We start from the raw sequence: 226,139 nt of genomic DNA, 5'->3' as shown, positions 1-226,139 counted from the left end.
CGATCACGGGGCCGACGTCGGTCGAGAGGCGGTCGGGATTGCCCACCGCGAGTTCCTTCATCGCGCCCGTGAGCATTTCGAGCGTGCGGTCGGCCACGTCGTCCTGCAGGCACAGCACGCGCAGCGCGGAACAACGCTGGCCGGCCGAGTCGAACGCGCTTTGCAGCACGTCGGCCACGACCTGCTCCGCGAGTGCCGACGAATCGACGATCATCGCGTTCTGGCCGCCGGTTTCGGCGATCAGCGGAATCGGGCGGCCTTCGGAATCGAGGCGCTCGGACAGCGTCTTGTTGATGAGGCGCGCGACTTCGGTCGAGCCCGTAAACATCACCGCGCGCGTGCGGTGATCGGCGACGAGCGCCGCGCCCACGGTTTCGCCGTTGCCCGGCAGCAGTTGCACCGCGCCCGCCGGCACGCCGGCTTCGCGCAGGATGCGCACCGCTTGCGCGGCGATCAGCGGCGTTTGTTCCGCGGGCTTCGCGAGCACCGTGTTGCCGGCTGCGAGCGCGGCGGCCACCTGGCCCATGAAGATCGCGAGCGGGAAGTTCCATGGGCTGATACACACCACCGGGCCGAGCGGGCGATGCGTGTCGTTCGAGAACTCTTCGCGGATCTGCGTGGAGTAGTAGCGCAGGAAGTCGATCGCTTCGCGGATTTCGGCCACGGCGTTCGGCAGCGACTTGCCCGCTTCACGCACGATCAGGCCCATCAGCGTATGCATTTGGGCTTCGAGCAGATCGGCGGCGCGTGCGAGGCAATCCGCGCGCGCTTCGACGGGCGTGGCCTGCCAGATCGGCGCGGCGGCCACGGCGTGCGAGAGCGCGGCGCTCACGTGCTCGCTCGTCGCTTCCGCTACGGTGCCGACGAGATCGCGATGATCGGCGGGATTGCGCACGTCGCGTGCGGCGCTGTCTGCGATCTCGCTGTCCGCGAGCATCGGCGCGGCGCGCCACGGATGATGCGCGCTCGCCAGCAGCGCCGACGAGAGCGACGCGAGACGATGCTCGTTCGACAGATCGAGGCCCATCGAATTGAAACGCTCGTTGCCATACAGCTCGCGCGGCAGCGGAATCTTCGCGTGCGGCGCGCCGAGCGGCACGACCTTGGCGGCGTCGTCGATGGGGTTCGTGACCAGTTCGGCGACCGGCACGGAGGCATCGGCGATGCGGTTCACGAACGACGTGTTCGCGCCGTTTTCGAGCAGACGCCGCACGAGATACGCGAGCAGCGTTTCATGCGTTCCGACCGGCGCGTAGACGCGGCACGGACGGTTGAGCTTGCCCTGCGAGAGCGGGCCCGTGACTTCTTCGTACAGCGGCTCGCCCATGCCGTGCAGGCACTGGAATTCGTACTGGCCGGGATAATAGTTCTGGCCCGCGAGGTGATAGATCGCCGAGAGCGTGTACGCGTTGTGCGTGGCGAACTGCGGATACACGGCATCCGGCGCGCCGAGCAGCTTCTTCGCGCAGGCGAGGTAGGAGACATCCGTGTAGATCTTGCGCGTGTACACGGGATAGCCTTCGAGGCCGTCCACCTGGGCGCGCTTGATTTCCGTATCCCAGTACGCGCCCTTCACGAGGCGCACCATGATGCGGTGACGGCTGCGCCGCGCGAGATCGACGATGTAGTCGATCACGAACGGGCAGCGCTTCTGGTAAGCCTGCACCACGAAGCCGATGCCGTTCCAGCCCGCGAGGTCCGGATCGAAGCACAGCGCTTCGAGCAGGTCGAGCGAGAGTTCGAGGCGGTCGGCTTCTTCGGCGTCGATATTGAGGCCGATGTCATAGCGGCGAGCGAGCACGGCGAGTGCGCGCACACGCGGCAGCAGCTCGCCCATCGTGCGTTCCTGCTGCGCGCGCGAGTAGCGCGGGTGCAGCGCGGAGAGCTTGATCGAGATGCCGGGGCCCTCGTAGATGCCGCGGCCGCCCGCGGCCTTGCCGATCGCGTGGATCGCCTGCTCGTACGATGCGTAGTAGCGCTGGGCATCGGCTTCCGTCGTCGCGGCTTCGCCGAGCATGTCGTACGAGTAGCGGAAACCGCGCGCTTCGAACTTGCGGCTGTTGGCCAGCGCCTCGGAGATGTTCTCGCCCGTGACGAACTGCTCGCCCATCAGGCGCATGGCCATATCCACGCCCTTGCGGATCAGCGGCTCGCCGCCCTTGCCGATCATGCGCGTGAGCGCCGACGACAGACCCGTCTCGCTGTTCGTCGTGACGAGCTTGCCGGTGATCATGAGGCCCCAGGTGGCGGCGTTCACGAACAGCGACGGCGCGTGGCCCACGTGCGATTTCCAGTCGCCCTTGCTGATCTTGTCGCGGATGAGCGCGTCGCGCGTCGCGCGATCGGGAATGCGCAGCAGCGCTTCGGCGAGGCACATCAGCGCCACGCCTTCCTGGCTCGACAGCGAAAACTCGTGGATCAGGCCTTCCACGCCGCCGCCGGTACCCTTCGCACGCAGCGTTTCGACGAGCTTCGTGGCGAGCTTCGTCACGTCGCCCGTGAGGTTGGCCGGCAGGCGCGCTTCACCGATCAGGAATGGCACGCACTCCGGCTCCGGACGGCGGTACGCCGCCGTGATGGCCGCGCGCAGCACCGACTGCGGTTGCACATTTTGCGCGAATTCGAGGAACGGGTGCGACGCCGCTTCGTCGTCGTCAGCGGTAGCACCTTCCGCGAGATCGGTCGCGCCGACATGACCATTGAGTTCGGGAGGCAGCTGGCCGTGCTCGATTTTCTCGAGGTAGGCAAAGATGGCTTGCTTGATGAGCCAGTGCGGCGTGCGCTCGAGCCGCGTGGCGGCGTCCTTGAGGCGCGAGCGGAGGAGATCGTCGACTTTGACGCCAAGTGTGGTGCTAGCCATGTTTCCTTCATATGCCGGCAGACCCGCACCGGCGGTGACCAAAAAGTTGGCGAATCGTAACCCTACCAATAAAAAGGTGCAACCACTCTCGCAAAATGGTTGCACCACTGTTGAGGCCTTGTGCAGCCTGGGTTTGCGGCCGATGACCGCCCACCGGGCCGCGCGGGTCGCGCTCGGTATTTTCCCTGGCCCAGCAACACGCTGGACAACCCTAATCGATTCCGCGGCCGTGCCGTTATACAAACAGAGCGGGGTTGTTGATCACAAGAAAATGCGTAGGGACCAAAAAATGGAAAAGCTGCTGGTAATTGCAGGGATCTGGACGTTGTGCGCCACGTGCGCCGTGCTGTTCATGCGCGGCGCGACGGCGCCGGATGAACGCCGCATGAGTTTGAAGCGCGCGGCGCGCACGGATGCGGCCGATACGGTCGGCCAGTAAGGAAGAAACGGGAAGTTGATACCGGGTGGCCCCGCTGTTGCGGCAACGGGGCCATGGCGGCGGCTGTCCGCGGCTAGATATCGAGCGGATCGACTTCGAGATTCCAGCGCAGCACGCCGCGCAACGCGCGCAGCGCGGGCTGCCATGCGCGCAGCGTTGCCTGCAGCGCGGCACGCGACTGGCTTTCCACGAGCAGTTGCGCGCGATGCACGTTCATCACCTTCACGATGGTGAGCGGCACCGCGTCGTAGGCCATGACACGCTCGGCGCCCGGAATCGCGGTGAGCGCCTCCGCGGCCTGGGCGAGAAACGCCAGCGCCGCTTCCAGCGTGCGCCCTTCGGCGCGCAATAACGCCTGATAGACGAACGGCGGCAGGTGCGCGTCGCGCCGCTCCGCGACCTGCGTATTCGCAAACCCCACGTAGTCCTGACGCGCCAGCGCGTGATAGAGCGCGTGGCGCGGATAGCGCGTCTGCACGAGCACCTCGCCAGCCAGGCCGGCGCGCCCCGCCCGTCCGCTCACCTGCATCAACTGCGCGAACAGGCGCTCGCTCGCCCGGAAATCGTGCGAAAAGAGCGCATTGTCGGCGTTCAGCACGCCGACGAGCGACACGCGCTGGAAGTCGTGCCCCTTCGCGATCATCTGCGTGCCCACCAGGATGTCGACCTCGCCCGCGTGCACGTCGGAAAAGAGCGCCTGCGCGCTGCCCTTGCGGCGCGTGCTGTCGGCGTCGATGCGCAGCACCCGCGCGCCCGGCACCGCGCTCGCGAGCGCCTCCTCGATGCGCTGTGTGCCGCGCCCCATCGGCGCGATGTCGACGTTGCCGCACTCCGGGCACGAATGCGGAATGCGCGATTCCCAGCCGCAGTGATGGCAGCGCAGCGCGCGCTCGGGCTTGTGCAGCACGACGTACGCGCTGCAGCGCGGGCAGCCCGCCACCCAGCCGCAGGCGTCGCAAGCGAGCGTAGGCGCATAACCGCGACGGTTCAGGAACACGAGGCTCTGCTCGCCGCGCTCGAGGCGCGCCTTCATCGCCGCGACCAGGGGCCCGGAGAGCCCTTCGAAGGAAGCGCGGCCCCGCCGGCGCTCCTCTTCGAGATCGATCAGCTTGACGGTGGGCAGCACCGCGTCGGCAATTGCGCGGCGCGAGAGCGTGAGGCGCGTGTAGCGGCCCTGCTCGGCCTGCCACCAGCTTTCGAGCGACGGCGTGGCCGAGCCGAGCACGACCGGCACGCCCAGCTGCTTCGCACGCCATACCGCGAGGTCGCGCGCCGAGTAGCGCAGCCCTTCCTGCTGCTTGTAGGCGGGGTCGTGCTCCTCGTCGATCACGAGCATCGAGAGACGCGGCAGCGAGGCCAGCACCGCGAGCCGCGTGCCGAGCACGATGCGCGCGCGGCCCGTGTGTGCCGCGAGCCAGTTGCGGGCGCGCTCGCCTTCCGCGAGGCCGCTGTGAAGCGTGACGATGGCCTCGTCGGCGAGCGTGGCCGCGAAGCGCGTGCGAAACGCCGCCTCGAACTGCGGCGTGAGATTGATTTCCGGGACCAGCACGAGCGCCTGCGCGCCCAGGTCGCGCTCGAGCAGCGCCGCGAGCGCGCGCAGATAGACCTCGGTCTTGCCACTGCCCGTCACGCCGTGCAACAGGAAGGGCGCGAAGCCGCTCGCCGCGCCGATGGCTTCCACGGCTTCGGCCTGTTCGTCGCTCAGGCGCGGGACGTCCACCATGGCCGCAGTCTGCGGTGCGCTGTGGGCTGCACTTGCGGCCGCGCCGACCGCAATGGACTCATGCTCGACCCAGCCCGCTTCGCACCACGCTTCGAGCGTCGCAATCGCCTTCGGATGCAGCGCGCGGGCCGCGGCGGCGTCGAGTTCGCCGGCATCAACGAGCGCCTGCGCGAGACGGCGCAGCGCCTGGGCGCGCGCCGGCAACGCGTCGGGCAACTCGGCGCGCCCTTGCGGCGACAGACGGTAGCGCTCTTCCGGGGCGAGCAGGCGCGCCCAGCGCGACGAATCGCGCAGCGCCTGTGGCAGCGCCGGCAACGCGACCTCGCCCAGGCCCCGCTGATAGTAGTCGGCGGCAAAGCCAGCCAGCGCGAGCCATTGCGCCGAAAGCGGCGGACAGGCGGCGCACACCGCGCTTACGTCGCGCAGTTTGTTCGCGGGCACGTCGCTGTGAGTGGTCACTTCGCAGATCAGGCCGACGACGTCGCGACGTCCGAACGGCACGCGCACGAGCATGCCGGGCTCCGGCGCGCTGTCGAGGCCATAGCGATAGTCGTAGAGCGCATCCAGTGGATGGTCCAGCGCCACGCGCACGTACTGCCCTGTCATGCCTCACTCCCAGGGAAGTTCCGTACGCCACCGCACAGACATGCAAACCTCAAGTAATACTTGAGATTTCGCGCTAAGTTTTGGATTCCGCAGAACAATCGCGCCCCCGAATCTGCGCCTGTGGATAACTTTGTTGAGAACTTCCCGGGCGCCGCCGCAGCGCGCCCGCGTGTCGTCGTTATGTGGGATACCGCACACAGCGCCGTGGAGCGCCGAAAGCCTTGTCTGTCAAGGGTCTGATTGATTCTGCGCAGACCTGAACGGGCGCCTGCGACAACCTTTCCCTCTTGCGCGCCGCAACGAGGCAAGTGTGTATAAGTCAAGTCTTGACAGGACCGCGATGGCGTCTGGATGGCCTCTTGAGCCCGGTCATACCCTGACGCCCGGAGCCCAGCTTGGTGCGGCGCATCAAAAACGTCACGCACCGGTCGCGCGGATCGCGCGGCTGTGGCGATGCACTTCGTCCACGAGTTCGGCCACGCTTTCGGGCGGCGTGAACTGCGAAATGCCGTGGCCGAGGTTGAACACGTGGCCCGGATGCGCGCCAAAGCTGTCCAGTACCGCACGCGCCTGCTCGCGAATCGCGGCCGGCGAAGCGAACAGCACCGTGGGGTCGAGGTTGCCCTGCAGCGCCACGCGCTCGCCCACGCGCTCGCGCGCGCGCCCGAGGTTGACGGTCCAGTCGAGGCCAACGGCGTCCACGCCCGTATTGGCGATTTCGTCGAGCCAGAGGCCGCCGCCCTTCGTGAAGGTGATCACGGGCACGCGCTCGCCGGCGTGCTCGCGCTTGAGCTGCGCCACGACCTGCGCGATGTACGCCAGCGAGAAGCGCTGGTACGCGCCGTCCGCGAGGGCGCCGCCCCAGGTGTCGAAGATCATCACGGCCTGCGCGCCGGCTTCGATCTGCGCGTTCAGATAGGCCGCCACCGCCTGCGCGTTCACTTCGAGAATGCGTTGCATGAGGTCGGGGCGCGCGTACAGCATCGACTTCACCGTGCGGAAGTCGTCCGAGCCGCCACCTTCGACCATGTAGCAGGCGAGCGTCCAAGGGCTGCCCGAGAAGCCGATCAGCGGCACACGCTGGTGCCCTTCTGCATTGGTGAGCGCGCGGCGAATTTCGCGTACGGCGTCGGTCACGTAGCCGAGCGTCGCGCCGATATCCGGCACGGCGAGCCGCGCCACGTCTTCTTCGGTACGCACGGGGTGCGCGAACTTCGGCCCTTCACCCGCCTGGAACGAGAGGCCAAGGCCCATCGCGTCCGGAATCGTGAGAATGTCGGAGAACAGGATCGCGGCGTCGAGCGGATAGCGCTCGAGCGGCTGGAGCGTGACCTCGGTCGCGTAATCGGGATTCTTCGCGAGGCCGAGGAAGCTGCCCGCGCGGCTGCGCGTGGCGTTGTACTCCGGCAGATAGCGGCCTGCCTGGCGCATCAGCCAGATCGGCGTGTACTCGGTCGGCTGGCGCAGCAGCGCGCGCAGGAAGGTGTCGTTCAGGAGAGTGTGGGCCACGTGCTGGATGCGCGAAGTCGCGCCAAGGTTCGGAAGCAAGCGGCCATTTTACCGGAGCGGCCGTCGCGTCATGCCCCTGATGGGCGGGATCAGAAAGCGCAATGCCACTGAAGTATAGGCCTGCCTACCCAGGTAAGTCCGCGCTTAACGGCCGCGTACGCGAGGACTATCATCAGACGGCTTTCCAAAACATTACATCAACCAAAACCAGATCTGGAGACACGATGAATAAAGCCGCCCTCGGCCTGACGATCGTTAGCGCCGCTTTGCTGAGCGCGTGCGCCACGAGCCAGTCCGCCGGTACCCCCGCCAACGGTGCGCAGAGCGCCACGGCCCCGTCGCGCCTCGACGAAATCATCGCGCGCGGCACGCTGCGCGCCTGCACGACCGGCGACTACAAGCCCTACTCGTTCTACAGGCAGGACGGCACGTTCGAAGGCATCGACATCGACATGACCCAGTCGCTTGCGAAGTCGCTGGGCGTGAAGGCCGAGTTCGTGAAGACGTCGTGGTCGAACCTCATGAACGACTTCCTCGCGAAGTGCGACGTTGCAGTGGGCGGCGTCTCCACGACGCTCGAGCGCCAGAAGCGCGCGTTCTTCACCGAGGCCTATCAGGTCGACGGCAAGACGCCGATCGTGCGATGCGCGGACGTCAAGAAGTATCAGACCGTTGAGCAGATCAACCAGCCTTCGGTGCGCGTGATCGTGAATCCGGGCGGCACGAACGAGCGCTTCGCGAAGCAGTTCCTGCCGAATGCGAATCTCGTCATGTACCCGGACAACGTGACGATCTTCAAACAGATTCTCGCGGGCAAGGCCGACGTAATGGTGACCGACGCCTCCGAGACCATGTTGCAGCAGAAGCTCAACCCGGGGCTGTGTTCGGTGCATCCCGACAAGCCGTTTCAGTACGGCGAAAAAGCGTGGATGGTGCCGCGCGGCGACGTGGTGTTCCAGCAGTATGTCGATCAGTGGCTGCACCTTGCGCGCGCGAGCGGCGAATATCAGGCAATCTCCGACAAGTGGCTGAAGTGAAGTGTTGAATCGCGCCGCATTGTTATGGCCCTTCGAATTGCTACGATGAGTTGCAGAACATGGGGTCACACGAGGCACGCAAAGTTTGCATTCCACGCGCGAGCGCAATGCCGACGCATTGCGCATGTGCGCACCCGGTAAATCTGTACCGTACGCGTCATGCGTAAAAAGGCCCATGCGGTGGGCCTTCCTTCATGCGATTCGAATCCTCGCGCGCGAGTTGCGATTAAGGCTGTCAGGCAGCCTCGAAAAATAGCGGTAAAAATGACTTCCGCGAAACGCTCAGGATGGCAAAAAGCGCCGCAGAGCCTTATCTGACGGGCGTTACAACCTGAAACACTTTGTTACCGCGAACCTATCTTAATTCGCCCACAATGCCTTCAACGGTTTCAACACGGATGTGGCGCGGTGCCAGTGTGAGCGGACACAAAACACCAGCCGGTCGGCCCTACGCCGAAGCCCTCTCGAGGGGCATCCTTGTTGGAGCCGTGACCGGCGTCGAAGACGTTTCATGACCCGGCTCCTCCTTTGGTCTCCTCGCGCTAACCCCGTAGCGTGTGGTTTTTAGCGGGCTCCAGGCCCGCTTTTTTTTCGCCTGTACGTTTCGTTATTCAACAGGCATCGCTCTGCCCCCACTCCCTCCAGCGTCAAATGATCGTTCGGTTTCCCGACTATTTTTGCGCGTTCTGCAATGCCGCAGCGACGCCTTGAATCGTCCGCCGCGGCATTGCATCGAACCTCGTATCAAGCCGTCTTCTGCTCGTTGATCTTGAGCTCGTCGATCATGCGCGCGCGCATCACGAACTTCTGCACCTTGCCTGTCACGGTCATCGGCAGTTCGTCGACGAAGCGGATGTACTTCGGGATCTTGTAGTGGGCAATCTGCCCCTGGCAGAACGCCTGAATCTCCTCGGCCGTTGCCGCTTCGCCCGGGCGGAGCACGATCCACGCGCACACTTCCTCGCCGTACTTCGCATCGGGCACGCCGAACACCTGCGCGGACTGCACCTTCGGGTGGCGGAACAGAAACTCTTCGATCTCTCGCGGATAGATGTTCTCGCCGCCGCGGATCAGCATGTCCTTGAGGCGACCGACGATGTTGCAGTAGCCTTCGGCATCGATCGTCGCGAGATCGCCCGTATGCATCCAGCCATCGACGATCGACTCGGCCGTCTTCTCCGCGTCGCCCCAGTAGCCCTGCATCACCGAATAGCCCTTCGTGCACAGCTCGCCCGTTTCGCCCACCGGCACGATATTGCCGAGCGCGTCGACGATCTTCACTTCGAGATGCGGCTGAATGCGGCCCACGGTGGTCGTGCGCTTGTCGAGCGGGTCGGTGGTCGAGCTCTGGAACGACACCGGGCTCGTTTCCGTCATGCCGTAGGCGATCGTGATTTCGGCGAGATGCATCCTGGAGACCACGCGCTTCATCGTCTCGATCGGGCACGGCGAGCCGGCCATGATGCCCGTGCGCAGCTTCGAAAGATCGAAGCGTGCGAACTCCGGATGATCGAGCTCCGCGATGAACATCGTGGGCACGCCGTGCAAGGCCGTGCAGCCCTCTTCCGAGACGGCTTCGAGCGTCGCGCGCGGATCGAACGCCTCGCCGGGGAACACCATGTTCGCGCCAACGGATACGCACGCGAGCACCGCGAGAACCATGCCAAAGCAGTGATAGAGCGGCACCGGAATGCAAAGCGAATCTTCTTCGGTGAGGCGCATCGCCTGGGCGATGAAACGTCCGTTGTTGAGCACGTTGCGGTGCGTGAGCGTCGCGCCCTTCGGATTACCGGTCGTGCCGCTCGTGAACTGGATGTTGATGGCCTCGTCGGGCGATAGCGTCGCGTTGATGGCGTCGAGCCACGCCGTGCCGTCGCGCGCGATGCGCTCGCGGCCCATCTCCACGAGTTCGCTGAAGCAGAGCATGCCGGGCGTGGCCGTGTCGCACATGCGCACGACCGCGCGCAGTTCGGGCAGGCGCGCGGCCTGCAGCTGGCCGGGCGTGGCGCTCGCAAGCTCGGGCGCGAGCGTCTGCAGCATTTCCAGATACTTCGAGGTCTTGAAGCTCTCCGCCGAGACGATCGCCTTGCAGCCGACCTTGTTCAGCGCGTATTCGAGTTCGGCAAGACGATAGGCGGGATTGATGTTGACGAGCACCGCACCGATGCGCGCGGTCGCAAACTGGGTGAGCAGCCATTCGACGCGATTGGGCGACCAGATGCCGACGCGGTCTCCCTTGACGATGCCTAGCTCGGCAAAACCGGCCGCGAGCACGTCCACTTCTGCGGCGAACTCGCGCCAGTTCCAGCGGATGCCCTGCTCGCGGAACACCACGGCAGGCCGCTCGGGGAAGCGGTTGGCGGTCTCCTGCAGGAACGTGCCGAGAGTCGCGTCGCTGAGCGGTACGTCGGACGTGCCTCGCACGTAGGAAAGCCCGTCTTTCGGCGCGATGAGCGGCTCATGTACACCGGGCGCGGCGCGCGCGCCTGCTGCGTCGATTGCCATGATGGCTGTCTCCTGGGGAGCGTTACTCCCGCGTTTGAAATGAATTTGAAAACCATTGTGCCACCGGCTTGACTGGGGGCGGCATCAAGTCTTACCCGCAGGGTCTGGGCCGGCTGCGAACGCATGATTTGGCATTACCTTTCCGTAAACGTCAAGTATGCCGGAGCGTTTTGGTCGACCTCCGTGGCTCACGGCATTTATGCCGCGTTTTTCATCGCGGTGCCATTGGGCCGTGCCCGCCCACCGGCGCGCACATGCAAAAAGGGCTCCCCAACCGGGGAGCCCTTTTTTGCTTCGAACGCGGCCCCACGAGGGGGCGCGTACGAGAACCCATTAGTGCTGGTTCATCTTGCGCAGGCGCTGGATCGCCGCGAGCTGCGCGACCGCGTAGGCCAGTTCGGCCTGGGCGGTGGCGTACTCGAGGTTCGAGCCGGCGTTCTGCAGCGTCTCTTCAGCGCGCTTGCGCGCTTCCGTAGCCTTCGCCTCGTCGAGATCCTTGCCGCGGATCGCGGTGTCGGCGAGCACCGTGACGGCGCCCGGCTGCACTTCGAGAATGCCGCCGGCGACGAACACGAACTCTTCACCGCCGTCTTCCGCCACGATGCGCACTGCGCCCGGACGAATACGCGTGATGAGCGGCGTGTGCCCCGGCAGAATGCCCAGCTCGCCCGCCTCGCCCGGAAGCGCGACGAACTTCGCCTGGCCGTCGAAGATGCTCTCTTCGGCGCTGACGACGTCTACCTTGATGGTTGCTGCCATATGTGTCGACTCCTTGGGGATTAATTGGCTGCTGTGGCGGATAAGTCGCGCGACTTATCCGCACTTCGGCAACTAACCCTTACTGGATCTTCTTGGCCTTTTCGAAGGCTTCGTCGATCGTGCCGACCATGTAGAACGCCTGCTCCGGCAGGTGATCGCATTCGCCGTCAACGATCATCTTGAAGCCGCGAATCGTTTCCTTCAGCGGCACGTACTTGCCCGGCGAGCCCGTGAAGACTTCCGCGACGTGGAACGGCTGCGACAGGAAACGCTGGATCTTGCGAGCGCGGGCGACGGTCAGCTTGTCTTCCGGCGACAGTTCGTCCATGCCCAGAATCGCGATGATGTCGCGCAGTTCCTTGTAGCGCTGCAGCGTTTGCTGCACGCCGCGCGTGATCGAGTAATGCTCTTCGCCGATCACGTTCGGGTCGATCTGGCGCGAGGTCGAGTCGAGCGGGTCGACTGCCGGGTAGATACCCAGCGAGGCGATGTCACGCGACAGCACGACGGTTGCGTCCAGGTGGCCGAAGGTCGTAGCCGGCGACGGGTCGGTCAAGTCGTCCGCAGGGACGTACACGGCCTGAACCGACGTAATCGAGCCCTTCTTGGTCGACGTGATGCGCTCTTGCAGCTTGCCCATTTCTTCAGCCAGCGTCGGCTGATAGCCCACTGCCGACGGCATACGGCCGAGCAGTGCCGATACTTCCGTGCCAGCCAGCGTGAAACGGTAGATGTTGTCGACGAAGAACAGCACGTCGAGGCCTTCGTCGCGGAAGTGCTCGGCCATCGTCAGACCGGTCAGCGCGACGCGCAGACGGTTGCCCGGCGGCTCGTTCATCTGGCCGTACACCAGCGCGACCTTGTCGAGAACGTTCGAGTCCTTCATTTCGTGGTAGAAGTCGTTGCCCTCACGGGTACGCTCGCCCACGCCCGCAAACACGGAGAAACCACCGTGTTCCTTGGCGATGTTGTTGATGAGCTCCATCATGTTGACGGTCTTGCCCACGCCAGCACCACCGAACAGACCGACCTTGCCGCCCTTTGCGAACGGGCAGATCAGGTCGATAACCTTGATGCCGGTTTCGAGCAGTTCCGCCGACGGCGACAGCTCGTCGAACGCCGGAGCCTTCTGGTGGATCGAGCGCGTCGTTTCGCTCACGATCGGGCCAGCTTCGTCGATCGGACGGCCGAGCACGTCCATGATGCGGCCGAGGGTCGGCTTGCCGACCGGCACGCGGATGGGGTTGCCCGTGTTCTTGACCACGGTGCCGCGGCGCAGGCCGTCAGCCGAACCCAGACAGATGGTGCGGACAACGCCGTCGCCCAGCTGCTGCTGCACTTCCAGGGTCAGTTCCGACCCTTCGAGAATCAGCGCGTCGTAGATCTTCGGCATGCTCTCGCGCGGGAATTCCACGTCGATCACCGCGCCGATGCACTGTACGATCTTGCCTTCTACCAAAGCAGTTGTACTCATCGATTTTCCTTTAGATACCTGAATTCTTCACTCGCTCACCGGCATACACCGGCGCGGTTTCGCAATCGGTTCGCGCTCGTCGCTTGATCAAACGGCTGCTGCGCCGCCGACGATTTCCGAAAGTTCCTTCGTAATCGCGGCCTGGCGGCTCTTGTTGTACGAGAGCTGCAGTTCGTTGATGACCGTCTTCGCGTTGTCCGACGCCGCCTTCATCGCCACCATACGGGCCGACTGCTCCGAAGCCATGTTTTCCGCCACGGCCTGATAGACCAAGGCCTCGACATAGCGCACCAGCAGTTCGTCCACGACGGTTTGCGCATCCGGCTCGTAGATGTAGTCCCACGCCGACTTCGGCGTCGTGCCGTCGTCATCCGCTTCCAGACGCTCGGCCGACAGCGGCAGCAGTTGCTCGATTACAGGCTCCTGCTTCATCGTGTTGACGAAGCGCGTGTACGCGAGGTACACGGCGGAAAGCTTGCCTTCCGAGTACTGGTCGAGCTGCACCTTGATCGCGCCGATCAGCTTTTCGAGGTGCGGCGTGTCGCCAAGTTGCACAACGTTCGAGACGACCTTCGCGCGCAGACGATTCAGGAAACCGAGGCCCTTGCTGCCGATCGCAGTTGCTTCGATCGTCGTGCCGGATGCTTCCAGCTCCTTGAACTTCTGCAGCGTCGCGCGCAGCACGTTGGTGTTCATCCCGCCGCACAGACCCTTGTCGGTCGTGACGAGAATCACGCCTGCGACCTTCGCACCGGTGTTTTCCACCATGAACGGGTGGCGGTACTCGGGGTTCGCACGGCTCATGTGCGCAGCGATGTCGCGGACCTTGTCGGCATACGGGCGGGCGGCGCGCATTCGCTCCTGGGCACGGCGCATTTTCGACGCCGCGACCATTTCCATCGCCTTGGTGATCTTGCGCGTGTTTTGCACGCTCTTGATCTTGCCGCGAATTTCCTTCATTCCAGCCATTGCTTTGCTCCTTTGTCGACCCGGGTCAGCGCTTCATTCAGCACTTACCCGGGTCCCAGTCCGTTTATCGTGTTTGATTCCCGGACGGATCAATATGCGCCGGACTTCTTGAAGTCCTTGAGAGCCGCGTGGAGCGCGTTCTCGTCGTCCTTCGACAGGTCCTTCTTGTCCTCGATGCGCGCGACGAGGTCAGCGTGCTTCGACTTCAGGTATTCGCGCAGGCCCTTTTCGAACGGCAGGACGTCCTTGACGTCGATGTCGTCGAGGTATCCGTTGTTTGCCGAGAACAGCGCAACAGCCAGTTCCCACACTTGCAGCGGCTGATACTGCGGCTGCTTGAGCAGTTCCGTCACGCGGCGGCCGCGCTCGAGCTGCTTGCGGGTCGCTTCGTCGAGGTCCGATGCGAACTGGGCGAATGCAGCCAGTTCACGGTACTGCGCGAGGTCGGTACGGATACCGCCCGACAGCTTCTTCACGACCTTCGTTTGAGCCGCACCACCCACACGCGACACCGACACGCCGGCGTTGATTGCCGGGCGGATGCCTGCGTTGAAGAGGTCGGTTTCCAGGAAGATCTGGCCGTCGGTAATCGAGATCACGTTCGTCGGAACGAATGCGGTCACGTCGCCCGCTTGCGTTTCGATGATCGGCAGTGCGGTGAGCGAACCCGTCTTGCCCTTCACTTCGCCGTTCGTGAACTTCTCGACGTAGTCGGCCGACACGCGCGCGGCGCGCTCGAGCAGACGCGAGTGGAGATAGAACACGTCGCCGGGGTAGGCTTCACGGCCCGGCGGGCGGCGCAGCAGCAGCGAGATCTGACGGTATGCCCAGGCTTGCTTGGTCAAGTCGTCATAGATGATCAGGGCGTCTTGACCGCGGTCGCGGAAGTATTCGCCCATCGTGCAGCCGGCATACGGTGCGAGGTACTGCAGCGCGGCCGATTCCGAAGCCGAAGCGGCAACGACGATCGTGTATTCGATCGCGCCCGTTTCTTCGAGCTTGCGCAGCACGTTCTGGATCGACGAAGCCTTCTGACCGATGGCGACGTAAATACAGATGAGGTCCTTGCCCTTCTGGTTGATGATCGTGTCGACGGCCACCGCGGTCTTGCCGCACTGACGGTCGCCGATGATCAGCTCACGCTGGCCACGGCCGATCGGCACCATCGAGTCGATCGACTTCAGACCCGTTTGCACCGGCTGCGACACGCCTTCACGCCAGATCACGCCCGGAGCGATCTTTTCGATCGCGTCGGTCATCTTGGCGTTGACCGGGCCCTTGCCGTCGATCGGGTTGCCGAGCGGGTCGACCACGCGGCCGATCAGTTCGGGGCCAACCGGCACTTCGAGAATGCGGCCCGTCGTCTTGACGATGTCGCCTTCCGAGATGTGCTCGTACTCACCCAGAATCACGGCGCCGACCGAGTCGCGCTCAAGGTTCAGCGCGAGGCCGAAGGTATTGCCCGGGAATTCGAGCATTTCGCCCTGCATCACGTCCGACAGGCCGTGGATACGCACGATACCGTCGGTCACGGAGATCACGGTGCCCTGATTGCGAACGTCTGCGCTCGCTTCAAGGCCCTGGATCCGGCTCTTGATCAGCTCGCTGATCTCAGAGGGATTGAGTTGCATTATTCGCTCCTGATGTTCAATTCTGTTGCGTGCCAGCCGCCGCGCCCGATTTCTGGAATCGAGGCGCTCAGGCGGTCAACGCCGCCTGCATGCTGGCGAGCCGCGCGCGGACCGAGGTATCGAGCACTTCGTCGCCGACCGTGACGCGCACGCCGCCGATGAGCGAGTTGTCGATCTCGACGGTCGGCTTCAGCTTGCATTTGAACTTGCGTTCGAGGCTGGCGACGAGGTCGTTCAACTGGGCGCCTTCGAGCGGGAACGCGCTGACGATCACTGCGTCAGCAGCACCTGCCTTGGCGTTCTTGAGCGCTTCGAACTGCGTCTGGATTTCCGGCAGCAGCGCCAGGCGATGATTCTCGATCAGCATCTGCACGAGGTTCTTCACCTCGGCCGATTCCTTGACCGGCGACTTCACCGCCGCGAGCAGCAGCTCGGCGACCTGGGCATGGCTCACCTTCGGGCTCGTCGCGACCGACTGCACCTCGGGCAAGGCCGCAACCTGTGCCAGCTCCGAAACGAGCGTGGACCAGGCGGCGGTGTCACCAGCTTCGGCCACGCCAAACAATGCTTCTGCGTACGGGCGGGCGATGGTTGCAAGTTCGGCCATGATCAGAGCTCGGCTTTCAGTTGATTCAGCAGTTCGGCGTGGGCCGACTGATCGACTTCGCGCTTCAGGATCTGCTCGGCGCCTTGCACGGCGAGGGCGGCGACTTCGGCGCGCAGGGCTTCGCGTGCCTTGACCACCTGCTGGTCGGCGTCGGCCTTCGCCTGAGCGATGATGCGTGCCGCTTCGGCGTGTGCCTGGGCCTTGATTTCTTCTGCGACCGCCAGTGCGCGCTTTTCAGCGTCGGCGATACGGCTTTGACCCTCGTTACGGGCCGTAGCGAGCTCTTCGCCGACGCGCTTGTGCGCCGCTTCGAGTTCCGCCTTGCCCTTTTCCGCAGCGGCGAGGCCGTCTGCGATCTTCTTCGAGCGCTCGTCGAGGGCGTTGATCAACGGCGGCCACACGAACTTCATCGTGAACCACGCGAGGATCAGGAACACGACCATTTGCGCAAACAGGGTTGCGTTGAGATTCACGGTGTTTCCTTAATCGTTGCTATTCCGGGGAATTGAAACGGCAAGGCGCTCATCGGTTGTGAAACTCGATCAGCGCCTCGTCTCCCGTTCCGCCATGCGCCCACTACCCGTTATAGGTCAGGCGCAACCTTCCAGGGAACTTAGCCCGCGAGCTTCGAGAGCAGCGGGTTAGCGAACGCGAACAGCATTGCAACACCAACGCCAATCAGGAACGCTGCATCGATCAGACCAGCCAGCAGGAACATCTTCGTCTGCAGCGGGTTCATCAGTTCAGGCTGACGTGCGCAGGCTTCGATGTACTTGCCGCCCATCAGGCCGATACCGATACAGGCGCCGATTGCACCCAGGCCGATGATGATGCCGATACCGATGGCCGTGAAACCCTGGATGTTGGCGATGAAAGCTTGCATGATCACTCCTTATTGAGATTTTCTGGAACTGGGGATTTAAAACTGCAAATCTGGTTTGACGAGCACTTAGTGCTTGTCGTGTGCCTGGCCGATGTACACCAGCGTCAGCATCATGAAAATGAACGCCTGCAGCAGAACGATCAGAATGTGGAAGATCGCCCAGACGCTGCCCGCAATCACGTGGCCGATGAAGCCAAGCACCGTCGTGTCCGCGCCGAAGCTCCACAGACCGCCCAGCAGCGCGATCAGCAGGAACAGCAGCTCGCCTGCATACATGTTGCCGAACAACCGCAGGGCGAGCGAAACCGTCTTGGCGACGAACTCGATGATGTTCAGTGCAAGGTTCGGGATCCACAGCAGCGGATGCGCGCCGAACGGGGCCGAGAGCAGCTCGTGTGCGAAGCCGCCAGGACCCTTGATCTTGAGGTTGTAGTAAATCATCAGCACGAACACGCCGAGCGCGATGCCGAACGTGCCGTTGAGGTCGGCAGTCGGGACGATGCGCTGGTGCGGCAGCGCTTCGGACAGGCCGAGCCAGCCGATCACGCGCGTGGGCAGGTCGACGGGAATGAAGTCGAGCGAGTTCATGAGCGCGACCCAGATGAACACGGTCAGCGCGAGCGGTGCGATGAATGCGCGGTTGCCATGGACGATGGACTTGGACTGGTCCTCGACCATCTCGACCAGCATTTCGATGGCGCACTGGAAGCGGCCCGGTACGCCCGGGGTCGCCTTGCGCGCAGCGAGGCGCAGGATGAGGATCGTCACGACGCCGCACAGAATCGACCAGAACAGCGTGTCGATGTTCCAGACGCTGAAGTCGACGATCGACGTCTGGTGCGAGGTCGCAAAGTTCTGCAAGTGGTGAGCAATGTACTCGGACGGACCCGGTCCGCTCGTTCCTTCGCTAGCTGCCATATCGTTAGAGCCACCCAAATTGTCGAAAATCGTTTTCGGCCGTTCCCGCCGCAATACTGTATTGCGGGAACACGCCGCCGTGGATCGTGTCTTATCTGCTTCGCATCGGCCAGCTAACTTCCACCGTCATCGCTTCGACGCCCTGACTTGAGGCGGCGCGATGTTGGCGGGTCAGCGCCACGCGAGCGCGATCCAGTATGTCTTTAGTGCGATCAGGTACGTGACGAGCAGCGGAATCCACAGCACGTCGTGATACCAGAACGCGATGGCGACGAACATCGCAATCGTCGCCCCCATCTTGAAGGCTTCACCGAGCATCCAGTTAAATACGGTGCCCGCCCTGCTCAACTGCTTCAGGCGCGCCGCGAACAGCGCACCGGGTAACCAGCAGATCGCTCCGCCCAGGAAGGCCGACAACGCAGCACTGCCCGGCGGCTTATAAAACAGCCACCACGCCAACGTTGCAACCAGGGACAAAACCACTTGCGCCGCGACGACACGAAACGGCGTGACGCGCGATGGGCGACTCACCTGTGCGCCGAAAATTTGCTCGGCTTCGGCCCGGGTGAGCGGAACGATGTCGTTGTTATCTTGCTGGCTGGCGTCCAGTTCATCCCAGCGCGCGTTGTGATCCGCTTTGGAAACAACGCGTCCGGAAGTTCTTGCCGCTGCATCCTGCCCCCGGCTGGATGCTCCGGCTGCGCCCGGCGGTACATCGGGCCCTTCATGCGCCTGCGGCGCTTCGTCTGGCCTCTGACCCACCATCGCTTTATTCCGGAAATTCGCCTTGCACGCGTTTTATTACAGCGTACTTACGGCATCGCCAACCAAATAAATCCGGGCGATTGTAAGCGATAGTTGCAGGCAATTCAAGACTTTAGGCCCTTCAATAACACCCGTGAAATGCGACTTCATGATGCGGAAAACTCCGCGCCGCGAGGGTGTGACCGGTAACTGTAAGGGATGCAGCAGGCAAAGCGCAATCATCAGGATGACCAGGTAATTTCGAGCCCATCTGGCGCGCAATCCGGGCTATGCGCCAGGATGTGGGACGGGGTGCCGTCAGAACAGATGCAGCAGCAGCGCGCCGCCCAAAAAGGCCGCGATCCAGAACGGCACAGCGACCAGGTGAAACAGCAACCACACGCCGCGCTGGCCGGACAGACGCACGGCGATGAGGTTCGCCAGCGAGCCGATGGCCACCCCGAAGCCCCCCACGCTCACGCCGAACGCGAGCGCGCGCCAGTCGTGCGTGAAACCCGCGAGCACAATGGCGGCCGGAACATTGCTAATCACTTGCGACAGCACCGCCCCTGCGGCAAAAGCGCGCATCGGCGTTTGCAGCGACAGTGACGTCAGCGCGTGATGGATGGCGGGCAGCGCGGCCACGCTGCGCAGGACGATGAACATCAGCACGAAGATCAGCAGCAGCAGCCAGTCGATCTTGAGCACGATGCGAATTCGCCAGATCACAAAGCCCGCGGCGACGGCGGCAAGTGCAACGCCTGCGTGGTGCGCATCGGCGAGCAGCACGAATGCGACGAAGAGCACAGCCGCCACGCTCGCAAGCGGCCGGTCGACGCGCTGCGGCGCGGCGTCTCTCGAGAGATCGAGCGGTATGGTCTTGAAAAGAAACGCTGTGAGCAGGATGAGCATCGCCATGAGCAACGCGCAAAGCGGTGCGAGCCCCACGACGAAGCGTCCGAACGATACCCCGCTCACCTGCCAGAGAAACAGGTTCTGCGGGTTGCCGAGCGGCGTGAGCACCGACCCCGCGTTCACGGCAAGCGCGATGACGATCACGAGGCGCTTGAGCGGCAGCGGCGTGAGCTTGTGCAGCGACAGCACGAGCGGCACCACGACGAAAAGCGCCACATCGTTGGTCACGATCATCGCCAGCACCGCGGCCAGCGCGACGAGCAGCAACGCGAGCCCGCGCTCCGAGTGAATGTAGTGGACGAGCTTGTGCGCGAGCCAGGTGAGCAGTCCTGAATATTCGATACCCTTCGTCAGAATGAGCAGACCCGCGAGGGTCATCACCGTTTGCCAGTCGACAAGTGCCGGCAGCGAGGCGATGGGACGAGGTGCGTAAATCTGCAACGCCACGAACGCCACGATGAGGATCGCGAGCACCGGCTCCGAAACGGCGAATGCGCCGATGCGGCGCAACAGGCTCAAGGGCTCACGCGCGCCCTGCTCCGATTCGCGCACCGGATTTATGCGCCGGCGCGCGCGTTTGCCGTGGCGACGTGCAACGCGCCCATTACGCGGCCGTCTCGCCGCGCAGGCGCAGCAGGATGCCGTCGAGCGCGTCGAGGTCGCCGAAGTCGACCGTGAGCTGCCCTCGTCCGCGTCGGCCGAGCTTGATCTTCACCGATGCGGCGAGCAGGTCCGACAATTCCTCTTCGAGGCGGCGCGTGTCGCGCCCGCCATCGTGCGCGGCCTTCGCCTTGACTGCCGGTGCGGCCTTCGTGGTGACCGAAACGAGCTTCTCCGTTTCACGCACCGACATCCGCTTGTTGACCACCTGGTTCGCCAGCGTGATCTGCGTGGCCGCGTCCACGGCGAGCAGCGCACGGGCGTGGCCCATGTCGAGGTCGCCGGCCAGCAGCATGGTCTGCACGGGCGCCGCGAGATTGAGCAAACGCAGCAGATTCGACACCGCGCTGCGCGAGCGTCCCACCGACTCGGCCGCCTGCTCGTGCGTGAAGCTGAACTCGTCGAGCAGGCGCTGGATGCCCTGCGCCTCTTCCAGCGGATTCAGGTCCTCGCGCTGGATGTTCTCGATCAGCGCCATCGCGGCGGCGGCCTGGTCGGGCACATCCTTCACGAGCACCGGCACTTCGGTGAGGCCAGCGATGTGCGCAGCACGGAAGCGTCGCTCGCCCGCGATGATTTCGTAGCGCCCCGTCGCAACCGGGCGCACGAGAATCGGCTGCATCAGACCCTGCGCGCGAATGCTCGCGGCCAGCTCCTGGAGCGCGCCCTCGTCCATGCGCGTGCGCGGCTGATACTTGCCGGCCTGCATCTGCGTGAGCGGCAGCGTGTTAGGCGCGCCGTCGATCTTCACCGCCTCGGTGATGTCCGCGCTGCCGCCGAGCAATGCTTCCAGCCCCCGGCCCAGCCCCTTCTTCCGTGCTACTGCATTCATCGTGCTTCCCCAGTCTCGTCAGAGTGCGCGCACGCGCTCGATCATTTCCGCGCCGAACTGCACATAGGCCTGTGCGCCGCGCGAGGCGCGATCGAACACCACGCCCGGCAAGCCGTAGCTCGGAGCTTCAGCGAGGCGGACGTTGCGCGGGATCACGGCGTCGAAGACCTTGTCGCCGAAGTGCTCTTTCAACTGCTCGGAAACCTGCTGCTGCAACGTAATGCGCGGATCGAACATCACGCGCAGAAGGCCGATCACCTTCAGGTCGCGATTCATGTTCGCATGGACCTGCTTGATCGTATTGATGAGATCCGAAAGACCTTCGAGCGCGAAGTATTCGCACTGCATCGGGATCACCACGCCATGGGCGGCGCACAGGCCGTTGAGCGTGAGCAGCGAAAGCGCCGGCGGGCAATCGATGAGGACGAAGTCGTAATCGGCGTCGACTTCGGCGAGCGCGGCCTTCAGGCGCCGCTCGCGCTGCTCGACCGTCACGAGTTCGACCTCGGCGCCGGCCAGCTCGCGGTTGGCCGGCAGGACGTCGTAGCCGACCTGTTCCGGTCGCGTGCGCGCGGCGTTCACCGTGACTCCGTCGACGAGCACCTCGTAGACCGTGTTCTCGCACGCGGCCTTGTCGATGCCGCTGCCCATCGTGGCGTTGCCCTGCGGGTCAAGGTCGATGAGAAGGACACGTTGTCCCTGCGATGCGAGGCTCGCGGCGAGATTGACCGTTGTCGTCGTCTTGCCGACGCCGCCCTTCTGGTTCGCAACGCAGAAGATTTTTGCCATCTTTTGTGTGTCCCTTTTACTGCCTTAAGTAGTTTGCTTACGTTATGACGCAACTGCTTCGCGCACCTTTCGGCCGATTGGCCATCGCCGGATCGGCTCAGGCCGCGGCGACCGACTCAACCGACACTTCGATCAAGTGGCGCTCCGCATCGAGCATCGGCACGCTCAGGCGGATCGTATTCAGCGCCCGGGTGCCGGCCGGCAGACGCTCGATCTCGTCTTCGGGGTGCACACCCTTCATGGCCCAGATCGCGCCACCCTCGGCAACGAGATGACGGGCCAGTGTAACGAAATCGGCGAGATCCGCGAATGCCCGAGACACGATCAAATCGAATTTTTTCGATACTTCGATGCCGGGACGCAGCGATTCGACCCGGCCGGTCACCACCGAGAGGTTCGCGAGTCCGAGTTCAGCCTTCGCCTGCGACTGGAACGCCGACTTCTTCTGCACGATATCGTTGAGCGTGACCTGGCAGTCCGGACGCACGATCGCGAGCACGATGCCGGGCAGTCCGCCGCCGGAGCCGACATCGAGCACCGTTGCGTCGGCGCGCGCCGGCAGGTGCGGCACGATCGAGAGCGAATCGAGAATGTGCTGGATCAGCATCTGGCGCGGATCGCGAATCGCCGTGAGGTTGTACACGGCGTTCCACTTGGCGAGCAGCGCAACGTAGTCGAGCAACTGCTCGTGCTGCCGCTCGGTGAGTTCGACGCCAAGCGCCTGAGCGCCCTCTTTCAGCAGACGAGCGAGCGCGTCGCGGTCCGCAATGCCGGGTTGCCTCGAGCGCCCCGTCATTGCGCCACCGGCGTCGAGTCGGGGCCGCTTTCGTCTGCAGCACCCGGATTCTGGCGACGGCGGCCAAGGCCACGCTTGAGGTGAACCATCAGCAACGAAATCGCGGCGGGCGTAATGCCCGAAATGCGCGACGCCTGGCCGATCGTTTCAGGGCGGAACTGGCTCAGCTTCTGGCGCGCCTCGAACGACAGGCCACGCACTTCCGCGTAATCGATGCCTTCAGGCAGACGGGTATTTTCCTGCGCGCCGTTGCGTTCGATCTCGTCGGCTTGACGATCGATATAGCCCTGATATTTGATGCCGATTTCGATCTGTTCCTTGATCTGGGCTAGCAAAACTTCATCCTCGGCGAGCGGGGTTTCCGGCGCACAAGCGCCTTCGCGCAGACCGCACACGCCGTCATAGGTCACGCCCGGGCGGCGCAGCAGGTCCGCGAGGTTGTATTCGCGGTCAATCGACTTGCCGAGCAATGCCGTTGCTTCTTCCGCCGAAAGCGTCTTGGGGTTCACCCACGTCGACTTCAGACGCTCTGTTTCACGTGAAACAGCATCGCGCTTACGGGAGAAGGCGTCCCAACGGACGTCGTCAATTACACCCAGTTCGCGGCCAATCTCCGTCAGGCGCATATCCGCATTGTCTTCACGTAGGCTCAAGCGGTATTCGGCTCGGCTCGTGAACATGCGATACGGCTCGGAAACGCCACGCGTCACCAGATCGTCGACCAGCACGCCAAGGTACGCCTGATCGCGGCGCGGGCACCATGCGTCCTTGCCCTGCACCTGGAGGCCTGCGTTCATGCCGGCGAGCAAGCCTTGTGCTGCCGCTTCTTCATAGCCCGTCGTGCCGTTGATCTGGCCCGCAAAAAACAGGCCGTTGATCACCTTGGTTTCGAGCGAAGCCTTGAGGCCGCGCGGGTCGAAATAGTCGTATTCGATCGCGTAGCCCGGACGCAGGATGTGCGCGTGCTCGAGGCCGCGCATCGAGTGCACGAGCTCGAGCTGCACATCGAACGGGAGGCTCGTGGAGATGCCGTTCGGGTAGAACTCGTTCGTCGTCAGGCCTTCCGGTTCGAGGAAGATCTGGTGCGATTCCTTGGACGCGAAGCGATGAATCTTGTCCTCGATGGACGGGCAATAGCGCGGCCCTACCCCTTCGATCACGCCCGTGTACATCGGCGAGCGGTCGAGACCGCCGCGAATGATGTCGTGGGTGCGCTCATTCGTATGCGTGACCCAGCACGGAATCTGGCGCGGATGCTGCTCCGCGCGGCCGAGAAACGAGAACACTGGCACCGGATCGAGGTCACCGGGCTGCTCTTCGAGCACCGAAAAGTCGATCGTGCGGCCGTCGATACGCGGCGGCGTGCCCGTCTTGAGACGGCCCTGCGGCAGCTTCAGCTCCTTCAGGCGCGACGAGAGCGTCACGGCAGCGGGATCGCCAGCGCGGCCGCCCGTGTAGTTGTTCAGGCCCACGTGGATCTTGCCGTCGAGAAAAGTCCCCGCCGTCAGCACGACTGCACGGCTGCGGAAGCGGATGCCCACCTGCGTGACGGCGCCTACGACGCGATCGCCTTCGACCATCAGGTCTTCCACGGCCTGCTGGAACAGCCACAGATTCGGCTGATTCTCGAGACGTCGCCGGATCGCCGCCTTATAAAGAATGCGGTCGGCCTGCGCGCGCGTCGCCCGAACCGCCGGGCCCTTGGACGAATTGAGAATGCGGAACTGGATCCCGCCCTCGTCCGTCGCAGCGGCCATGGCGCCGCCGAGTGCATCGACTTCCTTGACCAGATGGCCCTTGCCGATGCCGCCAATCGACGGATTGCAGCTCATCTGGCCAAGCGTTTCGATGTTGTGCGTGAGCAGGAGCGTCTTGACGCCCATGCGGGCGGCGGCAAGCGCAGCCTCGGTTCCGGCGTGACCGCCGCCGACGACGATTACGTCAAACTCTGTGGGATAAAGCATGGCGGGACCTCACGCAAGGACGAAACGACCGCGTGAGCCTTCTCGGAAAAAGTGGTATGCGCGAATTATAACGGTTTCGGGTTTTCGGCCGTTCACACCCGAATTTTGTTCCCCAGACGCGCCGGCGTTGAACAAAAAAAAGCGGCGTGTTTCACGTGAAACACGCCGCTCATTTCTACAGCGATAGACGAAGTCAGACCGGTTTCTTCGCCAACCCGAGATACGTTTCGATCACGCGCGGGTTCTGCGCCAACTCCCCCGCCGGTCCTTCTAGCGCCAGGTCGCCAGTTTCCAGCACGTAGCCGTAGTCGGAAATCTGCAGTGCAGCGCGCGCGTTCTGCTCGATGAGCAGCGTCGCGACGCCCGTTTGCCGCAGCGCGCTGATGATGTGGAAGATTTCCTTCACGATCAGCGGTGCGAGACCGAGGCTCGGCTCGTCGAGCATCAGCAGATCGGGCTTGCCCATCAATGCGCGGCCGACTGCGAGCATCTGGCGCTCGCCGCCCGAGAGCGTACCTGCCGCCTGTGCGCGGCGTTCTTTCAAGCGCGGAAACAGCGTGAAAACGGGTTCGAGCTGGTCGAGGAAATTACGCTCACCGGCGCGCTTGCGGCGATACGCGCCGAGCACGAGGTTGTCCTCCACCGTCATCGAGGCAAACAGTTCGCGCTTCTCCGGCACGAGACACATGCCACGCGCCACGCGCCGCTCGATCGGCAGCGCGCCGATCTCCTCGCCCATATAAGCTATGCGGCCGCTCGCATGTCCCGTCACGGGCAGCGCGCCCATGATGGCGTTGAGCAGCGTGGACTTGCCCGCGCCGTTGGGACCGATCACGGAGACGATCTGCCCCGCGCCCACCCTGATCGCCGCCTTGTGCAGCGCCTCGATCTTGCCGTAGCGAACGGCGAGTCCGGAAACTTCCAGTACGGGTGCCGTCATCATTCCACCCCGCCCAGATACGCTTCCAGAACGGCCGGATCCTTCTGCACCTCTTGCGGCAAACCTTCCGCGATACGCGTGCCGAACTCCATCACCACGAGGCGGTCGGTGAGATTCATCACGAAATCCATGTCGTGTTCGACCAGCAGCACGCTCATCCCCTCTTCTCTCAGCTTGCGCAGCAATGCCGCCAACTGTTGCTTTTCCTTGTAACGCAGGCCAGCCGCAGGCTCGTCGAGCAGCAGCAAGGTCGGATCGCAGCACAGCGCGCGGGCAATCTCGAGGATGCGCTGCTGACCGAGCGCGAGGCTGCCCGCTTCGTCATACATATGCTGTTCGAGGCCCACGCGACGGATCTGCTTTGCGGCCTCGCTCATGAGCCTCCCTTCTTCCGTGGCATTGAGCTTGGCCACACTGCGCAACACGCCCGCGCGACCACGCAGGTGCGCGCCGATGGCGACGTTCTCGAGCACCGTCATCGTCGGCAGCAGCTTGACGTGCTGGAACGTGCGGCCAATACCGCGCGCGACGATTTCACGTGAAGTGAGGCGGTCGATGCGCTCGCCGCGGAACGTGATCTCACCGCTGGTCGGCTGAAGCACGCCGGTCACGAGATTGAAGGTCGTCGACTTGCCCGCACCGTTGGGACCGATCAGGCCGATGATCTGCCCCGCCTTCACTTCGAAGCTCACGTCGTTCACCGCCACGAGACCGCCGAACTGCTTGCGCGCCTTGTTCACCGTCAGCAGCATTTCGCCGGTGGCCGGCTTGCTGCGCTGCGGCAAAGCCTCGGCATGCTCGGGCACATGTGCCTGGGGACCACGCGGGAAGAAGCGCGCCACGAACGGCCAGACGCCGCGCCGCGCGTATTGCAGCAGCAGCACCATCAGAATGCCGAACACGATGATCTCGAAGTTGCCGTTCTCGCCGAGCAGCTTCGGCAGCAGGGTTTGCAGCCAGTCCTGCAGCACGGTGAGAATCGCCGCGCCCAGCACTGCGCCCCAGACGTGCGCCACGCCGCCCACCACGGCCATGAAGAGATATTCGATGCCGTGATTCAGACCGAACGGCGTCGGGTTCACCGCGCGCTGCAAGTGCGCGTACAGGAAGCCCGAAACGGCTGCGAGCACGGCCGCATAGACGAAGATCACCACACGCATCCAGCCGGTGTTCACGCCCATGGCCTCGGCCATCATGCCGCCGCCGCGCAGCGCGCGAATCGCGCGCCCCATGCGGCTATTAAGCAGATTCTGAACGGACACCACGGACGCAAGCACCACGACCCAGATCAGGTAGTAGATATGACGGCCCGATTCGAGGTCGATGCCCAGCACGTTCAGCACGGGAATGCCGTTGATGCCGTCGTACTTGCCGAGCATGTCGAGGTTGCCGAACAGGAAGAACAGCGCGAGGCCCCAGGCGATCGTGCCGAGCGGCAGGAAGTGGCCCGACAGACGCATCGTGACGAGCCCCAGAACGAGCGCCACGAGCGCCGTGATCACCACGCCGACGATGAGTGCCAACCAGGGCGAAACGCCGTACTGCGTAGTCAGATAAGCAGTCGCGTAAGCCCCGAGCCCGACGAACGCCGCCTGCCCGAAGCTCGTCATCCCGCCGATGCCGGTGAGCAGCACGAGCCCGATCGCGACGATCGAATACAGGCCGATGTAGTTGAGCAGCGTGATCCAGTACTCGGGCACGTGCACCGGATGCGGCAGCACCGGCAACGCGAACATCACCACGAGGAACAGCCAGAAGAAGCGGTTGTGCATGACGAATCGTTTCATCGCGTCACTCCTCTTCCTCTTCGGCGTGCGGCGTCGAGAGCGAGCGCCACAGCAGCACCGGGATGATCAGCGTGAACACGATCACTTCCTTGTAAGAGCTCGCCCAGAACGACGAGTACGACTCCAGCAGGCCCACGAGCACGGACCCTGCCGCAGCCAGCGGATAGCTCACCAGGCCGCCGATAATGGCGCCGACGAAGCCCTTGAGGCCGATCAGAAAGCCCGAGTCGTAGTAGATGGTGGTGAGCGGCGAGACGAGAATGCCGCACAGCGCACCGAGGCCCGCGGCGAGCGTGAACGCGAGCCGCCCGGCCTGCGTGGTGCCGATGCCGACGAGCCGCGCGCCGAGCCGGTTCACCGAGGTCGCGCGCAGCGCCTTGCCCGAGATCGTGCGATCGAAATAGAGATACAGCGCGACGATCAACACGGCGGCCGTGCCGATCACCCAGAGGCTTTGGCCCGAGATCGACAGGCTGCCGATGTTGAACGTGGCGTCGGAGAACGCGTTCGTGCGCGAGCCTTCCGCGCCGAACATCACGAGCCCGAGGCCCACCATCGCGAAGTGCACGGCCACCGCTACGATCAGCAGCAGCAGCGTGGTCGCCTCGGCGATGGGCTCATAGGCGAGGCGATAGATGAACGGCCCCATCGGCACCACGATCGCAAGCGTGAGCGCGATCTGTACGAGCATCGGCAACTGCTGGCTCGCTACGCCGCGCGTGACCGCATAGAGCGCGATGGGAAAGAGCAGATACTTGCCGGCAAGCGTCACGAGCGTGCGCGCCGCGTGGCGCCGCCGTTCGGCGTGACGCACGAGCCCGGCGGTCTCGACCAGGAAGCACGCCGCACCGAGCGCGACGAGCAGCCAGCAGGTGGCCGGAAACTTCTGCGATTGCAGCGCGGCGAGCGTGAGCGCGCCATATGAAACGAATTCGCCCTGCGGAATGAAGATCACCCGCGTCACGGAAAACACCAGCACCAGGGCGAGCGCTAGCAGCGCATAGATCGCACCGGTGGTGATGCCATCCTGCGCGAGGATCGCGGCGATCGATAAATCCATACTCCCCTCTTCCTGAAACCTTCTGGAACCTGGAAAAACAGCGGCGTCGAAAAACGGCAATGCGGGAAAGAACCGCCGAAGGCGCGGTTCGGCCTTCGGCTGTGAAAAGCCGGTGCGCAGCAACGGAGCTGCGCACCGGTCATGCTCGTACGTGATTCTCAGTGGCCAGAATGACGCTGTAACGCGCGCGTGTTCCACGGGAAAACGCACTGCGCTTTCCCGTGCGCCGCACGTTATTCGCTCTGCAGCTTCCACTTGTTGTTGACGATCTCGACGATCACGCGTGCGCGCTGGTCGAGGCCCGCATGATCCGTCGAGCTCATGTTGAAGATGCCGTGCGCGCCCGCCGCGTCCTGCGAGTTTTCGAGCGCGGCGCGCAGCGCCACGCGGAACGCCTCGGTGCCCGGCTGGCCCGCCTTCAGCGCGACCGGAATCGCGCGCTGAAGCAACTGGCCGGCGTCCCATGCATGACCGCCGAAGGTCGCCACCGTGCCAACGCCATAGGCCTTCTCATAGGCCGTCTTGTAGGCCAGTGCCGACTTCTTCACGGGGTTCGAATCGGGCAACTGGTCGGCCACGAGAATCGGGCCGGCGGGCAGCAGCTCGCCTTCGCAATCCTTGCCGCAGACGCGCAGGAAGTCGTTATTCGCCACGCCGTGCGTCTGATAGATCTTGCCCTTGTAGCCGCGATCCTTGAGCGTGGTCGCGGGCAGCGCCGCGGGCGTGCCGGAACCGGCGATCAGGATCGCATCGGGGTTCGCCGACATCAGCTTGAGCGCCTGGCCCGTCACCGACGAGTCGGTGCGGTTATAGCGCTCGTTCGCCACGATCTTGAGGTTGTGCTTGCCGGCCGCGCTGGTGAACTCCTTGAGCCAGCTGTCGCCGTAGGCGTCGGTGAAGCCGATGAAACCCACCGTCTTTACGCCCTGCTTCTCCATGTAGCTCGCGAGCGCGTCGGCCATCAGGCTGTCGTTCTGCGGCGTCTTGAAGGCCCACTGACGCTTCGCGTCGATCGGCTCGACGATCGCGGCGGATGCGGCGAGCGAAATCATCGGCGTCTTGCCCTGCGCGACGACGTCGAGCATGGCGAGCGAGTTCGGCGTGACCGACGAGCCGATGATGGCGTCCACGTGGTCTTCGTCGATCAGCTTGTGCGTGTTCTGCACGGCCTTGCTCGTGTCCGAGGCGTCGTCGAGCACGATGTACTGCACGCTCTTGCCCGCGATCTCCTTGGGCAGCAACGCGATGGTGTTCTTCTCGGGAATGCCGAGCGACGCGGCCGGCCCCGTTGCCGAAAGCGTCACGCCAATCTTCACCTGCGCGGCGGCGATGCCCGCCGTGCCCATCAGCGCCGCTGCGAGTCCGGCACTAATCGAGCTCAATACCCACTTCTTCGTTTTCATTGCGCGTCTCCAAACGCTTGGTCTGCGTGTTGTCGATTGATCCTGCGCCGATTACTAGGATGTTCGTGAATCGGCGCCGGCCTTTGAGTGTAGTAATCGGGATCGCGCGTGTAATGCATGGTTTTCCCTGCCTGCGGCGCCGCACAAGCCGCCGCGCGCCAGGGTGCGCTCTCCGCTTTGTCGCCTGCTCCCCTACTGCTGCAAAGCCGTTGTCACGGGAACAAAAAAGGCACCTCGATCGAGCGTGCCTTTTTCGTGTTTCGTGCGTCATTCAACCGGCGCTCAATCGCCGGCGAGTTTCCACTTGCCGCCGACGATCTCCACCATCACGCGGGCACGCTGGTCGAGACCCGCGTGGTCCGTCGTGCTCATGGTGAAGATGCCGTGCGCGCCTGCCACGTCGTGCGAGTTTTCAAGCGCGGCGCGCAGCGCTTCGCGGAAGGCCTTCGAGCCCGGCTGACCCGCTTTCAGCGCGACCGGAATCGCGTGCTGGAGCAGGAGGCCCGCGTCCCACGCGTGACCGCCGAACGTCGAAATCGAGCCTGCGCCATAGGCCTTTTCATACGCGGCCTTGTACGCAAGCGCCGATTGCTTCACGGGATTCGAGTCAGGCAATTGATCGGCGACGAGCAGCGGCCCTGCCGGTAGGTATGTGCCGTCGCAGTCCTTGCCGCACACGCGCAGGAAGTCGTTGTTGGCCACGCCGTGGGTCTGGTAGTACTTGCCCGCGTAGCCGCGCTCCTTGAGCGTTTTCTGCGGCAGCGCGGCCGGCGTGCCCGCACCCGCGATGAGCACCGCGTCGGGGTGCTGCGAGATCATCTTGAGCACCTGGCCCGTGACCGAGGCATCGTTACGCGCGAAGCGTTCGCTCGCGACGACCTTGATGTTCTGTTTCGAAGCGGCCGCGCTGAATTCCTTGTACCAGCTCTCGCCATAGGCGTCTGCGAAGCCGATGAAGGCCACCGTCTTCACGCCGTGCGCGGCCATGTGCTGCGCGATGGCGCCGGCCATCAGCGCGTCGTTCTGCGGCGTCTTGAAGACCCACGAGCGCTTGGCCTCCATCGGTTCGACGATGGAGGCCGCTGCGGCCATCGAGATCATCGGCGTGGACGTTTCCGCGGCCACGTCGATCATGGCGAGCGAGTTCGGCACGACAGTCGAGCCGATCAAGGCGTCGACGCGATCTTCGCTCGTGAGCTTGCGAGCGTTCTTCACCGCCTGGGTGGAATCGGTGGCGTCGTCGAGCACGATGTAATCGACTTTCTGGCCCGCGATTTCCTTCGGCAGCAGCGCAACCGTGTTCTTTTCCGGAATCCCGAGCGAGGCAGCCGGCCCCGTCGCCGACAGCGTCACTCCGATCTTCACATCTGCATACGCCCCGCCGGCCGTCGCCGCGAGCACCCCGGTCGCGACGCAAGCCGCCCCCATCCAACGCAAAACCAACTGCATCTCCACTCCTTCTATATTCGTTTTCTTTATTGCTACGGATTTGTGGCGCACCGCGGCCGATCACCTCATAGTCCAACCGATAATCGTCTGCGGGAAATCAACGCAAAAATGCTGACCGCATGGTCGGTGATTGGCGAGTGTAGCGGTCTGCGTATTCGGATGGCAAGCGCTTTCCATCTGCTTACAGTGAGCAGGATTGCGCGCGCCTTTTGCGTAATGCGCAAACGCTTGTGCAGTGGGCAAAGTACTGCCGCGCGGCTGGTTTGCGTAATACGGGAAGGGATAATCGGTGCGTACGAAGATGCGTAAGTCGCATGCCTCGCAACGGAAAAAAGATAATCGGCTCGCCGTTGAAAACAGGCGTAGAAATATAAAAAGCGCTGTTGGACTCTCATCCAACAGCGCTTCCTTGTCCGGGCACTTGGTGCCTCAGTTGTCTCCTCGTTCTCCACCTGCAAATTCGGTGCATCAGAACTAAGCGCAACTTTAAACTTCACCCCCCGCTGCAGCAACTAGCATTTACCCTAGTGGTGCAGTGCGGCACCGAAATGGGGCGTGGCGCCACAGGTTTGTCGCACAACGGGGCGCTGCGGGATGCCGCAGCGCGACGTCCTTGCGCGGGCTATGCCAGCTCGCGCCGACCGGCGATCATTCTATCGCAGTGCAGAGCAGTCCTGGCACGCCAGTTCGTCAAGCGCGCAAGGGCCGCACGCGCGCCACGACCTCGCCGACTATGCCGCGCCGGAACGCCAGCACGCAGGCAATGAAGATGATGCCCGTGACGATCGTTGTGGACTCACCGAGTGAGCGGAACCACTCCACGCCCGTCCCTCTCGCGAGCGCCGTGCCGATGTCGCCCAGCCGGTCCTCCAGCGCGACGATCAGCGTCGCGCCGAGCAGCGGCCCGAACAGCGTGCCCATGCCGCCCACGAGCGTCATGAGGATCACGAGGCCGGACATGGTCCAGTACGCGTCGCCGAGCGTCTCGAAGCCGAGTACGAGCACCTTGAGCGCGCCGGCCAGACCCGCGAGCCCCGCCGACAACACGAACGCGAGCAGCTTGAAGCGGTCGGTGTCGTAGCCGAGCGAGACGGCGCGCGGCTCGTTCTCCTTGATCGCCACGAGTACCTGCCCGAACGGCGAATGCACGATGCGCACGATCAGACCGAACGCGAGCACCATCACGACGAGCACGACGTAGTAGAGCGAGAGATCGGAACCGAGCGAAAGCACGCCGAACAGCTTGCCGCGCGGCACGCCTTGCAGACCGTCTTCGCCGTGCGTGAACGGCGCCTGCAGGAACACGAAGTAGACCATTTGCGCGAGCGCGAGCGTGACCATGGAGAAGTAGATGCCCTGCCGGCGAATCGCGAAAATGCCTACCACGAGCCCGAGGACGGTGGCCACCGCCGTGCCCGCGAGCACGCCCACCTCGGGCGTGAAGTTGAGCGACTGGATCGCATAGCCTGCCGTGTAGCCCGCGCTCGCGAGAAACATCGCATGGCCGAACGAAAGCAGGCCCGTGTAGCCGATCAGCAGGTTGAACGCCGCGGCGAACAGGGCGAAGCAGAGCACCTTCATCACGAAGAGCGGATAGGCGCCGGCGAACGGCGCGACGATCAGCCCGATCAGCAACAAACCATAGAGCGCTTTTCTTTGCATCATCGTTCCTTGCCGAAGAGACCAGCGGGGCGAATCAGCAGCACGATCGCCATGATTACGAACACCACGGTCGCGGAGGCCTCGGGCCAGAAGACCCGTGTGAAGCCTTCGATCACGCCGAGCATGAGGCCGGTGAGGATCGAGCCCATGATCGAGCCCATGCCGCCGATCACGACTACTGCGAATACAGTGATGATCATCGGCTGGCCCATGAGCGGCGAGACCTGGATCACGGGCGCGGCGAGCACGCCCGCAAACGCCGCGAGTGCGACGCCGAAGCCGTAGGTGAGCGTGATCATGAGCGGCACGTTGATGCCGAACGCCTCGACGAGCTTGGGGTTCTCCGTGCCCGCGCGCAGATACGCGCCAAGGCGTGTTTTTTCGATCACGAACCAGGTCGCGAAACACACGGCAAGCGAAGCCACCACCACCCAGGCGCGGTAGTTGGGCAAATACATGAAGCCGAGATTGGTCGCGCCGGCGAGCAGGCCGGGCACATCATAGGGCTGCCCCGACGAGCCGTAGATCGAGCGGAACACGCCCTCCACCACGAGCGTGAGGCCGAAAGTGAGCAGGAGTCCGTACAGATGATCGAGCTTATAAAGCCAGCGCAGCATGGAGCGCTCGATCACGACGCCGAACAGGCCGACCACGAGTGGAGCGACGACGAGCATCGCCCAGTACGGCAGATCGAAGTACGCGAGCCCCATCCATGTGAGCATCGCGCCCAGCATGAACAACGCGCCGTGGGCGAAGTTGATCACGTTGAGCATGCCGAAGATCACCGCGAGACCGAGACTCAGGATCGCGTAGAACGAGCCGTTCACGAGCCCGAGCAGCAACTGGCTCAGCATTGCCGGAAGCGGAATGCCAAAAATCGTCATGAGAGCCGCCATGAATGCATTAACGGATTACGCAATCATGCCGCGCCCGGCGCACCCACCTCGGGGCGCCGGGCGCGGCATCCGACTGCAGCATTTACGCGCTCGCGCTTACTTCCACAGCGCGCACTTGCTCTCCTGCTTCGTCGTATAGGCCTGCTCGCCCGGGATCGTCTGCAGCACCTTGTAGTAGTCCCACGGCTTCTTCGACTCCGACGGCTTCTTCACCTCGACGAGATACATGTCGTGGATCAGCACGCCGTCCTGGCGAATGTAGCCGCCCTTGGTATAGAAGTCGTTGACCTTGGTCTTCTTGAGCTGCTCCATGACCTTGTCGGAGTCCGTCGTGCCGGCCGCCTGCACCGCCTTCAGATAGTTCGTCACCGCCGAATAGTCAGCCGCCTGCAGTTCGGACGGCATCTTCTTCGTCTGGTCGAAGTAGCGCTGCGCCCACTTGCGCGTGTCGTCGTTCTGGTCCCAGTACCAGCCGGTCGTCAGCACGAGGCCCTGTGTGGTGTCGAGCCCAAGGCTGTGCACGTCGGGCAGGAACATCAGTAGCGCCGCGGTCTTCATCGTCTTGTTGATGCCGAATTCCTTCGCGGCCTTGATCGCGTTGACCGTGTCGCCACCCGCGTTCGCGAGGCCGAGGATCTGCGCCTTCGAGGCTTGCGCCTGCAGCAGGAACGACGAGAAGTCCGACGCCGAGAGCGGATGGCGCACTTCGCCGAGCACCTGGCCGCCGTTCGCCTTCACGACGTCCGCGGTGTTCTTCTCGAGCGACTTGCCGAACGCGTAGTCTGCGGTCAGGAAGAACCAGCTCTTGCCGCCCTGCTTGAGCACCGCGAGGCCCGTGCCCTTCGCGAGCGCGACCGTGTCATAGCCGTAGTGGACCGTGTACGGCGTGCACTGCTCGTTCGTCAGGGCGTCCGTGCCCGCGCCCGTGTTGAAGTACACCTTCTTCTTCTCTTGCGCGACCTGGTTCATCGCCAGCGCCGTCGCCGAGTTCGTGCCGCCGAGCAGCATGGTGAGCCCGTCACGGTCGAACCATTCGCGCGCCTTCGAGGCGGCGATGTCGGCCTTGTTCTGGTGATCGGCGTACTCGATCTGGATCGGCTTGCCGAGCACCTTGCCGCCGAAGTCCGCGACCGCCATCTTGATCGCCGTGAGGCCGCCCTGGCCGTCGTCGTCGGCGTAAAGGCCGGACATGTCCGTGATGAAGCCGATCTTCACCGCGTCGTCGGCGGCCTGCGCGCTCCCCGCGCTGAACGCCATCGCAGCTGCCGAGGCGGCAAAAAGGCCCGCGAGCCGCGCGAACGTGGTTTTCTTCATTGCAGTCTCCTTCCTTGGTTGCGTAATTATCAGGAATACTCCATGAACATCGGAGGCAAAGCGATTCGCGCGGCGCTCATCTCACGCTCACGTCGCGCGCAAAACCAGATCAAAAAAATTAAACGCCCAGCAGGTCGTGCAGCACCGGCATCTTTCCCTCGAGTTCGGCAGTGCCGAAGTGCTCGACGATACGCCCGTGCTCCATCACGTAAAAGCGGTCCGCGAGCGGCGCCGCAAAGCGGAAGTTCTGCTCGACCATCACGATCGTGTAGCCGCGCGACTTCAGCGTGAGGATCATGCGCGCGAGCGTTTGAACGATCACCGGCGCCAGCCCTTCGGATATCTCGTCGAGCAGCAGCAGGTTCGCGCCCGTGCGCAGGATGCGCGCCACGGCGAGCATCTGCTGCTCGCCACCGGAAAGCCGTGTGCCCTGGCTGTTGCGCCGTTCGGCGAGATTGGGAAACATCGCGTAGATCTCGTCGAGCGACATGCCCTGCGCCAACTTCGCCCCTTTCGTGCCGATGTGCGGCGGCAGGAGCAGATTCTCTTCACACGAGAGGCTCGCGAAAATGCCGCGTTCCTCGGGGCAATACCCCACGCCGCAGTGCGCGATGCGATAGGTGGGCATCTGGATGGTCTCGCGCCCGCCAATCCGGATCGAGCCCGTGCGCCGGCCGGTGAGCCCCATGATGGCGCGCAGCGTCGTCGTGCGCCCCGCGCCGTTGCGCCCGAGCAGTGTCACGACCTCGCCGCGCCCGACGGACAGATCCACGCCGTGCAGGATGTGCGACTCGCCATACCACGCCTGCAGCCCCGCAATCTCCAGCGCCTTCGCGCTCTCGGTCGCGCCGGCGGCCGCAGTCGTCTCGCGTTCGGTGACCGTATTCATGCGTGCGCCCCCGTAAGGGCAGCGTCCGCACTGCCCATATAGGCCTCGGCGACGAGCGGGTTCTTCGAGACTTCGGCGTAGCTGCCTTCGGCGAGCACCTCGCCGCGCTGAAGCACCGTAATGGTGTCGGAGATGCCGGCAATCACGTTCATGTTGTGCTCGACCATGAGGATCGTGCGCCCGCTCGATACTTTCTTGATGAGCGCCGTCACGCGGTCCACGTCTTCGTGGCCCATGCCCTGGGTCGGTTCGTCGAGCAGCATCAGCTCGGGCTCCATCGCGAGCGTCGTGGCGATTTCCAGCGCGCGCTTGCGGCCATAGGCGAGCTCGACCGTGGGCACATCGGCGAAATCGGTGAGGCCCACCTGCGTGAGCAGATCCATCGCGCGATCGTTGAGCTCCGCGAGCGTGCGTTCGCTCTTCCAGAAGTGGTAGGCGGTGCCGAGCGAGCGCTGCAACCCCACGCGCACGTTCTGGAGCGCCGTGAGGTGCGGAAATACGGCCGAAATCTGGAACGAGCGGATGATGCCGCGCCGCGCGATCTGCGCGGGCCGCTCATGCGTAATGTCGATGCCGTTGAAAACGATGCGCCCCGCGCTGGGCACGAGGAATTTGGTGAGGAGATTGAAGCAGGTGGTCTTGCCTGCGCCGTTCGGTCCGATCAGTGCATGGATCGAGCCGCGGCACACGCGCAGGTTCACGCCGTTCACGGCCGTAAAGCCCTTGAACTGTTTCGTGAGGTCGCGCGTCTCCAGAATCGTGTCGCCGAGAATCATGTCCCCTTCCGAGCGTGGTAAGGCGTAACACTGCAGACCGTCCGTGACTCGTGGTGCACGGTGAGGTCCGGCGCGGACGTGGCGGCGCGCCTCCCGATGCGCGCAACGCGCGCCTGCCGACTTTCGCGTCATTGTCTCGCCAATGATGCAGCGCAATCATTGGGATTTGCACTTAAGGGAGCGCCACAAGGACAGCGAACATTACAACCGGAAGTTGACGACAGTACGAAGAAAGATGCCCACATGTTAGGCGCACGATCACCGCAAACCCGAAACTCACAGACGTACAAAAGCACGCGAGCGGAAGCGCTTGCGCTCGCGTCCCACATAGTCTTCGAATCGACGCTATCTTGCGCGTCGCTCCATGCCCTCAGGCGGTCGTCAGCGTGACACCGGCGGCGGCCTCCGTTTGCGCACGCGAAGCCTCGCGGCGGTCGGCGCGCAGCATCTCGGCGGCGCGCTCCGCGATCATCAGCGTCGGCGAATTCGTGTTTCCCGAGGTAATGGTCGGCATGACCGAGGCGTCCACCACGCGCAGGCCCTCCACGCCGCGCACACGCAGGCGCGCGTCGACCACGGCGTCGGGGTCGTCGGCGCGGCCCATGCGGCAGGTGCCGACGGGATGAAAAATCGTCGTGCCGACATTGCCCGCCGCCTCGCGCAGCTGCTCCTCAGTCTGGAACGCGAGCCCCGGCAGAATCTCATGCGGCTGGTAGCGCGCGAGCGCGCCCGAAGCCGCGATGCGCCGCGTGAGCCGTATCGCGTTGGCCGCCACGCGCAGGTCGCGATCGGTCGACAGATAATTGGGCGCGATCGCAGGCGGCTGCGACGGGTCCGCCGACACGGCGTGGATGCTGCCGCGCGACGTGGGCCGCAGGTTGCACACCGAGGCGGTGAACGCGTTGAAGCGATGCAGCGGCTCGCCGAAGCGGTCGAGCGAAAGCGGCTGCACGTGATACTGGAGGTCGGGCCGCGTGAGCGTGGGATCGCTCGGGTCCGATTTCGCGAATGCGCCGAGCTGCGAGGGCGCCATCGACATGGGCCCGCTCTGGAAGAACGCGTACTGCATGGCGATCATCAGCTTGCCCCACCAGTGCGCGGAGGCCGTGTTGAGCGTACGCACGCCGTTCACGCGAAACGCCATGCGCAATTGCAGATGGTCCTGAAGGTTCTCGCCCACACCGCGCAGATCCTGCACGACGCCAATGCCGAGCTGCGCGAGCCGGGCAGCGTCGCCGATGCCAGAAAGCTCGAGCAATTGCGGCGAATTCACGGCACCGGCGCTCAGGATCACTTCACAACGTGCCCGCGCGACGTAGTCGACGTCGCCGCGATACTCCACGCCCACGCAGCGCTTGCCTTCGAAGATCACCCGCTGCGTGAGCGCGCCGGTGACGACCGTGAGGTTGGGCCGCTTCATCGCCGCGCGCAAGAACGCCTTCGACGCATTCCAGCGCACGCCGCGCTTCTGGTTCACTTCGAAATAGCCCACGCCGCTGTTGTCGCCGCGATTGAAGTCGTCGGTGGCGGCAATGCCCTGCTCCTGCGCGGCGCGCGCGAACGATTCGAGAATCTGCCAGCGCAGGCGCTGCTTCTCCACGCGCCATTGGCCGCCCGCGCCGTGAAACTCACTCGCGCCGCCGTGATGGTCTTCGCTGCGACGGAACACGGGCAGCACGCTGTCCCACGACCAGCCGGAATCGCCGGTCTCGCGCGCCCAGTTGTCGTAGTCTTCGCGCTGGCCGCGCATGTAGATCATGCCGTTGATCGACGACGAACCGCCCAGCACGCGCCCGCGCGGGTACGAAAGCGAGCGGCCGTTGAGGCCTTTTTCGGCGGCGGTCTTGTAGAGCCAGTCCGTGCGCGGATTGCCGATGCAATACAGGTAGCCCACGGGAATGTGGATCCAGTGATAGTCGTCCGCGCCGCCCGCCTCGATGAGCAGCACGGAAACGTCCGCGTCCTCGGTCAGGCGATTGGCGAGCACGCAGCCCGCGGTGCCCGCGCCAACGATCACGTAGTCGAATTCGCCTTCGAGGCGGCGCGCGGCCTGAGCTTCGCTCGGTGCAGGCATGATGTGTCTCCAGCGATGACTGCTCTCTTTATGTTGTATTTTTGGACTGCGATTACTGCGCCGGACGGCATCGAACGCTTCGGATTCCTTTCGAACCGCCCGGCTCCCGGCCGCCTACTTCGCCACCGGCATGGTGAACTCCGCGCCCTTGGCGATGCTGTCGGGCCAGCGTTGCATGATGCTCTTGTAGCGTGTATAGAAGCGCACGCCTTCCTCGCCGTACGCATGGTGATCGCCGAACAGCGAGCGCTTCCAGCCGCCGAACGAGTGCCATGCCATCGGCACCGGAATCGGCACGTTGATGCCCACCATGCCCACCTTGATCTGGCGCGAGAAGGCGCGCGCAACGCCGCCGTCCGAGGTGTAGCACGACACGCCGTTGGCGAATTCGTGTGCGTTGATCAACTCGACGGCGCTCGCGAAATCGGGCACGCGCACGACCGACAGCACCGGACCGAAGATCTCTTCCTTGTAGATCGTCATGTCGGTCTTCACGTCGTCGAACAGCGTGCCGCCGAGGAAGAAGCCCTCCTCATGACCATCCACCTTGTGGCCGCGCCCGTCCACGACGAGCTTCGCGCCCGCCGCCACGCCGGCCTCGATATAGCCCTGCACTTTCGCGCGATGCACGCCCGTGACGAGCGGCCCCATTTCCGAGGCGCCGTCCATGCCGCTGCCGATCTGCAGCGCCTTCACGCGCGGCGAGAGCCGCTCGACGAGTTCGTCGGCGATATGGCCCACGGCCACCGCCACCGAAATCGCCATGCAGCGCTCGCCGGCCGAGCCATAGGCCGCACCGATCAGCGCGTCGACGGCCTGGTCGAGGTCCGCGTCGGGCATCACGACGAGGTGATTCTTCGCGCCGCCCAGCGCCTGCACACGCTTGCCGTGTCTCGTGCCTTCCGTGTAGATGTACTCCGCGATCGGCGTCGAGCCGACGAACGACAGCGCGGTGACGTCCGGATGCGCAAGCAGCGCGTCCACGGCCACCTTGTCGCCATGCACGACGTTGAACACGCCGTCGGGCAGCCCCGCTTCCTTGAGCAGTTCGGCAAGCCGCACCGAAGCGGAAGGATCGCGCTCCGAAGGCTTCAGCACGAACGTGTTGCCGCACGCGAGCGCGATCGGGAACATCCAGCACGGCACCATCATCGGGAAGTTGAACGGCGTGATGCCGGCGACGACGCCCAGCGGCTGGCGCAGATTCCAGTTGTCGATGCCCCCGCCGATCTGGTCGGTGAAATCGGTCTTCAGCAGATTGGGAATGCCGCACGCGAACTCGACCACCTCGATGCCGCGCATCACCTCGCCCTTGGCGTCGGAGAACACCTTGCCGTGTTCGCGCGTAATGAGTTCGGCGAGTTCGTCGTGATGCTGGTCGAGCAGATCCTTGAACTTGAAGAGAATGCGCGCGCGCTTGATGGGCGCCATTTCCGCCCACGCGGGAAAGGCTGCCTGCGCGGCGGCAACGGCGGCGTCGACCTCCGCCACGGTGGCGAGCGGCACGCGCGCGCTCACTTTGCCGAACGCCGGATTGAAAACGTCGCCATGACGCTCGCTCGTTCCAGCCAGCGGCTTGCCGTTGACGAAGTGGGTCAGCATGTGGACGCCGGCTTCGTTTCGATGTGTCTCGCCCATGGGTGTGCCTCTTTTGTCGTGAAGCCTCAATCCAGGTAGCGTAATCGCGAGGCTGGGGCGCGATCCAATGATTAATGCTCAACAGCGATATAAGGCGGTTTAATATCAGGATATGGACCTGACCTTGCTCCGAGCGTTTGTCACGGTCGCGCGCGAGGGCAACCTCACGCGCGCGGCCACCCATTTGCATCTCACGCAGCCGGCCGTGAGCCTGCAGATCAAGCATTTGCAGGAGGCGCTGGGCATCGCGCTCTTCACTCGCACCTCGCACGGGCTCGCGCTCACGCGCGACGGCCAGGCGCTGCTGCCGCACGCCGAACGCGCGCTCGCCGCCGCCGGCGACGTCCAGCGCGCCGCTGCTGCGCTGCGCCACGAAGTCCGCGGGCGCTTGCGCATCGGCACCATTCTCGATCCGGCGTTCCTGCGCCTCGGCGGCTTTCTGCGCCAGCTCGTCGAAACCTGGCCGCAGATCGAAACGGCGCTGCGCCACGGCATGTCGGGCTGGGTGCTCGACCAGGTGCGCTCGCGCGAACTCGACGTGGGCTACTACATCGGCCAGCCCGTGCCCGACCCCGACACCTTCCACGCCATCACGCTCACGCGCTTCCAGTACCGCGTGCTCGCGCCGGCAGGCTGGAAAGACCGCGTGAAGGATGCGCGCGACTGGCGCGCACTCGCCGCGCTGCCATGGATCTGGACTCCGCCCGCCTCCGCGCACAATCGCCTGCTCACCACGCTGTTCGAGGCCGCGCACGCCAAGCCGGTGAAGGTGGCGGAGGTGGACCAGGAGCCGTCGATGCTCGACCTCGTCAAGTCGGGCGTGGGCCTCACGCTCGCACGGGATTCCACGGCCCTCGCCGAAGCCCACGCGCACGGGCTCACCATCGTCGAAGGCGTGACGGTGCCCACGGAACTCACCTTCATCACGCTCGCCGCGCGGCGCGACGAGCCCACCATCGCGGCGGCACTGAAGTCGATCGAAACGCAGTGGGCGATATGAGCCGCGCTCATGAAGACGCGCGCGCCCCGTTCATGTCTGACGTAAGCGCAGGCCTGGTCGCGTAACAGCGCTGTCGCCCAAGTTTTGATAGATTGGGAATCCGCTCCGCGTTTTCGGCACGCCCACGGGTGTGTTCACCCTGCGCGGCGCGTTTCCCCGCTTCTCCCATCGTTCCCCTTGTTCTCTTCGTTCGACAGGAGCCTTGCATGGCCCGCAACATCGAAATCAAAGCCCGCGCTCGTCAATTCGACGCCTTGCGCGACCGCGCTTCCCAGCTCGCCACCGAAGCGCCGCTGATCTTTCGCCAGCAGGACTTCTTCTATGACGTACCGCGCGGCCGCCTGAAGCTGCGCCAGTTCGACGACGGCACGCCGCCCGAGTTGATCTTCTATCAGCGCGACGACCGCGACGGCCCGAAGGCCTCGTACTACACGCGCAGCCCCGTCACCAATGCCGAGGCCATGCACTCACTGCTCGCCACGGCGCTCACCACGCGCGGCATCGTCTCGAAGGAGCGCCACGTGTATCTGGCGGGCCGCACGCGCATCCATCTGGACCGCGTGGATGGTCTCGGCGACTTCGTCGAACTGGAAGTGGTGCTCGGCCCCGAGGACGACGAGCAAGGCGGCGAAGCCGAAGCGCACGCGGTGTTCGCGAAGCTCGGCGTGGACGAAAGCGATCTCGTCGCGGTGGCTTACGTGGATCTGCTCAATACGGCCAACGCGGCCTGACATCTGCAATTGGCATAGCGGGCCCTTGCGGCCCGCTACGCCTTCCCTCCCATGCCACTCACGCCGCCGGCGCGCCCGGCTCCAGATGCCCGAGCGGCAGCGGCCCGTTGCGCTTGAACGTGGTGAGCACGATGTTCGAGCGCACGCTGTCCACGCCGGGCACGCGCATGAGCTTCTTCATGACGAAGGTCGAGAGCGCGTTCAGATCGGGCGCGACGATGCGCAGCAAATAATCGGCGTCCCCCACCACGGCATGGCATTCGAGCACTTCGGGCAGCACGTCGATCTGCTGCTGGAACTGCTCGATGATCGAATCCCCATGATGCTTGAGCTTGAGGCTCGTGAACGCGGTCACGCCCAGCCCGAGCTTTTCGGGCCGCAGCACCACGCGATAGCCGTCGATCACCCCTGACGCCTCGAGGCGCTGCAGCCGCCTGCCGATCTGCGAGGGCGAGAGCGGCACCTGCTCGCCAAGCTGCTGATGGGTGGCGCGGCCAAAGCGCTGCAGCACGTCGAGCAGCGCCAGATCGAAATGGTCGAGTTCAAGCATGAATGGAGTCCGCATTAATTGACTGTATTGCGCTCGATTATTGCATACACCAGCCATAACCCATGGAGTACGCGCACATGCCGCGCGCCATCCGCTCTAGACTTGCATGACCGCAAGCCTTTTTAGTGGAGCGTTACGAACATGGTCGCCGCCACCGCGAAACTGCAGGAGCAGTTCGAAGCGGGTCTCACCACCCGTCCCGATTTCACGATCGACCAGCCGAGCGAGCGCTACGGCGCGGCCGATCACGCCGTCTGGGACCACCTCTACCGGCGCCAGCGCGCCCTGCTCGAAGGCCGCGCCTGCGACGCCTTCATGGAAGGCGCGTTGCGCATCGGCCTGAACGTTGCCCACGTTCCGTCCTTCGCGCAGGTGAGCGAGCGCCTGATGGCTGCAACCGGATGGCGCATCGTGGCCGTGCCGGGTCTCGTGCCCGAGCGCATCTTCTTCGAGCACCTGGCGAACCGGCGCTTTCCGGTCACCTGGTGGATGCGCCGTCCCGACCAGCTCGACTATCTGGACGAACCCGACTGTTTCCACGACCTGTTCGGCCATGTCCCTCTGCTCACCGACCCCACTTTCGCCGATGCGATTCACGTCTATGGCCGCGCTGCGCTCGGCGTCGAGGAGCGCGCGTTGCCGTTGCTCGCGCGGCTCTACTGGTACACGGTGGAGTTCGGCTTGATGCGCGACCCGAGTGCACCCTACGGCGTGAAGATCTACGGCGCCGGCATCGTCTCGAGCAAGGGCGAGACGCTATACAGCGTGGAGAGCGCGGCGCCCAACCGGCTCGCGTTCGACCTCGACCGCGTGCTGCGCACGCGCTATCGCATCGACACGTTCCAGAAGACCTACTTCGTAATCGACTCGTTCGCGCAGCTTTTCGACGCGCTGGGCGCGGGCATTGCTTCGCGTCTGGCTGATCCGGCGGCGCTCATCGCGGTGCAGCCGCACGCGGCCGGCGACGTGCTGCAAAGCGACACGATCATCACGCGCGGCACGCGCGAGGGCTGGCTCGACGACGGCGACGTCTGAACGACACGCGGGCTTTGCGCCGCAGCACGCGCGCGTTCCTTGATGCGAGCGCTCGCACGCGTGCCCCATACGTGAAAAAATGGCTGATCGGCTCACGGCGCACGCCGGGCCTCAAGCTCAATACAGGTGCAATGATGATCAACCGACTCACATCCGAAGAGCGCGCATCCGAACTCGCCGACCTGCGCGGCTGGCAGGCCGTCGCCGGCCGCGATGCGATCCAGCGCCATTTCCGCTTCGCCGACTTCAACGAAGCGTTCGGCTTCATGACGCGCGTCGCCATCAAGGCGCAGGAGATGAACCACCACCCCGAGTGGTTCAACGTCTACAACCGTGTGGAGATCACGCTTTCCACCCACGAAGCCGACGGCCTCACCTCGCGCGACATCGAACTCGCGCGCTTCATCGACTCGATCGCGCCGGGGCCGCTCAGCGCATAAGCAGCGGTACTAATCATGCGTACGCTGTGCGCACGGCGAGTGCACACAGCGAGCGCACAGCGCGCCGTGAAAGCATAATGCAGGGTGCGGGGCCTTCAAACCTTCAGCTTTGAAGGCTATTCTTGATGGATACGTAAGACTCCCAGGCAGCGCGGGCAATCGGGTCTAAACGTTCCGGTGATATCGTGTTCTGACGCTGTACAATCAGCAGCGCATAAGGCTTGGAGAGCGCACTTGCCTCCTGGCACAACGCGAGTTCATCGCCAATCGAAGGCGAGCGGTTGCGCCAGAAGTTGATCGCGGCTTCGAGTTCGGTGATTGAAATATCGGACATGTGGATCGTGATCGCGCAACCGTCGGGCTGTGCCTCGAGACCAGCAAGCGACGCTTCGCGAACTGCGTGCCTGAACGCTAAAACCCATTGTACTTGAGCGAATCCCATGCGACTCCTTCTGATCGAAGACGACCGCCCTATCGCACGCGGTATCCAGTCCAGCCTCGAACAAGCCGGCTTTACGGTCGACATGGTCCACGACGGCATCTTCGCCGAACAGGCCCTCACGCAAAATCGCCATGAGCTCGTGATCCTCGATCTGGGGCTGCCGGGCATCGACGGCATGACGCTGCTTTCGCGCTTTCGCCAGAGCAACCGGCATACGCCCGTGATCGTGCTCACCGCGCGCGACGAACTGAACGACCGCGTCCAGGGCCTGAATTCCGGCGCCGACGACTACATGCTCAAGCCGTTCGAACCGGCCGAGCTCGAAGCGCGCATTCGCGCCGTGATGCGCCGCAGCGGGCCGCACGGCGACGTGCCGCGCCCCGAAGTGTCGCTCGGCGGCGTGCGCCTGTCGGGCGTCGATCGCCGCATCTTCAACGACGACAAGCCGCTCGAACTCTCGCCGCGTGAGTTCGCGGTGCTCGAAATGCTGCTGCTGCGTCACGGCCGCGTGGTGAGCAAGGCGCAACTGCAGGACCACCTCACGCACTTCGGCGGCGACCTCGGCGACACCGCGATCGAAGTCTACGTGCACCGGGTGCGCAAGAAGCTGGAAAACTGCCGTGTCGAGATCGTCACGGTGCGCGGCTTCGGCTATCTGCTGCAGGAAATCCGCCAGGCGGCCTGATCCGCCTCGTTTTTCTGGGCAGCCAGCGGCGGCGGAGCAATCCGCCGCCGTTTGCGCTTGTAAGCGCCGGCTTCTGGCGTCTCACTGGCGCATCAGCCGCCACGCCCGCGGCCCGCGTACAATGGATCGGTCCCGTGCCGCGCACGCCGCCGCACCTACGATTCGTCATTCGCCCCGAAGCCATCATGCCCTCACCTGCCGCAACGAGCCTGCGGCGCACGCTGCTACGGCGCCTCGCCGCCCCGCTTTCGCTGCTCGCGCTGATGAGCGGCCTGATCGCCTATTGGCTCGCCTGGCAGTACACGCAGCACGTGGTCGACCGCTCACTCGCCGACCTCGCCACGGCCATCTCCCGGCAGATCCAGATCGCCGGCGACGATGCCGCCAATACCGTCCCGCCGCTCGCCCAGGCGATGTTTTCCGACCCCGTCGAGCACCTCGTCTATCGCATCAGCAACGGCGAAACGGAAATCGCGGGCGACCATGACCTGCCGCTGCAGGGCACCAACGTGCGCCGCATGCACTACGCGTACGTGTTCGAAACGATCTATCAGGGCGTAACCGTGCGTGTCGCCCAGGTGCGCGTGCCGCAGGCGCATGGCAACCCGATCGTCGTGGAAGTCGGTCAGCCGGTGCACCATCGCTTTCGCATCGCGGCCGAGTTTCTCGTCGCGATCATGATGCCGTTGCTGCTCCTGCTGCTCGCCGGCTGGGTCATCGTGTGGCGCGTGGTCAACCAGCAGCTCAACCCGCTCACCGCGCTCGCCGACTCGCTCAACCGCCAGACGCACACGTCCCTCGAACCGGTGGACGAGACCTACGTGCCCGTCGAGATCCGTCCGCTCACGGGCGCGCTGAACGCGCTGCTCGGCCGCCTGAAGACCGCGCTCGACGCGCAGCGCAAGTTCATCGCCGACGCCGCCCATCAGCTGCGTACGCCGCTCACGGCGGTGAAGCTGCACGCCGAGCAGGCCGTGAACGCGCGCGAGCCGCAGAAGGTCACCGACGCGGTGCGCGAGCTGCGTGCGGCCGCCGACCGCGCGGTGCGTCTGTCCAATCAACTGCTTTCGCTCGCGCGTGCGGAGCCGGGTGAACAGGCTGCGCGCTTCGTCGATATCGACATGGCCGCGCTCGCCTTCGAAACAGGCGCCGAGTGGGTGCCGCGGGCGCTGGCGAGCCACGTCGACCTCGGCTTCCAGCGCCTCGACGATCCCGAAAACGACACGCCGTTGATGGTGCGCGGCAACCCCGTGCTGCTGCACGAGGTCATCGCGAATCTGCTCGACAACGCGCTCAAGTATTTGCCGCCCGTGCGTCTCGAAGGCGCGCGCATCACCGTCACCGTTTCGCAGTCCTCCGCGGACGGCGTGCCGATGGCCGAGATCGTCGTGGAAGACAACGGCGGCGGCGTGCCCGCTTCGCAGCAGGCGGATCTCTTCAAGCGCTTCTTCCGCGGCGACGGTCAGAGCGAAAGCGGTGTCGATAGCGGCGCGGGCTTGGGCCTCGCGATCGTGCACGACATCATGACGCTGCACCGGGGAAGTGTGCATTACGAAGATGCCCCCGAAGGCGGCGCGCGTTTCATCGTGCGTGTGCCGCTCGCGCATCGCGGCATCCCTGGCGGCAAGGACGCCAACGACCGCAGTGACAGCAAGGAGGCCGCCGCCTTCGAGGCCGCCCACCTGCATACGGTCGAGGCCGGCGAGGCGCCGCGCGAGAAGAAACCGAGCCACCAGGCGAGCATCGATCTCTGACGCTGCAGGCGCCGGGAAAATGATAAGGGCCGCTCATGCGGCCCTTATGCTTGATACGGTGCGACGCGCGCTGCGCCGTTTACTTCTTCTTTTTGCTCTTGCCTTTCGACGCTTTCGCGCCCTTCCCGGACTTGTCGTCGTCGGGCGGCGCGAGCATCGTGCCGCGACACTTGCGGGCGCCGCATCGGCATTCGTATTCGCGTTTGAGCTTCTTCGTCTGCTTCGCGTCGATCACGAGGCCGTAGTCGTAGAAAAGCTCCTCGCCTTCAGCGATATCGCGCAGCGCGTGAATATAGACGTGTCCTTCGATTTCCTCGGCTTCGCAATTCGGCGCGCACGAATGATTGATCCAGCGCGCGCTGTTGCCCTTCACCTTGCCGTCGATCACGTCACCGTCGTCCAGCGCGAAATAGAACGTGTGATTCGGTTCGTCAGGATTATGCGGATGACGCCGCAGCGCTTCCTTCCAGGAGATGCGCTCGCCCTTGTATTCGATCAGTCGTTCGCCGGTCGCAATGGGGACCGCCGCAAACACGCCCTTGCCGTGCACGCCCGACTGGCGCACGACGATCCTGCGTTCACTCATTGAATGAATCCTTGTGAAGTACTGGGGGAGACTGTCCCGGTCATGACAGGCGGCGTGGAACCTGTCCCTCCGCGCGCCGCCCGCGGCTCTCTCATGAAGCCGTGCCTGGCGATCTGCCTGGCCTTGCATCGGCCCTTGCATCCCGGCTCGTCGCGCTCCGTACGCAAACGCGGCGCCGATTGGGCGCCGCGTTCATGCGACGCCCGGCGCGCCACAGACGGCATCGTACACGCTCGCGCCTCTTTCGTTCAACCCATATGCGCCGTGAGAAACCGCCACGCGCAGCGTGTCTCAGCGCTGGCCGAGCGTCGTCTCGCCGAACAGCTTCTTCAACTCGCGCGGTTGCGAGCGCCAGTATTGCGGCGGCGCGCTCACGCTCGCGCCGAGTTGCGCCGCGGCGTGCCATGGCCAGCGCGGATCGTAGAGCATCGCGCGCGCCATCGCGATCATGTCGGCTTCGCCGTCTTCGACGATCTGATTGGCCTGCAAGGCGTCGGTGATGAGGCCCACCGCAATCGTCGTCATGCCCGTTTCGGCCTTCACCTTGCGCGCGAACGGCACCTGATAGCCGGGCTCGAGCGGGATCTTCTGCAGCGGCGACACGCCGCCCGACGACACGTCGATCCAGTCCGCGCCGCGCGCCTTGAGCGCCTGCGCGAGGACGACGGTGTCCTCGGGAGTCCAGCCGCCATCGACCCAATCCGTTGCCGAAACGCGCACGCCGATCGGGCGATCGGCAGGAAATTCGGCGCGCACCGCGTCGAACACTTCGAGCGGAAAGCGCATGCGGTTTTCGCGCGAGCCGCCGTATTCGTCGCTGCGCTGGTTCGCGATCGGCGAGAGAAATTGGTGCAGCAAATAGCCGTGCGCCGCGTGGATTTCGAGGGCGTCGATGCCAAGACGCGCAGCGCGGCGCGCCGTGGCCACGAACGCATCGCGCACGCGATTCAGACCCGCGACGTCGAGTGCGAGCGGCGGCGCCTCGCCTTCCTTGTGCGCGAGCGCCGAAGGCGCGTGCGGCAGCCACCCGCCGTCGGCGACCGGAATCAGCTGGCCGCCCTCCCAGGGCACATGACTCGACGCCTTGCGACCCGCGTGCGAGATCTGCATGGCGATGCGGATCGGCGAGCGGCGGCGGATAGCGGCGATCACGGGCTCGAGTGCGGCTTCGGTCACGTCGTCCCACAGGCCGAGACAGCCCGGCGTGATGCGGCCGTCCGGTTCGACGGCCGTCGCTTCGATGCAGAGCATCGCGGCGCCCGAAAGCGCCAGGTGGCCGAGATGGATCATGTGCCAGTCGTTGGCTTCGCCGCGCTCGGCGGAGTACTGGCACATCGGCGAAACGACGATGCGATTGGGGAGCGTCACGCCACGCAGTTCGAGCGGACTGAAGAGCTTGCTCATGGGAGGTCCCCGGACGGTTGGCAGAAGCGTCCGAGAATAGCACGCGCTTTTTTCACGCGTTCGACAAGGCACACGACGCGTGCGCCGGCGCGAAGTGGATCAGGCTCGGTTCAGGCGCGCGTCAGGGTTGGCGCGCGGCCATCTGGGCGTCGACGGCATCGAGCCATTCGCCGAACATGCGGCTCGCCTGCGCTTCGAGGAGCGGCCCGTGGCGCGCCGTGTCGTCGCGCAGCGCGTTCACGTCCACGCCCGCGCCGGCGATTTCGGCGGCATGACCGATCAGCCAGGGCTCGAAGCGGTCGGCGCGCACTTCGGGGTGGCACTGCAGGCCGAGCACGTTATCGCTCCAGGCAAACGCCTGGTTCTCGCAGAGCGGCGTGGAAGCGAGCCGCGTGGCGCCCTGCGGCAGATCGAAGGTATCGCCATGCCAGTGCAGCATGGAGGTCGCCGCGCCGTCGAGGTGCTGCAGCGGCGAGGCGCGGCCGGCGTCGGTGAGCGTGAGCGGCGTCCAGCCGATCTCGGGCTGGGGTCCCGCATACACGCGCGCCCCGAGCACGCGCGCAATGAGCTGCGCGCCGAGGCAGATGCCGAGCGTAGGCAGACCCGCCGCGATGCGCTTTTCGATCATCGCGGCAAGGGGAACGAGGGTGGGATAGCGCGCGTCGTCGCACGCGTTGATCGGTCCACCGAGCACGACCATGAGCGACGCCGACAAGGGATTGAGCGCGCCGACGCGGGCGAAGCCGACATCGACGTAGCGCACGGGGCGGCCGCGGTCGCCGAGCACGCGCTCGAAGCTGCCGAGGTCCTCGAAATAGACATGGCGCACAGCCAATACTTCGCGATTCATCGGCACATTCCCGGGTCGGCTGTGGACGGCATGCACGTCACCGCTTTTTCACGGCGCCTGCGAACGTTTGCGCCAACGGTCGTGACAAATACTTGTGGCAAATACTTGTGGCAAATACTTGCGAGAACTACGCAAATTGCCATGCACGCGTTTGATGCACGCAAAGTCCGCACGCCAACGACCGCGCGATGCTTTGCATTACCGTGCATTACATGCGTTGCGCGCGCCGCCCGCATGGGGGCGGCGGCGCAGCTTCGGCCTTAAACCGCGAAGATCTTCCAGTTTTTCTTCTGGGTCGTCACGTCGGCCTGTTCGTAGACCGAGCAATCGAGACGCAGATCCGTGTCAGCCATGTCGATATTCAGGAGCTGGCAGTGATGCGGCGTCTTCTTCGGGTTCTTGCTCGGCTCGAAATGCGAGCAGGTCAGGCACATGCGGTGCTGCGGGCTGGTTTCCTGCGATTCGAGCAGATAAACCGTCTTGAGCAGCGAGCGATACAGCGTGGACTGCTCGTCCGCCTTCAGCGTGCCGACCGCCTTCGACAGGAAGTCGGGCCACTGCGAGGCCTTTTTCGCCGCCGTGCGGCCGCGCGAGGTGAGACGCACCGCGAGCGCGCGGCCGTCGTCGAGCGCACGGCGCTTTTCGACGAGCCCCTTGGTTTCGAGCGTGCTCACCGCATCGCTGGTGGTCGCGGCCGTGAGGGCCGTTTCACGCGCGATCTCGCCGAGGCGCATCGGCCCCTTACGCTGCATCAGCAGCACGAGAATTTCGCCCTGGGTAGGCGTGAGGCCTGCCCCTTCGGCCCAGTCCCACGCCTGGCTCCGCATTGCCGTGCTAAGTCGCAGCAGGCTATGGGTCACCCGCCCGGCTGCCTGCTCTCCGTATACGCCTTCGCTCATAGTCTTTCGCTGGTTATTGGCAGCTTGCGCTGCATCGTCAGCCGCCGCTTTGACCGACGGCCTGTGGGAACGCTGGCGCCCGGTTCCCCGAGCGCCGCACCATCTCAAAAAATCCTGCTTCGCATACGTCATCGTATGCGTTGCACTGTCATGTTTCTTGCCGCAGGCCCCGAAAACATCCTTCAAGTCCCGACGCCAGTGCAGCAAACCGACATTCTATGCGAGAGCGGCAAATCGCACAGCTAACTTATCCAACGTGAATTGTGGATAACCCGTTGATAAGCACGCTATTGCCTTGTGTACAGGTTCCTCGCTGCTCGCCGTCGTCGCCCCGCGACCCATGCAGGTTATCGCGGATTTCTGTCTCGAACGCAACTGGAATCTGCCCGATCGGGCCTAACCAATCATTACGTAGTCCATTGAGTTTGCAGGGAAAACGAAGGTTACCCACAAAGGCCTGGGCTATTTGACCTTGAATATGGACCATGTCGGGACCCAGGTCAAAAAAATAAGAACCCCCAGGTACCTCGAAGGCGGCAAAAAAATTTTCGTCCAGCTCGAAAAAATTGGCGTGCGGAACCAACGCAACCCTTTTTTGGCCCGCTTTTCACACCCTGCCTGCCGGTTTTCCGGTCCCCCAAAGCACGAAGGGCAGCCCGAAAGCTGCCCTTGCATCCTGTTTTGCCGGCGCGGGGCGTGCTTCCGACACCTCCTGCCCCCCGCAAAAATCGGTCAGTGGTCCTGTCTGTCCGCCGGCTCCCTCTTTTCGATTCCCATCAGGCGCGCCAGCGCAGGCACTGCTGGCGCACCGCTTCATGCAGCGATTTTTCCTCGGCCACCACGCTGCGCAGCCACGTGGCGTCGTTGTTCTGCGCACGGGCGATCGTGCCGATTTCGGTGAGCGCGCGCGTCGAGCCGAGCACTTCGCCGTGCGGGGCGATCCGGTCCAGCGTTTCGAGGATGTCTTCGGAAATCGTGCGGCGCTCGCCCGTTTGCGGATTCACGCAGGTGCCGGCGAGGCCGAAGCGGCACGCCTGGAATCGGTTGAACGTGTACACGAGGTAGTCGTCCTCGAGCGGCGCGATCGGTCGATCGGTGAGCAGATGGCGCGCGAGCGTCTGGATGTAGCAGGCGATCGCGGCGGCGCGCTCCACCGAAAGCGGCGTATCCATCACGCGCACCTCGATCGTACCGAAGCCGGGTTTCGGGCGGATGTCCCAGTAGAAGTCTTTCATGCTGTTGACAACACCCGTGTGCACCATCTTCGAGAAGTACTCCTTGAACTCCTCCCAGCTCAGCACGAACGGCGCGCGGCCCGACAGCGGAAACGCGAACACGGAATTCAGTCGTGCCGAATGAAATCCGGTGTCCACCCCCTGGACATAGGGCGACGACGCCGAGAGCGCGATGAAATGCGGGATGAAGCGCGAAAGCGAGTGCAGCAGGAAGAGCGCGCTGTCCGCATCCGGGCAGCCGATATGCACGTGCTGGCCGAACACCGTGAACTGCTTCGCCAGGTAGCCGTACAGTTCGGACAGATACTGAAAGCGCGGCGTATCGACGATGCGCCGGTCGCTCCATTGCTGGAACGCGTGGGTACCGCCGCCGCACAGGCCGACGTTGAGACGATCGGCCGCGGCGACTAGCGTGTCGCGAATCTTGCGCAGATCGGCCACAGCCTGCTCGTGATTCGTGCAGATGCCGGTGGAGAGTTCGATCATGCTTTCGGTGATTTCGGGCGTGATGTTGCCCGGAATCTCCTGATCTTTGACGAGGCGCATGAGGTCGCTCCCCGCCTTGGTCAGATCGTAGTCGTGCGTGTTGACGATCTGCATTTCGAGTTCGACGCCGAATGTAAACGGCTTCGAATCGACAAACGTTTCAAGTGACATGGCGTTTCCTGTCGGGGCGTCGCGCGCAAGCCGCCGGCCGCGCGCGCCGCGAGATTCATTTTTCGCCGCGTTCGCCGACGAGCGCGAGCGCGCGATAGACCACCCAGGGGCCGAAGAGCTGCAGCACGACGATCGAGCAAAGAATGATCGCGCGCAGGCGCGGATCGAACGTCGGATAGAGCTCGTAGGTGTCCTCGACGAGCAGCAGCGCGAGTGCCGACATCGGCGTCAAGGCAAGGCCGAGCGCCACACCCTGCTTCCAGTGCAGCCCGCTCGGCTTCGCGAACATCAGCACGCCGACGAGCTTGGCCGCGACACGGGCGACGATCAGCCCCGCCGCCGCCGCGCCGCCCACGAGAATGTCGTGCCACTCGAAGGCGGTGAGCGTGAGCACGAACAGAATCACCGTGAGCAGCCATCCGGCCGTGCCGAAATGCTGCGGCCACAGCTGCGGACGCGGCTCCAGATTCTTCACGATGATGCCCGCGGCAAGCAGGCTCAGGATCGTCGAGAGCTTGAGCAGGTGCGCAATGGCGATCGCCAGCAGCACGAGGCCGAAGAGCGCGACGAACGAGTGCTCGTCCTGCGGGCTCAGCCGGCGGTAAAACAGCGTGCAAGCACGGGCGAGCACGAACGCGAGAATCAGCGAGCCGATCAGCAGATAAAGCGGCTGCAGGATCGTCGCGAACACGTTGCCGTACATCTCCTGATGCAGCCAGGTCGAGGCGAGCTTTTCCACGATCACCGCATACATGCTGTTGAGCGCCGTGAGCGTGAGCAGGCGCTGCGTGACCTGGCCTTCTGCGCGCAGCTCAGTCTTGAGCTGGATCACCATGGCAGGCGACGTCGCCATGGCGATCGCCGACACGACGAGCGCGATCATCGTCGGCACGGAAAGGAACAGCAGCACCGCGAGCACGAGCACGAAGGTGAGCGAGGACTCGGCAAGGCTCGACAGGATGAGCCAGGGATTGCGGCGGATCCAGCGCAGGTCGAGACGGCTGCCCAGTTCGAACAGCAGCAGGCCGAGCGCGACGTCGAGCAGCGGCCGCGCGGCCGTGCCGACATCGGCGTCGATCACGCCGAACCCGGCCGATCCGGCAATGAGCCCGATCACCCCATAGCCCGAGATCCGCGGCAAGCGCCACGCCCGATAACAAAGCTCGCCGCACAAACCGGCGGCGAGCAGCGCGAGCCCGGCCCAGAAAATTCCGTCGAGCTGCAACGGCCAGGCGGGAAAAAACGAAAACGCCGACTTCATCGTGGTGGCTTCTCCTTGGCAACGACATCTTGCGTGGGATCGAATCCGGCTGTCCGACGTTGGATCGACATACGACCGGCTAACAGGCAAGCCGCGTGCCGCACGAGGCGAACGACACCTCTACTCCCCATCCGTTGTCTGCTTGCTCTGCGCCTGGCGCTGCGCCAATCGATGCAGCCGGCTGGCCCGACGATATGACAACTGGGCGAGCTGGCGAATACGCGCTTCCTGCGGCGAGTGCGGACGAACCGTGCGGCAAAACGCTGCGACAAAGCAGCCGGCACATGGCGGTGCGGCGAACAACCGGTACGGGCGCTTGCGTGCGGTGTGGCTGCGCCCGCGTTGGATGAACGAACGCTGCCGTCCACCCTGAGCACTCAGATTCAGGATGAGGGGCAACCGTTCCTTGGATGCGTCGACCGTCTGCTGCGGCATTTGACGCGGAAAGAACGGCGATTGTGCCATAGCTTTTTTGCAATTGCCCCACCGCGTCGAAAGCATCGACAAAGACGGTAATAGCGTCCTCATTGTGCACTTTTGGCGACGTATGCGGAAAAAATGACCGCATCGGGTGGGGCGGCTTTCGTCTGGTTTTTCAAGCCCGGCTGGATCGTCTTTGCCGACAGCGATGGCGCGAGCTTGGGGTTTACTGTTTACCGTATGTATACGTAGTAGAAGTTAACAAGGGCCTGGATTTCCTGTGGATAACCGGGGTTTACTGAAAGGAATCCGAGAGTTGGCGTTCGCACAACCGCGCGCAAAGCATGTGCGGTCCATGCGCACTTCGAAGAGTAACTTTTGGGCCTGGAACGGGGCGTGCTGAGTTACCCCGTTTACGTCCACACCGCTTCCACACTCGATTCGCTGGCAATTCGCGCGGTTATCCACAGATTGGCGTGGATAACCCGGGGCGGCGCTTGCCCGTGTGGGGCGATTAAAGACTGCGCTGGCGCAAGGCGCGCTGGAGGAAGCGCGCCGGATCCAGCTGGTCCGCAAGTTCCCGCTCCAGCGGCCACGGCTCGCCTTCCAGCTGGGACGCGATCAGCTCCGCCCCGAGCCCCGCCCACACGAGCCCGCGCGAGCCAAACGCATACGCGCCGTAGAGGCCGCTTGCGCGCGGCAGGTCGAGCGGCCATGCGCCGGCCAGACGCTGGGCGTCGCGGCGGGCGGCGTCTTCGTCGGCGAGCGGGCCGAGCATCGGCATGCGGTCGCTGGTGACGCAGCGGAACGCCACGCGGCCCGCGAAATCGCGCTCGCCCGCGCTTTGGGCCGCGGCAAGCTCGGGGAGCATGTGCGCGACACGTTCGATGTTCTCGGTATGGCCGGCGGCGCGCAGCGCGCCGTCGGCGTCGTCGACTTCGTAGGTGGCGCCCGCGAGCGTAACGCCGCCGTCTAGCGGCACCGCATAGCCCTCGCCGATCACGGGTACGCGCAGGTTCGCGAGCGAGCTGGGATCGACGAGCGTGAGCTGGCCGCGCACGATGCGGGTGGGCGCATGTGCGAGCGCGGCGGCGCGCGAGGCGTCCTGGGCGTTGGCGAAGATCACCGCGCCCGCGTGGGCGACGAGCCGTCCGGCGTCGTCGAACACCTGCCATTCGCCGGATTCCTGTTCGCCGGCGCGGGCAATGTGACCGATACGCACCCCGAAACGTGTCTCGACCTGCGCGCCGGGCAGCGCGGCGGCGAAGGCGCATTGGGCGCGGCAGAGCGTTGCCGGGTCGATCGCGCCGCCCTGCGGATAGAACCACCCGCCCTGATTGAGCGCGACGCCGGCGAGCGCCTGGGCTTGCTCGCGCGTGACGGCGCTTACGAATTCTTCGGGATAGCCGAACGATTCCAGCGCAGCGGCGACGGCGCGCGATTCGTCGTCAGTGGCGAGATGGAGCAAGCCGGCGTGCGAGCGCCTGGGCGCATGGCCGGCGGCTTCGAGCGCGGCCCAGCGTTGCAGCGCGTAGAGAAACCCCCCGCGCGTGATGCGCGACGCGCTGCTGTCGTCACGCGAAATCAGCGGATGAAACACGCCGGCCGGATTGCCCGATGCCTCGAGCGCGGGCGCGGCGTTGCGTTCGACGAGTGTCACACGCCAGCCGCGCACGGCCAGCCGCTCGACGAGCGCGCAGCCGGCGAGTCCCGCTCCCACGACGACGGCGTGCCGCTCGCGCAGCGCAAGCGGCAGGGGCGGCTCGTAGCGGCGCACTCGCCAGCGCGGCGCGAAGCGTCCGACCAGCATCGCCCACTTGCCGTTGAAGCCTTCCACCTTGCGGAATTCAAAGCCGTTTTGCTCCAGCGCGCGCTTGACGTCGCCCGAACTGCTCCAGGTCGCGAAGGTGGCGTCCTCGCCGGCGATGCGCGCGAGCGCCTTGAAAATGACCGGCGACCAGAGGTCGGGATTCTTCGCCGGAGCGAAGCCGTCGAGGTAGATCGCATCGGCGCGCATCCACATTTTGGGAAATACCTCGAGTGCATCGCCGAAAGCGAGCGTGAGCGTGACGCGTCCGCCCTCGAATTCGAGGCGATGGGTGCCCGGCACGAGCATCGGCCAGGCGTTCACGAGTTCGTGCGCGAGCGGCGCTTCGCGTGCGTGTGCAACGACTGCGTCGAGCGCACTTTTCAGGTCGTTGCGCGCGAACGGATGTTTTTCCACCGAAACGAAATGCAGGCGTTCGCAGCGCGCCGGATCGTCGCGCCATGCCGACCACGTGGCGAGAAAATTCACGCCCATGCCGAAGCCGGTTTCGACCACGGTGAAGATCCGCCTGTCTTGCCAGCGCTGCGGCAGCGCGTTGCCTCTCAGAAAGACGGCTTGAGCCTGTGCGAATGCGCCGGCAGTGCTGTGATAAACGTCGCCATAGATGGGCGAAAACGGCGTGCCGTCTTCCCGGAAGGCGAGCGTGGCGGGTGTCAGGGTGGCGGTCATGAGGAACGCGAAGCCAGAGGTGAGGAGAAAACGGACAAGCAGCGCGGCTGGAAAAAGCGTGTGACGAAGGCGGATCGCGTTGCCGCAAACGCTTGCCGGGCCGGCGTTTGCGCGCATGCTGCGTTGGCGCGGCGCAACGCGTGCGGCGGCAAAAACGTCGCAGGCGGGGGGATTTGCGGGGGTGGACACCCCAAAAAGGTCTACAAGCTCCAAAAAACCCGCATTTCCCGCGCGAAATCTTCGAAACCCTTGTCGTTATTGGGTTTGCGCTGCGCTATCATAGCAAGCGCCGCCCAGGGAAGCGGCAGCACGGACGTTGCGGCATCAGACACACGCTAGTCGCCGCAACGCGAAAATGCCGGGGTGCTCCGGGTCCGTCGCTGCTCGACGGCGCGGCACGCGTCCGTATAATCGGCGCGTTCGCGCTGTTCGTGTCAACCTAAACACAGAAAGGAACTTCTCAATGAATAAACAGGAACTGATCGACGCCGTCGCAGCACAGACGGGCGCTAGCAAGGCACAAACCGGCGAGACGCTGGACACGCTCCTCGAAGTGGTCAAGAAGGCTGTGTCGAAAGGTGATGCGGTTCAGCTGATCGGCTTCGGCAGCTTCGGTTCGGGCAAGCGCGCAGCCCGTACGGGCCGTAACCCGAAGACCGGCGAAACCATCAAGATTCCCGCTGCCAAGACCGTCAAGTTCACGGCTGGCAAGGCGTTCAAGGACGCCGTCAACAAGCGCTAAGGCATTGCCGCTTTAAGTTGACACCCGCCCCTGGCGGGTTTTTTTTCGCCTGCGAGGTGCATGCATCGCTGGCGAAAAAGCAAACGGCGCCGCATTTTTGCGGCGCCGTTGTTCGTTGAGCGCGTCGTTCCGGTCAGTCGGGACGGTGGACGATTTCGTCGTGATCGCCGTGATCATGATCGTGATCGTCGTCGTCGAGCTCCCACGACGGGAACGGGTCGGCGTAGCCCAGCCACGCTTGCGGGCCTGCCGCGTATTCCGCATCGTTGAGAAGGCATGCATCGAGCTTCGCGCGCCATGCGTCGCGCTCGAGATCCACGCCGATCATCACCAGCTCCTGACGGCGATCGCCGACGCTCGGGTCGTCGAGATCGCCTTGCCAGTCGGCGGCGATTTCCTTTTCGAGTTCGGCGTCCTGCGGCCATTCCTCGCGCGGCAGCGCCGCCCACCATGTGCCCGCGGGACCGTGACGACACACGCCGCCCGCCTGCGAGAGCGTGCCCGTCACGTCGTTGCGCGTGGCGAGCCAGAAGAAGCCCTTCGAGCGCAGCACGCCCTTCCATTCCTGGTTGAGCAGCGCCCAGAAGCGCTCGGGATGAAACGGGCGGCGTGCGCGATACACGAAGTTGCTGATGCCGTATTCATCGGCTTCGCTGCGCGGCGTATGCGTATGCGCCGGATCGTGGCAATGCGCCGGGTCATCGCAATGGTCATGGTCGTGCAGCGAGGCGAGCCAGCCCGGCGCGCTCGATGCCGCATCGAAATCGAAGCGGCCGGTGTTGATCACTTCCTCGAGCGGCACGTTGCCGAAGCGGCTCACCACCTGCACCGCGCGCGGATTGATGCGCGCGAGAATGTGCTGCAGGCGCGCGAGTTCGTCGTCGCTCACGAGGTCGGCCTTGTTGAGCACGAGCACGTCGCAGAACTCCACCTGATCGACGAGCAGTTCGACGATCGCGCGGTCGTCTTCCTCGCTCGCTGCCACGCCGCGCTGCGCAAGCTGGTCGGCGCTCGCGTAGTCGCGCAGGAAGTTGAATGCGTCGACGACGGTGACCATCGTGTCGAGACGCGCGTATTCGTCCAGCGCGATGCCGTCGTCTCCGGCGAACATGAAAGTTTCCGCGATCGGCATGGGCTCGGCCACGCCGGTCGATTCGATCACGATGGCGTCGAAGCGCTGGCCGGCGCGAGCCGGATCGGCGAGGCGCTGGATCTCGGTGAGCAGGTCGTCGCGCAGCGTGCAGCAAATGCAGCCGTTCGACATTTCGACCACGCGCTCTTCCACGCGCGAGAGCGCCGAGGCGTCACGCACGAGCGCGGCGTCGATGTTCACCGAGGCGAGGTCGTTGACGATCACCGCCACGCGCAGGCCTGCGCGGTTCGACAGGATATGGTTGAGCAGCGTGGTCTTGCCCGCGCCCAGAAAACCCGAGAGCACGGTGACGGGCAGTGGCGGCTGGTTCATCGCAGTTGTGGTGCAAAAAGTGAGTCGGGAGGCGCGCCGCGCGAAAGGATCGAAATCCTCGTCAGGGTGCGGCGTCAGGCAGCATTTTGCACCATGCGCGCGCGCCACGCAGGGCACGCATGCCGCCGCATTCAGGGCGCGAGCATGCTGTGAGCGCTCAGCACGCGCTCAAGCGCGCTATTGCATGAGATGCCACTTGCGCAGAATGTCGGCGATCTGCTGCGCGTAGAGGTCGCGCAGCGTCGGCGTTTCGGAATGGTAAGCACCGACGGCAGCCCACGTGTTGCCGTACTTGTTCATCTTCTGGCGCAGATGCCACGCGGCGATATAGACGTTCTTGCACGGCTCCATGAGCGTGCTTTGCGAAATGCCGTACTGGGAGAGTACGGGCAGATGCACCGAATTGATCTGCATGACGCCGTAGTCGATCGAACCGTTCGCATTCCTGTGTACTGCGTCGGGACGGTTGTGCGACTCCTGCCAGGCAATGGCGCGCAGGATCAGCGGATTGACCTTCTGGTAGCGCGCGGCCTCGTCGAAACAATCCGCGTGCGCGAGCGTGCTGACGCTCGCGGTGACGAGCACCACGGCGGCGGCAAGCGTAGCGGACCAGACGTTAGGCATGGCGACTCGCGCGGAAACTGACAAAAGGACAAGCAAAAGACAAGCAAAAGGACAAGCCCGGAGACGAACGGCACAGCCTGCAGAATGACGCAATCTCTCGCGAGCCGGTCTGATTTCTGGCGCGCAATGCGGGAATTCCCACATAAAGACAGGGGGGAAACGCGCGTTGGCCATCCTTCGGGCCGCTCGTATGATACCGGTCACTGATGACGCGTCAAGCTGGCTGCTCAGACGAGGCGAGGCGCTTCGAGCCAATTGAAGTCCACGCGCTCTCGCTCGCGAGGCATGCATGCTTACAAACAGCTTGGGATTACCGGCTGGCGCGGCTCGGCGATTAGAAGAATTCCCCGGAGAGCCATTTTTTGTGACAAATTCGACACGAAAAACTGCTACTGTTTCATCTTTTGTTGACTGACGGACGTCCGGGCCGAGGAGAGCCGGCGTCGGCACTAGTCAGGAAAGCACAGGCGAATCGGCCCCACAGCCGTACGTCGAGGACGAATAGCCGCGCGCGTCTGCCGCTGGCTTCGATAAGACACCCATGAGAAGAAATCGTATGGCTTTGCGTCGCGTCGCCACGGCGCTGCTCGTGAGCGGACTGATTACGGCACAGCTTGCCTATGCGCAGGTCACGCTCAATTTTGTCAACGCCGACATCGATCAGGTGGCGAAGGCAATTGGCGCCGCCACCGGCAAAACGATCATCGTCGATCCCCGCGTGAAGGGGCAGCTCAATCTTGTCTCCGAAAACCCCGTACCTGAAGACCAGGCGCTCAAGACCCTGCAGTCGGCGCTGCGCATGCAAGGCTTCGCGCTCGTGCAGGATCACGGCGTCCTGAAGGTCGTGCCGGAAGCCGACGCCAAGCTGCAGGGCGTGCCGACCTACGTGGGCAACGCGCCGACCGCGCGTGGCGACCAGGTGGTAACCCAGGTGTTCACGCTCAGGCACGAGTCGGCGAACAACCTGCTGCCGGTGCTGCGCCCGCTGATCTCGCCGAACAACACCATCGCCGCCTACCCGGCCAACAACACGCTCATCGTGACCGATTATGCGGACAACGTGCGCCGCATCGCCTCGATCATTGCGGGTGTGGACTCGGCCGCCGGCCAGCAGGTCCAGGTGGTACCGCTGCACAACGCCAATGCGCTCGACATCGCGCCGCAAATCGCGAAGATGCTCGACCCGGGCGCGATCGGCGCCTCGGACCCGTCGCTGAAGGTGTCGGTCATCGCCGACCCGCGCACCAATTCGCTGATGCTGCGCGCCTCGAACGCGCAACGCCTGGCCTCGGCGGTCCAGCTCTCGAAGCAGCTCGACGCGCCGACCAGCATGCCGGGCAACATTCACGTCGTGCCGCTGCGCAATGCCGACGCCACGCAGCTCGCCAAGACGCTGCGCGGCATGCTCGGCAAGGGCGGCAACGATACGTCGTCGTCCGGCAATGCGAACGGCTTCAACCAGGCAGGCAACAGCGGCGGCGGCGGCGGCATGTCGACCGGCACCTCCGGCACGCCGCCGCTGCCGTCGAGCTCGCTCAGCGGCGGTGCGTCGTCGGGCAGTTCGCTGGGCGGAGGCAGTTCGTATGGCAGCGGCGGTGGCGGCAGCAACGAAGCCCCGTTCCTCGGCGGCGACAAGGACAAGGGCGACGAGTACCAGCCGGGCGGCATGATCCAGGCCGACGCGGCGACCAACTCGCTGATCATCACGGCTCCGGACGCGGTGTACCGCAACCTGCGCGCCGTGATCAACCAGCTCGATGCGCGGCGCGCGCAGGTCTATATCGAGGCGCTGATCGTCGAACTGAACTCGACCACCAACGCCAACCTGGGCATTCAGTGGCAGGTGGCGAATGGCAATTTGTACGCCGGCACCAATCTTTCCACCGGCAGCGGCAACAGCATCATCAACCTGACGGCCGCTGCGGCCGCCGACGCCAGCACCGGCGGCCTTGCAAGCGCGCTCGGGGCTTCCGGCCTCCAGCAGGGCCTGAACGTGGGTTGGATCAAGAACATCTTCGGTGTGCGGGGTCTCGGTGCCTTGCTGCAGGCGCTCTCGCAAACCGCCGACGCCAACGTGCTGTCCACGCCTAACCTCATTACGCTCGACAACCAGGAAGCGAAGATCGTCGTCGGTACGAACGTGCCGATCCAGACGGGTTCGTATTCGAACCTCACGAGCGGCACGGCGAGCACGGCGTTCAACACCTACGATCGTGTGGACGTGGGCCTGACGCTGCACATCAAGCCGCAGATCACCGACGGCGGCATCCTGAAGCTGCAGCTGTACACGGAAGACTCGGCGATCGTGACGGGCACGACCAACGCGACGACCAATCCCGCCGGCCCCGAATTCACCAAGCGTTCGATCCAGTCGACGGTGCTGGCCGACAACGGCGAGATCATAGTGCTCGGCGGCCTGATGCAGGACAACTACCAGGTCGCCAACAGCAAGGTGCCGCTGCTCGGCGACATTCCGTGGATCGGCCAGCTGTTCCGCTCGGAAAACAAGACCCGCGAGAAGACCAACCTGATGGTGTTCCTGCGTCCGGTGATCATCAGCGACCGCGACACGGCGCAGGCGGTCACGTCGAATCGCTACGACTATATCCAGGGCGTGACGGGCGCATACAAGTCCGACAACAACCTGATCAAGGATCGCGACGACCCAGTCGTACCGCCGATGCCGGTCGGCCCGAGCCAGGGCGGCTCCGCGCTGAACCTGTTCGACCTCGACCAGATGCGGCGTCAACAGGCGCTGGGCGTGCAGCCCGCGGCGCCCGCGAATCCGGCAAGCCCCGTGCAAATGCAGCCCGCCGCACCCGTGCAAACGGCGCCGGTCGAAACCACGCCGGTGCAACAGGCGGCGCCTGCCACCACGCGGGTGCAGCCGTGAGCACGCCGCACGCGCCTGCGGCCAACGGCGGAGCGGACCGCGAGCCGCCCTCGCCGCTTGCCGCGCGCCTCGTGCCGTACGGCTTTGCGCGCAGCGGCCAGATTCTGGTCGCCCAGCAGCGCGCCGAAGGCCTCGAAGTGTGGATCAGCGAGCGAACCTCGCAGGCCGCCATCGCCGAGGTCGCGCGCAACTTCGGCGCGTTCGCGCTCGTGCGCGTACCGGCCGACGAACTCGCGCAGGCCATCAACCAGGCGTACGCGCGCCAGGACGGCAGCGCCGCGCAGGTGGTGGGCGAAGTGGAAGGCGAAGTCGATCTCTCGCGCCTCATGCAGGACATTCCCGAAGTGGAAGACCTGCTCGAGTCCGAAGACGACGCGCCGATCATCCGCATGATCAACGCGCTCCTCACGCAGGCCGCGCGCGAGCAGGCATCGGACATTCATATCGAGCCGTTCGAGAATGCATCGGTCGTGCGCTTTCGCGTGGACGGCACGCTGCGCGATGTCGTGCGCCCGAAGAAGGCGCTGCATGGCGCGCTGATCTCGCGTATCAAGATCATGGCGCAGCTCGACATCGCCGAGAAACGCCTGCCGCAGGACGGCCGCATCACGCTGCGCGTGGGCGGGCGTCCGGTGGACGTGCGCGTGTCCACGCTGCCCACGGGCCACGGCGAGCGCGCGGTGCTGCGTCTGCTGGAAAAAGACGCGCAGCGCCTGAACCTCGAAGCGCTCGGCATGGCCGGCGACACGCTCGGCAAGTTCGACCAGCTGATCGCGAAGCCGCACGGCATCGTGCTTGTGACCGGCCCGACGGGCTCGGGCAAGACGACCACGCTCTACGCGTCGATGTCGCGGCTCGAAACGGCTACGACCAACATCATGACCGTGGAAGACCCGATCGAGTACGACCTTTCGGGCATCGGGCAAACCCAGGTGAACGAGCGCATCGGCATGACGTTTGCGCGCGCGTTGCGCTCGATCCTGCGTCAGGACCCCGACATCATCATGATCGGTGAAATCCGCGACCTCGAAACCGCGCAGATCGCCGTGCAGGCGTCGCTCACGGGCCACCTCGTGCTCGCTACGCTCCATACCAACGACGCCGCCTCGGCGGTGACGCGACTGACCGACATGGGCGTCGAGCCGTATCTGCTCGCGTCGTCCCTGCTCGGCGTGCTCGCGCAGCGCCTCGTGCGCCAGCTCTGCCCCGTGTGCAAGGAAGAACGCGTGGAAGACGACGGCAGAAAGCGCTGGCATCCGGTGGGATGCGACCGCTGCGGCCATTCGGGCTACGCGGGTCGGCGCGGCGTGTACGAACTGCTGCTCATCGACGAGCCGATTCGCGCCCTCATCCACCGCAATGCCGCCGATGCGGAGATCTTCGCGGCCGGCCGCGCACAAGGCATGCGCACGCTGCGTGAAGACGGCGAGCGTTGGGTCGAAGCGGGCAGGACGTCGCTCGAGGAAGTGCTGCGCGTGACGGGCGGCGCGTAATGCGCCGCACGACGGGCCGCACGATGAACCACCAGATGGACGCTCAATAAAAGCGAGGGCGATCAGCAACATGCCGGCATTTCGCTTCGAAGCCATCGACGCCACGGGCAAAGCGCAAAAAGGCGTGCTCGACGCGGACAGCGCTCGCGGCGCGCGTGCGCTGCTGCGCGGCCAGGGCCTCACGCCGCTCGTGGTCGAACCCGCCGCGAGCCGCACGCGCGGCGCGCGCCAGCAACGGCTCGCGCTCGGGCGCAAGCTCTCGCAGCGCGAGCAGGCGATCCTCACGCGCCAGCTCGCGAGCCTGCTGGTGGCGGGCCTGCCGCTCGGCGAGGCGCTTGCGGTGCTCACCGAGCAGTCCGAGCGCGACTACATCCGCGAACTGATGGCGGCCATTCGCGCCGAGGTGCTCGGCGGCCATTCGCTCGCCAGTGCCCTCGAGCAGCACCCGCGCGACTTCCCGGATATCTACCGTGCGCTCGTGGCCGCGGGCGAGCATACCGGCAAGCTCGGCATCGTGCTGTCGCGCCTGGCCGACTACATCGAGCAGCGCAACGCGCTCAAGCAGAAGATCGTGCTCGCCTTCACGTACCCGACGATCGTCACGATCATCGCGTTCGGCATCGTCACGTTCCTGCTCAGCTACGTGGTGCCGCAGGTGGTGAACGTGTTTGCGAGCACGAAGCAGCAACTGCCCTTGCTCACCATCGTGATGATGGCGCTCTCGGGCTTCGTGCGGCAGTGGTGGTGGGCGGTGCTGATCGCCGTGGCCGTGGTCGCGTGGATCGTGCGCTCTACCTTGCGCCGGCCCGGCCCGCGTCTCGCATTCGACCGCTGGATGCTCACCGCGCCGCTCGCGGGCAAGCTCGTGCGCGGCTACAACACCGTGCGCTTTGCGAGCACGCTCGGCATTCTGAGCGCGGCGGGCGTGCCGATCCTGCGCGCGCTGCAGGCGGCCGGCGAAACGCTCTCGAACAAGGCGATGCGCACGAACATCGACGAAGCCATCGTGCGTGTGCGCGAAGGCACGTCGCTGTCTCGGGCGCTTGGCAACACGAAGACGTTTCCGCCCGTGCTCGTGCACCTGATCCGCTCGGGCGAGGCGACCGGCGATGTAACGACCATGCTCGACCGCGCGGCCGAAGGCGAGGCGCGCGAACTCGAGCGGCGCACGATGTTCCTCACGAGCCTGCTGGAGCCGCTCCTGATCCTCGCGATGGGGGGCGTGGTGCTCGTGATCGTGCTCGCGGTGATGCTGCCGATCATCGAGCTGAACAACCTCGTGCAGTAAGGCGTACGAACCGCACGAAGTCGCGGGAGGCCGGGCGCGCGGAACTCAGCGCACGTAGATGGTGGGACCGGCTGCGTTGGGCGGCAGGAAGATTTCGGAGTGCACGCCGTGGCGGTCGATGAGGATCGAGCGGGGGCGCACTTCGAAGAGTTTGGAGTTCTGGTCGATCGGGCCGCCGAGCGAAATGGCCCGCGGGGGTTCGCCGCCCACGCTGACGATGGCCGCTGCGCCCTGCGCGAGCGAGAGGATGCCGAACAGGTGAATGTCCTGCACCGGATTGCGCTCGAGCCTGCCGCCGAACAGCGTGCCGGCCTGATCGAGCGAAACCGGCACCCGGGCGGCGGCGGCCTGCACCGGCGCCGCGCGGTTCGTGGCGAGGGTGATCGTCCACCACGTGGCCGTGGCGCAGAACACCGCAAACGCGGCGAGGGAAAGAAGGCGGATTTGCAGTGGGCTCATGCGCTCATTGTACGAAGGTTTATGAAATTTTTGATGTACGCGTTTGCCATGCCCGCAAGGCGTCGGAAAGGCGTCATCGTGTGACATTACAATGACCCGTCATGCGTGCGAGGACACGGCCGATACAAGCGGCGGGTCCGATCGCAGGCGAGACGAAGCGCGGCGCACAGGCGTGCACCGCAACCATATCTAGCGAGGGAGGAAAGAACTCATGTCCATGTGGGCCAAACGCCGTGCCGAAATCGAAGTCACGCGCGCGCGCCGCCAACGCGGCTTCACGCTCATCGAAATCATGGTCGTGATCGCGATTCTCGGCATTCTGGCCGCGTTGATCGTGCCGAAGATCATGAGCCGTCCGGATGAAGCGCGCCGCGTCGCCGCGCGCCAGGACATCGGCACGATCATGCAGGCGATGAAGCTCTATCGCCTCGACAACGGCCGCTATCCGACCCAGGACCAGGGGCTGCAGGCGCTGGTGCAAAAGCCGACCACCGAGCCCGTGCCGAACAACTGGAAGGACGGCGGCTATCTGGAGCGTCTGCCCAACGACCCGTGGGGCAACGCGTACCAATACCTGAACCCGGGCGTGCACGGCGAGATCGACGTATTCAGCTACGGCGCCGATGGCAAACCCGGCGGCGAGGGCAACGACGCCGACGTCGGGTCCTGGCAGTAAGTCGTCCGCCACGCCGCATCCATGCAACCGAGCCGCCTCGTCCCTTGCCGGGACCGCCGATCGACACGCACCGCGCGCAATTCGCGCGCGGGCATGCGTTCGCGCGCGGCGGGCTTCACGCTGCTCGAAATGCTCGTGGTGCTGCTGATCGCGGGGATTCTCATCTCGCTCGCTTCGCTCACGCTCACGCGCAATCCGCGCACCGACCTGAACGAAGAAGCGCAGCGACTCGCGCTCCTGTTCGAATCGGCCGGCGACGAGGCACAGGTGCGTGCCCGGCCCATTGCATGGCAGCCGCTCGCGGGCGGGTTTCGCTTCGATGTCCATACCGAGGACGGCTGGCGTCCGCTGCGCGACGATCTGCTCGGCCCGCGCAACTGGGAAGGCGGCGTGACCGGCGTGGCGATCACCTACCCCGGCAGCGACGACACGCAGGCCAACCGGCTCATTTTCGGCACGGAAGCCGTGGACGTGCCGGTGCAGGTCACGCTCTTCTCGGCAGCCGGCCAGGCGACGATCGTCGGCACCGGCACTGGCCGCTTCGAGGTGCGCTGAGATGCGGCTCTCGATGCGTGGGGGAAAGCGCGGCCACGGTGCCCGCGTGAATCGTCCGGCTCGCCCGCTGCGCGAGCGCGGTTTCACGATGATCGAGGTATTGGTTGCGCTCGCAATCATCGCGATTGCGCTGGCCGCGTCGTTGCGCGCTGTCGGCAGTCTCGCCGCGAGCGAGGCTGATCTGCACGACCGCCTGCTCGCGGGCTGGAGTGCGGACAACACGCTTGCGCAGCTGCGTCTCGCGCACGCGTGGCCGGACCTTGGCGAGAGCAGCTTCGACTGCTCGCAGGGCAATCTGCGGCTGACCTGCACGCAGCAGGTCGCGACGACGCCCAACCCCATCTTCCGGCGCGTGGAGGTGTCGGTGACGACGCCCGGCCGTTCCGGCAATCTCGCGCAACTCGTCACGGTGCTCGCCAATGAGACGAACCGCTCGTTGTGACCGCGCGCGCGTCGCCGCGCCAGCGCGCGGCTTCACGCTTATCGAGCTGCTCGTGGCGATCGCCATCATGGCCGTGGTCGCGATCCTCTCGTGGCGCGGCCTCGACGAAATCGTGCGCGGGCGCGAAACCATCACGCGCTCGATGGCTGAGGAACGCGTGTTCGCGCAGATGTTCGACCAGATGCGCATCGACTTGCGCGCAGCGACCTCCGATGACGAAGCGGGCGGCGTCGCGATCTCGCTCGACGGCGGCGCGCTGCAGGTCGTGCGCGCGTTCGCGGTGCCGCCGGGCGCCGCGCCGCGAATGCAAGTGGTGCGTTACCGCGTGTCGGGCGGCCAGGTGGTGCGCTATGCGTCGCCCCCGCTTGCCAATCTCGGCGAGCTGCGGCGCGCGCTGCGCGGCGGCGAAGGCGACAACTGGGGCGCCTTGCCGATGATGAGCGGCGTGGACGTCATCAACGCGCGCCTGTACGTGCCGAAGACAGGCTGGACGGCGAACATGCAGGACGTGCGCTCGCAGGTGAGCGGCTACAACAACGATCTCAAGGTGCCGCAGCTCGGCAACGCCCCGTTGCCGCGCGCGGTGACGGGCGTGCAGGTGAGCGTGGGTTCGCATTCGCTCGAGCGGCCGGTGACCCGCGTATTCATGGTGGGGGAATGACGTTGCGTACACAACGAACCTCCACTCGGCGAACCGGACGATTCGGCCGCTCTACGCGCGCACGGCGCGGCGCGGCCATCATCAGCGCGCTGCTCGTCGTGGCGCTGTCGGCGATCCTCGTCGCGGGCATGTTGTGGCGCCAGCAGGTGCAATTGCGCCGCATCGAGAATCAGCGGCTGCTCGCGCAGGCGCAGTGGATCGCGCGCGCCTCGCTCGACTGGACGCGCCTCGTGCTGCGCTCCGAAGCGGATACGTCGGCGGGCATCACGTATCTCGGCGGCGCGTGGGGCGTGCCGCTCGCGAGGACGCGCTTGTCCGACTTTCTCGGCCAGATCGGCGAGGCGCGCGCGCAACAGGGCACGGACACCTGGCTCTCGGGCTCGATCGAAGACGCTCAGTCGCGCTTCAATCTGCGCGATCTCGTGGCGTCCAACGCGCCGGGCTCGCTGCAGCTGAACCTGACCGAAATCGAAGCGTTCGCGCGCCTGCTGCAGATTCTCGGCATCGACCAGCAACTCGCCAAGAACACCGCGGTGTACCTGCGCTCGGGCCTCTCCTACTCCGCAACGCGCTTCCAGACGCAAACCGCCACGACGAGCGGCACCTCGCAAACCGAGGTGCTCGCCGGCGGCGGCTCGACTGGCGGCGGCAACTACACCGACAACCCGGGCCTCTCTGACAGCGACAACAACAGCGGCGTCGCGCCGCTCCTGATGACGAGCGTCGATTCGCTGCTCGACGTGCCCGGCTTCACGCCCGACGCCGTTGCGCGGCTGCGCCCGTTCGTGACGATCCTGCCCACCGTGACGCCCGTGAACATGAACACGGCGAGCGCCGAGGTGATCGCCTCCGTCGTAACGGGCATGAGCCTGTCGAACGCGCAGGCCCTCGTCGCGCGTCGCCAGAGCGTGTTTTTCCGCAACGTGAGCGACGTGCAACTCGCGCTCGAAGGCGTAGGCGTGAAGCAGGCCTCGATCGACACGACGCAGATCGACGTCAACACGAGTTATTTTCTCGTCCATGGGCGCGTGCAGCACGAGCGCGCCGAGGTGGACCGCACGACGCTAGTCTGGCGCGACCCGCTCACTCATACGACGCGCATCGTGCGCGTTCGCGACGAACCATGAATCCGTCCCCGACCAACATCGAAAAGAGGTGCGTTTGAGCACGCTGATCGTCCTCATGCCGCCCCGCGACCCGGCGGTCCACTCGCAGGAATGGCAGCTGCCGGAACTGCCGTTCGTGCTGCTCGACAAGACGGGCAACACGCAACGCGCGGGCCGTTCGGCGCTCGGGCTGCTGCCGAAGGCCTCGGCCACCATCCTGATGATCGCCGCGCGCGACCTGCTCACGCTCGCCGCTACGGTGCCCCCGCTCAAGGGGCCGCGGCTGCGTCAGGCGCTGCCGAACGTGGTCGAGGATCATCTGATCCAGGATGCGCAGACCTGCCATCTGGCGCTCGATCCCAAGCGCCTGGCCGACGGCCGCCAGGTGGTGGCGGCCATCGATCGCGGCTGGTTCCGCTTTCTGCTGGAAGGCTTCACCGCTGCGGGGCACCGCAATCTGCGCGCCGTGCCGGTGGCGCGCTGCCTGCCAGCGGCGCAGGCAGTGGAAGCGGTTCAGGAGGTTCAGGTGACTGAGCCGGCCGAGCCCGTCGAGCCGGGGGCAGCGCCCGGCGCCGCGGCTCCCGGGACTCCCGCGCCTCCCGCGCCTCCCGCGCCCGAACCCGTGACCGCATGCGTGCTAGGCCATGTCGTCGCGACTGCGCCCATGCTGCTGCCCGGCGTCGCGCCCGAGCCCGCGGCAGCCACGGCGCAAGCGGCGCTCGAACTCGCGATCGTGCGCGGCGCGCTCGCCGAGGGCTTCGCGGTGCCTGCCGCGAGCGTGGCCGCTACCGTCACGGCGCTCGCCGGCGGCGCGCCGGTTTCGGGCTACGTCCTCACCAATTTGCCGGGCGAGCCCGTGAGCGCCGCCGCACGTGCGTCGCTGGCCGCCGCATTGCCGGGCGCGCAGCCGCTCACGTTCGAGGCGCTCGCGCGCCGCGCGCTCGCCTGCCGCTTCGACCTCTGCCAGTTCGAGTTCGCCTCGCAGCCGTGGCGGCTCGACCGCGCGACGCTGCGCCGTCTGCGCGTGCCGATCGTGCTCGTGGCGGCGTCGCTCGTCGTGGCGGTCGTCGGCGCGAATACCCAGTGGCTCATGATGGCGCGCCAGCGCGACGCGATCAGCGCGCAGATGACCGAGCTGCTCCTCAACGCGTTCCCGAAGACGACCGTCGTGCTCGATCCCGCCGGGCAGATGGCGCGCCAGTTGCAGCAGTTGCGCCTGGCCGCGGGCGAGCCCTCGCCCGACGACTTCCTCGCGCTCTCCGACGGGCTCGCGCGCTCGCTCGGTCCGGTGCCCGCGAACGGCATCGCGGCCATCGACTATCACGACCGGCGTCTGGACGTGACCTTCAAGCCAGGCGTCAACGTCGACGCCGATCTCGCGAAACGCCTCGCGGGCAACGGCCTGGCGGGCACGGTGGATGCCAGCACGGGCAAATGGACCATCAGGAGCGCATCGTGAAAACAACGGCTATGAGCGGCGCGTGGGCCGAGGCCTGGACGAACTTCTGGGAGGCGCGCTCGACGCGCGAAAAGACGCTGCTCACGTGGGGCGGCGCGGTGCTTGCGCTGGCGATCGGGTGGTCGGTGCTGTGGCAGCCCGCCGCCGACGGCCGCGCGCGCCTGCGTCAGAGCCTGCCCGGCATGCAGCGTGAACTCGCGCAGATGACGGCCGAGGCCGACGAGGCGCGCTCGCTGGCTGGCGCGGCGGCCAGCGTGGCGCCGGGCGGCCAGGCGCTCAAGGACGCAGTCACCGCCTCGCTCGCCGATCACTCGCTCACGGGCGCGCAGATTCAGCTGATCGGCACGACAGTGCAGGTGCAGATGAAGAACGCGTCGTTTCCGGCGTGGACCGCGTGGCTCGACGACGTGCGCAAGCAGTTCAAGGTGCAGGTGGTCGAGGCGCACATCACCGCGCTGAAGGCCGACGGCCAGGTCGACTTGACGGCCTCGCTGCAACCGGCGAATACGCACTAAGAAGAAAAAGCGCGCATCGAAAAGCGCGCAATGAGAATCGCCGGAGAAATGCGCAATGAGTTACTGGATGCGACGCCTGCGCGCCGCGTTGCCCTGGCTGATCGTGGGCCTGCTGTCGAGCGTTGTCGTGCTGCTCGCCCGCCTGCCCGCGGCCTGGATCGCGCCGCAGTTCGCGCGCGCGACCCAGGGGCACGTGAACCTGATCGACCCGGAAGGCTCGCTCTGGCACGGCTCCGCCACGCTGATGCTCGCTGCGGGCCAGGACGCACGCGGCGCAACGCTGCTGCCGGGGCGCATCGTCTGGCGTACGGCGTTCTGGCCGCTGTTCGTCGCGCGCGTACGCATGGACATGCTGCAGACCGAGGCGATGCCCGACCCGGTCACGGTGGATGCGTCGTTGCGCGGCGCGAACGTGAGCGCGGGCACGATCGCGGTGCCGGCGTCGCTGCTCGCGGGTCTCGGCGCGCCCTTCAACACGCTCGATCTGGACGGCAAGGTGCGGCTCGCGTGGAGCCCGTGGCGCGTGTTCGGCACGGATGCATTCGGACGACTGACCGTCTCGCTCGCCGACATGAGCTCGCGCGTTTCGCTCGTGAAGCCGCTCGGCACGTATCAGGTGGTGCTGCAGGCGCAAGGGGCGACGTCGACGCTCGAGCTCTCGACGCAAAAAGGACCGCTGATGCTCGAGGGGCGCGGCTCGTTCTCGCGGGCTTCGGCATCGTTTCAGGGCACCGCGAGCGCGGCGCCGGATCAGCGCGACAACCTGGCGGGCCTGCTGAATCTGCTGGGCCGGCCGGTCGGGCCGGGCACCGTCGCGCTGACGTTCATGCGCTGAGGTTCGTGGTCTGAGCGTGCGCCCGCCTGCAGGGCGCATACGCCTTACTGCGGCTGGGCGGCCGTCGTAGCCGTCGTCGCTGCCGCTGGGGCCGAAGCGGCCGAAACCACTGCCGGCGCGGCGACGCTGCCGGTCTCGCGATCCATCTGCGAGGCATCCCAGCCGCCGCCCAGCGCCTTCACGAGCCCCACCGACGACACCATGCGCTGCCCGCCGATGCTCACGAGCTTCTGCTGCGCGGTAAAGGCTGTGGCCTGCGCGGAAAGCACGTTCTGGAAATCGGTCGTGCCCGCCTTGTACTCGTTCGTCACGATCGCGAGCGCATGCTGCGCCGACTCCACCGCCTGCTGCTGCACGCCGACCTCTTGCCCGAGGATGCGCTGCGAAGCGAGGTTGTCCTCCACGTCCTGGAACGCGGCCAGCACGGTTTGCCGGTACTCGGCCACCTGCTGGTCGTAGGCGGCGCGCGCGGCCTCGGTCTGGGCCTTGCGCAGCCCGGCGTCGAAGATCGTGCCGGCAAGCGACGGCCCGAGCGTCCAGAAGCGCGAAGGCAGCTGCAGCAGCTGCGACATCACCGAGCTTTCGAAGCCGCCGCTCGCGGACAGCGTGAGCGTAGGGAAGTACGCCGCGATGGCGACGCCGATCTGCTCGTTGGCGGAGGCCGCCTTGCGCTCGGCCGAGGCGATGTCGGGCCGGCGCTCGAGCAGCGCCGAAGGCATGGCGAGCGGTACCGTGGGCGGCGTGGCGGCGAGCGGCGACGGCGGGATCGAGAACGTGGAGGCCGGCTGGCCGACCAGCACGGCGATCGCATGCTCGTCCTGGGCGCGCGCCACACCGTTGTCGATCGCGGAAGCCTGCGCAGATTGCAGCTGGGTTTGCGCCTGGATCACGTCGGCGCGGCCCGCCACGCCCTGGGCGTACTGATTCTGCGTGAGCTGCAGCGACTTCTGGTACGCGACGACCGTATCGTCGAGCAGCTTCTGCTGCGCGTCGAGCGAGCGCAACGTGAAGTAGGTTTGCGCGAGCGTGGCCTGGGCCGACAGGCGCGCGTTCGCGAGATCGGCGGCGGCGCCCTGCTGGCTCGCCTCCTGCGAGCTGACCGTACGGCTCACCTTGCCCCAGAGATCGGGTTCCCAGGTGGCGTCGAGCCCGAGGTTGACGTTGTTGTTGATGCTGCCGCTCGACAATCCGCGGCTCGAGTTGGCCACGCGCGTGGGCGTGTACGAGCGCGTGCCGGCGAACGAGCCGCTGATCACGGGGAAGTACGCCGCCCGCGCCTCGCCCACGAGCGCACGCGCCTGGCGGTAGGCGGCGGCAGATTGCGCGACCGTCTGGTTGCTGGTGTTGAGCTGGTCCATCAGCGCATTGAGCTGCGCGTCGTCGTAGATCAGCCACCAGGCGCCGCGGTCGGTGGTATCGGCGGGTTGCGCGACCTTCCAGCCCTCGGGCGCTTCCTTGAACGAAGCGGGCACGGCAGCGCTGGGCCGGTGATAGTCGGGGCCGACGGCGCAGCCGGTCAACTGGAAGGTGAGCGCAGCGGCCGCGCACAGCGTCAGGATGGAAAGCGGCTTGGGCGCGCGGCGCGCCACAGACCCGGCGGGTCCAGTGGTCGCGCCGGAGCGGACGAAACGGCAAGGCATGCAAGGATTCCTGTCGATGCAACCGGCGCGCGCTCGGGCGGCCGGTCGCGCACGGGGTTGTCGCGTTGCGGCAATGGTAGCGCACACGCTAGTCACTGCACGGAATCCGAAAGCTTACGCGTTGGAAGGGTTCGCGGGTGTTACGGCGTGAGACGCACAGGTTACGCGTCGTTACGGCGGCGCTTCTGTGCGCGGCAGGCGAGCTGGCCGCCACCGCACGCGGGTGCATCCGCTGCCGGTATTGCTGCGGTTGCGGCCGCGGGCGTGGCCGCCATGACAGCGCTTGCGGCGGCGGGTTCGGGCTGCGCGCGCCGACGCTGCGCCCACACCACGGCCACCACCGCGATCGAGCCGCCCGGCAGCGCGAACATGGCCGCATACAACGCGAGCTTGCGCCAGCGCGACGACTCACCGGCCTTCGCGAAAGCGAGGCGGGCGATGTCGGTGACGGAGCGGCCAAGGCCGCCAAGCGCGTTGATGAGAAAAAGCATGATGCGGAAACGGGTGGACGTAGAAGAACGAAACTGGTTGCCTGTCATAATATTGACTATGCAATCAAATCACAACATACTTTGCAGCGCATCAATATGACTGTTGTTTTTATGCGCCGATCGCGGCGACAGAGGTGGCCGCGACCTGCTAGCTAATTTATCTGCCTGAGCAGCGAAGTAACCCGTTATAATCCGCTCGTTCTTTGAGATGCTGGAAAGCGAACTGCCATGAGCGACGGTCCTTTCGTCCCGACGAGTCTGGGCGTCGAGCCAAGTCTCGGCTATTTCCTCTCTACCGCGCGCAACGTGCTGGCCGGGCGTATCGACCGTGCGGTCGCGCCGCTTGGACTCACATCCTCGCAAATTGGTGTGATCCTTTTATTGTGGTTCGAGCGCGCGAGCACGCCCAACGAGATGTCACGCGCGCTCTCGTACGACACCGGCTCCATGACGCGCATGCTCGACCGGCTGGAGAAAAAGGGTTTTCTCGAGCGGCAGCGCAGCCAGGCGGACCGCCGGGTCGTGGAACTCGCATTGACGGACCAGGGGCGCGCGGCGGCGCAGCAATTGCCCGAACTGATTGCCGCGGAGATGTCCGAGCAGTTACGCGGCTTCTCGCCCGAAGAAGTCGCGACGCTGATTCATTTGCTGCAACGCTTCATCGCCAATGACGGCTCGACCACACCGCTGTGCGGATCGATGATCGGCGCCGGCAAGGACGCAGAAGCGCCGGCGCAGGAAGACGGCGGCTAGCAACGGCGCACGGTGCGCGGCAGCGCAACACCTGGCGTAGTTTGATCCAATCACTGTCTGGGCAGAAAATGCACAGACACGCAATAACAAGCTGGCGTGCGCTGCTCCCGTGGAGCGGCAGCAACGGCCGACTCACCAAGGACACGGAACATGGCAGCTTCTCCCGCGGTGCCCGCGCAGGCCGAACCCACACCGTTTTCCGGCGGCACGCTCGCGCTCCTCACAGTCGGGCTCGCGCTCGGGACCTTCATGGAGGTGCTCGACACCTCGATCGCCAACGTAGCGGTACCGACCATTTCGGGCAACCTGGGTGTCGCCAACAGCGAAGGCACGTGGGTCATCTCGTCGTACTCGGTCGCCTCGGCGATCGCCGTGCCGCTCACCGGATGGCTCGCGCGCCGCGTGGGCGAAGTGCGCCTCTTCACGCTCTCCGTGCTGCTGTTCACGCTGGCCTCGGCCGCCTGCGGCTTCGCCACGAACTTCGAGACGCTCATCGCATTCCGTCTCGTGCAAGGGCTCGTTTCCGGGCCGATGGTTCCACTTTCGCAGACCATCCTCATGCGCTCCTACCCGCCCGCCAAACGCGGCCTCGCGCTCGGCCTCTGGGCGATGACCGTGATCGTCGCACCCATCTTCGGACCGGTGATGGGCGGCTGGATCACCGACAATTACACGTGGCCGTGGATCTTCTATATCAACGTACCGATCGGCCTCTTCTCGGGCATCTGCGCGTACCTGCTGCTGCGCGGCCGCGAGACGAAAACGACGAAGCAGCGCATCGACGCCGTGGGCCTCGCGCTCCTCGTGATCGGCGTGTCGTGCCTGCAGATGGTGCTCGACCTCGGCAAGGACCGCGACTGGTTCAACTCGACGTTCATCGTCACGCTCGCCATCATCGCGGTGGTCGCGCTCGCGTTCATGCTCGTGTGGGAGGCGACGGAAAAGGAGCCCGTGGTCGATCTCTCGCTCTTTCGCGACCGCAATTTCGCGCTCGGCGCGATGATCATCTCGTTCGGCTTCATGGCTTTCTTCGGTTCGGTGGTGATCTTCCCGCTCTGGCTGCAGACTGTCATGGGCTACACGGCGGGCCTCGCGGGTCTGGCCACCGCGCCGGTGGGCCTGCTCGCGCTCGTGCTCTCGCCGCTCATCGGACGCAACATGCACCGGCTCGATCTGCGCATGGTCGCGAGCTTTGCCTTTATCGTGTTCGCGCTCGTCTCGCTCTGGAACTCGACGTTCACACTCGACGTGCCGTTCGACCACGTGATCCTGCCGCGCCTCGTACAGGGCATCGGCGTGGCGTGCTTCTTCGTGCCGATGACGACCATCACGCTCTCCAGCATTCCCGACGAGCGGCTCGCGAGCGCCGCGGGCCTCTCGAATTTTCTGCGCACGCTCTCGGGCGCGATCGGCACGGCGGCGAGTACGACGTTCTGGGAAGACGCCGCCATCTATCACCATGCCGTGCTGTCGGAATCGGTGACCCAGTCTTCGCCGAACACCGTCGCCTACAAGGACGCGCTCGCGAACCTCGGTTTCGCGGGGCAAAGCCTGACCGCCCAGCTCAACGACGTCGTGACGACGCAAGGCTACATGATGGCCACCAACGACTTCTTCCGCATTTCCTGCGCGATGTTTGTCGTGCTGGCTCTGCTGGTGTGGGTGACGAAGCCGAAAAAAGGCGCGGGACCGGCAATGGGTCATTGACGGTCCCGCGAAAGGGCCGCCCGCTCGAAGCCGCGGGCGACCGGGTGCGCGATGCGCTGCGTTGCTAGCGCTGTGTGATGCCGCTCGTCTGGATCTCGACGCGACGGTTCTTCGCGCGGCCTTCAGCTGTGGCATTCGACGCAAGCGGCCTCGAGAAGGCATAACCGTGCACTTCGTACTGGCCGGCGTGGAGGCCACGCGACTGGAGATAGCGGCGAACGGACTCGGCGCGGCGCACCGAGAGGCGATCGTTATAGGCCTTCGAGCCGACCGAGTCGGTGTGGCCGTCGATCACGACCGTACCGATGTTCACATCGTTGCTTTCCGTGACGAACCGGTCGAGCCTGCGCTTGCCGTCGGGCAGCAGATCGGCCTTGTCGAACGCGAAGTTGGCGTCGGCGTTCAGCGTGATCGTGCGCGGCTGAACCTGGGGCGGCGTCTCGCCGATCGGCGCCGGCGCCGGTGCCGGCGACTGCGGCGGCTGGCAGATGAACGTGATTTCACGCGGGTCGTCTTCCGGTTTGAAGCCGGCAACGGCGCGATCCACCGACGAGACGCGTAGCGGCGTCTTGCTGCCGCAGGTCTCGTTCATCCTGGCCATACAGGTTTTGGAGCTTTCGAACAGGCCGAGACATTGCACGCGATACGCTTGCGAGCCGTTAGCGAGCGTGACGATGTCGAGATTGTGGGTAGGGCCTGAGGCGGTAGTGCAGCCAGCGGCGGCGGCGATGACGGCAGCCGCGGCACTGGCAGACAGAAAGCGCAGTTTCATTGTCGATTCGAGTGGTGGTTGAGGATGAACGGCCCAGACCACACGGGCCGAAACCAGCCCAAGATACGGGTTCCTCAACCCCTCCCTCAATCAGACAATGCCCAAATCGGCCATGCGCCGATCAATGCGCGCTCGAAGCCGGCTCCGCCACGGCTGCGCCGCTCACGCCGGCGGTGTCGCCACCTGCGCCTGTGGTCGTATCGCCGGGAATCGGCGCATCGACGCCGGTTCGCACGTACTGCTTGAACGCCGCACCTGCCGACCACGGGTTGGGCTTGCAGCCGAGCGAACTGTCGCAATGCGCGGCGAAGCCGATCGTGGCCGTGCCGTCGGCGTTGGCCTGCTTCGTGATTTCATAGGCGAGCAGACGCCGGCCGCCGCCCGGGCCCGACGTCTGGATCAGCGTGTCGGTCACGGTCTGCACTTCGTACTTCGAATGACTGCGCACCCAGTCCTGGGCGCGTTGCCACCAGAGATCGCATTCCGTCTTGTCCGAACAGGTGAGCGGTGCGGTCGCGATCTGCATGACGTCGGGATTGACCTGCCCGCGCGACGCGCAGGCCGCAGTCGTCGCGCACAGCAGGATCGCAAGAATTCGTTTCATCGCGTGGATTCCTCCCAGAGTGAGCCGCATTGCGCGCGGCCCGTGCATTTTTGGTGTTTTCAGCTTCGTTCGTCCGGCGCGCCCGTCATCCGCGCGCTTCGGTAACGCGGCGCCTACCCTGGTTGGACCGCATCTGCACGCTGGTGTTGCGAGCAAATGCGGTGCCCGGGACAAACATCGATGGAATGGGTGCGCGCCGCAGCGGCGCACCGGCGGCGGCTCAGACGCTGAAGCGATTGAGCGTATACGCGCGATAGGCGGCGACGAACGCGTCGAACGAGCCGACTTCGTCGCGCTCGAGTTGCGCCTGCTCCGCGAGTGACTCGCGCGCGAGCGTTTCGAACTCCGCCGTGGCCTCGGCGTCGAGCGGACGCGCGAGGAATTGCGCTGCGTGGTGCTCGCTTTGTGCGCGTGCAAATTGCAGGAAGGACTGCTTGTTATCGCGCATGGTTTGCAGCACGCGCGCCGATGGCGTGAGCGACGGGTCGGCCAGCTTCGCGCGCTGTGTCGCGAGCGATCGCGTGTGTTCGTCGCTGCCGTGCGCCGCGTCGAGTACGGCGGCTGCGTGGCCGATCTTCTCGAACAGCGCTTCGGCCCACTCGTGCATCGGCACGTCCTTGCCGTCGCGCTTGAGCGCGAGACCCGGGCGGCGCCCTTCCTTCGTCACCAGGCCAAAGTTTTCATTCGATTCGGCATAGGCGTCGGCAGGCAGGAAAGGGCTTTCATCGAGCGCGCAGGCGAGCAGGTAGGCGTCGAGAAACCGTGCGGTCTCGAGCGAGATGCCGGTTGGCTCGAACGGGTCGATATCCATGCAGCGCACCTCGACGTACTGCACGCCGCGCGCGGCAAGGGCATGCAGAGGCCGCTCGCCCGGATGCGTCACGCGCTTGGGGCGGATCGTTGAGTAGAACTCGTTCTCGATCTGCAGCACGTTCGTGTTGATCTGCACCCACTCGCCGTCGCGATGCGTGCCGATCGCCTCGTAGGGCGGATACGGCTGGCTCACGGCCTGCGCGAGCGCCTCGAGATAGCCTGCCAGCGTGTCGTAGTCGGCGCGCAAGGCGGACTGGCCCGTCGTGTTCGAGTAGCCGAGATCGCTCATGCGCAGGCTCGTCGCATACGGTAGATAGAGCGTGTCGGCGTCGAACGTTTCGAGCTTGTGCTCGCGGCCGCGCAGGAAGCGCGCGTCGAGCGCGGGCGAGGCGCCGAACAGGTACATGAGCAGCCAGTTCGTGCGGCGGAAATTGCGGATCAGCGCGAGGTAGCGCTCCGATTGATAGTCGGTGAGCGAGGCCGTGGACTGATGATGCGCATGCAGCACGCGCCACACCTCTTCGCTCAGCGAGTAGTTGTAGTGGATGCCGGCAATGCACTGCATCGTGCGGCCGTAGCGCAGCGCGAGGCCCATGCGGTACACGTACTTGAGGCGGCCGATATTCGAGTTGCCATAGCGCGCGATGGGGATGCCGTCGTCGGTGTCGGGCAGGAGGCCCGGCATCGATTCGTTCCAGAGCATCTCGCCGTCACGCGCGAGTACCGCATAGACGTAGCGGTGCAGCTCGTCGAGTTGCGCGAGCGTGATCGAGGCATCGGGCTCGGCAGGCGTGATGATCTCGATCAGCGCTTCCGAATAGTCGGTGGTCAGCGACGGATGCGTGAGCGCCGAACCGAGCGCTGCCGCGTGCGGCGTCATGGCGAGACGGCCGTCGCGCGTCACGCGCAGGCTCTCCTTCTCGATGCCGCGCAGGCCGCGCGTGAGCGCGCCGCGATGTGGCCCGTCGCCCAGCACGGAAAGGCGCTGTGCGAGAACGTCGTTCGTGCGTGTAGAGGTCGTGTCTGACATTGAGGCAAGTCGGGCTCGGGCCGGCGGCGCAGTGCTGTGCGGCGCGCGCTCGCCGGCCGGGATTCTTTTCGGTAGCGGGCACTTTAACATCTCGCCGAAAGACCTGCTTGGGCCTGCCTCGGGCGGGGTTTTGGCCCGTCGGCGCGCGCTTCTCGCGGTGATGGCGCGCCTTTCCGGCGCTGCCCTAGCCGCCGCGCGCCGCGCCCGCGCGATCGGCGATTTCGTTCCACAAATGCATGGCCGCGTAGGCGCGCCAGGGGCTCCATGTGTCAGTGCGGGCGCGCTGTTGGGTCGCGCGCACGAGCGCCGGGTCACGCGCCGCGATGGCCTGCATCAGCACGAGATCGGTCGCGGGCCACGCGTTCGCATCGCGCCACGCGCGCATCGCGACGTATTCCACGGTCCACGGTCCGATGCCGGGCAACGCGAGCAGTCCCGCGCGCATGGTGTCGAGATCGGCGGGTTCCGGTGCGATCGCGTCGATTTGTCTGTTTTGACGCGTGCCGCGCGGCTTCTCCTGATCGTTCTGCGCGTAGTCGCGTTCGATGATCACCGCGCCGCTCGCCACGGCCTGCGCGAAGCCCTGCAGCGCGGCGACGCGCTTGCCCGGCATGCCGATGCCCGCGAGATCGGCGGCGGCGAGCGCGGCGGGCGTGGGAAAGCGCCACGCAGTGCGCGCGTGCGCATGGTCGTCGATGCGCTTGCCCACGCGTTCGACGAGGCGCCCGATGATCGTCGTCGCCGCTTTCACGCTGACCTGCTGACCGACGATCGCGCGCACCACGAGCTCGAAGCCAGACCACGCGCCCGGTACGCGCAGCCCCGGCACGGCTGCGACGAGCGGCGCGAGCCACGGGTCGCTGCGCAGATGCGCGGCGACGGCGGCGGGATCGGCCTGCAGGTCGAACATGCGCGACAGCGGCGCGGCGAGCGCCGCCGCATGCGCGCTCACGGGTCCGTCGATCTGCACGACGAGGCAATGCTTGCGCGCGTGACGGCGCACGGCGAGCGTGCCGCTCGCGCCATTGAAATCGATCGCGCGCAGCCACGCGCCGTCCTCCACCGCTTCGACGCCCGGTGTGGCGCGCCCGCTGAAGAAGCGCAGCACGCGGGGCCAGTCGTAGGGCGCGCGAAACGGCAGCTCGAGTGTGGCGCTGTGCGTCGGCGCGCTGGTTTGTGCTTCGGTTTGCGAGGCGATGGCGCTCAAGTGGCGGTCTCCGGCGTGTCGGCGCGGTCCGGGGCCGAACGGCTGCTTTTCGGGTTTTTCGCACCGTTTTGCGCACCTTGCGATGCGCGTGCTTCGCTGTCGAGCAGCGCCGCCTTGCGCTGGAGCCCCCAGCGATAACCGGCGAGCGAGCCGCCCTTCTGCACGACGCGATGGCACGGAATCGCCAGCGCCACCGGATTCGACGCGCACGCACTTGCCACGGCCCGCACCGCGCGCGGCGCGCCGAGCGTTTCGGCGATCTGCGAGTAGCTGCGCGTCTCGCCGTAGGGAATGCGCTGGAGTGCGTCCCAGACGCGCTGCTGGAACGCCGTCGCGGCAATGTCGAGCGGCAGATCGAAACGCTCGCGCCGGCCGTGCAGATACGCGTCGATCTGCGCGGCAAACGGCGCGATCGCGGCCTTGTCCTCGATGCACTGCGCGTTCGCGAAATCGGCCGTGAGTGCGGCGGTGAGTGTCGCGGCATCGTCGCCGAACGCGATCCGGCAAATGCCCTTTTCCGTTGCCGCGATGAGCACGAAGCCGATCGGCGTGGGCGTGGCGGCGTAGTGGATCGTCAGCCCCGCGCCCTTGCGGCGATAGGCGGAAGGCGCCATGCCGAGCTCGCCCGGCACGCTGTGATAGAGCCGCGACGACGAACCGAAACCGGCGTCGGCGCTTGCGCGCGTGACGTCGGCGCCCTCGCCGAGCGCGTCGCGCAGCACGGCCCCGCGCCGCGCCGCCTGGTATTGGCGTGGCGAGACGCCCAGTACGCGCTTGAAGAGCCGTTGCAGGTGAAACGGGCTCAGGTGCACGGCTTCGCCGAGCTGCGCGAGCGTGAGCCGCTCTTGCGGGTCGGCGTCCAGCGCCGCACAGGCGCGCCGCACGATTTCCAGCTCGCGCGGCAGGCCGCCCGGGCGGCAGCGCTTGCATTCGCGATAGCCGGCGGCGCGCGCGTCGTCGGCCTCGGCGAAGAATTCGATGTTCTCGTGCCGAGGCAGCCGCGACGCGCACGACGGGCGGCAGAACACGCCGGTGGTGCGCACGGCGTAGAAGAACGCGCCGTCGGCGCGGGCGTCGCGCGACGTGACGGCTTGCCAGCGGTCGGCGTCGTTCGTCCACTCGCTGTCTGGCGTCTGGCTCGGTTTGGCGGGTTTCATCGCTGGTTTCATTGCAGGGACGGCGCTCATTTGAGGCTCCTCGAAGTGCCTGTCTGTATGCCCTTACTCTAACTTCGCGTACGGACGAAGGCGCGCCGGATCTTGCGCTGTCATTGCGGTCGACATGGGCCGTGAAGGCGCGCCTGATCGCGTACTTTTATGGCCTTCGGTGAATCCCTGGTGGCGTCTTGCCGATTCCCGTGCGACAAAATGACAACTTTGCGGGTTTTCCCTTAAAAAGTTGTTGCGTCGCGACAGCCGACTCGGTATAGTCGTTCCTGTCTCCTCCATGTCTCCTCCTGATATGGATTAAGCCCGCTCACTGCAGCGGGCTTTTTTTCGTCCCCCGTTTCCCCGGCCGCAGCGCCCAAAACTATTTTCCGCCGGTTCCCACTGTTCTGCTGCCGCCCTGCTGCGGCCGATTCCGGTTGGCGCGGCTCGGTGAAATGCGCGCCTTCTGCGCGGCCCCGCGTCCACAGGTTCATCATGAGAATCCCAGCACCACCTCGAGGACGCCATGCGGATCCAGATTCGCGAGATCGATCACGTCGTTATCCGGGCCGCCGACATGGCCGCGATGACGCGTTTCTATTGCGAAGTACTCGGTTGCGAGCCGGAGCGTGAACAGCGCGATCTCGGCCTCGTGCAGTTGCGCGCGGGACGCTCGCTGATCGATCTCGTGACGATCGGCGGCCCGCTCGACCGGGGTTCCGGCGCAGCGCCTGCCGGCGCGAGCGGCAACATGGATCATCTTTGTCTGCGCGTGGAGCCGTTCGACGCCGAGGCGCTCACGTCGCATCTGACGCAGCATGGCGCGCGTCCCGGCCATGCCGTCGAGCGCTATGGGGCGGAGGGTTTGGGGCCGTCGCTGTATCTGTTCGACCCGGAAGGCAACATGGTGGAACTCAAGGGGCCGCCGCACGCTTGAGGGCGCGCAGCCTGCTTTCAGACGTTCTCGGGCGCCTTGAACACGCTCCATTCGACAGCCACTGGCTCAGCACTCGAATTGCCGATCCACGCCGCGCCGTCCTGCACCGTGCATTGCAGGCGCATGGTGCGCTCGGCCAGCGCGCCGAGCGACGCGGCAACGCCCTCGCCCAGCGACCAGACCGTCACGTTGCGCAGGCGTTCGACCTTGTTGCGCACGCCTTGCCACCAGATGTCGGAGGTGCGCCCGCCGTAGGCGATCACGATGACCTCGCCTGCACGCCCGCTCGCCTTGGCAATGCGGCGCTCGTCGGGCTGCCCGACCTCGATCCACGTTTCGATCGCGCCCGTATAGTCCTTGCGCCAGAGATCGGGCTCGTCCGTGTCGGACAGGCCCTTGCAGAATTCGAGCCGCTCGCCCGCAAACAGCGCGAACGCCGCGATGCGGACCATCATGCGGTCATCGGTTTCGGACGGATGGCGCGCGATCGTGAGCGCATGGTCGGCGTAATAGTGCCGGTCCATGTCCGCGATCTGCAGTTCTGCCTTGTAAATGGTCGATTTGAGTGCCATACCGAATTCCGGTCGCGCGAAAGCCGCACATGATAGCGAAGTTTCTAGCAAGCCATGTGCCGGTCGAGTGGACGCGCAGCGCGCGTCGATACGGCGCGCGACGCAATGCGGATGGTCTGACGAGAAAGTGACGGGGATTTGACAGCGGCGCGCGACGCGCGTGCGTCGGGCCATGTCGAGCGGCGCGTTGGGAGAGACGGCCTTACTGCTTGATGAAGCGGTCCGTGGTCCAGAGGCCTTGCTGGTCGCCATTCGCCGCGTTGACGAATTCGACGTCGTGGCCCACCACCTGTACGACGCGGAACGACTGGTTGTCGGGTGTGGACAGACACTGGAATCCCGTGAAGTATTCCTGCATCTGCTGATGCTCGCCGGCCTGCTCGTGAAGCGCGACGGCGTCGAGCTTGTCTTTCGTGAGGCACCCATAGGAGCCCGGCTTGAGTTGCACCGTTTGCTGCGGCTTGACGCTCACATCCTGAGCCTGAACCGCGACGACGCAAGCCAGGCTGGCAGCCGCGACGACGATACCGGATAGCCTTTTCATGATTGCCTCCTGCGGGTCTCTACTCAGGTTAGCTATGTATTTAACTCTCATGCCTCACCCGCGTCTTTAAAAATAGAAAACTGCCGAAAGACTGCAAGCCCGACTTGTGTGCGCTCGCAACAGCCGTGGAGGCTTGCAGCATGACGTCGAGCACCGCTATCCCATCGAGCCTGGCGCCTAGGGGCGTCCAGCAGCACTCCGAAGCATCGATTACATCGTCCTGCGCCTTATCCAACAAGGCGCGGGCGGTTATAGCCAGGATACGAAAATCGAATCCGCTTTTGATTTAAACGATTTAATAGATCGCCGCGCGCCCATGACGCATTGCACCTAAAGTCGCGCGAGCGCCCATCGGGCGCGCGCTCATTAATGGATTGGCGACAGAATAAAAAGGATGCCAGGCGCTCCATGAGGCTCTCGAAACGAAGCCGCGCGCCGCGCTTGCATAGGGCAAAAGTTCGTGGATAAATCGGGCTTCCCAATGGAGGAACCCCATGACTTTCGCTCACTGGCTACCGTTCGCGATCGCGTCGGCCATTCTCGTTGCGATTCCCGGCCCCACCGTGCTGCTGGTCGTTTCCTACGCGCTTGGCCACGGCCGCCGTTACGCGCTCGCAACCACGGCCGGCGTCGCGCTCGGCGACTTCACGGCGATGACCGCTTCCATGCTCGGACTCGGCGTGATCCTCGCGGCGTCCGCCACGCTGTTCTCGGTGCTCAAATGGATTGGCGCAGCCTATCTGATCTATCTGGGCGTGAAGCTCTGGCGCGCGCCCGTCGGCGTTGGCGACGCACCGGACACCTCCGAGACGCGCACCGGCCGCATCTTCGCGCATGCCTACGCGGTTACCGCGCTCAACCCGAAGAGCATCATTTTCTTCGTCGCCTTCGTGCCGCAGTTCATCGATCCGCATGCGGCCATGACATCGCAGATCGTCGTGTTCGAAGCCACCTTCCTCGTGCTCGCGACGCTCAACGCGCTCGTCTATGCGCTGCTCGCAGCGGCCGCGCGCAAGGTCGTGCGCAGCCCGCGCGTGCAGCGCGTCGTCAATCGTACCGGCGGCACGCTGCTCATCGGCGCCGGGCTCTTTGCCGCCGCGTGGAAAAAGGCGGCGGCATAAGCGGCGCATCCGGATCGACGGCGACCGGGATGCGGGGCCCACCCCGAGCCCCGCGAAGCGGGCTGTGATCCGGGCACGCAGGCTGCTCAGCGCGGGTTGTGATGGTTGGCGAACATTGTTTTCAAGCTTCGGTGCGCGCCCAATGTGCAAACTGTCGCGTCTTGGCTACAATGCAATTGCAAACCGCTTGACAACCAGGAGGTAATCGTGATCGAGCACGTAATACTGGGCGCGTTTCTGGTGATTCCCCTTGTCATTGTCGTCTTCCTGTTTTCCGACGAAATCCTCGAGGAGCATCGACAGCGCGTAGAAGCGGGAGACGGACATCATATGGACTGGCGTCATCCGCTACGCAGCCTTCTGCATCACTGAGCGGGAGCACGCATCGCGCGGATGAACACGCCGAAGCACACATGGGTGGCACTCGTGGATTTCGAGTTCTCCTGGATCGTACTTCGTCGCCTTGTTCGTGCCGATGGTGCTGTCCGTCGCGCTCACCCTTCTCTGTCCGTCTGCCGGGCAGCGCGGTAGCACGCCGCGCACGCACGAGGCAGAGGCGCACGGCGAGCACGCACGCTGACGGGAATCACTCCCGGCCAGCGCGCGCTGGCAAGCCACACCTCCGTAATTCAGCGTTACCACTTGCAGCACCTGTATCCAGCAATCAGGCTGACAATCGCTCGCATGTTTTCAAAGGTTCTCAGGGAGAACGACATGCGAAAGATGGCAGCCGTTTTGGTGCTGGCGGGGTGTGCGGTGGCGGCTGGCCCCGCGAGCGCGCACGATCATGGCGGTGACGTCGTGGGTGCGCTGGTTGGCGGCGCGTTGATTGGCGCCGCAGTGGGCGCCGTGCTCAACAGCGGCCCGGCGGTGGCCTACCCGGCTCAGCCGGCCTATGTGCAGCCTGCGCCCGTGTATGCCGAGCCGGCGCCGGTCTATGCCGCCTCCCCGGCCGGCGCGGCGTGTTACGACCAGTATTCGGGCCGCTACGTGCCCTGCGCGCCAGCCCAGCCCGCGCCGCCTCCGCCGCAATATGACGACGGCTACGCGCAACCCGGCTACGGACAACAGCCGGTTTATGCTCAGCCTGGCAGCGGCTGGTAATGCTTCAAGCGGCGCACGCCACGGCGCGCCGCCCATCACTTCGGTGGTTCCCCGCGTCTAGCTCGTCTGCTCGACGGGCGTCACGCTCAGGTTGAGCCGCTGCGTCAAGCGGATCACACCGATTTCCACTGTGCGATCAATGCGCGAAACGTCGAAGAGACGCTGCAGCGTGTCGATACCGTCGACCGGCACGCCGTCGATCGTTACGATCGTGTCGTCCACGCGCAGGCCGCCGAGCGCAGCAGGACTGCCCTTGACGATCTCCATCACCCGCACGCCGGTCGTCGCGCTCAGGCTGAAGTAGCGCTGCACCTTGCGTGCGATCGGCACCGTGGTGCCGGCAATGCCGATATAGGCGCGCCGCACCCGGCCGTGTGCGAAGAGTTGCGTGATGACCCACTTTGCCGTGTCGATGGCCGTGGCGAAGCAGATGGCCTGCGCGCCCGGAATGATTGCGGTATTCACGCCGATCACCTGACCCGCCGAATTGATGAGCGGACCGCCCGAGTTGCCCGGATTGAGCGCGGCGTCGGTCTGGATCACGTCGTAGATCATGCGGCCGGATTCCGAACGCAGCGAGCGCCCGAGCGCCGACACCACGCCCGTCGTCACCGTTTGCGCGAGGCCGAGCGGGCTGCCTACGGCGATCGCGATCTGCCCGACGCGCAGGCCCGCCGAGTCGCCGAGCTGCGCGTGCGGCAGCGCCTCTGCCGCGCCGATACGCAGCACGGCGAGATCCGTGCTCGGGTCGTCGCCGACAAGGTCGGCGCTTTGTGTCGTGCCGTCCGCAAGCGTCACGCTCAGCTTGCTTGCGCCATGCACGACGTGGCTGTTCGTCAGCAAATAGCCGTCCGGCGTGAACAGGAAGCCCGAGCCGCTACCGCCGCGCGCAGGCGCCTGGCCCGATGCGCGGCGCTCGACGGCAATATGCGCGACGGCGGGCTGCACGCGCTCCAGCGCGCCGATTACGGTCCGCGAATAGGCGTCGAGGAGCACGTCGTCATCGAAGCCCGGGCGCTGGCCCGCGCCGTCGGAAGGGACGCCGCGAGCCAGATCGTCAATGAAGGAAGGTCGTCTGCCCACGATCTGAATCTCCGAAAAAGTGGGCTCTACATGCAGGGGGCGCGCGACGTTTTCAAGAGCGGGCGCCGGGCCGGCCGAATCGTCAAGCTCTTGACTGCGGCTGCCAGCCCGCTGGCGAGCGCTTCGCAAAAGAAAAAAGCCCGCTCGCGCGGGCTAATCCATGCTCGGGTGACATGGCGAGGTTAAGCGGGAATTCGCGGCGCCGGGCGCTCGCGAAGCAAACTCGGGAGTCAGGCGGCCAGCGCCTCGCGCACCGCCGCGCCGGTCGCGGCCCGACGCGCTTCGAGCTCGACCATGAGCGCGTCGACCGTGCGGAACTGGGACGGCGTAATCTGGGCGAGGTCGAGCAGCGTGCCAAGGCGCTTGTACCAGTAATCGAATGAAAAGACGGCCGGCGTCGTGCCGGCGGATAACGAGGGAGCCGTCGCGCGCATGATATGCGCGATCTCTTCGTCGATGAATCTCATGAGTGCCCCCGTGCGCTGGTCCAACGCCTCGTTGTCTTGTGAAGACGTGTCTCGCCACTTTAGTTCGGCGGCGGCGCGTGTCCAGCTATCACATCGGATAGGTCAAGCTCAAAGGTCGGACGTCAACCTTTCAGACGGCTTGTTACGGTCCCCTTAACGTCGCCAGCCGTGGCCGTAATAGCCGCCCACGCCAACCCCGATATCCACCGAAGGCGCCGCATAGTAGCCCGGCGCGTAGCCGTAGGCCGGCGCAGGCGCGTACGCGTAAGGCGGCGCCACCACACAACCCGTGAGGCCGGCCGACAAGCCAGCCAGAGCAATAACGCAGAAGAGTGTTTTCATCGTCGTTCTCCTATGCCACTGATTGTCGACGAGCCACGATGCGGCAAGGGTTTGGAAAAGCAACGATGTGTGTCCACAAATTACAGCCGCACGCAGCGGGCGCTGGGCGTTCGTGGAGGCAGAGAAGGGCGCGTTAGCGAGCACAAGCGTTGAAGCCAGCGCAAAACAATCGCCCGCTTGTGGAATTTTCGATTGATCGCACTACGAATTAAATGACCTGGCAGTTAACTCGTAGTGCGCAGAGATGAGGCTGAACAAGCTTCGCTTTTGAGCAGCGGCGCCAGTTTGTTCGACGATCGCTGGAAAAAGCGCCCAGGCCCGAAGGCCCGAGCGAAGCCGTCGCGTCAACGACGGCGGAGGTATTCGTTTAGCTATGCGAAACGCCTGCGCGGGATCATCGCAGGCGTTTCAGCAGTATTGCCTTGTTACGGATGGTTATACATCGCGTTCCAGTCGGCCTTCGGCACCGCCGGGCGGCCTGCATCCGAGTTGCCGGCTGCCACGCCGCCATAGCCGCTCGTTGCGCCGTTCGCGGCGGCTACCTTGGCTTCGGCTGCGAGAAGATCGTCGGGGTAGTGCGGGTCCGCCCCTGCGCCAGGATGCCAGCCCGCCTTCGCGAGCTGTTCGAGCTCGGCGCGCACCTGGGCGCGCGTGACGGGCGCATTCGATTGCGCGAACGATGCCATCGGCACTACGAGTGCAACGGCAACGGCTACGGTCTGGATCAGGGACTTCATGCTGACTACCTCCTTTGGCTTTTGATTCGGTGCGACAACGTGTCTGCATCCGATGAGCGAAAGTCTAGGAGGATTGCCGCCGAGGGTTAACCCTCGGCCTTCGAAGGGATTGTTCCAGGCTGGAGAAGAATGGGGCGGGGCGGGGCGCGCTTGCGGGTTACTTCCCGATACAAAACCGGCTGAAAATCACGCCCAGCAGGTCATCGGACGTGAATTCGCCGGTGATCGAATTCAGCGATTCCTGCGCGAGCCGCAGCTCTTCGGCGAACAGATCGAGCAATTGCGAATTCTGGTCGGCGTGCGCCGCCGCGTGCGCGAGATGCTCGCGCGCCGCGCGCAGCGCGATGAGATGCCGCTCGCGCGCGAGATAGACGCTCTGCGCATCCGCCTGCCAGCCCGCAATGCGCAGCAACTCGGCGCGCAGCAGCCCAACACCGTCGCCCTGTTTCGCCGAAAGACGCAACTCGCACACTTCGTTGCCGTTGCCGGCACGACGCTGCGCCACTTCGGGCGGCACGCCGGTCAGGTCGGTCTTGTTGAGCACGCGCACGACCGGCACACCGGCGGGAAAGCGCGCGGCGATCACCTCGTCTTCGGCGTTCATGCCCGTGCGCGCATCGAGCAGATGCAGCACCACGTCTGCGCGGCCGATCTCGCTCCACGTGCGCTCGATGCCGATCTTTTCGACCTCGTCCTCGGTGTCGCGCAAACCTGCCGTGTCGATCACATGCAGTGGAATGCCTTCGACTTGAATGGTTTGGGAAATCTTGTCGCGCGTCGTGCCGGCAACGGGTGTCACGATCGCGAGCTCCGCGCCTGCCAGCGCGTTCAGCAGCGACGACTTGCCCACGTTGGGTTGTCCCGCGAGCACGACCGAAAGGCCCTCGCGCAGCAGCGCGCCCTGGCGCGCTTCGGAGAGCACGTGGTCGAGTTGCGCGCGAATGCGTGCGAGCTTGCCGCGGGCGTCCGCGGCCTCGAGGAAGTCGATCTCTTCCTCGGGGAAATCGAGCGTCGCCTCCACGAGCATGCGCAGCGTCACGACGTCGTCCACGAGCGCGTGGATGTCGCGCGAGAACGCGCCGTCGAGCGAGCGGCCCGCCGAACGCGCCGCCGCTTCGGTGCTCGCCTCGATCAGGTCGGCCACGGCTTCCGCCTGGGCCAGATCGAGTTTGTCGTTGAGGAACGCGCGTCGCGTAAATTCGCCAGGTTCCGCGAGGCGTAGCCCGAACTCGCGGCCGGCCTCGATGCAGCGCTGCAAAACGAGTTGCAGCACGATCGGGCCGCCGTGGCCCTGCAGTTCGAGCACGTGCTCGCCGGTGTACGAATGCGGCGCGGGGAACGACAGCGCGATACCGCGATCGAGCACCGTGCCGGCGCCGTCGAGGAACGGCACATAGCTCGCGTGGCGCGCAACCAGGTCCTGGCCCGTGAGGGCCTGCATCAACGCAGCGGTCGCCCCCGCGCCGGCGCGGCCGGCCGACACGCGCACGACACCAATCCCGCCGCGTCCGGGCGCGGTAGCAATGGCGACTATGGGATCGGAATCGGTGGCGAGCATGATGGGCGTGGACCGTAGGGCAGGACTGGAATCGGGATGGAGTGCGGGGACTCACTGCGGTCTTGCAAGCACTCGCAAAACGCGAGGCATTGTAACGCGCCGGACAGAGCGTTTTCGACTGGAAACCCAGCTAAGAGCCGTCTCGTTTTATCTTAATTTAGCTAAGATTAGTCTTAAGGAATTCTGTCGGATTTCAGATAATTCAGGCGCTGGATCTCGCCAACATCGTGCCACACGGGAATTCATGGGAGATCTCGACCGAAGTCATACGGCAACCAGAAGCAGGTGAATTATTGCTTTTATACGTTAAATGTAGCCTAACTGGTTGTCATCTTCGGCAATTTCGGGTTGCACAATCTGGCCCATGCCGACCACCAACGAAAAAGCCGCTTTTGCCGAACGTCTCAGATTCGCCATGAAGCGCGCGCCCGAAAAGCTACGCGGCAGCACCGACCTGGCGAACCGGTTCAATCTGCGCCATCACGGCGAGCATCCGGTTTCGCCGCAAACCGCTCACAAGTGGCTGAGCGGTCGCACCATTCCCACGCAGGACAAGCTGGAGACGCTGGCGAAATGGTTCGACGTGGACATCCACTGGCTGCACTACGGGCCTCCGGGCAATGCCGGCTCTGGCGTGCCGCGGCCGCGCAAGCCTGACGGCAAATATCCGGTTTCCGAGGAAACGCTCGAACTGGCCTCGAAGATCGAATCGCTCAGCGCCCATCACCGCTATCTCGTGCAGGAACTGGTCGCCCAATTCTACGGCGACGCCGAGAAGAACTAACGCGCACACACGAACGCTGCGCTCCGCGCCGTCAAGGAAATGGCGGTCCGATAAAGCAAAAAGCCGTCCGGTTCGCACCGGACGGCTTTTTTTCGAGCCTGGATTCAGGCGGCGGCATCACTGCCGCCCCGGCACTCAGGCGGGCTTCTTCTTGCCCTTACCCATCATGCGCGTGATGTAGTACTGCTGCGCGATCGACAGCACGTTGTTCACGACGTAGTACAGCACGAGGCCGGCCGGGAAGAAGAAGAACATGACCGAGAACGCGATCGGCATGAACATCATCATCTTCGCCTGGACGGGGTCCGGCGGCGTCGGGTTGAGCTTGGTCTGCACGAACATCGAAACAGCCATCAGCACCGGCAGGATGAAGAACGGGTCCTGCTGCGAGAGGTCGTGAATCCAGAGAATCCACGGCGCACCACGCATTTCCACCGACGAGAGCAGCACCCAGTACAGCGAAATGAACACAGGGATCTGGATCACCACCGGCAGGCAGCCGCCGAACGGATTCACCTTCTCCGTCTTGTAGAGCTCCATGAGCGCCGCGTTCATCTTCTGCGGGTCGCTCTTGAAGCGCTCGCGCAGCGCCTGCATGCGCGGCGTGATTTCCTTCATGCGCGCCATCGACTTGTAGCTGGCGGCGGAGAGCGGGAAGAACACGGCCTTGATAAGCAGCGTGAGCAGCACGATCGACCAGCCCCAGTTGCCCACGTAACCGTGGATCTTCTCGAGCAGCCAGAAGAGCGGCTTGGCGATGATCGTCACCCAGCCGTAGTCTTTCACGAGTTCCAGGCCCGGCGCGACGCCTTCGAGCATGCGCTCTTCCTGGGGACCTGCGAAGAGGCGTGCCTGCACGGTATTCGTCGCACCCGGTGCGATCGTGCCGAGCGGCTGCTTCATGCCCACGCGATAGAGCGCGTTGTCGAACTTCTCGACGTAGATGCTGCGCTTGACGCCTTGCTGCGGAATCCACGCGGTCGCGAAGTAGTGCTGCACCATCGCGATCCAGCCGTTATCGGCCTGGGTCACGAAGTCGGCCTTGTTCTTGTCGATGTCGCCGAACGTGATCTTCTGGAAGTGATGCTCGTTCGAGTACACCGCCGGCCCGATGAAGGTGTGCGAGAAGCGCGGCGTTTCGACCGGCTGGCTGTCACGCACGATTTCCATGTAGAGCGTGGGCGAAACCGGCGCGCCGCTGACGTTCTGCACCTTCCAGTCCACGCCGATCACGTAGCTGCCGCGCGTGAACGTGTAGGTCTTGGTGACCTTCACGCCGCCTTTCTCGGGCGACTGCAGCGCGATCTGGAAAGAGTTGGCGTCGCCAGACAGCTCGCGCGGGCCTTCGACTGCCGTGAACACGTCGTTGTGGTTCGGGAAGTCGCCGCCGAGCAGGCCGGTGCGCGCGAGGTACGTGTGGTCGTTCGTGTGGTCGAACAACGTGATGTACTGGTCGGGACCCTTGCCGTCGGCGCTTTCCTTCACGAGCGAAAGCTTCACGAGCGTGCCGCCGCGCGTGTCGATCACGCCGTCGTAGACGTCGGTGCGAAAGTGAACGAGCTGTGCTGCGGCTGCAGCCGGCTGGGCGGTGTTCGTCGGCGCCTGGCCCGCGGCGGCAGCGGCCGTCGGCAGGTCGGACGCGCCGTTGGCGGCGCTAGCCGGCGCAGGGCCGCTCGAGGCGGATTGCGTCTGCGTTTGCGTCGCGTTCGGGAAGAACATCGACTGGCGTCCATGGTCGCGCTGCCAGTTGTCGTACAGCATGACAGCTGACATGAAGAAGATGACCCATAGGACGGTGCGTTTGATATCCATGCGTTGTCTCAGTGTCGATGGAATGGCGCGTCAGCGCTTTTTCGGAGATGCAGGCGGGACGAGATCGACGCCGCCCGCCGAAAACGGATGGCAGCGGCACAGTCGCCGCGCGGCGAGGTAAGTCCCACGCGCGGCGCCATGATACTGGATTGCCTCGCGTGCGTAATCCGAACAGGAAGGATAAAAACGGCACCGGCTGCCGAGGAGGGGACTCACGGCAAGCTTGTAGAAACGCAGCAGTGCGATCAATACCGTTTGCATGGCGTTGCGGCCTGGCTGCGCCGCGTTCGATGACGAACCACGTGCCGCTTGCGCGGCGGCTACGTCGGATATGCCGGACTCGCGTGCCCCGCTCATGATGCGCGGGTCTTGCTCTCGTCCGGCGGCAAATCTTTACCGGCCTGGGCCTGCGCCGGTTCCCCGGCTGCCTGCCCACTTGGTGCCGCAGCCTGCGTTGCGCAAGGGGTGCGCGCAGATGTCGCAGGCGCAGCGCCGCCACGCCGCGTGACTTCGCGCGCGGCCTTTTCGAGCAGCGTTTCGATCTCGCCGCGGCACAAAGCTTTGAGCCCCGGCGAAGACGCGCCCGGCAGCGCCTTGCGGTCGAACTTCGTATGCAGGCGCAGCAGCAGGTCGAACCCTTCGAACTGCGCCCGGCGCACACGGAACGCTTCACGGGCAATGCGGCGCACCAGGTTGCGCGTGACCGCGCGCGGTGCGTACTTCTTGCCGATCACGAGCCCGAGCCGCGCCTCGTTGCCGGTGGGCCGGCCGTACACGACGAAGTGCTCGGTGCGGCGCCAGGGGCGCAAACGAAAAACGGATGAGAACTCATCCGTTTTCAGTAGCCTTGCGGCTTTCGGAAAAGCGGCTTGCGTTCGCGACGGCATGACGCCCCGATCAGTTACCAGGTTCGTCCTGTTCGCCGTGCTCGCGAGCGGGCCGCTACCCGTGATTTCGCTGATAGCGATGCTGCCCGACTTAGACCGCGAGGCGCTTGCGACCCTTCGCACGGCGTGCGTTGATCACTTTGCGGCCACCAGCGGTCTTCATGCGCACGCGGAAACCGTGGGTACGCTTGCGACGGGTAACGGAAGGTTGGAAAGTACGTTTCATGTTGCTCTCACTGTTGAGTTATGACCGCGGCGAGCATCGCGGAAAAAGGCAATGGCCGGTGGTACTAGGGATTGGTTTTCGAGGAACCCGCTATTTAAGCCGGTTTTTCGTTGGCCGTCAATAGCTTAGGCGATCGAACCTTCTCGAACGGCAGCGCAGCGCCTGCATCGGCCGTGGTGAGGGCACGAACGAGCGTGCGTTGATCCGTCCCTGTGGATAACTTCCTGGTGAGGGGATTTCGGCGTTAGAATCTCGCCTATCCCAAGAATCCTGCATGCCGCTCCGGCCCGCCTGCTTGCCGCAAGACCTTTGCCGCGCGGGCTTCCGGAGCCATTGCCGTCGCCTCGTCAGGGCCTCGTCGCATCCGTGCGACAAGAGCGGGGCGACCGCAACGCATGCAAACAAAACGACCACAGCAACTCGATGAACGAATTCTGGCAACACTGTTCCGCACTACTGGAGCGTGAGCTAACGCCCCAGCAGTACGTGACGTGGATTAAACCGTTGGCCCCGGTTGCCTTCGATGCTGCGGCGAACACGCTGCAGATAGCCGCTCCCAACCGTTTCAAGCTCGACTGGGTCAAGAGCCAGTTCTCGGGCCGGATCACCGATCTGGCGCGCGACTTCTGGCAGACCCCCGTCGACGTGCAGTTCGTCCTCGACCCGAAGGCGGGCATGCGCGCGCCTCACGTCGCACCGGCGCCCGCCGCCGCGTCGCGCGCGCCGCTGGCTGCCGCGCCGGCGTCCGCATCGGTCATGAGCGCAGCCGCCGCGCCGCAGCCGGCCGCCGTGACGGGCGGGACGGGACTCGCGGGCATGGTGCATGCCGCGTCGGCCGCCGCCGCGCAGGCCACGGCCGATGACGCCGCCGACCTCGATCTGCCCAGCCTCGACGCCAACGAAGCCGCCGCCGGCCGCCGCACATGGCGTCCGGGCCAGGGCGCGGCTGCGGCCGCTTCGAGCGGCGAGCCGGACCCGACCTACGAGCGCTCGAAGCTCAACCCGGTGCTCACGTTCGACAACTTCGTGACGGGCAAGGCGAACCAGCTCGCGCGCGCGGCCGCCATCCAGGTCGCCGACAACCCCGGCATCTCGTATAACCCGCTGTTCCTCTACGGCGGCGTGGGCCTTGGCAAGACCCACTTGATCCACGCGATCGGCAACCAGCTCCTGCTCGACAAGCCGGGCGCGCGCATCCGCTACATCCACGCGGAACAGTATGTGTCCGACGTGGTGAAGGCCTACCAGCGCAAGGCATTCGACGACTTCAAGCGTTACTACCACTCGCTCGACCTGCTGCTGATCGACGATATTCAGTTCTTCTCGGGCAAGTCGCGCACGCAGGAAGAGTTCTTCTATGCGTTCGAGGCGCTCGTCGCCAACAAGGCGCAGGTGATCATCACGAGCGATACGTATCCGAAGGAAATCTCGGGTATCGACGACCGTCTGATCTCGCGCTTCGACTCGGGCCTGACCGTGGCGATCGAGCCGCCGGAGCTCGAAATGCGGGTGGCCATTCTGATGCGCAAGGCGCAATCGGAAGGCGTGAGCCTGAACGAGGACGTGGCGTTCTTCGTCGCGAAGCACCTGCGCTCGAACGTGCGCGAACTCGAAGGCGCGCTGCGCAAGATCCTCGCGTATTCGAAGTTCCACGGCCGCGAGATCTCGATCGAGTTGACCAAGGAAGCGCTCAAGGACCTGCTGACGGTGCAGAACCGCCAGATTTCGGTCGAAAACATCCAGAAGACGGTGGCGGACTTCTACAGCATCAAGGTCGCCGACATGTATTCGAAGAAGCGTCCGGCGAACATCGCGCGCCCACGCCAGATCGCCATGTATCTGGCCAAGGAGCTCACGCAGAAGAGCCTGCCGGAAATCGGCGAGTTGTTCGGCGGCCGCGACCACACCACGGTGCTGCATGCCGTGCGCAAGATCGCCGACGAACGCACCAAGGACGCCCAGCTCAATCACGAGCTGCACGTGCTCGAGCAGACGCTGAAGGGGTAAGACGCATCAGGCGGCAGCGCAATGGCGGGGCGGACGTCGTATCCCGAAAGGTTTGCCCTGTTTATTTCGCGGATCGCCCCCAATTTAGGGAAGTGGTCCGTTTTCAGGCACAATATGGGTTTAACCGCCCGGCGGTCCGGGGCGGGAACCACCGCCGCGGCCTGTGCCGCATTAACCGCCTGAGCGGCGCCAAAGCCGCGTGACTTTCGTGGGGTCACGTCGGCAAAACCGGCGCCAGGCGGGCGCGCAGTCCGTCACATCAACGAAGGAACTCTATGCAACTGGTCAAGACCGAACGCGATAACCTGCTGAGGCCGCTGCAAACGGTGAGCGGCATTGTCGAACGCCGCCATACGTTGCCGATCCTCGCCAATCTGCTGATCACCAAAACCGGTTCCGACGTCTCGTTCCTGTCGACCGACCTCGAGTTGCAGATCACCACGACCGCCGACTTCGGCGTCGGCAACGACCAGGTGGCCACGACCGTCGCCGCACGCAAGCTGCTCGACATCCTGCGCGCCATGCCCGACGGCCAGGTCACGCTCACGCTCGCGGACAAGCGCCTCACGGTGCAGTCGGGCAAGAGCCGCTTCGCCCTGCAAACGCTCGCCGCGGACGAGTTCCCCACGGTGGCGCAGGCCAAGGACTTCGGCGCGAACCTCGCGGTGCCGCAGAAGACGTTCCGCCAGTTGCTCGGCATGGTGTATTTCGCCATGGCGCAGCAGGACATCCGTTACTACCTGAACGGCATGCTGCTCGTCGTGGACGGCGACCAGCTCATGGCAGTCGCCACCGACGGCCATCGCCTCGCGTTCTCCTCGATGAAGATCGAAGGCTCGTTCGCGCGCCAGGAAGTCATCATCCCGCGCAAGACCATTCTCGAACTCCAGCGCCTGCTCGAAGACATCGACGACGTGCTGAAGATCGATATCGGTTCGACCCAGGTCAAGTTCACGTTCGGCCAGGTCGAGCTCGTCTCGAAGCTCGTGGAAGGCAAGTTCCCCGACTTCCAGCGCGTGATCCCGAAGGCGCACAAGAACACCTTCCAGATCGGCCGCGAAGAACTGCAACGCTCGCTGCAACGCGCGGCGATTCTCACGTCCGACAAGTTCAAGGGCGTGCGCTGCATCATCGAGCCGGGCCAGCTCAAGATCATGTCGACCAACGCCGACCAGGAAGAGGCGCAGGAAGAGCTGGAAATCGCCTACCAGGGCGACACCATCGACATCGGGTTCAACGTCACGTATCTGCTCGACGTACTCGCGAACCTGAAGGTCGACACGCTGGAAGTGAGCCTCGGCGACGCCAGCTCCAGCGCACTCATCACGATTCCCGAGAACGAGGAATTCAAGTACGTGGTGATGCCGATGCGCATCTAAAAAGCGCGACAGAAGAAGAACACCAGGGGGCGCTGCGCCCCTTTGGCGTTTTTATGGCTTTTTGAAAAAGTCTCGAGCAGTAACACAGGCAGTACGCAGAACCGGAAAATTCCATGACTGATACGAACAACTCGCAACCCGACAACAGCAGCTATGGCGCCTCGTCGATCCAGATCCTCGAAGGTCTGGAGGCAGTGCGCAAGCGGCCCGGGATGTACATCGGCGACACGTCGGACGGCACCGGTCTGCACCATCTCGTCTTCGAAGTGCTGGACAACTCGATCGACGAGGCCCTCGCCGGCTACTGTAACGACATCCGCGTGGTGATCCACGCGGACAACTCCATCTCGATCACCGACAACGGCCGCGGCATTCCCACGGACGTGAAGATGGACGACAAGCACGATCCGAAGCGCAGCGCCGCCGAAATCGTCATGACCGAGCTGCACGCGGGCGGCAAGTTCGATCAGAACAGCTACAAGGTCTCGGGCGGCCTGCACGGCGTGGGCGTGTCGTGCGTAAACGCGCTTTCGAGCTTCCTGCGTCTCACCGTGCGCCGCAACGGCAAGAAGCACTTCATGGAATTTCACCGTGGCGTGCCGCAGAACCGTGTGCTCGAAGAGCGCGACGGCCACACGGTCTCGCCCATGCAACTGCTCGGCGACACCGAAAATCGCGGCACCGAAGTGCACTTCATGGCCGACGAAACCATCTTCGGCAGCGTGGAGTACCACTACGACATTCTCGCCAAGCGTATTCGCGAGCTCTCGTTCCTGAACAACGGCGTGCGCATCCGCCTGACCGACCAGCGCACGGGCAAGGAAGACGATTTCGCTTTCGCGGGCGGCGTGAAGGGCTTTGTCGAGTACATCAACAAGGCCAAGCAGGTCCTGCACCCGAACATCTTCTACATCTCGGGCGAGAAGGACGGCGTGGGCGTCGAAGTGGCGATGCAGTGGAACGACAGCTACAACGAAAGCGTACTGTGCTTCACGAACAACATCCCGCAGCGCGACGGCGGCACGCACTTGACCGGTCTGCGCGCGGCGATGACGCGCGTGATCAACAAGTACATCGCCGACAACGAAATCGCCAAGAAGGCCAAGGTGGAAACCTCGGGCGACGACATGCGCGAAGGTTTGTCGTGCGTGCTTTCGGTGAAGGTGCCGGAGCCGAAGTTCAGCTCGCAGACGAAGGACAAGCTGGTTTCCTCGGAAGTGCGCGCGCCGGTCGAAGACGTCGTGGCGAAGGCGCTCGAAGAGTTCCTGCTCGAAACGCCGAACGACGCGAAGACCATTTGCGGCAAGATCGTCGACGCCGCGCGCGCGCGTGACGCCGCGCGCAAGGCGCGCGAAATGACGCGCCGCAAGGGCGTGCTCGACGGCGTGGGCCTGCCTGGCAAGCTCGCCGACTGCCAGGAAAAGGATCCGGCGAAGTCGGAGGTCTATATCGTCGAGGGCGACTCGGCAGGCGGCTCGGCCAAGCAAGGCCGCGATCGCAAGTTCCAGGCGATCCTGCCGCTGCGCGGCAAGGTGCTGAACGTCGAAAAGGCCCGCTACGACAAGCTGCTGTCTTCCGAGCAGATCGTCACGCTAATCACCGCGCTCGGCTGCGGCATCGGCAAGGACGACTACAACCTGGACAAGCTGCGCTATCACCGCATCATCATCATGACTGACGCGGACGTGGACGGCGCGCACATCCGCACGCTGCTGCTCACGTTCTTCTATCGCCAGATGCCGGAGATGATCGAGCGCGGCTACGTGTATATCGCGCAGCCGCCGCTGTACAAGCTCAAGGCGGGCAAGGACGAGCGTTATCTCAAGGACGATTCGGAGCTCAACGCGCATATGCTGCGTCTCGCGCTGCAAGGCTCGGAGCTCGTGCCGAACGAAGGCGCGACGCCGATCTCCGGCGACGCGCTCGGCGAACTGGCGCGCTCGTACCAGCTTGCGCGCGGCGTGGTGGATCGTCTCTCGCGTCTGTACGACGAGCGTGCGCTCGAAGCGATCATGGACGGCGTGGCGATCGACCTGTCGAGCGAAGCCTCGACCGAGGCTTCGGCGCGTGCACTCGAAGCGCAGCTGCGCGACGATCCGCTCAAGCCTGAAGTGAGCGTCGTGCCGATGTACGACCAGGTGCGCGAGCAACGTTCGCTGCGCGTGGAGCGCCGCCATCACGGCAACGTGAAGGTCTCGGTGATCGACGAGGAGTTCCAGCTCACCGCCGACTATCAGCAGCTCGTGAACACGGCCAATACCTTCAAGGGTTTGATCGGCAAGAACGCCGTGATCAAGCGCGGCGAGCGCAGCATGGCCGTGAACGACTTCAAGAGCGCGATGAAGTGGCTGATCGCCGACGCCGAGCGCAACGTGTCGAAGCAGCGCTATAAGGGGCTTGGCGAAATGAACCCCGGGCAGCTGTGGGAAACGACGATGGACCCGACGGTGCGGCGTCTGCTGCGCGTGCAGATCGAAGACGCGATCGCTGCCGACGGCATCTTCACGACGCTCATGGGCGACGACGTCGAGCCGCGTCGCGCGTTTATCGAAAGCAATGCGCTGCGGGCGGGGAATATCGACGTTTGATCGTCTATGCCTGCATTGAACAACAAACGCCCGGTTTCCCGGGCGTTTGTTTTTTTGTACGGCCTCACGCCGCAACTCAAGCCGCGAAACCCACCGGGATGACATAGACGACGCTCTGCCCGGCAGGCAAACCGAGCGCGTGCGCTGCCTGCGGCCCATCGACCGCGCCCACGGGCACGGCGACGAGCCCGAGCGCAACGGCCTGCAGCAGCATGTTCTGGGCAGCGTGCCCGGCCTCCAGATCGCTATACACGCCGGCTCTCCCCCCATACCGCTGCTTGAGCCGGCCGGGATCGGCAGCCACCACGATCAAGGCCGGCGCCGCCCCGACAGACGCCTGGTTGAGTGCAAGCGCTTGCAGCTTGGGACGCATGTCGGGCGTCGCTCGCGTCTGCGCGCGGTGGCCTTGCGGCACGTAGTGCATCACCTCCGCGGCGGTCACCATGTAGAGCTCAAGCGCAAACAAAGCGCCGGCCGAAGGCGCCGCGCGCTTGCCGTCCGGGCTGGTCACGCCCTGGCCGGCCCACAGCAGCTGGCCGATGGTCTCGACAGGCAACGCGTCGGACCGGAACCTGCGTACGGACCTGCGCCGCTGGATGGCATCCTCGAGAGGGACCGTGCCGGAGACTTTGGGCTTGGGCAGTGCGATCTCATTGGTGTACTTCGCCGGGCTCTCCTGCGCCTGGCTGGTGGAAACCTGGGTCATTGCGCCCGCAGCCAGCGCGGCCAGCAGTTCACGGCGTTTCATCCGGCGCCTCCATGAGTGACGGAGCAGGCCTCGACGGCCTTCGCGATTCTCACTGTTTCACGTTTTCGAGCGACACCCGGACCATGGCGCAATTCGATCAATAGTCACCACTGGCCCACTCGCAGAAGTTATAGACCGTAAATTCGAGATTGCGAGGTCCGATTCAACATCGCGATTTTCATCAGCGAAAAAGCGCCCTTGAAGGCGCCATTTTTTTGTGTGGAAGCCAGCGGCAATTCACGTTCTGCACTATCCACAGCCCCCAGCGGATAACTGCCGGAAAACCCCTGGAAATCACTGTGCATGAATCGGGGATAACTTCGTCTGCACGCAAACTGTGGAAAAGTTGCCAGCAGCTGCCTCGTGTTGTCCCGTTAACGCCCGCACGGTTATGGTTTTTCCACAGCCTTGTTTACTCAATGGTTTTCCGGGGTTATCCACAGAATACCCAGGGGCTTGTTAACTATTACTACGTTTACGTATACATACGTTATTAAAACCTTAGAACCCTCGCATCGGAAACGAAGATGCCGCCGTAAGACGTCCCGGCGGCATCGTTCGAAGTGTGCGAATCGCCTGCCTTATGCGAGCGGGATATAAAGCTCCGTCTTCAAATCGTCCGGCGCCGCCTCATCGGGCGTATTCAGATAAACCTCGAACGAAGGCGCCGAAAAGTCCGGCGTGCGTCCGAGCTTATTGAGCCCTTCGTTGTAAAACCAGATCCACGCCTGGCCTAGCGCCTGATACGGCCCCTTGTGCAGCATCATCGCGTGCTCGCCGCCACGCAACTGGAACTTCTCAACGGGCGCCACGATCTCCACGTCGGTTTCGTGCCCCAGATGCAGCGCCGCTTTCGAGCGCAGCTTCGACTCTTCGACCGTATTGGGATCGTCGTAATAGATGCCGACCATCTTCGAGCCGGACGTGCGCACGTTGCGCTCGCCGAGCCATTGCGCGAGCGTGTAGAACGCGTCGCCGATCTTCATGTACGGACCCACGTGGCTGACGGCGAGCAGGTCCATCGGCTCGAGGGTGAGAAGTTTCACGTCGTGGTTTTGCATGATGGCGTCTCCTGGTGCGATGGCCGCGCGATGGCGCAGCGCCTGCGAACCAAGATAGCACCACGCCCGGTGCGACGCCCCTGGCGTGCCGGGCGCTCGAGCGTCACAAACTCACGCGTGTCACCGGATGCGCCTCGAGCCACGCGTTCTCTTCGTCGTCGTAGAGCCGCGAGCGCGTGAGAAAGCGCAGGCCCGTGGGTCGTTCGAGCGAAAACATGCCGCCGTTGCCTGGCACGGCGTCGATGATGAGCTGGGTGTGCTGCCAGTATTCAAACTGCGCCTGGGTCATATAGAACGGCATCCCGCCGATTTCTCCCAACTGCACGTCGGCATTGCCGACCATGAACTCGCCGACGGGAAAGCACATGGGCGCGCTGCCGTCGCAGCAGCCGCCCGACTGGTGAAAGAGCAGGGCCCCGTGCTCGCGCGCCAACTGCTCGATCAGCGCGAGCGCGGCCGGCGTGGCGGTAACGCGTTCGACCATGTCGTGACGCTCCTCTCGAGAGGCTACGAAGGGGGCGTCGCGCGCAATTGCGGCCTCTCGACCGCCAACCAACGCGCGCGACGCTCAGGGCACGCAGTGCGTTCAGAAGAACCCGAGCGGCTGCTCGCTATAGCTCACGAGCAGGTTCTTCGTCTGCTGGTAGTGGTCGAGCATCATCTTGTGGTTCTCACGCCCGATGCCCGACTGCTTGTAACCGCCGAACGCCGCATGCGCCGGGTATGCGTGGTAGCAGTTGGTCCACACGCGCCCCGCCTGGATCGCGCGGCCGAAGCGGTAGGCACGCGTGCCGTCGCGCGTCCACACGCCTGCGCCGAGGCCGTAGAGCGTGTCGTTGGCGATTTCCAGTGCTTCCTCTTCGGTCTTGAAGGTGGTGACGGACACCACGGGTCCGAAAATCTCTTCCTGGAAGATGCGCATCTTGTTGTGGCCGCGGAAGACAGTGGGCTTCACGTAATAGCCCTCGCCGAGTTCGCCGGCGAGGCTGTTGCGCTCGCCGCCAATCAGGCACTGCGCGCCTTCCTGCTTGCCGAGGTCGATATACGAGAGAATCTTCTCGAGCTGCTCCTGCGAGGCCTGCGCGCCGATCATCGTCTTCGTGTCGAGCGGGTGGCCTTGCTGGATCGCCGCGACGCGCTTGAGCGCGCGCTCCATGAAGCGGTCATAGATCTTCTCGTCGATGAGCACACGCGACGGGCACGTGCACACCTCGCCCTGGTTGAGCGCGAACATCGCGAAGCCTTCGAGCGCCTTGTCGAAATAGCTGTCGTCATGGTCGAGCACGTCGGCGAAGAAGATGTTCGGGCTCTTGCCGCCGAGCTCCAGCGTCACGGGAATGATGTTCTGGCTCGCGTACTGCATGATGAGGCGGCCCGTGGTGGTTTCGCCCGTGAAGGCGATCTTGGCGATGCGCTTGTTCGAGGCGAGCGGCTTGCCGGCTTCGAGGCCGAAGCCGTTCACCACGTTGAGCACGCCTGCCGGCAGCAGGTCCTGAATCAGCTCTGTGAGCACGAGGAACGATGCGGGCGTCTGCTCGGCGGGCTTGAGCACGACGCAGTTACCGGCCGCGAGCGCGGGCGCGAGCTTCCACGCGGCCATGAGAATCGGGAAGTTCCACGGAATGATCTGGCCGACCACGCCCAGCGGCTCATGGAAGTGATACGCGACCGTATCGTGATCGATCTCCGAGATGCCGCCTTCCTGCGCGCGCACGCAGCCCGCGAAATAGCGGAAGTGGTCGGCGGCGAGCGGGATGTCGGCGGCGAGCGTTTCGCGCAGCGGCTTGCCGTTGTCGATGGTCTCGGCCACGGCGAGCTTGTGGAGGTTCTGCTCGATGCGATCGGCAATGCGGTTGAGGATATTCGCGCGCTCGGTGGGCGAAGTCTTGCCCCAGGCGGCTTTGGCCTTGTGTGCGGCGTCGAGCGCACGTTCGATGTCGGCTTCGCGCGAGCGCGGGATGGACGTGAACGCGTGACCGGTGATCGGCGAAATATCGTCGAAATACTCGCCGCCGAGCGGCGCGACCCATTCGCCGCCGATGAAGTTGCCATACTGCTTCTTGTACGGGAATTCGGTAGTCAGGAATTGCATGTCCGCGTGATTCATCTGCGTGCTCCTCTGTGTTCTCGATCTCGATATGGATGGACGCGGCGAGGCCGCGCTACCGCGGCACGCTAACGCGAGAACCATGCCAGCGCGGCGGCGCAGCGGCGCTTTGCCGGGCGGTCGAGGCCCAGCGCGTCATGCCGCGCGAATGCGCTGCGCGCGAGCCTTCAGGTCGGAGAAAGGATTGCGTCAGGCCGGAACAGAAGGGCGGCCAACTGCTCAGGAAGTGAACAGCCTGGGAGCGTAATTGCGGCAGGAGTCGGAGATTTGCGGCGCGCGGGCCGCACTTGCGGTAGGCTTTGCACCCGTAACAGTCAGGAGAGTTTGCATGTCGAGTACATTCGTTTGCCGCAACCAGTCGTGCGGCACCCCGTGGGAACAGAGCGAGGTCGTGATCAAGAACGAAGGGCAGGGGCCCTTGTTCCGGTGTCCGCTGTGTGGCGCCCGTAACTACCTGGAGCAGTTCGAAGACGACGACGGCAACGTCGTCTATGAACAGGTGGACGGCAAGCCGTTCCTCTAAGCGCTGGCGGCTGGACGATCTGGATAGCGAGCGTGATGCCGAAGAGAGTCCGAAAAGCGAAGCATGCGGAGCGGACTTCGATGGTCTGGATTCCGAAGTTTTTCGCCATCCATGCCGGCTCGGACCTGGCAAGCGTGGAAAGTGAAAGACCGGCTTGCCGGTGACCGGCGAAGCGCAAGCGTCGGGCAGCGAGGCGCCGCTTTCAGCGGCGTCCATCCCCAATTTAGTCGGACTATTGGTTACCTATCTATACGGGTAGGCTGGCGAGCGCCCCGGAGCGTCCTACAGTACTTCATACGATAAGAAACCACGGCAGGACAACGGGGAAGGCCATGACATTCGTCGAACAGGAAATCGCGCACATCGCGCGCGTGATGCCACCGTCGCTGGCTGGCGATTTCGAAATGCCGGTGATGGGTGTCGCGTACTGGCGCAAGCGCTTGCACGCGCTTCTCAAGCAAAACCATCTAACCCACGTTCAGCTTTCGACCGTCGATACGCTGCTGCGCCAGCTCGACGGCTTCGAGGCGCTCGGCCGCTGGCTGCCGCGTCCGAAGCGGACGTCGCGTCATGTGAGGCGCGTGAAGTAGTTCAGGCCCGTGGCCGCGGAGAAATGCAAAAAGCCCGATCGCAAGGATCGGGCTTTTTGGCTGAATTCGCTGGTGGGGCGTGAGTGACTCGAACACTCGACCTACGGATTAAGAGTCCGCTGCTCTACCAACTGAGCTAACGCCCCCAACAGAAGAAAGATTATGCAGGACTTTTCCGGGCTTGGCAAGTCCCTTCTGCAAATTATCTGAAAATAGTTTGTCGATGCGGTGCAGGCTCCGTATGCGCGAGCGTTTGTGCCTTTACCACGGGCGCCGTGCCGTCCCGGTATGATGTCGCCACGCTTGGGTCAAACCAGGTTTCGAGCTAGTCGCTGTGCACCGCCCCGGTTCGCCAAGGTCGGCTGCGATCGGCTGGAAACGTCGCACGGCAATCCACAAAGGCAAACGATGGACGACAACGCAATCGACGCGCTGCTGGAGCGCGTGCTGGCCCCTTGGGTGCGCGCGCTCGGGATGAAGCCCGTCGAGGTCTCGGAAGACAGCGCCACCTTGCGCCTGCCGTTTTCCGGCGAGCTGCGCCATTCGGGCGGCGTGATCTGCGGCCAGGTGTTCATGGCGGCGGCGGATACGGCCATGATCGTCGCGATCACGGCCGCGCTCGGCGGCTTCAAGCCCATGACGACTGTTGCGCTGAACACCAATTTCATGCGCGCGGTGCGCAAGGGCGACGTGCTCGTGACGGCGCGCGTGCTGCGCATGGGCCGCAATCTGGTGTTCGGTGAAATAGAACTCTACGACGAAGACGGCCGCATGGCGGTGCACGCGACCTCGACCTACGCGCTGCTCGATTAAGCTTGGCGCTTCCGATCGGTTTCGGTCGCTTCGAAGGACGTAGAAGGCATGTTCGATCAGGTGGTTTTCGCCGGCGGCGGCAATCGCTGCTGGTGGCAGGCGGGGTTCTGGGACATCGTCCAGCCCGAGCTGCGCATTCGCCCGCGCGTCATTACGGGCATCTCGGCGGGCGCGGCCACCGCGTGCATGCTCTACACGCGCGACGCCGACTGGGTCATGCGTTATTACGAGGAAGCGCTGCGCCACAACAAGCGCAACGCCTACTGGGGCAACCTGCTACGCGGCGAGTCGGTGTTTCCGCATTACCGCATCTATCGCCAGGCGTTGCTCGACATCTACGGCGAGCCGTTCACGCAGCTTCAGGACGCGCCTGAGATCCGCATCGGCGTGTCGCATGTGCCGCGTTGGCTTGGCGCGCGCAGCGCCGTGGCGGCGGGTCTCATCGCGTACAACATCGAAAAACATATCCGCAAGACGCTGCACCCGACGCTCGGGCGCAGGCTCGGGTTTCATCCGGAATTCGTGACGGCGCAGGAATGCGCGAGCGTGGAGGATCTGGCCGATCTCATCCTGCAGTCGTCATGCACGCCGCCGTTCACGCCGGTGCTGCGGCGTGACGGCCGACCGGTGCTCGATGGCGGGATGGTCGACAACGTGCCGGTCGGCGCGCTCGACGACACGCCCGGCCGTGTGCTGGTGATGGTGACGCGGCTCTATCCGCGTCCGCAGATGTTCGTGGTGCGGCATCAGGCAACGCAGGGCGTGCAGCAGCGCCTTTACGTGCAGCCGTCGGCCAGGGTGCCGATCTCGAGCTGGGACTACACGAGCCCGCAGCAGATGCAGCACGCGTACAACCTCGGCCGCGTGGACGGCGAGCGGTTCCTCGCGCGTTTGCCCGAGGTCATGGAAGCGGCCGCTAACGCCTGAGCGCACGCGGCCGCATCGAAATCAGACGGAAAGACGCACGAAGGGCGGCGCGCGCCGCCCCTTGCCGCCGCGCTTACTTGCGGCGGCCGCCCTGCAGCGCTTCGGGGTTCGCGACGCTCGCGTGATCGCCCGCGTCGAACGCGAGGATGTTGCGGAACGCCCCGCCGAAGTACAGCTCGTAGCTCTCGCGCTCCACATAGCCGATGTGCGGCGTGCAGATCACGTTTTCCATGCGCAGCAGGCTGTAGCCCTGCAGGATCGGCTCGCTCTCGTACACGTCGATCGCGACCATGCCCGGCCGGTTGTGCGCGAGCGCGCCGAGCAGCGCGTTTTCTTCCATCAGCTCCGCGCGGCTCGTGTTGACGAGCAGCGACGTGGGCTTCATGCGCAGCAGGTCTTCCTGCTTGACGATCCCGCGAGTGTCATCGTGCAGGCGTAGATGTAGCGACAAGACGTCGCTCTCTTCGAACAGCGCCTCGCGGCTTGCGGCGGCTTCGTAGCCGTCGGCGCGCGCCGCTTCGAGCGAATGCTCGCGGCCCCATACCAGCACGCGCATGCCAAAGGCCTTGCCGTAGCCGGCCACGAGCCGGCCGATCTTGCCGTAGCCCCAGATGCCGAGCGTTTGCCCGCGCATCACCTGGCCGAGGCCGAAGTTGGGCGGCATCGCCGAGGTCTTGAGGCCCGACTGCTGCCACGCGCCCTGCTTGAGGTTGGCGACGTACTGCGGAATGCGGCGCTGCGCGGCCATGATGAGCGCCCACGTGAGTTCGGCGGGCGCGACGGGCGAACCGGTGCCTTCGAGCACGGCGATGCCGCGCTCGGTACAGGCTTCGATGTCGATGTGCGGACCGGCCTTGCCCGTCTGGCTGATCATGCGCAGATGGGGGAGCTTGTCGAGCAGTTGCGAGGTGATGCGGGTGCGTTCGCGAATCAGGACGAGCGCGTCGACTTCGGCGAGGCGGCTGGCGAGTTGGCCGAGGCCGCGGACCGTGTTGTTGAAAACCTTGACCTCGTGGTCGGCGAGCAGTTGAAAGCAGTCGAGCTTGCGGACGGCGTCCTGGTAGTCGTCAAGGATGGCAATTTTCATGGCGGCGGGTTGTTTTGCGTGTTTTGCATCGCGCCTTTCGTAGCGCGACTTCGGTGTTCATCTGGTGGTTATCCCACTATGCAGCGCCGGGAAGGCTGGTATGAATATAGGGAGCCTTCACGTCGCTCGCCGCGTGCAGCAGCAGGCATTGCAATTGCGCAAGCCCGAGGCTACGCACGCAGGTTTTTGACGCGGCAATCAGCCGCGAATTCGCAACTTTTAACAGCTTGTCGGGCTCCGATGCAAGCCGCTTTACAGACGGTTTCGAACCCCAGGCTAGAGGACCTTGACGACCTGCCCAACTGCGCGAACCGATTCGCATGTTGATCTGCCATCGACATCCGGTTCGCAAAGAGTTGCGCCTCTCGCGTGCAGCGTTGAAAAGGGCCGATTCTCTTTTTACAGCCCTAAAAATGGAGACAGCTCGATGAACCATCCCGATTACCAAGCCAAGGCCGCCGCACAGGTGCCCGCCTGGGTCCGGCACCGGAAACTGGTCGACTGGGTGCAGAAAATCGCAGCGCATACGCAGCCCGATCGCATCGTCTGGTGCGATGGCTCCCAGGAAGAATACGACCGCCTGTGTGCGCAGATGGTCGAGGCCGGCACGATGCGCCGCCTTAATCCGCAGAAGCGTCCGAATTCGTATCTCGCCTGCTCCGACCCCTCGGACGTCGCGCGCGTGGAAGATCGCACCTTCATCTGCTCGCCCACCAAGGAAAATGCCGGCCCCACCAACAACTGGGTCGCGCCCGCCGAAATGCGCGCGACGCTCGACGGCCTGTTCGCAGGCTCGATGCGCGGCCGCACGATGTATGTCGTGCCGTTCTCGATGGGCCCGCTCGGCTCTCCGATCGCGCATATCGGCGTGGAGCTTTCCGATAGCCCCTACGTGGCCGTGAACATGCGCATCATGACGCGCATGGGCCGCGCCGTGTACGACGTGCTCGGCGAAGACGGCGCATTCGTGCCGTGCGTGCACAGCGTGGGCGCACCGCTCGCGGCAGGCGAGCAGGACGTGCCGTGGCCGTGCAACAAGACGAAGTACATCGTCCACTTCCCGGAAACGCGTGAGATCTGGAGCTACGGCTCGGGCTACGGCGGCAATGCGCTGCTCGGCAAGAAGTGCTTCGCGCTGCGCATCGCTTCGACCATGGGCCGCGACGAAGGCTGGCTCGCCGAACACATGCTGATTCTCGGCGTGCGTTCGCCGGAAGGCCGCAAGTACCACGTCGCGGCGGCGTTCCCGTCGGCGTGCGGCAAGACCAACTTCGCCATGATGATTCCGCCGCCTGCCATGAACGGCTGGGAAATCACCACGATCGGCGACGATATTGCTTGGATCAAGCCCGGCGCCGATGGCCGTCTCTACGCCATCAACCCCGAGGCCGGCTACTTCGGCGTGGCGCCGGGCACCGGTGAGAAGACCAATTTCAACGCCATGGCGACGCTCAAGGAGAACGTGATCTTCACGAACGTTGCGCTCACCGACGACGGCGACGTCTGGTGGGAAGGCATGACCGACGAACCGCCCGCGCACGCGATCGACTGGCTCGGCAACGACTGGACTCCCGCCATCGGCAAGGAAACGGGCCGCAAGGCCGCGCATCCGAACGCGCGCTTCACGGCGCCCGCGTCGCAGTGCCCGTCGATCGATCCCGAGTGGGAGAACCCGAAGGGCGTGGCCATCGATGCGTTCATCTTCGGCGGCCGCCGTTCGACCACGGTGCCGCTCGTGACCGAGGCGCGCGACTGGACCGAGGGCGTCTACATGGCCGCGACCATGGGCTCGGAGACCACGGCCGCGGCCGCGGGGCAGCAGGGCGTGGTGCGGCGCGATCCGTTCGCGATGCTGCCGTTCTGCGGCTACAACATGGCCGACTACTTCGGGCATTGGCTCGACGTGGGCGAGCGCCTCGCCAAGGCCGGTGCGACGGTGCCGCGCATCTTCTGCGTGAACTGGTTCCGCAAGGGGCCGGATGGCAAGTTCGTGTGGCCGGGCTTCGGCGAGAACATGCGCGTGCTCGAGTGGATGGTGCGCCGTATCGAGGGCAAGGCCACCGGCGACGAACATGCATTCGGCGTGTCGCCGCGCTACGGCGACCTCGACTGGAGCGGCCTGAACTTTACGCAGGAGCAGTTCGAACAGGTGATTTCAGTGGACGCCGACGCCTGGCGCGCCGAACTCGCGCTGCACGCCGAGCTGTTCGACAAGCTCGCTCATGGGTTGCCGCAAGTGTTGAAGGATGCTCGCAAGACGCTGGAAACGCGTCTCTAATCATGTAATGTGAGCGCTCACTATCTGGATGGCCGCCCGAGGGCGGCCATTTTTATTTCCGGGGTCGAATGCAGTGGTGCGGTGCAGAGGCACGTCTGTTCGGCGTTAGAGCGACTATTTCGCTGCAACGCGCAAAATTGTTTCGTTCGAAGTAATAATCGGACCTCTGTTAATGCATTTTGGGGTGCAGTCGAAGAAATCGTAAAGAAAATAAGGGCTTCGGAGGCAACTTCTGCACGATTTCTGCTGTCGTAGGAGAATTCGCGGTTTCCTCCGCTGATTAACAGCGGGGTAGTAACAGGCAGGAGTTGTCTCATGGATCATTTGCAGTCGATGCGAGTATTCGTCAAAGTGGCCGACCTCGGCAGTTTCGCCCGGGCCGCTTCCGCGATGGATATCTCCAACGCAGTTGCGACGCGGCACGTTGCCGACCTCGAAGGTCGACTCGGCACGCGGTTGCTCAACCGCACGACCCGCAGTCTCTCCCTGACCGAATCGGGTCAGGTCTATCTCGAGCGCGCCCGCCAGATCCTCGATGAGCTCGAGGATGTCGAACAGATGGTCGTCGCGCGCAATCACGAACCTGTCGGCACGCTGCGCATCGTCGCGCCGGTCGTGTTCGGGCTCCACAACCTCGCTCCGGTGCTGCAGACCTACACGCAGCGCTATCCGCAGGTCATTCCCGACGTCACGCTGGTGGACCGTCAGGTCGATCTCGTCGAAGAGGGCTTCGATCTGGGCGTCGTGACCGCACGCCAGATGCGCAGCGCCAGCATCGTCACGCGCCGCCTCACCACGGGTTGCATGACGGTGTGCGCGACGCCCGCGTACCTCGAAAAGCACGGCACGCCCACGCGCCCCGAGCATCTCATGGAGCACCCGAGCCTCTCGCTGCCCTCCGAGTACTGGGGGGACGAGCGCGTCTTCACGGGTCCGGACGGCGAAATCCGCGTGCGTCCGACCAATGTGATCGTGGCGAACAACACCGAGATGCTGCGCCAGTTCGCGCTGCTCGGCATGGGCATCGCGATCCTGCCGAGCTACCTGATCGGTCGCGACATGACGCGCGGGCGCCTCGTGCGGCTGCTTGGCGACTATCGTCTGCCGCAGGTGGAGATCAACGTCGCGTATCCGAGCCGGCGTCACCTGCCTGCCAAGGTGCGCACGTTCATCGACCATCTCGTCGAGCATTTCAGCCAGACGCCGAACAGCCAGCTTGGCGAGCAGTGGGTCAAGGACGGTCTTGCACGTCCGGCAGTGACGGCTCGCAACGGCGTTGCGGGCGACGACTACGATGGCGTGCAGCCAGCGCCGGGCGGTAGCCTGCACGACAGCGAGCACAACGGCACGGACGGCGAACGCGCGCCGAAGGCGGCGCGCGCTTCGGCAGCGCGTACCCGGACTTCGGCGATCTCGCCGCTATAAGCCCGATATCGCCGTTCATCGGTCGATAAAAAAGGCGCAGCTTCGAGAGAAGCTGCGCCTTTTTGCCTGTTGCGAGCGGGCCGGCGACGGCCCGGGAAGGGACGGCTTTACGACCCTGTCTTGCGCGCCGGCGTCTTGCGGGCGGCGGTCTTGCGTGCCGGTGCGGCTTTGGCGGCCACCGTCTTGCGCGCGGGCTTCGCCTTGCCTTCTTCGGCCGAATCCGCCGCGTCGTTCGCGGCATCGTTCGTCGCCTCAGCCGAGGCAGCCGACTTCTTCGCGGCCGTCTTGGCCGCCGTCTTCGCGCTCGGCTCCTTCTTCTCGAACTCGAAGCCGATCTTGCCGTCCGGCTGCTTGACGAGGAAAGCCTTGAAGTTGCGGCCCGTACGCGACGACTTGAAGTTGGTCAGCAAGTCGGTGCGGCCTTCGGCAAGCAGCTTGGCCATCTGGTCGCGCGCGATCTCCTGCTGCAGGATCACCTTGCCCGAGCGGAAGTCGCAGGTCTTCGGATTCGCGACCGAGTGCTCGCACACGTAGCTCATGCCGTGCTCGTACACGCGTGCCTTGCACTTCGGGCACGCGCCCACCGGCTCCTGCTGCGAGAAGTCGGGCGCTTCGCCGTCTTCGGCGCCGGAGTCCTGGCCGAAGTCGAACTCGAGCTTGTAGTTCTTGATTTCGTCGTCGAACGAGAGCTTGAGGATGGCAGAGAACGGCCGGCCCATCTTGCTGCGGAAGCCCGAGAGCGGGCCGATCGTCTTGTTCTGCAGCAGTTCTTCCACTTCGGGGATTTCGAACTGGCGGCCGCCCGGAATCTTCGAGATCGAGAACTCGCACTTCGTGCAGGCGAAGCGGCGATAGTTTTCCTTCACCTGGCCGCCGCAATTCGGACACGGCGTTTGCAGCGTCGCGTAGTCGCCGGGGATCGTGTCCGAGTCGTATTCCTTCGCGCGCTTCACGATGGTCTGCGTCATGCGGGCGATTTCCTGCATGAACGCGTCACGCGGGAGTTTGCCGCGCTCCATCTGCGAAAGCTTGTACTCCCATTCGCCGGTGAGTTCCGGCGCGGTCAGTTCTTTCACGCCGAGACCGCGCAACAGCGTCATGAGCTGGAACGCCTTGGCCGTCGGGATCAGTTCGCGGCCTTCGCGCACGAGATACTTTTCGCCGAGCAGACCTTCGATGATCGCCGCGCGCGTGGCCGGCGTACCCAGGCCCTTGGCGGCCATGGCCTCGCGCAGCTCTTCGTCGTCCACGAGCTTGCCCGCGCCTTCCATGGCCGAGAGCAGCGTCGCTTCGTTGTAGCGCGCAGGCGGCTTGGTCACGAGCTGGTGCGCCGCGATCTTGTCGGTCTTGACCTTCTCGTCCTTCTTAACCGGCACGAGATTGGCGTCGTCGCCGCCCGCGTCGCGGCCATAGACCTGCAGCCAGCCCGGCTCGACCAGCACCTTGCCTTCGGTCTTGAAGTGATGCCCTGCGACTTCGGTGATACGCGTGGTGACGCGATATTCCGCCGCCGGGAAGAACACGGCGAGGAAGCGCTTCACGACGAGGTCGTACAGCTTCTGCTCGGGCTCCGAGAGCGACTTCGGCGCCTGCAGCGTGGGGATGATGGCGAAGTGGTCGCTGATCTTCGAGTTGTCGAAGATGCGCTTGTTCGGCTTCACCCAGCCCTTGTCGAGCACCTGCTTGGCGTGCGGCAGGTAGTTGTTGCTCTCCTTGAGCATCTCGAGCGTCTCTTTCACCGTGCCCATGTAATCCTCGGGCAGGGCGCGCGAGTCGGTACGCGGGTAGGTGAGCACCTTGTGCTTTTCGTACAGCGCCTGGGCGAGGCCGAGCGTGTTCTTGGCCGAAAAGCCGAAGCGGCCGTTGGCTTCGCGCTGCAGGCTCGTCAGGTCGAAGAGCGCGGGCGAGAGCTGGGTGGACGGCTTCGATTCCTCGCTGACCGTGCCTTCGCGGCCATGGCAGGCCGCGACGATGGTCTCGGCGGCCGGCAGGCTCCAGAGACGCGAGTCGCGCTTTTCCGGATCGAACTCGTCCTTTTTGAATTTCGGGTCGAACCAGCGGCCTTCGTAGAAGCCGCTCGCGCAGACGAACTCCGCCCGCACTTCCCAATAATCGCGCGGGATGAAACGGCGGATTTTCTCTTCGCGTTCGACGACGATCGACAAGGTCGGCGTCTGAACGCGGCCAACCGTCGTGAGGAAGAAGCCGCCGCCCTTGCTGTTGAAGGCGGTCATCGCGCGCGTGCCGTTGATGCCGACGAGCCAGTCGGCTTCCGAGCGGCAGCGGGCGGCGTCGGCGAGCGGCTGCATGTCGTGGTCGCTGCGCAGGTTCGCGAAGCCGTCGCGGATCGCCTGCGGCGTCATCGACTGAAGCCACAGGCGCTGGACCGGCTGCTTCGCCTTCGCGTGCTGCGCGATCAGGCGGAAGATCAGCTCGCCCTCGCGCCCCGCGTCGCAGGCGTTGATGAGTTGCGTGACGTCCTTGCGCTTCATCAGCTTGTTGAGCACCTTGAGCCGCGATTCGCTCTTGGCGATCGGGTTCAGGTCGAAGTGCGGCGGGATCACGGGCAGGTGAGCGAAGCTCCACTTGCCGCGCTTGACCTCGTATTCTTCCGGCGCTGCGATTTCCAGCAGATGGCCGACTGCCGACGAGAGTACGTAGTCGTCGCTCTCGTAGTACTCGTCATGCTTGGTAAAACCGCCCAGCGCGCGCGCGATGTCGTTCGCGACGGACGGCTTCTCGGCGATGATCAGAGCTTTGGACATGACTGGTTGCTTGTGGGTGTTCCGGTTGGCGCCCCCGGGGCCGATGCCGCCTGAATGGGCGCTTGGGCGCGATGCCCGGCGTTGCTGCCCCGCTCGGGGGGCCGTTCTCGACCGCTTTATAGCACATGGCGCGTCGGCGTCGATTTTTGCGTCATCTCATGACGACACCCGCGCACCCTCCAGGGCGCCCAATCATAAGGGCGCGCCAGGCCGCGCGGCAAGCGGTGTGCCTGGTCGGGGTCAGATGCTGGGTGCGCTCAAACCGCGCTCAGGACGGGGCGCAGCTTGGGCGCGTCGGACACGCCCGGTAGCGCCGTGAGGTCCGAAAGCATGCGCTCGACCACGGCGGCGTGCGGCAGGACCGTGCCGAAAAAGCGCGTGGCGTGACCGTCCTCGATCAGGATGGTCGGGAAGTTCTCGACATCGAGATCGTCGAAGCGGTCGGCATGGGTTTCGATGTCGATGTACGCAAAGCAGACATCGGGATGCGCCTCGGCGATGCGGTCGAACGTGGCACGGTAGTCGCGGCACGTCCCGCACCATTGCGCGCACAGGCACGCGACGAACAGCGTGTCCTGATTGCTGACGCGCTCGGCGATCTGGTCGGCGTCGGTGTCGAGGTCTAGCGCGGGCATGGTCGTTCCTTGCGTTCTCTTATATATAGAGCGGGGTATTTGGCGCGAATGTATCACGGCGACGCGGGAGCGGTGATGCTCCCCCAATCCGCGGCATCAGCCGCGCGAGGCCCGCACGAACCAGCCGCCGGGCAAGGCGTCGAGGTGTCCCGCGAGCTCGAGTTGCAGCAGCGTGCCTTGCAGCACCGCTTCGGCCATGTCGGTGCGCTGCGCGAGGATTTCAACCGTGGCGGGCGCGTGACCGAGCGCTTCGAGGAGGCGCCGGGCTTCAGCGCCAAGGCTGGCGGGCGATTTTCGTGCTTCAGCGCGATGCGCAGGCGGCGGCTCGGGACGGGGGAATTCGAGCGCCAGCTGTGGCGTCTCGTTTGCGTCGTCGCGCGGCATGCGATCGAACGGAACGGAGACTTTCTCGCGGCGCTGTTCCCGCGGCGACACAGGCGTGCGGCCTGCACTGGAGGGTTGCCCGACATCGAGCGCATCGAGTACCTCTTCGGGCGATTCGACCAGCTGCGCCCCCTGCTTGATGAGCCCGTGGCAGCCGCGCGTGAGCGGCGCGTGAATCGAGCCGGGCAGCGCGAAAACGTCGCGTCCCATTTCGTTGGCGAGCCGTGCCGTGATGAGCGAGCCGGAACGTTGTGCGGCCTCGACCACCACCACGCCTTCGACGAGCGCGGCAATCACGCGGTTGCGCTGCGGAAAGTTCGCGGAGCGCGCCGGGGTGCCGAGCGGCCATTCGGAGACGAGCGCGCCGTATGCGGCGATCTCCACGGCGAGCGGATGATGGGCCGGCGGATAGACGAGATCCGCGCCGGTGCCGGTCACGGCGACGGTGCCGCCCTGCTCGTGGAGTGCGCCGCGATGGGCGGCGCCGTCCACGCCGAGCGCGAGCCCCGACACGACGGTGAGACCCGACGCGGCGAGAGTGCGTGCGAAACGCGCGGCGTCCTCGACGGCCTGCGGCGTGGCGTTGCGGCTGCCCACGATGGCCACCGCGCGTGCGTGCAGCAGCTCGAGCCGGCCCTTTGCGTAGAGCAGCGGCGGTGGATCGGGCATGTCGAGCAGGCGGCCCGGATAGGCCGGGTCGGCAAGCGTGATGAGCGCGTTGCCGGGCGCCGCGCGCCACGCCTGCAGGGCATCGAGTCGTGCCGCGAAGTCCGGCCGGGGCTCGGCCAGGGCGGCATGGGCGGCTTGCGCACCCGCCACCGCGGCGAGTGCGGCGAACGGCTGGGCCAGCACGTGTTGGGGCAGGCCGAACGCGCCGAGCAGCGCACGCAGCGCAGCGGGCCTCAGGCCGCGCGCGAGGGCGAGGCGCAGCCAGGCGGCCAGTTCTTCGGCAGACAGCGGCAAGGTCGTCGGCATTGCGTTCCCCGGGCGCGGACGGTTTGCCGCACCTCGTGATAAAATTTTCACCATCCGAAATACACCGTGGCGTCCTTACCCGTGGCACTGCGCACACGCCCGCGGGCGCAGCGCGTCCGCACGGGCGATACGCGCGTTCAACGTTGAATTGCGGCCCTTTCGTCCGAATATGAGGAGATATCCTCCGTATCCGGCCCGGGACCCGCAAGCTGGCCGAATGGCCAGGCCGCGCATCGTTCCCTGTGCCAGGCTGTTTCAGGCGCCCAACGAGAAACCCGTCAAATCATGGCTCTACTGAACATTCTTCATTACCCGGACAAGCGTCTGCACAAGGTCGCAAAGCCGGTCGAGGTGGTCAACGACCGCATCCGCAAACTGGTCGCCGACATGGCCGAAACCATGTACGCCGCGCCGGGCGTCGGTCTCGCGGCCACCCAGGTCGACGTGCACGAGCGCGTCGTGGTGATCGACGTGTCCGACGCGCACGACGAACTGCGCGTGTTCATCAACCCGGAGATCATCTGGTCGAGCGACGAGCGCGAAGTGCACGAGGAAGGCTGCCTTTCCGTGCCGGGCATCTACGATGAAGTCGAGCGCGCGGAAAAGGTGCGCGTGCGCGCGATGAACGAAAAGGGCGAGACCTACGAGGTGGACTGCGAAGGGCTGCTCGCCGTGTGCATCCAGCACGAAATGGATCACCTGATGGGCAAGGTGTTCGTCGAATACCTGTCGTCGCTCAAGCAGACGCGCATCCGCAGCAAGATGAAGAAGCTCGAACGGGCGATGTAATCGCGATCTGACCGTCTCTTTCTTCATCAACCCGCCGCCACGCACCGAGCGCCCATGAGCCACACCCTTCGCGTCATCTTCGCCGGCACGCCGGAATTCGCTGCCGCGGCGCTCGCGGCGATTCACGAAGCGGGCTTTGCCGTGCCGCTCGTCCTGACTCAGCCGGACCGCCCGGCAGGCCGCGGCATGAAACTCCAGGCAAGCCCGGTCAAGCGCTATGCGCAGGAGCACGGCATGGCCGTCGCCCAGCCGCCGTCGCTGCGCCGGACCGGCAAGTATCCGCAGGAAGCCGCCGCGGCGCTGGACCTGCTGCGCGCCACGCCGCACGACGTGATGGTGGTCGCAGCCTACGGGCTGTTGCTGCCGCAGGAAGTGCTGGATATCCCGCCGCGCGGCTGCATCAACATTCATGGGTCCATCCTGCCGCGCTGGCGCGGCGCGGCACCGATTCATCGCGCGATCGAAGCCGGCGACACCGAAACCGGCATCACGCTCATGCAGATGGACGTGGGGCTCGACACCGGCCCGATGATCTCCGAGGTGCGCACGCCGATCGCGCCGGGTGACACCACGGCGACGCTGCACGACCGCCTCGCGCAACTCGGCGCGCAGCTGATCGTCGACGGGCTCGTCGCGCTCGAGCGCGACGGTGCGCTGCCCGCCACGCCGCAGCCGGCCGAAGGCGCGACTTACGCCGAGAAGATCGGCAAGCAGGAAGCCGCGCTCGACTGGCGTCGGCCGGCGGTGGCGCTCGCGCGGCAGATTCGCGCATTCGACCCATTCCCGGGCGGCGCGGCCACGCTGGACGGCGCGCAGCTCAAGCTGTGGGCCGCCGAGCCGGTCGAGCGTACGTCGACCGCCGCCGGCGAACCGGGCGAGATTCTCGAAGTCAGCCCGGCGGGTGTAGTGGTGGCCTGCGGCGAGGGTGCGCTGCGCCTCACGCAACTGCAAAAGCCGGGCGGCAAGCGGCTGCCCGCGCGCGAATTCCTGGCCGGTATGCCGCTGGCGGCGGGGCAGCGGTTCCAGCTGCCGGAGACCCCGGCGGCCTGAACCCGGGCTCGCGCCAGCGCGTGAAAACGCGCCGCCAGGCCAAGTGCTGCGCGGTTCCCGGCGCGCTAGAATCAATGGCGTTTGAAGCGCGTTTTTCGATTTTGAGGTTGGCATGCTCGGCATTACCCATTTCGGTTTCTTTCTCGTCGCCGTATTTCTCCTGAACGTGACGCCGGGGCCCGACACGGCCTATATCGTCGGCCGCAGCGTCGCGCAGGGCCGCGGCGCGGGCCTCGTTTCCGCACTGGGTATCTCGGCGGGCTGCTGCGTGCACACGCTCGCCTGCGCGTTCGGTCTGACCGCGCTGCTCGCGGCGTCGGCCACGGCGTTCACGGTCATCAAGATCGTGGGCGCGATCTATCTGGTGTATCTCGGCGTGCGCCTCGTTCTCACGAAGCACGAAGTCAGGCCCGCCGAAGGCGCCCCGCAGGCCACGGCCCCTGCCGCCGCCCCGCGCCCGCTGCGTCAGCTGTTCGTTTCGGGTTTCTGCACCAACGTGCTCAATCCGAAGGTGGTGCTGTTCTTCGTTTCGTTTTTCCCGCAGTTCGTGACCACGGGGACGGAGCACAAGGCCCTCGCTTTCCTCACACTCGGCGCCGTGTTCATGCTGATGAGCACGGTCTGGAACAGCTTCGTCGCGTGGGTGGCGGGCAGCGTCACGCAGCGCTTCTCGGGCAAGCCGGGCGTGAAGAAGTGGCTCGATCGCACGGTCGGCTCGGCGTTTGTCGGGCTGGGCCTGAAGCTCGCGACCGCCACGCGATGAGATTGAATTTTTCGCATCTGCCCATATCTAACAAATCGCTTACAATGCGCTCGCTCAAAGCTAGCTGACCGGCTGGCGGCGGGCGTTCAACGATCGATTTGATCCCCTGGTGGGTGAAGGAGCACAGCACATGTTCAACTGGGTCAAAACCGGGATGTTGATGGCCGCGATTACGGCCCTTTTCATCGTGATTGGCGGGCTGATCGGCGGGCATCGCGGGATGGTGCTGGCGCTGTTCTTCGCGCTCGCCATGAACTTCTTCTCGTACTGGTATTCGGACAAGATGGTCCTGCGCATGTACAACGCGCAGGAGGTCGACGAGACCACGGCGCCGCAGTTCTATCGCATGGTCCGCGATTTGTCCACGCGGGCGGGCCTGCCGATGCCGCGCGTCTACCTCATCAACGAAGATGCGCCCAACGCCTTCGCCACCGGCCGCAATCCCGAGCACGCAGCGGTCGCGGCGACCACGGGCATCCTGCGCGTGCTGTCCGAACGTGAAATGCGCGGCGTCATGGCGCACGAACTGGCGCACGTGAAGCACCGCGACATTCTGATCTCGACCATCTCGGCCACCATGGCCGGCGCGATCTCGGCGCTCGCCAACTTCGCGATGATCTTCGGCGGCCGCGACGAGAACGGCCGTCCCGCGAACCCCATCGCGAGCATCGCCGTGGCGCTGCTCGCACCGATCGCGGGCGCGCTGATCCAGATGGCGATTTCGCGTGCGCGCGAATTCGAGGCGGACCGCGGCGGCGCCGAGATTTCCGGCGATCCGCAGGCGCTCGCTTCGGCGCTCGACAAGATCCACCGCTACGCGCAGGGCATTCCGTTCCCGGCGGCCGAAGAGCATCCGGCCACGGCGCAGATGATGATCATGAATCCGCTGTCGGGCGGCGGCTTGCAGAACCTCTTCAGCACGCACCCGTCCACGGAAGAGCGCATCCGCCGCTTGATGGAAATGGCTGCAGGTGGCCAACGCTAAAGCGACGACCGGTAGCCGGTGACGAAAAAAACGCCTCCTCGGAGGCGTTTTTTATTCAGCCCGTCGCCGCGGCGTCGCCGTCCATATGTCGGGCGCCCGCTCGCGCCGAAACCCGCAACGCCCGTTGACGCAGCGACACCACGAAGAATACGAAATAAACGCCGATGAACCAGGACACGTCGAGCGCGTAGTAGACGTGCCCGAACTTGACGACGATCCACGCGGCGATGAACGCCAACGGTACGGCGTAGAAAAACACGCGATCCATCCGGTTGTCTTCTTTGCTGCTCTGGAAGAGCGAAACGTAGCAGCACGCAAAAAACGGCGCGATGTCGTATTCCTTCATTCTCGGATTCAGCGCGAGACAGAACGCGAGCACATAGAACAGCCTGCCAGGCACGCTTGCGTTTTCAGCAACCATGAGCCGCCGCCCGCGCAATGGATTGACCGCGTACATGAATAGCGCCACGACCACCAGCTCGTAGAGCAGTACGTCGTCCAGGGTCGACAGCGCACGCACGTGTTGTTCGAGTATCCCGAACAGCACGAGTCCGGAATCGTTCTGGGCGAGCATCTGCCAGCGCAGCAGGGTTTCGAAGTCGGTCCACAGGCGCGGTTCCAGCGCGAGCTGCGCGATGGTTGCCAGCGCAACGCACAAGGGCACGGCGATGAAATAGCGCATGCCTTTGGGGATAAAAAAGAACACGACGGCGTAGGTCAGGAAATAGATCTTGATGGAGGCAAACAGGGCGATGAAAAAAGCCAGCGCGCAATACTTTGCCGTCGCGCCACGGCTGTCGTGCATAGCCGAAGGCGCATAAAAAAGCGCAATGATCAGCAGGTGGCCGAAGATCGCAAAATTGCCCGTGAGGATGCCTCCCACGCCCGCGCCGCCGGTCAGAAACCCAAGCGCGCCCGCGACGATGAAATCCGCATGCCTGATGCTGTAGGCCAGATAGATCAGCGACGCGACAACGAATGCCAGATAGAGCCAGTGAAACGGCACGCGCGAGAACAGATTCAGGAAGATGGGCGGATAGATGAAGGGGAATCCGTGCGGAATATACGGATTCGCGCCGCGCTTGAATTGATCGAGCGCGTACGCGTACACCTTGTAGTCCCAGAAAGGCGAGAACAGCTTTCCCCGTCCCTGCTGGTACACAGAAAAGAGAGCAACGAAGGCGAGGAACGCGAAGTCTTGTTTCTTCCCGAGTCGTTTCATGATGGCCGCTACGTCGCAGGGAGGAGGGGGCGTTTTCTGTCGCCATCATGAGGCGAGCGGTTAGTCGGTATCCGCCAATATGTATCCCTGCGCTTGCCTCGCTATCCGCGCGCTGGCGCGGTGCCGTCAACGGGAATCGCGCCGGCTCGCAGTGTTGCGCGCTCGCCACGCTACAATGGCTCGCTCGTGCATTACTGACGCCGCGACTCACAGCGGCCCGCATCCGGTTTCTTCATGACATCCAGCCCATCCCGGCGACCCGGCAAGCCGTCTCAAGGCAAAAAGAGTTCCGCATCCCCCGCGCGCCAGCAGGGCGCGGCGTCGGCGCGCAGCCACGCCGTGCACCTGGCCCCCGATTCGCTGGGCTTTGCGCTCGACCAGGCCGCTCATGCGGTCGGCGCGGTGCGCGCCGGTTCGGCGTTGCCCGCCGCGCTCGCGAGCGCCTTCGCCGCCTTGCCCGGCGACTTCGCGCCGCAGGCTCGCGGCGCTGTGCAGGACATCGCCTATCGCACCATGCGGCGGCTCGGCACGGTCGACTGGCTGATCCGGCAGCGCGTGAGCAAGGCGCCGCCGCCGCTCGTCGCGAACCTGCTCGCCTGCGCGCTGGCGTTGCTCGCCGAAGACGAGGCGAGCGCCGCCTACACGCCGTTTACGGTCGTCGATCAGGTCGTGCGCGCCGTGGGCGCGCGCCGCGAGATCGCCTTCGCGAAGGGGCTCGTCAATGCGGTACTGCGCGGATTTTTGCGCGAGCGCGACACCGCGCTTGCCGCCGCCCAGGCCGATGAAACCGCCCACTGGAACTATCCGCGCTGGTGGATCGACGCGGTCCGCGCCGCGTGGCCCACGCAGTGGCAGGCGATTTTCGCCGCGGGCAACACGCAAGGCCCGCTCACGCTGCGCGTGAATGCGCGCCGCACGAGCGCCGCCGATTACGTCCAGCGGCTCGCCGCCGAAAACATCGCCGCCACGCAGATCGGCGAACACGCCGTGCGTCTGGCCGCCGCGTTGCCGGTGGATCGCATCCCCGGGTTCCTCTCGGGCGACGTGTCCGTGCAGGACGCCGGCGCGCAAGTGGCCGCACAAATCCTCGGCGTGCGTGACGGCATGCGTGTGCTCGACGCGTGCGCGGCGCCCGGCGGCAAGAGCGGCCATCTGCTCGAGCTTGCCGACATCGATCTGGTTGCGCTCGAAAGCGACGCCACGCGCGCTGCGCGCATCGGCGAAAACTTCGCGCGCCTCGGTTTCGCGCAAGACGATCCCGCGCACCCGATGCGGCGCGCATCGATCGTGGTCGGCGACGCGGGCAATCCTGCCGCGTGGCATGACGGCGAAGGCTTCGATCGCATCCTCGCCGACGTGCCATGCTCGGCCTCGGGCATCGTGCGCCGTCATCCGGACATTCGCTGGCTGCGCCGCGAGAGCGACATCGCGGCGCTTGCCGCCGAGCAGCGCCGCATCGTCGATGCGCTGTGGCCGCTCGTGAAGCCGGGCGGCGAACTGCTGTACGTGACCTGTTCGATCTTCCCCGAGGAAGGCGAGGCGCAGGCGCGCTGGTTTGAAAGCACCCATGCGGATGCGGTACGATTGGACGCCCCGGGGCAACTGCTGCCCGAGGCATTCGGCGCGCCGGCCCGGGGGCCAGAAGACGGCGCAGCCGGCGAAGCGCGGCACGATGCTGCTGCAAAGGCCGAAGTGACGACGACTGTCTTTCCCGTTCCCGATCGCACCGCAGATCACGACGGATTCTTCTACGCGCGCTTTCAGAAACGGTGACCATCAAACGCTTCTTCCCGCTGCGGTTCGCGGCCCTGATCTGGCTGGTGCTTGCCGTCGTCGGCTTCGTGGCCGCCGCGCCGGCGCGCGCCGACTCGATCTCGGTGCAGCGCGCGTCGCTCCAGGCCGACAGCAACGGCTGGAGCCTCGACGCCCGTTTCGACTTCGACCTCAACAGCAGCCTGGAAGACGCGGTCAACAAGGGCATTCCGCTCTACTTCACCACCGACTTCGAGCTCACGCGCGCGCGCTGGTACTGGTTCGACGAACAGCCGGTGAGCGTTTCGCAAAGCATTCGCCTGTCGTTCCAGCCGCTCACGCGCGAGTACCGCGTCTCGAGCGGCGGTCTGCAGCTCGGCTTCTCGACGCTCGCAGAAGCGCTCGCGGTCATCAAGCACGTCACCTCGTGGCACGTGATCGATCGCAACGACGTGCACGCCGGCGAAACGTACACGGCCTCGGTGCGCATGCAGCTCGACGTCGCGCTGATGCCCAAGCCGTTCCAGATCGACGCCGTGAACAACCGCGACTGGAACCTCGCTTCCGACTGGAAGCGCTTCAACTTCACGGTGACCGAACGTGCTAAATAAAGTACGCCGCGCCACCAGCTTCAGCAGCGTCGTCGTCAAGCTGCTCGTCTCCACCGTCGCGTTCACCGCGACGCTGCTGCTCGTCCTGCTCGCCGCGGCGAGCGCGAACACCGAGTTCTTCGACCGCTACTACGGCTGGCTCTACGCGGCCAATATCGTCGTCGCGCTGATCTTCCTGTCGGTGGTCACGGCGCTCATGATCGTGATCGTCGTGCGCTTGAGGCGCGGCAAGTTCGGCACGCGGCTGCTCGCAAAGCTCGCGTTCTTCTTCGCGCTCGTGGGCGTGGTGCCGGGCGGCATCATCTATATCGTTTCCTATCAGTTCGTCTCGCGCTCGATCGAGTCGTGGTTCGACGTGAACGTGGAAACCGCGCTCACCGCCGGCCTGAATCTCGGCCGCGGCATGCTCGACGCCTCGCTCTCCGACCTGCAAACCAAGGGCCGTCTGATGGCCGAGCAGATCGCGAACGGCGATTCGGCAGGCACGACGCTCACGCTGCTGCGCGCGCGCGACCAGTTCGGCGTGCAGGACGCGATGATCGTCGAGCCGGTGCGCAGCATGTCGGGCGCGGCGCCCGACATGCACGTGGTGGCGCAGGCGTCGAGCAACTTCTCGTCGCTCATGCCCGCCGACATGCCCACGGCGCTCATGATCGATCAGGCGCGCGGGCGCGGCTATGCGGCGATCGAAGGCGAAGTGGACGGCGACCCGCATCAGCTTGGCTCGAAGGGCGCGCTTCGATTGCGGGTGGTCACGCGCATTCCCGATGCGAACACAACGGATCTGCAGCCGGTCGAGCGTTTCCTGCAGCTCGAGCAGCCGGTGCCGGCCGCGCTCGCGCGCAACGCCGACGCCGTGCAGCGCGCGTATCGCGAGTACCAGGAGAAGGCGCTCGGCCGCACGGGCCTGCGCAAGATGTATATCGGCACGCTCACGCTCGCGCTTTTCCTCGCCACTTTCGTCGCGATGATGCTCGCGCTCGCCCTCGGCAACCAGCTCGCGAGGCCGCTCTTCCTGCTCGCGCAGGGCACGAAGGAAGTGACCGAGGGCGACTACACGCCCAAGCGCGAAATCAAGTCGCGCGACGAGCTGGGCTTCCTCACGCAGTCGTTCAACGCGATGACGCGCCAGCTTTCCGAAGCGCGCCAGGCCGTGGAGAAGAACCGCGTCGCGCTCGAGCATTCGAAGGCGTACCTCGAGAGCATTCTCGCGAACCTCACGGCGGGCGTGTTCGTGTTCGACCGGCAGTTCCGCCTCACGACGGCGAACCCCGGCGCGGAGCGCATTTTCCGTCAGCCGTTCCAGACGCAGCTCGGCGTCGCGCTCGATCACATCGGCGCGCTCACGGAGTTCGGCGCGATGGTGCGCAAGGCCTTCGCCGACCAGGAAGCTTCGCGCGGCGATGGCGATCAAGAGCGCGGCCATTGGCAGCAGCAGTTCTCCGTGCCGATTCCGGGCGAGACCGATCCGCTCACGCTGCTCGTGCGCGGCGCGCGCCTCGTATCCGACACGGGCCGCGACGCGGGCGACATGCAGACCTCGGGCTACGTCGTGGTGTTCGACGACATCTCCGACGTGATCTCGGCGCAGCGCTCGGTGGCGTGGGGCGAAGTCGCGCGGCGTCTCGCGCACGAGATCAAGAATCCGCTCACGCCGATCCAGCTTTCGGCCGAACGCCTGCAGATGAAGCTCACCGACAAGCTCGCGCCCACCGACGCCGAAGTGCTCAGGCGCGGCGCGACCACCATCGTCAATCAGGTCGCGGCGATGAAGCAGATGGTCGACGACTTCCGCGATTACGCGCGCACGCCGCCGGCGGTGCTCGCGAACCTGCAGCTCAATGAACTCGTGAGCGAAGTGCTCACGCTCTACGGCGCGGAAGAAGGCAAGAGCGCGATCAAGGTCGAGCTCTCCGAATTGCCCGTGATACGCGGCGACGCGACACAATTGCGTCAGGTGATCCACAACCTGCTGCAAAACGCGCAGGACGCGGTGGCCGACACGCAGAATCCTCGCGTGACGCTCGAGACCCGCGCCGTAGAATACGGGGACCCCGACGCGCAAGGACGCACGCGCGTGGCGGTTCGTCTCACGGTATCGGACAACGGCCCGGGTTTCCCGGCGCGCATTCTCACGCGTGCGTTCGAACCCTATGTGACGACCAAGGCCAAAGGAACAGGACTCGGGCTTGCGATGGTCAAGAAGATCGTCGACGAGCACGGCGCGCGCATCGACATCCGCAATCGAATGAGAGCGGGCGATGTGATCGAAGGCGCGCAGATCTCGATTCTCTTTCTCCAGTTGGCAGACGATGCCGCCACGCCCGGACCCGGCCGATCCGGGGAGGGGCAGGCGCGTGCCGAAGCGGAGCAAGGATCAAAAGCAACAGTGCAGACAAGGGCAGCGTAAATGGCAACCATCCTGGTGGTAGACGATGAAATGGGCATCCGGGAATTGCTCTCGGAGATCCTCAGCGACGAAGGACACGTCGTGGAGCTCGCGGAAGATGCGCAGCAGGCGCGCGACTTCCGGCAGCGCCACGTGCCGGATCTCGTGCTGCTCGATATCTGGATGCCGGACACCGATGGCGTGACGCTGCTCAAGGAATGGGCCGCGCAGGGCCATCTCACCATGCCGGTCATCATGATGTCGGGGCACGCGACCATCGACACCGCCGTCGAGGCGACGAAGATCGGCGCGCTCAACTTCCTCGAAAAACCGATCGCGCTGCAAAAGCTGTTGAAGGCGGTCGAGCAGGGGCTCGCGCGCGGCACGGCCGCGCCTGTCGCGCCGGCCACAGCGGCGGCAGCGGGGAAGACGGCGGCGGGCGGACCCGCGGTCGTGGCCTCCGCGGCGGCGCTGCCGGTACTGGGCGCCGACGGCGTGCATGGCATGCAGGCGGCGGCCGCGCAAACGGCATCGATCTCATTCGACATTCCGCTGCGCGATGCGCGCGACGCGTTCGAGCGCGCCTACTTCGAGTACCACCTCGCGCGCGAGAACGGCAGCATGACGCGCGTGGCCGAAAAAACGGGGCTTGAGCGTACGCACCTGTATCGCAAGCTCAAGCAGCTCGGCGTGGACCTCGGCAAGAGCAAGGGCGAATGAACGCGTGCAGGTGAGCGGCGCGGACAGGCGCGTCAATTTTGCGAAAGCCACTTGGCAAGCGCTGATTTCAGCGCTATAATCTTCTTTCTTCGTTGGCCCGGTAGCTCAGTTGGTAGAGCAGCGGATTGAAAATCCGCGTGTCGATGGTTCGATTCCGTCCCAGGCCACCAGAATGCAGCCCCAGGAGATCGTTCGATTCCTGGGGCTTTTTCGTTGTGCGCGTTGTCCTGCGGCTTGAACTCCGGACATCGACGGTATCCGGGGTATAAGGGTGCGCCGATGCCCGTAGAAGGGCCCCGGCCTATACTGCATGAGCCGGCGCGGGGGTTGTCCCTGCCGGCCCGCCGGGCGCCAGGCGACAAAAGCGGCAAGGAAGCCAGCAAAGCGCCAGCAACGAAAGCATTCGCGCGGAAACCTCATACACGGAGTTTCACGGTGACTCGAACAGAAGCCAAAGGCGCGCTCGTCCTGTTTTCCGGCGGCCAGGATTCGGCCACGTGCCTCGCTTGGGCGCTCGACCGCTACCAGAGCGTCGAAACGCTCGGCTTCGATTACGGCCAGCGTCATCGCGTCGAACTGGAATGCCGCGAGGGTTTTCGCGCGGCGATCGCCAGCACGTTCCCCGAGTGGGGCGAGCGTCTCGGCGACGATCACATGATCGATCTCTCGGTGCTCGGCTCGATCAGCGACACGGCCATGACGCGCGAGATCGAGATCGAAACCGCCGCGAGCGGCTTGCCGAACACCTTCGTGCCTGGCCGCAACCTGATGTTCATGCAGATCGCCGCGGCGATCGCTTATCGTCGCGGGCTCAAGGTGCTCGTGGGCGGGATGTGCGAAACCGACTTCTCGGGCTATCCCGACTGCCGCGACGACACGATGAAGGCGCTGCAGGTGGTGCTCAATCTCGGCATGGACACGCGCTTCGTGCTGGAAACGCCGCTCATGTGGCTCGACAAGGCCGATACATGGCGCCTCGCAGAAAAGCTGGGCGGCGAAGCGCTGGTAGACATGGTCCGCGTGGAAACGCACACCTGCTACCTGGGCGAGCGCGCCGAGCTTCACGCGTGGGGCTTCGGCTGCGGCGAGTGCCCGGCGTGCAAGTTGCGCAAGCGCGGGTATGAAGCGTATCTCGCCGGGGAGAACGTGACGGAAGCCCCGGTCTGAGTGTTAGCCTCGGGCCGCGCGCGTCACTTTCGCGGTGAATGAATACGGCCAGGGCCGCGCACGGGCGGCGCGCCCCCCCGCCGACACGATGATTTCGCGCCCGAGACCAACCGGCTTTGCACGCGCCTTGCGCGCATGAGCCAGAACCAGGCTGCACGATGACTTACGCGGTAAAGGAAATTTTCTACACGTTGCAGGGCGAGGGCGCGAACGCCGGGCGTCCGGCCGTGTTCTGCCGGTTCGCCGGCTGCAATCTCTGGTCGGGCCGCGAGGAAGATCGCGAGCAGGCCGTTTGCCGCTTCTGCGACACCGACTTTGTCGGCACCGATGGCGAGAACGGCGGCAAATTCCGCACGCCGGAAGAACTCGTCGCGCAGATCGCCTCGCTGTGGCCCGAAGGCGAGGGCAACCGCTTCGTGGTCTGCACGGGCGGCGAGCCGATGCTGCAGATCGACCAGCCGTTCGTCGACGCGCTGCACGCCGCCGGTTTCGAGATCGCGATCGAAACGAACGGCTCGCTGCCGGTGCTGGAAACGATCGACTGGATCTGCGTGAGCCCGAAGGCCGACGCGCCGCTCGTCGTCACGAAGGGCAACGAGTTGAAGGTTGTCGTGCCGCAGGAGAACCAGCGCCTGGCCGACTATGCGAAGCTCGATTTCGAGTATTTTCTCGTGCAGCCCATGGACGGCCCGTCGCGCGACCTGAACACGAAGCTCGCCATCGACTGGTGCAAGCGCCATCCGCAGTGGCGCCTGTCGATGCAGACCCACAAATACCTGAACATTCCCTGATTCACGCGAATTTACCTGAAGAAGCGCCGTGCTGACGATCACCCGAAAACTCGAATTCGACGCGGGCCACCGCATCCCCGACCACCGCAGCCAGTGCCGTAATCTGCACGGCCATCGCTACGTGCTCGAAATCACGCTGGAAGGCGACCTCGTCGAAACCGAGGGCGCGCCCGACCGCGGCATGGTGATGGACTTCGCCGATGTGAAGTCGCTCGCGAACCAGCATCTCGTCGATCTGTGGGATCACGCGTTCCTCGTCTTCGCGGGCGATACGCAGGTGCGCGGCTTCCTCGAAACGCTGCCGGGCCACAAGACAGTCGTGATCGACCGCATTCCGACCGTGGAAAACCTCGCGGCCATCGCATTCGACATTCTCGCGAACGTGTACGACGCGCACTATGGCGTGAATCTGCGCCTGCACAAGCTGCGCCTGTACGAGACGCCGAACTGCTGGGCCGAAGTCACGCGCGACTGACGCGAGCAGGACCCCGCTTCACCCTCGTTCCGACGACCCGCGCAAGGCGGGTTTTCCGTGCCGACCGCCAGGTTTTTGTCGCGGTATGATCATTGCCGCAAGGCCTGCGCATCCCCGCGCGCGGCCCGACAAACACATAACGGAGCGAGACCTGCCGGCTGCCGCGCTGCCGGGCGACACCGCCCGCGCCTGGCGCGTGCGCCCCGCGGCCTCGCCGGGAGCACGGCGATGAGCACCTTCACCAATCCCCTCAAGGAACGCCTCAAGGAGGCGGACCCGCTATTCGGCCTATGGCTTTCGATGGGCAGCGAGACCGCCGCCGAGGCGCTCGCGCACGCCGGCTTCGACTGGCTGTTGATCGACATGGAGCACACGCCCAACGACAGCGCCGACACCATCGCGCAACTGCGCGCCATCGCGGCCGCGCATCTGCCCACCGAGCCCGTGGTACGTCTGCCGGACAGCGAGCCGTGGCTCGTGAAGCATGTGCTCGACGCGGGCGCGCGCACGGTGATGTTCCCCAACGTGGCCTCGGCTGAAGAGGCCGCACGCGCTGTGAGCCTCACGCAGTACCCCGACGCGCGCACGCCCGGCGGCCAGCGCGGCGTGGCGGGCGTGGTGCGCGCGGCGGCCTACGGCATGCGGCGCGATTACCTTCAGGGCGCGAACGCGCAGATCGCGACGATCGTGCAGATCGAGTCGGCGGCGGCGCTGGCCGAAGTCGAGAAGATCGCGAAGGTGCCGGGCGTCGACTGCCTGTTCGTGGGTCCCGCCGATCTGGCCGCGAGCCTCGGCCATCTCGGCGACTCGAAGCATCCGGACGTCGTCGCCGCCGTGCAGCGCATCGTCGCGGCCGCGCGCGAGGCGGGCGTCGCGGCAGGCATCTTCGCCATGGATGCGGCCGCAGCCCGGCAGTATCGCGAGATGGGTTTCAGCTTCATCGCCCTGGCCGCCGACGTGATATGGCTCGTGCGCGCGACACGCCAGGCGCTGCAGGAGGCGAGATCATGAGGCGTCCGAAAGCGCTTTTCGGGCGAGCGCGCGCGCTCGCCATCGGCTGTCTCGCGGCCGCTGCGCTCGGTGTGAGCGCAGTGACGGCAGCCGCCGACGCCGCGAGCGCCACCGCAGGCGCGGAGTCCGATCCGCAAACGGCCAACGCCGTTGCCGACTACAACGCGGGCAACCTCAGCGCGGCGCGCGCCGAGTTCCTGGCGGCGGCCGAGCGCGGCAACCGGCTGGCGGAGTTCAACTACGCGATGATGCTCGTGAACGGCGAAGGCGGGGCCGCCGACGTGGGCGAGGGCCGCAAGTGGCTGCGCAAGGCGGCGGACGCGAACATGTCGCACGCGCAGTACGTGTACGGCAAGATGTACGATGACGGCGACTTCGTCGAGCGCGATCCCGTGCAGGCGCACCAGTGGTTTCTCAAGGCGGCGAAGCAGGGTCACGTGCAGGCGGAGCTGGCGCTCGCGAACCAGTACCTGGACGGGCGCGGCACCACGCGCGACAACAAGCAGGCGTTCTACTGGTACAAGAAGGCCGCTGAGGGCGGCGACATGACCGCGCAATACGTGACCGGCTCGTTCTACGAGCGCGGCGGCGACGGCGTGCCGAAGAACCTCAACGTCGCGCGCGCGTACTATGCCGCCGCGGCGGCGCAGGGCGATCCCGTGGCGCGTTTGAAGTACCAGCAGTTGAGCGCGCAGCTGATGAAGTCGGCGCCCACCCAGTAAGCGCCAGCAAGCGACCGCGAAACGAAAACGCGCCGTTCAATGTCGGCGCGTTTTTTTTGGTTGCTTCGATTTCTGCGATCGGGCGGCCATAGCTGTCTGCCGCGCCTTCAACTCTGCATCAACCGCTTCTGGCGTCCCACGCTCATGATGAGCCCGATCGCCACGCCGAGCGTGGTGAGCGCCGTGCCGCCATAACTCATGAACGGCAGCGGCACGCCCACCACGGGCAGGATGCCGCTCACCATGCCGATGTTGACGAACGCATAGGTAAAGAACGCCATCGTGAGCGAGCCGGCCAGTAATCGCCCAAAGAGCGTCGAGCCGTTCGCGGCGATATAGAGCCCGCGCGCGATCAGACACATGTAGAGCGTGAGCAGCACGAGGCCGCCCGCGAGGCCGAACTCTTCGGAGAACACCGCGAAGATGAAGTCGGTGTGCTTTTCGGGGATGAACTCCAGGTGCGACTGTGTGCCCTTCAACCAGCCCTTGCCGAGCGGGCCGCCCGAGCCGATCGCGATCACGGCCTGGATGGTGTGGAAGCCCTTGCCGAGCGGATCGGAGGTCGGGTCGAGCAGCGTGCAGATGCGGTGCTTCTGGTAGTCGTGCATGAGCGGCCAGTTCACCTGCGGCTGGCAGATCTTGTCCTGGAACGCCGCGATCGAGGCCACCGCGATCACGCCTGCGATCAGCACCGGCACGATCAGCTTGAACGAGAGCCCCGCGAAATAGATGACGAAGAGGCCCGACGCGAACACGAGCACGGCGGTGCCCAGGTCCGGCTGCTTGGCGATGAGCCCCACCGGCACGAGCAGAATCACGAAGCCGACGACGAAGTCATACCAGCGCATCACGCCTTCGCGGCGCTGGTAGTACCAGGCGAGCATGAGCGGCGTGGCGATCTTGAGGATTTCCGAGGGCTGAATCACGACGCCGACGTTGATCCAGCGCTTTGCGCCCTTGCGCGTGAGGCCGAATAGCGCCACGGCGATGAGCAGCGCGATGCCGAACGTATAGATCGGCACCGCGAAGCGCATGAGCGTGTTGGGCGGCACATTGGCGAGCGCCCACATCAGCACGAAGGTGAGCATGATGTTGCGCAGCTGGTCTTCCACGCGGCCCGGCACGTCGAGGCTCGCGCTGTACAGCGTGACGATGCCCACGCACAGCAGCAGGAACACGGTGAGCGCGAGCGGTCGGTCGAAGCCGAGGAACATCTTGCGCAGCGTGTCGAGCACCGCGCGCTTGTCGATCTTGTCGAACTGAAGGAAAGGCATGGTGGTTCCTTACTCGTCGATGCCGCCCGTTGCGGGCTTGGGCGGCGGTGCGAGCGTAGCCGCGTCGCTCGCGCTGGCGGGGCGGTGCGGGCGATGGGGGCCAGGGCCGAAGTGGCGGGGCACGGAGGCGGGCGCGGGGCGGGCGGCACCCGTGTCCGCCGTGCCGTTCGTGCCGCCGGTGCCGCCGTTCACGGCGTCGGTTGTGGCGGGCGCATCGGGGCTAACGTTCTGGCGTGGCTGGCGAGTCTTGCCGGCGGCGCTGCTTGCGGGCGTAGCCCGCGCCGCCGCGCCGGGGGCCGCAGGCGCAGCGGAGGCAGGCGCAGCAGCGGCCGCGCCCGAGGCTTCCGAAGCCGCCGCAGCAGCAGCCGAAGCAGCCGCAGCCGCAGATGCCGCGCCGGGAATCGGCAGCGGCGTGAAGCCGGCTGCGACCCGCACCGGCTGTGCGGCCGGTACGGCCGGTGTGGCCGGGGCAACGCCCGAGGCCCCCGCGGCCGCTGAAGCCGCCGATGCCGCCTCAGGCGGCGCGCCGATCACGGGCGCGGACGCGTCCTCCGTGGCCGAAGCCGCCGCGCTCACGGCCGCCTGCTCGACGCCGGGCTTGAGCCGGTCGACGAGCCAGTAATCCAGCACGCGGCGAGCGATCGGACCTGCGGCCTGTGCGCCCCAGCCGCCGTTTTCGACGATCAGCGCGACGGCGATCTGCGGCTTCTCGGCTGGCGCGAACGTGATGAAGAGCGCGTGGTCGCGCAGATTTTCGGCGAGCGCATGCGCCTTGTACTTGCCGCCCTGCAGCGAGAAGACCTGCGCCGTGCCGGTCTTGCCCGCCGAGGTGTACGGCGCGTTGCGGAACACCTGGTAGGCCGTGCCCGAGGGATTCATCGTCACGTTTTCCATGCCGCGCTTGACGACGTCGATATCGGCCTGGCTCACGTTCAGGCGCCCGCTTTCGCTCGGCACCGTGAGGCGCTCCTGCTTCGTGATCGGATTCTCGATCTCCTTCACGAGGTGGGGCTTCATCAGAATGCCGTTGTCGGCGAGCGTGGCCGTGGCATGCGCGAGCTGCAGGATCGTGAACGAGTTGTAGCCCTGGCCGATCCCGAGGCTGATCGTCTCGCCCTCGTACCAGCGCTGCTGCTCGGGCTTGCGGTACGCCTTGCGCTTCCATTCGGTGGAGGGCAGGATGCCGCGAGCCTCGCCCGCGATGTCGATGCCGGTGAGCTGGCCGAAGCCGAGCGGCTTCATGAAGTTGGCGATGTTGTCCACGCCCAGGTCGTGCGCGAGCATGAAGAAGTAGGTGTCGTTCGACACCATGATCGCGCGGTTCATGTCGATCCAGCCCTGGCCCGAGCGCACGTCGTTGTTGAAGCGGTGGCCGCCGAACATGTAGTAGCCGGGGTCGGAGAAGCCCCACTGCGGCGTGCGCTTGTGCAGCGTGAGCGCGGCGAGCGCCATGAACGGCTTGTAGGTCGAGCCCGGCGGGTAGGTGCCGTGCAGCGGACGGTTCAGGAGCGGGTGATCGGGCGAGTTGTTGAGCTCGTCCCAGGTCTGCTGGTCGATGCCGTCCACGAACGAGTTCGGGTCGAAGCTCGGTGCCGAGACGAACGCGAGAATGTCGCCCGTGGACGGCTCGATGGCCACGAGCGCGCCGCGCTTGCCCGCGAAGGCCTGCTCGGCCACCTGCTGCAGACCGATGTCGATCGACAGCACGAGGTTGTTGCCGGGCGTGGCCTGGGTGCGCGAGAGCGTGCGCACGGGGCGCCCGCCCGCCGTCACTTCCACTTCCTCGAAGCCGGTCAGGCCGTGCAGCTCGGTTTCGTAGCTTTGCTCGACGCCGATCTTGCCGATGTAGTCGGTGCCGTTGTAGTTGTTCGCGTCCAGACGCGGATCGTAGTGCTCGGGATCGCTGTCGTTCTTGTCGGAGAGGTCGTCGATGCGCTCCTGGTCGCGCTGCGAAATCCGGCCGATATAGCCGATCACGTGCGCGGCCGTGGGCCCGAGCGGATATTGGCGGAACAGGCGCGCGCGCACTTCCACGCCGGGGAAGCGGAAGCGCTGGGCGGTGAAGCGCGCGACTTCGTCGTCGGTGAGGCGCGTGCGGATCGGCAGGCTCTCGAAGTTCTTCGAGTCTTCGAGCAGCTTCTTGAAGCGGCGGCGGTCGCGCGCATCGATCGGAATCACGGTCGAGAGCTCGTCGATCGTGTTGTCGAGCGTGTCGGCGAGCTTCGAGGGCGTGATTTCGAGCGTGTACGCCGAGTAGTTCTTCGCGAGCACGACGCCGTTGCGGTCGGTGATGATGCCGCGGTTCGGCACGATCGGCGCGACGGAAATGCGGTTTTCGTCGGCCTGCAGCGAATACTTGCTGTGGTTCCAGACCTGCAGATAGAGGAAGCGGAACGCGATCAGCCCGAAGCAGACGAACACGAACAGCCCCGCCGCCGCGACGCGCAGGCGGAACTTCGTGAGCTGCTGCTGGGTGTCCTTGAATTCGGTCATGCTGTCAGACCCAGGCGCCGCGGTTCCAATCGCGAGGAACGGCGGCCCGGGGTGCGTAAGAGGTAGTCAAGCGAGTCTTCCAGCGGCGGGCGGCGGGCCGCTCAAATGGGCCGGGTGTCGTCGGGATCGACGGGGCGGCGCTGCGGCAGGAGCAGCAGCACGCTCGCGATCGGCCAGAGGATCGCCTCGACGAAGCCGCTGATGAGATAACCCCAGCCAGGAAACGAAGCGCCCATCAGCAGGCGGATCACGAACGGCACGACCTGCGCGCCGACCAGCATGGGCGTGGCGGCGAACATCTGCAGGCCGATCGACATCCACAGCACGCGGCGGTGAATGGTGATCGCGCCATAGGAAAGCAACGTGTACGCGAGCGCGTGCTCGCCGAGCAGATTCGCGTTGTGGACGTCCATGAGGAGCCCGAGGAAGAACGCGACGCCCATGCCGACTTTGCGCGGCTGGTGAATGTTCCAGAACAGCAGCACGAGCGCGACGAAGTCGGGCACGCCGGGCAGCTTGCCCCAGGGCAGCAGGTTCAGCAGGAACGCCGCCGCGAGGCTGAAAACGATGAAGTACGGATTGACCGGCTGCAGAATGTATTGCGGACGCGGCATCAATGGCCCCCTTTCTCGACGGCCTTCGCTGCCTCTTCGCGCAGGCTTTCCTTGGGCCGCCTTTTCTCCGCCGGCTTCGTGTCTGCTGCGGCGGCGTTCGCTGCCGGCTTGGCCTGCTGCGCCGGGGCCGCGCCCGATGCGGCGGCGGCGGGCTTCGCCTTCGCGTCATCGGCCTTCTTGTCAGCCTTTTTGTCCGCGGCCTTGGCGGCCTTCTTCTTCGCGTCCTTCGCCTCGGCGGCCGCTGCGGCTTCCTCGGCGGCGATCGGGTTGGGCGGCACCTGCGGCACATAGTGCAGCACGAGCACCTGGCGCGCCCCACGAACGGCGGCGAGCGGCAGGCAGACCACGCGTGCGAACGCGGTATCGGCCTGCTTGTCCACGCGCAATACCTTCGCGACCGGCAGCCCTTGCGGATAGATGCCGTCGAGTCCGCTCGTCACGAGTTCGTCGCCCACTTGCAGATCGGCGCTGATCGGCACGAAGCGCAGATCGAGCAGGTCGCCCTTCGCCGTGCCATAGATCACACTGCGCAGACCCGTGCGCACGACTTCGACCGGCACGGCCTGGTCCTTGTCGGTGACGAGCGTGACTTCGGACTGCATGGGGAACACGCGTGTGACCTGGCCGATCACGCCGTCTTCGCTCAATACCGGCGAGCCGTTCTGCACGCCCTGCTGCGAGCCGCCGCCGATCACGACCTTTTGCGTGAACGGGTCGCGCGTGTCGTACTGGATCTCAGCAGGCGTGGTTTGCGCGCCGATGCGCTGCGAGAGCTGCAAAAGCGCGCGCAGGTGCGCGTTTTCGGCGGCGAGCGAAGCGGCCGCGTTGGCCTGCTGCGAAAGCTGGAGATTGCGCACGTGCAGCTGGGTGTTTTCGGTGCGCAGCGTGGAACTCGTCACGGCCAGATCGGCGGCGCCCATAAAGAAGTCACGCGGCACGAGGGCCGCGCGTTGCAGCGGGTAGAGACCCGCGCCGAGCACGCCGCGCACGATCTCGAGCGTCTTGAAACGCGCGTCGGAGACGAGGAGCGCGAGCGACAGCACGACGAAGAAAATCAGCCGTGCGAGTGCCGATGGGCCCTGTTTAAAGAGGGGCGGCGGACTGTATTCCATGGTCGGCGCCGGGGGCGTGTGCGGTTCGGTGAAACAGAGGGTGTAACGGAGGGCACAACGAAGTGTGAATCTTCGGCGCCCCGCAGGACGTCCCGTTGCGGGCGCCGTAACGGCGCGCGCGCCGCCACGCCATCAGTGGCGCGACGACGCCGAAACCGCGCCGCGGGCGAGCGCAGCGGTGCGCGGCGCGCTTACTCGTACGAGAAGATGCTGCCAAGCTTGTCCATGCGCTCGAGCGCCATGCCCGAGCCGCGCACCACGCAGGTGAGCGGGTCTTCGGCCACGAGCACCGGCAGACCGGTTTCTTCGGCGAGCAGGCGGTCCAGGTCGCGCAGCAGCGCGCCGCCGCCCGTGAGCATCATGCCGCGTTCGGCGATGTCGGCCCCCAGTTCCGGCGGCGTTTGTTCGAGCGCGATCTTCACCGACGAGACGATCTGGTTCAGCGGGTCGGTGAGCGCTTCGAGAATTTCGTTGCTCGAAATGGTGAAGCTGCGCGGAATGCCTTCCGACAGGTTGCGGCCCTTCACTTCCATTTCCTTGACTTCGGAACCCGGGAAGGCCGAACCGATTTCCTTCTTGATGGCTTCGGCGGTTTGTTCGCCGATCAGCATGCCGTAGTTGCGGCGGATGTAGTTGACGATCGCTTCGTCGAACTTGTCGCCGCCCACGCGCACCGAGCCCTTGTAGACGATGCCGCCGAGCGAGATCACGCCCACTTCGGTCGTGCCGCCGCCGATGTCGACGACCATCGAGCCCGTGGCTTCCGAAACCGGCAGGCCCGCGCCGATCGCGGCGGCCATCGGCTCTTCGATGAGGTACACCTGCGAGGCGCCCGCGCCGTGCGCGGCTTCCTTGATCGCGCGGCGCTCGACCTGGGTCGAACCGCACGGCACGCAGATGATGATGCGCGGCGACGGCGAGAACATGCGCGACTCGTGCGCCGTCTTGATGAACTGCTTGATCATCTGCTCGGTGACGGTGAAGTCGGCGATCACGCCGTCCTTCATCGGGCGGATGGCTTCGATGTTGCCCGGGACCTTGCCGAGCATCTGCTTGGCTTCCTTGCCGACTGCCTGAATCGTTTTCTTGCCGTTCGGGCCGCCTTCCTGGCGAATGGAGACGACCGAGGGTTCGTCGAGGACGATGCCCTTGCCGCGCATGTAGATCAGGGTGTTGGCGGTGCCGAGGTCGATCGCCAGGTCGTTGGAGAAGTAGCTACGCAGAAAACCGAACATTCAAAAATCCTGTCTCGCTTGTGGCCGTCCTTCCAGCTTGGTGGGCGAGGGCGGCAGCGGAAAAATTCACAGCCTCAGGGCGATATGCTCCACCACGAGAGCACTCCGAAATCACGGCGGAGGGCGTCGCAAGGGGCGCCACGAGGGGCCTGAGACTGCGGGGATAGTTACCGGAGGCAGCCTGGCTGCGCCGCCCGTTTGATCTTGTCTGGCCGCATTGAGTTGCGTACAGACCTGAAAGGCGGATGCAAGGCGGTCCGGGTTTGGGTCGAACGCGTAATGATACCTTATAATTTTGCCTGTTTTGCAGGATCCGGAAGGCAGTTTTTGACCTCATCGAAGCTTTCCTCCCGAGCCGGATCCGGCGCGATAAACCGCTGTTGCAGCACCGATTTCCGCACTGCCGCAGCCCCTTTTTCCGGTGACCGCATGGCCCTGACCCTGAACGATGTGAAGCGCATCGCGCATCTTGCGCGCCTCGAACTGGCCGACGCCGAAGCCGGCAATACGCTCGAACGCCTGAACGACTTCTTCGGCCTCGTCGAGCAGATGCAGGCCGTGGACACGACCGGCATCGCCCCGCTCGCCCACCCGATCGAGCAGATCGAGGACGTCGCGCTGCGTCTGCGCGAGGACGCCGTGACCGAAATCGTGGACCGCGAAGCGCTGCAGCGTCCCGCGCCCGCGGTGCAGGACGGACTTTACCTCGTACCGCGCGTGATTGAGTAAGCGCGCAGCATTTTTTCGCCATTTCGAAATCTTTCGAGTCGTCGGAACAGTTCGAAACGGCACGGACTCCCGAATTTTCCGGGGTTTTCCGGGTAGCGGCCCACACGTTTGCCAACGTCGGTCGAGCGGCTCCCGGACGGCGCAACGATCGGATTTCGACCACGCCGTGACGTTCTTCCAGGAATCACGCAATGCATGACAAAAGCTTGACCGAACTGCGCGCCGCGCTGGCTGCGAAGGAGTGCTCCGCAGTCGAGCTGGCCCAGCACTTTCTGGGCCGGATTGAAGCGCATCAAGACCTGAACGCCTTCGTCGACGTCAATCCCGAATTGACGCTCGCCCAGGCGAAGGCCGCCGACGCGCTCCTGCACTCGGGCCACGCGGGCCCGCTCGCGGGCATTCCGCTCGCGCACAAGGACGTGTTCGTCACGCGCGGCTGGCGCTCGACCGCCGGCTCGAAGATGCTTGCAAACTACGTGAGCCCGTTCGACGCGACCGTGGTCGAGCGGCTCGAGCGCGCGGGCATGGTCTGCCTCGGCAAGACCAACATGGACGAATTCGCGATGGGCTCGTCCAACGAGAACTCGCATTTCGGCGCCGTGAAGAACCCGTGGGACACGAAGGCCGTGCCGGGCGGCTCGTCGGGCGGGTCCGCCGCGGCCGTCGCCGCGCGCCTTGCGCCCGCCGCGACCGGCACCGATACCGGCGGCTCGATTCGCCAGCCGGCGTCGTTCACGGGCGTGACGGGCATCAAGCCCACCTACGGCCGCGTCTCGCGCTACGGCATGATCGCGTTCGCCTCGTCGCTCGACCAGGGCGGCCCGTTCGCGCACAGCGCCGGCGATTGCGCGCTGCTCCTGAACGCCATGGGCGGCTTCGACGAGCGCGACTCGACGAGCCTCACGCACGAGCACGAGGACTACACGCGCTTCGTCGGCCAGACTTGGAGCCAGGACGCCAGCGCCGACAAGCCGCTCGCGGGCCTGCGCATCGGCCTGCCGAAGGAATACTTCGGCGCGGGTCTCGCCGACGACGTGCGCGCCGCCATCGACGCCGCGCTCAAGACGTACGAGTCGCTCGGCGCCACGCTCGTGGAAGTCACGCTGCCGAAAACCGAGCTGTCGATTCCCGTGTACTACGTGATCGCCCCGGCGGAAGCCTCGTCGAACCTCTCGCGCTTCGACGGCGTGCGCTTCGGCCACCGCGCCGCCGAATACCGCGATCTGCTCGACATGTACAAAAAGTCGCGTGCCGAGGGCTTCGGCCCCGAGGTGAAGCGCCGCATTCTGGTGGGCACCTACGTGCTCTCGCACGGCTACTACGATGCGTACTACCTGCAGGCGCAGAAGATTCGCCGCATCATTGCGCAAGACTTCCAGGAAGCGTTCAAACAGTGCGACGTCATCATGGGACCGGTCGCGCCGAGCGTGGCATGGGACCTGGGCGCAAAGGGCGACGATCCGCTGCAGATGTACCTCGCGGACATCTACACGCTTTCCACGAGCCTCGCGGGCCTGCCCGGCATGAGCGTGCCGTGCGGCTTCGGCGCGGGTGCGAACGCGCAGCGACCCGTCGGTCTGCAGATCGTCGGCAACTATTTCAACGAGGCCCGCATGCTGCAGGTCGCCGACGCCTTCCAGCGCGCGACCGACTGGCATCGCAAGGCGCCGGCAGGGGTATGAACATGGCAACACAGTGGGAAGTGGTGATCGGTCTGGAGACGCACGCGCAATTGTCGACGGCGTCGAAGATCTTCTCGGGCGCATCGACGCAGTTCGGCGCCGCGCCCAACTCGCAGGCCTGCCCCGTCGATCTCGCGCTGCCGGGCGTGCTGCCGGTGATGAACCGCGGCGCCGTGGAGCGCGCGATCCAGTTCGGCCTCGCGATCAACGCGACGATTGCGCCGCGCAGCATTTTCGCGCGCAAGAACTACTTCTATCCGGACCTGCCGAAGGGCTATCAGATCAGCCAGTACGAGATTCCGGTCGTGCAGGGCGGGAGTATCACGATCCAGGTTCCGGCCAACGAAAAGGCTGGCAAGGAAGCGTACGAGAAGACCGTCAATCTCACGCGCGCGCACCTCGAAGAAGACGCGGGCAAGTCGCTGCACGAAGACTTCGCGGGCATGACGGGCATCGACCTGAACCGCGCCGGCACGCCGCTGCTCGAAATCGTCACGGAACCCGAAATGCGCAGCGCCGCCGAAGCGGTTGCGTACGCGAAGTCGCTGCACACGCTCGTCGTGTGGCTCGGCATTTGCGACGGCAACATGCAGGAAGGCTCGTTCCGCTGCGACGCGAACGTCTCCGTGCGTCCGGTCGGCCAGAAGGAATTCGGCACGCGCGCCGAGATCAAGAACCTGAACTCGTTCCGCTTCCTCGAAGAGGCGATCCAGTACGAAGTGCGCCGCCAGATCGAGCTGATCGAAGACGGCGGCACCGTGGTGCAGGAAACGCGCCTCTACGACCCCGACAAGCGCGAGACGCGTTCGATGCGCAGCAAGGAAGACGCGCACGATTACCGCTATTTCCCCGACCCCGACCTCATGCCGCTCGTGATCGATGCCGCGTGGGTCGAGCGCGTGAAGGGCGAGCTGCCCGAGCTGCCCGCGACGATGCAAACGCGCTTTGTCGAGCAGTACGGCGTGACGCCGTATGACGCGAACGTGCTCACGTCGAGCAAGGCAATGGCGGCTTACTTCGAAGCCGTGGTGGCGAAGGCGGGCGCGGCGCAGGCCAAGGCCGCCGCCAACTGGTTGATGGGCGAAGTCTCGTCGCAGCTCAACCGCGAAGGCCTCGACATCGCCGCTTCGCCGGTCTCGGCCGCGCAGTTCGCCGTGCTGCTCGCGCGCATCGCCGACGGCACGATCTCGAACAAGATCGCCAAGGAAGTGTTCCAGGCGATGTGGGACGAGAAGGCTGCCGACGAAGCCGCTGCCGATCGCATCATCGAAGCGAAGGGCCTCAAGCAGATCTCGGACACCGGCGCGCTCGAAGCGATCATCGACGAGGTGCTCGCCGCGAACCAGAAGTCGGTGGAAGAATTCCGCGCCGGCAAGGAAAAGGCGTTCAACGCGCTGATCGGCCAGGCGATGAAGGCCACCAAGGGCAAGGCGAACCCGCAGCAGGTCAACGAGCTGCTGAAGAAGAAGCTGGGCTGAGTTTGGGCGGGTTTGAGTAGCGTGCCGCCCTGATTCGGGCATGCTAGCGAGGCGGCGTCGTGCGTAGCAGCGCGGCGCCGCCTTGCCGCTTCAGGCGGGCTGCGGCGCTGGCGCCGTCAAATTCACGAGAGAGAGGAGAACAACGCATGTCCCACATCCCGAGTCTCGACAGTTACCGCGTGCCGTACTTCAGCGACAAGAAGGCGGAGACGTTCTCGCTCAACGCGCTCGACCCCGCCGCGAAACCGTTCTCGACCGGCAGCAAGGACGGTGACCGCGACCGGCTCGCCGAGATCGGCAACCAGCTCGACATATTGCAGGAGCGTCTGCATTCGCAGCGCCATCAGCGCGTGCTGCTCGTGTTGCAGGGCATGGACACGAGCGGCAAGGACGGCACGATCCGTGGCGTGTTTCACGAGGTCGATCCGCTCGGCCTGCGCATCGTGCCGTTTCGCGCGCCGACGCCCATCGAAGCCGCGCGCGACTTTCTCTGGCGCGTGCACCTGCAAGTGCCCGCGGCCGGCGAGCTGGCGATCTTCAACCGCAGCCACTACGAAGACGTGCTCGTGCCGCGCGTGATTGGCCAGATCGATTCGGCCGAGTGCGAGCGCCGCTACCGGCAGATTCGCCATTTCGAGGCGCTGCTCGCCGAGAGCGGCACGTCGATCATCAAGTGCATGCTGCACATCTCGAAGGACGAGCAGCGCAGTCGCATCCAGGCGCGCATCGACGACCCCACCAAGCACTGGAAATTCGACGTCTCCGATCTCGAAGCGCGCAGGCATTGGGACGCCTATCAGGCCGCGTACCACGACGCGCTAGCGGCTACCTCCACGGAGTACGCGCCGTGGTACGTGATTCCCGCGAACTCGAAGTCGCATCGCAACCTCATGGTGGCCGAACTGCTGCTGCGCCTGATGGACAGTCTGAAACTCGAATTTCCGCCGGCCAAGGCCGAACTCAAGGGTCTCAGGATCGACTGAAACCGACCGTATTCCCTCGCGCGGCGCGGCGCAGTTCCGCTTCGGCGCGCCGTGCGAGGCAACGCACAATCAAGAGGAAAGAAGACATGTTGCGTGTGATCACCGCGAATCTGAACGGCATCCGCTCGGCGGCGAAGAAAGGCTTTTTCGAATGGTTCGGCGAACAGAAGGCCGACGTGCTCTGCGTGCAGGAAATCAAGTGCTCGCAGGACGACATGACCCCGGAATTCCTCGCCCCGCACGACTTCACGGGCTACTTCCAGCATGCGGTCAAGAAGGGCTATAGCGGCGCGGGCGTCTATTCGCGCCACGAGCCCGACGAGGTGATCATCGGCTTTGGCAGCGAGGAGTTCGACCCGGAAGGGCGCTATGTGGAAACGCGCTTCGGCAAGCTTTCGGTGATCTCCGTGTACGTGCCTTCGGGCTCGAGCGGCGACGAACGGCAGGCCGCGAAGTACCGCTTCATGGACGAATTCATGCCGCATCTCGCGGAACTCAAGCGTGAGCGCGAAGTGATCCTGTGCGGCGACGTGAACATCGTCCACAAGGAAATCGACATCAAGAACTGGAAGGGCAACCAGAAGAACTCCGGCTGCCTGCCCGAAGAGCGCGCATGGCTCACGAGCCTCTTCGACGACGTGGGCTACGTGGACGTGTTCCGCACGCTCGACCCGCGCCCCGAGCAATACACGTGGTGGAGCAACCGCGGCCAGGCGTATGCGAAGAACGTGGGGTGGCGTATCGACTATCAGATCGCGACGCCCGGCATTGCGCAGAAGGCGAAAAAGACCTCGATCTTCAAGGACATCAAGTTCAGCGACCACGCGCCGCTGACCATCGACTACGACCACAAGGTCAAGAGCTGACGCTCACCGCGGCGCGCTGTGAAACCGCTTTCAGGGCGCCGAGACCACCTTGCGCTTTTGCACGGCCGGGATGCCCTCGTAGTCGGGCAACTCGGCGAGCGGCTTGCCCATGGCCTTTGCGTAGAGCGGCATCATGTCGGCGAGGCGCTTGGCGATATCGGCGCGTCGCGCCGGCGTGTACGGATGCACGTAGATGAATCCCTGGTCGCGGTCGGCGCGCGTCGCCACCGCGAGCTTGTCCCACAGCGTGAGCGCCGCGCGCGGATCGAATCCCGCGCGCGAGGCGATATCGCTGCCGATCACGTCGGCTTCGGTTTCGTCGGCGCGGCCGTAGTGCATTTCCACGAGTTGCGAGCCGATACCGAGCGGAAACACGCCGAGGTCCGCGAGCCCGAATAGCTGCGGCACAGAGCCCGATTCGATCTGCGCGGCCTGTTGTTCGCCCAGGCGCTCGCGCACGTGCTCGCGCACTGCATGCGCGATCTCGTGGCCAAGCAGCATGCCGAACTCGTTGTCGTTGAGCTTCACGCGATCGAGCAGGCCGCCATACACGACGATCTTGCCGCCCGGCAGCGCGTACATGCGGATGTCGTTCGAGCGGATCACCGCCACTTCCCACTTCCAGTTCTTGACGCGATCGCCCCACTTCAGCGAGTAAGGCGCGAGCCGGTCGACGAACGCCCGCACGCGCTGCACGTGCGGATCGCTTTCGGCATAGAGGCGGTTCGAATGGGCCGCGCCGCGCACGATCTCGTTGAACTCGGCCGTGGCCTGCGCTTCGAGCATCGGCGAGGGAATCAGATTGCGGTACACGGCGGCGTTGCCGAAGCGCACCACGCGGCCCGTGTTCGGCGCGCCGGGGGCGACGCTGCCCGGCGTAGCGCTCGCGTTTGCGCCGATGTTTGCTGCGCCGTTCGTGTTATTCGCCGGGTTGGTCGCGCCATTGCCGGCTGGCGGCAGTGCAGGATTGCCTGGCACGGCGGCGGGGGCGTTCGTCGCGGCGGGGTTCTCGGCAGCCCACGCATTCCATGCGCCAAGCGCCGGCCAGGCGGTGGCGAGCGCCAGCACGAGCGCACGCGCGCGCGCGCCGCTGCGCTGCAGCGCACGCGGGCTTTGCGCGACGGTCTCATGCGTGCTCACGACCGGACTCTCCACGGGGCAATACGAATGAGCAGGAGCATACCCGGTACCGCGAGCACCGTGCAGACGATGAAATAGTCGAACCAGCCGATCTTCGCCACCACGTAGCCGCTCGCGGCGGAGGCCAGCGTGCGCGGCACGGAGGCGAGGCTCGTGAAGAGTGCGAACTGCGTGGCGGTGTAACGCGGATCGGTCGTGCTTGCAATATAGGCAGTGAACGCAGCGAGCGTGAGTCCCGTTGCGAAGGTCTCGAAGCCGTACACGAGCGCGAGCGCAACGGCGCGCGGATCGAGCGTGAACTGCACGGTGGCGCCGAAGAGACCTGCGGCCCACGAAACCGCGTGGCTCACGGCGAGCACGGCATCGTAGATGGCGGCGAGCGAGGGCGAGCCTGCGCCGAGCTGCGCGAGCCACGCGAAACCCAGAGTAGAAATCATTTGCAGGAAGCCGAAGATCCACAGCCCGCGCCCAATGCCGATCTTCACGAGCGCCACGCCGCCGATAATGCCGCCCGCGAGGCTCGCGCCGAACGCCGTCATCTTGGCGATCACGCCGATCTCCGTGCGCGAATAGCCGATGTCGAGGAAGAACGATGTGGACAGGGTCGTCGCCATCGTATCGCCGAGTTTGTAGAGGAAGATAAACGCGAGCACAAAGAGTGCCGCGGCGAGACCGTCGCGGCGCACGAATTCGGCGAACGGCTGCACGATCGCTTCGCGCAGGTTCTTCGGCGGCGCGCCGTGCACTTCGGGCTCTTTCACGACGAGCGTCATGATCATGCCGGGAATCATGAACGCCGCCGTCACGACGAATACGGTGCTCCACGGCAGATGATCGGAGAGGATCAGCGCGAGCGAGCCCGGCACGAGTGCCGCGATCTTGTAGGCATTCACGTGCACGGCGTTGCCGAGGCCCTGCTGCGTATCAGTGAGCAGTTCGCGCCGGTAGGCGTCGATGGAGATGTCCTGGCTCGCGCCGAAGAACGCCACCAGCGCGGTGAGCGCGGCAACCGTCCAGATCGAATCTTTCGGCGAAACGTAGCCGAGCGTGCCGATGGCGAGCGCCACGAGAATCTGCGTGACGAGCATCCAGCCGCGCCGCCGCCCCGGGCGCCAGCCGGGCAGACGCGGCACGTAGCGGTCCATGAGCGGCGCCCAGACGAACTTCCAGGTGTAGGGGAACTGGATCAGCGCGAAGAGGCCGATCTCTTTGAGATTGACGCCCTCCGAGCGCAGCCACGCCTGCACCAGATAGACGAGCGTGAAGAGCGGCAGCCCGGAGGTAAAGCCGAGGAACACGCAGATCAGCATGTGCGTATTCAGATACGCACGCCAGCCGGGGTGGGATTCGTGAGCGGTAAGAGCGGGTGCCTCGTGGGGCGGATTCTGCATGTCGTCGTTAGCGGCGGCGGTGTTGGGTGCGGTTCCAGGTGAACTGGTCGGGCAGAAAAACACGCGACGCCGCGCACGGCGTCATTTTTTTCTCACGCGATAGACCGCAAGACTACCACGCCAGTTCACACCCCAACGAACGGTCTGACCCCCATGGAGCACGGCGCGGTCGAGAATTTCGATGCCCACCTCGGGCGCGAGCGCCTCGAAGTCCTTCACCGTGAGAACACGCACGTTCGGCGTGTTATGCCACTGGTAGGGCAGCGATTTCGAAACCGGCATGCGTCCGCGCATGACCGAAAGCCGGTGCGGCCAGTAGCCGAAGTTCGGGAACGAGACGATGCACTCCTTGCCCACGCGCGCCGTCTCGCGCAGGATGGCGGCCGTCTGGTGAATGGTCTGCAGCGTTTGCGAGAGGATCGCGAAGTCGAAGCTCGCGTCCTCGAACAGGCGCAGGCCGTCTTCCAGATTCTGCTGGATCACGTTGATGCCGTTCTTCACCGAAGCGAGCACGCCCGCGTCGTTGATCTCGATGCCGTAGCCCGTGCACTCCAGTTCCTCGGTGAGCAGCGAGAGCAGCGAGCCGTCGCCGCAGCCGAGGTCGAGCACCTTCGCGCGCGGTTCGATCCAGCGCGCGATGGTGCGAAAGTCGGGACGGGCGGAAAGACTGTCGAAAGCGCTCTGGTTCATGCGCCCACCTCAGCAGCAATACGTTCGTAGTAAGCGCGCACCACATTGTGATAGCGCGCGTCGTCGAGCAGGAAGGCGTCGTGGCCATGCGGCGCGTCGATTTCCGCGTAGGTCACCTGGCGCTTGTGATCGAGCAGCGCCTTCACGAGTTCGCGCGAGCGTGCGGGCGCGAAACGCCAGTCGGTCGCAAAGCTCGCCACGAGGTATTTCGCCTTCGTGTGCGCGAGCGCGCGCGTGAGGTCGCCGTCATACGCCTTCGCGGGATCGAAGTAATCGAGCGCGCGCGTGATCAGCAGGTAGGTGTTGGCGTCGAAGTAGTCGGCGAACTTGTCGCCTTGATAGCGCAGGTATGACTCCACTTCGAATTCCACGTCGAAGTTGAAGTTGTAGGCGTTCTCCGCGCCTTCCGCGCGGCGCAGCGCCCGGCCGAATTTCTCGGCCATGTCGTCGTCGGACAGATAGGTGATGTGGCCGATCATGCGCGCCACGCGCAGGCCGCGGCGCGGCTTCACGTGGTGGGCGTAGTAGTCGCCGCCATGGAAGTCGGGGTCCGAGAGGATGGCCGAGCGCGCGACTTCGTTGAACGCGATGTTCTGCGCCGAGAGCTTGGGCGTGGAGGCGACCACGATGCAGTGGCCGAGACGATCCGGATAGCGCAGGCTCCATGCAAGCGCTTGCATGCCGCCAAGGCTGCCGCCCATCACCGCGGCGAACTTCTCGATGCCGAAGCGATCGGCCACGCGCGCCTGGGCGTCCACCCAGTCCTCGACGGTCACGACCGGAAACTTCGCGCCATAGGGCTGGCCGGTGGCCGCGTCGAGGCTCATGGGGCCGGTCGAGCCGAAGCACGAGCCGAGATTGTTCACGCCGATCACGAAGAAGCGGTTGGTGTCGAGCGGCTTGCCCGGGCCGACCATGTTGTCCCACCACCCCACGTTCTTGGGGTCGTCCGCGTAGACGCCCGCCACGTGGTGCGACGCATTGAGCGCGTGACAGACGAGCACCGCGTTGCTGCGCGCGGCGTTGAGCGTGCCGTAGGTTTCGACCACGAGGTCGTACCCGGCCAGCGCCGTGCCGTTCTGCAGTTGCAGAGGCTCGTCGAAATGCAGTGTTTGAGGAGCGACGATGCCGATCGATTCCATTCGTTCCGCCTTGGTTTTTCGGGCGGCTAAACGGTGTCGGCGGGCGCGGAGTGCGAAAGGGTTGGCGCAGCTGACGACCTCTTTAGCCGCATTTATATCGAACTCCCGGGCCCCAGGCCTTGAGAGTTCACGCGCCCGCAATCGAGTCAGCAAATCGGCGCGTGGGTATTGCAAAAGGAACGCAGAGTATATCGGAAAAAGTGCAAAGCGACGCGGCGCACGGGAAAGGCGGCCCGGGCGGCGCGCTGCCGCCCCCGCGCTTTTGCACCGTCCCTTCACGTGCCCGCGCACCGCGCGAGGCCGCGAAGCCTTATCACTTGCCGGGTGCGGACGGATTCGCGTTGCGCCAGCGCCGCAGCTGCAAGGCCGCGATGATCATCAGGAGGCCGTAGAGGACCGCATAGGCGGCGATCACCCAGATCAGCGAGAGCGCGCCAGCACCTGGGAACATCGCGAAGAAAAAGCCCACCGTGGCCGAGAGCAGCCCCGAAATCCCGACCGCCCACGGATGCGCGATGGCGTGCCGGTACTGGATCGCGTAGACGATCTCGAAGATGCCCGTGAAGAACGCCCAGACGCCGATGATCATGACGAGGACGATGGCGGTCTCGCCGGGCCAGAAGAACGCCACGAGGCCCGCGATCACGCCGATCAGACCGATGACGATGTAGGTCCAGCGCCGCGTGCCGCCGCCGCGCGCCCCGTAGATGAGCGCGAACGCGCCGTCGACGAGGGCGTAGGCGCCCCAGACGATGGCGAGCGTGAGCACGGTGAGGCCGGGCAGCGAGAAGGCGAGCACGCCGAACACGATGGCGGCAATGCCTCGCGCAATGAGCCAGCCCCAGTGGGCGGAGAGGCCCATCAGGATGGGCGGCAGGCCGAGGGGAGGAACGGGACGGTTCATGCGACGGTTCTCCTTCCTGTTAGCGACGCGAGCCACCGCCACGGAACAACGCCGCCGCGGCCGCGCTATTGAAGAATGATGCGGATCTGCTCGTCGGCGTGCTCGCTCGGTGAACGCGTGAAGCCGCTTTGCGCGTAGCGATGCCAGCAACCCATCACATAGCGCACGACCAGATTCGCCCGGACCGTTGGATCGTATCCCTTGGCGGCCGGCTTCGCGTTGACATGGTCAGACCCCGAAATTGCCTTGCGCTCGGCTTCCTGGGCGAGGTCTACGCGCAGGCACTGGCGCAGCGACGCCTCGACGCGATCGAGCATCTGGTTCACGCGCTCGGCGAGGCGCTCATGCTCGCCCACGAGGGCTTCGCAGGTCAGTACGCGGGTCATGCCGGTGTTGCGTGTGGAAAAGTTCACGAGCATGAGGGCGATCGCACGCGCCTGCAGGACGCCGCTCGGCTCTTTTTCGACGATCTGGTTGATGAGGCCGAAGAGCGTCTGCTCGATGAAATCGATGAGGCCCTCGTACATCTGGGCCTTGCTCGCGAAATGGCGATACAGCGCGGCCTCGGAAACGCCCAGGCGCGCGGCCAGCGCCGCGGTGGTGATCTTCTCGCCGCGCGGCGCCTCGAGCATGGTGGCGAGCGTCTGGAGAATATGGATACGGCGTTCGCCCGGTTTCGGGCGGGGGGCGCGGCGGGCCGCGCCCGGCGAATCTGCTGCTTCGACTGCTTCACGCGTTTGTGTCGGCTGCATGGATATCGTCCCTGGCGTTGGCCTCTGGGTTGGCGCTCCCCCGTTTTACTTCGAGCGTCCCGACTGCAGGCCTGGTTTCAGGGATTTTAGCGAACGAATGCGACGATCGACATAGTGTGGTCTGCCGGTGCCCGGCAGATGCGCCGGCAAATGCCCGGTGATCCAGACGGTGCGGATGCCGAGGCGCCGGTAGCGCTTGAGATGGCTGCGCGTGTCTTCGATCAGGATCGCATCGGCGAGCGCCACGCCGGCCCGGCGCAGCGTGCCGCGCAGCATCGCGCAATCGGGCTTGGCGCGCCAGTAGCTGCGCGAGCGCATGCCTTCGATGGCGATCACGCGCTCGAACAGCCCCTCGATGCCGAGCGCCGCGAGCACCGCGTGCGCGTAGTCCTCGGGGCCGTTGGTGAGCACGATCTTGCGCCCGGGCAGCGCGGCGAGCGTGCGGGCGAGGCCGCGCTCGGCGTGCAGCATGCCGTGCAGGTCGTCGAAGGTGTGCACGACCTTGAGAAAGTCGTGCGGGTCGATCGGATGATGGCGCGTGAGGCCGAGCAGCGTCGCGCCGTAGCGGCGCGTGTAGCTCGTGCGCAGGTGATTGGCTTCGTCGCGGCTCACGCCGAGCGCGTCGATGATGTACTGCGTCATGCCGGCGTTGATGGCCGGGAAGATTGCGCGCGACGCATTGTGCAGCGTGTTGTCGAGGTCGAAGAGCCAGACGGGAGTGCCCACTTTGCGGGCGACGCGGCGCGGCCGGCGCCGGGCACGCCTGGCATGAAGGCTGGAGTCGGTCATCGCGGACGTGAGACGCGGCGGCGGCACGGCGCCGCCGCTGGGAGGAAGGCGCTTAGTGCGAGCGGATCATCGTGCCGAACGGCTGTTCGGTCAGGATTTCCAGCAGCACGGAGTGCTCGATGCGGCCGTCGATGATGTGCACCGAGCGCACGCCGCTCTTGGCTGCGTCGAGCGCCGACGAGATCTTCGGCAGCATGCCGCCCGAGATCGTGCCGTCTTCGAAGAGCGCGTCGATCTCGCGCGCCGAGAGGTCGGTGAGCAGATTGCCCGCCTTGTCCATCACGCCCGGGATGTTCGTCATCATCACGAGCTTTTCGGCGTTGAGCACGACGGCGAGCTTGCCCGCCACGAGGTCCGCGTTGATGTTGTACGAGAGGCCGTCTTCGCCGAAGCCGATCGGCGAGATCACCGGAATGAACGCGTCGTCCTGGAGCGCCTTCACGACCGCCGGGTTGATGGCCTCGACTTCGCCCACCTGGCCGATGTCGATGTACTGACCGGGTTTGTCGCGGTCCGGCATCATCAGCTTGCGCGCGTGGATCAGGCCGCCGTCCTTGCCGGTCAGGCCGACCGCGTGGCCGCCGAAGTGGTTGATCAGCGTGACGATGTCCTGCTGCACCTCGCCGCCGAGCACCCACTCGACGACTTCCATGGTTTCTTCGTCGGTCACGCGCATGCCCTGGATGAACGTGCCTTGCTTGCCGATCTTCTTGAGCGCCGTATCGATTTGCGGGCCGCCGCCGTGCACGATGACCGGATTGATGCCCACGAGCTTGAGCAGGATGACGTCGCGCGCGAAGCCCTGCTTGAGCCGCTCTTCGGTCATGGCGTTGCCGCCGTACTTGATGACGACGGTCTTGCCGTGATACTGGCGAATGTAAGGCAGCGCTTCGGCCAGAATTTCGGCTTTCAGGGTGGGGGCGATCTGCGAAAGGTCGATGGGCTCGGACATGGCGGCGGAGACTTGGACGAAAAACAGACGAAACTCGCGGACGAAGATCCGCGGACGAAGAACGCGGCCGCAAAACGGTCGAAACAGGGCGGATTGTACAGGACTGGCGCGGTGCAGCAGGGAAAACGGCGGGGAAAACGACGGGCACCGGACGCTTCGCGAGGCACATGCGCAACACGGGCGCGAGCGCATCGGCGCGCCGCAAAACGGGGCGAAATCGGCTGGGAAAGGCGGGCGTAAAAAGCGAGGTGCAAGACGCGCGCGCGGGCTGTGGCATCATCTTCCTGTCGCCAACCCATGGCTTCGAGAGGAGTGCGCGCCATGACCGCCTCCGCCGTGCCCGCCACCGGCATGAAAAGCGCCCGCTGCCCACGCTGCGGCAACAGCTTCGATTGCGGCAGGAACACCGAACCGTTCGATTGCTGGTGCAAGTCGCTGCCCGCCTTGCCCGCGAGCGAACTGGACCCGCGCGGGCGCTGCCTCTGCCCCCAATGCCTCGCGGCGGCGGCGGCGCCGGCAGCGAGCGACGCGCCGAAGGGCTGGAGCGCTATGCCGTGAAGGGCGTGCTGCGTTGCGCAGCGTGCGCGAGCGCCGCGAGATCGGCGCTCACTTCGTCGAGCACCGGTTCCCACTGTCTGAACGCCTGCTGACGGTACAGCCGGGTATTCGGATACCACGGACTGTCGCGTCGATCCAGCAGCCAGACCCAATGCGGATTCACGTCCAGCAGCACCCAGGCGCGCTTGCCGAGCGCGCCCGCAAGGTGTGCGCTCGACGTGCACACGGAAATCACCAGGTCGAGCGCGTCGACGAACGCGGCGGTATCGTCGAAGGTCTTCCACTGGGCGCTGAAGTCGGTCACCTCGAAGCCCGCTTCGTGCGCCGCGGCGATGTCCTGTTCCGCGCCGGGCTGCAGCGAATAGAACGCCACGCCCTCGATGCCGCCGAAATGCCGGGCATACCGCTCGAGTCCGATGCGACGAAACGGATTGCGCTTGTGCGTGAGGCTGCCCGTCCACGCGAGCCCGACCTTCAGACGCTGTTCGACCGCCAGGCGCTCGCGCCAGCGCGCCGCCGCCTCGGGATCGGCCTTGAGATAACCGGTGGGGCCCGGGACAGTCGCTTCTTCAGTACCGAATATCAGCGGCAGGCTCAACAGCGAGACTTCGCAATCGTAGGGCGGCAGGTTTTCGACGGGGCCGCCCGCGCAGTACAGGTCGCAATGGCGGCCCAGGCTGCGCGCGAGCAGCGCGCCCATCTGCGGAAACGTATTCCAGACGAGCCGGCCGCCTTCGCGATGCACGCGTGCGGCGAGCATGGGCACGTAGCGGCAGAATTGCAGCAGGTCGCCCATGCCCTGTTCGCCCCACACCAGCAATGTGCGGCCCGCGAGCGGCTCGCCTCGCCACTCGGGCTTCGGGAACACCGGGCGGCCCATGGCCAGTTCACTGGAGCCCTGCCAGCGCAGCTCGTGTCCGGGCCAGCCTTCGGCATAGTTGCCGCGCAGAAGCTGGATCATCGACAGGTTCGAACGTAGCGATGCGTCGTTGGGCGCATACTGGCAGGCGGCGCGCGCGGCGCGTTCGACCTCGTCCCACTGCTGCGTTTCCTTGCAGGCCATCGCATGGTTGTTCAGAGCGAGTGGGCTTTGCGGCGCGAGTTCGAGCGCGCGGCGGCTGGCGTGGAGTGATCGCGCCGCGTCGGTATCGGTTGGGAAAACGCGCGCCAGGTTGATCCAGGCGTTGACGTTGTCGGGCTCTTCGGCGACCGTTTCTTCGAGCAGCTGCAGAATCTCGCGGTCTCCAAAATTGATCTGCATCAAAGCTGTTGCAAGATTGTTGCGCAGATTTGGAAACGTACGCGCGATTCCCAGCGCGTGGCGGTAAGGTTCTATCGCTTCGGCGTGACGGTTTGCAAACTGCAGCGCGAGGCCCGCTGCGAACCACGCGGCGGCCCGCTCCGGTGCGAGCCGGGCAAGCGCGGCGCTCAGGCGTATGGCTTCTTGCGCCAGCGCGCTATCCTGTGCGCGAGCGGCGATGAGGACGAGCGTGTCGTCGTCCAGGCCGCGCAGCTCGGCGCGCGTGGCGGCCAGCAATTCGTGTGCGGACGCATCGGTCGCCTCGTCGGTCCCACTGGCGGTGGCAGCGTCGATGAAATCGAGAAAGAGATTGCGCACAGCGTGGAGTACGTCAGGGGGCGAGGCTTGCATTGTTCCGTCTTGCTTGTCAGAAAGCGCCGAAGCAAAAGTGGTCGGCGGATGACATGGATTGAAGCAAACCCTTTCAAGATGATGAATCAGATAAGTCTTAACCGGTAAACTGACAGCATGCATCGCATAACCGTCAGTGCTCGCGTCAATCTCAGCCATCTGTTCTGGCTGCGCAGTCTCGCCATCATCGGCCAGCTCTGCACGATCGCGTTCGTGCAACTCTTCATCGGCGTGCAGTTGCCGTTGCCCGCCATGCTGTTCGTGATCGCCATGGAAGTGGCGTTCAACGGCGTGACCTGGCTGCGCGTCACGCAGGATCGTCCCGAATCGAATCTCGAACTGTTCGGCCAGCTCTGGGTCGATCTCGGCGCGCTTTCCGCGCTGCTCTTTCTCTCCGGCGGCACGACCAATCCGTTCGTCTCGCTCTACCTGCCCTCGCTCGCCATCGCGGCCGCCGTCTTGCCGTGGTATCTCACCGCCTGGCTCGCGGCCTTCGCAGTGGCCTGCTACGTGCTGCTCGGCTTCGATAACGTGCCGCTCAATCTCGACAATCCCGCCAACCTGTTCGACTACTATCGCGCGGGCATGTGGGTGAACTTCATGGTGAGCGTGTGCCTGATCGTGTGGTTCGTCGCGCGCATGTCGCGTGCGCTGCGCCAGCGCGACACCGCGCTCGGCGACGCGCAGCAGCGCCTGTTGCGCGACGAGCGTGCCGTGGCGCTGGGCGTGCAGGCCGCCACCGTGGCGCACGAGATCGGCACGCCGCTCTCGACCATCGCCATGCTCACCGAGGAGCTGCGCGACGTCGCGCGCACGGACAAGGGCCTCGAACCGTATGCCCCCGACCTCGAACTGCTCGACAAGCAGATCTCGCTTTGCACCTCGGCGCTCGCACGACTCAGAAGCCGCGCCTCATCCACCGGCGCGCGCCAGCTCGTGAGCGAATGGCTCGGGCCGTTCGTCGAGCAATGGCGCCTGCGCCATCCGCACGTGAAGTTCGAACTCCTCGACAATGGACTGAACGACTTCGCCCTCGACGACACCGTCGCCGTTGGCCAGATCCTCACCATCCTGCTCGACAACGCCGCGCGCGCCAGCCGCGATTTCGTGACGCTGCGCGCCTATGCGGCCGCGCGGGCTGGCTACATCGATTTCGAAGTTTGCGATGCCGGGCCCGGCATTCCGTCCTCGCTGCGCGCCTCGCTGGGCGCCGCGCCCGTGGACAGCACCCAGGGCGGTCACGGCGTCGGGCTGTATCTGGCGTTTTCGTCGGCGGCGCGGCTTGGCGGCTCGATCGAACTCAACGACGTCACGCCGCCCGGCAGCGCGTCGGGCGAAGTGAGCGGCGCGGATGACGAGACGTCGACCGGCGCCGTAACCGGCAGCGGCACGCGCACGCGCCGTCCACGCGGCACCCGTGCGGTGCTGCGCTTGCCGGCGAAGCAGGTCAAGGCGGGTCAGGCGAACCCCGCGGCGGCGCGCGAAGGCGCAGCGCCCGCGAGTTCGGAGATTGGATCAGGCGAGGGGCCGACCCGGTCCGACGCCGCGTAACAACACGGAGAATCAGGCATGAGCGATATGAGTTTTCTGGTCATCGACGACGACGAAGTGTTCTCCGACATCCTCACGCGCGGCCTCACGCGGCGCGGCTTCGAGGTGAAGCAGGCACACAATGCGGAAGAGGCGATTCGCTTCGCCAATCAGCAGAAGTTCTCGCAGATCACCGTGGACCTGCATCTCGGCAACGACTCGGGCCTGTCACTCATCGCGCCGCTGCGCGAACTGCAGCCGGACGCACGCATGCTCGTGCTCACGGGCTACGCAAGCATCGCCACAGCGGTGCAGGCCGTGAAGGACGGCGCGGACAACTATCTGGCCAAGCCCGCCAACGTCGAGATGATTCTCTCGGCACTCCAAAGCGATGCGAGCGCCGTGCAGGCCGAAGAGGCCATCGAGCACCCGGCGCCGCTCTCGGTCGCGCGCCTCGAATGGGAGCACATCCAGCGCGTGCTGGCCGAGCACAACGGCAACATCTCGGCCACGGCGCGCGCGCTCAACATGCACCGCCGCACGCTGCAGCGCAAGCTCGCGAAGCGCCCGGTGCGCCAGTAAGCACAGTCCGGAACGGTAAAAGAAAAGGGACCCCGCGGAGTCCCTTTTTCATGCGTCATGCGTAACGTTTAGAGCACGTAACGCGACAGGTCTTCGTCCTGCGCCACTTCGCCGAGCGCGCGGTCGACATAGGCAGCGTCGATCGTCACGCTCTTGCCCGCGTGATTGCCGGCCGCGAACGAGACATCTTCCAGCAGCTTCTCGATCACCGTGTACAGACGGCGCGCGCCGATGTTCTCGGTCTTCTCGTTCACGGAGAAGGCGATTTCCGCGAGGCGGCGAATCCCGTCTTCGGCGAAATCGAGCTGCACGTCCTCGGTGGCGAGGAGCGCCTGATACTGCTTCACGAGGCTCGCGTCGGTCGCGACCAGAATCGCTTCGAAGTCCTTCACGGAGAGCGAGTCGAGTTCCACACGAATCGGGAAACGGCCCTGCAGTTCGGGAATCAGATCGCTCGGCTTCGAAAGATGGAACGCGCCGCTCGCGATGAACAGAATGTGATCGGTCTTCACCATCCCGTATTTCGTGTTGATGGTCGTGCCTTCCACGAGCGGCAGCAGATCGCGCTGCACGCCCTGACGCGAAACTTCGCCACCGCTGCCTTCGTTGTTGCGCGAGGCGATCTTGTCGATTTCGTCGAGGAACACGATGCCGTTCTGCTCGACGTTCTGCACGGCCTTTTGCTTGACCTCTTCGTCGTTGAGCATCTTGCCGGCTTCCTCGTCGGTCAGCAGCTTGAGCGCTTCCTTGACCTTCACTTTGCGGCGCGTTTTCTTGCCGCCGCCGAGATTGGCGAACATCGAGCGGATCTGCTCGGTCATGTCTTCCATGCCCGGCGGCCCCATGATGTCCATGCCCACTTGCGGCTGCTCGACGTCCAGCTCGATTTCCTTGTCGTCGAGCTGGCCTTCGCGCAGGCGCTTGCGGAAGGTCTGGCGCGTCGTGTTGTCGCCGCTTTCGGCGTGGCTCGCCGCATCGGACGAACCGAAACCTACCGGGCGTGCCGTCGGCAGCAGGATGTCGAGAATGCGGTCTTCGGCCTGATCCGTGGCCTTGCTGCGCACCTTGCGCATTTCCGTTTCGCGCGTCTGCTTCACCGAGATTTCGATGAGGTCGCGCACGATGCTGTCCACGTCGCGGCCCACGTAGCCCACTTCGGTGAACTTGGTCGCTTCGATCTTGATGAACGGCGCGTCAGCGAGCTTCGCGAGACGACGCGCGATTTCGGTCTTGCCGACACCCGTCGGCCCGATCATAAGGATGTTCTTCGGCGTGATTTCCTGGCGCAGCGGCTCGGCGACCTGCTGGCGGCGCCAGCGGTTGCGCAGCGCGACGGCCACGGCCTTCTTCGCGTTCGCCTGGCCGATGATGTGCTTGTCGAGTTCCGAGACGATCTCGGCGGGGGTCATGGTGCTCATCCTGATTCCTTCTCGTCGGTACGGTCGGTTGGCGAGTTATTCGATGGTTTCGATCACGCGGTTGTGATTCGTGTAGATACACATGTCGCCCGCGATTTCGAGCGATTTTTCGACGATCTCGCGCGGCGAGAGTTCGGTGTTCTCCACGAGCGCGCGGGCCGCGGCCTGCGCATACGCGCCGCCCGAACCGATCGCGCAGATGCCTTCTTCGGGATCGAGCACGTCGCCGTTGCCGGTGATCACGAGCGTGGTGGTCGCGTCGGCGGCGATCAGCATGGCTTCGAGGCGGCGCAGCATGCGGTCGGTGCGCCAGTCCTTGGCGAGTTCGACGGCGGCACGCGTGAGGTTGCCCTGATGCTTTTCGAGCTTGGCTTCGAAGCGGTCGAGCAGCGAGAACGCGTCGGCGGTGCCGCCGGCGAAGCCGACCATGACCTTGCCGCCGTAAATGCGCCGGACCTTCTTCGCGCCACCCTTCATGACGATGTTGCCGAGGGTGACCTGGCCGTCGCCGCCGAGCGCGACCTTGTCGCCGCGCCGCACGGATACGATCGTCGTGCCGTGAAATTGCTCCATGTGCGTTCCTTTTTACCGTTGATGCCGGGTTGGATGCGAAGGTGGTGTGCCGCCGCTTTCGGGTGGGCGCCGCGGTGCTCGCGCGCCGTGCATGCTGCGGGCGCCGCCGCCCTGAATCCGGGTGCGTCGCGCGCGCTTCTCGCGCGCCGCGAGCGCATATCACCTGGAGTTTAGGGCGGCGATGGGCATATCAAGGGCCGCGGGCGCAGAAAACGGCACGGCGGCTCGGTGGCGCCGCGGCCACGCGCAAAAGAAAAAAGCGCACGGGGCTCCGTGCGCTTCGACAGGGAAGGCAAGTCGCTAGCCGCGCAAGCAGGGCTTCGCGGCCAGAATAAAGCTCAATCGCCGAACAGCTTCTGGCGCAGTTCGCGTCGCTCTTGCGCTTCGAGCGAGAGCGTGGCGGTCGGGCGCGCGAGCAGACGCGGGATGCCGATCGGCTCGCCCGTTTCTTCACACCAGCCGTAGTCGCCGGAATCGATGCGCGCGAGCGATTGCTGCACCTTCTTGAGCAGCTTGCGTTCGCGGTCGCGCGTACGCAGCTCGAGCGCATGCTCTTCTTCGATCGTCGCGCGGTCGGCCGGATCGGGAACGATCACGGTTTCGCGCAGATTCTCGGTGGTCTGGCCCGCATTGCGGAGGATTTCCGCCTGCAGCTGTTCGAGCCGGTTCTTGAAGAAGGCGAGCTGATCCTCGTTCATGTAATCCTTGTCGCTCATCTTCAGGATTTCGGCTTCGGTCAAGAGTCGTTTCGTCGTCATCTGGCTTGCTTCTTCAATGAGTGAGGCAAAACTGGCACATCTTGCCTGCACTTTTGTGTTGCCCGCAGTGGCCGCGGTGGCCGTTACCAACCTTTACCACTTTGCCAGGCGCAGTTACCGCGCCGTTATATGCGCGCTGGCGGGCACGGACGATGAACTGTCGTGACGCCCGAAGCGCCGCTGCGGGGCCGAACTCCTCTGGAAACCGGTCATCAGATGCTTGTGAGGCATATATCGTACCGACTGCGCGCTGCGACGCGATGCGCTGCCGGCGGGGCGTCCCTCGGGAATTCCGGGGCACCTCTCTTCCAGTGGGGCCGTATTGTAACCGAACCGCAAACTCGCGCCGCAAGCGGGAAATCCCTGCTGTCACCCGCCTGTCGCCAGGCCGTTTGCGCACCGGTCGATATCCAGAAAATATAACGCGCCAATCGTGAAAAAGCGATGGTCGGGTACGTTATTTGACGCACAGAACCGGAAGGAATGCTTTGCGCCGGCCGCAAACGTGGCGCCGGCGCTGCGTCGCAGTGCAAACTCCAGACGAAAACGCCCGGCAGCGGGCCGGGCGTATCGGGAAAAGCGGGGGAGCCGCTCAGGCGAGGCAGGCGTCGAGCCCGTCGGTGATGAGGTCCTGCGGCAGTTCGATGCCGATGAACACCATCTTGCTGCCCTTCTTCTCGATCGGCAGCCACTTGGCGGCCAGGTCGCTGCCCATCATCTGGTGCACGCCCTGGAACACCACCTTGCGGTCCACGCCCTTCATGTAGAGCACGCCCTTGTAGCGCAACAGGCGCTCGCCGTAGATCTGCAGAATGCCGCCGAGGAAGTCTTCGAGGCGGTTCGGATCGAACGGACGGTCGCTGCGGTAGACGAACGACTTGATCTTGTCGTCGTGGTGCGCGTGATGGTGGTGGGCGTGATCGTGGCCTTCGTGGTCGCACTGGCCGTGATCGTGGTCGCAATCAGCGTGGTCATGGTCATGCGCGTGGTCATGGTCATGGTCATGGTCATGATCGTGATGCGCATGAGCGTGATCGTCTTCGGCGAGGAAGTCGGGGTCGATTTCGAGCTTCGCGTTCAGGTTGAAGCCGCGCAGGTCGAACACTTCCTTGATGTCGGCCTCGCCGAAATTGACCTGGCGGATCTGCGCCTTCGGATTCATGTGCAGCACGCGATGGCGCAGATCGGCGAGTTCATTCTCGTCGACGAGGTCGGCCTTCGTGATGAAGAGGCGGTCGGCGAAACCGACCTGGCGCTGCACCACTTCGTGCTCGTCGAGCTGATGGTTGCCGTGCTTGGCGTCCACGAGCGTGATGATCGCGTCGAGCAGGAATTCGTCGGCGATCTCGTTATCCATGAAGAACGTCTGCGCGACCGGGCCCGGATTGGCGAGGCCGGTGGTTTCGATCACCACGCGGTCGAAGTCCAGCTTGCCGTCGCGCTTTTGCTGCGCGAGATCGCCGAGCACGCGCGCGAGGTCGCCGCGAATCGTGCAGCAGATGCAGCCGTTGCTCATCTGGATGATCTGCTCGGTGCTGTCCTGCACGAGGATTTCGTTGTCGATGTTCTCTTCGCCGAACTCGTTCTCGATCACGGCGATCTTCATGCCGTGCTTTTCGTTCAGGATGCGCTTGAGCAGCGTGGTTTTACCGCTGCCGAGAAAGCCGGTCAGGATGGTGACGGGAATCATGCTGGTTGCCATGCTGTCTGCCTGGTAGGTGTTCGAGGGGTACGTTCAGGCGCGCCGCTTCGTGCTGTCGCTGCCTTCGAGTGTTACAACATAACTTCCTATTGAAACATATCTGCGCCGCGCCCGCATGCGGCGGCCGGGCGTGAGACCCAATCGGGGCGCGAACAGGCGGCCCGAAAGGCGTTCCGGCGCGGCGCAGAAAAGCCTCAAGTAAGGCCGTCTCAGGCGATTTGCAACAGCAGGCCTTTCAGATATTCGCCTTCCGGGAATGCCGTGAGCAGCGGATGATCCACACCGGCGCCAAGGCGCTTGAGGATACGCGCGTCCACCCTGGCGTCGGCGGCGGCGCCGGCCACGATCTTCTGGAACAGCGCCGAATCGATCGCACCCGAGCACGAGTACGTGAACAGCAGACCGCCCGGACGCAGCAGCTTGAAACCCGTGAGGTTGATGTCCTTGTAGGCGCGCGCGGCGCGGTCCACGTGCTCGCGCGAGGCCGCGAACTTGGGCGGATCGAGCACCACGAGATCGAAGCGCTCGCCATCGTCGTAGAGCCGGCGCAGCGTCTTGAAGGCATCGGCGTCGAGCCAGGCGGCGCGCGCGGCGTCGAAGCCGTTCGCCTCGACGTTTTTCTGCGCGGTGGCGAGTGCTTCGCCCGAGGAATCGATCGACACCACCCGTTTCGCACCGCCCTTCATGGCCGCGAGCGAGAAGCCGCCGGTGTAGCAGAAGCAGTTGAGCACCTCGCGCTCGCGCGCGTACGTCTGCACGAGCGCGCGGTTGTCGCGCTGATCCACGTAGAAGCCGGTCTTGTGCCCGTTGCGCACGTCCACGTGATAGCGCACGCCGTTCTCGCTCGTGATGATCGTGGCCGGCGGTTCGTCGCCTGCGAGCAGGCCCGTGATCTGTTCGAGCCCTTCCTTTTCGCGGATCGACACGTCCGAGCGCTCGTAGACGTTCGGGCAGCCCGTGGCCGACGTGAGCGCGGCGACGATCGCCTCCTTCCACGCCTCGACGCCCGCCGCCATGAACTGGCACACGAGCTGGCCGCGGCCGCTTTGTGCAACATCCCCGCCGTCTTCGATGTAGTAGTCGACGATCAGGCCAGGCAGGCCGTCGGCCTCGCCGAAGATCAGGCGCACCGCGCCCGTGCCGCTCACCATCGCGCGGCGGTCGGCCACGGCGCGCTGCACGCGTCGCTTGAAGAACGCGTGGTCGATGGGCTCGTTTTCGTCGAAGCTCCACACGCGTGCGCGAATCTGCGAATGCGGGCTGTAGGCGGCGCGCCCGAGGAAGCGGCCGTCGGCCGAGCGCACGATCACGGTCGCGCCTGGCGCGGGCTTGCCTTCCACGCGGTCGATCGCGTTCGCATAGACCCACGGATGGCGGCGCAGCAGGGATTTTTCTTTGGACGGCTTGAGGGTGACGATATTCATGATGGCTTCGATGCTGGGTAACGGCACTCGTGTCGCGCAGCGTTGCACGAGCGCCGTGGCGTATCAATCGCGCTTCTTGGCGCGTGGATGCGCGGTGTCGTAGACCTTCGCGAGATGCTGAAAGTCGAGCGACGTGTAGACCTGGGTTGCCGAGATGCTCGCGTGGCCGAGCAGTTCCTGCACGGCGCGCAGGTCGCCGCTCGACTGCAACAGGTGGGTGGCGAACGAGTGCCGCAGCACGTGCGGGTGCACGTTCGCGGGAATGCCCGCCGCGATGGCGGCGCGCTTCACGCGCTCGCGCACCACGCCGGGCGCCATGCGGTTGCCGCGCACGGAGAGAAAAAGCGGGGCGTCGTCGTGCTTCACGAAGGCGCTGCGGGCGGCGAGCCAGGCGTCGAGCGCGTCGAGCGCCTTGCGCCCGACCGGCACCATGCGGTGACGGTTGCCCTTGCCCAAGACCTCGACTTCGGCGGCGTCGCGCTTGAGCCAGCCCGCCGATTCGTAGCCGTCACGCTTGACGTAACGCACGTCGAGTCCCACGAGTTCGGCGAGCCGCAGCCCCGACGAGTAGAACAGCTCGAGCATCGCGCGGTCGCGCAACGCCTCGGGGCCGCCTTCCTCTGTGCCGGCGACGGCAGGCGCTTCCATGAGATGCGCGGCGTCGTCGACGGAAAGCGCCTTCGGCAGCGTTTTGGCGCGCTTGGGCGCACGCACGGCGGCCACGGGATTCGCGTCCATTTCGATGCGCCCCGCGAGCCAGCGATAGAAGGCGCGCCAGGCCGACAGCCGGTGCGCGATCGAGCGCGCCGAGAGGCCGCCCGCGTGCGCGCGCGCCACCGCGCCGCGCACTTGCGCGGCGGTGACCGTTTCGAGCGGCTTGTCGCTCGCGAGCTTCTTCAGCTCGTCGAGTTCATGCGCGTAGCCGCGCAGCGTGTGCTCCGAGAGCCGCCGCTCGTGTTCGAGCATCGCGAGATAGTCGGCGATCGGATCGGTTGGGTTCACGTTGGGCGGCTTCGGTGTGCGTCAGTGCGGCAGCAGGCGCGAGAGCGCCGCGCTCGCCAATGCACCGATCTGCGTGAGAAAGTCGGTGGCCATGCCTTCGTGGAAGCGGCGCGAGTCGGGCGAGCCCATCACCAGCAGGCCGAAAGCTTCGCCCCCTGGCGCGTCGTTCGAGGCCACAGCGGGGGCGCGCAGCGCGATGATCGCGACCGATTCGGCGGCGCCTTCACTCGAGTCGAGCCATTGCGCGGCCTCGAAGCCGGTGTTCGCGCCGCAATACGGCGTGTCGAGACTGTTCGCGAAGATACGCACTTCCTCGCCGGTATGGCGCGCGAAATCGGCCTGGCTGTAGGACTCGGCAACGTCCCAGACGCGCAGCGCGGCTTGCGGCATGTCGAACACGTCGCGCAGGTTCTGCGTGATCGAGCGCGGCAGCGCGTACGGGTCGCGCTCGGCGATCATGCGCGTGGTCCAGCGGTTGAACTTCGCGGCGATCGAATCGTTCTCGTGGCCGTAGCGCAGCAGCTCAGAAAGACGCCGCTCGAGATGCTTGTTCTTCTCGCGCAGCATTTCCATCTGGCGCTCCTGCAGCGAGACGGCAGCCTTGCCGTGCGGATTGCCTAGCTTGATCGTCGCGAGCAGTTCGGCGTGCTCAACGAAAAAATCGGGGTGGGCGAGCAGATAGTCGGCAACTTCGCGATCGTTCATGTTGTGGACGCGTTGTAGTTGTGAGGCGCGCACGGCGGCGCGCAGTCTGTCATGCGGTTGATTGTTTTCGAGTAGTCGTGCGGCGCGACGTTCTCTCGTTGCGCGCGCCGTACGAGGCCGATGTTGCGTGTCAGTCGGCCAGCTCGATCTCGCCTTCGAACACCGTGGCGGCCGGGCCCGCCATGGTGAGCGCGGCGGATTCGTCGCGCGCGCCGTCCCAGGCGATCGTCAGCAGGCCGCCGTGGGTATGCACCTTCACGGGCGTGTCGAGCAGCCCGCGGCGAATGCCCGCCGCCACGGCCGCGCATGCGCCCGTGCCGCACGCGAGCGTTTCGCCCGCGCCGCGCTCGAATACGCGCAGCTTCACTTCGTGGCGCGAAACGATCTGCATGAAACCGGCATTCACCTTGTTCGGGAAGCGCGCATGCGTTTCGATGACCGCGCCTTCGGCTTTCACCGGGTACGCCTCGACGTCGTCGACGACCTGCACCGCGTGCGGATTGCCCATCGAGACGACCGACACCCAGCGCCGGGCGCCGTTCACGTCGAGCGGCCAGAGCGTGTCGTTGCCTTCGCGGCGGCCTTCCAGGCCGTTCGCGTTGAACGGCACGTGCGCCGGCTCGAACTCCGGGCGGTCCATGTCGACGACGACTTCACCGTTTTCCTGCACGACGAGCGTGATCGTGCCCTTCTGCACCTGCACGCGCACGCGATTCGAATCGGTGAGCTTGCGGTCGCGCACGAATTTCACGAAGCAGCGCGCGCCGTTGCCGCAGTGCTCCACCTCGCCGCCGTCGCAATTGAAGATGCGATAGCGGAAGTCGACGCCTTCCACGGTCGGCTTCTCGACCAGCAGCAACTGGTCCGCGCCGATGCCGAAGTGGCGATCGGCGAGCGCGCGCACACGCTCGGGCGTGAGCGCGAGGTCCTGGCTGTAGCCGTCGAGCACGACGAAGTCGTTGCCCGCGCCGTGCATCTTGGTGAATTTGAGTTTCATGCCGTCATTGTAAGCGAGGCCCGGGCGAAAACCCGGGCCCGGGTCGTGTGCGCAACGCTCAGTGATAGACGCTCGGCTCGCCTGGCGGCCGCGTCTTGAAGCGCTTGTGGACCCAGTAATACTGCTCGGGAATATGCGGAATCTGCTCTTCGAGGAAAGCGTTCATGCGGCGCGCGTCGAGATCGTCGTCGCCGGTCGGATAATTTTCCCAAGGTTTGAACACTTTCAGCCGATAACCCTTGTAATTGGGCAACACCTCGCCGATGAACGGTACCACCTGCGCATGACCCACCTTCGCCAGACGTCCCACCGCAGTGAGCGTGCAAGCCGGCACGCCGAAGAAGGGCACGAACGTGGAATTGCGCATGCCGTAGTCCATGTCGGCGCCGAGCATCACGGGCTTCTTGTCGCGCAGCCAGCGCAGCACGGCGCGCGCGCTGTCCGCGCGGCTCACCATTTCCGCGCCGAAACGGCTGCGTCCCGCCTTGGCCGCGGCTTCGAATTCCGGGTTCGAGAACGGCTGGTAGAGCGAGCCGCACGGCCGGTGCAGCGAATAGTTCAGAAACATGGAGCCCGCCTCGATGCCCACGAAATGCAGGCCGAGAAAGAGCGTCGGCGGCAGGTTCGGATCGGTGAGATCGATCTCGCTGTCGAGTTCGACGATCTTTTCGAGCTTCTTCGCCGAGGCGAACCATTGCACGCTGCGCTCCATGTAGCTGCGAATGGCGTGGCGAAAGTGCAGCCCCGCCACTTCCTCGCGCTTTTCGTCGCTCCATTCGGGGAAGCACAGGCGCAGATTCGTATGAACGACGCGCTTGCGCCGGCTCGGGATCTTGTAGAGCAGCCAGCCGAGGCCGTCGCCCAGACGCGCGACGAAGCCATAGGGCAGGATCGCGAACAGCTTGAGCAGGCCGATGGCGAAACGGGAGCCGAGTTTGCCTATCATGCGGCAACTCCGCTGCAGGGCTTGCGAACTGTGAAGGGGACGATGAGCGGCACGCGGGAGAGACTCTGCGACAATTTAAGGAAGTCGCTATAATAAGGGCTTCGCCGAGTTAATAGACAACTTGCGGGGCGAAGCCGGTGGGCTGTGAACTGCGCGTAATCGAACGCGAATCATGGCAACTGGGCAGCAATTCCGCTAAAGCGTCGCCGCTTCAAAGCTCCCGAAGCTGGCTACGTGAACTCAACCGTCACCAGCTACAAGGAGCTAGACACGTGGCAAACGACTATTTCTTCACCTCCGAATCCGTCTCCGAAGGCCATCCGGACAAGGTCGCCGACCAGATCTCGGACGCGATCCTCGACGCCATCCTCACGCAGGACAAGTACTCGCGCGTTGCAGCGGAAACGCTGTGCAACACGGGTCTCGTCGTGCTGGCCGGTGAAATCACCACGACGGCCAACGTCGACTACATCCAGGTCGCGCGCGACACCATCAAGCGCATCGGCTACGACAACACCGACTACGGCATCGACTACCGCGGCTGCGCGGTGCTCGTCGCTTACGACAAGCAGTCGCCGGACATCGCCCAGGGCGTGGACCGCGCGCACGACAACAACCTCGACCAGGGCGCCGGCGACCAGGGCCTGATGTTCGGCTATGCGTGCGACGAAACGCCCGAGCTGATGCCGTTGCCGATCCACCTGTCGCACCGTCTGGTCGAGCGCCAGTCGAACCTGCGCCGCGACGGCCGTCTGCCCTGGCTGCGTCCGGATGCGAAGTCGCAGGTCACGATCCGCTACGTCGACGGCCGGCCGCACGCCATCGACACCGTCGTGCTCTCCACGCAGCACTCGCCGGACATCGACCTCGGCACGCTGCGCGAAGCCGTGATCGAAGAAGTCATCAAGCCGGTGCTGCCGGCCGAGTTGATCAAGGGCGACATCAAGTTCCTCGTGAACCCGACCGGTCGCTTCGTGATCGGCGGCCCGCAGGGCGATTGCGGTCTCACGGGCCGCAAGATCATCGTCGATACGTACGGCGGCGCAGCCCCGCACGGCGGCGGTGCGTTCTCGGGCAAGGATCCGTCGAAGGTGGACCGCTCGGCAGCCTACGCCGGCCGTTATGTCGCGAAGAACATCGTGGCCGCCGGCCTCGCGTCGCGCTGCCTGATTCAGGTGTCGTACGCCATCGGCGTGGCCGAGCCGACCTCGGTCATGGTCAACACGTTCGGCACCGGCAAGGTTTCGGACGCGACGATCACGAAGCTCGTGCGCGAACACTTCGACCTGCGTCCGAAGGGCATCATCCAGATGCTCGACCTGCTGCGCCCGATCTACGAAAAGACCGCCGCTTATGGCCACTTCGGCCGTGAAGAGCCGGAATTCTCGTGGGAAGCGACCGACAAGGCGCTGATTCTGGCCGAAGCCGCCGGCACGGAGCCGGTGAGCGCAGCCGTCGCGTAAGCGTTCGCATAAGCCGGCCTCGCGCCGGCTCGAGTGAAGCAAGCGAAGAAAAACCCCGCAGGGCGCAAGCCCGTGCGGGGTTTTTTGTTTTCTGCGGATCGCGCGGCGTGGGTCGCGCGCGGGTCTCAGCGCATCGCGAAGCCGAACCAGCCCGCACTGCTCGCGGCCATCCGGCGCGGCTTGCGTGTGCTGCGCGCCACATGAACCGTGGAAGGCGCGGCGAGCGTGCGCAGCGGTGCATTTGGACGATACAGCAGCGTGCGCAGCGAGAAGTGACGCGAGCCCGAGCGCATGCGCAGCACGGCGAAGAACGAGTGGAACCAGCTGCGCATGCCGTCGACGGGCTTCGCTTCGCGCACTTGTTGCGTGAGCGCGCGGGTGCGGGCGGCATGGTGTCGCAGTGCGCGCACGAGGTGACGGCGGGCTGGGCGTGCCGCTTTCAGGGCAGTGTGGGCGGCGTGGGTCATGCGTTGAGTATCGAAGAGGGTATGCATGGCGGTTGAGCAATCGGGTTCGAGGTGCGCCTTGCGCGACGCTTTGCATCGAGCAGCAAACGTGCCTGTCTTTCAGGGCGTCACGATGTCGGTGGACGGGAGACGGGCCGCATGGCGCGGCGTAGGACGCGACGCGACGGATTCTTCTGTTGGAGCACCTTGTGTGGCAAGGCGTTCACGGCGATCCGTCCGTGCGATGAGAATTCGGCGAAGTCGAACAACATCGCGACAGGCTACACGCGAATCGTGACCGCAAAAAGTCGGTTAATACCCGGCCCTGCGCGTCTTTGATGCAGACGATCCCGCCCTTTGTCTTCATCGCGGTGCGCGTGCGCCATTCGCGTGCGGGTCGATCCGCGGCGCGCATGGAGCCACTTCGTGTGAGCGCGTGGTCCTTCCCGCCGTGCCGGCACGCTTTACAATCGATGAGTCGGCGCGCGCCGACGCCTCAGCCTTATCGTTTGACGAAGCGACGAACGCAGGCTGCGGCCCTTGCTCGCATCGAGATCGCATAACGGAAGTCCCATGTCAGTCCATTCAAAGAAAGAACAGGTGCAGGCGCTGCGCGAGCGCGGCTTCGTGGTCGTGCCAGGGCTCGTTTCGCCCGAGCGCTGCGAGGCGATCAAGCGGGTTGCGCAGGAGCAGTTGCAGGCGGCTGCGGCGCCGCTCGAATTCGAAGCCGATTTGCGCTACCCCGGCGCGCCAGAATCGAAGGCCGCTCCCGGCGGCCACACGGTGCGGCGCCTGCTCGACGCCTACTCGCGCCACGCGCTGTATCGCGAATGGGCCACGTCGCCGGAAATCGCGGGGTGGATGGAGCTGTATTTCGGCGAGGAGCCGGTCCTCTCGCGCGCGCATCACAACTGCATGATGACGAAGCACCCGCACTACGGCAGCCTGACCGGCTGGCACCGCGACGTGCGCTACTGGTCGTTCGAGCGCGACGACCTCGTGTCGGTCTGGCTCGCGCTCGGGCCGGAGAAGATGGAAAACGGCGGCCTGTGGTTTGTGCCGGGCTCGCACGACGCGCCGTTAACTTCGGACAGGTTCGACACCGCGAAATTCTTCCGCGCCGACCTGCCGGAGAACAAGGCGTGGATCGATCGCGCCATCGCCCCGACGCTCGCCGCCGGCGATGTGGTCTTCTTCCACTGCAACACGCTGCATTCGGCGGGCCAGAACCAGAGCGATCAGGTGAAGTTTTCGCTCGTGTACACCTATCACGGCGCGAGCAACGTGCCGCTGCCGGGCACGCGCTCGGCGTCGAAGCCCGAGGTGAGGTTCTGAGGCGATGCAGCCGTGCTCTTCGTTAGCGCCGACGCCCCGACATCGCGAGCCCGGTGATGCCCGCGAGCGTCGCGGCGATGCCGCCCCCAATCAGGAGGATCGTGCGGTTGGTGGGCGCGCCGGTAAAGAGGCGCGACATGTCGTTCGCGAACGAATGGAGCGACTGGCCGCCGAAGTACAACAGGACGACGCCACAGGCGATGAGCGCGATCGAAATCGCTTTGGCCATGAACAACCTCTCGCAAAGGATGGACGCCGCAGTGTAGGCGAGCGGCCGCGGCGCGTCCAGGGTGCGGTTTTTTCACCGGCCTGACATGCGCTCTCCATCGCCTTTCCCGCATAGTGGGCATCTGCACGGCTTGGGCGGATTGGCTAACATAGCTGCCTCACGCGAGCGTCGCGCCTCACGGCACGTCGCGCCCATCCCTTCGCTTACTTCCCGTTTTCGCCGAGGATTCAGATCATGGCTTACGAAGCAGCCTCAGAACGCTATTCGGACATGCAGTACCGCTTTTGCGGCAAGTCGGGGCTCAAGCTGCCCGCGCTGTCGCTCGGTCTGTGGCACAACTTCGGCGACACCACGCCGATCTCGACCCAGCGCGATATCCTGCGCACCGCGTTCGATCTCGGCATCACGCACTTCGACCTCGCGAACAACTACGGGCCGCCGTACGGCAGTGCCGAAACTAACTTCGGCCGCATTTTCAAGGACGATTTCCGTCCTTACCGGGACGAACTGCTGATCTCGTCGAAGGCGGGTTGGGACATGTGGCCGGGCCCGTACGGCCAGGGCGGCGGCTCGCGCAAGTACGTGCTCGCGAGCCTCGATCAGAGCCTGCAGCGCATGGGCCTCGACTACGTCGACATCTTCTATTCGCACCGCTTCGACGTGGAAACGCCGCTCGAAGAGACGGCGGGCGCGCTGGCCACGGCCGTGCAGCAGGGCAAGGCGCTCTATGTCGGCATCTCGTCGTATTCGCCCGCGAAGACGCGCGAAATGGCGCGACTGCTCGCCGAATACAAGGTGCCGCTGCTCATTCACCAGCCGTCGTACAACATGCTCAACCGCTGGGTCGAGGAAGAACTGCTCGACACGCTCGAGGACCTGGGCACGGGCAGCATCGCGTTCACGCCGCTCGCGCAGGGCGTGCTCACGAACAAGTACCTGAACGGTGTGCCCGAAGACGCGCGCGTGAACCGTCCGGGCGGCGGCTCGCTCAAGAGCGAGCACCTGAGCGAGCAGAACATCGAGCACGTGCGCAAGCTCAACGACCTCGCGCTGCGCCGCGGCCAGAGCCTCGCGCAGATGGCGATCGCCTGGACGCTGCGCGGCGGCCGCGTGACCTCGGCGCTGATCGGCGCGAGCCGCGCGGAGCAGGTGCGCGAGAACGTCGCGGCGTTGAAGAACCTCGAGTTCTCGAATGAAGAACTCGCGGAGATCGACCGCTATGCGACCGAAGGCGGCGTGAACCTGTGGGAGAAGCCGTCGACCGATCAGCCCATCTGAGCGGCACGCTTCTGCCTGCTTGCCGGCGCAATGAACCGCCTCCTCGCGAGGCGGTTTTTTATGCGCGAACGATAGGCCTTACATCGGCCGTGGCCGCGCGGCGCGCCGTTCTTCGCTTTGTCATGTGGCCCTGCTAACGTCGCGGCAGCCTTTGCCGCGAGGAATCACCATGGAGTTCTTGAGCGCCGAAACTGAAGCGCTTTCCCCGTCCGCCGCCCGAGCTGAACCCGCCAGGCGGCCAACCCACTCGCCCCAGCCCGCGACGGCGGCTCGCACCAACGCCGCGCTGATCGCATTCGCGTTCACCGCGCTCTGCTACGAACTCGTCGGATTGCCGCTCTTGCTGGACGCAACGGGCGGCCCGACGCTCGCCTTGCTGGCGACGCTCGCCCCCGTCGTGCTCGCCACGCCGATCCACTGGGGCCTCATTCACGAAGGTATCCACGGACAGCTGGCGCGCGACCGGCGCGTGAACGAATGGCTCGCCCGCGCGCTCGCGATCGGTCTGGCGATGCCGTTCGACGCCGTGCGTTTCGGACACCTGATGCATCACCGCTTCACGCGCGAGCCGTTCGACCGCCCCGATGTGCACGACACGCACGGCGCGAGCGGCCCGCGCTGGCGTCGTCGCGTGGCGTACTACGGGCGGCTGATGGGTGGTCTCTACCTCGCCGAATTGCTGCTGCCGCTCTTGGCGTTCATGCCGGGGCGGCTCGCGCGCGCCATCATCGAGCGCGGGGTGGGCGCGCATGGCCGCGAAGGCGTGCAGGTGCAGCGGCTCTTCGCGAACCACGCCACCGATCCCGTGAGGCGCCGCGGCGCGCGGCGCGACTGGCTTGCGTCCCTCGCCCTCTATGCGGCTTCGTTCGCGCTCTACGGCAAGGCCTGGCCCGTGCTGCTCGCGGTGATGTATCTGCGCGGACTGTGGCTCTCGCTCGCCGACAACCTGCCGCACTACGGCGTCGCGCTCGACGAACCGGGTCGCGCGCGGGATTTTCGCGTGCCGCGTGCGCTGGGCGTGCTGCTGATGAATCACCATCTGCATCGCCAGCATCATCTGCGTCCGACGCTGCCGTGGACAGCGCTCCCCGCGCTAGCACACGCCGAAGAGGCCGCAGGCGCGTCTGCGCGAACGGGCTATCTGGCCGCTGCGTTGCGTCAGTTCAAGGGCTTGCAGCCGGGGGGCGATCCCGGCTGAGGAGGGGGCAAGCGAATGCCGCGCGTGCGCGCAAGCCGCGGCGCTTCGAGCCGCGAGCATTCCGCTTCGTCAGTTCGCGCGTCTGCGCATCGCGAGCCGCCGTGCGTATGAAGCGTACGCCAGACGTCCGCTACATCAGCGCCGGCAGTGTCTCGACGAGTGCAACGGCCGCGAGTACGCCGATCAGCGCGCCGATCACGCGCAGCGTGTTGTGTCTGAATTCCGTTGCGCACGGCACTGCGCCAAGAAAGAGCGCGCCAGCGAGGGCCATCGGGATGATCATCACGAAATCGCCGATCGTGAAATAACCTTCCATGCTTGTCTCCTGTCGATCCGGAGTGAGTGCTTCAGCACTGACTCCGGTCCCATGCAGGGGTTGCGTATCGTATGGGCGACGAAGGCTCGCAGTGGTTGTCGTTCTCGTCGCCATGCCGATGGCATGGCGCTGCGGCCCCGGGCCTGAAATCGAGTATAGGTGAGGCCGGCGAGCGCGGCGGCACGCGTGAGCGCCGCGAGGCTTTCCGTGAATCTCCTGTCGCGCCGCAAAAGCCCGCCAGAGGCGGAGTTCCGCTGCGGTGCGATGCGCGCGGCGCGCAAATCGCCAGTCGTCTGAATATTACGGACGCCTTTCGATTGCGGTGGCCCGCGGCACACAGAGGCGCGGGTGCGAACGTTGCATGCCGCGCGGGCTCAGGCCGCTCCGGCGCGCTCGCGCGCGCGCAAGGTGAGCGCGAGTGCTAGGCCCACGACCAGCAGCACGATCACGAGGCCGGCCACGCCGCCCCAGCCTGCCCCGGCCCAGAAGTGTCCGCCGATCGAACCCATCACGCTCGACCCGAGGTAGTAGGCGAGCAGGTAAAGCGCAGCCGCCTGGCCCTTCGCTTCGCGCGCGAGGCGCCCAACCCAGCCGCTTGCTACTGCGTGCCCCGCGAAGAAGCCGATGGTCAGGCAGGCGATGCCCGCGGCAATCGCCGTGAGCGGCGCGAACAGCGTGAGCACGACGCCCGTGAGCATCAGCGCGAGACTGGCGATCAGCACGCGGCCGCGCCCGAACGTGTCGGCCATGCGGCCCGACCACGGCGAGGCGACCACGCCCGTCAGGTAGACGAGGAAGATCGCGCCGATGGCCGCCTGGCTCATGTGATAAGGCGCCGCGATCAACCGGTAGCCGATGTAGTTGTAGAGCGTGACGAAGCTGCCCATCAGCACGAAGCCCATCACGAACAGCATGGGCAGACCCGGCCGCGCGAAATGGCGCAGCAGCGCCGCGCGGTGATGCGCGAAACCGAGGCCGCTCTTCGGCGCGAAGTGGCGCGAGGGCGGCAGCAGCGAGCGAAACGCGAACATGGAGGCGAGCCCGAGCACGCCAATCACGGCCACGGCCGCACGCCAGCCGAACAGATCGGTGACGATGCCCGTGATCACGCGCCCCGCCATGCCGCCGATAGCCGTGCCGCCGACGTAGAGGCCCATCGAGAGACCGAGACCGTCCGGGTGCATTTCCTCGGCGAGCCAGGCCATGGCCACCGCGGGCACGCCGCCGAGCGCGATGCCCAGCAGCGTGCGCAGCACGAGCAGCTCATGCCAGTGCGGCACGAAGGCGGTGGCGAGCGCGAGCAGCGACGAGGCGCACAGCGATGCGGTCATCATGCCGCGCCGGCTCCAGCCTTCGGAGACGAAGCCCGCGACGAAGATCGCAGCGGCAAGCGCGGCCGTGGTGAACGAGAGCGAGAGGCTGCTCTGCGCGGGGCTCACGCCGAAGGTCTGGGAGAACGCGGGCAGGAGCGGCTGCACGCAGTAGAGAAGCGAAAAGGTGGCGTAGCCGGCGAACAGCAGCGCGAGGCTTGCGCGCCAGAATGCGGGGGTGCCGCGTTCGATGTACGGAACGGCGGAGGGCGCGGAAGTGCGCGGGGCGCCCGGTGATGCAGTCACGACAGGATCTCCAGCAATATGGCAAAGGCGCAACGATACGCCTGTTGGGCAAATGGCGTTGTCGAGCGCCGCAGGCCGGGTGCCTGGCGTGACCGCGCGGCCGTTTAGCCCGGAGCGCGCGAGGCGCCTGGCTGCGCGCTGCGAGCGGCGGCCGGCGCAGCGCCTTGCGGCCCGCTGGCGGGCTGCGCTTTGTGCGCGTCGTCCGGGTGGACCAGCGCCGCGTCGCTCGGCAAGTCCGCCGCGTTCCAGCCGCCGCCGAGCGCCTTCACGAGCGCGACGCTCGCCGCCATGCGCCGGCGCGAGATCGCCACGGCCTGGCGTTCGTTGGTGAGCGCCGTGGTTTGCGCGACCACCACGTCGAGATAGGTGATCGCACCGCCCAGATAGCGATTGTTGATGGTGACGAGCGTGCGCTGCGCGGCATCCACCGCGCGGTCCTGGGCGTTCGCCTCCTGCTCCAGCACGCGCAGCGCCGCGAGGTTGTCCTCGACCTCGCCGAAGGCGTCGAGCACTGTCTGGCGATATTGCGCGACGTTCTCGTCGTACTGCGCGCGCGCTTCGTTGCGCACCGCCTCGCGCCCGCCGAAGTCGATCAGCGTGCCCGCGAGCGTCGGCCCGAGCGACCAGAAGCGCGCGGGCGCGACGAGCCACTGGCTGAAGTTGGTCGCCTCCAGGCCGCCCGTGACCGCGAGCATGAGGTTCGGGAAGAACGCCGCCGTCGCCACGCCCACCTGCGCGTTCGCGGCGGCCACACGGCGCTCGGCGGCCGCGATGTCGGGGCGCCGTTCGAGCAGCGTCGACGGCACGCCCGGCGGGCTCGCGATCGCGCGCACCGCGTAGGCTTCCTTCGGCGCGGCAGCGAGCGTGAACGTGGAAGGCGACTGTCCGGTCAGGATGGCGATGGCGTGCTCGAGCTGCGCGCGCTGCACGCCGAGATCGATCGCCTGCGCCTCGGTGGTCTGCAGCTGCGTTTGCGCCTGGCCCACGTCGGCGTCGGTGGCGATGCCGCCCGCGTAGCGGTTCTGCGTGAGTTCGAGCGATTCGCGGTAGGCCTTGATCGTGTCGTCGAGCAATTGCCGTTCGCGGTCGATGCCGCGCAGCTCGAAGTAGTCGGTCGCGAGTTCGGCCTGCATGGAGAGCAGCACGGCCTGCATGTCGGCGGCGCTCGCCTGTGCGTTCGCCCTGGCGGCCTCGACGTTGCGCGCGACGCGGCCCCAGATATCGGGCTCCCATGTGGCGTCGATGCCCACGGAGTAGTCGTTGATCGTTTGACCGGCCTTCGACGTGTACAGGAGATTCCGCGAGGTGCGGTAGCGCGAGAAGTCGCCGCTCGCCGTCACGAGCGGGAAAAAGCTGGAGCGCTGCTGCGCGACGTTCGCGCGCGCCGCGCGAAAGTGCGCCTGCGCGGCCTGCACGTTCTGGTTCGCGCCTTCGACCTGGGCTTCGAGCGCGTCGAGCGTGGCGTCCTCGTAGATCGTCCACCACGCGCCGCGCGAGGCGCTATCGGCGGGCTGCGCAATCGTCCAGCCCGTGCCTTCGAGTTCCTTGAACGTCGCGGCCACGGGCATGGTGGGGCGCACGTAGTCGGGGCCCACCTTGCAGCCGCCGAGCGCCGCAAGCATGGCCAACGCGCACAGTCGAATCCGCGCGTGCTTCATCATTCGCCCTGCGCCTGCGCGCTGTTGCCCATGTTCCTGCCCGCGCCACTCGCACCGCTCGCGCCATGCGCCGCATCGGCCTCGTGCTCGCCGTGCGGCTGCACGATGCGCACCGGCGTGCCGTCGACGATCGCGTCCTGCGGATTGACGATCACGCGCTCGTCGCCGGAGAGCCCCGCCGCTACCGCCACCCGCGTGCCGAAGTCGGTGCCGAGCGTCACATTCACGAGCTTCACGCGATCTTGCGCATCGACAGTCGCCACCTTCACGCCGTCGGGGCGGAACAGGAACGCGTTGCCGGGCAGCGTGATCGGCGTGGCCGAACCGTCGAGCGCGAAGTGGACCTGCGCGTAGGCGCCGGGCAACAGTTCGCCGCTGCGGTTGTCCACATCGACTTCGACCAGCATCGTGCGCTGCTGCGCATCGACGGCACCCGCCGTGCGCGCGACGATGCCGGGAAAGTGCTTGCCCTGCTCTTCGTTGAGCGTGAGATACGCATGCTGCTGCACGCGGATCTGCTGCGCGTAAGCCTGCGGCACGTTCGCGTACACGCGCAGACGGTCGGCCTGCGCAAGATGGAACAGCTCCTTTTGCGAGGTGCCGCCGTTGCCCGCGTCGATGAGTGCGCCCACGTCCACGTTGCGCGCCGTGACGATGCCGTCGAAGGGCGCCGTCACGCGTTCGTACGACTGCAGCTGCGAGAGCCGTGAGACGTTGAAGCGCGCGGAGTCGAGCGTGGCCTTTTTCGCGAGCATGTCGCCGACTTTTTCATCGGTGTCCTGTTTCGCCACCGAGCGTGTTTGCAGCATCTGCGTCCAGCGGTCGGCCGTGGTTTTCGCGAGCGCGTAGTTCGCTTCGGCATTGGCGAGATCGGCGCGCGCGGCGCGCAACTGGTCGTCCACTTCGGGCGCGTCGATTTCGGCGAGCAACTGGCCCGCCTTCACGTGCGCGCCGATGTCGAAGTACCACTTGCGCAGATAGCCGCTCGTGCGCGCGTAGATCGGCGTGTCGAGAAACGCCTGCACGTTGCCGGGCAGCACGAGGTCGAGCGCGCGCGTCGAGCGCTGCGGCGTGACGACCTGCACGGTCAGCGTGCTCGCGCTTTTTGCCTCGCGTTCGAGCGCCGCATGCGCGCTATGGCGCGACCAGATACCCTGCGCCGCGAGGCCGAGCACGATGAGCGCGGCGAGCACAAGGGGCCAGCGCCGCGATCGATGACGCGACGGCTCTTGCGGCGATGGCGTTTGCGAATGATTCGTCATGACAGGGTATTCATGATTTGGGCACCACGTTTTCACTGGCGCGCTGGCGGCGCTCGCCGAGCTTGCGGTAGATGAGCGAGAACACCACGGGGACGAAGATCAGCGTGGCGAGCGTGCCCACCGCGAGGCCACCGATCACGGCGCGCCCGAGCGGTGCGTTCTGCTCGCCGCCTTCGCCCAGGCCGATGGCCATCGGCACCATGCCGATCACCATGGCGAGCGCGGTCATGAGCACGGGGCGAAAGCGCGTGTAGCCCGCTTCGATCGCGGCACGCGCCGCGTCGCCGTGCAGGCGCAACTGCTCGCGCGCGAAGCTGATGACGAGAATGGAGTTCGCCGTGGCGATGCCGATACACATGATCGCGCCCGTGAGCGCGGGAATGGACAGCGTGGTGTGCGTGAGGAACAGCATCCAGACGATGCCCGCGAGCGCGCCCGGCAGCGCCGTAATGATGATGAACGGATCGAGCCACGACTGGAAGTTCACGACGATCAGCAGATACACGAGCACGATCGCGAAGACGAGCCCGCCGAACAGTCCGGAGAACGAATCGTTCATCGTCTGCACCTGGCCGCGCAGCTTGATGCTCGACGTCTTCGGCAGTTCGCCGCGCGTCTGGTCGACGATCTTCGCGATGTCGTCGGAAACGGCGCCCAGGTCGCGCCCGTCGGCGGTGCCGTAAATGTCGATGGTGGTCTGCGCGTTGTAGTGCGTGACCACCGCGTCGCCCGAGATGCGCTGCATGCTCGCGAGAGAGCCGAGTATGTTGCTGCGCCCGTTCGCGGTGAGTGGAATGTTGGCGAGCGATTGCAGCGAATCGATCGTGTATTGCGGGGCTTCGGTGACGACGTTGTAGCTCACGCCGTTGATCGGGTTGAGCCAGAACGTGGGGGTGGTCTGCTGGCTGCCCGAGAGTGTGATGAGCAGGTCGCTCGCCACGTCCTTCTGCGTGAAGCCCGCCTGCTGCGCGCGCGTGCGGTCCACGTCGATGAAGATGCGCGGCAGGTCCGCGGGCTGCTGGATGCGCGCGTCGACGAAACCGGGCACGCCGCGCAACCGAGCGAGCAGCTTCGCCGCGAACGCGCGGTTGCCGGCCACGTCGCGCCCGACGATCTGCACATCGATGGGCGAGGGCATGCCGAAGTTCAGCGTCTGGCTCACGATATCGGCGGGCAGGAAGGCGAACTGCACGCCCGGAAACTCGTCGTTGAGCGTGTGCCGCAGGAGGCGCACGTAACCGGCGGTCGGGTGATGGTCCTCGTTCAGCGAGATCAGCACGTCCGCGTCGGACGTGCCGATGGTGCCCGTGTTGCTGTACGAGAGGTTGATGCCCGAGACCGGCAGGCCGATGTTGTCGATGATCGAATGCAGCTCACCCGGCGGAATCAGCGTGCGCACGCGCTTGTCGATACGGTCGACGAGCACGGCGGTTTCTTCCACACGCATACCGGTCTTCGCGCGCACGTGCAGCGCGATGGTGCCCGCATCGACCTGCGGAAAGAAGTCGCGCCCGAGGAATGGCATGAGCAGCAACGACGCGCCACAGCAGGCGAGAAACGCCACCACGAACCACACGGGATGCTTCACGCGCGCCGTGAGAAACCCGCGATAGCGCTCGCGCAGCCCCTCGAAGCCGCGCTCGAACGCGAGGTGCACGCGCATGAACGGATTGCGCGTCGCGCCATGCGTGTGATGCAGGTCGGCGGCCTTGCGATGGTGGCGCATCAGGTACTTCGCGAGCGTTGGAACGAGCGTACGCGAGAAGAAGTACGACGCCAGCATCGCAAACACCACGGCTTCCGCGAGCGGAATGAAGAGGTAATGCGCCACGCCCGTGAGCAGGAACATCGGCACGAACACGATGCAGATGGAGAGCGTGGAGACGAGCGTGGGGATCGCGATCTGATGCGCGCCGTCGAGAATCGCCTGTTCCAGCGTCTTGCCTTGCTCCAGTTGCTGGCTGATGTTCTCGATCGCGACCGTTGCGTCGTCAACCAGAATGCCGACCGCGAGCGCGAGCCCGCCCAGCGTCATGATGTTGATGGTCTCGCCGAGCGCCGCGAGAACGATGACCGAGGTGATCATCGACAGCGGAATCGAGATCGCGATGATGAGCGTGGCGCGCCAGTTGCCGAGAAACAGCAGGATCATGAGTGCCGTTAGCGCGGCGGCGATGAGCGCTTCGCGCAGCACGCCCTGCACGGAGGCGCGCACGAACAGCGACTGGTCGGCGACCGGATCGATATTGAGCGACGGTGGCACGAGATTGCGCAGCGTCGGCATCATTTCCTTGATGCGATCGACGATCTCCAGCGTCGACGTGTTGCCGCTCTTGTTGATGGTGAGAAGTGAGGCGCGCTGTCCGTCCACGCGCACGATATTGGTTTGCGGCACATAGCCGTCGCGCACGTGCGCCACGTCGCGGATGTAGATCGTGCCGCTCTCCGTGGTTTTCACGGGAATGTCGTTCAGGCCCGCTAAGCTCTCGGGGCTTGCATTCATCGTCACCGAATATTCGGTTGCGCCGATTTTGGCCGTGCCCGAAGGCAGGATGAGGTTTTGCGCGCTGATCGCGTTCACCACGTCCATGGGCGAGAGATTGTGCTGCTGCAGCGCGCGCTGGTTGATGTCGACCATGATCTGCCGCTGCTTGCCGCCATAGGGCAGCGGCGCGGAGGCACCCGGCACGGTCGCAAGCTGCGTCTTCAGGAAGTTGTTACCGTAGTCGAACAGTTCCTGCTCGGTCAGCTGCGGCGATGAAAGCGACAGGCGCAGGATCGGCACCGTCGAGGCGTTGTAGCGCAGGATGAACGGCGGCTGGATGCCGGGCGGCAGCGAGCGCAACTGCGCCTGTGACAGCGCCGTGACTTCGGCGAGCGCTTCCTGGATATTGGCATGCGGCTGGAAGAAGATCTTCACGACCGCAATGCCATTCAGCGACGTCGATTCGGTGTGCTCGATATCGTTCACCGCCACGGAAAGGCCGCGCTCGTAGTTGAGCACGATGCGCTTTTCCATCTCGTCGGCGGGCAGACCCGTGTAGGTCCAGATCACCGAGAGCACCGGAATGTCGATGTTCGGGAAGATGTCCGTGGGCGTGCGCAGGATCGTCAGCGGCCCGACAATCAAAAGCAGCAACGCGAGCACGACGAACGTGTACGGGCGCTTGAGCGCGAGTCGAACGATCCACATGGAACGGCGGGTTCCTTCGCTGGTGGCGGAGTCTGGCTCGCGCGGCTGGTCTGGCCGCGGTGGCGAGCGTTCAGGTTATCGGTATCGTGGCCGGCTGTTGTGGCGCGCGTGCGGTCTTTGCCTGTGCTGCGCCGGGCCTTTGTGGTGCACGGTTGGGACAGGACTATAGCGCCACTCACCTTGCATCAGCGTACTTTTTCAGGGACTGCCCTAGCAAGGTCGCGAAGAATGGGGTTTACCATCTGTTACAGTCAGGTTTTCGTAAGATGCGTGAGCGAAGCGGGGCGGGGCTGTGGCGGCACGAGGCGCCAAATGCATGCCGCCGTTGATACACCCCCCTATTTTTTCGCTTTGCTCGCGCGCTCAAACAGGCAACAATGGGGTTGCCAAGGGTCCGGCCGTGCTTAAGCGCGCGGCGAGAGCGGGTCGCCCGAGGCGGGTTTGGATGCGCGCGCAACTGATCGTGCGCATCGGTTTTTTTGTCAGCATGCCGACCGGACTTCCTTCGAGGGAGCCGGCGAAGGTAGCGAGGTAACGGGGAAACATCATGCAAATCGGTTCTATTGTCCGTTCCGTTCATATCGCGGTGCCACAGGGTGCGCGCGGCATCGTGATGCGCATTCTCGGCGACATGGCGATGGTGACGTGGTATGCCGGGGAGCCCGGCACGTCGGCGCAGCTCAATACCGAGCCCTTTTTTCTCGAAGATCTGATCGATACGGGCGAGCACGTCATGCCCGCCGGCGCGCAGATCCACTGAGTCTGGGCCGTGTGACACGTTGACGAGGCGCCCTGCGTCTCGTCGCAGGGTTGTGCGCCGCGTTTGTGTTCATCATGTCTGCCGTGCGCAGCGATTGCTCGCCGGCACTGCCCGCAAGAGGCACAATTGCGGGTATGAATTACGATCCTTCTCCTGTCCCGGGCGGCCCCTCCGGTCCCGGCGACCAGCAAGCCGCGCCGTACACGCGCCTCACGCCCGAATGCGTGCTCGACGCCGTCGATGGCGTGCTGATCCCGGCCGAGCGCCGCACGGATGGCCGCATGCTCGCGCTCAACAGCTACGAGAATCGCGTGTACCAGGTGGGCGTGGAAGACGGCCCGCCGCTCATCGCCAAGTTTTATCGCCCTGAGCGCTGGAGCGACGAGGCGATACTCGAGGAGCACGCATTCGTCGCCGAACTCGCCGCGCGCGAGATTCCGGCCGTGCCTGCGCTCGCCTTCGAAGGGCGCACGCTGCACGAGTTCGACGGGTATCGCTTCTCGCTGTTCGAGCGGCGCGGCGGCCGCGCGCCGGATCTCGACCGCAGCGACACGCTCGAATGGCTCGGCCGTTTCATCGGGCGCATTCATGCCGTGGGCGCAACGAGGTCGTACGAGGCACGCCCCACGCTCGACATTCAGTCCTACGGCTACGAGCCGCGCACGTATCTGCTCGAACACGGCTTCGTGCCCGAGGACGTGCGCGAAGCATGGCAGGCCGCGGTGACGCTCGCGCTCGAAGGCGTGGAGGCGGCCTTCGAGCGCGCGGGCGAGGTGCGGTCGTTGCGCCTGCACGGCGACTGCCATCCGAGCAATGTGCTCTGGACCGACGCCGGCCCGCATTTCGTGGACTTCGACGACAGCCGCATGGGTCCCGCTATCCAGGATTTGTGGCTGCTTTTGCCCGGCGATCGCGCGGGCGCTTCGCGTGCAATGGCCGATTTGCTCGCGGGTTACGAGGACTTCTGCGAATTCGAGCCGCGCGAGCTGCATCTCGTCGAAGCGCTGCGCACGCTGCGCCTCATCCACTACTCGGCCTGGCTCGCCCGCCGCTGGCACGATCCCGCGTTTCCGGCCGCCTTCCCGTGGTTCAACACGCAGCGCTACTGGGAAGAGCGCATTCTCGAACTGCGCGAGCAGATCGGCGCGATGCAGGAAGGACCGCTCTGGCCCGTGTGAACGTCGTGCGCCGGCTCACTGCGCGCTCGCCGGACTATCCAGCGCGCCGCCCTGGGCCGACGGCTTGACGATCAACTGCGCGCGCAGGTCGCGCGCCATCGTCTCGAACGCGGGGCGCATCTGCGCGAAATCGTCGGCGCTGCATACGTCGCTCGCGAAATGCGTTTGACCCGTACGCGTGACGCGCAGCACATTCGCCTGCGGGTCGAGCGCGTAGTGCGAACTGAAATCGATGAAACGGTTGTCGGCGTGCTGCGGCATGGGGACGTCGAGTACGCGCATGCCCGGCGGCAGCACGATGCGCGTGCGCTCGGTCACCACCACGTTGCGGCACATGAAGGGCTGCGTGCGCCGCGATTCGCCGAGCCAGTAGCGCAGATTCGCGTCGAGCCCGCCCACGAAGCTCGTGAGCGTGGGCACGGGCGTGGTCATTTCCGGGTCGACGAAACCGTCGAAGGTGCCCGTGAGCGTGAGCACGAGCGGACCCGCCGTGGCGTCGAGCGGGCTGGAGGCGAGCGTGGCGTTGCCGCGCAGGTTGGCGTTGCGCAGCTCCCATTGCAGCGACTCCTCGCGCTGCGCGGGCGTTTGCAGGCGCAGCACGCTGCGCGTCTGTTCGGCGGACCAGCCCTCCGACTGCAAGCGGTAGATGAAGCGCGCCGAGCCGTCGGGCGCGACCGTGATGTCGAGATCGCTCTCGCGCGTGGTCGTGGCCGTGGCGGGCGTGCGGACCTGCGTGCCGTCGCCGGCGAGCACGGCCTCGCGGTCCATGTCCGTCGACGGCAAATAGCCGAACTCGATGTTGCTCGCCGTGGAGTCCGCGAACATCTGCAGATCGGGCAACCAGGTGATGACGTGATTGATCACGCCGAAGCCCGGCACGCTCGGCAGCGTGTAGACAGTACCGCTGTTCACGAGCGCCGGCGTGCTGCGGATGCCGACGGCCCCGAGCAGCGCGCCGTAGAGTGCGACGTGGTCCTTGCAATCGCCGTAGCGGTTCGCGAGCACGTCGGTTACGTGGTGCGGCACGATCTCGCCGCGCCCGATATTCATCGCCACGTAGCGGATGTTGCGGCGCACCCAGTCATAGAGCGTTTGCGCTTTGGCGCGCGGCGTATCGTCGTGCGCCGTGAGCGTCTGCGCAAGGCGCACGATGGCCGGGTCGCGCACGGTCGGATCCGCCGCCGCCTCGCGATAGACCGTCGCGAAGGCCGCGTAATCGGGAAAGGTGGACACCATCAGCCGGTCGCCGTAGCTCACGTAGGCGACCGAGCCATATTCGAGGCGCTCGAAGTTCGACTTGTCGTAGCGGTACTCGTAGCGCGTGCGGCCGTTCACTGTGGCGGGCGGCAGCACGGTGAAGCCGCGCGCGTCGGCGTGGAGCGGCACTTTCGCGGGCAGGTCGTAGATCACGCGAAAGCGGTGCGTGGGCGCGAGGTCGGGCGGCGTGAAGTCGCTGAACCAGCCCGGCACGAGCGGCACGCGCTGGATCTTGCGCCACGTGAGATGCACGCGCGCGCCCGGCTCCACGGCGGGGAACACGATCACCTTGTCCTGCACGTCCTGGAACATCGGGGCGTCGAACGAGCGCACTTCCTGCACGTCGCGGATCTGCTCGGGGCGCACGTCGTGTCGCCCGCCCTGGGCGTCCTCGGTCCACGCTTCGAGCACCTCCACGTGGGCCATTTCGCGGTTGAACCACACGTAATACTGGCCCGCGCGCGCGATGCCGGCCTCCGTGTTCACGCGCAGCGTGAGCGAGTCGAGCTTGGTGTACGAGCCGTCCGCGTTGACGGTGAAGGTCTGCGTTTCCGCTTCGTTGGTGTAGGGCGCCTGCGCGGCGCTGCCTGCCGGATTCAGCGTGCCCGCTTCGAGGGGCACCGGCGTGAGCTGCGCCACGCCCGGGCGCAGGTCGGCGGCGAAGGTTCCCGTGACGGGGCCGAGCAAGGCTAGGCAAAGAGCGAGAGCGAGGCGCATGGGGGGCTCGGCAGGTGGCGGGTCGCAGATAGGCGCTACTTCTGCCACTTAAAAGTCATGCAACCCGCTTGTCAAGCGGATGGCCCGCACACAGCCCGCAGGGGGCCCTGAATCGAGTGTTGAGTCTAAATGCTGGGCCGCGCAACGACATGCCCGCCTGCAACGTTCTCCGCGGCGTCATAGGTCCCCCCACCGATTTGCTGCGCACGCAACAATCGAGGAAACACGGCGGCGCGCGGGCCGTTGTAGGGCATATGTATGTTTACCTCATATTGCCAAGGAGGCGGTTGGGGACTAAGGTTCGTGCAGCCGTCAAGCGGCAATTAAGTGTTCTATGCGTTTGCGCATATAAAGAGCACGAAAGACCACGCCTACCAACAGCCATTTTGGATGGGACCAGAGCGAGCGCTTACCCCGCGCTCTCAACCTCTGGTCGATTCGGGAGATCCCATGAGCAGCGTTGCAGATTCGACGCGCGGTGCGCAAAGCGCACCTTTCTTTTCCAAAGAGGCGACCATCGCCCCGCCGGGCTTTTCGCGCTGGATGGTGCCGCCCGCGGCGCTGGCCGTGCATCTGTGTATCGGCCAGGCCTACGCGTTTTCCGTGTTCAACGCGCCGCTCACGAAGGTGATCGGCATTACGCAGTCCGCGGCCGATGACTGGTCGCTCACCACGCTGGGCTGGATTTTCTCGCTGGCCATCGTGTTTCTCGGCCTTTCCGCCGCGTTCGGCGGCAAGTGGCTCGAACGCGTAGGCCCGCGCCGCACGATGTTTACCGCGGCGTGCTGCTTTGGCGGCGGTTTCCTCGTTTCCGCGCTCGGCGTGTATCTGCATCAGATCGCGCTGCTCTATCTCGGCTACGGCGTGATCGGCGGCATCGGCCTCGGGCTCGGCTATGTCTCTCCGGTTTCGACGCTGATCCGCTGGTTCCCCGACCGCCGCGGCATGGCAACGGGCCTCGCGATCATGGGCTTCGGCGGCGGCGCGATGATCGCCGCACCGCTCTCCGTCATGCTGATGAAGCATTTCGCGAGCGACACGAGCGTGGGCGTCGCCCAGACCTTCGTGGTGCTCGGCGTGGCCTACTTCATCTCGATGACGATCGGCGCCATCACCATCCGCGTGCCCGCGCCGGACTGGAAGCCGGCGGGCTGGACCCCGCCCGTCGTGGCGAAGAAACTCGTGTCGAACCAGCACGTGCATATCGACCAGGCGCTCAAGACGCCGCAGTTCTACCTGATCTGGCTCGTGCTGTTCCTCAACGTGACGGCCGGCATCGGCATTCTGGGTCAGGCCTCGGTCATGATCCAGGAAAGCTTCAAGGACACCGTGAGCGCCGGCGCGGCGGCGGGCTTCGTCGGCCTGCTCTCGCTCTTCAACATGGGCGGCCGCTTCGTGTGGGCGTCGGCCTCCGACTGGGTGGGCCGTAAGAACACCTACTTCATCTTCTTCGTGTTCGGTGCGGTGCTCTATTACGCGGTGCCGCAGTTCGCGCAGAGCGGCAACATCGTGTTTTTCGTGCTCGCGTTCTGCCTGATTCTCTCGATGTACGGCGGCGGCTTTTCGACCGTGCCCGCGTATCTCGCGGATATGTTCGGCACGGCGTTCGTCGGCGGCATTCACGGCCGTCTGCTCACCGCGTGGGCCGCGGCAGGCGTGGCGGGCCCGGTGCTCGTGAACTACGTGCGTGCGTATCAGGTCGCACACGGCGTGGCGAAGGCCGATGCGTACACGATGACCGTGCACATCATGGCCTCGCTGCTCGTGGTCGGCTTCATCTGCAACCTGCTCGTGCGCCGCGTGGACGCGAAGCATCACATGAGCGAGACGCAACTCGCCGCCGGTAAATAAGGAGGAACGCGCAATGTCTACCCAAGCTGCCCCGAAATCGTCGAACAAGACGCTGATGGCGATCTTCTGGCTCTACGTGCTGGTGCCGCTCGTGTGGGGCGTGACCAACACGCTCACGCAGGCGATGAAGCTGTTCGGCTGATGCCGTGACGCTCAGGTGAAGCGAGGCGGCGCAAGCCGCCCGCCAGAAACACCCTATTGCGGGCCGCCGACGAAAGTCGCGGCCCGCAGTTTTTTGGGGGGCATAGTAGTGACACGAGCGCGAGACAGACGACGACGGGCGCTCACCTCACGCGTGAAGGCGGCCGCGCAGCGGCCTCACACGTCGCACGTCGATCCCGCGCCTGCTGCGTGTTCGCGCGCGGCCTTTGCGCCTTCCACCTGGAGAATGGTCGGCAGCGAGACGCCATTCTTCGCCGCCGTGACCTCCGCGAGGATCGACACCGCGATTTCCGGCGGCGTGCGGCTGCCGATGTAAATGCCCACCGGCCCATGCAGCCGCGCGAGTTCCGCCTCGCTCAGGTCGAACTCCTTGAGCCGCTCGCGCCGCGCCGCGTTGTTGCGCCGTGAGCCCAGCGCGCCGACGTAGAACGCGGGCGTCTTGAGCGCCTCCATCAGTGCGAGGTCGTCGAGTTTGGGGTCGTGCGTGAGCGCGATCACGGCGCAGCGTTCGTCGAGCTTCATGTCGAGCACCGTGTCGTCGGGCATCGTGCGCACGAGCGCCGTGCCGGGCACGTCCCAGGTGTCGGTGTATTCCTCGCGCGGGTCGCACACCGTCACCTGGTAATCGAGCCCCACCGCGATCTGGCAGAGATAGCGCGAGAGCTGCCCCGCGCCGATCACCAGCATGCGGTAGCGCGGCCCGTGGATCGTGAGCAGGCGCACGTCGTCGAAGTCCACGCCATCGGTCGCTTTCGCGGGGCCGAGCGTGGCGCGGCCGGTCGCCATGTCGAGTGTGCGCGCAACGAGTTCGCCGCGCTCGACGGTTTCGAGCAGTTCGCGAATGCCCGAGGCCTCGGAGAGCGGTTCGAGCACGAGCTGGATCGTGCCGCCGCACGGCAGTCCGAAACGATGCGCCTCTTCCGCCGTGATGCCGTATTTGACGGCTTCGGGCTTCACGATCGTCACGCCTTCGCGGCGCACGCGGTCGATCAGATCGTCCTCGATGCAGCCGCCCGACACGGAGCCGACCACGAGGCCGTCGCCGCGCACCACGAGCATCGCGCCCTCGGGACGCGGCGACGAGCCCCACGTTTTCACCACTGTCACCAGCAGCGCGCGGTGCCCTGCGTCGAGCCAGCGCACGCTGGATTTCAGGACTTCGAGATCCACGCTGTCCATGATCGTTTCCTCTTCGGTGTTTCCTCTGCGCCTTCGCCTTGCGGCTGGCCTTCTGCGTCGCCCGCGGCGGGTTCCGCCGTCTCGTCGGTATTTTCCTGCGCGCCGCCGCCCAGCTGTTCCCCGAAACGCTTGAAAAACTCGCCGGCGATCTTGCGCGCCGCGCCGTCCACGAGCCGCGAGCCGATCTGCGCGAGCTTGCCGCCCACCTGGGCGTTCGCGGTATAGGTGAGCGTGGTCGATTCGTCGCCGGCGGATTCGAGCTTCACGTGCGCGTCGCCCTTGCCGAAGCCTGCGGCGCCGCCCTGGCCCTCGAAGACGATCGTGTAGCTGTTCGGCGCGTCGATATCGGCGAGCTGCATGCGGCCTTTGAAGCGCGCCTTCACCGGGCCCACCGCGGCGGTTAGCGCGACGGCGTAGGCGTTCTCACCGTCGGCTTCGATGCTTTCGCAGCCCGGTATGCACGCCTTGAGGATCGCCGTGTCGTTGAGCGCTTCCCAGGCGCGCTGTTGCGGCACCGGCAGCGTGTGGCTTTCGGTCAGCTCCATCGTGTGTCTCCTTGTGCCGGGCGCGCCTCCAGAGTATGCAATGCGCGTGCCGGTTTTGGCAGATGAGTCGCCAGATGCGTTGCTGCACGAGGCGCGGGCCCGATCGGCGCGGCTTCGCACAAGCTGCGCGCAAACGCTTCGAGGCTGTCGAGATTGTGGACGGGGTAATGCGCGTCGACGTGGGGCAGCATCGCCTGCACGCCGCGCGCCTTGGGCGCGAAATCGCGGTAACGCAAGAGCGGATTGAGCCAGATCACGCGATGCGCGAAGCGGTGCAGGCGCGCCATCTCTTCGCTGAGCAGACCGCATTCATCGTGATCGAGCCCGTCGGTGACGATCAGCACTGTCGCGCGCCCCCCGAGCATGCGGCGCGCCCAGCGGCGGTTGAATTCCGCAAGCGTGGCGCCGATGCGCGTGCCGCCGGACCAGTCCGCGACCTGGGTGGCGAGCTGGGCGAGCGCGACGTCGGGGTCGCGTTCGCGCAGCGCGCGCGTGGCGTGGGTCAGGCGCGTGCCGAACAGGAACACCTGCAGGCGTTCGCGCGATTGCAGCAACGCATGGCAGAAGTAGAGCACCGCGCGCGAGTAGCTGCTCATCGAGCCGGAGATGTCGAGCAGCAGCACGAGCGGCAGCTTGCGTTCCACCGGCGCGCGATATTTCCACACGGTCCAGTCGCCGCCCGCGCGTACCGCATGGCGCGCGCTCGCGCGCAGGTCGGCGTGGGTGCCGCGCGACGATGCCTTCAGGCGCCGCGTGCGAACGGTGGCGAGCGGCAGGCGGCGCGCGCGGATCAGGTGGCGCAGCGTGCGCCATTCGTCGGCGGTGAGCGTATCGAAGTCGCGCTGGCGCAAGCGCTCTTCGGCGCTGAACGTGGCGTGTGCGCGCAACTCGTGTTCTTCGTGCGAGGGCGGTGGCTTCGCGCCCGGGCGATGGGCAGGGCGCGCCGCGAGCGCGTCGGCGAGGCGGTTGTTGCGGCGCGGCGGCGGCACGCCGCCTTGCACCTTCGGCAGCAGCAGCGCGCGCAGCTTGCCTTCGAAATCCGGATCGCGCCAGAACAGCGCGAACGCCGCGTCGAAGATCTCGCGCTCGTCGGGCGCGCTCGTGAGGAGCGCGGCGAGCGCTGCGTGCACGTCGTCGCGGCGGCCGAGGTCGATGTGGCGCAGCGCGTCGATCGCGTCGACGGCGCGCGAAGGCGACATCGGCAGGCCCGCGCCGCGCAGCACGCGCACGAAATGCACGACGTTGCGCGCGAACACGGGCGCGAGCGTGGGCATGGCGGCGGGCGATGTGGCGCGGGGCATCGTCCTCACTCCGCGAGCGCGAGCGTTTGCGCGATGCGTTGCGCGTCGAGCTGCGCGAGGTCGTCCTGGTACTTCAGCAGCACGCCTAGCGTGTTCTGCACCGACTGCGGATCGAGTTCCGTCACGGCGAGCGCGCTAAGCGCGCGGCACCAGTCGATCGTTTCCGCAATGCCGGGCGCCTTGAAGAGATCCATCGTGCGCAAATGGTGCACGAACGCCACGGCGCGTTGCTGCAATTCCGCGGCAGTTTCAGGCGCGCGCGCGGCCACGATCGCGAGTTCGCGTGCACGGTCCGGGTAGCCGAGCCATTGATAAAGGCAGCGCCGCTTGAGCGCATCGTGCACTTCGCGCGTGCGGTTCGACGTGATCACGACGAGCGGCGGCGTGCTCGCGCGCACAGTGCCGTATTCGGGAATCGATACCTGGAAGTCCGAAAGGAGCTCGAGCAGGAAGGCTTCGAACGGTTCGTCGGCGCGGTCGATTTCGTCGATCAGCAGCACGCGGCGCGCGCCCGGGTTTTGCGGGTCGGGTTGCAGCGCCTGGAGCAGCGGGCGCTTGAGCAGAAATTCGTCGCGATAGAGCGTGTCGTTGCCGGGCTTTTCGCCGGCGGCTTCGGCCAGTCGCAGCGCCATGATCTGGCGCGGATAGTCCCACTCGTATAGCGCGCTGGCTGTATCGAGTCCTTCGTAGCATTGCAGGCGCAAGACCGTCGTGCCGAGCATCGCCGCCGCGGCCTTCGCGAGTTCGGTCTTGCCCACGCCCGGCTCGCCTTCGAGAAACAGCGGGCGTTCCATGCGCAGCGCAAGAAAGAGCGCCGTGGCGAGTTCGCGGCTCGCGAAATAGCCGTGCGCTTCGAGTTGTGCGAGGGTGTCGTCGATCGAGGCGGATTGCATGCGGGATTCTGGCAACGCGAATCAAAGGCGGCGAGCGCTCCCATGTTCACCTGGAAGCGCTCGCCCTCGGGACCAGCCTAGCCGTCGGCCTTCGCCACCGCGCGCGCCGCAAGCACCGGGATGAGGTGCGCGCGATAGGCCGCGCTCGCGTGCAGGTCGGTGTTGAGGTCGTCGGCGGGCATCTTCACCGCGCGTGCGGCTTCGGGCGCGAAGTTGGTCTTCAGTGCGCTTTCCAGCGCACCCGCGCGAAATACCGAAGGCCCGGCGCCCGTGACCGCCACACGCACCTCCCCGGCGTACTTTGCGACGAACACGCCCGCGAGCGCGAAGTGCGAGGCCGGATTGCGAAACTTCTCGTAGGCCGCGCGTTCGGGCACCTGGAATTCGACGGCCACGATCAGCTCGTCGGGTTCCAGCGCCGTTTCGTACATGCCGAGGAAGAAGTCGTCCGCTGCGATGCGCCGCCGGTCCGTCACCACCGTCGCGTTCAGCGCGAGCACCGCCGCGGGATAGTCGGCGGCCGGATCGTCGTTCGCGAGCGAGCCGCCGAGCGTGCCGAGCGCGCGCACCTGGCGGTCGCCGATCATGCCCGCGAGGTCCGCCAGTGCCGGCAGCGTGTTGCGGATCTGCGCGTTCTCGGCGACGTCGGCATGGCACACGGCCGCGCCCACTTTCACCACCTTGCCGTCCACCTGCACGGCTTTCAGCTCGGGAATGCGCGTGACGTCCACGAGCGTGGTGGGCTGGGCGAGCCGCAGCTTCATCGCCGCGAGCAGGCTCTGACCGCCGCCGAGGAATTTGGCGTCGGCGTCGGCCGCGAGGGCTTTCACGGCGCCTTGCGCGTCGCTGGCGCGCTGATAGTCGAATGCGTACATGGAGCGCCTCCGCTCAAGGTTGTGAAGGGGCCTGCGCGGCCTGGATCGCTTGCCATACACGATGCGGCGTGGCCGGCATCTGCAGGTCCTTCACGCCTAGGGAGCTAAGTGCGTCCAGTATCGCGTTGATGACGGCGGGTGGCGAGCCGATCGCGCCGGCTTCGCCGCAGCCCTTCACGCCGAGCGGATTGTGCGTGCACGGCGTGCCTTTCGCGGTTTCGACCGTATACGAAGGCACATCCGACGCGTGCGGCATCGCATAGTCCATGTACGAGCCGGAGAGCAACTGGCCACTCTCGTTGTCGTACACGCACTGCTCGAGCATCGCCTGGCCGATGCCCTGGCCGAGACCGCCATGCACCTGGCCTTCGACGATCATCGGGTTGATGACGTTGCCGAAATCGTCCACCGCGGTGAAGCGTTCGATGCGCGTCTCGCCCGTCTCGGGATCGACTTCGACTTCGCAGAGATACGCGCCCGACGGATAGGTGAAGTTGGTCGGATCGTAGAACGCGCTTTCGTCGAGGCCCGGTTCCAGCGTCTCCAGCGGATAGTTGTGCGGCACGTAGGCGGCGAGCGAGATTTCCGCGAAGGTCTTCGTGCGGTCGGTGCCCGCGACGCGGAACACGCCGTCGGCGAACTCGATGTCCTCCGCGCCCGCTTCGAGCATGTGCGCGGCGATCTTCTTCGCCTTCGCCTCGATCTTGTCGAGCGCCTTCATGATGGCCGAGCCGCCCACCGAGATCGAGCGCGAGCCATAGGTGCCCATGCCGAACGGAATGCGGCCCGTGTCGCCGTGCACGATCTCGACCTGTTCGATCGGCACGCCGAGGCGATCGGCCACGACTTGCGCGAACGTCGTCTCGTGGCCCTGGCCGTGACTGTGCGAGCCCGTGAACACGGTGACGGAACCGGTCGGGTTCACGCGGACCTCGCCGGCTTCGAAGAGGCCCGCACGCGCGCCGAGCGCACCCGCGATGTTCGACGGCGCGAGCCCGCATGCCTCGATGTAGCACGAGTAGCCGAGACCGCGCAGTTTTCCCTGCGCCTTCGATGCGTCGCGGCGCGCGGCGAAACCCTTCACGTCGGCGAGCTCCAGTGCGCGCCCGAGACACGCTTCGTAGTCGCCCGTGTCGTAGGTGAGGCCAACGGGCGTGGCATACGGGAAGCTCTTGATGAAGTTGCGGCGGCGGATTTCGGCCGGGTCGATGTTCATCTCGCGCGCGGCCGTCTCCACGAGACGTTCGACCACGTAGGTCGCTTCCGGACGCCCTGCGCCGCGGTACGCATCCACGGGCACCGTGTTCGTGAACACGGCCTTCACCTCGGCGTAGATCGCGGGCGTGGTGTACTGGCCCGCGAGCAGCGTGGCGTAGAGGATGGTCGGCACGCTCGAAGCGAACGTCGAGAGATACGCGCCCATGTTCGCCGTGGTGTGCACGCGCATGGCGAGGAACTTGCCGTCCTTGTCGAGGGCGAGTTCGGCCTTGGTCACGTGGTCGCGGCCGTGCGCATCGGAAACGAAGGACTCCGATCGTTCGGCGGTCCACTTCACCGGCCGGCGAATTTTCTTCGCGGCCCACGTGAGCGCGACATCTTCGGCATACAGAAAGATCTTCGAGCCGAAGCCGCCGCCCACGTCGGGCGCGACGATGCGCAGCTTCGTTTCCGGCAGCCCGAGCACGAACGCGGCCATCAGCAGGCGCTCGACGTGCGGGTTCTGGTTCGCCACGTACACGATGTAGCTGTCGTCGTGCTGCGAGTAGCTCGCGTTCACGGCGCGCGGCTCGATGGCGTTCGGTATCAGCCGGTTGTTGACGATGTCGAGCGTCGTCACGTGCGCGGCCTGTGCGAAAGCCGCGTCGGTCGCGGCCTTGTCGCCGTGGCCCCACGTGTAGCAGGTGTTGTTCGGCACGCCGTCGTGCACGAGAGGCTGGCCGGCGTCGGCGGCGTGCGCCGTGTCGACGGCGGCAGGCAGCTCTTCGTAATCGACCTCGACCAGTTCGGCGGCATCCTTCGCGGCCTTGACCGAATCGGCGATCACGAGTGCGACCTGGTCGCCGACGTGGCGCGCTTTCTCGTGCGCGATCACGGGATGCGGCGGCTCGTTCATGGGCGTGCCGTCGATGCTGTGGATGAGCCAGCCGCACGGCAGGCCGCCCACGTTTTCCGCGGCGAGGTCCGCGCCGGTGAAGACTGCCACGACGCCGGGCGAGGCCTTCGCGGCATTGACGTCGATGCGCTTGATGCGCGCATGGGCGTGCGGCGAGCGCACGAATACGGCGTAGGTCTGTGCGGGCAGCACGACGTCGTCGGTATACTGGCCGACGCCGGTGAGGAAGCGGAAGTCTTCCTTGCGCTTGACGGGTGCGCCGATCATGCGATTGGGTTCGGGTGCGTTCATGGTGGCCTCCCGAGTCACGCCGTCGTGGCGGCAGCGGGGGCGCCGGTGCGCATTGCCTGCGCGCCCGCGGCCACGGCCTTCACGATGTTGTGATAGCCCGTACAGCGGCAGAAGTTGCCGTCGAGTCCTTCGCGTATGTCGCTTTCCGTGAGGTCGGGATTGGCGGCGGCGAGCGCGGTCGCGCACATCACCATGCCGGGCGTGCAGAAACCGCATTGCAGGCCGTGGCATTCGCGGAACGCGGTCTGCATGGGATGCAGCTCGCCATTTTTCGCGAGGCCTTCGATCGTCGTCACCTCCATGCCGTCGCACTGCACCGCGAGCTGGTTGCACGACTTGATCGCGCGGCCGTTCAGGTGGACGGTGCAGGCCCCGCATTGGGCAGTATCGCAGCCGACGTGCGTGCCGGTGAGACGCTGCTGTTCGCGCAGGAACTGGACCAGGAGCGTGTGAGGTTCGACCTCGGCGGTCACGGGCGCGCCGTTGACCGTGAGGCTAATACTGATCGCCATTGATTGTCTCCAATGTCGACCGGAGCACGGCGCTGCGTGTGGCTCCGGTCCCATGCCAGATGATGGGATAGAGACCTGCCTGGGCCCGCTTTTTTACACTGAATCGACCGCTATAACCGCCCGTGGGAAAACTCGCCCGTTTAACGCGTTGCGCCTCAACGCGCGCGCAACGCACGGCGCCGCGCAAACCACGCGGGGCGCTTCGGGCGGATCGAACCATTGCGGGTGGAGCGGAATCTGGGTCCGGCTGGTGCCTTGCTGTTCAGTGAAGCCTGGGGTGACGCCCGGACAGTAAAGCACAATTTGCCGAATTTCGCTGCGCGGAGTTTTACCCTCCAGAATGCTTGCGGCCAGCAAAAAAACGGCCCGCCTCGATGACTCGGGCGGGCCGTTGCGTTGCAGTGCAGCGATGAGTCACCGCGAGATCACGCGCATCAGTCGTGATGCACGTGCTCGTGCGGTGCGTGCGCGAGACGCGAATGGCGACGCGAGTAGCCGAAGTAGACGATGAGGCCGAACGCGGTCCAGACCAGGAACGCGACCCACGTGAGCGGCTGGAGATTGATCATGAGGAACAGGCACGAAGCGACCGCGAGAATCGGCACCACGGGCACACCCGGGCAGCGGAACGCGCGCGGCAGGTGCGGGTGCGTACGGCGCAGGACGAGCACGGCGATCGACACCATCGAGAAGGCGGCGAGCGTGCCGATGTTGATGAGTTCGGCGAGCACGTTCAGGGGCACGAGCGCGCCGATCAGACCAAAGAAAATGCCGACGAGCCAGGTCGTGAAGAACGGCGTGGCGAAGCGCGGATGCACCTTCGAGAGCTTCGCGGGCAAGAGACCGTCGCGCGACATCGCAAAGATGATGCGGGTCTGGCCGTAGCTCATCACGAGGATCACGGTGAGCATGCCGAGCACGGCGCCCAGATCGATGAAGCCCGCGACCCAGTTTTCGCCCGCCACCTGCAGCGCGAACGAGACCGGGTGGCCGACATGGGCGAAGCGCGGCGAGGGCACGATGCCGGTCACGACCGCCGCCACGGCGACGTAGAGCACCGCACACACGGCGAGCGAGGCGATGATACCGATGGGCAGATCGCGCTTGGGGTTCTTTACTTCCTCGGCGGCGGACGACACCGAGTCGAAGCCGATGAACGCGAAGAACATCACGGCCGCGGCGCCGAACACGCCGCGCCAGCCGTTGGGCATGAACGGATGCCAGTTCGCGGGGGTCACGTGGAACACGCCCACGGCGATCACGAGCAGCACCACGGTCACCTTGATCGCCACCATGATGTTGTTGATGCGCGTGGATTCGCGCACGCCCACGGAAAGCAGCCCCGTGATCGCCATCATCACGAGGAAGGCGGGCAGATTGAAGAGCGTGTGCACGCCGGGCACGGCGCCGGGCGCGGCCGAGAGCGCGGCCGGCAGCGTGAGGCCGAAGCCCGAAAGCAGCGACTGCAGGTAGCCCGACCAGCCCACCGAGACTGCGGAAGTGGCGAGCCCGTACTCGAGCATCAGGTCCCAGCCGATCACCCACGCGGCCAGCTCGCCGAGCGTGGCGTACGAATAGGTGTAGATCGAGCCGGCCACGGGAATGGTCGAGGCGAACTCGGCGTAGGCGAGCGCGGCGAAGCAGCAGGCCACGGCCGCGATCAGGAACGCGATCATGAGCGCCGGGCCGGCCTGCACGGCGCCGGTGCCGGTCAGCACGAAAATGCCGGTGCCGATGATCGCGCCGATGCCGAGAAAGGTGAGGTCAAGTGCGCCGAGTGCTTTTTTCAGGCCGGCGCCCTGGGCGCTTGCCTGCAACATGTGCTCGACGTTCTTCTTGCGAAAGAGGGACATTTGGCGGGGAACTCCACGTAAAACGCGCGAAGGCGAGGAGCTGGAGCGGTGGTTGACCCGTGGTTGACCCATGATTGACCTACGCCCGCCTGCGCCGGCTTCGCGTGCCGGATGCCTTTGGGGGAAACCCTAAATTTTAGCGGAACTCGCGCGCGAGACCGGTCGAGCAGGGTCGGAAGCGTTCGTTTGACGCGGACGATTCCGCCGCAATCCGCGACGCCCGCGCGCGATCCTTGCGGGGACCCGCGCAAACGGCGAGATTCATTTCCGGATCAACGGGTTGTGGCGAAAGGCCGCCTTGATGCCGCAGGGGCGCCGCAACGTCAGGCGTTGACGGTAGGCGAAAGGTCGACGAGCCGGTTGCTCATCACATAGAAGGTCAGCTCGGCGTTATTGGTGAGCTTCATCTTTTCGAGCAGGCGCGTGCGGTAGACGCTCACGGTCTTCACCGACAGCGAGAGCGCGTGCGCGATGTCGGTGAGACGCTTGCCCGAGGCGAGCATGCACAGCGTCTGGTATTCGCGGTCGGAAAGCTTCTCGTGCGGCAGTTGCTCGCCGTCCACCAGCACGTAGTCGGCGAGCGCTTCGGCCATGGCCGGGCTCACGTACTTGCGGCCCGCGGCGACCTGCTGGATCGCGGAGATCATCTGCGCGGCGTCCACCGTCTTCGACAGATAGCCGGCCGCGCCCGCCTTCAGCGCGCGCACCGCGTATTGATCCTCGCGATACATCGAGAACATCAGCACTGGCACGCGCGGCGCCTTTTTCTTGGCACGCTTGAGCACCTCCACGCCATTCATGTCCGGCAGCGAGATGTCGAGCAGGACCACGTCGCACACATGCTTCGCGATCGCGGCCAGCGCCTCGGCGCCCGTTTGCGCTTCGATCACCTCGGTGGCAATGCCGCGGTCGAGCAGCAACTGGCGAACGCCCTGGCGCACGACGGCATGGTCATCGACGAGCAGGATGCGATGGGTCATGAGCGGGCGCCTTGTTTCATGAGGAGGGGCGACGCGGAATGGGCGGCGCCGAGCAGCGCGTCCCAGGCGAAGCGCGCGCGCACGGTCGTGCCGCGTGGGGCGGCTTCCTGCGGTGCGTCGTCGTCGTGCGCGTGCGTGATGCCGCCCTTGACGGCGCGCAGCGAGCCGCCGAAGGCGGCGCAGCGCTCGCGCATGCCGGCGAGGCCGTAGTGGGCGGTGCGGCTCGCGCCTTTGTCTGTGCTGTCGTCGCCATGACCGTTCGTCAGGCTGCGGCGCGTGCGGCCCGCGGCGCGCGCGAGGCCGATGCCGTCGTCGGCGATGGTGAGCGTGAGGTGGCGCGCCGTGCTTTCGAGCCGCACCTCGGCGCACGTGGCCTGCGCGTGGCGCGCCACATTGGCGAGCGCCTCCTGGGCGACGCGGAACACGGCGAGCGCGGCCTCGGCGGGCAGGCGGGCAAGGCGCGCGTCGTCGCCGGCGCCGGCTACGCTTGCGGCGAGGCCCGTGCGCGCTGCGAAGCTGTGCACCCACGACGAGAGCGCCGGTGCCAGGCCCGCGTCGAGGTGCGGCGCGTGCAGGCCGTCGAGCACCTGGCGCATTGCGCCGGTGGCGGCTTCGAGCGAGCGGGCGACGAGCGCGAGCGCCTCGGCGCATTGCGGCGGGGCATTGGCGGGCAGCCAGGTGTGGACGTTGGCGAGCGCGAAGTGCGTGGCGGCGAGTTCCGCGCCGACGCTGTCGTGCAGGTCGCGCGCGAGCTGGTGGCGCACGGCTTCGTCGGCGTGAATGGACTGGGCGGCGCTGCCGTGGGCAAGCGTGCGGCTCGCGCGGCGGCGTGCGCCGCGCGCTGGCGCGGCAATCTGCCGATGTGCGCGCTCGAGGCCTTCGAGCGCGGCCACCGTGGCCGCCTCGTCGGCGGCAGCGGACCAGGCGAGGAGGGCGAGGCCGTCGACGCCATGAGCGGCGCGCGGCGCATCGCCGGCGGGCGTGCGCGCGTTCGGCGCGGCGTATCTCGACGTATCCATCATTCCCCCGTTCAGGAACCGGTTCCTGCTGTCAGACGTCCGTCGGGATTTGGCTTCCCCGCGTGACGGCGAACAGCACGGCGCAGCGTAACGAAATTTACAACCAGTAACAACCTGGCTCTGCCCCTGGACACGTATGAGTGTGTCCAATGTTGCGTTGCGATAATATCTTAAAAAAAGAAAAACTTCAGACTGGACAAGGGTTAGCGGCCAAACTTCAGGTGTAGCATGAGGTCGCAGCGCTTTGTCATGTAGGAAAAATACTGACAGGAAAGGTATCGTATTTGTGTGACAACTGTAACTGCGTCAACGACAAAATACAGGGCCAATTAAAAATGCGCAGGCGAAAAAAAACCGGAGCACGAGGCTCCGGTTCTTCTTGTCGCGAGCGACCTGAGGTGGGCGCTTAACCGACGAACGCCTTTTCCACCACGTAGTGACCCGGCTGGTTGTTGCTGCCTTCCGTGAGGCCGGCCTTTTCCAGCAGATCGACGGTGTCGCGCAGCATGTGCGTGCTGCCGCAGAGCATGATGCGGTCGCGCTCGGGCGAGAACGACGGCAGATCGAGGTCTTCGAACAGCTTCTTCGTGTCGATCAGCTCGGTGATCCGACCGCGGTTGTCGAACACTTCGCGCGTGACGGTCGGGTAGTACACGAGCTTCTCGCGCACGATCTCGCCGAGGTATTCATGCTCGCGCAGCTCTTCGGTGATGAAGTCCTTGTACGCAAGTTCGTCGACGAAACGGCAGGTGTGCGTGAGCACGATCTTGTCGAAGCGGTCGTAGATGTCCGGGTCTTTGATGATCGACATGAACGGGGCGAGGCCCGTGCCGGTCGAGAGCAGCCACAGCACCTTGCCGGGCAGCAGGTTGTCGGCCACCAGCGTGCCGACGGGCTTCTTGCCGATCAGCACCTTGTCGCCGATCTTCAGGTGCTGCAGGCGCGACGTGAGCGGGCCGTCCGGCACCTTGATGCTCAGAAACTCCAGATGCTCTTCGTAGTTCGCGCTCGCGAGCGAGTACGCGCGCATCAGCGGCTTGCCGTCCACTTCGAGGCCGACCATGGTGAACTGGCCGTTATCGAAACGCAGGGCCTGGTCGCGCGTGCAGGTGAAGCTGAAAAGCGTGTCGGTCCAGTGATGGACGCTCAGAACGGTTTCTTCGGTGAATTTGCTCATGGTTCCTGAAGTGCGAAACAAGCGCCGCCTGACTGCGGCGATCCTGCCGGCCTGCTGTCCAGTACAGCGTAGCTTTGACGATATGCCCGGGACCCGTCGGCCTGGCTTTACGCCGCGGCAGGCAAGTCCCTGTTGTTTTGCCAGTTTGCCCCGCTGCGAACGGGGCGCAATCCGCTATTTTACCGCGCTCGCGCCGCAAGGACCCGGTCGATCCTGCTTTGTCGATCTGCCTGGACCGGGTTGGGTCCGCTGCGCGGCAAGGGAGGGTGGCTCGCTGCGGCGGTGTGCTGGCGTCCGCGCGCGGGCGCAACACGCTTTCGCGGGGACGGCTGGCGACGGCAAAAGGGGGGCGGCGGGTCAAACTTCACCCGGCCTCGCGGGCCGGAGCGGAGCTTGCCAGGACCCGCGAGAGCGGGTTCTCCTGCTGCTGGCGGCACGCGCCGGATTGCGAAAACGCGATCGGCTTGTGCGAATTTTCCGCTAAATGATACCGGAAGGTCTGACAGCCCGCAGCATTGACCCTGCTGGCGGGGCTGTTTCGGCGCGGGTTTTAGGCGCCGATGCGCGCGCAATGGCGCCATTTTCGACGCTGCAGCGGTGCTGCGACCGTGCGCCGCGGCGCGCGAGACAGCGTGGCGAGGTAATGCATCTGAGGAGACCTGACGAAACGCGCGGCGCGCGCGACGCGACATATTAGCGCGGGCTTGCACGCGCCGCGGGCCGCGATCGGGGGAGTGTCGCGCGGATGCTTCGGTGGAAGCCGCGCGCCGCCACTACTGCGTAGTGCGTCAGTCTTCGAGCCGCAGGCGCGCCATGTACGGCAGATGATCGGAGAGCCAGGCGGTCTCCTGCGCGGGCTGGATCAGCTCGACGGGCTTGAGGCCCCGGACGAACATCTTGTCGAGCGCGAGCGCCGGCGAAAAGGCCGGAAAGGTGCGCGCCGGCTCGCCGAGCAGCGTCGCGACTTCCTGCAGCCCATGCTCCGCAAAGAGCGGCACGGAATCGTTGCGCCAGTCGTTGAAGTCGCCCGCCAGCACGAGCGGCCCCTGCGGCGCCTCCTTCACGATCCAGTGCGCGATCCAGTTCATCTGCCGCAGCCGCGCGCTGCGGGTGAGCGCGAGGTGCGCGCACAGCAGCGTGACGGACTGGCCGGCTATGTTTGCGCGCGCAACGAGCAGCCCGCGCCGCTCGAAGCGGTGCGCAGAAATGTCCCAGCGTCCGCCCAGATCGAGCGGATGCGGCGAAAGAATCGCATTGCCGTGCCGCCATGAAGGCTTGAACACGTTGGGCCCGAGGGCGATCTGCAATTCGAGCGCGGTGGCGATTTCGGTGGCCTGGCAGTGCCAGACGTCGTCGAGCGGGTCGCCCAGCTGCGCGCCGAAGGCCGAGGCGAGCACCGGCTGCGGCAAGCGGCGGGCCATCGCTTCCTGGAGAAACCAGGCGTCGGCATGGGTGGACTGCACCCAGCGCCGCATCGCCTCCCAGGCCTCGAAGCCCAGCGGCGAGCGGCCCTTGTGCAGATTCCAGCTCACGGCGACGAAGTCTTTGCTCAGTGAGGTGTCGATGAGCGGTTGTTCGGGATTTCGCATGCGTTTTTTTCTAACGGATTGGGTCACGCCGGGTCGTGCATTGAATCGGTGCGGTCACTGTGCGGATGCGGACGGCGGCGCGAGCGTTGCGCGTACCCGGTACGCAAGCGAGGGGTTCTGGTCGACGATCTGCCAGGTCACCCACTGCCCATCGGGCACGATCAGGCCCGGGTGGCTCGCGTTCACCTGGCGCGGCTGCGGTGGCAGCCGGCAGCCTTCGGGCGTAGTCGGCACGGTGTCGTTCTCGAGAGTTTCCTGCGCGTCGACCGACAGGACGACCAGGTTCGCACGAACCTGCAGCGGCGAAACGGTGATCGTGCGCGACAGATCGATGCTGCCGGCCGGCTGATCCTTGCAGCCCACGCGGTGCGAGACGACCTTGTGATGCGTGTCCGTGTGCGCCTGGCCGATCGAGGTCGTGCCATTGAACGCGTCGATTTGCTGGCCGTCGCGCATCACCTGCAACTCCCACTGGACAGCGCCCTGCGTGACAGGAGCGGGCGCACCGGCGGTCCCGGCGGGTGCAGTGGGCGGCGGCGGGGGCGGTGGCGTCACGGCGCGTGAGGTCGGCGGCGGGGGAGGCGGAGGTGGCTCCGCCGGCGCTTGCGTGCCCGGCAGGATGGGCGGCTCCGAAGGCGTCGTATAAGCCGGCTGCGCCGTTGTTTGCGCCAGCGCGCACACGCTCGTTCCGGCGAGGGCGGCTAAGAGCAGCAGGGCAAGGCAATGTTTCCACAACTTCATATAGGTGGCTCCGTGCACGGCGCCGCGCGAGGCGACAGTGTCGGCAACGCTACGGCGGGGCGGGTACGTTCTGACCATCGATCCTATACCGGGTTCGCAAACGCCGGACCGCAGCGGTTCATCAGAGATGGGGGCGCGGCAGGCGCGCTTCAACCATCGCGTGCCGAGTGATTGGTTATTGAAGCGCAACAAACATAATATGTTTGGGGTGTTTTGGCGAAAATTGTTGTCGTTGCTGCAACGCTGACTTGTTCCTTATCGGGATGGCTTTTCGATAGCCCGTGTTTACACTGGCTTCCACGCGCCCAACGCGTTGTCCGGATTCCGCCGGCTGGCCAGCATCGGTTGCAAAGCTTGCCGGGCATCGTCTCGAAGGAGCATCGCCATGAAGCAGTCCGTTACGCTTGCTGTCCTGCTGGTCAGCGCCGCCACCGCTCTTGCCACTGCGCCCGCATTCGCTGGCGGCGATGCGGCGACGCCGGCGGTTCAATCGCTTCCCGTCGCGGCGGTCGCCACGAACGCCCCGAAGACGCGTGCCGAGGTGAAGGCCGAGCTGGCCAGCGCCCGTGCTCACGGTGAACTGAGTCTGGACCCGAATTCGCCGGCTTATCCGCAGCAATACGCGATGGGCGGCTATACCGCGCCTCGCGAGCAGGCCGCGGGCTTCTTCCACGCACACAACATCGCCAACTGACGCTTCGGCGCATGCGCGCCGACAGCCCTGCTCTGTTCCCTTCCGCTCTTTCCTTGCGAGAGTCTGGCGTAGCCTCCCCGCCGGGCGGCGTACAATTTTTGTCAGGCGGCGGCGCGCGTGGTGCGCTGCCCACCCCATGGCAGAGAGGATCGCGGTGCGGCCGGCTTGCCTGCCGGCGCTGCGAAGGCGGGATGCAGGGACATGGACCAGATCGAATGCGTGGTGATCGGCGCGGGCGTGGTCGGCCTCGCCGTTGCGCGTGCGCTTGCCGCGCGCGGGCGCGAGGTGATCGTGCTCGAAGCCGCCGAGGCCATCGGCACCAGCACCAGTTCGCGCAATAGCGAGGTGATTCACGCCGGGCTCTACTACCCGCGCGGCTCGCTCAAGGCGACGTTGTGCGTGCGCGGGCGCGAAATGCTCTACGAGTACTGCGCGTCGCACAATGTCACGCACGCGCGCTGCGGCAAGCTGCTCGTCGCCACGGCGGCGAACCAGATTCCGCAACTCGAGGCGATTCGCGCGCGCGGCAAGGAAAACGGCGTGTTCGACCTCACGCGTATCAGCGGCAGCGAGGCGCTCGCGCTCGAACCGGCGCTCGAATGCGTCGCGGCCGTGTACTCGCCGCAAACCGGCATCGTCGACAGCCATCAGCTCATGCTCGCGCTGCAAGGCGACGCGGAGCGCGACGGCGCCGTGATCGCGCTGAAGTCGCCGGTCGAGTCGATCGATGCGCTGGGCGGCGGCTTCACGGTGCGAACCGGCGGCGACGCGCCGATCGACATTCGAGCCACCTGCGTCATCAATAGCGCAGGCCTCTATGCGACGAAGCTCGCCAAACGCATTCGCGGGCTCGACGCGCGCCATGTGCCGCCGTTCTATCTGGCGCGCGGCAATTACTTCAGCGTTTCGGGTCGGGTGCCGTTCTCGCGCCTCATCTATCCGATGCCCAACGACGCGGGCCTCGGCGTGCATCTCACGCTCGATCTGGGCGGCCAGGCGCGCTTCGGCCCCGACGTCGAATGGATCGATGCGGTCGATTACGACGTCGATCCCCGCCGCGCCGATTCCTTCTACGCGCAGATCCGCACCTACTGGCCGGCGCTGCCAGACGGCGCACTGCAGCCCGCTTACGCGGGCACCCGCCCGAAGCTCTCCGGGCCGGGCGAACCCGCCGCCGACTTCATGATTCAGGGCGCGGCGTCGCACGGCGTGCGCGGCCTCGTGAACCTGTTCGGCATCGAGTCGCCGGGGCTCACGGCTTCACTGGCGATCGCACAGCGCGTGTGCGAGATGGCTTCGTTCGATTGATCGGGCTTTGCGCCCTTCTTCCGCCGAGCGGCATCATGCCGCTCACTTATCTCCAGCATTGCAGCGTCACCGGGGCTTGCTTCGTTGTTAAGCTTCTTCGCGACGCCGCCACCAGAGCGGCTCAGAGGCATGCGCGGCACGCGCCACACCATAGCGCCGCGCGAAAACCCAGCGAACGAATCGCCACAATACTGGAGTGAGTCATATGAAATCGTCCCGCCGCAGCTTTCTGATTACGAGCATCGGCGTCGCTTCGACGCTCGCGCTTTCGCGCCAGGCCCTCGCCGACGCGCCCAAGGCTGCCGAATCCGATCCCACTTCCCAGGCGCTCGGCTACAAGCTCGACGCGACCAAGGTCGACCGAGCGAAGTTCGCGAAGTACGCCGCCGGCCAGGACTGCAGCAACTGCACGTTCTACCAGGGCAAGGCCACCGACGCGTTCGCGCCGTGCCCGATGTTCGGCGGCAAGCAGGTCGCGGGCAAGGGCTGGTGCAGCGCTTATAACAAGAAGGCGTGATGGAACGGTGCGGGCACTGCAATGCGTAGACCCCACACGCTTCACTGCCCGCGCACGTCGTTCATGAAAGCGCGAGCGCGCTAGCGCCGCGCCTGCAGCAACGGCGGCCGACGGTTGAACCACGGGCGCGCCGCCTCCAGTTGCGCCGCGAGGCGCAGCAACAATGCGTCGTTGCCCTCGCGTGCGGCGAACTGAACGCCGATCGGCAGCCCACGAGCGTTCCACGCGAGCGGCACCGACATCGACGGCTGGCCCGTCAAGTTGAAAAGCTCTGTGCAGCCGGCCCACGCGAATGCCTTGTTCGAGGCTTCGGTCAGCAGCTTTCTCATCAGCACTTCCACCGGCATGGCCGTGACCGCGCGCATCTGGATGCGCTCGCTCTGGCTTGGCTTCAGTTCGCCGATTTTCACCGGCGGTGCCGCGAGCGTCGGGCACAGCAGCACGTCGTAGCGCTTCATCAGGTCGGCGAGCTGCGCCGTGATGCGCTGCTGTACGTCGAGCGCCGCGGGCAGCTCGCGCTCGCCGAGCTTCTGGCCGATGTGCGCCATGGCCCAGGTTGCGATCTCGAACTCCCGGCGGTGCGGCTTCGTGCCCGTGATGTCGTCCGCGTGCAGCACGTACTGCTCGGCCACCACCGACCACAGCATCAGGAACGCCTCGCGCGCCTGTGCGTAATCCACGGGCAGCGAAAACGGCTCCACGCGATGGCCGAGCGACGTGAGCAGTTCGGCGGCATCGTCGAGCGCGCTGCGCACTTCGGGCGCGAGTGTGTCCGCGAACATCGGCTCGGTCAACAGCGCGATGGCGAGCGGCTTCGAGCCGTCGAGCGGGGCGCGCGCGGCGGCGAGGAAGGTGCCGGGCGCGCCGGCAGGCAGCGCGGGGTCGCCGGCGATCAGGTCGAGCATCAGCGCGCTGTCACGCACGCTGCGCGACACCGCGAGATCGACGCCGAGTGCGCCGGGCGGGGGCGGCACGTCGGACGCCGGCTGGAACGCGCGCGACGGCTTGAAGCCGAAGAGCCCGCAGCACGACGCCGGAATGCGGATCGAACCGCCACCGTCGGACGCGTGCGCGAGCGGTACGATGCCTGCCGCGACCGAGGCGGCCGCGCCGCCGCTCGAGCCGCCGGGCGTGTGATCGAGGTTCCACGGGTTGCGGCAGGGGCCGAAGAGCTCGGGTTCGGTATAGGGCATCTGCCCGAGTTCCGAGGCGCTGGTCTTGCCGAAGATATTCAGGCCCGCGGCGCGAAACCGCGCAACCACGGGCGCGTCGGCGGTGGGAATGTAGTGGCGGTAATGACGGCTGCCGAGCGTCATCCGCAGCCCGGCCACGGCCGCGCCGAGGTCCTTGACGAGAAACGGCACGCCGGCGAGCGGCCCTTCGCTCAGCGCGCTCACGCCGTTGCCGGACGCCTCGATGCGCCGCGCGCGCTCGCGCGCCGCTTCATAGTCCTTGAGGACGATGGCGTTGATCGCGGGATTGGCGGCTTCCGCACGGGCGATGGCGGTGTCGAGCAGCTCGCGCGCGCTCACCTCGCGGCGTCGCACGAGATCGGCGAGGCCGATGGCGTCGTATTCCAGATAGTCGGATTGCAAGGCGCGCACTCCTCGTCGTCGGGTTGGGGCCGGGCTTGAGCGATACGGCTACGCAAGGAGTGTAAGCGGGCGGCGCGCCTGCGGGGTTTGTCGTTGCGCGCGCATCGATGCAGCGAGGCGTGCGCAACGACGGCCGGGCGACAACCGTCGTTGCCGCCCGAAGGGTATTACAGATGCTCGGCCAGGAAGCTCAACGTGCGGCCGTGCGCGAGCGCCGCAGCGTGCTGGTTGTACGAGGCGCGCACCGAGCAGTTGAAGCCGTGATCGGCGTTCGGGTACAGGTGGAACTCGGCGTTCGGGCGGCCCGCGAAGCGCTCCTTCACCTGACCCACCGCCGAAAGCGGAATGCCGTGATCGAGTTCGGCGTAGTGGAAGAGGATCGGCTTGGTGACCTTGTCGGCGAGATCGAGCTGATTCTGGATACCGCCGCCGTAGTACGACACCGCCGCATCCACCGAACCGCTGGCGGCCGCGAGGTAGGCAAGACGGCCGCCGAAGCAGTAGCCGATCGCTGCGACCTTGCCCGTGCACTCGGGCAGCGCGCGCAGCGCAGTCGCGGTCGCGGCGATGTCCTCGACCACGAGGTTGACGTCCGTCTTCTGCATCAGCGCGATGCCGCGATCGCGGTCCGCGCCGACGTAGTCGAGCTCGACGCGCGGGGCCGCGCGCCAGAACACGTCGGGGGCGATCGCCACGTAGCCGTCGAGCGCATATTGCTCGACGACGTCGCGGATGTGCCCGTTCACGCCGAAGATCTCCTGCAGGATGACGATGCCCGGACCCTTGCCGCCCCTGGGCAGCGCGAGGTACGCGCCGAAGCTGTCATTGCCGGCGGGAATGTCGATCCATTTGGTCGAAACGCTCATGTTGTTTCTCCGTCTTCATCAATGAGTCATGCGACGCGCCGCAGCGCTCAGGCAGGCGGCTCGCACACTGCCCGCGGCGCGTCGCGAAATCGGGGAGCCAGTTTGCCATAGGCCCTTGAACCTCTGCAGCGCACGCCGCGGAAAACCCGTTCTCGCAAGCGGATCGTAATGATCTCGATTATTCATTTTTCGGGCAGGAGGGCTTTGGCTAGAGTCGGTAGCGATTGCATCGTCATCGCTCGTTCAGCCATACAAGGATCGCCTCATGAGTTCTGCTCCCGCGTTGCGCACGTCGCCCGACTTTTCCACGCCGTTCAGCCGCCGCTTCGGTTTGCGCCTGCCGCTCGTGCAGGGGCCGATGGCGGGCGGCCCGACCACGCCCGCGCTCGTCGCGGCGGTGTCGAACGCGGGCGGGCTCGGTTTTCTCGCCGGGGCGGCGCTCGCACCCGAAAAGATCGCGAGCGAAGTCGCCGCGATTCGCGCGCTTACCGACAAGCCCTTCGGCGTGAATCTCTTCGTGCTCGACCCTGCGAATCCAGACGAAGCCACCGTGCGCCGCGCGCTCGAAGCGATCGATCCGGTGGCGGCTCAGCACGGTTTGCCGCCCGGTGAGGCGCTCGCACGTTACGCGCCCGACTTTCGCGCGCAACTCGACGCGGTGATCGAGCTGCGCGTGCCGGTGGTGAGCTTCACGTTCGGCCTGTTGCCCAAGTCCGACGTCGCGCGCCTGCATGCGGCGGGCAGCTACGTGATGGGCACGGCCACTCACGTGGCCGAAGCCATCGCGTGGCGCGACGCGGGTGCGGATGCGATCGTCGCGCAAGGCGCCGAAGCGGGCGGCCACCGCGGCACGTTCATCGGCGAGGCGCCGCACGCGCTTATCGGCACGATGGCGCTGGTGCCGCAACTCGTCGATGCGGTCGCTGCGCCCGGTGCGGTCGGCCTGCCGGTCCTGGCGGCGGGCGGCATCATGGACGGGCGCGGCATCGTCGCGGCGCTCGCGCTGGGCGCGCAAGGCGTGCAGATGGGCACCGCGTTTCTCGGCTGCGCGGAAAGTGCGATTCCCGCCGACTGGAAGGCGCGGCTGCGTACGTCGACGGATACCGCGACCTCGGTCACGCGCGCGATCACCGGACGCCACGCGCGCGGCATTCGCAATCCGCTCATGCAGCAGCTCGAGGCTCGGCCCGAGACGGTCGCGCCGTACCCCGTGCAGAACGCGCTCACGCAGCCGTTGCGGCAGCGCGCGGCGCGCGAGAACGACGGCGATTATCTGTCGCTGTGGTCGGGGCAGGGCGCACCGCTTTCGCGTACGCGCGAGGCCGGTCTCGGCGCCGCGCAAATCGTCGCTGCGCTCGATGCCGAATGGCGTGCTGTGTCAGGCAAACTACCCGGCAAACTGAGTCACGACGCGTGAGGCAGGTAGCCGCATGAGAGGCGAGACCGCAACGCATCGGCGTGCAAAATTAATCGAATGCTTACTTGAACCGGCACGCGCAAAAAAGTGCGTTCCGGGCGTCCGTGCGACTCGCAAACGTTATCGCGAATGGGAGGGGTTTTCATATGGTCGCACGGCACCCTGGTGTATTCCCGGAACGCGTGCGCTAACACACCAATAACTCCCGTCAAATAATCCAAAAAACGATTCGCGCGGGACCCCTCAGGGAATCTCCCCATAATTGGATCCAAAGTCCGGATGCCTTATTACATAAGGCTTGCGGTCGATTGATCAGGGTTTCGAACTGTTCTTGCAGTACGCATATTGGTACTCGCACCAATATCTGAAAAAAGTCCCCCAAATTAATTTGATCACCTACACTTGCGCGCAAGTATGGATGGGCGGCCCGCCATGAACGGACCATTCGCCATGCTGGCCAGGTGCATCAAGGATGCATCCTGCGTGGTCGTCCGCACGGGGAGCGACACGTTCGGGGCGCGGGAGCACTGGGCGATTACGTAGCTTTTGGGTTCGAAACTGGAGACTTACATGACTATCAAGCTTCACAAGCTGTTGCCGATCAGCGCTGCGGCCATTATGTTCGCGTCGTTCGCAACGGCAGCGAGCGCAGACGTTACGGTCAAGATTGGCCACGTCGCGCCGCTTACGGGTGGGATTGCGCACCTCGGTAAAGACAACGAAAACGGCGCACGTCTCGCAGTCGAAGAGATCAACGCGAAGGGCCTCATGGTCGGCGGCCAGAAGGTCACGCTCGTGCTCGACGCACAAGACGACGCAGCTGACCCGCGCACGGCCACCCAGGTCGCGCAGAAGCTCGTCGACGATAAAGTCGTTGCCGTCGTCGGCCACCTGAACTCGGGCACGTCGATCCCGGCATCGAAGATCTACAGCGATGCAGGCATCGTTCAGATCTCGCCGTCGGCCACGAACCCGGCCTACACGCAACAAGGCTTCAAGACGACCTACCGTGTCGTGGCGACCGACGCCCAGCAGGGCCCGGCGCTCGCGAACTACGCGGCGAAGAACCTGAAGGTCAAGACCGTTGCCGTGGTCGACGACTCGACGGCTTATGGCCAGGGTCTCGCGAACGAGTTCGAGAAGACCGCCAAGTCGCTCGGAATGAACGTGCTGTCGCATGACGCGACGAACGACAAGGCCGTGGACTTCCGCGCCATTCTGACGAAGATCAAGGGCGAAAACCCCGACGCGATCATGTACGGCGGCATGGATGCTACCGGCGGCCCGTTCGCCAAGCAAGCCAAGCAGCTTGGCCTGCGCGCGAAGGTGCTCGCGGGTGACGGCGTCTGTACCGACAAGCTGGCCGACCTCGCCGGCGACGCGACCGACAACATCGTGTGCTCGGAAGCCGGCATGGCGCTCGAAAAGATGCCGGGCGGCAAGGAATTCGAAGCCAAGTTCGAGAAGCGCTTCGGCCAGCCGATCCAGATCTACGCACCGTTCACGTATGACGCTGTGTACATCATCGTCGACGCCATGAAGCGTGCGAACTCGACGGATCCGGCAAAGATCCTCGCCGAAATGCCGACGACGGACTACAAGGGCGTGATTGGCGAGACGACCTTCGATTCGAAGGGCGACCTCAAGCACGGCGTGATCTCGCTGTACAACTACAAGTCGGGCAAGAAGTCGCTGCTCGACGTCGTGAAGATGTAATTCGCGCTTAGCGCGTACTTACCCATTTCGCTCACGCGATTGGAAAAGCCCGCAGGTTTCGGCCTGCGGGCTTTTTTTCGTTTGGGGCTGCGCGTGACGCAGTTATCGATGCGCCTTCAGATCCCGAGCCGCCGCAGCACCTTCGGCCCCGCAAACGCCACGAGCGCCGCGCACAACGCCACCACGGCGAGCCCGACCGTGAGGTTGGTCACCTGCGTGATGCCGCCGATCACCACCGGCCCGAACAGCAAGCCGAAATAGGCGATGCCCGCGACGTGCGCGAGCCCTTCGGCCGCGTGGATACCTTTCACGCGCGCAGCGGCTGCGAACAGCACCGGCATCATGTTGGCGAGGCCGAGCCCCATCAGCGTGAAGCCCGTGAGCGCGGTAAACGAGAACGGCAGCAACAGCGCGCCGATCATGCCCGCGCACGCGAGCGAGGCGCTCGCCATCACGAGCTGCGGCGCGCCAAAGCGCGCGCGCACGGCGTCGCCGGCGAAGCGCGCCGCGGCCATGCCGCCCGAGAACGCCGCGTAGGCCGCGCTGGCGAGCGCTGGCGTGGAAAGCACCACGTCGCGCATGTAGACCGTAGCCCAGTCGTACATCGCGCCTTCGGCGATCAGGGCGATCAGCGCGATGGCGCCGAGTGCCCAGAGCGCGGGCGTGCGCCAGCGGTTGCCGGTTTTCGCGTGCTCGCCGTGCGTAGCGTGCGGCACGTGCGGCAGGACAGCCGGGCACGAGACGAACAGCACGAGCGCCGCCAGCGCCGAAGCGAGAAAGAGATGCAGCGCCGGCGCCATGCCGCGCGCGAGCAGCGCGCCGCCAATCGCCGCGCCCGCCATGCCGCCCAGGCTGAACATGCCGTGCAGCCCCGACATGATCGGCTTGGCGACGGCTTCTTCCACGGCGCTCGCTTCGGCGTTCATGGCGACGTCGAGCGTGGCCATGCCCACGCCAAAAAAGGCGAGCACCACGATCAGCATCCAGTAATACGGGACCACCAGGATCAGCGCGCCGCACACGGACATCGTCAGGCCGCCGGTGAGACAGGCGCGGCGCGAGCCCACGCGCGCGATCCAGCCGCCGATGGTCGTCATCGCGGCAATCGAGCCCCCCGCGACCGCGAAGAGCGCATAGGAGAGCAGCGCCGGGCTTAGATGAAACTTGTCGCGCACGGTCGGCACGTGCACGCCCCACGACGCGTACATCATGCCGGCGACGAAAAAGAGCGCCATGGTCGCGATGCGCGCGCGATGACGCGTGGCGGCGGGCAGCGCCCGATGGTGGGCGGCTGGGCTCGCAACGGCGAGGGCGGGGTCGGTCGGTCGGTCGGACACGGGAATTCCGGGCAGAAGGAAGAAAAGGGACCAGGAAGGCGCCTGAAAGCAAACGATGATTCTAACGAAGGTGCGACTGGCCTGTCGCAGCGCGTTGGCCGGGCCGGCTGCTCTAATATCAGGAGCATCCATTGTTCGACTCGAGGACGCGCCCTTGAAGATTCCCGCTCACGCCCCGCTGCATCTGCTGCACCAGGCGCCTGTCGGCACGCTCGCCACCCACTCGCGCGAGCCGCGCGGTTTTCCGTATCCGACGCTGCTGCCGTTCGCGCCCGACGCGCAGCACCGTCCGGTGATCCTGGTGAGCCGTCTGGCCGAGCACACGCGCAATTTGCTCGACGACCCGCGCGCGGGCTTTCTCGTCGCGCACGCACCCGACGCCGACGTGCTGAACGCCCCGCGCGCCACGCTGCTCGGCCGCTTCGAACCGGTCGCACCGGTCGAATCAGCCGCCCACGAAGCGAGCGAGGCGCTGGCGCGGCGCTACGTGCGCTATCACCCGGACGCCGAGCGCTATCTCGCACTCGGCGACTTCACGTTCTGGGTCATGCACGTCGAGCGGCTGCGCTATATCGGCGGCTTTGGCGCGATGGGCTGGATAGACGGCGCCGATCTCGACACGCTGGCGCCGCTCGCTCCCGCCGAGGAAACCACGCTGATCCGCTTTTTCGAAACGCACCCCGCGCGCCGCGTTGACCTGGATCTCGCAGGCGTGGATCGCTACGGCGCGGATCTCGTGATCGACGGCGCCCGCACGCGCTTTGTTTTCGATGCGCCACAGTTTGATTTGCAATCCTTGCATGCGGTGCTAGCCGACTGCATTGAGCGCCATACGCAATGACGGTTTATTCCACCCATGCGGGCGTTGTCCGCCGTCCTGTATAGCGCGTCGCCTCATGCTGCTTAGCAGCAACCGGTTTCTATCCCCGTTTATTGGCTCGAAGTTGTCATGCGATGAAATGTTTGACGTATTTCAACGCATTTAATTTTCATCCGCTGCTAATTATGAGATGTGGATTTATCTGGCAAAAGCGGGATTTAGTAAAAATACCGATTTGCACGAAATGACAATGAGTTAGAGGCTTGCTGGAAGGCGCGGGATTGGAAATCTGGCTTTAATTATTTTTATTGCTTACACGCAACCCGGCATTCAAATCTGTGTTAATCTCGCCACCGATTTCCGAGGCACGCATCTATCAATCGGCATACTGACGCGAGATCAGTAGCCATTAAGATCAAACCACAAGGGCACCTATGTCTTCCTACAAGGAACTTCTCGCTCAGCGAGAGAAGCTGGAAAAGCAGATTGAAGAGGCGAAGGCTCGCGAATATGCCGAGGTCCTCGATGAAATCAAGCAGAAAATGGCCGACTACGGCATTACCCTGGCAGAACTCGGTGGCGGCCGCGCCAGCGCCAAAGCCGCGAAGGCAGCCAGCCGTTCGCGTGCGAGCGTTGCGCCGAAATACCGCGATCCCGACAGCGGCAGCACGTGGTCGGGCCGTGGCAAGCCGCCGCGCTGGATCGCCGGTCAAGACCGCGATCGTTTTCTGATCCAGAAGTAAATCAACTTGTCAGCGGCGCGTTTGAACGCGCTGCGCATGAGTGAAAGCAGGAGCGGAGTCGGGCGAGGTATCTCCTGATTCTCGAAAACAAGAAGCCGCGCAGTCCGGGGACGCGCGGCTTTTTGATTTTCTGCACCATGTGCGGTTTGGTTCGAACCGTATCCACGGCTTGAATGAGAATGCTTCCTGGTCTTGTAGGCATCTGATTTAAAAGAGATTTTTAGGGCTATCCATAAAATCGTCGCATGCAGTCGCTACAATCGCGGTTATTCCCTAATTTGCTCTCTCGCCGCGCATGACTTCTTCCGCCGCCCCCCCGTTCTCAGATAAACACGAGGTCGCACGCCGTACGACGTGGGTCAGCGTTGGCGTCAATTCTGTTCTGGTGGTGCTGCAAATCGTCATCGGTGTGTTTGCGCATTCGCAGGCGCTGATTGCCGATGGCGTACATTCACTCGCCGATATCGTTTCCGACTTCGTCGTGCTGCTGGCCAACCGGCATAGCGGCGCCAAGCCGGACGCCGATCATAACTACGGCCACAGCCGTTACGAGACGGTCGCGTCGTTATTCCTTGGCGCATTATTGATTGCGGTGGGCGTCGGCATGCTGGTGCGCGCCGGCACGCGCATCATGAATCTCGGCGATATTCCGGCGCTGCACGTGAGCGCGCTGGTCGTGGCGCTCCTCGTGCTGGTTTCCAAGGAAGGGCTCTTTCGCTACATGCTGCGCGAGGCGCAGCGCGTGCGCTCGGCCATGCTGATCGCCAATGCATGGCATGCGCGCTCGGACGCGGCTTCGTCGCTGGTCGTGGCGATCGGCATCGTGGGCAGCCTCGCCGGCGTGCGGCTGCTCGATCCGATCGCGGCGGCCATCGTCGGCTTCATGGTCGCGCGCATGGGCTGGGTGTTCGGCTGGGACGCGCTGCAGGACCTCTCCGACCGCGCGCTCGATGAAGCCGCCGCCGCGGACCTGCGCGCGCTGCTGATGGGCACGCCGGGCGTGCTCGACGTGCACGAGATGCGCACACGCAAGACCGGCGACCTCGCGCTAGTGGATGCGCACATCCTCGTCGATCCGCTGATTTCGGTTTCGGAAGGGCACTACATCGCGGAGACGGCGCGCGCTCGCCTGCTCACCGATGCACGCGTGCTAGATGCACTGATTCACGTCGATCCCGAAGACGACATGCACGTGCGCTCCGTGGCCAACCTGCCCGCGCGCGACGACGTGGCCAGGCGCCTGCGAAGCGAGCTGGCGGAGCATGACGTGCATGTCGAAGGCATCACGCTGCACTACTTGAGCACGGGGCTGGAGATTCAGGTGGTGCTGGCCGCGGCGGACGACGCGCGGCGCGTGGCCGCCATGGATCTGGAAGCGCTGCGCGCGCGCCTCGGCGCGAGCAAGCTCGTCGTCATGCAGGCGCTCGATGCGCATGGCGCACTGGCCGCGCACGGCAAATCGCGCGAGTCGCATTGAGTGCGCTCGGCGCGGCGGAGAAGCCGCCGCGCCGTCGTGGCTTCACAGCGGCAATTGCGTATCGAACTTGATTTCCCGCAGCACGACGCTCGTGCGCACCTGCGCCACGGCGGGAATGCGGAAGATGCGCTCGTGCAGGAAGGCGTCGTAGGCCTTGATGTCGGGCGCGACGATCTTGAGGATGTAGTCCGATTCGCCCGTGGTGCTGTAACACTCGGTGACTTCGGGGCAGGTGGCGATCTCGCGTTCGAAGGCTTCGACGCCGCCTTCGGTGTGGCGCGTGAGATGGATATGCGCGAGCGCGCAGACGTGCAGGCCAAGCTTTTCGCGATCGAGCAGCGCCGTGTAGCGCTGGATCACGCCCGACTGTTCCATGTCCTTGATACGGCGCCAGCAAGGGGTGCTGGAGAGCCCCACCTGGTCGGAGATTTCCTGGACCGAGCGGCGCGCGTCGAGCTGCAGCAGGCGCAGGATCTTCTGAGAGAACGTATCGAGTGTCAACTGCGCCTCCATTGCGTCGCTGTATTCCTGAATGTTAGAGGCCAGGAGAACAGAACGCAATGCAAAGCGCAGATGATGAGGGAGATTACCTAATTTGCCGGAGTGCTCGCGGCGTTTTGTCCTGAGTCGTCCCCATCAGCGGCGAGCGCGGCTTGCTGTGCGCGCAGGTCGGCCAGCATGTTGCAGAAGAGGGCGCCTTGCTCGATCGCGTCGTCGAGCGCGACGTGCGTGTGCGGGTGATCGTCGAACCAGTGCTTCGGAAAGCGCGGCTTGATGCACTTGCGGTACGGCAAGCCCGTCATCGCGAAGGCGAGCGTCTTGATGTCGAGCGCCGACCAGGAGAACGGGCAACGCCCGGCGAAGCGCATCATGTACCAGAACATGAAGGTGAAATCGAAGCCCGCCGGCATCGCCACGAACACGGGCTTGCCGGGCAGCGCCTCCACCCATTCGACGTAGGCGACGAGCGCAGCCGCCGGGTCTTGCAGATCCTTGCGGCATGCGGCCCAGGCCTCGGGCTGCGTCTCCCACCAGGCGGCCTGCACCGGATGCGGCGCCGCGCCTTCGAGCATCTCGAGATTGGCCGAGAACGTGGCGATCAAACGCTTGTCGGCGGTGTACGCCGCCGAAGCGAAACTCAGCATCGAATGCGGGCCGGGAATGGGACCATCGGCCTCGACGTCAGTGCTGACGTAAATCTCCTCAATTGCGGCTTGATTCATCTTACTTTTCACTCTCATCCAGGTACGCCATCTGCGACGTAGGGGTTGGAGCGGCGCTCCTCGCCGAATGTCGAAACGGGGCCATGGCCCGGCACGAACGTGACGTCGTCGCCCAGCGGCCAGAGCTTTTCGCGGATCGAACGGATCAGGTCCGCATGATTGCCGCGCGGAAAGTCCGTGCGGCCGATCGAACCCGCGAAAAGCACGTCGCCGACCGTGGCGACCCGGTGCTTGCGGCTGAAGAAGATCACGTGACCCGGCGTGTGCCCGGGGCAGTGATACACCTCGAGTTCCTCGCCGCCGAAGCGCACCGTGTCGCCGTCTTGAAGCCAGCGCGTGGGCTCGAACGCCTCGGCGTGACCGAAGCCGAAGCGCACGCTCTGCTGCGGCAACTGGTCGATCCAGAAGCGCTCGTCTTCCTGCGGGCCTTCGATCGGCACGCCGAACTTCGTGGCGAGCGCCTTCGCGCCGGCGCAGTGGTCGAGGTGGCCATGGGTGAGCAGCACCTTTTCCAGCTGCACGCCCTGACGTTCGATCTCGGCCTCGATGCGTTCGAGGTCGCCGCCCGGATCGACGACGGCGGCGCGGTTCGTCGTTTCGTCGACGAGCAGCGAGCAGTTTTGCTGGAACGGTGTGACGGGAATCAGCGTGACTTTCATGCGGGGATCGTGGGGTTCGGGTCTCGCGGGGCGGGTACAGCGACGCGTCGAAATCGACGTCGCGTGCCAAAGGCCCCAGCCAAAGGATCGATTGTACCGGGGTGCAGGAAGCGCCGCCGACGCCGCTCGCGACAGCCTCAGTCCCTTGTCTGACAAGGGATGCGGCGGCGCAAGGCGAACGGCTTTGTTACATCAATAGTGAAAAATCATGGAGATTTGTGAGGCACCGGCGTGACAGGAATAACTTTTGGGTATAATGCGACCCATCACGCACGGAATTCGTGCTTTCAAAGGGCGGTGTGACCTTCGTAAAAAAAAGAGGTCGCATACATCGCCGTCAAGCAGTGCTGTCGTTCTAGGCGGGCCGCAACAGGCTGCCTTACAAGATAGCAAATCAGGTGTCGATCCGTTCGACGCCGCACGTCTTGCCCAGCCAGGTGCCACGCGCCTGCAACGGCCTACATGCCGTGACGCTGGGTGGGGCCTACGCCGCCGTTCCTGTGCGCCGAGAGTTTCCGGCGCGCCTGAACGAGCTTCATCGTTCGATGGCGGCATGTGGGGTCTGGTCAGGCTGCCGGGGACAGGTTGCGCCAGACGTGAAAGATAACTAGCGGTTAGCGGCTTATTAGGGCTGCATCCGGGCATTGGCACGCGTTCGCCTTTTTCATTCCAGGCGAGCGATGGCGAAGCTTTGCCCGCGACCGCCGAAGCCTTTCCGACAACGCGCACACATGGCGCGGGACAGGCTTCGAGAACGTGATGGCAATGTTATGAACCTTAGACTGACTCGACGACGACTCGGGAGTCTCGCAGCCGTGTCCATTCTGGCCGGTTGCGCCGTGCCGCCTGCCCAGCAGGACCAGGCATCCAGCGACGCCCTTCGCACGAAGGACGCGGCTTTCACTGCGCCGCAGGGCTACGGCTCCGCGCTCGCTGCGCTGCCCGCATCGGGCACCGCGAAGGACAACTCGCTCGCGAACGCCGAGGCGATCGACGAGAACGGCCCGGACGTCCACTCGTTCCACCAGACCGGCCGCGCCTCGTGGTACGGCCGCGCGTTCCACGGCCGCCGCACCGCAAGCGGCGAGCGCTTCAACATGAAGGCGCTCACGGCTGCGCACCGCACGCTGCCGCTCGGCTCGTATGTGCGCGTGAGCGTGCCCGGCACGTCGAAGTGGGTAGTGGTGAAGATCAACGACCGTGGCCCGTACGCACGTGGCCGTGTGCTCGACCTCTCGTATGCCGCCGCCAAGCTCCTTGGCGTGCAGCATGCGGGTACGGCGAAGGTGGACATCGAAGGCCTCACGCGCCAGGAAGCGAAGGCCGCGCAAGCGGATATGCTTGCCGCGAACTCGAACATCGATCACTAAGCGATCTCGTTTGGGCGTGGCGCTGAGTGCGCCGCGACGCGCCCGAGGCTGAACCGCCTGGCAGAGTCGAATGCACATGCGAAGGGCCGCCTGATTGACTCAGGCGGCCCTTCGGTTTTTCTGGCACGTGCTTTTGACTGTTGTCGGCTCGCGGTTCAGTCGTCCGCTTCTTCCCCGCCTTCACCCTTCAATTCCAGCGCCCGCGCGTAGAGCGCATTGCGCGACGCGCCCGTGAGCGCCGCCGCGATCTTCGCCGCGCCCTTCACCGGCACTTCCTGAAGCAGCACGCGCAAGAGCGCGTCGTGATCGGCTTCGCCTTCCGCCTGCTCGCTCGCGCCTTCCACCACCAGCACGAACTCGCCGCGCTGACGGTTCGCGTCCCCTGCCAGCCACGTTGGCGCTTCGGCCAGGGTGCCGCTCCAGAGCGACTCGTGTAGCTTCGTCAATTCGCGGGCGATGAGGATGCGGCGCGCGGGACCGAACGCATCGGCGAGCGACTGCACGGTTTCGACGATGCGATGCGGGGCTTCGTAGAACACCATCGCGTGCGTATGCGAGGCGAGCGGCTGCAATGCGGCTGCGCGCTGCTTGGGCTTGGGCGGCAGAAAACCTAGGAACGTGAAGGTCGAGACCCAGTCGCCGGCAGCGGAAAGCGCCGTTGCGAGTGCGCTCGCGCCAGGTAGCGGCACGACGTTCAGGCCGGCGGCGCGCACGGCGTCCACGAGTTTCGCGCCCGGATCGGAAATGCCGGGCGTGCCCGCGTCCGAAACGCAGGCCACGCGCTCGCCCGCGCGCAGAAATTCGATCACACGCTGCGCCGCCTCGCGCTCGTTGTGCTCGTGCACGGCGACGAGCGGCTTCGAAATACCGTAGCGCGCGAGGAGCTGGCCGGTGTTGCGCGTGTCTTCGGCGGCGATGCGATCGACGAGGCCGAGCACGTGCAGGGCGCGCAGCGTGATGTCGGCGACATTGCCGATGGGCGTGGCCACGACGTACAGCGTGGCGGCCGGATACTGCTGGGCCTGTGCGAGTTCGAAGGGGGACGAGAGGGACGTCATGACACGCAACGCGCGAAAGCAGGAAAAGAGGCCGACATTGTGCCACGCGGGCGCGAGTACACCCGAGGGAAGCGGCGCGAACGAAAGTGCACGCGTCGACAACTTTTGCGCGCGAGCGCAGTCGAATGCCCAACGCCGCGCGACGGGCGCGCGTTTCGAGGCGCACGCCCTGGCGTTTTTGCGTCGCGAGCGCCTGGAGCTGGTCGCGCGCAACGTGAATTGCCGCGGCGGCGAACTCGATCTCGTGATGCGTGAGCGCGACGGCACGCTGGTTTTCGTGGAAGTGCGCGCCCGCGCGCGGCCGGAATTCGGCGGCGCGGCGGCGAGCGTGGGGTGGCGCAAACAGCAGCGCGTGCTGCGCGCGGCGCGCTACTTTCTCGCGACGTGGCGCGCCGCCGATGCGAATGGGAAAGCGGCCACGCAAGCGCGAACGCCGCCCGCGTGCCGCTTCGACGTGATCGCGTTCGAGAGCGGCCGGCTCGTCTGGCTGCGCGACGCGTTTCAACCGGAAGCGCACGAGAGCTAAAACTTACGCAATAGAAAGAAGGGTGAAAATGAACGCCCCTGAGTGCGCTAAACTTGCGGCACGCCGCACCGCGCGGAAATTTTGCGATACCCGCAGTACAGATTAGAGAGTCGATGTCCGTCGAACGCATTCAACAGCACTTCCGCGATAGCGCAGCCACTACGCTCGCGGCCATGGAAACCCTGGCGGTCCCGATTGCCGCCGCGGTCGATACGATGTTCGCCGCGCTCGCGAACAGCAACAAGATTCTCGCGTGTGGCAATGGCGGATCCGCCGCCACTGCCCAGCAACTCGCCGCCGAACTGATCGGCCGGTTCGAGCGCGAACGCCCGGGCCTGCCCGCGCTCGCGCTGACCACTGACGCCTCGGTGCTCACCGCCGTTGCCAACGATTACGCGTACGAGCAGGTATTCGCGAAGCAGGTGCGCGCGCTCGGCCAGCCCGGCGACGTGCTGCTCGCCATCACGACCTCGGGCAACTCCGTAAACGTGCTGGCCGCCATTCAGGAAGCGCACGAACGCGAAATGGTCGTGATCGCGCTGACCGGCAAGGGCGGCGGCGACGTGAACAGCGTGCTCGCCGATACCGACATTCAGCTGTGCGTGCCGAGCGACCGAACGGCGCGTGTTCAGGAAGTGCATCTGTTAACTATTCACTGCCTGTGCGACGGCATCGACGCGATGCTGCTGGGCGAAGACTGACACCGTAAGACGAAGAGAGGGGAAGTTGATGAGCAGATACGGCATGACGCGCGCGCTGGCACGGACCACGCTGACGATCGGCTTCGCAGCCTCGCTCTGCGCAAGCCTGCAGGGCTGCTTCCTGGCGCTGGCGGGCGCGGCGGGCGGCACAGCACTGGTGGCAACCGACCGCCGCACGGTGGGATCGCAAACCGAAGACCGCGAGATCCAGGTGAAGGCGCTGGCCGATCTCGGCAAGCAACTGCCCGACACGGCGCACGTGAACGTGGCGGTGTTCAACCAGCGCGTGCTGATCACGGGTGAAGTGCCCGACGACGCCTCGAAGCAGAAGGCCGAGAGCATTGTGCGAGCCGTGACGAACGTTGCATCGATCGTCAACGAGCTGGCGGTGCAGCCGGCCAGCTCGTTTTCCTCGCGCGCAAACGACTCGTACCTCGAAGGACGCGTGAAGGGAGAGCTGATTGCCTATAAGGACATCTCCGCGAACAACTTCAAGGTGGTGAGCGAGCGCGGCACGATCTATCTGATGGGGCTGGTTACGCCGCAGGAAGGCAATATCGCCGCCAACGCGACGGCCGGGGTGATGGGCGTGACGCAGGTGGTGAAGTGCTACCAGTACATCGACCCGCAACAGGCGACGGTGGCGACGGCGGCTGCGCCCAGTGCATCGGCGGCGGCGCCTGCTGCCGATGCGCCGACGGTGGGGGCGGTGCCTGATTCGGGCGTGACCTCGCAGCCTATTGAGCACCAGGCGCCCGCGCCCGTGACTAATTCGTCGGCTACGAAGCCGGGGAATACGGGGGCTTTGTGATGCGGCGTTTGGTTGGTGGGGTTGTGGCTGGGGTGTTGGTCGCTGGAGCAGGTTTGGGTTTCGCTTTGCCGACTTTTGCTGCTGTGCCGGATGGGTTGAAGGTCGCTCAGACGAATGCTTGCATGGGGTGCCATGCGGTGGATCGCAAGCTGGTTGGGCCTTCGTTTCTGGATGTCGCCGCGAAGTACAAGGGCGATGCTGGGGCTCAGGGCAAGCTGGAGAAGAAGGTTCGGGACGGTGGGGCCGGGGTTTGGGGAGCTATTCCTATGCCTTCTCACCCCGGGATGAGCGCCGGCGATATCCATTCCGTTGTGGCCTGGGTGCTCGCCGGAGCGCCTTCAAAGTAGTTTTGCCTGGGGTCACATTTGACGCTTGGCAAAACGGATTTTGTGTGTGTAGAATCGGTGATTCGTTGGGGCGGTAGCTCAGCTGGGAGAGCGTCGCGTTCGCAATGCGAAGGTCGTGAGTTCGATCCTCATCCGCTCCACCAATAGATTTCACGGAAACCCGCGTGGCGTAAGGCTTCGCGGGTTTTTGTTTTTACGGTCACACTGCCTCACACCTCCCTACATTTCCTGCCCGTGTGTCCCAAAAGTGTCCCGGGACTGGACGTGATTGGATGAATCTGCGGCAAAAAAGCGACAACGAAGTTGTCGCGGGATGCTGGAGGCGATATAAAAGGGTCAATGCCGCGCTACGCACAATGAGATGCGATAGCGGCACCTCAAGGGAGAGCCAATTAACTTGAGGTTGAGCGGAGCCATTCATAGTCGATGGGGGTCGACTCCCTGAGGGTATCCGAACCGGCAGCATGCAAGCGTATACCCTTCGTATAGCCTCATGGGCGATGGTTGATCTCGCTGGCCGCGGCCTAACATAGATCGCCAGTACGACAGCCAAGTATGCGGTGTGGCAACCCAGGTTTTGCAGGTCGTCGCCTGGGCTCGGTAGAACTCCGAAAGTTCGCTCGAACGAACCTAACCCCAATCTCTAGCTAAGACGCCGCGGCGTCACCCAGGTTGCTCCTGGGAGCTGGGGATAGCCGTGTCCAGAAAATCCAACAAACCTCCTCTTGGCCAGCTTGCTGACCGGGCGCTCAACGCGCACGAACTCGCGGCGAACTATCTTTGCTGCGCCGCCGATACTGTTTTCAAAGACCTCACTCGAGCTCCGCATAGGCTGCCGCCGTCCATCCAGATTCCGGGCCGGCGTGGTCGTGTTTGGCTTGAGTCTGAAGTAGTACATCAAGAACCACCGCTCGGGACTAACGTTCAGCTAGCGGATGCGTCGCGTGGGCCGGTTGAACCGGCCCAAACCAAAGAAGATGTGAATGTGCAGCGGGTTGGACGACCAACTAAACGGCAACAGCGGGAACGAGCGCAGCAGCTGGTTGCAAGGGGGACCAAATGAGCCTCCGTCAACCTGAGAGTCTGCTCCCGCTAGCGGAGATCGGGGAGCGCGGGACGTCCACTTCGGATGAGTGCCGACTGACTGAAGGTGCGTCGACCGTCTCGATTGCCAATGCCCATGTTGAGCAAGCCAGCAACGCTTTCGAGCGCATGAAGCTACGCGCGGCCGAGTCTGTGGCACGAGAAGCTACTCGAGGAAGTGGGCGCGACGAGCCTCAATTTTTCGTGCCAGGCATGGACGAGTTTATGCGGGCGATGCCAAATCATCTTGCGCGTTCAAGCGTTTACGCACCTGTGGCGCGGGGCCACAAGGGGATTCACAAGGGTACCGTACTTGTGAGCCGCGCTGACGCAGTAATGAAGTTTTGGGGCGAGCAATTGGACGAGGGGCAGGCGGATGTTTGGATGCAGTCCGTATATGAGGCCAGCCGCAGCCCATTGGGCGGACCGGTCATCATCAAACGGGCGGCGTTCTTGCGTTCCATCGGGCGGCAAACGGGAAACTACGAGTACAACTGGTTGAACAGGGCCATGCAGGCGCTCACCTTCGCCATGCTGGTGATCGAGGTTCGAGACAAAGATGGCAGGCCCAAGTTGTCGGTCGGTAGGAACCGAGCTCTGCACATGATCGATGGCTTCGACTTCGATGACGAGGCAGAAGCCTACACGTTGCGTCTCGACCCTCGATGGCGACTCATGTTTGGCAATCGCGAGTTCGCATTGATTGACTGGGACAAACGTCTACGAATCAAGCCGGGTCAAGATATGGCGAAGGCGCTACAAAGGCTAGTAGCCACGTCCAACGAAACCATCCAGCGATACGCCATGGACTGGCTCAAGAGCAAGCTCCAATACATGGGGCGAATGAGAGATTTCGTAGGCGCGCTCGACCGCGCCATGCGGGAGCTCGAGCGGGTGGAGATCATTGTGGGCGGCCGGATCGAGATCAGCACAAAGGGAAAATCTCAAGTCTTGTGGAGAAAGCTATGAAAGCAGTCGGGGTTGCGTCGCTCCATGGTCGGGGGCACGTCGCGCGTTATCGGGGTTGCGTCGCGACTTTTCGGGGTTACGTCGCACGACATGTTTATAACCCATTGGTGGCGTTGAGTTTTTCGGGCTACTTTTGCCCTCTACCTTTCTTCTACCTTCTTTCTACCCAGCTGCCTTGTGGATAAGTGCCAAGGTTGGTCGTGGCTCCTGCAAGCGGAGGCGGAAATGGCGCTTCCCACAGTGACTGCCCCGCCTTGGTCGGGGCTTTCCACTGTGGATTTCCGGGGGATTCGAGAATTTCGCGCATCGACACCGAGCCGGAGGAGGTGGACTCGGTCCTGTATGAGCTGAGTCCGCAATGGGATGGCGATGCATGACGGCGATTTCCGGTACCCGCTCAAGCGACACTTGATCAGCGCGAGCATTGCGAACTCCACGATTTAAGCCCCCTTTAAACCGGATCCCGCGGTAGCCTTCTGCTGTGGGAGTTAGCGATACTCCCGACAAAGTCGTCCTTTCTACTGGAGGTATGCCATGAAGAATCCAGATGACCCGATGGACAGCTGGTGCAGCGCGATCACGGTCGACGGCCGCACCTATACCGGCGCCGTCGCCAGAGAGATCCGCATCTCGATGCGCGGCTCGGTCGACAATATCGTCCGCGATGCCTGTGAGGACGCGGTCCGCAATGCTCTGAACCGTGCAAACGCGGCGGTGGCCAAAGGCGCCGCGGCTGCCAACGTACTGCCGTTCCGCTCGCGCGCCTGATCGGGGCGTGGCCTGCTTGCCTTTCCGGGCTGCAGGCCTGCCCAGCTTTGCTCGATGAACCCCCATGCCGACGCCGCATAAACACGCTCAATTGGTCCGGCGCCTCGACCAGCAGAAGTCGAGGCACGATGACGTGTGTCCCGCGGGGTGAGCTGCCGGGCGCTCATCCTCTGATATTGTGAAGTAATCCCGTGACGGCCATTTGCTGGCCGCATGCAGCACAGGTTGCATGAACATGAACACCAAACCGCTATCCGAGCCCGCACTAGTGAATATGCGCGCCCTCGCCCGCATAGCGCTGCGTCACGAAATCCCACATTTGGCTGACCTTTGCGTTCCACAGGGCATCCGGATATGGTTCTTGCGGCAATTCGTTCAGCCGCTGCCGGATTTCCGACCACACCGCGCCGCGCGTTTCCTGCCCGCGCAACCAGTCCACGCCGTCCACCAGCTCGTGGAGTTTGGCTAGCAGCATCCTCGCCACGCGTTTTACCTCCGTCTCCTCGGCCCCGGTCAGCTTCGGCTCCGGCGTGGTAAGTAGGTCGAAGATCGCCAGCTCCTCCTCGGTCAGCCCTTCACGGGCGGCCCGCTGTTCTTCCTCGGAGAGGCCGGCGACAAATTCTTTCAGCGCCTCGAAGAACTTTTCCGCGTCGATGGAGCCCGCGTTGTGTTCGGCGACCAGCTTTTCCAGTTTCTCGACCAGATCGACGCGGGTCGGGTTGGCCTCTGCCATCTTCTTGACCTTGTCCTCGGCCTTCTCCCGCGCTCGTTCGATAGCGACCTTGGGGCTCGTCTCGAACAACTCGGCCAGCTTGCCGAAATCGATACCGGATAGATCGACGCGTCCTTCGGCGCCTGCACCTTCAACGATAGGCGTCAGGATGGCGACGCCTTCCAGTTTCTCGTCCAGCAGTTCGGCGATCCTCGCTTGAATGGCGGAGATATCCGTCGGCCCGAGCTTCGCCTTCACGGCGTCCGCTAGCATGTGGAACACAGCGACCGGCTTAAGATAGGGCGCGGCCCGCTCATCGGGCAGCAACGCCTTATATGCCTTGGTCACTGCACTGGCTTGCTGACCAAACTCCCTCCGCCGCTCGTCAGGCGCGACCAGCACCTCCACCGCCTTGGCAATCAGGCCGAGGCGCGAAAGTGCATCCGCCGCCATGATCGCATCGCTATCGACGCCGAGCAGCTGCGTGAAGCTGCGCGCCTGTTCCAGCGCCTCTTCTAACGCCTTCACCAAGGCTTCCTTGTCCTTGATCGGCGTTTCGTCTTCGTCGGCACCGCCCGCGCTGCCTGCGTAAATAGCCAGCGCCTTTTGCAGATTGTTGAATACGCCCACGTAATCGACGATCACACCGCTGGTCTTGCCCGGCGCGTTGCGGTTGGCGCGCGCGATGGTCTGCATAAGCGTGTGGTTTTTCATCGGCTTATCGAGATAGACAGTGCCGATGCTGGGCACGTCAAAGCCAGTGATCCACATCGCGCAGACGAAGACGAGCCGCAGCGGGTCGTTCTTGTCCTTGAACTTCTCCTCCAGGTCTTCCTTCTGCATCCGTTCGCGGTGAGGGAGAATATCTAGGCCCTTTTTCTTGAGGTCGCCAATCTCGTTCTGGCTCTGGCTGACAACCACGGCCATATCAAGCTCACGCAACCACACTAGCCGCTCGGCAATAGCCGCGCCCTCCGCCTCATGCGCAGTCTTGAGCGCCTTTTCATCCGCCGCGATCAGCCGGGCGACCGCAGCCTTGACGCGATCATGCATGGAAACCGCAGTTGCCTTGTCGATGGCTACGAACATTGCCTTACCGCGATAGCCGCGCATGGCGAAGTGCAGCGCTACATCATCGGCCACCTTGTCGAGCCGGTCGGGGGTGGTAATGAGCGTATATTGTCGACCGAATTCACGTTGGAGCTTCTTCTCCTGCTCTTCGCTCAACTCCACCTCATCGAGCAGTTCATCCAGTTCCTCCTTCAACTCGGTAGCGTTGAGCTGAAGCTCTGGTTTGCGCGATTCATAGTAGAGAGGCACCGTTGCGCCATCGCGGACGGACTGGGCGAAGTCATAGACCGAGACGTAATCGCCGAACACCTCACGAGTGCGGCTTTCCTCGCCCTGGATCAGTGGCGTGCCAGTGAAGCCGATGAAAGCGGCGTTGGGCAGCGCCGCGCGCATATTAGCGGCGAGCTGGTCATACTGACTGCGGTGCGCCTCGTCTGTAATCACGATGATGTCAGAACGGTCGGAGAGTACGGGCATTGGCTCCCGATCAGCAGTCGAGAATTTCTGGATCAGAGTGAAGACGTAACGTTCGTTTCCTGCCAGCAATTCCCGCAAATGCACCCGGCTATCCGCCTGCACCTGTTGCGTATCCTTGGTGAGCGCGCCAACGCTGGCGAATTGCCCGGCGATCTGGTCGTCCAGCTCGGTGCGGTCGGTCACGATCACAAAGGTGTAATTGCCGCCCAGGCGCCGCAGCACCTTTTCGGCAAACATCACCATGGAGAGAGATTTGCCCGATCCCTGCGTATGCCAGAACACGCCGAGGCGGCCCTTATTCTGGCCGACATGCTCCACCGCTGCCATCGCGCGGTTCACGCCCAGCACCTGATGGTATTTGCCCACCACCTTGCGCAGACCACCCTTAGCTTCATCGAACAGCAGGAAGTTTTCGATCAGGTCGAGGAATCGCGCCGGCTCGCAAGTGGCTCGGAGCATCGTCTCAAGGCTCGGGTCTTCCGGGCCATCCTCATCAAGGCGTTTCCACGGCGCGAAGAAATCGAAATCGGTATGCGAGCCGCCCATCAGCGATTCATGACCGTTGGAAAGGATCACGAAACCGTTGAAGGGAAATAGTTGCGGGATGGTGTCGCGATAATCGCGCAGGTTTTCATCGTAGGCGTTGAAGATCGGCTTGGAGAGCGCCTTCCACTCCGCATGGAGCAGTGGCAGGCCATTGACGAAGCCGAGGGTGTCTGGACGGCGCTTGTGAAGCAGCCCCTCGATCCAAACCTGGCTGGCGACAAGGAAATCATTGGCCCCCGCATCGCGCCAATCGATCACGCGGACGTTGATGGTTTCGCTCTTGCCGTCATTGGGGTGTTTCACCTCCAGGCGGACGCCATTACGCAGCAAGTAATAAAGCTCGCGATTGGCGGCGATGGGCGAAAGCGCGGAGCGATCCTGCACCAGCGCCTCCTCGGCCAGTTTCAGTGCGTCCGCCGGCAAACCAGGGTTGAGTTTAGTGAGCGCCGCGCGCAAGCGCGACGGGAGCCAGGCCTGACGAAAATTGGTGCGGCCGGTCGGATTATCCGGCCCCGGCTTCTCCTCCATCAGGTTGACGTGTTGCCAGCCCAGTTGCTGTAACAACGCCAGTGCCGGCTGCTCCACGGAGCTGTGTTCGGAAAATTCACCGGAGAGTGAACGTGGCGTCATGTCAGGCGACGGCCTCCAGCTCCCGCTCGGCCTGCGTGATGGAAAGCTGTCCGGAGATCAGGCGAGGGAGGAGAAGGTCGCGCGCGGCACTCAATGTCGAGCATTCGTGCCTGTGGAGGCTTGCGGCTTCCAGAAATGGAACAGTCGATTTGCCAAATGACGCAAGGATGGCGGCATCTGGCACGGTCACTGTTTCAGCCGCCAACTGCCTCATGCTCAGATTTCGAAGGCCCGTGGACTGCTTTTGAAATTTCTCGATCCGCTTGTTAGAGAGCGTCAAGCAGCATGGCCGGTCAGCGACAACTATCTTGGCCGGTCAACGGGGTAGTTGTCGTTGGGTATCAGGTCATATTTGACGTTGCTCCTTCATAGTTGTCGTTGCGTGATCGTGTAG

At 65.2% G+C, this 226,139-nt stretch carries 202 protein-coding genes, 3 tRNA genes and 2 pseudogenes (1 of these 207 running past the window's edge); 82 read left to right on the top strand and 125 right to left on the bottom strand.

All coding sequences use genetic code 11. The features are described 5' to 3' along the window. Positions 1-2,860, bottom strand: partial view of a trifunctional transcriptional regulator/proline dehydrogenase/L-glutamate gamma-semialdehyde dehydrogenase gene (gene putA / locus AB3X98_RS27235; RefSeq protein WP_368603719.1) — the 5' portion only. It extends 1,085 nt beyond the left edge of the window; the window shows 2,860 of its 3,945 coding nt (coding positions 1-2,860); its start codon is at positions 2,858-2,860; its stop codon lies beyond the left edge, outside the window. A 289-nt stretch (positions 2,861-3,149) separates the two neighbouring features. Here putA and AB3X98_RS27230 point away from each other — a divergent pair, with 289 nt between their 5' ends. Then, the gene (locus AB3X98_RS27230; RefSeq protein WP_368603720.1) at positions 3,150-3,299 is read left to right on the top strand and encodes a hypothetical protein; all 150 of its coding nucleotides are present in this window, start codon (positions 3,150-3,152) and stop codon (positions 3,297-3,299) included. A 73-nt stretch (positions 3,300-3,372) separates the two neighbouring features. Here the strand turns inward: AB3X98_RS27230 and AB3X98_RS27225 are convergent, their stop codons facing one another. Then, positions 3,373-5,628, bottom strand: a complete 2,256-nt coding sequence (locus tag AB3X98_RS27225; protein ID WP_368603721.1) for a primosomal protein N' — start codon at positions 5,626-5,628, stop codon at positions 3,373-3,375. Between the two features lie 417 nt (positions 5,629-6,045). Then, entirely contained in the window at positions 6,046-7,137 is a 1,092-nt protein-coding gene (hemE, locus tag AB3X98_RS27220; RefSeq protein WP_368603722.1) for a uroporphyrinogen decarboxylase, read from the bottom strand. Between the two features lie 224 nt (positions 7,138-7,361). Here hemE and AB3X98_RS27215 point away from each other — a divergent pair, with 224 nt between their 5' ends. Next, on the top strand, positions 7,362-8,174 hold the full coding sequence (locus tag AB3X98_RS27215; protein ID WP_342949170.1) for a transporter substrate-binding domain-containing protein: 813 nt from the start codon (positions 7,362-7,364) through the stop codon (positions 8,172-8,174). Between the two features lie 744 nt (positions 8,175-8,918). Here AB3X98_RS27215 and AB3X98_RS27210 read toward each other — a convergent pair. The 27 genes from AB3X98_RS27210 to AB3X98_RS27080 form a co-directional block, all read right to left on the bottom strand. Next, positions 8,919-10,679, bottom strand: a complete 1,761-nt coding sequence (locus AB3X98_RS27210) for an AMP-binding protein (RefSeq protein ID WP_342949169.1) — start codon at positions 10,677-10,679, stop codon at positions 8,919-8,921. Between the two features lie 333 nt (positions 10,680-11,012). Next, the gene (locus AB3X98_RS27205) at positions 11,013-11,438 is read right to left on the bottom strand and encodes a F0F1 ATP synthase subunit epsilon (protein WP_028203314.1); all 426 of its coding nucleotides are present in this window, start codon (positions 11,436-11,438) and stop codon (positions 11,013-11,015) included. Positions 11,439-11,517: 79 nt separating this feature from the next. Beyond that, positions 11,518-12,912: a F0F1 ATP synthase subunit beta gene (gene atpD / locus AB3X98_RS27200; RefSeq protein WP_069264444.1), complete on the bottom strand. Its 1,395-nt coding sequence runs from the start codon at positions 12,910-12,912 to the stop codon at positions 11,518-11,520. 87 nt (positions 12,913-12,999) lie between these two features. Next, a complete protein-coding gene (gene atpG, locus AB3X98_RS27195; protein ID WP_069264446.1) occupies positions 13,000-13,881 on the bottom strand; it encodes a F0F1 ATP synthase subunit gamma in 882 nt (293 codons plus the stop codon). An 89-nt stretch (positions 13,882-13,970) separates the two neighbouring features. After that, the gene (gene atpA / locus AB3X98_RS27190) at positions 13,971-15,512 is read right to left on the bottom strand and encodes a F0F1 ATP synthase subunit alpha (protein ID WP_069264448.1); all 1,542 of its coding nucleotides are present in this window, start codon (positions 15,510-15,512) and stop codon (positions 13,971-13,973) included. 67 nt (positions 15,513-15,579) lie between these two features. Beyond that, complete coding sequence (locus AB3X98_RS27185; protein WP_028203310.1) at positions 15,580-16,119, bottom strand: F0F1 ATP synthase subunit delta; 540 nt, start codon at positions 16,117-16,119, stop codon at positions 15,580-15,582. A gap of 2 nt (positions 16,120-16,121) precedes the next feature. Beyond that, the gene (locus tag AB3X98_RS27180; protein ID WP_028213229.1) at positions 16,122-16,592 is read right to left on the bottom strand and encodes a F0F1 ATP synthase subunit B; all 471 of its coding nucleotides are present in this window, start codon (positions 16,590-16,592) and stop codon (positions 16,122-16,124) included. 140 nt (positions 16,593-16,732) lie between these two features. After that, positions 16,733-17,002 carry a F0F1 ATP synthase subunit C gene (gene atpE / locus AB3X98_RS27175; RefSeq protein ID WP_028203308.1) on the bottom strand — a complete coding sequence of 90 codons (270 nt, stop codon included), beginning with the start codon at positions 17,000-17,002 and terminating at the stop codon, positions 16,733-16,735. Between the two features lie 66 nt (positions 17,003-17,068). Next, a complete protein-coding gene (gene atpB / locus AB3X98_RS27170; RefSeq protein ID WP_069264450.1) occupies positions 17,069-17,920 on the bottom strand; it encodes a F0F1 ATP synthase subunit A in 852 nt (283 codons plus the stop codon). Between the two features lie 171 nt (positions 17,921-18,091). Then, positions 18,092-18,685: an ATP synthase subunit I gene (locus tag AB3X98_RS27165; protein WP_083245236.1), complete on the bottom strand. Its 594-nt coding sequence runs from the start codon at positions 18,683-18,685 to the stop codon at positions 18,092-18,094. A gap of 297 nt (positions 18,686-18,982) precedes the next feature. Further along, a complete protein-coding gene (locus AB3X98_RS27160) occupies positions 18,983-20,098 on the bottom strand; it encodes an SLC13 family permease (protein ID WP_368603810.1) in 1,116 nt (371 codons plus the stop codon). Positions 20,099-20,183: 85 nt separating this feature from the next. Then, positions 20,184-21,071 (bottom strand): ParB/RepB/Spo0J family partition protein, encoded by an 888-nt coding sequence (locus AB3X98_RS27155; protein WP_368603723.1) that lies wholly within the window; start codon positions 21,069-21,071, stop codon positions 20,184-20,186. A gap of 18 nt (positions 21,072-21,089) precedes the next feature. Then, entirely contained in the window at positions 21,090-21,860 is a 771-nt protein-coding gene (locus AB3X98_RS27150; protein WP_069264452.1) for a ParA family protein, read from the bottom strand. A 97-nt stretch (positions 21,861-21,957) separates the two neighbouring features. After that, positions 21,958-22,656, bottom strand: a complete 699-nt coding sequence (gene rsmG / locus AB3X98_RS27145) for a 16S rRNA (guanine(527)-N(7))-methyltransferase RsmG (RefSeq protein ID WP_368603724.1) — start codon at positions 22,654-22,656, stop codon at positions 21,958-21,960. Then, positions 22,653-24,620 (bottom strand): tRNA uridine-5-carboxymethylaminomethyl(34) synthesis enzyme MnmG, encoded by a 1,968-nt coding sequence (mnmG, locus tag AB3X98_RS27140; RefSeq protein WP_368603725.1) that lies wholly within the window; start codon positions 24,618-24,620, stop codon positions 22,653-22,655. Before mnmG ends, rsmG begins: the two co-directional genes overlap by 4 nt. Before the next feature lie 193 nt (positions 24,621-24,813). Then, complete coding sequence (locus AB3X98_RS27135) at positions 24,814-25,563, bottom strand: ABC transporter ATP-binding protein (protein WP_368603726.1); 750 nt, start codon at positions 25,561-25,563, stop codon at positions 24,814-24,816. Then, positions 25,560-27,347, bottom strand: coding sequence for an ATP-binding cassette domain-containing protein (locus AB3X98_RS27130; RefSeq protein WP_368603727.1), 1,788 nt, complete (start codon positions 27,345-27,347; stop codon positions 25,560-25,562). Before AB3X98_RS27130 ends, AB3X98_RS27135 begins: the two co-directional genes overlap by 4 nt. A 4-nt stretch (positions 27,348-27,351) precedes the next feature. Next, entirely contained in the window at positions 27,352-28,407 is a 1,056-nt protein-coding gene (locus AB3X98_RS27125; protein ID WP_069264458.1) for a branched-chain amino acid ABC transporter permease, read from the bottom strand. A 233-nt stretch (positions 28,408-28,640) separates the two neighbouring features. After that, positions 28,641-29,810, bottom strand: coding sequence for an ABC transporter substrate-binding protein (locus AB3X98_RS27120; protein ID WP_069264460.1), 1,170 nt, complete (start codon positions 29,808-29,810; stop codon positions 28,641-28,643). A gap of 282 nt (positions 29,811-30,092) precedes the next feature. Continuing rightward, positions 30,093-31,259, bottom strand: coding sequence for an ABC transporter substrate-binding protein (locus AB3X98_RS27115; protein ID WP_368603728.1), 1,167 nt, complete (start codon positions 31,257-31,259; stop codon positions 30,093-30,095). Positions 31,260-31,949: 690 nt separating this feature from the next. Further along, a complete protein-coding gene (locus AB3X98_RS27110) occupies positions 31,950-32,921 on the bottom strand; it encodes a branched-chain amino acid ABC transporter permease (protein WP_069264465.1) in 972 nt (323 codons plus the stop codon). Further along, the gene (locus AB3X98_RS27105; protein ID WP_368603729.1) at positions 32,921-33,805 is read right to left on the bottom strand and encodes a branched-chain amino acid ABC transporter permease; all 885 of its coding nucleotides are present in this window, start codon (positions 33,803-33,805) and stop codon (positions 32,921-32,923) included. Before AB3X98_RS27105 ends, AB3X98_RS27110 begins: the two co-directional genes overlap by 1 nt. A 108-nt stretch (positions 33,806-33,913) precedes the next feature. Beyond that, complete coding sequence (locus tag AB3X98_RS27100; protein ID WP_069264469.1) at positions 33,914-35,131, bottom strand: ABC transporter substrate-binding protein; 1,218 nt, start codon at positions 35,129-35,131, stop codon at positions 33,914-33,916. A 118-nt stretch (positions 35,132-35,249) separates the two neighbouring features. Continuing rightward, the gene (locus tag AB3X98_RS27095; protein ID WP_069264471.1) at positions 35,250-36,020 is read right to left on the bottom strand and encodes an ABC transporter ATP-binding protein; all 771 of its coding nucleotides are present in this window, start codon (positions 36,018-36,020) and stop codon (positions 35,250-35,252) included. Next, the gene (locus AB3X98_RS27090; RefSeq protein WP_028203291.1) at positions 36,017-36,796 is read right to left on the bottom strand and encodes an ABC transporter ATP-binding protein; all 780 of its coding nucleotides are present in this window, start codon (positions 36,794-36,796) and stop codon (positions 36,017-36,019) included. The genes AB3X98_RS27095 and AB3X98_RS27090 overlap by 4 nt, the downstream gene beginning before the upstream one ends. A gap of 370 nt (positions 36,797-37,166) precedes the next feature. Continuing rightward, entirely contained in the window at positions 37,167-38,870 is a 1,704-nt protein-coding gene (locus AB3X98_RS27085; RefSeq protein ID WP_368603730.1) for a GMC family oxidoreductase, read from the bottom strand. A 114-nt stretch (positions 38,871-38,984) separates the two neighbouring features. Beyond that, on the bottom strand, positions 38,985-40,508 hold the full coding sequence (locus AB3X98_RS27080) for a CoA-acylating methylmalonate-semialdehyde dehydrogenase (protein WP_368603731.1): 1,524 nt from the start codon (positions 40,506-40,508) through the stop codon (positions 38,985-38,987). Positions 40,509-40,620: 112 nt separating this feature from the next. Between AB3X98_RS27080 and AB3X98_RS27075 the strand changes: the two genes are divergently transcribed. Both AB3X98_RS27075 and AB3X98_RS27070 read left to right on the top strand, forming a co-directional pair. Next, on the top strand, positions 40,621-41,508 hold the full coding sequence (locus AB3X98_RS27075; protein WP_368603732.1) for a LysR family transcriptional regulator: 888 nt from the start codon (positions 40,621-40,623) through the stop codon (positions 41,506-41,508). 206 nt (positions 41,509-41,714) lie between these two features. Further along, positions 41,715-42,239 carry a class IV adenylate cyclase gene (locus AB3X98_RS27070; protein ID WP_069264482.1) on the top strand — a complete coding sequence of 175 codons (525 nt, stop codon included), beginning with the start codon at positions 41,715-41,717 and terminating at the stop codon, positions 42,237-42,239. 58 nt (positions 42,240-42,297) lie between these two features. On the opposite strand, the gene AB3X98_RS27065 is transcribed toward AB3X98_RS27070, so the two are convergent. After that, the gene (locus AB3X98_RS27065) at positions 42,298-42,789 is read right to left on the bottom strand and encodes an Lrp/AsnC family transcriptional regulator (protein WP_028203286.1); all 492 of its coding nucleotides are present in this window, start codon (positions 42,787-42,789) and stop codon (positions 42,298-42,300) included. Between the two features lie 141 nt (positions 42,790-42,930). On the opposite strand from AB3X98_RS27065, the gene phhA reads away from it, so the two are divergent. Then, on the top strand, positions 42,931-43,824 hold the full coding sequence (gene phhA / locus AB3X98_RS27060) for a phenylalanine 4-monooxygenase (protein ID WP_368603733.1): 894 nt from the start codon (positions 42,931-42,933) through the stop codon (positions 43,822-43,824). 86 nt (positions 43,825-43,910) lie between these two features. After that, positions 43,911-44,264, top strand: a complete 354-nt coding sequence (locus AB3X98_RS27055) for a 4a-hydroxytetrahydrobiopterin dehydratase (RefSeq protein WP_256094713.1) — start codon at positions 43,911-43,913, stop codon at positions 44,262-44,264. Between the two features lie 103 nt (positions 44,265-44,367). On the opposite strand, the gene AB3X98_RS27050 is transcribed toward AB3X98_RS27055, so the two are convergent. Further along, positions 44,368-44,598 (bottom strand): DUF3717 domain-containing protein, encoded by a 231-nt coding sequence (locus AB3X98_RS27050; protein ID WP_069264749.1) that lies wholly within the window; start codon positions 44,596-44,598, stop codon positions 44,368-44,370. A 106-nt stretch (positions 44,599-44,704) separates the two neighbouring features. Between AB3X98_RS27050 and AB3X98_RS27045 the strand changes: the two genes are divergently transcribed. Together AB3X98_RS27045 and AB3X98_RS27040 are read left to right on the top strand one after the other, a co-directional pair. Further along, a complete protein-coding gene (locus AB3X98_RS27045; protein WP_027815974.1) occupies positions 44,705-45,391 on the top strand; it encodes a response regulator transcription factor in 687 nt (228 codons plus the stop codon). 185 nt (positions 45,392-45,576) lie between these two features. Further along, a complete protein-coding gene (locus AB3X98_RS27040; RefSeq protein WP_368603734.1) occupies positions 45,577-47,145 on the top strand; it encodes a sensor histidine kinase in 1,569 nt (522 codons plus the stop codon). Between the two features lie 79 nt (positions 47,146-47,224). On the opposite strand, the gene AB3X98_RS27035 is transcribed toward AB3X98_RS27040, so the two are convergent. The 8 genes from AB3X98_RS27035 to mnmC form a co-directional block, all read right to left on the bottom strand. Next, a complete protein-coding gene (locus tag AB3X98_RS27035) occupies positions 47,225-47,731 on the bottom strand; it encodes an SET domain-containing protein (protein ID WP_069264486.1) in 507 nt (168 codons plus the stop codon). A gap of 291 nt (positions 47,732-48,022) precedes the next feature. Next, positions 48,023-49,135, bottom strand: coding sequence for an NADH:flavin oxidoreductase/NADH oxidase (locus AB3X98_RS27030; RefSeq protein ID WP_368603735.1), 1,113 nt, complete (start codon positions 49,133-49,135; stop codon positions 48,023-48,025). A 121-nt stretch (positions 49,136-49,256) separates the two neighbouring features. Further along, positions 49,257-49,985: a glutamine amidotransferase gene (locus tag AB3X98_RS27025; RefSeq protein ID WP_342949157.1), complete on the bottom strand. Its 729-nt coding sequence runs from the start codon at positions 49,983-49,985 to the stop codon at positions 49,257-49,259. 260 nt (positions 49,986-50,245) lie between these two features. After that, on the bottom strand, positions 50,246-50,884 hold the full coding sequence (locus tag AB3X98_RS27020; protein ID WP_069264492.1) for a MarR family winged helix-turn-helix transcriptional regulator: 639 nt from the start codon (positions 50,882-50,884) through the stop codon (positions 50,246-50,248). Between the two features lie 776 nt (positions 50,885-51,660). Then, positions 51,661-52,776: a YbdK family carboxylate-amine ligase gene (locus AB3X98_RS27015; protein ID WP_069264494.1), complete on the bottom strand. Its 1,116-nt coding sequence runs from the start codon at positions 52,774-52,776 to the stop codon at positions 51,661-51,663. 55 nt (positions 52,777-52,831) lie between these two features. Continuing rightward, on the bottom strand, positions 52,832-54,037 hold the full coding sequence (locus AB3X98_RS27010; protein WP_069264496.1) for a cation:proton antiporter: 1,206 nt from the start codon (positions 54,035-54,037) through the stop codon (positions 52,832-52,834). A 120-nt stretch (positions 54,038-54,157) separates the two neighbouring features. Then, positions 54,158-54,502, bottom strand: coding sequence for a hypothetical protein (locus AB3X98_RS27005; protein WP_368603736.1), 345 nt, complete (start codon positions 54,500-54,502; stop codon positions 54,158-54,160). A 469-nt stretch (positions 54,503-54,971) separates the two neighbouring features. Continuing rightward, on the bottom strand, positions 54,972-56,954 hold the full coding sequence (gene mnmC / locus AB3X98_RS27000; protein WP_368610344.1) for a bifunctional tRNA (5-methylaminomethyl-2-thiouridine)(34)-methyltransferase MnmD/FAD-dependent 5-carboxymethylaminomethyl-2-thiouridine(34) oxidoreductase MnmC: 1,983 nt from the start codon (positions 56,952-56,954) through the stop codon (positions 54,972-54,974). 463 nt (positions 56,955-57,417) lie between these two features. On the opposite strand from mnmC, the gene AB3X98_RS26995 reads away from it, so the two are divergent. Then, a complete protein-coding gene (locus AB3X98_RS26995) occupies positions 57,418-57,696 on the top strand; it encodes an HU family DNA-binding protein (protein WP_027815965.1) in 279 nt (92 codons plus the stop codon). Between the two features lie 133 nt (positions 57,697-57,829). On the opposite strand, the gene AB3X98_RS26990 is transcribed toward AB3X98_RS26995, so the two are convergent. Both AB3X98_RS26990 and AB3X98_RS26985 read right to left on the bottom strand, forming a co-directional pair. Continuing rightward, on the bottom strand, positions 57,830-59,161 hold the full coding sequence (locus tag AB3X98_RS26990) for a GTP-binding protein (protein WP_368603737.1): 1,332 nt from the start codon (positions 59,159-59,161) through the stop codon (positions 57,830-57,832). A 177-nt stretch (positions 59,162-59,338) separates the two neighbouring features. Further along, entirely contained in the window at positions 59,339-59,785 is a 447-nt protein-coding gene (locus AB3X98_RS26985; protein WP_069264500.1) for a lytic transglycosylase domain-containing protein, read from the bottom strand. A 556-nt stretch (positions 59,786-60,341) separates the two neighbouring features. On the opposite strand from AB3X98_RS26985, the gene gspD reads away from it, so the two are divergent. The 3 genes from gspD (at position 60,342) to gspF (ending at position 65,459) form a co-directional block, all read left to right on the top strand. Next, complete coding sequence (gspD, locus tag AB3X98_RS26980) at positions 60,342-62,678, top strand: type II secretion system secretin GspD (protein ID WP_368603738.1); 2,337 nt, start codon at positions 60,342-60,344, stop codon at positions 62,676-62,678. Continuing rightward, positions 62,675-64,171, top strand: coding sequence for a type II secretion system ATPase GspE (gspE, locus tag AB3X98_RS26975; RefSeq protein WP_368603739.1), 1,497 nt, complete (start codon positions 62,675-62,677; stop codon positions 64,169-64,171). The genes gspD and gspE overlap by 4 nt, the downstream gene beginning before the upstream one ends. Before the next feature lie 70 nt (positions 64,172-64,241). Beyond that, a complete protein-coding gene (gene gspF, locus AB3X98_RS26970; RefSeq protein WP_028203270.1) occupies positions 64,242-65,459 on the top strand; it encodes a type II secretion system inner membrane protein GspF in 1,218 nt (405 codons plus the stop codon). 45 nt (positions 65,460-65,504) lie between these two features. Here gspF and AB3X98_RS26965 read toward each other — a convergent pair whose 3' ends face one another. Next, positions 65,505-65,918: a hypothetical protein gene (locus AB3X98_RS26965; protein WP_342949153.1), complete on the bottom strand. Its 414-nt coding sequence runs from the start codon at positions 65,916-65,918 to the stop codon at positions 65,505-65,507. Between the two features lie 211 nt (positions 65,919-66,129). Between AB3X98_RS26965 and gspG the strand changes: the two genes are divergently transcribed. The 8 genes from gspG to AB3X98_RS26925 are packed head-to-tail and all read left to right on the top strand — an operon-like array spanning position 66,130 to position 72,167. Further along, positions 66,130-66,594 (top strand): type II secretion system major pseudopilin GspG, encoded by a 465-nt coding sequence (gene gspG / locus AB3X98_RS26960; protein ID WP_069264508.1) that lies wholly within the window; start codon positions 66,130-66,132, stop codon positions 66,592-66,594. Between the two features lie 21 nt (positions 66,595-66,615). Then, the gene (locus AB3X98_RS26955) at positions 66,616-67,149 is read left to right on the top strand and encodes a GspH/FimT family pseudopilin (RefSeq protein WP_083245239.1); all 534 of its coding nucleotides are present in this window, start codon (positions 66,616-66,618) and stop codon (positions 67,147-67,149) included. Between the two features lie 13 nt (positions 67,150-67,162). Continuing rightward, positions 67,163-67,591 (top strand): type II secretion system minor pseudopilin GspI, encoded by a 429-nt coding sequence (gspI, locus tag AB3X98_RS26950; RefSeq protein WP_069264756.1) that lies wholly within the window; start codon positions 67,163-67,165, stop codon positions 67,589-67,591. Then, a complete protein-coding gene (locus AB3X98_RS26945; RefSeq protein WP_069264512.1) occupies positions 67,569-68,252 on the top strand; it encodes a type II secretion system protein J in 684 nt (227 codons plus the stop codon). Before gspI ends, AB3X98_RS26945 begins: the two co-directional genes overlap by 23 nt. Then, the gene (gene gspK, locus AB3X98_RS26940; RefSeq protein ID WP_368603740.1) at positions 68,249-69,379 is read left to right on the top strand and encodes a type II secretion system minor pseudopilin GspK; all 1,131 of its coding nucleotides are present in this window, start codon (positions 68,249-68,251) and stop codon (positions 69,377-69,379) included. The genes AB3X98_RS26945 and gspK overlap by 4 nt, the downstream gene beginning before the upstream one ends. A 34-nt stretch (positions 69,380-69,413) precedes the next feature. Further along, entirely contained in the window at positions 69,414-70,817 is a 1,404-nt protein-coding gene (gene gspL / locus AB3X98_RS26935; RefSeq protein WP_368603741.1) for a type II secretion system protein GspL, read from the top strand. Between the two features lie 11 nt (positions 70,818-70,828). Then, entirely contained in the window at positions 70,829-71,332 is a 504-nt protein-coding gene (locus AB3X98_RS26930; protein WP_368603811.1) for a type II secretion system protein M, read from the top strand. A gap of 55 nt (positions 71,333-71,387) precedes the next feature. Beyond that, positions 71,388-72,167, top strand: a complete 780-nt coding sequence (locus AB3X98_RS26925; protein ID WP_368603742.1) for a type II secretion system protein N — start codon at positions 71,388-71,390, stop codon at positions 72,165-72,167. Between the two features lie 44 nt (positions 72,168-72,211). On the opposite strand, the gene AB3X98_RS26920 is transcribed toward AB3X98_RS26925, so the two are convergent. Further along, positions 72,212-73,807, bottom strand: coding sequence for an efflux transporter outer membrane subunit (locus AB3X98_RS26920; protein ID WP_368603743.1), 1,596 nt, complete (start codon positions 73,805-73,807; stop codon positions 72,212-72,214). Between the two features lie 161 nt (positions 73,808-73,968). Next, entirely contained in the window at positions 73,969-74,298 is a 330-nt protein-coding gene (locus tag AB3X98_RS26915) for a hypothetical protein (protein WP_368603744.1), read from the bottom strand. A gap of 228 nt (positions 74,299-74,526) precedes the next feature. On the opposite strand from AB3X98_RS26915, the gene AB3X98_RS26910 reads away from it, so the two are divergent. Both AB3X98_RS26910 and AB3X98_RS26905 read left to right on the top strand, forming a co-directional pair. Next, complete coding sequence (locus AB3X98_RS26910; protein WP_368603745.1) at positions 74,527-75,051, top strand: MarR family winged helix-turn-helix transcriptional regulator; 525 nt, start codon at positions 74,527-74,529, stop codon at positions 75,049-75,051. Between the two features lie 150 nt (positions 75,052-75,201). After that, positions 75,202-76,758 carry a DHA2 family efflux MFS transporter permease subunit gene (locus AB3X98_RS26905; RefSeq protein WP_368603746.1) on the top strand — a complete coding sequence of 519 codons (1,557 nt, stop codon included), beginning with the start codon at positions 75,202-75,204 and terminating at the stop codon, positions 76,756-76,758. Between the two features lie 64 nt (positions 76,759-76,822). Here AB3X98_RS26905 and AB3X98_RS26900 read toward each other — a convergent pair whose 3' ends face one another. The 5 genes from AB3X98_RS26900 to ada all read right to left on the bottom strand — a co-directional run bounded on the left by AB3X98_RS26900 (position 76,823) and on the right by ada (position 82,341). Further along, the gene (locus tag AB3X98_RS26900) at positions 76,823-77,530 is read right to left on the bottom strand and encodes an OmpA family protein (RefSeq protein ID WP_069264526.1); all 708 of its coding nucleotides are present in this window, start codon (positions 77,528-77,530) and stop codon (positions 76,823-76,825) included. A 121-nt stretch (positions 77,531-77,651) separates the two neighbouring features. Continuing rightward, the gene (locus tag AB3X98_RS26895) at positions 77,652-78,134 is read right to left on the bottom strand and encodes a hypothetical protein (RefSeq protein ID WP_368603747.1); all 483 of its coding nucleotides are present in this window, start codon (positions 78,132-78,134) and stop codon (positions 77,652-77,654) included. Positions 78,135-78,354: 220 nt separating this feature from the next. Beyond that, positions 78,355-79,977, bottom strand: a complete 1,623-nt coding sequence (gene gshA / locus AB3X98_RS26890; RefSeq protein WP_368603748.1) for a glutamate--cysteine ligase — start codon at positions 79,975-79,977, stop codon at positions 78,355-78,357. Between the two features lie 184 nt (positions 79,978-80,161). Beyond that, a complete protein-coding gene (locus AB3X98_RS26885; protein ID WP_069264763.1) occupies positions 80,162-81,175 on the bottom strand; it encodes a DNA-3-methyladenine glycosylase in 1,014 nt (337 codons plus the stop codon). Positions 81,176-81,180: 5 nt separating this feature from the next. After that, positions 81,181-82,341: a bifunctional DNA-binding transcriptional regulator/O6-methylguanine-DNA methyltransferase Ada gene (gene ada, locus AB3X98_RS26880; RefSeq protein ID WP_368603749.1), complete on the bottom strand. Its 1,161-nt coding sequence runs from the start codon at positions 82,339-82,341 to the stop codon at positions 81,181-81,183. A gap of 517 nt (positions 82,342-82,858) precedes the next feature. On the opposite strand from ada, the gene AB3X98_RS26875 reads away from it, so the two are divergent. Then, positions 82,859-83,269 carry a VOC family protein gene (locus tag AB3X98_RS26875; RefSeq protein WP_069264534.1) on the top strand — a complete coding sequence of 137 codons (411 nt, stop codon included), beginning with the start codon at positions 82,859-82,861 and terminating at the stop codon, positions 83,267-83,269. A 17-nt stretch (positions 83,270-83,286) separates the two neighbouring features. Here the strand turns inward: AB3X98_RS26875 and AB3X98_RS26870 are convergent, their stop codons facing one another. Both AB3X98_RS26870 and sap1 read right to left on the bottom strand, forming a co-directional pair. Further along, a complete protein-coding gene (locus tag AB3X98_RS26870) occupies positions 83,287-83,841 on the bottom strand; it encodes a YaeQ family protein (protein ID WP_069264536.1) in 555 nt (184 codons plus the stop codon). 202 nt (positions 83,842-84,043) lie between these two features. Then, positions 84,044-84,385, bottom strand: a complete 342-nt coding sequence (gene sap1, locus AB3X98_RS26865; protein ID WP_368603750.1) for a surface attachment protein Sap1 — start codon at positions 84,383-84,385, stop codon at positions 84,044-84,046. 494 nt (positions 84,386-84,879) lie between these two features. On the opposite strand from sap1, the gene AB3X98_RS26860 reads away from it, so the two are divergent. From AB3X98_RS26860 to AB3X98_RS26850, 3 genes are all read left to right on the top strand, one after another. Further along, positions 84,880-85,506: a LysE family translocator gene (locus AB3X98_RS26860; RefSeq protein WP_342949142.1), complete on the top strand. Its 627-nt coding sequence runs from the start codon at positions 84,880-84,882 to the stop codon at positions 85,504-85,506. Positions 85,507-85,713: 207 nt separating this feature from the next. Then, positions 85,714-85,878 (top strand): hypothetical protein, encoded by a 165-nt coding sequence (locus AB3X98_RS26855; RefSeq protein ID WP_176732878.1) that lies wholly within the window; start codon positions 85,714-85,716, stop codon positions 85,876-85,878. Between the two features lie 351 nt (positions 85,879-86,229). Then, complete coding sequence (locus AB3X98_RS26850; RefSeq protein ID WP_256094704.1) at positions 86,230-86,610, top strand: ecotin precursor; 381 nt, start codon at positions 86,230-86,232, stop codon at positions 86,608-86,610. A gap of 57 nt (positions 86,611-86,667) precedes the next feature. Here the strand turns inward: AB3X98_RS26850 and AB3X98_RS26845 are convergent, their stop codons facing one another. From AB3X98_RS26845 to mnmE, 5 genes are all read right to left on the bottom strand, one after another. Then, positions 86,668-87,672, bottom strand: a complete 1,005-nt coding sequence (locus tag AB3X98_RS26845; protein ID WP_256094714.1) for a S1C family serine protease — start codon at positions 87,670-87,672, stop codon at positions 86,668-86,670. A gap of 251 nt (positions 87,673-87,923) precedes the next feature. Continuing rightward, positions 87,924-88,160, bottom strand: coding sequence for a hypothetical protein (locus AB3X98_RS26840; protein ID WP_342949141.1), 237 nt, complete (start codon positions 88,158-88,160; stop codon positions 87,924-87,926). A 153-nt stretch (positions 88,161-88,313) separates the two neighbouring features. Continuing rightward, positions 88,314-88,502: a hypothetical protein gene (locus AB3X98_RS26835; RefSeq protein WP_254319355.1), complete on the bottom strand. Its 189-nt coding sequence runs from the start codon at positions 88,500-88,502 to the stop codon at positions 88,314-88,316. A gap of 425 nt (positions 88,503-88,927) precedes the next feature. Then, positions 88,928-89,239 (bottom strand): DUF4148 domain-containing protein, encoded by a 312-nt coding sequence (locus AB3X98_RS26830; RefSeq protein ID WP_069264556.1) that lies wholly within the window; start codon positions 89,237-89,239, stop codon positions 88,928-88,930. Positions 89,240-89,396: 157 nt separating this feature from the next. Continuing rightward, positions 89,397-90,797, bottom strand: a complete 1,401-nt coding sequence (mnmE, locus tag AB3X98_RS26825; RefSeq protein WP_368603751.1) for a tRNA uridine-5-carboxymethylaminomethyl(34) synthesis GTPase MnmE — start codon at positions 90,795-90,797, stop codon at positions 89,397-89,399. A gap of 364 nt (positions 90,798-91,161) precedes the next feature. On the opposite strand from mnmE, the gene AB3X98_RS26820 reads away from it, so the two are divergent. Then, entirely contained in the window at positions 91,162-91,581 is a 420-nt protein-coding gene (locus AB3X98_RS26820; RefSeq protein WP_069264560.1) for a helix-turn-helix transcriptional regulator, read from the top strand. Between the two features lie 135 nt (positions 91,582-91,716). On the opposite strand, the gene yidC is transcribed toward AB3X98_RS26820, so the two are convergent. The 4 genes and pseudogenes from yidC to rpmH form a co-directional block, all read right to left on the bottom strand. Then, complete coding sequence (gene yidC, locus AB3X98_RS26815) at positions 91,717-93,393, bottom strand: membrane protein insertase YidC (RefSeq protein ID WP_368603752.1); 1,677 nt, start codon at positions 93,391-93,393, stop codon at positions 91,717-91,719. Positions 93,394-93,423: 30 nt separating this feature from the next. Continuing rightward, positions 93,424-93,654: a membrane protein insertion efficiency factor YidD gene (gene yidD, locus AB3X98_RS26810; RefSeq protein WP_028203242.1), complete on the bottom strand. Its 231-nt coding sequence runs from the start codon at positions 93,652-93,654 to the stop codon at positions 93,424-93,426. Between the two features lie 203 nt (positions 93,655-93,857). Further along, positions 93,858-94,280 (bottom strand): annotated as a pseudogene (gene rnpA / locus AB3X98_RS26805) (ribonuclease P protein component); the annotation flags it as partial. 91 nt (positions 94,281-94,371) lie between these two features. Continuing rightward, the gene (rpmH, locus tag AB3X98_RS26800; protein WP_026120950.1) at positions 94,372-94,506 is read right to left on the bottom strand and encodes a 50S ribosomal protein L34; all 135 of its coding nucleotides are present in this window, start codon (positions 94,504-94,506) and stop codon (positions 94,372-94,374) included. A gap of 423 nt (positions 94,507-94,929) precedes the next feature. Between rpmH and dnaA the strand changes: the two genes are divergently transcribed. The 3 genes from dnaA to gyrB all read left to right on the top strand — a co-directional run bounded on the left by dnaA (position 94,930) and on the right by gyrB (position 100,480). Continuing rightward, positions 94,930-96,513, top strand: coding sequence for a chromosomal replication initiator protein DnaA (gene dnaA, locus AB3X98_RS26795; protein ID WP_069264564.1), 1,584 nt, complete (start codon positions 94,930-94,932; stop codon positions 96,511-96,513). A gap of 275 nt (positions 96,514-96,788) precedes the next feature. After that, positions 96,789-97,892 carry a DNA polymerase III subunit beta gene (dnaN, locus tag AB3X98_RS26790; RefSeq protein ID WP_028203240.1) on the top strand — a complete coding sequence of 368 codons (1,104 nt, stop codon included), beginning with the start codon at positions 96,789-96,791 and terminating at the stop codon, positions 97,890-97,892. A gap of 113 nt (positions 97,893-98,005) precedes the next feature. Continuing rightward, complete coding sequence (gene gyrB, locus AB3X98_RS26785; protein WP_342949136.1) at positions 98,006-100,480, top strand: DNA topoisomerase (ATP-hydrolyzing) subunit B; 2,475 nt, start codon at positions 98,006-98,008, stop codon at positions 100,478-100,480. A 76-nt stretch (positions 100,481-100,556) separates the two neighbouring features. On the opposite strand, the gene AB3X98_RS26780 is transcribed toward gyrB, so the two are convergent. The 5 genes from AB3X98_RS26780 to adh all read right to left on the bottom strand — a co-directional run bounded on the left by AB3X98_RS26780 (position 100,557) and on the right by adh (position 104,396). Then, on the bottom strand, positions 100,557-101,228 hold the full coding sequence (locus AB3X98_RS26780; RefSeq protein WP_368603753.1) for a SagB/ThcOx family dehydrogenase: 672 nt from the start codon (positions 101,226-101,228) through the stop codon (positions 100,557-100,559). A 128-nt stretch (positions 101,229-101,356) separates the two neighbouring features. Beyond that, complete coding sequence (locus tag AB3X98_RS26775) at positions 101,357-101,533, bottom strand: hypothetical protein (RefSeq protein ID WP_368603754.1); 177 nt, start codon at positions 101,531-101,533, stop codon at positions 101,357-101,359. A gap of 276 nt (positions 101,534-101,809) precedes the next feature. Then, positions 101,810-102,289 carry a GyrI-like domain-containing protein gene (locus tag AB3X98_RS26770; RefSeq protein ID WP_342949134.1) on the bottom strand — a complete coding sequence of 160 codons (480 nt, stop codon included), beginning with the start codon at positions 102,287-102,289 and terminating at the stop codon, positions 101,810-101,812. A gap of 103 nt (positions 102,290-102,392) precedes the next feature. Further along, the gene (locus AB3X98_RS26765) at positions 102,393-102,773 is read right to left on the bottom strand and encodes a DUF779 domain-containing protein (protein ID WP_368603755.1); all 381 of its coding nucleotides are present in this window, start codon (positions 102,771-102,773) and stop codon (positions 102,393-102,395) included. Positions 102,774-102,875: 102 nt separating this feature from the next. Next, positions 102,876-104,396 (bottom strand): aldehyde dehydrogenase, encoded by a 1,521-nt coding sequence (gene adh / locus AB3X98_RS26760; RefSeq protein WP_368603756.1) that lies wholly within the window; start codon positions 104,394-104,396, stop codon positions 102,876-102,878. 328 nt (positions 104,397-104,724) lie between these two features. On the opposite strand from adh, the gene AB3X98_RS26755 reads away from it, so the two are divergent. Together AB3X98_RS26755 and AB3X98_RS26750 are read left to right on the top strand one after the other, a co-directional pair. After that, positions 104,725-104,919, top strand: coding sequence for a hypothetical protein (locus AB3X98_RS26755; protein ID WP_069264575.1), 195 nt, complete (start codon positions 104,725-104,727; stop codon positions 104,917-104,919). Between the two features lie 332 nt (positions 104,920-105,251). Beyond that, the gene (locus AB3X98_RS26750; protein ID WP_069264577.1) at positions 105,252-105,509 is read left to right on the top strand and encodes a hypothetical protein; all 258 of its coding nucleotides are present in this window, start codon (positions 105,252-105,254) and stop codon (positions 105,507-105,509) included. A gap of 70 nt (positions 105,510-105,579) precedes the next feature. Here AB3X98_RS26750 and AB3X98_RS26745 read toward each other — a convergent pair. Then, a tRNA-Lys gene (locus tag AB3X98_RS26745) sits at positions 105,580-105,655 on the bottom strand. A 262-nt stretch (positions 105,656-105,917) separates the two neighbouring features. Here AB3X98_RS26745 and AB3X98_RS26740 point away from each other — a divergent pair. Then, positions 105,918-106,322 carry a PaaI family thioesterase gene (locus tag AB3X98_RS26740; protein ID WP_028203232.1) on the top strand — a complete coding sequence of 135 codons (405 nt, stop codon included), beginning with the start codon at positions 105,918-105,920 and terminating at the stop codon, positions 106,320-106,322. 48 nt (positions 106,323-106,370) lie between these two features. Then, positions 106,371-107,249 (top strand): patatin-like phospholipase family protein, encoded by an 879-nt coding sequence (locus AB3X98_RS26735; RefSeq protein WP_342949131.1) that lies wholly within the window; start codon positions 106,371-106,373, stop codon positions 107,247-107,249. 73 nt (positions 107,250-107,322) lie between these two features. On the opposite strand, the gene AB3X98_RS26730 is transcribed toward AB3X98_RS26735, so the two are convergent. After that, entirely contained in the window at positions 107,323-108,336 is a 1,014-nt protein-coding gene (locus AB3X98_RS26730) for a D-2-hydroxyacid dehydrogenase family protein (protein WP_321922812.1), read from the bottom strand. A 427-nt stretch (positions 108,337-108,763) separates the two neighbouring features. Here AB3X98_RS26730 and AB3X98_RS26725 point away from each other — a divergent pair, with 427 nt between their 5' ends. Next, entirely contained in the window at positions 108,764-110,614 is a 1,851-nt protein-coding gene (locus AB3X98_RS26725) for a phosphoenolpyruvate carboxykinase (GTP) (protein WP_368603757.1), read from the top strand. Positions 110,615-110,929: 315 nt separating this feature from the next. Further along, entirely contained in the window at positions 110,930-112,039 is a 1,110-nt protein-coding gene (locus tag AB3X98_RS26720; protein WP_368603758.1) for a LysR family transcriptional regulator, read from the top strand. Between the two features lie 107 nt (positions 112,040-112,146). Here AB3X98_RS26720 and AB3X98_RS26715 read toward each other — a convergent pair whose 3' ends face one another. The 3 genes from AB3X98_RS26715 to dprA form a co-directional block, all read right to left on the bottom strand. Further along, positions 112,147-114,804 (bottom strand): DNA topoisomerase III, encoded by a 2,658-nt coding sequence (locus AB3X98_RS26715; protein WP_368603759.1) that lies wholly within the window; start codon positions 114,802-114,804, stop codon positions 112,147-112,149. Positions 114,805-115,061: 257 nt separating this feature from the next. After that, positions 115,062-115,439: a thioredoxin family protein gene (locus AB3X98_RS26710; protein WP_342949129.1), complete on the bottom strand. Its 378-nt coding sequence runs from the start codon at positions 115,437-115,439 to the stop codon at positions 115,062-115,064. Positions 115,440-115,535: 96 nt separating this feature from the next. Next, positions 115,536-116,798 (bottom strand): DNA-processing protein DprA, encoded by a 1,263-nt coding sequence (gene dprA, locus AB3X98_RS26705; protein WP_368603760.1) that lies wholly within the window; start codon positions 116,796-116,798, stop codon positions 115,536-115,538. Positions 116,799-117,083: 285 nt separating this feature from the next. Between dprA and def the strand changes: the two genes are divergently transcribed. From def to htpX, 4 genes are all read left to right on the top strand, one after another. After that, positions 117,084-117,587 (top strand): peptide deformylase, encoded by a 504-nt coding sequence (gene def / locus AB3X98_RS26700; RefSeq protein ID WP_069264594.1) that lies wholly within the window; start codon positions 117,084-117,086, stop codon positions 117,585-117,587. 54 nt (positions 117,588-117,641) lie between these two features. Beyond that, positions 117,642-118,637 (top strand): methionyl-tRNA formyltransferase, encoded by a 996-nt coding sequence (gene fmt, locus AB3X98_RS26695; RefSeq protein ID WP_368603761.1) that lies wholly within the window; start codon positions 117,642-117,644, stop codon positions 118,635-118,637. 112 nt (positions 118,638-118,749) lie between these two features. Next, positions 118,750-119,400: a LysE family translocator gene (locus tag AB3X98_RS26690; RefSeq protein ID WP_069264599.1), complete on the top strand. Its 651-nt coding sequence runs from the start codon at positions 118,750-118,752 to the stop codon at positions 119,398-119,400. A 130-nt stretch (positions 119,401-119,530) separates the two neighbouring features. Then, complete coding sequence (gene htpX, locus AB3X98_RS26685) at positions 119,531-120,385, top strand: zinc metalloprotease HtpX (protein ID WP_368603762.1); 855 nt, start codon at positions 119,531-119,533, stop codon at positions 120,383-120,385. A gap of 55 nt (positions 120,386-120,440) precedes the next feature. Here htpX and AB3X98_RS26680 read toward each other — a convergent pair whose 3' ends face one another. Then, on the bottom strand, positions 120,441-121,607 hold the full coding sequence (locus AB3X98_RS26680) for a hypothetical protein (protein ID WP_368603763.1): 1,167 nt from the start codon (positions 121,605-121,607) through the stop codon (positions 120,441-120,443). Between the two features lie 234 nt (positions 121,608-121,841). Here AB3X98_RS26680 and rsmB point away from each other — a divergent pair, with 234 nt between their 5' ends. From rsmB to AB3X98_RS26630, 10 genes are all read left to right on the top strand, one after another. Beyond that, positions 121,842-123,380: a 16S rRNA (cytosine(967)-C(5))-methyltransferase RsmB gene (rsmB, locus tag AB3X98_RS26675; RefSeq protein ID WP_368610343.1), complete on the top strand. Its 1,539-nt coding sequence runs from the start codon at positions 121,842-121,844 to the stop codon at positions 123,378-123,380. Then, the gene (locus AB3X98_RS26670; RefSeq protein WP_069264766.1) at positions 123,377-123,970 is read left to right on the top strand and encodes a DUF4390 domain-containing protein; all 594 of its coding nucleotides are present in this window, start codon (positions 123,377-123,379) and stop codon (positions 123,968-123,970) included. Before rsmB ends, AB3X98_RS26670 begins: the two co-directional genes overlap by 4 nt. Continuing rightward, a complete protein-coding gene (locus AB3X98_RS26665; RefSeq protein WP_069264607.1) occupies positions 123,960-126,380 on the top strand; it encodes a PAS domain-containing sensor histidine kinase in 2,421 nt (806 codons plus the stop codon). The genes AB3X98_RS26670 and AB3X98_RS26665 overlap by 11 nt, the downstream gene beginning before the upstream one ends. Next, on the top strand, positions 126,381-127,079 hold the full coding sequence (esaR, locus tag AB3X98_RS26660) for a response regulator transcription factor EsaR (RefSeq protein ID WP_368603765.1): 699 nt from the start codon (positions 126,381-126,383) through the stop codon (positions 127,077-127,079). 94 nt (positions 127,080-127,173) lie between these two features. Continuing rightward, positions 127,174-127,249: transfer RNA gene (locus AB3X98_RS26655), tRNA-Phe, on the top strand. 265 nt (positions 127,250-127,514) lie between these two features. Then, a complete protein-coding gene (gene queC, locus AB3X98_RS26650) occupies positions 127,515-128,246 on the top strand; it encodes a 7-cyano-7-deazaguanine synthase QueC (RefSeq protein ID WP_368603766.1) in 732 nt (243 codons plus the stop codon). Positions 128,247-128,404: 158 nt separating this feature from the next. Beyond that, positions 128,405-129,037, top strand: coding sequence for a 7-carboxy-7-deazaguanine synthase (gene queE, locus AB3X98_RS26645; RefSeq protein ID WP_069264616.1), 633 nt, complete (start codon positions 128,405-128,407; stop codon positions 129,035-129,037). A 31-nt stretch (positions 129,038-129,068) separates the two neighbouring features. Next, positions 129,069-129,512, top strand: a complete 444-nt coding sequence (gene queD / locus AB3X98_RS26640) for a 6-carboxytetrahydropterin synthase QueD (protein ID WP_028203213.1) — start codon at positions 129,069-129,071, stop codon at positions 129,510-129,512. Between the two features lie 228 nt (positions 129,513-129,740). Continuing rightward, a complete protein-coding gene (locus tag AB3X98_RS26635) occupies positions 129,741-130,523 on the top strand; it encodes an HpcH/HpaI aldolase/citrate lyase family protein (protein WP_133183264.1) in 783 nt (260 codons plus the stop codon). After that, positions 130,520-131,245: a tetratricopeptide repeat protein gene (locus AB3X98_RS26630; RefSeq protein ID WP_368603768.1), complete on the top strand. Its 726-nt coding sequence runs from the start codon at positions 130,520-130,522 to the stop codon at positions 131,243-131,245. Before AB3X98_RS26635 ends, AB3X98_RS26630 begins: the two co-directional genes overlap by 4 nt. A gap of 107 nt (positions 131,246-131,352) precedes the next feature. Here AB3X98_RS26630 and rodA read toward each other — a convergent pair whose 3' ends face one another. The 5 genes from rodA to AB3X98_RS26605 all read right to left on the bottom strand — a co-directional run bounded on the left by rodA (position 131,353) and on the right by AB3X98_RS26605 (position 137,973). Further along, a complete protein-coding gene (gene rodA / locus AB3X98_RS26625) occupies positions 131,353-132,519 on the bottom strand; it encodes a rod shape-determining protein RodA (protein ID WP_133183262.1) in 1,167 nt (388 codons plus the stop codon). 9 nt (positions 132,520-132,528) lie between these two features. Further along, positions 132,529-135,012: a penicillin-binding protein 2 gene (mrdA, locus tag AB3X98_RS26620; protein ID WP_368603769.1), complete on the bottom strand. Its 2,484-nt coding sequence runs from the start codon at positions 135,010-135,012 to the stop codon at positions 132,529-132,531. 101 nt (positions 135,013-135,113) lie between these two features. Further along, entirely contained in the window at positions 135,114-135,626 is a 513-nt protein-coding gene (mreD, locus tag AB3X98_RS26615; RefSeq protein WP_368603770.1) for a rod shape-determining protein MreD, read from the bottom strand. Beyond that, on the bottom strand, positions 135,626-136,738 hold the full coding sequence (mreC, locus tag AB3X98_RS26610; RefSeq protein ID WP_368603771.1) for a rod shape-determining protein MreC: 1,113 nt from the start codon (positions 136,736-136,738) through the stop codon (positions 135,626-135,628). The genes mreD and mreC overlap by 1 nt, the downstream gene beginning before the upstream one ends. A 191-nt stretch (positions 136,739-136,929) precedes the next feature. Further along, positions 136,930-137,973, bottom strand: coding sequence for a rod shape-determining protein (locus AB3X98_RS26605; RefSeq protein WP_004189550.1), 1,044 nt, complete (start codon positions 137,971-137,973; stop codon positions 136,930-136,932). A gap of 429 nt (positions 137,974-138,402) precedes the next feature. On the opposite strand from AB3X98_RS26605, the gene gatC reads away from it, so the two are divergent. The 5 genes from gatC to AB3X98_RS26580 all read left to right on the top strand — a co-directional run bounded on the left by gatC (position 138,403) and on the right by AB3X98_RS26580 (position 143,711). After that, positions 138,403-138,702 carry an Asp-tRNA(Asn)/Glu-tRNA(Gln) amidotransferase subunit GatC gene (gatC, locus tag AB3X98_RS26600; RefSeq protein ID WP_028203206.1) on the top strand — a complete coding sequence of 100 codons (300 nt, stop codon included), beginning with the start codon at positions 138,403-138,405 and terminating at the stop codon, positions 138,700-138,702. Between the two features lie 191 nt (positions 138,703-138,893). Next, positions 138,894-140,384 (top strand): Asp-tRNA(Asn)/Glu-tRNA(Gln) amidotransferase subunit GatA, encoded by a 1,491-nt coding sequence (gatA, locus tag AB3X98_RS26595; protein ID WP_368603772.1) that lies wholly within the window; start codon positions 138,894-138,896, stop codon positions 140,382-140,384. Positions 140,385-140,386: 2 nt separating this feature from the next. Beyond that, entirely contained in the window at positions 140,387-141,862 is a 1,476-nt protein-coding gene (gatB, locus tag AB3X98_RS26590) for an Asp-tRNA(Asn)/Glu-tRNA(Gln) amidotransferase subunit GatB (RefSeq protein ID WP_368603812.1), read from the top strand. A 146-nt stretch (positions 141,863-142,008) separates the two neighbouring features. Next, positions 142,009-142,845 carry a PPK2 family polyphosphate kinase gene (locus tag AB3X98_RS26585; protein ID WP_069264629.1) on the top strand — a complete coding sequence of 279 codons (837 nt, stop codon included), beginning with the start codon at positions 142,009-142,011 and terminating at the stop codon, positions 142,843-142,845. Between the two features lie 86 nt (positions 142,846-142,931). Continuing rightward, positions 142,932-143,711 (top strand): exodeoxyribonuclease III, encoded by a 780-nt coding sequence (locus AB3X98_RS26580; RefSeq protein ID WP_368603773.1) that lies wholly within the window; start codon positions 142,932-142,934, stop codon positions 143,709-143,711. Positions 143,712-143,741: 30 nt separating this feature from the next. Here AB3X98_RS26580 and AB3X98_RS26575 read toward each other — a convergent pair whose 3' ends face one another. The 8 genes from AB3X98_RS26575 to argB all read right to left on the bottom strand — a co-directional run bounded on the left by AB3X98_RS26575 (position 143,742) and on the right by argB (position 151,471). After that, positions 143,742-144,851, bottom strand: coding sequence for a M48 family metallopeptidase (locus tag AB3X98_RS26575; protein ID WP_256094708.1), 1,110 nt, complete (start codon positions 144,849-144,851; stop codon positions 143,742-143,744). After that, the gene (locus AB3X98_RS26570; protein ID WP_342949117.1) at positions 144,848-146,242 is read right to left on the bottom strand and encodes an AmpG family muropeptide MFS transporter; all 1,395 of its coding nucleotides are present in this window, start codon (positions 146,240-146,242) and stop codon (positions 144,848-144,850) included. The genes AB3X98_RS26575 and AB3X98_RS26570 overlap by 4 nt, the downstream gene beginning before the upstream one ends. 81 nt (positions 146,243-146,323) lie before the next feature. Next, complete coding sequence (gene metW / locus AB3X98_RS26565; RefSeq protein ID WP_069264642.1) at positions 146,324-146,932, bottom strand: methionine biosynthesis protein MetW; 609 nt, start codon at positions 146,930-146,932, stop codon at positions 146,324-146,326. Next, the gene (locus AB3X98_RS26560) at positions 146,929-148,074 is read right to left on the bottom strand and encodes a homoserine O-acetyltransferase (protein ID WP_069264645.1); all 1,146 of its coding nucleotides are present in this window, start codon (positions 148,072-148,074) and stop codon (positions 146,929-146,931) included. The genes metW and AB3X98_RS26560 overlap by 4 nt, the downstream gene beginning before the upstream one ends. Before the next feature lie 313 nt (positions 148,075-148,387). Next, positions 148,388-148,978 carry an HdeD family acid-resistance protein gene (locus AB3X98_RS26555; RefSeq protein WP_069264647.1) on the bottom strand — a complete coding sequence of 197 codons (591 nt, stop codon included), beginning with the start codon at positions 148,976-148,978 and terminating at the stop codon, positions 148,388-148,390. 65 nt (positions 148,979-149,043) lie between these two features. After that, entirely contained in the window at positions 149,044-149,730 is a 687-nt protein-coding gene (slmA, locus tag AB3X98_RS26550) for a nucleoid occlusion factor SlmA (RefSeq protein WP_368603774.1), read from the bottom strand. A 45-nt stretch (positions 149,731-149,775) separates the two neighbouring features. Then, complete coding sequence (locus tag AB3X98_RS26545; protein ID WP_069264776.1) at positions 149,776-150,519, bottom strand: pyrimidine 5'-nucleotidase; 744 nt, start codon at positions 150,517-150,519, stop codon at positions 149,776-149,778. A gap of 52 nt (positions 150,520-150,571) precedes the next feature. Continuing rightward, positions 150,572-151,471, bottom strand: a complete 900-nt coding sequence (argB, locus tag AB3X98_RS26540) for an acetylglutamate kinase (RefSeq protein WP_069264651.1) — start codon at positions 151,469-151,471, stop codon at positions 150,572-150,574. A gap of 321 nt (positions 151,472-151,792) precedes the next feature. Here argB and AB3X98_RS26535 point away from each other — a divergent pair, with 321 nt between their 5' ends. Beyond that, positions 151,793-152,029 carry a cysteine-rich CWC family protein gene (locus AB3X98_RS26535; protein ID WP_368603775.1) on the top strand — a complete coding sequence of 79 codons (237 nt, stop codon included), beginning with the start codon at positions 151,793-151,795 and terminating at the stop codon, positions 152,027-152,029. Here the strand turns inward: AB3X98_RS26535 and AB3X98_RS26530 are convergent. Then, positions 152,019-153,680 carry a hypothetical protein gene (locus AB3X98_RS26530; protein WP_368603776.1) on the bottom strand — a complete coding sequence of 554 codons (1,662 nt, stop codon included), beginning with the start codon at positions 153,678-153,680 and terminating at the stop codon, positions 152,019-152,021. The genes AB3X98_RS26535 and AB3X98_RS26530 overlap by 11 nt on opposite strands. A gap of 117 nt (positions 153,681-153,797) precedes the next feature. On the opposite strand from AB3X98_RS26530, the gene AB3X98_RS26525 reads away from it, so the two are divergent. Both AB3X98_RS26525 and AB3X98_RS26520 read left to right on the top strand, forming a co-directional pair. After that, on the top strand, positions 153,798-155,231 hold the full coding sequence (locus tag AB3X98_RS26525; RefSeq protein ID WP_368603777.1) for an ATP-binding protein: 1,434 nt from the start codon (positions 153,798-153,800) through the stop codon (positions 155,229-155,231). A gap of 18 nt (positions 155,232-155,249) precedes the next feature. After that, positions 155,250-155,792, top strand: a complete 543-nt coding sequence (locus tag AB3X98_RS26520; protein ID WP_069264661.1) for a response regulator transcription factor — start codon at positions 155,250-155,252, stop codon at positions 155,790-155,792. Positions 155,793-155,860: 68 nt separating this feature from the next. On the opposite strand, the gene hslU is transcribed toward AB3X98_RS26520, so the two are convergent. The 9 genes from hslU to AB3X98_RS26475 form a co-directional block, all read right to left on the bottom strand. Continuing rightward, positions 155,861-157,210: an ATP-dependent protease ATPase subunit HslU gene (gene hslU, locus AB3X98_RS26515; protein ID WP_069264664.1), complete on the bottom strand. Its 1,350-nt coding sequence runs from the start codon at positions 157,208-157,210 to the stop codon at positions 155,861-155,863. Positions 157,211-157,246: 36 nt separating this feature from the next. Further along, positions 157,247-157,783, bottom strand: coding sequence for an ATP-dependent protease subunit HslV (gene hslV / locus AB3X98_RS26510; protein ID WP_238465739.1), 537 nt, complete (start codon positions 157,781-157,783; stop codon positions 157,247-157,249). A gap of 338 nt (positions 157,784-158,121) precedes the next feature. Beyond that, positions 158,122-158,541, bottom strand: a complete 420-nt coding sequence (gene dksA, locus AB3X98_RS26505; protein ID WP_028203189.1) for an RNA polymerase-binding protein DksA — start codon at positions 158,539-158,541, stop codon at positions 158,122-158,124. A 592-nt stretch (positions 158,542-159,133) separates the two neighbouring features. Next, positions 159,134-160,231 (bottom strand): GTP-binding protein, encoded by a 1,098-nt coding sequence (locus AB3X98_RS26500; RefSeq protein ID WP_368603813.1) that lies wholly within the window; start codon positions 160,229-160,231, stop codon positions 159,134-159,136. A 221-nt stretch (positions 160,232-160,452) separates the two neighbouring features. Continuing rightward, the gene (locus AB3X98_RS26495; protein ID WP_342949113.1) at positions 160,453-161,667 is read right to left on the bottom strand and encodes a class I SAM-dependent rRNA methyltransferase; all 1,215 of its coding nucleotides are present in this window, start codon (positions 161,665-161,667) and stop codon (positions 160,453-160,455) included. 63 nt (positions 161,668-161,730) lie between these two features. Further along, positions 161,731-162,633, bottom strand: coding sequence for a tyrosine recombinase XerC (gene xerC, locus AB3X98_RS26490; protein WP_368603814.1), 903 nt, complete (start codon positions 162,631-162,633; stop codon positions 161,731-161,733). 57 nt (positions 162,634-162,690) lie between these two features. Next, positions 162,691-163,374: a DUF484 family protein gene (locus AB3X98_RS26485; RefSeq protein WP_368603778.1), complete on the bottom strand. Its 684-nt coding sequence runs from the start codon at positions 163,372-163,374 to the stop codon at positions 162,691-162,693. Positions 163,375-163,504: 130 nt separating this feature from the next. Continuing rightward, positions 163,505-164,371 (bottom strand): diaminopimelate epimerase, encoded by an 867-nt coding sequence (dapF, locus tag AB3X98_RS26480; RefSeq protein ID WP_069264675.1) that lies wholly within the window; start codon positions 164,369-164,371, stop codon positions 163,505-163,507. A gap of 58 nt (positions 164,372-164,429) precedes the next feature. Next, positions 164,430-165,317: a lipid A biosynthesis lauroyl acyltransferase gene (locus AB3X98_RS26475; RefSeq protein WP_069264677.1), complete on the bottom strand. Its 888-nt coding sequence runs from the start codon at positions 165,315-165,317 to the stop codon at positions 164,430-164,432. 272 nt (positions 165,318-165,589) lie between these two features. Here AB3X98_RS26475 and metK point away from each other — a divergent pair, with 272 nt between their 5' ends. After that, a complete protein-coding gene (gene metK / locus AB3X98_RS26470; RefSeq protein WP_368603779.1) occupies positions 165,590-166,780 on the top strand; it encodes a methionine adenosyltransferase in 1,191 nt (396 codons plus the stop codon). 125 nt (positions 166,781-166,905) lie between these two features. On the opposite strand, the gene AB3X98_RS26465 is transcribed toward metK, so the two are convergent. Next, a complete protein-coding gene (locus tag AB3X98_RS26465) occupies positions 166,906-167,274 on the bottom strand; it encodes a hypothetical protein (protein ID WP_069264679.1) in 369 nt (122 codons plus the stop codon). A gap of 525 nt (positions 167,275-167,799) precedes the next feature. Here AB3X98_RS26465 and AB3X98_RS26460 point away from each other — a divergent pair. Further along, positions 167,800-168,561, top strand: coding sequence for a phytanoyl-CoA dioxygenase family protein (locus AB3X98_RS26460; RefSeq protein ID WP_368603780.1), 762 nt, complete (start codon positions 167,800-167,802; stop codon positions 168,559-168,561). A 22-nt stretch (positions 168,562-168,583) separates the two neighbouring features. Here AB3X98_RS26460 and AB3X98_RS26455 read toward each other — a convergent pair whose 3' ends face one another. Then, on the bottom strand, positions 168,584-168,790 hold the full coding sequence (locus tag AB3X98_RS26455; protein ID WP_069264683.1) for a DUF3185 family protein: 207 nt from the start codon (positions 168,788-168,790) through the stop codon (positions 168,584-168,586). A gap of 234 nt (positions 168,791-169,024) precedes the next feature. Between AB3X98_RS26455 and mgrA the strand changes: the two genes are divergently transcribed. Together mgrA and AB3X98_RS26445 are read left to right on the top strand one after the other, a co-directional pair. Beyond that, positions 169,025-170,068 carry an L-glyceraldehyde 3-phosphate reductase gene (mgrA, locus tag AB3X98_RS26450; RefSeq protein ID WP_368603781.1) on the top strand — a complete coding sequence of 348 codons (1,044 nt, stop codon included), beginning with the start codon at positions 169,025-169,027 and terminating at the stop codon, positions 170,066-170,068. Between the two features lie 169 nt (positions 170,069-170,237). Further along, positions 170,238-171,266 (top strand): fatty acid desaturase, encoded by a 1,029-nt coding sequence (locus AB3X98_RS26445; RefSeq protein WP_368603782.1) that lies wholly within the window; start codon positions 170,238-170,240, stop codon positions 171,264-171,266. 130 nt (positions 171,267-171,396) lie between these two features. On the opposite strand, the gene AB3X98_RS26440 is transcribed toward AB3X98_RS26445, so the two are convergent. The 5 genes from AB3X98_RS26440 to AB3X98_RS26420 all read right to left on the bottom strand — a co-directional run bounded on the left by AB3X98_RS26440 (position 171,397) and on the right by AB3X98_RS26420 (position 179,311). Next, on the bottom strand, positions 171,397-171,582 hold the full coding sequence (locus AB3X98_RS26440; RefSeq protein ID WP_028203177.1) for a hypothetical protein: 186 nt from the start codon (positions 171,580-171,582) through the stop codon (positions 171,397-171,399). Between the two features lie 374 nt (positions 171,583-171,956). Beyond that, entirely contained in the window at positions 171,957-173,198 is a 1,242-nt protein-coding gene (locus AB3X98_RS26435) for an MFS transporter (protein ID WP_368603783.1), read from the bottom strand. Between the two features lie 104 nt (positions 173,199-173,302). Beyond that, positions 173,303-174,859, bottom strand: a complete 1,557-nt coding sequence (locus tag AB3X98_RS26430) for an efflux transporter outer membrane subunit (RefSeq protein WP_368603784.1) — start codon at positions 174,857-174,859, stop codon at positions 173,303-173,305. Beyond that, positions 174,856-176,118 carry an efflux RND transporter periplasmic adaptor subunit gene (locus AB3X98_RS26425; RefSeq protein WP_342949622.1) on the bottom strand — a complete coding sequence of 421 codons (1,263 nt, stop codon included), beginning with the start codon at positions 176,116-176,118 and terminating at the stop codon, positions 174,856-174,858. The genes AB3X98_RS26430 and AB3X98_RS26425 overlap by 4 nt, the downstream gene beginning before the upstream one ends. A gap of 10 nt (positions 176,119-176,128) precedes the next feature. Next, positions 176,129-179,311 carry an efflux RND transporter permease subunit gene (locus tag AB3X98_RS26420; protein WP_069265226.1) on the bottom strand — a complete coding sequence of 1,061 codons (3,183 nt, stop codon included), beginning with the start codon at positions 179,309-179,311 and terminating at the stop codon, positions 176,129-176,131. Between the two features lie 547 nt (positions 179,312-179,858). On the opposite strand from AB3X98_RS26420, the gene AB3X98_RS26415 reads away from it, so the two are divergent. Then, positions 179,859-180,071: a hypothetical protein gene (locus tag AB3X98_RS26415; RefSeq protein WP_069265225.1), complete on the top strand. Its 213-nt coding sequence runs from the start codon at positions 179,859-179,861 to the stop codon at positions 180,069-180,071. Positions 180,072-180,205: 134 nt separating this feature from the next. Beyond that, the gene (locus tag AB3X98_RS26410) at positions 180,206-181,249 is read left to right on the top strand and encodes a serine/threonine protein kinase (protein WP_368603785.1); all 1,044 of its coding nucleotides are present in this window, start codon (positions 180,206-180,208) and stop codon (positions 181,247-181,249) included. A 15-nt stretch (positions 181,250-181,264) separates the two neighbouring features. On the opposite strand, the gene AB3X98_RS26405 is transcribed toward AB3X98_RS26410, so the two are convergent. Beyond that, the gene (locus AB3X98_RS26405; protein WP_368603786.1) at positions 181,265-183,223 is read right to left on the bottom strand and encodes a DUF3857 domain-containing transglutaminase family protein; all 1,959 of its coding nucleotides are present in this window, start codon (positions 183,221-183,223) and stop codon (positions 181,265-181,267) included. Positions 183,224-183,673: 450 nt separating this feature from the next. Here AB3X98_RS26405 and AB3X98_RS26400 point away from each other — a divergent pair, with 450 nt between their 5' ends. Further along, on the top strand, positions 183,674-185,074 hold the full coding sequence (locus AB3X98_RS26400; RefSeq protein WP_069265223.1) for an OFA family MFS transporter: 1,401 nt from the start codon (positions 183,674-183,676) through the stop codon (positions 185,072-185,074). A gap of 13 nt (positions 185,075-185,087) precedes the next feature. Next, positions 185,088-185,216, top strand: a complete 129-nt coding sequence (locus AB3X98_RS26395; protein ID WP_069265222.1) for an oxalate:formate antiporter — start codon at positions 185,088-185,090, stop codon at positions 185,214-185,216. A gap of 176 nt (positions 185,217-185,392) precedes the next feature. Here AB3X98_RS26395 and AB3X98_RS26390 read toward each other — a convergent pair whose 3' ends face one another. The 13 genes and pseudogenes from AB3X98_RS26390 to AB3X98_RS26330 form a co-directional block, all read right to left on the bottom strand. Next, positions 185,393-186,415, bottom strand: a complete 1,023-nt coding sequence (locus tag AB3X98_RS26390; RefSeq protein ID WP_368603787.1) for an XdhC family protein — start codon at positions 186,413-186,415, stop codon at positions 185,393-185,395. Beyond that, on the bottom strand, positions 186,388-186,960 hold the full coding sequence (locus AB3X98_RS26385; RefSeq protein WP_368603788.1) for a CoxG family protein: 573 nt from the start codon (positions 186,958-186,960) through the stop codon (positions 186,388-186,390). The genes AB3X98_RS26390 and AB3X98_RS26385 overlap by 28 nt, the downstream gene beginning before the upstream one ends. After that, positions 186,951-188,261, bottom strand: a complete 1,311-nt coding sequence (locus AB3X98_RS26380) for a VWA domain-containing protein (protein ID WP_368603789.1) — start codon at positions 188,259-188,261, stop codon at positions 186,951-186,953. Before AB3X98_RS26380 ends, AB3X98_RS26385 begins: the two co-directional genes overlap by 10 nt. Positions 188,262-188,266: 5 nt before the next feature. Further along, the gene (locus AB3X98_RS26375) at positions 188,267-189,154 is read right to left on the bottom strand and encodes an AAA family ATPase (protein ID WP_368603790.1); all 888 of its coding nucleotides are present in this window, start codon (positions 189,152-189,154) and stop codon (positions 188,267-188,269) included. Between the two features lie 77 nt (positions 189,155-189,231). Beyond that, positions 189,232-190,029 (bottom strand): xanthine dehydrogenase family protein subunit M, encoded by a 798-nt coding sequence (locus tag AB3X98_RS26370; RefSeq protein WP_368603791.1) that lies wholly within the window; start codon positions 190,027-190,029, stop codon positions 189,232-189,234. 13 nt (positions 190,030-190,042) lie between these two features. Next, positions 190,043-192,433 (bottom strand): xanthine dehydrogenase family protein molybdopterin-binding subunit, encoded by a 2,391-nt coding sequence (locus AB3X98_RS26365; protein ID WP_368603792.1) that lies wholly within the window; start codon positions 192,431-192,433, stop codon positions 190,043-190,045. Positions 192,434-192,447: 14 nt separating this feature from the next. Continuing rightward, on the bottom strand, positions 192,448-192,945 hold the full coding sequence (locus AB3X98_RS26360; protein WP_069265216.1) for a (2Fe-2S)-binding protein: 498 nt from the start codon (positions 192,943-192,945) through the stop codon (positions 192,448-192,450). Positions 192,946-193,379: 434 nt separating this feature from the next. Beyond that, positions 193,380-194,798: an amino acid permease gene (locus tag AB3X98_RS26355; protein ID WP_069265215.1), complete on the bottom strand. Its 1,419-nt coding sequence runs from the start codon at positions 194,796-194,798 to the stop codon at positions 193,380-193,382. Between the two features lie 323 nt (positions 194,799-195,121). Further along, positions 195,122-195,778 (bottom strand): response regulator transcription factor RqpR, encoded by a 657-nt coding sequence (rqpR, locus tag AB3X98_RS26350; RefSeq protein ID WP_069265214.1) that lies wholly within the window; start codon positions 195,776-195,778, stop codon positions 195,122-195,124. Then, a complete protein-coding gene (locus tag AB3X98_RS26345) occupies positions 195,775-196,800 on the bottom strand; it encodes a sensor histidine kinase (protein ID WP_368603793.1) in 1,026 nt (341 codons plus the stop codon). Before AB3X98_RS26345 ends, rqpR begins: the two co-directional genes overlap by 4 nt. Before the next feature lie 403 nt (positions 196,801-197,203). Continuing rightward, positions 197,204-197,974: a ferredoxin--NADP reductase gene (locus tag AB3X98_RS26340; RefSeq protein WP_069265213.1), complete on the bottom strand. Its 771-nt coding sequence runs from the start codon at positions 197,972-197,974 to the stop codon at positions 197,204-197,206. Between the two features lie 788 nt (positions 197,975-198,762). Further along, entirely contained in the window at positions 198,763-199,563 is an 801-nt protein-coding gene (locus AB3X98_RS26335; protein WP_069265212.1) for an endonuclease/exonuclease/phosphatase family protein, read from the bottom strand. Positions 199,564-199,617: 54 nt separating this feature from the next. Beyond that, positions 199,618-200,040: pseudogene (locus AB3X98_RS26330) on the bottom strand (hypothetical protein); the annotation flags it as partial. Between the two features lie 649 nt (positions 200,041-200,689). Between AB3X98_RS26330 and AB3X98_RS26325 the strand changes: the two are divergent. The 3 genes from AB3X98_RS26325 (at position 200,690) to AB3X98_RS26315 (ending at position 202,823) form a co-directional block, all read left to right on the top strand. Next, positions 200,690-200,998: a DUF4148 domain-containing protein gene (locus AB3X98_RS26325; protein ID WP_368603794.1), complete on the top strand. Its 309-nt coding sequence runs from the start codon at positions 200,690-200,692 to the stop codon at positions 200,996-200,998. 201 nt (positions 200,999-201,199) lie between these two features. Continuing rightward, entirely contained in the window at positions 201,200-202,306 is a 1,107-nt protein-coding gene (locus AB3X98_RS26320) for an NAD(P)/FAD-dependent oxidoreductase (protein ID WP_368603795.1), read from the top strand. Between the two features lie 205 nt (positions 202,307-202,511). Beyond that, the gene (locus AB3X98_RS26315; RefSeq protein WP_368603796.1) at positions 202,512-202,823 is read left to right on the top strand and encodes a high-potential iron-sulfur protein; all 312 of its coding nucleotides are present in this window, start codon (positions 202,512-202,514) and stop codon (positions 202,821-202,823) included. Positions 202,824-202,903: 80 nt separating this feature from the next. Here AB3X98_RS26315 and AB3X98_RS26310 read toward each other — a convergent pair whose 3' ends face one another. Continuing rightward, positions 202,904-204,418: an amidase gene (locus AB3X98_RS26310; RefSeq protein ID WP_069265208.1), complete on the bottom strand. Its 1,515-nt coding sequence runs from the start codon at positions 204,416-204,418 to the stop codon at positions 202,904-202,906. 167 nt (positions 204,419-204,585) lie between these two features. After that, the gene (locus AB3X98_RS26305; protein ID WP_368603797.1) at positions 204,586-205,284 is read right to left on the bottom strand and encodes a dienelactone hydrolase family protein; all 699 of its coding nucleotides are present in this window, start codon (positions 205,282-205,284) and stop codon (positions 204,586-204,588) included. A 265-nt stretch (positions 205,285-205,549) separates the two neighbouring features. Between AB3X98_RS26305 and AB3X98_RS26300 the strand changes: the two genes are divergently transcribed. Further along, positions 205,550-206,701: an NAD(P)H-dependent flavin oxidoreductase gene (locus AB3X98_RS26300; protein WP_368603798.1), complete on the top strand. Its 1,152-nt coding sequence runs from the start codon at positions 205,550-205,552 to the stop codon at positions 206,699-206,701. 570 nt (positions 206,702-207,271) lie between these two features. Beyond that, complete coding sequence (locus AB3X98_RS26295) at positions 207,272-208,417, top strand: branched-chain amino acid ABC transporter substrate-binding protein (RefSeq protein WP_342924397.1); 1,146 nt, start codon at positions 207,272-207,274, stop codon at positions 208,415-208,417. 116 nt (positions 208,418-208,533) lie between these two features. Here AB3X98_RS26295 and AB3X98_RS26290 read toward each other — a convergent pair whose 3' ends face one another. Continuing rightward, entirely contained in the window at positions 208,534-209,754 is a 1,221-nt protein-coding gene (locus AB3X98_RS26290) for an MFS transporter (protein ID WP_069265204.1), read from the bottom strand. Between the two features lie 154 nt (positions 209,755-209,908). Here AB3X98_RS26290 and AB3X98_RS26285 point away from each other — a divergent pair, with 154 nt between their 5' ends. From AB3X98_RS26285 to AB3X98_RS26275, 3 genes are all read left to right on the top strand, one after another. Beyond that, positions 209,909-210,595: a HugZ family protein gene (locus AB3X98_RS26285; RefSeq protein WP_368603799.1), complete on the top strand. Its 687-nt coding sequence runs from the start codon at positions 209,909-209,911 to the stop codon at positions 210,593-210,595. Positions 210,596-211,008: 413 nt separating this feature from the next. Next, positions 211,009-211,317 (top strand): H-NS family nucleoid-associated regulatory protein, encoded by a 309-nt coding sequence (locus AB3X98_RS26280; protein WP_069265202.1) that lies wholly within the window; start codon positions 211,009-211,011, stop codon positions 211,315-211,317. A gap of 295 nt (positions 211,318-211,612) precedes the next feature. Next, positions 211,613-212,794 carry a cation diffusion facilitator family transporter gene (locus AB3X98_RS26275; RefSeq protein ID WP_368603800.1) on the top strand — a complete coding sequence of 394 codons (1,182 nt, stop codon included), beginning with the start codon at positions 211,613-211,615 and terminating at the stop codon, positions 212,792-212,794. Between the two features lie 42 nt (positions 212,795-212,836). On the opposite strand, the gene AB3X98_RS26270 is transcribed toward AB3X98_RS26275, so the two are convergent. The 3 genes from AB3X98_RS26270 to AB3X98_RS26260 all read right to left on the bottom strand — a co-directional run bounded on the left by AB3X98_RS26270 (position 212,837) and on the right by AB3X98_RS26260 (position 214,676). After that, a complete protein-coding gene (locus tag AB3X98_RS26270; protein ID WP_174479506.1) occupies positions 212,837-213,307 on the bottom strand; it encodes an Lrp/AsnC family transcriptional regulator in 471 nt (156 codons plus the stop codon). Between the two features lie 77 nt (positions 213,308-213,384). Further along, complete coding sequence (locus AB3X98_RS26265) at positions 213,385-214,017, bottom strand: exonuclease (protein WP_028203150.1); 633 nt, start codon at positions 214,015-214,017, stop codon at positions 213,385-213,387. Positions 214,018-214,031: 14 nt separating this feature from the next. Then, positions 214,032-214,676 (bottom strand): MBL fold metallo-hydrolase, encoded by a 645-nt coding sequence (locus tag AB3X98_RS26260; protein WP_069265200.1) that lies wholly within the window; start codon positions 214,674-214,676, stop codon positions 214,032-214,034. A gap of 770 nt (positions 214,677-215,446) precedes the next feature. Between AB3X98_RS26260 and AB3X98_RS26255 the strand changes: the two genes are divergently transcribed. Then, the gene (locus tag AB3X98_RS26255) at positions 215,447-216,046 is read left to right on the top strand and encodes a septal ring lytic transglycosylase RlpA family protein (RefSeq protein ID WP_069265199.1); all 600 of its coding nucleotides are present in this window, start codon (positions 215,447-215,449) and stop codon (positions 216,044-216,046) included. A 155-nt stretch (positions 216,047-216,201) separates the two neighbouring features. Here the strand turns inward: AB3X98_RS26255 and rsmI are convergent, their stop codons facing one another. Further along, positions 216,202-217,104 (bottom strand): 16S rRNA (cytidine(1402)-2'-O)-methyltransferase, encoded by a 903-nt coding sequence (gene rsmI / locus AB3X98_RS26250; protein WP_368603801.1) that lies wholly within the window; start codon positions 217,102-217,104, stop codon positions 216,202-216,204. On the opposite strand from rsmI, the gene AB3X98_RS26245 reads away from it, so the two are divergent. From AB3X98_RS26245 to AB3X98_RS26215, 7 genes are all read left to right on the top strand, one after another. Beyond that, positions 217,103-217,630 (top strand): YraN family protein, encoded by a 528-nt coding sequence (locus tag AB3X98_RS26245; RefSeq protein WP_368603802.1) that lies wholly within the window; start codon positions 217,103-217,105, stop codon positions 217,628-217,630. The genes rsmI and AB3X98_RS26245 overlap by 2 nt on opposite strands. A gap of 113 nt (positions 217,631-217,743) precedes the next feature. Further along, positions 217,744-218,331 carry a phosphoheptose isomerase gene (locus AB3X98_RS26240; RefSeq protein ID WP_069265196.1) on the top strand — a complete coding sequence of 196 codons (588 nt, stop codon included), beginning with the start codon at positions 217,744-217,746 and terminating at the stop codon, positions 218,329-218,331. Between the two features lie 28 nt (positions 218,332-218,359). Then, positions 218,360-219,142 (top strand): BON domain-containing protein, encoded by a 783-nt coding sequence (locus tag AB3X98_RS26235; RefSeq protein WP_368603803.1) that lies wholly within the window; start codon positions 218,360-218,362, stop codon positions 219,140-219,142. Continuing rightward, positions 219,142-219,489 (top strand): c-type cytochrome, encoded by a 348-nt coding sequence (locus tag AB3X98_RS26230; protein ID WP_368603804.1) that lies wholly within the window; start codon positions 219,142-219,144, stop codon positions 219,487-219,489. Before AB3X98_RS26235 ends, AB3X98_RS26230 begins: the two co-directional genes overlap by 1 nt. Before the next feature lie 67 nt (positions 219,490-219,556). After that, positions 219,557-219,632 (top strand) — tRNA-Ala (locus tag AB3X98_RS26225). 916 nt (positions 219,633-220,548) lie between these two features. Beyond that, positions 220,549-221,541 (top strand): plasmid-related transcriptional repressor protein, encoded by a 993-nt coding sequence (locus AB3X98_RS26220; RefSeq protein ID WP_368603805.1) that lies wholly within the window; start codon positions 220,549-220,551, stop codon positions 221,539-221,541. A 534-nt stretch (positions 221,542-222,075) separates the two neighbouring features. Next, positions 222,076-222,309: a hypothetical protein gene (locus AB3X98_RS26215; protein ID WP_368603806.1), complete on the top strand. Its 234-nt coding sequence runs from the start codon at positions 222,076-222,078 to the stop codon at positions 222,307-222,309. Between the two features lie 265 nt (positions 222,310-222,574). Here the strand turns inward: AB3X98_RS26215 and AB3X98_RS26210 are convergent, their stop codons facing one another. Continuing rightward, positions 222,575-225,745, bottom strand: coding sequence for a type I restriction endonuclease subunit R (locus AB3X98_RS26210; RefSeq protein WP_368603807.1), 3,171 nt, complete (start codon positions 225,743-225,745; stop codon positions 222,575-222,577). A 1-nt stretch (position 225,746) separates the two neighbouring features. Then, the gene (locus tag AB3X98_RS26205) at positions 225,747-226,025 is read right to left on the bottom strand and encodes a hypothetical protein (RefSeq protein WP_368603808.1); all 279 of its coding nucleotides are present in this window, start codon (positions 226,023-226,025) and stop codon (positions 225,747-225,749) included. Positions 226,026-226,139: the final 114 nt, after the last annotated feature.

It is taken from the genome of Paraburkholderia sp. BR14312 (assembly GCF_040948675.1).
Lineage (GTDB): Bacteria > Pseudomonadota > Gammaproteobacteria > Burkholderiales > Burkholderiaceae > Paraburkholderia > Paraburkholderia nodosa_A.
This window is presented reverse-complemented; position numbering and strand designations above follow the sequence as displayed.

Bases quoted from the DNA above. Each gene is read 5' to 3' on its own strand.
- AB3X98_RS26355 (WP_069265215.1), bottom strand. From the start codon at position 194,798: ATGTCCCTCTTTCGCAAGAAGAACGTCGAGCACATGTTGCAGGCAAGC.
- hslU (WP_069264664.1), bottom strand. From the start codon at position 157,210: ATGAGCACCATGACCCCCGCCGAGATCGTCTCGGAACTCGACAAGCAC.
- AB3X98_RS26630 (WP_368603768.1), top strand. From the start codon at position 130,520: ATGAGGCGTCCGAAAGCGCTTTTCGGGCGAGCGCGCGCGCTCGCCATC.
- mnmE (WP_368603751.1), bottom strand. From the start codon at position 90,797: ATGCTCGCCACCGATTCCGATCCCATAGTCGCCATTGCTACCGCGCCC.
- AB3X98_RS26730 (WP_321922812.1), bottom strand. From the start codon at position 108,336: ATGAAAATTGCCATCCTTGACGACTACCAGGACGCCGTCCGCAAGCTC.
- AB3X98_RS26390 (WP_368603787.1), bottom strand. From the start codon at position 186,415: ATGGACAGCGTGGATCTCGAAGTCCTGAAATCCAGCGTGCGCTGGCTC.
- def (WP_069264594.1), top strand. From the start codon at position 117,084: ATGGCTCTACTGAACATTCTTCATTACCCGGACAAGCGTCTGCACAAG.
- hslV (WP_238465739.1), bottom strand. From the start codon at position 157,783: ATGGAGCAATTTCACGGCACGACGATCGTATCCGTGCGGCGCGGCGAC.
- AB3X98_RS26635 (WP_133183264.1), top strand. From the start codon at position 129,741: ATGAGCACCTTCACCAATCCCCTCAAGGAACGCCTCAAGGAGGCGGAC.
- mreC (WP_368603771.1), bottom strand. From the start codon at position 136,738: ATGGAATACAGTCCGCCGCCCCTCTTTAAACAGGGCCCATCGGCACTC.
- AB3X98_RS26995 (WP_027815965.1), top strand. From the start codon at position 57,418: ATGAATAAACAGGAACTGATCGACGCCGTCGCAGCACAGACGGGCGCT.
- atpB (WP_069264450.1), bottom strand. From the start codon at position 17,920: ATGGCAGCTAGCGAAGGAACGAGCGGACCGGGTCCGTCCGAGTACATT.
- AB3X98_RS27030 (WP_368603735.1), bottom strand. From the start codon at position 49,135: ATGAGCAAGCTCTTCAGTCCGCTCGAACTGCGTGGCGTGACGCTCCCC.
- AB3X98_RS26395 (WP_069265222.1), top strand. From the start codon at position 185,088: ATGTCTACCCAAGCTGCCCCGAAATCGTCGAACAAGACGCTGATGGCG.
- AB3X98_RS26500 (WP_368603813.1), bottom strand. From the start codon at position 160,231: ATGATTCCCGTCACCATCCTGACCGGCTTTCTCGGCAGCGGTAAAACC.
- AB3X98_RS26410 (WP_368603785.1), top strand. From the start codon at position 180,206: ATGAATTACGATCCTTCTCCTGTCCCGGGCGGCCCCTCCGGTCCCGGC.
- AB3X98_RS26360 (WP_069265216.1), bottom strand. From the start codon at position 192,945: ATGGCGATCAGTATTAGCCTCACGGTCAACGGCGCGCCCGTGACCGCC.
- AB3X98_RS26485 (WP_368603778.1), bottom strand. From the start codon at position 163,374: ATGAACGATCGCGAAGTTGCCGACTATCTGCTCGCCCACCCCGATTTT.
- AB3X98_RS27225 (WP_368603721.1), bottom strand. From the start codon at position 5,628: ATGACAGGGCAGTACGTGCGCGTGGCGCTGGACCATCCACTGGATGCG.
- rsmB (WP_368610343.1), top strand. From the start codon at position 121,842: ATGACATCCAGCCCATCCCGGCGACCCGGCAAGCCGTCTCAAGGCAAA.
- AB3X98_RS26315 (WP_368603796.1), top strand. From the start codon at position 202,512: ATGAAATCGTCCCGCCGCAGCTTTCTGATTACGAGCATCGGCGTCGCT.
- AB3X98_RS26445 (WP_368603782.1), top strand. From the start codon at position 170,238: ATGGAGTTCTTGAGCGCCGAAACTGAAGCGCTTTCCCCGTCCGCCGCC.
- AB3X98_RS26465 (WP_069264679.1), bottom strand. From the start codon at position 167,274: ATGCATACCCTCTTCGATACTCAACGCATGACCCACGCCGCCCACACT.
- rsmI (WP_368603801.1), bottom strand. From the start codon at position 217,104: ATGACGTCCCTCTCGTCCCCCTTCGAACTCGCACAGGCCCAGCAGTAT.
- AB3X98_RS26455 (WP_069264683.1), bottom strand. From the start codon at position 168,790: ATGGCCAAAGCGATTTCGATCGCGCTCATCGCCTGTGGCGTCGTCCTG.
- AB3X98_RS26965 (WP_342949153.1), bottom strand. From the start codon at position 65,918: ATGAGCCCACTGCAAATCCGCCTTCTTTCCCTCGCCGCGTTTGCGGTG.
- ada (WP_368603749.1), bottom strand. From the start codon at position 82,341: ATGAAACCCGCCAAACCGAGCCAGACGCCAGACAGCGAGTGGACGAAC.
- mrdA (WP_368603769.1), bottom strand. From the start codon at position 135,012: ATGACCGAATTCAAGGACACCCAGCAGCAGCTCACGAAGTTCCGCCTG.
- gshA (WP_368603748.1), bottom strand. From the start codon at position 79,977: ATGTCAGACACGACCTCTACACGCACGAACGACGTTCTCGCACAGCGC.
- xerC (WP_368603814.1), bottom strand. From the start codon at position 162,633: ATGCTCGAACACGAGCGGCGGCTCTCGGAGCACACGCTGCGCGGCTAC.
- AB3X98_RS26385 (WP_368603788.1), bottom strand. From the start codon at position 186,960: ATGGAGCTGACCGAAAGCCACACGCTGCCGGTGCCGCAACAGCGCGCC.
- AB3X98_RS26955 (WP_083245239.1), top strand. From the start codon at position 66,616: ATGCAACCGAGCCGCCTCGTCCCTTGCCGGGACCGCCGATCGACACGC.
- AB3X98_RS27050 (WP_069264749.1), bottom strand. From the start codon at position 44,598: ATGTCCGATATTTCAATCACCGAACTCGAAGCCGCGATCAACTTCTGG.
- AB3X98_RS27095 (WP_069264471.1), bottom strand. From the start codon at position 36,020: ATGAATACGGTCACCGAACGCGAGACGACTGCGGCCGCCGGCGCGACC.
- AB3X98_RS26265 (WP_028203150.1), bottom strand. From the start codon at position 214,017: ATGAATCAAGCCGCAATTGAGGAGATTTACGTCAGCACTGACGTCGAG.
- AB3X98_RS26230 (WP_368603804.1), top strand. From the start codon at position 219,142: ATGCGGCGTTTGGTTGGTGGGGTTGTGGCTGGGGTGTTGGTCGCTGGA.
- AB3X98_RS26860 (WP_342949142.1), top strand. From the start codon at position 84,880: ATGACTTTCGCTCACTGGCTACCGTTCGCGATCGCGTCGGCCATTCTC.
- AB3X98_RS26335 (WP_069265212.1), bottom strand. From the start codon at position 199,563: ATGCGAAATCCCGAACAACCGCTCATCGACACCTCACTGAGCAAAGAC.
- esaR (WP_368603765.1), top strand. From the start codon at position 126,381: ATGGCAACCATCCTGGTGGTAGACGATGAAATGGGCATCCGGGAATTG.
- AB3X98_RS27015 (WP_069264494.1), bottom strand. From the start codon at position 52,776: ATGTCACTTGAAACGTTTGTCGATTCGAAGCCGTTTACATTCGGCGTC.
- mgrA (WP_368603781.1), top strand. From the start codon at position 169,025: ATGGCTTACGAAGCAGCCTCAGAACGCTATTCGGACATGCAGTACCGC.
- atpG (WP_069264446.1), bottom strand. From the start codon at position 13,881: ATGGCTGGAATGAAGGAAATTCGCGGCAAGATCAAGAGCGTGCAAAAC.
- AB3X98_RS26830 (WP_069264556.1), bottom strand. From the start codon at position 89,239: ATGAAGTCCCTGATCCAGACCGTAGCCGTTGCCGTTGCACTCGTAGTG.
- AB3X98_RS26235 (WP_368603803.1), top strand. From the start codon at position 218,360: ATGAGCAGATACGGCATGACGCGCGCGCTGGCACGGACCACGCTGACG.
- gspK (WP_368603740.1), top strand. From the start codon at position 68,249: ATGACGTTGCGTACACAACGAACCTCCACTCGGCGAACCGGACGATTC.
- rodA (WP_133183262.1), bottom strand. From the start codon at position 132,519: ATGCCTTTCCTTCAGTTCGACAAGATCGACAAGCGCGCGGTGCTCGAC.
- gyrB (WP_342949136.1), top strand. From the start codon at position 98,006: ATGACTGATACGAACAACTCGCAACCCGACAACAGCAGCTATGGCGCC.
- AB3X98_RS27025 (WP_342949157.1), bottom strand. From the start codon at position 49,985: ATGAATCGCGAAGTATTGGCTGTGCGCCATGTCTATTTCGAGGACCTC.
- AB3X98_RS26905 (WP_368603746.1), top strand. From the start codon at position 75,202: ATGGCAGCTTCTCCCGCGGTGCCCGCGCAGGCCGAACCCACACCGTTT.
- AB3X98_RS26380 (WP_368603789.1), bottom strand. From the start codon at position 188,261: ATGCCCCGCGCCACATCGCCCGCCGCCATGCCCACGCTCGCGCCCGTG.
- mnmC (WP_368610344.1), bottom strand. From the start codon at position 56,954: ATGACCGCCACCCTGACACCCGCCACGCTCGCCTTCCGGGAAGACGGC.
- gspI (WP_069264756.1), top strand. From the start codon at position 67,163: ATGCGTGGGGGAAAGCGCGGCCACGGTGCCCGCGTGAATCGTCCGGCT.
- AB3X98_RS26895 (WP_368603747.1), bottom strand. From the start codon at position 78,134: ATGAAACGAATTCTTGCGATCCTGCTGTGCGCGACGACTGCGGCCTGC.
- AB3X98_RS26605 (WP_004189550.1), bottom strand. From the start codon at position 137,973: ATGTTCGGTTTTCTGCGTAGCTACTTCTCCAACGACCTGGCGATCGAC.
- AB3X98_RS26775 (WP_368603754.1), bottom strand. From the start codon at position 101,533: ATGCACAGTGATTTCCAGGGGTTTTCCGGCAGTTATCCGCTGGGGGCT.
- AB3X98_RS26495 (WP_342949113.1), bottom strand. From the start codon at position 161,667: ATGAATATCGTCACCCTCAAGCCGTCCAAAGAAAAATCCCTGCTGCGC.
- AB3X98_RS27125 (WP_069264458.1), bottom strand. From the start codon at position 28,407: ATGGATTTATCGATCGCCGCGATCCTCGCGCAGGATGGCATCACCACC.
- AB3X98_RS26925 (WP_368603742.1), top strand. From the start codon at position 71,388: ATGAGTTACTGGATGCGACGCCTGCGCGCCGCGTTGCCCTGGCTGATC.
- AB3X98_RS26215 (WP_368603806.1), top strand. From the start codon at position 222,076: ATGAAGAATCCAGATGACCCGATGGACAGCTGGTGCAGCGCGATCACG.
- AB3X98_RS26375 (WP_368603790.1), bottom strand. From the start codon at position 189,154: ATGCAATCCGCCTCGATCGACGACACCCTCGCACAACTCGAAGCGCAC.
- AB3X98_RS26525 (WP_368603777.1), top strand. From the start codon at position 153,798: ATGCATCGCATAACCGTCAGTGCTCGCGTCAATCTCAGCCATCTGTTC.
- AB3X98_RS27080 (WP_368603731.1), bottom strand. From the start codon at position 40,508: ATGGGCGAGACACATCGAAACGAAGCCGGCGTCCACATGCTGACCCAC.
- AB3X98_RS27205 (WP_028203314.1), bottom strand. From the start codon at position 11,438: ATGGCAGCAACCATCAAGGTAGACGTCGTCAGCGCCGAAGAGAGCATC.
- AB3X98_RS26580 (WP_368603773.1), top strand. From the start codon at position 142,932: ATGTTGCGTGTGATCACCGCGAATCTGAACGGCATCCGCTCGGCGGCG.
- AB3X98_RS27115 (WP_368603728.1), bottom strand. From the start codon at position 31,259: ATGCAGTTGGTTTTGCGTTGGATGGGGGCGGCTTGCGTCGCGACCGGG.
- gatC (WP_028203206.1), top strand. From the start codon at position 138,403: ATGGCCCTGACCCTGAACGATGTGAAGCGCATCGCGCATCTTGCGCGC.
- AB3X98_RS27210 (WP_342949169.1), bottom strand. From the start codon at position 10,679: ATGGCAATCGACGCAGCAGGCGCGCGCGCCGCGCCCGGTGTACATGAG.
- AB3X98_RS27040 (WP_368603734.1), top strand. From the start codon at position 45,577: ATGCCCTCACCTGCCGCAACGAGCCTGCGGCGCACGCTGCTACGGCGC.
- AB3X98_RS26850 (WP_256094704.1), top strand. From the start codon at position 86,230: ATGGCAGCCGTTTTGGTGCTGGCGGGGTGTGCGGTGGCGGCTGGCCCC.
- AB3X98_RS26735 (WP_342949131.1), top strand. From the start codon at position 106,371: ATGTTCGATCAGGTGGTTTTCGCCGGCGGCGGCAATCGCTGCTGGTGG.
- AB3X98_RS26725 (WP_368603757.1), top strand. From the start codon at position 108,764: ATGAACCATCCCGATTACCAAGCCAAGGCCGCCGCACAGGTGCCCGCC.
- AB3X98_RS27150 (WP_069264452.1), bottom strand. From the start codon at position 21,860: ATGGCAAAAATCTTCTGCGTTGCGAACCAGAAGGGCGGCGTCGGCAAG.
- AB3X98_RS26535 (WP_368603775.1), top strand. From the start codon at position 151,793: ATGACCGCCTCCGCCGTGCCCGCCACCGGCATGAAAAGCGCCCGCTGC.
- dprA (WP_368603760.1), bottom strand. From the start codon at position 116,798: ATGCCGACGACCTTGCCGCTGTCTGCCGAAGAACTGGCCGCCTGGCTG.
- AB3X98_RS26720 (WP_368603758.1), top strand. From the start codon at position 110,930: ATGGATCATTTGCAGTCGATGCGAGTATTCGTCAAAGTGGCCGACCTC.
- AB3X98_RS26260 (WP_069265200.1), bottom strand. From the start codon at position 214,676: ATGAAAGTCACGCTGATTCCCGTCACACCGTTCCAGCAAAACTGCTCG.
- atpA (WP_069264448.1), bottom strand. From the start codon at position 15,512: ATGCAACTCAATCCCTCTGAGATCAGCGAGCTGATCAAGAGCCGGATC.
- AB3X98_RS27155 (WP_368603723.1), bottom strand. From the start codon at position 21,071: ATGAATGCAGTAGCACGGAAGAAGGGGCTGGGCCGGGGGCTGGAAGCA.
- AB3X98_RS27075 (WP_368603732.1), top strand. From the start codon at position 40,621: ATGGACCTGACCTTGCTCCGAGCGTTTGTCACGGTCGCGCGCGAGGGC.
- gatA (WP_368603772.1), top strand. From the start codon at position 138,894: ATGCATGACAAAAGCTTGACCGAACTGCGCGCCGCGCTGGCTGCGAAG.
- AB3X98_RS26840 (WP_342949141.1), bottom strand. From the start codon at position 88,160: ATGAGATTCATCGACGAAGAGATCGCGCATATCATGCGCGCGACGGCT.
- AB3X98_RS26930 (WP_368603811.1), top strand. From the start codon at position 70,829: ATGAGCGGCGCGTGGGCCGAGGCCTGGACGAACTTCTGGGAGGCGCGC.
- sap1 (WP_368603750.1), bottom strand. From the start codon at position 84,385: ATGAAAAGGCTATCCGGTATCGTCGTCGCGGCTGCCAGCCTGGCTTGC.
- AB3X98_RS26460 (WP_368603780.1), top strand. From the start codon at position 167,800: ATGTCAGTCCATTCAAAGAAAGAACAGGTGCAGGCGCTGCGCGAGCGC.
- argB (WP_069264651.1), bottom strand. From the start codon at position 151,471: ATGTCCGAGCCCATCGACCTTTCGCAGATCGCCCCCACCCTGAAAGCC.
- AB3X98_RS27185 (WP_028203310.1), bottom strand. From the start codon at position 16,119: ATGGCCGAACTTGCAACCATCGCCCGCCCGTACGCAGAAGCATTGTTT.
- AB3X98_RS26340 (WP_069265213.1), bottom strand. From the start codon at position 197,974: ATGAGCAAATTCACCGAAGAAACCGTTCTGAGCGTCCATCACTGGACC.
- AB3X98_RS27110 (WP_069264465.1), bottom strand. From the start codon at position 32,921: ATGCAAAGAAAAGCGCTCTATGGTTTGTTGCTGATCGGGCTGATCGTC.
- AB3X98_RS26280 (WP_069265202.1), top strand. From the start codon at position 211,009: ATGTCTTCCTACAAGGAACTTCTCGCTCAGCGAGAGAAGCTGGAAAAG.
- AB3X98_RS27065 (WP_028203286.1), bottom strand. From the start codon at position 42,789: ATGCTTGAACTCGACCATTTCGATCTGGCGCTGCTCGACGTGCTGCAG.
- AB3X98_RS26415 (WP_069265225.1), top strand. From the start codon at position 179,859: ATGCAAATCGGTTCTATTGTCCGTTCCGTTCATATCGCGGTGCCACAG.
- AB3X98_RS26875 (WP_069264534.1), top strand. From the start codon at position 82,859: ATGCGGATCCAGATTCGCGAGATCGATCACGTCGTTATCCGGGCCGCC.
- AB3X98_RS26715 (WP_368603759.1), bottom strand. From the start codon at position 114,804: ATGTCCAAAGCTCTGATCATCGCCGAGAAGCCGTCCGTCGCGAACGAC.
- yidD (WP_028203242.1), bottom strand. From the start codon at position 93,654: ATGCAAACGGTATTGATCGCACTGCTGCGTTTCTACAAGCTTGCCGTG.
- AB3X98_RS26345 (WP_368603793.1), bottom strand. From the start codon at position 196,800: ATGATGGATACGTCGAGATACGCCGCGCCGAACGCGCGCACGCCCGCC.
- dnaA (WP_069264564.1), top strand. From the start codon at position 94,930: ATGAACGAATTCTGGCAACACTGTTCCGCACTACTGGAGCGTGAGCTA.
- dnaN (WP_028203240.1), top strand. From the start codon at position 96,789: ATGCAACTGGTCAAGACCGAACGCGATAACCTGCTGAGGCCGCTGCAA.
- slmA (WP_368603774.1), bottom strand. From the start codon at position 149,730: ATGCAGCCGACACAAACGCGTGAAGCAGTCGAAGCAGCAGATTCGCCG.
- gspF (WP_028203270.1), top strand. From the start codon at position 64,242: ATGCCGGCATTTCGCTTCGAAGCCATCGACGCCACGGGCAAAGCGCAA.
- AB3X98_RS26440 (WP_028203177.1), bottom strand. From the start codon at position 171,582: ATGGAAGGTTATTTCACGATCGGCGATTTCGTGATGATCATCCCGATG.
- AB3X98_RS27215 (WP_342949170.1), top strand. From the start codon at position 7,362: ATGAATAAAGCCGCCCTCGGCCTGACGATCGTTAGCGCCGCTTTGCTG.
- dksA (WP_028203189.1), bottom strand. From the start codon at position 158,541: ATGACGACGAAACGACTCTTGACCGAAGCCGAAATCCTGAAGATGAGC.
- AB3X98_RS26900 (WP_069264526.1), bottom strand. From the start codon at position 77,530: ATGAAACTGCGCTTTCTGTCTGCCAGTGCCGCGGCTGCCGTCATCGCC.
- rpmH (WP_026120950.1), bottom strand. From the start codon at position 94,506: ATGAAACGTACTTTCCAACCTTCCGTTACCCGTCGCAAGCGTACCCAC.
- mnmG (WP_368603725.1), bottom strand. From the start codon at position 24,620: ATGCTTTATCCCACAGAGTTTGACGTAATCGTCGTCGGCGGCGGTCAC.
- AB3X98_RS26520 (WP_069264661.1), top strand. From the start codon at position 155,250: ATGAGCGATATGAGTTTTCTGGTCATCGACGACGACGAAGTGTTCTCC.
- AB3X98_RS26275 (WP_368603800.1), top strand. From the start codon at position 211,613: ATGACTTCTTCCGCCGCCCCCCCGTTCTCAGATAAACACGAGGTCGCA.
- fmt (WP_368603761.1), top strand. From the start codon at position 117,642: ATGAGCCACACCCTTCGCGTCATCTTCGCCGGCACGCCGGAATTCGCT.
- phhA (WP_368603733.1), top strand. From the start codon at position 42,931: ATGGTCGCCGCCACCGCGAAACTGCAGGAGCAGTTCGAAGCGGGTCTC.
- AB3X98_RS26210 (WP_368603807.1), bottom strand. From the start codon at position 225,745: ATGACGCCACGTTCACTCTCCGGTGAATTTTCCGAACACAGCTCCGTG.
- AB3X98_RS26750 (WP_069264577.1), top strand. From the start codon at position 105,252: ATGACATTCGTCGAACAGGAAATCGCGCACATCGCGCGCGTGATGCCA.
- gatB (WP_368603812.1), top strand. From the start codon at position 140,387: ATGGCAACACAGTGGGAAGTGGTGATCGGTCTGGAGACGCACGCGCAA.
- AB3X98_RS26220 (WP_368603805.1), top strand. From the start codon at position 220,549: ATGAGCCTCCGTCAACCTGAGAGTCTGCTCCCGCTAGCGGAGATCGGG.
- AB3X98_RS27085 (WP_368603730.1), bottom strand. From the start codon at position 38,870: ATGCCTGCACCGAGCGAAGCTCAGGCCGCGCGCCGCCTCGAAGGCGAA.
- AB3X98_RS26755 (WP_069264575.1), top strand. From the start codon at position 104,725: ATGTCGAGTACATTCGTTTGCCGCAACCAGTCGTGCGGCACCCCGTGG.
- AB3X98_RS26425 (WP_342949622.1), bottom strand. From the start codon at position 176,118: ATGACGAATCATTCGCAAACGCCATCGCCGCAAGAGCCGTCGCGTCAT.
- AB3X98_RS27045 (WP_027815974.1), top strand. From the start codon at position 44,705: ATGCGACTCCTTCTGATCGAAGACGACCGCCCTATCGCACGCGGTATC.
- AB3X98_RS26870 (WP_069264536.1), bottom strand. From the start codon at position 83,841: ATGGCACTCAAATCGACCATTTACAAGGCAGAACTGCAGATCGCGGAC.
- AB3X98_RS26770 (WP_342949134.1), bottom strand. From the start codon at position 102,289: ATGCAAAACCACGACGTGAAACTTCTCACCCTCGAGCCGATGGACCTG.
- AB3X98_RS26710 (WP_342949129.1), bottom strand. From the start codon at position 115,439: ATGCCCGCGCTAGACCTCGACACCGACGCCGACCAGATCGCCGAGCGC.
- AB3X98_RS26300 (WP_368603798.1), top strand. From the start codon at position 205,550: ATGAGTTCTGCTCCCGCGTTGCGCACGTCGCCCGACTTTTCCACGCCG.
- AB3X98_RS26990 (WP_368603737.1), bottom strand. From the start codon at position 59,161: ATGAACCAGCCGCCACTGCCCGTCACCGTGCTCTCGGGTTTTCTGGGC.
- AB3X98_RS27165 (WP_083245236.1), bottom strand. From the start codon at position 18,685: ATGGTGGGTCAGAGGCCAGACGAAGCGCCGCAGGCGCATGAAGGGCCC.
- AB3X98_RS26245 (WP_368603802.1), top strand. From the start codon at position 217,103: ATGACACGCAACGCGCGAAAGCAGGAAAAGAGGCCGACATTGTGCCAC.
- AB3X98_RS26920 (WP_368603743.1), bottom strand. From the start codon at position 73,807: ATGCCTTGCCGTTTCGTCCGCTCCGGCGCGACCACTGGACCCGCCGGG.
- rqpR (WP_069265214.1), bottom strand. From the start codon at position 195,778: ATGACCCATCGCATCCTGCTCGTCGATGACCATGCCGTCGTGCGCCAG.
- AB3X98_RS26320 (WP_368603795.1), top strand. From the start codon at position 201,200: ATGGACCAGATCGAATGCGTGGTGATCGGCGCGGGCGTGGTCGGCCTC.
- AB3X98_RS26835 (WP_254319355.1), bottom strand. From the start codon at position 88,502: ATGAAAACACTCTTCTGCGTTATTGCTCTGGCTGGCTTGTCGGCCGGC.
- metW (WP_069264642.1), bottom strand. From the start codon at position 146,932: ATGAACCAGAGCGCTTTCGACAGTCTTTCCGCCCGTCCCGACTTTCGC.
- AB3X98_RS27230 (WP_368603720.1), top strand. From the start codon at position 3,150: ATGGAAAAGCTGCTGGTAATTGCAGGGATCTGGACGTTGTGCGCCACG.
- AB3X98_RS27130 (WP_368603727.1), bottom strand. From the start codon at position 27,347: ATGAAACGATTCGTCATGCACAACCGCTTCTTCTGGCTGTTCCTCGTG.
- AB3X98_RS26945 (WP_069264512.1), top strand. From the start codon at position 67,569: ATGAGACGAACCGCTCGTTGTGACCGCGCGCGCGTCGCCGCGCCAGCG.
- AB3X98_RS27070 (WP_069264482.1), top strand. From the start codon at position 41,715: ATGGCCCGCAACATCGAAATCAAAGCCCGCGCTCGTCAATTCGACGCC.
- AB3X98_RS26680 (WP_368603763.1), bottom strand. From the start codon at position 121,607: ATGAAACGACTCGGGAAGAAACAAGACTTCGCGTTCCTCGCCTTCGTT.
- AB3X98_RS26585 (WP_069264629.1), top strand. From the start codon at position 142,009: ATGTCCCACATCCCGAGTCTCGACAGTTACCGCGTGCCGTACTTCAGC.
- rsmG (WP_368603724.1), bottom strand. From the start codon at position 22,656: ATGACGGGGCGCTCGAGGCAACCCGGCATTGCGGACCGCGACGCGCTC.
- AB3X98_RS26545 (WP_069264776.1), bottom strand. From the start codon at position 150,519: ATGACCGACTCCAGCCTTCATGCCAGGCGTGCCCGGCGCCGGCCGCGC.
- AB3X98_RS27090 (WP_028203291.1), bottom strand. From the start codon at position 36,796: ATGATTCTCGGCGACACGATTCTGGAGACGCGCGACCTCACGAAACAG.
- AB3X98_RS26820 (WP_069264560.1), top strand. From the start codon at position 91,162: ATGCCGACCACCAACGAAAAAGCCGCTTTTGCCGAACGTCTCAGATTC.
- atpE (WP_028203308.1), bottom strand. From the start codon at position 17,002: ATGCAAGCTTTCATCGCCAACATCCAGGGTTTCACGGCCATCGGTATC.
- AB3X98_RS27105 (WP_368603729.1), bottom strand. From the start codon at position 33,805: ATGACGATTTTTGGCATTCCGCTTCCGGCAATGCTGAGCCAGTTGCTG.
- AB3X98_RS26430 (WP_368603784.1), bottom strand. From the start codon at position 174,859: ATGATGAAGCACGCGCGGATTCGACTGTGCGCGTTGGCCATGCTTGCG.
- AB3X98_RS26370 (WP_368603791.1), bottom strand. From the start codon at position 190,029: ATGTACGCATTCGACTATCAGCGCGCCAGCGACGCGCAAGGCGCCGTG.
- queE (WP_069264616.1), top strand. From the start codon at position 128,405: ATGACTTACGCGGTAAAGGAAATTTTCTACACGTTGCAGGGCGAGGGC.
- AB3X98_RS26475 (WP_069264677.1), bottom strand. From the start codon at position 165,317: ATGATAGGCAAACTCGGCTCCCGTTTCGCCATCGGCCTGCTCAAGCTG.
- gspD (WP_368603738.1), top strand. From the start codon at position 60,342: ATGGCTTTGCGTCGCGTCGCCACGGCGCTGCTCGTGAGCGGACTGATT.
- AB3X98_RS26270 (WP_174479506.1), bottom strand. From the start codon at position 213,307: ATGGAGGCGCAGTTGACACTCGATACGTTCTCTCAGAAGATCCTGCGC.
- AB3X98_RS26560 (WP_069264645.1), bottom strand. From the start codon at position 148,074: ATGGAATCGATCGGCATCGTCGCTCCTCAAACACTGCATTTCGACGAG.
- AB3X98_RS26780 (WP_368603753.1), bottom strand. From the start codon at position 101,228: ATGAAACGCCGTGAACTGCTGGCCGCGCTGGCTGCGGGCGCAATGACC.
- mreD (WP_368603770.1), bottom strand. From the start codon at position 135,626: ATGCCGCGTCCGCAATACATTCTGCAGCCGGTCAATCCGTACTTCATC.
- AB3X98_RS27035 (WP_069264486.1), bottom strand. From the start codon at position 47,731: ATGAGTGAACGCAGGATCGTCGTGCGCCAGTCGGGCGTGCACGGCAAG.
- AB3X98_RS26240 (WP_069265196.1), top strand. From the start codon at position 217,744: ATGTCCGTCGAACGCATTCAACAGCACTTCCGCGATAGCGCAGCCACT.
- AB3X98_RS26405 (WP_368603786.1), bottom strand. From the start codon at position 183,223: ATGCGCCTCGCTCTCGCTCTTTGCCTAGCCTTGCTCGGCCCCGTCACG.
- AB3X98_RS26915 (WP_368603744.1), bottom strand. From the start codon at position 74,298: ATGCTTTTTCTCATCAACGCGCTTGGCGGCCTTGGCCGCTCCGTCACC.
- AB3X98_RS27010 (WP_069264496.1), bottom strand. From the start codon at position 54,037: ATGAAGTCGGCGTTTTCGTTTTTTCCCGCCTGGCCGTTGCAGCTCGAC.
- AB3X98_RS27135 (WP_368603726.1), bottom strand. From the start codon at position 25,563: ATGATGACGGCACCCGTACTGGAAGTTTCCGGACTCGCCGTTCGCTAC.
- AB3X98_RS26765 (WP_368603755.1), bottom strand. From the start codon at position 102,773: ATGGTCGAACGCGTTACCGCCACGCCGGCCGCGCTCGCGCTGATCGAG.
- AB3X98_RS26985 (WP_069264500.1), bottom strand. From the start codon at position 59,785: ATGCCTAACGTCTGGTCCGCTACGCTTGCCGCCGCCGTGGTGCTCGTC.
- atpD (WP_069264444.1), bottom strand. From the start codon at position 12,912: ATGAGTACAACTGCTTTGGTAGAAGGCAAGATCGTACAGTGCATCGGC.
- adh (WP_368603756.1), bottom strand. From the start codon at position 104,396: ATGAATCACGCGGACATGCAATTCCTGACTACCGAATTCCCGTACAAG.
- AB3X98_RS26910 (WP_368603745.1), top strand. From the start codon at position 74,527: ATGAGCGACGGTCCTTTCGTCCCGACGAGTCTGGGCGTCGAGCCAAGT.
- htpX (WP_368603762.1), top strand. From the start codon at position 119,531: ATGTTCAACTGGGTCAAAACCGGGATGTTGATGGCCGCGATTACGGCC.
- AB3X98_RS26690 (WP_069264599.1), top strand. From the start codon at position 118,750: ATGCTCGGCATTACCCATTTCGGTTTCTTTCTCGTCGCCGTATTTCTC.
- AB3X98_RS26305 (WP_368603797.1), bottom strand. From the start codon at position 205,284: ATGAGCGTTTCGACCAAATGGATCGACATTCCCGCCGGCAATGACAGC.
- AB3X98_RS26555 (WP_069264647.1), bottom strand. From the start codon at position 148,978: ATGAACCGTCCCGTTCCTCCCCTCGGCCTGCCGCCCATCCTGATGGGC.
- AB3X98_RS26530 (WP_368603776.1), bottom strand. From the start codon at position 153,680: ATGCAAGCCTCGCCCCCTGACGTACTCCACGCTGTGCGCAATCTCTTT.
- AB3X98_RS26365 (WP_368603792.1), bottom strand. From the start codon at position 192,433: ATGAACGCACCCGAACCCAATCGCATGATCGGCGCACCCGTCAAGCGC.
- gspG (WP_069264508.1), top strand. From the start codon at position 66,130: ATGTCCATGTGGGCCAAACGCCGTGCCGAAATCGAAGTCACGCGCGCG.
- AB3X98_RS26295 (WP_342924397.1), top strand. From the start codon at position 207,272: ATGACTATCAAGCTTCACAAGCTGTTGCCGATCAGCGCTGCGGCCATT.
- AB3X98_RS27120 (WP_069264460.1), bottom strand. From the start codon at position 29,810: ATGAAAACGAAGAAGTGGGTATTGAGCTCGATTAGTGCCGGACTCGCA.
- AB3X98_RS26325 (WP_368603794.1), top strand. From the start codon at position 200,690: ATGAAGCAGTCCGTTACGCTTGCTGTCCTGCTGGTCAGCGCCGCCACC.
- AB3X98_RS26570 (WP_342949117.1), bottom strand. From the start codon at position 146,242: ATGCAGAATCCGCCCCACGAGGCACCCGCTCTTACCGCTCACGAATCC.
- yidC (WP_368603752.1), bottom strand. From the start codon at position 93,393: ATGGATATCAAACGCACCGTCCTATGGGTCATCTTCTTCATGTCAGCT.
- AB3X98_RS26400 (WP_069265223.1), top strand. From the start codon at position 183,674: ATGAGCAGCGTTGCAGATTCGACGCGCGGTGCGCAAAGCGCACCTTTC.
- AB3X98_RS26740 (WP_028203232.1), top strand. From the start codon at position 105,918: ATGGACGACAACGCAATCGACGCGCTGCTGGAGCGCGTGCTGGCCCCT.
- AB3X98_RS26420 (WP_069265226.1), bottom strand. From the start codon at position 179,311: ATGTGGATCGTTCGACTCGCGCTCAAGCGCCCGTACACGTTCGTCGTG.
- AB3X98_RS27020 (WP_069264492.1), bottom strand. From the start codon at position 50,884: ATGAGCGAAGGCGTATACGGAGAGCAGGCAGCCGGGCGGGTGACCCAT.
- AB3X98_RS27100 (WP_069264469.1), bottom strand. From the start codon at position 35,131: ATGAAGAAAACCACGTTCGCGCGGCTCGCGGGCCTTTTTGCCGCCTCG.
- AB3X98_RS26255 (WP_069265199.1), top strand. From the start codon at position 215,447: ATGAACCTTAGACTGACTCGACGACGACTCGGGAGTCTCGCAGCCGTG.
- AB3X98_RS27005 (WP_368603736.1), bottom strand. From the start codon at position 54,502: ATGGCACAATCGCCGTTCTTTCCGCGTCAAATGCCGCAGCAGACGGTC.
- dapF (WP_069264675.1), bottom strand. From the start codon at position 164,371: ATGAAACTCAAATTCACCAAGATGCACGGCGCGGGCAACGACTTCGTC.